205 protein-coding genes, 1 tRNA gene and 1 riboswitch (2 of these 207 running past the window's edge) are annotated in these 228,034 nt (G+C 68.0%); of the genes, 108 read left to right on the top strand and 98 right to left on the bottom strand.

Annotated elements, in window-relative coordinates:
• From HZ321_RS01790 to HZ321_RS01755, 8 genes are all read left to right on the top strand, one after another.
• On the top strand, positions 1-1,243 hold the 3' portion of the coding sequence (locus HZ321_RS01790; RefSeq protein ID WP_181699626.1) for an alpha-galactosidase. 923 nt of this gene lie to the left of the window's left edge; the window shows 1,243 of its 2,166 coding nt (coding positions 924-2,166); its start codon lies beyond the left edge, outside the window; it ends in the stop codon at positions 1,241-1,243.
• Between the two features lie 76 nt (positions 1,244-1,319).
• The gene (locus HZ321_RS01785; RefSeq protein ID WP_181701797.1) at positions 1,320-2,276 is read left to right on the top strand and encodes a 2-dehydro-3-deoxygalactonokinase; all 957 of its coding nucleotides are present in this window, start codon (positions 1,320-1,322) and stop codon (positions 2,274-2,276) included.
• A gap of 63 nt (positions 2,277-2,339) precedes the next feature.
• The gene (locus tag HZ321_RS01780) at positions 2,340-2,993 is read left to right on the top strand and encodes a 2-dehydro-3-deoxy-6-phosphogalactonate aldolase (protein WP_181699624.1); all 654 of its coding nucleotides are present in this window, start codon (positions 2,340-2,342) and stop codon (positions 2,991-2,993) included.
• Positions 2,993-3,868, top strand: coding sequence for an SMP-30/gluconolactonase/LRE family protein (locus tag HZ321_RS01775; RefSeq protein WP_181699622.1), 876 nt, complete (start codon positions 2,993-2,995; stop codon positions 3,866-3,868). Before HZ321_RS01780 ends, HZ321_RS01775 begins: the two co-directional genes overlap by 1 nt.
• A 62-nt stretch (positions 3,869-3,930) precedes the next feature.
• The gene (locus HZ321_RS01770) at positions 3,931-5,892 is read left to right on the top strand and encodes a beta-galactosidase (protein ID WP_181699620.1); all 1,962 of its coding nucleotides are present in this window, start codon (positions 3,931-3,933) and stop codon (positions 5,890-5,892) included.
• A 71-nt stretch (positions 5,893-5,963) separates the two neighbouring features.
• The gene (locus HZ321_RS01765) at positions 5,964-7,733 is read left to right on the top strand and encodes an IlvD/Edd family dehydratase (RefSeq protein ID WP_181699619.1); all 1,770 of its coding nucleotides are present in this window, start codon (positions 5,964-5,966) and stop codon (positions 7,731-7,733) included.
• Positions 7,734-7,875: 142 nt separating this feature from the next.
• On the top strand, positions 7,876-9,939 hold the full coding sequence (locus tag HZ321_RS01760; protein WP_181699617.1) for a putative bifunctional diguanylate cyclase/phosphodiesterase: 2,064 nt from the start codon (positions 7,876-7,878) through the stop codon (positions 9,937-9,939).
• Positions 9,940-9,956: 17 nt separating this feature from the next.
• A complete protein-coding gene (locus HZ321_RS01755) occupies positions 9,957-11,195 on the top strand; it encodes an ABC transporter substrate-binding protein (protein WP_181699615.1) in 1,239 nt (412 codons plus the stop codon).
• A 16-nt stretch (positions 11,196-11,211) separates the two neighbouring features.
• On the opposite strand, the gene glmS is transcribed toward HZ321_RS01755, so the two are convergent.
• The 4 genes from glmS to HZ321_RS01735 form a co-directional block, all read right to left on the bottom strand.
• Entirely contained in the window at positions 11,212-13,038 is a 1,827-nt protein-coding gene (gene glmS / locus HZ321_RS01750) for a glutamine--fructose-6-phosphate transaminase (isomerizing) (protein WP_181699613.1), read from the bottom strand.
• Positions 13,039-13,190: 152 nt separating this feature from the next.
• Entirely contained in the window at positions 13,191-15,146 is a 1,956-nt protein-coding gene (locus tag HZ321_RS01745; RefSeq protein ID WP_181699611.1) for a methyl-accepting chemotaxis protein, read from the bottom strand.
• A gap of 199 nt (positions 15,147-15,345) precedes the next feature.
• A complete protein-coding gene (gene glmU, locus HZ321_RS01740; RefSeq protein WP_181699609.1) occupies positions 15,346-16,695 on the bottom strand; it encodes a bifunctional UDP-N-acetylglucosamine diphosphorylase/glucosamine-1-phosphate N-acetyltransferase GlmU in 1,350 nt (449 codons plus the stop codon).
• An 89-nt stretch (positions 16,696-16,784) separates the two neighbouring features.
• Positions 16,785-17,402: an NUDIX domain-containing protein gene (locus HZ321_RS01735; protein ID WP_181699607.1), complete on the bottom strand. Its 618-nt coding sequence runs from the start codon at positions 17,400-17,402 to the stop codon at positions 16,785-16,787.
• A 213-nt stretch (positions 17,403-17,615) separates the two neighbouring features.
• Here HZ321_RS01735 and cydD point away from each other — a divergent pair, with 213 nt between their 5' ends.
• Together cydD and cydC are read left to right on the top strand one after the other, a co-directional pair.
• The gene (cydD, locus tag HZ321_RS01730) at positions 17,616-19,280 is read left to right on the top strand and encodes a thiol reductant ABC exporter subunit CydD (protein ID WP_181699605.1); all 1,665 of its coding nucleotides are present in this window, start codon (positions 17,616-17,618) and stop codon (positions 19,278-19,280) included.
• Positions 19,277-21,007 (top strand): thiol reductant ABC exporter subunit CydC, encoded by a 1,731-nt coding sequence (gene cydC, locus HZ321_RS01725; protein ID WP_181699603.1) that lies wholly within the window; start codon positions 19,277-19,279, stop codon positions 21,005-21,007. Before cydD ends, cydC begins: the two co-directional genes overlap by 4 nt.
• Positions 21,008-21,041: 34 nt before the next feature.
• Here the strand turns inward: cydC and HZ321_RS01720 are convergent, their stop codons facing one another.
• From HZ321_RS01720 to HZ321_RS01710, 3 genes are all read right to left on the bottom strand, one after another.
• Positions 21,042-21,785: an anti-sigma factor family protein gene (locus HZ321_RS01720; RefSeq protein WP_181699596.1), complete on the bottom strand. Its 744-nt coding sequence runs from the start codon at positions 21,783-21,785 to the stop codon at positions 21,042-21,044.
• A gap of 31 nt (positions 21,786-21,816) precedes the next feature.
• The gene (locus HZ321_RS01715) at positions 21,817-22,305 is read right to left on the bottom strand and encodes an RNA polymerase sigma factor (RefSeq protein WP_181699595.1); all 489 of its coding nucleotides are present in this window, start codon (positions 22,303-22,305) and stop codon (positions 21,817-21,819) included.
• A gap of 81 nt (positions 22,306-22,386) precedes the next feature.
• Positions 22,387-23,094 (bottom strand): hypothetical protein, encoded by a 708-nt coding sequence (locus HZ321_RS01710; protein WP_181699593.1) that lies wholly within the window; start codon positions 23,092-23,094, stop codon positions 22,387-22,389.
• Positions 23,095-23,104: 10 nt separating this feature from the next.
• Here HZ321_RS01710 and HZ321_RS01705 point away from each other — a divergent pair, with 10 nt between their 5' ends.
• Positions 23,105-24,325 carry a S8 family serine peptidase gene (locus tag HZ321_RS01705; protein WP_181699591.1) on the top strand — a complete coding sequence of 407 codons (1,221 nt, stop codon included), beginning with the start codon at positions 23,105-23,107 and terminating at the stop codon, positions 24,323-24,325.
• 79 nt (positions 24,326-24,404) lie between these two features.
• On the opposite strand, the gene HZ321_RS01700 is transcribed toward HZ321_RS01705, so the two are convergent.
• The 3 genes from HZ321_RS01700 to xylF all read right to left on the bottom strand — a co-directional run bounded on the left by HZ321_RS01700 (position 24,405) and on the right by xylF (position 27,884).
• The gene (locus HZ321_RS01700) at positions 24,405-25,220 is read right to left on the bottom strand and encodes an ATP-binding cassette domain-containing protein (protein ID WP_181699589.1); all 816 of its coding nucleotides are present in this window, start codon (positions 25,218-25,220) and stop codon (positions 24,405-24,407) included.
• A 14-nt stretch (positions 25,221-25,234) separates the two neighbouring features.
• The gene (locus tag HZ321_RS01695; RefSeq protein WP_181699581.1) at positions 25,235-26,548 is read right to left on the bottom strand and encodes a sugar ABC transporter permease; all 1,314 of its coding nucleotides are present in this window, start codon (positions 26,546-26,548) and stop codon (positions 25,235-25,237) included.
• Between the two features lie 289 nt (positions 26,549-26,837).
• A complete protein-coding gene (xylF, locus tag HZ321_RS01690; protein WP_181699579.1) occupies positions 26,838-27,884 on the bottom strand; it encodes a D-xylose ABC transporter substrate-binding protein in 1,047 nt (348 codons plus the stop codon).
• A 403-nt stretch (positions 27,885-28,287) separates the two neighbouring features.
• On the opposite strand from xylF, the gene HZ321_RS01685 reads away from it, so the two are divergent.
• Genes HZ321_RS01685 through HZ321_RS01675 form a run of 3 tightly spaced genes read left to right on the top strand, consistent with a single transcriptional unit; the run spans position 28,288 to position 32,622 of the window.
• A complete protein-coding gene (locus HZ321_RS01685; protein WP_181699577.1) occupies positions 28,288-29,553 on the top strand; it encodes an ROK family protein in 1,266 nt (421 codons plus the stop codon).
• A gap of 1 nt (position 29,554) precedes the next feature.
• Positions 29,555-30,970, top strand: coding sequence for a di-heme oxidoredictase family protein (locus HZ321_RS01680; RefSeq protein WP_181699575.1), 1,416 nt, complete (start codon positions 29,555-29,557; stop codon positions 30,968-30,970).
• Positions 30,970-32,622, top strand: coding sequence for a CRTAC1 family protein (locus HZ321_RS01675; protein ID WP_181699573.1), 1,653 nt, complete (start codon positions 30,970-30,972; stop codon positions 32,620-32,622). Before HZ321_RS01680 ends, HZ321_RS01675 begins: the two co-directional genes overlap by 1 nt.
• Positions 32,623-32,626: 4 nt before the next feature.
• Here the strand turns inward: HZ321_RS01675 and HZ321_RS01670 are convergent, their stop codons facing one another.
• Complete coding sequence (locus HZ321_RS01670) at positions 32,627-34,276, bottom strand: Na/Pi cotransporter family protein (protein WP_181699571.1); 1,650 nt, start codon at positions 34,274-34,276, stop codon at positions 32,627-32,629.
• Positions 34,277-34,535: 259 nt separating this feature from the next.
• On the opposite strand from HZ321_RS01670, the gene HZ321_RS01665 reads away from it, so the two are divergent.
• A complete protein-coding gene (locus HZ321_RS01665; RefSeq protein ID WP_181701699.1) occupies positions 34,536-35,327 on the top strand; it encodes a transporter substrate-binding domain-containing protein in 792 nt (263 codons plus the stop codon).
• Between the two features lie 74 nt (positions 35,328-35,401).
• A complete protein-coding gene (locus HZ321_RS01660; RefSeq protein WP_181699569.1) occupies positions 35,402-36,214 on the top strand; it encodes an ABC transporter permease subunit in 813 nt (270 codons plus the stop codon).
• A 10-nt stretch (positions 36,215-36,224) separates the two neighbouring features.
• Here the strand turns inward: HZ321_RS01660 and HZ321_RS01655 are convergent, their stop codons facing one another.
• The gene (locus HZ321_RS01655; RefSeq protein ID WP_181699567.1) at positions 36,225-39,386 is read right to left on the bottom strand and encodes an efflux RND transporter permease subunit; all 3,162 of its coding nucleotides are present in this window, start codon (positions 39,384-39,386) and stop codon (positions 36,225-36,227) included.
• An 11-nt stretch (positions 39,387-39,397) separates the two neighbouring features.
• Entirely contained in the window at positions 39,398-40,675 is a 1,278-nt protein-coding gene (locus HZ321_RS01650) for an efflux RND transporter periplasmic adaptor subunit (protein WP_181699565.1), read from the bottom strand.
• Positions 40,676-40,889: 214 nt separating this feature from the next.
• Between HZ321_RS01650 and HZ321_RS01645 the strand changes: the two genes are divergently transcribed.
• Together HZ321_RS01645 and HZ321_RS01640 are read left to right on the top strand one after the other, a co-directional pair.
• The gene (locus HZ321_RS01645) at positions 40,890-41,489 is read left to right on the top strand and encodes a DUF2585 domain-containing protein (protein WP_244635521.1); all 600 of its coding nucleotides are present in this window, start codon (positions 40,890-40,892) and stop codon (positions 41,487-41,489) included.
• 86 nt (positions 41,490-41,575) lie between these two features.
• Positions 41,576-41,863 (top strand): hypothetical protein, encoded by a 288-nt coding sequence (locus HZ321_RS01640; protein ID WP_181699563.1) that lies wholly within the window; start codon positions 41,576-41,578, stop codon positions 41,861-41,863.
• Positions 41,864-41,867: 4 nt separating this feature from the next.
• On the opposite strand, the gene HZ321_RS01635 is transcribed toward HZ321_RS01640, so the two are convergent.
• The 5 genes from HZ321_RS01635 to HZ321_RS01615 are packed head-to-tail and all read right to left on the bottom strand — an operon-like array spanning position 41,868 to position 45,528.
• Entirely contained in the window at positions 41,868-42,239 is a 372-nt protein-coding gene (locus HZ321_RS01635) for a 2Fe-2S iron-sulfur cluster-binding protein (protein ID WP_425305360.1), read from the bottom strand.
• A gap of 20 nt (positions 42,240-42,259) precedes the next feature.
• Positions 42,260-42,802: a DUF934 domain-containing protein gene (locus HZ321_RS01630; RefSeq protein WP_181699561.1), complete on the bottom strand. Its 543-nt coding sequence runs from the start codon at positions 42,800-42,802 to the stop codon at positions 42,260-42,262.
• Between the two features lie 2 nt (positions 42,803-42,804).
• On the bottom strand, positions 42,805-43,563 hold the full coding sequence (locus tag HZ321_RS01625) for a phosphoadenylyl-sulfate reductase (RefSeq protein WP_181699559.1): 759 nt from the start codon (positions 43,561-43,563) through the stop codon (positions 42,805-42,807).
• Positions 43,553-45,208 (bottom strand): nitrite/sulfite reductase, encoded by a 1,656-nt coding sequence (locus tag HZ321_RS01620; protein ID WP_181699557.1) that lies wholly within the window; start codon positions 45,206-45,208, stop codon positions 43,553-43,555. Before HZ321_RS01620 ends, HZ321_RS01625 begins: the two co-directional genes overlap by 11 nt.
• A gap of 17 nt (positions 45,209-45,225) precedes the next feature.
• On the bottom strand, positions 45,226-45,528 hold the full coding sequence (locus HZ321_RS01615) for a DUF2849 domain-containing protein (protein WP_181699556.1): 303 nt from the start codon (positions 45,526-45,528) through the stop codon (positions 45,226-45,228).
• Positions 45,529-45,868: 340 nt separating this feature from the next.
• Between HZ321_RS01615 and HZ321_RS01610 the strand changes: the two genes are divergently transcribed.
• Entirely contained in the window at positions 45,869-46,381 is a 513-nt protein-coding gene (locus HZ321_RS01610; protein ID WP_181699554.1) for a BLUF domain-containing protein, read from the top strand.
• A gap of 13 nt (positions 46,382-46,394) precedes the next feature.
• On the opposite strand, the gene HZ321_RS01605 is transcribed toward HZ321_RS01610, so the two are convergent.
• The 4 genes from HZ321_RS01605 to HZ321_RS01590 all read right to left on the bottom strand — a co-directional run bounded on the left by HZ321_RS01605 (position 46,395) and on the right by HZ321_RS01590 (position 51,570).
• Positions 46,395-47,690, bottom strand: coding sequence for an NAD(P)/FAD-dependent oxidoreductase (locus HZ321_RS01605; protein WP_244635519.1), 1,296 nt, complete (start codon positions 47,688-47,690; stop codon positions 46,395-46,397).
• A gap of 63 nt (positions 47,691-47,753) precedes the next feature.
• On the bottom strand, positions 47,754-49,139 hold the full coding sequence (locus HZ321_RS01600; protein ID WP_181699552.1) for an aspartate aminotransferase family protein: 1,386 nt from the start codon (positions 49,137-49,139) through the stop codon (positions 47,754-47,756).
• Between the two features lie 135 nt (positions 49,140-49,274).
• Positions 49,275-50,672, bottom strand: coding sequence for a glutamine synthetase family protein (locus tag HZ321_RS01595; RefSeq protein WP_181699550.1), 1,398 nt, complete (start codon positions 50,670-50,672; stop codon positions 49,275-49,277).
• A 136-nt stretch (positions 50,673-50,808) separates the two neighbouring features.
• A complete protein-coding gene (locus tag HZ321_RS01590) occupies positions 50,809-51,570 on the bottom strand; it encodes a GntR family transcriptional regulator (protein ID WP_181699548.1) in 762 nt (253 codons plus the stop codon).
• 262 nt (positions 51,571-51,832) lie between these two features.
• Between HZ321_RS01590 and HZ321_RS01585 the strand changes: the two genes are divergently transcribed.
• The 5 genes from HZ321_RS01585 (at position 51,833) to HZ321_RS01565 (ending at position 57,542) form a co-directional block, all read left to right on the top strand.
• Complete coding sequence (locus tag HZ321_RS01585; RefSeq protein ID WP_244635517.1) at positions 51,833-53,200, top strand: glutamine synthetase family protein; 1,368 nt, start codon at positions 51,833-51,835, stop codon at positions 53,198-53,200.
• A 207-nt stretch (positions 53,201-53,407) separates the two neighbouring features.
• Positions 53,408-54,505: a polyamine ABC transporter substrate-binding protein gene (locus HZ321_RS01580; protein ID WP_425305379.1), complete on the top strand. Its 1,098-nt coding sequence runs from the start codon at positions 53,408-53,410 to the stop codon at positions 54,503-54,505.
• A gap of 83 nt (positions 54,506-54,588) precedes the next feature.
• The gene (locus HZ321_RS01575) at positions 54,589-55,737 is read left to right on the top strand and encodes an ABC transporter ATP-binding protein (RefSeq protein ID WP_181699542.1); all 1,149 of its coding nucleotides are present in this window, start codon (positions 54,589-54,591) and stop codon (positions 55,735-55,737) included.
• 60 nt (positions 55,738-55,797) lie between these two features.
• Positions 55,798-56,706, top strand: coding sequence for an ABC transporter permease subunit (locus HZ321_RS01570; RefSeq protein WP_181699540.1), 909 nt, complete (start codon positions 55,798-55,800; stop codon positions 56,704-56,706).
• An 11-nt stretch (positions 56,707-56,717) separates the two neighbouring features.
• Positions 56,718-57,542, top strand: coding sequence for an ABC transporter permease (locus HZ321_RS01565; RefSeq protein WP_181699537.1), 825 nt, complete (start codon positions 56,718-56,720; stop codon positions 57,540-57,542).
• Between the two features lie 9 nt (positions 57,543-57,551).
• Here the strand turns inward: HZ321_RS01565 and HZ321_RS01560 are convergent, their stop codons facing one another.
• The 3 genes from HZ321_RS01560 to HZ321_RS21575 form a co-directional block, all read right to left on the bottom strand.
• Positions 57,552-59,216 carry an ABC transporter permease gene (locus tag HZ321_RS01560; protein WP_244635516.1) on the bottom strand — a complete coding sequence of 555 codons (1,665 nt, stop codon included), beginning with the start codon at positions 59,214-59,216 and terminating at the stop codon, positions 57,552-57,554.
• Positions 59,217-59,401: 185 nt separating this feature from the next.
• Positions 59,402-60,430 carry a Fe(3+) ABC transporter substrate-binding protein gene (locus HZ321_RS01555; protein WP_181699532.1) on the bottom strand — a complete coding sequence of 343 codons (1,029 nt, stop codon included), beginning with the start codon at positions 60,428-60,430 and terminating at the stop codon, positions 59,402-59,404.
• 286 nt (positions 60,431-60,716) lie between these two features.
• A complete protein-coding gene (locus HZ321_RS21575) occupies positions 60,717-64,994 on the bottom strand; it encodes an ATP-binding protein (RefSeq protein WP_181699529.1) in 4,278 nt (1,425 codons plus the stop codon).
• A 277-nt stretch (positions 64,995-65,271) separates the two neighbouring features.
• Between HZ321_RS21575 and HZ321_RS01545 the strand changes: the two genes are divergently transcribed.
• The 8 genes from HZ321_RS01545 to mtnA all read left to right on the top strand — a co-directional run bounded on the left by HZ321_RS01545 (position 65,272) and on the right by mtnA (position 71,256).
• A complete protein-coding gene (locus HZ321_RS01545) occupies positions 65,272-65,664 on the top strand; it encodes a phasin family protein (protein WP_181699527.1) in 393 nt (130 codons plus the stop codon).
• Positions 65,665-65,815: 151 nt separating this feature from the next.
• Positions 65,816-66,331 carry a phasin gene (locus HZ321_RS01540; protein ID WP_181699523.1) on the top strand — a complete coding sequence of 172 codons (516 nt, stop codon included), beginning with the start codon at positions 65,816-65,818 and terminating at the stop codon, positions 66,329-66,331.
• A gap of 178 nt (positions 66,332-66,509) precedes the next feature.
• Positions 66,510-66,586, top strand: a tRNA-His gene (locus HZ321_RS01535).
• Positions 66,587-66,809: 223 nt separating this feature from the next.
• Positions 66,810-67,586 (top strand): 2-oxo-tetronate isomerase, encoded by a 777-nt coding sequence (gene otnI, locus HZ321_RS01530; RefSeq protein WP_181699521.1) that lies wholly within the window; start codon positions 66,810-66,812, stop codon positions 67,584-67,586.
• 395 nt (positions 67,587-67,981) lie between these two features.
• A complete protein-coding gene (locus HZ321_RS01525) occupies positions 67,982-68,203 on the top strand; it encodes a hypothetical protein (protein ID WP_181699518.1) in 222 nt (73 codons plus the stop codon).
• Between the two features lie 47 nt (positions 68,204-68,250).
• Positions 68,251-68,661 carry a hypothetical protein gene (locus HZ321_RS01520; RefSeq protein ID WP_181699516.1) on the top strand — a complete coding sequence of 137 codons (411 nt, stop codon included), beginning with the start codon at positions 68,251-68,253 and terminating at the stop codon, positions 68,659-68,661.
• 217 nt (positions 68,662-68,878) lie between these two features.
• Entirely contained in the window at positions 68,879-70,162 is a 1,284-nt protein-coding gene (gene mtnK, locus HZ321_RS21570) for an S-methyl-5-thioribose kinase (RefSeq protein ID WP_181699512.1), read from the top strand.
• On the top strand, positions 70,159-71,256 hold the full coding sequence (gene mtnA, locus HZ321_RS01510) for an S-methyl-5-thioribose-1-phosphate isomerase (protein WP_181699509.1): 1,098 nt from the start codon (positions 70,159-70,161) through the stop codon (positions 71,254-71,256). The genes mtnK and mtnA overlap by 4 nt, the downstream gene beginning before the upstream one ends.
• Positions 71,257-71,269: 13 nt before the next feature.
• Here mtnA and HZ321_RS01505 read toward each other — a convergent pair whose 3' ends face one another.
• Positions 71,270-72,079, bottom strand: a complete 810-nt coding sequence (locus HZ321_RS01505) for a helix-turn-helix domain-containing protein (RefSeq protein WP_181699507.1) — start codon at positions 72,077-72,079, stop codon at positions 71,270-71,272.
• 280 nt (positions 72,080-72,359) lie between these two features.
• Between HZ321_RS01505 and HZ321_RS01500 the strand changes: the two genes are divergently transcribed.
• The 6 genes from HZ321_RS01500 (at position 72,360) to HZ321_RS01475 (ending at position 77,899) form a co-directional block, all read left to right on the top strand.
• A complete protein-coding gene (locus HZ321_RS01500) occupies positions 72,360-73,541 on the top strand; it encodes a branched-chain amino acid ABC transporter substrate-binding protein (RefSeq protein WP_181699505.1) in 1,182 nt (393 codons plus the stop codon).
• Positions 73,542-73,650: 109 nt separating this feature from the next.
• Positions 73,651-74,616 carry a branched-chain amino acid ABC transporter permease gene (locus tag HZ321_RS01495; RefSeq protein ID WP_181699503.1) on the top strand — a complete coding sequence of 322 codons (966 nt, stop codon included), beginning with the start codon at positions 73,651-73,653 and terminating at the stop codon, positions 74,614-74,616.
• A gap of 3 nt (positions 74,617-74,619) precedes the next feature.
• Positions 74,620-75,909 carry a branched-chain amino acid ABC transporter permease gene (locus HZ321_RS01490; RefSeq protein WP_181699501.1) on the top strand — a complete coding sequence of 430 codons (1,290 nt, stop codon included), beginning with the start codon at positions 74,620-74,622 and terminating at the stop codon, positions 75,907-75,909.
• Positions 75,906-76,721, top strand: a complete 816-nt coding sequence (locus HZ321_RS01485) for an ABC transporter ATP-binding protein (RefSeq protein WP_181699499.1) — start codon at positions 75,906-75,908, stop codon at positions 76,719-76,721. Before HZ321_RS01490 ends, HZ321_RS01485 begins: the two co-directional genes overlap by 4 nt.
• The gene (locus HZ321_RS01480) at positions 76,718-77,452 is read left to right on the top strand and encodes an ABC transporter ATP-binding protein (RefSeq protein ID WP_181699497.1); all 735 of its coding nucleotides are present in this window, start codon (positions 76,718-76,720) and stop codon (positions 77,450-77,452) included. Before HZ321_RS01485 ends, HZ321_RS01480 begins: the two co-directional genes overlap by 4 nt.
• A gap of 252 nt (positions 77,453-77,704) precedes the next feature.
• Positions 77,705-77,899, top strand: a complete 195-nt coding sequence (locus HZ321_RS01475) for a hypothetical protein (RefSeq protein ID WP_181701796.1) — start codon at positions 77,705-77,707, stop codon at positions 77,897-77,899.
• 5 nt (positions 77,900-77,904) lie between these two features.
• Here HZ321_RS01475 and HZ321_RS01470 read toward each other — a convergent pair whose 3' ends face one another.
• The gene (locus tag HZ321_RS01470) at positions 77,905-79,986 is read right to left on the bottom strand and encodes a hybrid sensor histidine kinase/response regulator (RefSeq protein WP_181699496.1); all 2,082 of its coding nucleotides are present in this window, start codon (positions 79,984-79,986) and stop codon (positions 77,905-77,907) included.
• Positions 79,983-80,765: a response regulator gene (locus HZ321_RS01465; RefSeq protein WP_181699494.1), complete on the bottom strand. Its 783-nt coding sequence runs from the start codon at positions 80,763-80,765 to the stop codon at positions 79,983-79,985. The genes HZ321_RS01470 and HZ321_RS01465 overlap by 4 nt, the downstream gene beginning before the upstream one ends.
• A 146-nt stretch (positions 80,766-80,911) precedes the next feature.
• On the opposite strand from HZ321_RS01465, the gene HZ321_RS01460 reads away from it, so the two are divergent.
• From HZ321_RS01460 to HZ321_RS01435, 6 genes are all read left to right on the top strand, one after another.
• Entirely contained in the window at positions 80,912-81,238 is a 327-nt protein-coding gene (locus HZ321_RS01460) for a hypothetical protein (protein ID WP_181699492.1), read from the top strand.
• Positions 81,239-81,341: 103 nt separating this feature from the next.
• Entirely contained in the window at positions 81,342-81,968 is a 627-nt protein-coding gene (locus HZ321_RS01455; RefSeq protein ID WP_342343823.1) for a CDP-alcohol phosphatidyltransferase family protein, read from the top strand.
• Between the two features lie 25 nt (positions 81,969-81,993).
• Complete coding sequence (locus tag HZ321_RS01450; RefSeq protein ID WP_181699490.1) at positions 81,994-82,638, top strand: lysophospholipid acyltransferase family protein; 645 nt, start codon at positions 81,994-81,996, stop codon at positions 82,636-82,638.
• 2 nt (positions 82,639-82,640) lie between these two features.
• On the top strand, positions 82,641-83,582 hold the full coding sequence (locus HZ321_RS01445) for a phosphatidate cytidylyltransferase (RefSeq protein WP_181699488.1): 942 nt from the start codon (positions 82,641-82,643) through the stop codon (positions 83,580-83,582).
• Between the two features lie 150 nt (positions 83,583-83,732).
• Positions 83,733-84,692, top strand: a complete 960-nt coding sequence (deoC, locus tag HZ321_RS01440) for a deoxyribose-phosphate aldolase (protein ID WP_181699486.1) — start codon at positions 83,733-83,735, stop codon at positions 84,690-84,692.
• A gap of 11 nt (positions 84,693-84,703) precedes the next feature.
• On the top strand, positions 84,704-87,097 hold the full coding sequence (locus tag HZ321_RS01435; protein WP_181699484.1) for an aldehyde dehydrogenase family protein: 2,394 nt from the start codon (positions 84,704-84,706) through the stop codon (positions 87,095-87,097).
• A gap of 37 nt (positions 87,098-87,134) precedes the next feature.
• Here HZ321_RS01435 and HZ321_RS01430 read toward each other — a convergent pair whose 3' ends face one another.
• A complete protein-coding gene (locus HZ321_RS01430; protein ID WP_181699482.1) occupies positions 87,135-87,377 on the bottom strand; it encodes a DUF3297 family protein in 243 nt (80 codons plus the stop codon).
• Positions 87,378-87,563: 186 nt separating this feature from the next.
• Here HZ321_RS01430 and HZ321_RS01425 point away from each other — a divergent pair, with 186 nt between their 5' ends.
• Positions 87,564-87,971, top strand: a complete 408-nt coding sequence (locus HZ321_RS01425) for a hypothetical protein (RefSeq protein WP_181699480.1) — start codon at positions 87,564-87,566, stop codon at positions 87,969-87,971.
• 5 nt (positions 87,972-87,976) lie between these two features.
• Here HZ321_RS01425 and HZ321_RS01420 read toward each other — a convergent pair whose 3' ends face one another.
• The 13 genes from HZ321_RS01420 to HZ321_RS01360 form a co-directional block, all read right to left on the bottom strand.
• Complete coding sequence (locus tag HZ321_RS01420; protein ID WP_181701694.1) at positions 87,977-90,625, bottom strand: molybdopterin-dependent oxidoreductase; 2,649 nt, start codon at positions 90,623-90,625, stop codon at positions 87,977-87,979.
• A gap of 59 nt (positions 90,626-90,684) precedes the next feature.
• Positions 90,685-91,053, bottom strand: coding sequence for a nitrite reductase small subunit NirD (gene nirD, locus HZ321_RS01415; RefSeq protein ID WP_425305358.1), 369 nt, complete (start codon positions 91,051-91,053; stop codon positions 90,685-90,687).
• Positions 91,050-93,494, bottom strand: coding sequence for a nitrite reductase large subunit NirB (gene nirB / locus HZ321_RS01410; protein ID WP_181699478.1), 2,445 nt, complete (start codon positions 93,492-93,494; stop codon positions 91,050-91,052). Before nirB ends, nirD begins: the two co-directional genes overlap by 4 nt.
• A gap of 11 nt (positions 93,495-93,505) precedes the next feature.
• Positions 93,506-94,303: an ABC transporter ATP-binding protein gene (locus HZ321_RS01405; RefSeq protein ID WP_181699476.1), complete on the bottom strand. Its 798-nt coding sequence runs from the start codon at positions 94,301-94,303 to the stop codon at positions 93,506-93,508.
• A gap of 9 nt (positions 94,304-94,312) precedes the next feature.
• Positions 94,313-95,212, bottom strand: coding sequence for a nitrate ABC transporter permease (gene ntrB, locus HZ321_RS01400; protein WP_181699474.1), 900 nt, complete (start codon positions 95,210-95,212; stop codon positions 94,313-94,315).
• 110 nt (positions 95,213-95,322) lie between these two features.
• A complete protein-coding gene (locus HZ321_RS01395) occupies positions 95,323-96,630 on the bottom strand; it encodes a CmpA/NrtA family ABC transporter substrate-binding protein (RefSeq protein ID WP_181699472.1) in 1,308 nt (435 codons plus the stop codon).
• 305 nt (positions 96,631-96,935) lie between these two features.
• Positions 96,936-98,234, bottom strand: coding sequence for a CmpA/NrtA family ABC transporter substrate-binding protein (locus tag HZ321_RS01390; protein WP_181699470.1), 1,299 nt, complete (start codon positions 98,232-98,234; stop codon positions 96,936-96,938).
• A gap of 163 nt (positions 98,235-98,397) precedes the next feature.
• On the bottom strand, positions 98,398-98,985 hold the full coding sequence (locus HZ321_RS01385; RefSeq protein WP_181699469.1) for an ANTAR domain-containing response regulator: 588 nt from the start codon (positions 98,983-98,985) through the stop codon (positions 98,398-98,400).
• 59 nt (positions 98,986-99,044) lie between these two features.
• A complete protein-coding gene (locus HZ321_RS01380) occupies positions 99,045-99,635 on the bottom strand; it encodes a TetR/AcrR family transcriptional regulator (RefSeq protein ID WP_181699467.1) in 591 nt (196 codons plus the stop codon).
• Positions 99,636-99,699: 64 nt separating this feature from the next.
• The gene (locus HZ321_RS01375) at positions 99,700-100,662 is read right to left on the bottom strand and encodes a sugar-binding transcriptional regulator (protein ID WP_181699465.1); all 963 of its coding nucleotides are present in this window, start codon (positions 100,660-100,662) and stop codon (positions 99,700-99,702) included.
• Positions 100,663-100,724: 62 nt separating this feature from the next.
• Positions 100,725-101,690, bottom strand: coding sequence for a transaldolase (gene tal, locus HZ321_RS01370; protein WP_181701692.1), 966 nt, complete (start codon positions 101,688-101,690; stop codon positions 100,725-100,727).
• Positions 101,691-102,078: 388 nt separating this feature from the next.
• Positions 102,079-102,558: a hypothetical protein gene (locus tag HZ321_RS01365; RefSeq protein ID WP_181699463.1), complete on the bottom strand. Its 480-nt coding sequence runs from the start codon at positions 102,556-102,558 to the stop codon at positions 102,079-102,081.
• Between the two features lie 22 nt (positions 102,559-102,580).
• A complete protein-coding gene (locus HZ321_RS01360; RefSeq protein ID WP_181699461.1) occupies positions 102,581-103,453 on the bottom strand; it encodes a hypothetical protein in 873 nt (290 codons plus the stop codon).
• Between the two features lie 158 nt (positions 103,454-103,611).
• Between HZ321_RS01360 and HZ321_RS01355 the strand changes: the two genes are divergently transcribed.
• Positions 103,612-104,001, top strand: coding sequence for a sortase family protein (locus HZ321_RS01355; RefSeq protein ID WP_181699459.1), 390 nt, complete (start codon positions 103,612-103,614; stop codon positions 103,999-104,001).
• A 777-nt stretch (positions 104,002-104,778) separates the two neighbouring features.
• Here HZ321_RS01355 and HZ321_RS01350 read toward each other — a convergent pair.
• The 3 genes from HZ321_RS01350 to HZ321_RS01340 form a co-directional block, all read right to left on the bottom strand.
• Positions 104,779-107,532 (bottom strand): bifunctional acetate--CoA ligase family protein/GNAT family N-acetyltransferase, encoded by a 2,754-nt coding sequence (locus HZ321_RS01350; RefSeq protein WP_181699458.1) that lies wholly within the window; start codon positions 107,530-107,532, stop codon positions 104,779-104,781.
• Positions 107,533-107,711: 179 nt separating this feature from the next.
• Complete coding sequence (locus HZ321_RS01345; protein ID WP_181699456.1) at positions 107,712-108,542, bottom strand: universal stress protein; 831 nt, start codon at positions 108,540-108,542, stop codon at positions 107,712-107,714.
• 192 nt (positions 108,543-108,734) lie between these two features.
• The gene (locus HZ321_RS01340) at positions 108,735-109,481 is read right to left on the bottom strand and encodes a 16S rRNA (uracil(1498)-N(3))-methyltransferase (protein ID WP_181699454.1); all 747 of its coding nucleotides are present in this window, start codon (positions 109,479-109,481) and stop codon (positions 108,735-108,737) included.
• Between the two features lie 369 nt (positions 109,482-109,850).
• Here HZ321_RS01340 and HZ321_RS01335 point away from each other — a divergent pair, with 369 nt between their 5' ends.
• From HZ321_RS01335 to HZ321_RS01320, 4 genes are all read left to right on the top strand, one after another.
• Positions 109,851-110,666, top strand: a complete 816-nt coding sequence (locus tag HZ321_RS01335; RefSeq protein ID WP_181699451.1) for an FkbM family methyltransferase — start codon at positions 109,851-109,853, stop codon at positions 110,664-110,666.
• A 103-nt stretch (positions 110,667-110,769) separates the two neighbouring features.
• Positions 110,770-112,242, top strand: coding sequence for an exodeoxyribonuclease VII large subunit (gene xseA / locus HZ321_RS01330; protein WP_181699449.1), 1,473 nt, complete (start codon positions 110,770-110,772; stop codon positions 112,240-112,242).
• A gap of 105 nt (positions 112,243-112,347) precedes the next feature.
• Complete coding sequence (locus HZ321_RS01325) at positions 112,348-113,784, top strand: alkaline phosphatase PhoX (RefSeq protein ID WP_181699447.1); 1,437 nt, start codon at positions 112,348-112,350, stop codon at positions 113,782-113,784.
• Positions 113,785-113,911: 127 nt separating this feature from the next.
• Positions 113,912-114,835 carry a LysR family transcriptional regulator gene (locus tag HZ321_RS01320; protein WP_181699445.1) on the top strand — a complete coding sequence of 308 codons (924 nt, stop codon included), beginning with the start codon at positions 113,912-113,914 and terminating at the stop codon, positions 114,833-114,835.
• A gap of 184 nt (positions 114,836-115,019) precedes the next feature.
• Here the strand turns inward: HZ321_RS01320 and HZ321_RS01315 are convergent, their stop codons facing one another.
• Positions 115,020-116,339, bottom strand: a complete 1,320-nt coding sequence (locus HZ321_RS01315; RefSeq protein ID WP_181699443.1) for a DUF3422 family protein — start codon at positions 116,337-116,339, stop codon at positions 115,020-115,022.
• A gap of 189 nt (positions 116,340-116,528) precedes the next feature.
• Here HZ321_RS01315 and HZ321_RS01310 point away from each other — a divergent pair, with 189 nt between their 5' ends.
• The 7 genes from HZ321_RS01310 to glcE all read left to right on the top strand — a co-directional run bounded on the left by HZ321_RS01310 (position 116,529) and on the right by glcE (position 123,582).
• Positions 116,529-117,377: an FCD domain-containing protein gene (locus tag HZ321_RS01310; protein WP_181699441.1), complete on the top strand. Its 849-nt coding sequence runs from the start codon at positions 116,529-116,531 to the stop codon at positions 117,375-117,377.
• Complete coding sequence (locus tag HZ321_RS01305; protein WP_181699439.1) at positions 117,374-118,168, top strand: (Fe-S)-binding protein; 795 nt, start codon at positions 117,374-117,376, stop codon at positions 118,166-118,168. The genes HZ321_RS01310 and HZ321_RS01305 overlap by 4 nt, the downstream gene beginning before the upstream one ends.
• A gap of 42 nt (positions 118,169-118,210) precedes the next feature.
• Positions 118,211-118,675 carry a DUF29 domain-containing protein gene (locus HZ321_RS01300; RefSeq protein WP_181699437.1) on the top strand — a complete coding sequence of 155 codons (465 nt, stop codon included), beginning with the start codon at positions 118,211-118,213 and terminating at the stop codon, positions 118,673-118,675.
• Between the two features lie 9 nt (positions 118,676-118,684).
• Positions 118,685-120,106, top strand: a complete 1,422-nt coding sequence (locus HZ321_RS01295) for a LutB/LldF family L-lactate oxidation iron-sulfur protein (RefSeq protein ID WP_181699435.1) — start codon at positions 118,685-118,687, stop codon at positions 120,104-120,106.
• On the top strand, positions 120,103-120,780 hold the full coding sequence (locus tag HZ321_RS01290; protein WP_342343797.1) for a LutC/YkgG family protein: 678 nt from the start codon (positions 120,103-120,105) through the stop codon (positions 120,778-120,780). Before HZ321_RS01295 ends, HZ321_RS01290 begins: the two co-directional genes overlap by 4 nt.
• Before the next feature lie 88 nt (positions 120,781-120,868).
• A complete protein-coding gene (locus HZ321_RS01285) occupies positions 120,869-122,362 on the top strand; it encodes an FAD-linked oxidase C-terminal domain-containing protein (RefSeq protein ID WP_181699431.1) in 1,494 nt (497 codons plus the stop codon).
• 14 nt (positions 122,363-122,376) lie between these two features.
• Positions 122,377-123,582, top strand: a complete 1,206-nt coding sequence (gene glcE / locus HZ321_RS01280) for a glycolate oxidase subunit GlcE (protein WP_181699429.1) — start codon at positions 122,377-122,379, stop codon at positions 123,580-123,582.
• 5 nt (positions 123,583-123,587) lie between these two features.
• Here glcE and HZ321_RS01275 read toward each other — a convergent pair whose 3' ends face one another.
• Complete coding sequence (locus tag HZ321_RS01275; RefSeq protein ID WP_181699427.1) at positions 123,588-123,899, bottom strand: HigA family addiction module antitoxin; 312 nt, start codon at positions 123,897-123,899, stop codon at positions 123,588-123,590.
• A 9-nt stretch (positions 123,900-123,908) separates the two neighbouring features.
• A complete protein-coding gene (locus tag HZ321_RS01270) occupies positions 123,909-124,190 on the bottom strand; it encodes a type II toxin-antitoxin system RelE/ParE family toxin (protein WP_181699425.1) in 282 nt (93 codons plus the stop codon).
• 63 nt (positions 124,191-124,253) lie between these two features.
• On the opposite strand from HZ321_RS01270, the gene glcF reads away from it, so the two are divergent.
• Both glcF and HZ321_RS01260 read left to right on the top strand, forming a co-directional pair.
• Positions 124,254-125,555, top strand: a complete 1,302-nt coding sequence (gene glcF / locus HZ321_RS01265; protein ID WP_181699424.1) for a glycolate oxidase subunit GlcF — start codon at positions 124,254-124,256, stop codon at positions 125,553-125,555.
• Between the two features lie 200 nt (positions 125,556-125,755).
• Positions 125,756-126,091, top strand: a complete 336-nt coding sequence (locus HZ321_RS01260; RefSeq protein ID WP_181699422.1) for a lysozyme inhibitor LprI family protein — start codon at positions 125,756-125,758, stop codon at positions 126,089-126,091.
• Positions 126,092-126,168: 77 nt separating this feature from the next.
• On the opposite strand, the gene HZ321_RS01255 is transcribed toward HZ321_RS01260, so the two are convergent.
• Positions 126,169-126,867 carry a L,D-transpeptidase gene (locus tag HZ321_RS01255; RefSeq protein ID WP_181699420.1) on the bottom strand — a complete coding sequence of 233 codons (699 nt, stop codon included), beginning with the start codon at positions 126,865-126,867 and terminating at the stop codon, positions 126,169-126,171.
• A 155-nt stretch (positions 126,868-127,022) separates the two neighbouring features.
• Entirely contained in the window at positions 127,023-127,775 is a 753-nt protein-coding gene (locus HZ321_RS01250) for a DUF2927 domain-containing protein (protein ID WP_181699418.1), read from the bottom strand.
• Between the two features lie 182 nt (positions 127,776-127,957).
• Here HZ321_RS01250 and HZ321_RS01245 point away from each other — a divergent pair, with 182 nt between their 5' ends.
• Together HZ321_RS01245 and HZ321_RS01240 are read left to right on the top strand one after the other, a co-directional pair.
• Positions 127,958-128,677 carry a protein phosphatase CheZ gene (locus HZ321_RS01245; protein ID WP_181699415.1) on the top strand — a complete coding sequence of 240 codons (720 nt, stop codon included), beginning with the start codon at positions 127,958-127,960 and terminating at the stop codon, positions 128,675-128,677.
• 134 nt (positions 128,678-128,811) lie between these two features.
• Positions 128,812-129,441 (top strand): DNA-3-methyladenine glycosylase I, encoded by a 630-nt coding sequence (locus HZ321_RS01240; RefSeq protein WP_181699413.1) that lies wholly within the window; start codon positions 128,812-128,814, stop codon positions 129,439-129,441.
• Positions 129,442-129,679: 238 nt separating this feature from the next.
• Here the strand turns inward: HZ321_RS01240 and hisG are convergent, their stop codons facing one another.
• From hisG to HZ321_RS01210, 6 genes are all read right to left on the bottom strand, one after another.
• Positions 129,680-130,690, bottom strand: coding sequence for an ATP phosphoribosyltransferase (gene hisG / locus HZ321_RS01235; protein ID WP_181699411.1), 1,011 nt, complete (start codon positions 130,688-130,690; stop codon positions 129,680-129,682).
• The gene (locus HZ321_RS01230) at positions 130,687-131,799 is read right to left on the bottom strand and encodes an ATP phosphoribosyltransferase regulatory subunit (protein WP_181699409.1); all 1,113 of its coding nucleotides are present in this window, start codon (positions 131,797-131,799) and stop codon (positions 130,687-130,689) included. The genes hisG and HZ321_RS01230 overlap by 4 nt, the downstream gene beginning before the upstream one ends.
• A gap of 220 nt (positions 131,800-132,019) precedes the next feature.
• On the bottom strand, positions 132,020-133,507 hold the full coding sequence (hisS, locus tag HZ321_RS01225) for a histidine--tRNA ligase (RefSeq protein WP_181699408.1): 1,488 nt from the start codon (positions 133,505-133,507) through the stop codon (positions 132,020-132,022).
• Between the two features lie 111 nt (positions 133,508-133,618).
• Positions 133,619-134,077, bottom strand: a complete 459-nt coding sequence (locus HZ321_RS01220; protein WP_181699406.1) for a DUF427 domain-containing protein — start codon at positions 134,075-134,077, stop codon at positions 133,619-133,621.
• Positions 134,078-134,324: 247 nt separating this feature from the next.
• Positions 134,325-134,789, bottom strand: a complete 465-nt coding sequence (locus tag HZ321_RS01215; RefSeq protein ID WP_425305378.1) for a DoxX family protein — start codon at positions 134,787-134,789, stop codon at positions 134,325-134,327.
• 111 nt (positions 134,790-134,900) lie between these two features.
• Positions 134,901-135,698, bottom strand: coding sequence for a hypothetical protein (locus HZ321_RS01210; protein WP_181699403.1), 798 nt, complete (start codon positions 135,696-135,698; stop codon positions 134,901-134,903).
• A gap of 547 nt (positions 135,699-136,245) precedes the next feature.
• Here HZ321_RS01210 and HZ321_RS01205 point away from each other — a divergent pair.
• The gene (locus HZ321_RS01205; RefSeq protein WP_181699401.1) at positions 136,246-137,586 is read left to right on the top strand and encodes a globin-coupled sensor protein; all 1,341 of its coding nucleotides are present in this window, start codon (positions 136,246-136,248) and stop codon (positions 137,584-137,586) included.
• Between the two features lie 145 nt (positions 137,587-137,731).
• Here HZ321_RS01205 and HZ321_RS01200 read toward each other — a convergent pair whose 3' ends face one another.
• From HZ321_RS01200 to HZ321_RS01160, 9 genes are all read right to left on the bottom strand, one after another.
• A complete protein-coding gene (locus HZ321_RS01200) occupies positions 137,732-138,607 on the bottom strand; it encodes an SRPBCC family protein (protein ID WP_181699400.1) in 876 nt (291 codons plus the stop codon).
• 108 nt (positions 138,608-138,715) lie between these two features.
• On the bottom strand, positions 138,716-139,057 hold the full coding sequence (locus tag HZ321_RS01195; protein WP_206682711.1) for an ArsR/SmtB family transcription factor: 342 nt from the start codon (positions 139,055-139,057) through the stop codon (positions 138,716-138,718).
• A gap of 141 nt (positions 139,058-139,198) precedes the next feature.
• Entirely contained in the window at positions 139,199-140,833 is a 1,635-nt protein-coding gene (gene groL / locus HZ321_RS01190; RefSeq protein ID WP_181699396.1) for a chaperonin GroEL, read from the bottom strand.
• Between the two features lie 51 nt (positions 140,834-140,884).
• Positions 140,885-141,172 (bottom strand): co-chaperone GroES, encoded by a 288-nt coding sequence (gene groES, locus HZ321_RS01185; RefSeq protein WP_181699394.1) that lies wholly within the window; start codon positions 141,170-141,172, stop codon positions 140,885-140,887.
• Positions 141,173-141,331: 159 nt separating this feature from the next.
• A complete protein-coding gene (locus tag HZ321_RS01180; RefSeq protein WP_181699392.1) occupies positions 141,332-142,204 on the bottom strand; it encodes a DMT family transporter in 873 nt (290 codons plus the stop codon).
• Positions 142,201-142,680: a GNAT family N-acetyltransferase gene (locus HZ321_RS01175; RefSeq protein ID WP_181699390.1), complete on the bottom strand. Its 480-nt coding sequence runs from the start codon at positions 142,678-142,680 to the stop codon at positions 142,201-142,203. Before HZ321_RS01175 ends, HZ321_RS01180 begins: the two co-directional genes overlap by 4 nt.
• Before the next feature lie 159 nt (positions 142,681-142,839).
• Positions 142,840-143,430, bottom strand: a complete 591-nt coding sequence (locus HZ321_RS01170) for a hypothetical protein (RefSeq protein ID WP_181699388.1) — start codon at positions 143,428-143,430, stop codon at positions 142,840-142,842.
• Positions 143,431-143,604: 174 nt separating this feature from the next.
• Positions 143,605-144,954, bottom strand: coding sequence for a sigma-54-dependent transcriptional regulator (locus tag HZ321_RS01165; protein WP_181699386.1), 1,350 nt, complete (start codon positions 144,952-144,954; stop codon positions 143,605-143,607).
• Positions 144,955-145,064: 110 nt separating this feature from the next.
• Positions 145,065-145,262, bottom strand: coding sequence for a heavy-metal-associated domain-containing protein (locus HZ321_RS01160; RefSeq protein WP_181699385.1), 198 nt, complete (start codon positions 145,260-145,262; stop codon positions 145,065-145,067).
• 216 nt (positions 145,263-145,478) lie between these two features.
• Here HZ321_RS01160 and HZ321_RS01155 point away from each other — a divergent pair, with 216 nt between their 5' ends.
• Positions 145,479-147,266: an EAL domain-containing protein gene (locus HZ321_RS01155; RefSeq protein ID WP_181699383.1), complete on the top strand. Its 1,788-nt coding sequence runs from the start codon at positions 145,479-145,481 to the stop codon at positions 147,264-147,266.
• Positions 147,267-147,295: 29 nt separating this feature from the next.
• On the opposite strand, the gene HZ321_RS01150 is transcribed toward HZ321_RS01155, so the two are convergent.
• From HZ321_RS01150 to ileS, 5 genes are all read right to left on the bottom strand, one after another.
• Positions 147,296-148,621 (bottom strand): M16 family metallopeptidase, encoded by a 1,326-nt coding sequence (locus tag HZ321_RS01150; RefSeq protein WP_181699381.1) that lies wholly within the window; start codon positions 148,619-148,621, stop codon positions 147,296-147,298.
• A 32-nt stretch (positions 148,622-148,653) separates the two neighbouring features.
• A complete protein-coding gene (locus tag HZ321_RS01145) occupies positions 148,654-150,027 on the bottom strand; it encodes a M16 family metallopeptidase (RefSeq protein ID WP_181699379.1) in 1,374 nt (457 codons plus the stop codon).
• Positions 150,028-150,241: 214 nt separating this feature from the next.
• A complete protein-coding gene (locus HZ321_RS01140; RefSeq protein ID WP_181699377.1) occupies positions 150,242-150,901 on the bottom strand; it encodes a hypothetical protein in 660 nt (219 codons plus the stop codon).
• Positions 150,902-150,996: 95 nt separating this feature from the next.
• Positions 150,997-151,515 carry a signal peptidase II gene (gene lspA, locus HZ321_RS01135; protein WP_181699375.1) on the bottom strand — a complete coding sequence of 173 codons (519 nt, stop codon included), beginning with the start codon at positions 151,513-151,515 and terminating at the stop codon, positions 150,997-150,999.
• Complete coding sequence (gene ileS / locus HZ321_RS01130; RefSeq protein ID WP_181699373.1) at positions 151,512-154,520, bottom strand: isoleucine--tRNA ligase; 3,009 nt, start codon at positions 154,518-154,520, stop codon at positions 151,512-151,514. The genes lspA and ileS overlap by 4 nt, the downstream gene beginning before the upstream one ends.
• 371 nt (positions 154,521-154,891) lie before the next feature.
• On the opposite strand from ileS, the gene parS reads away from it, so the two are divergent.
• Both parS and HZ321_RS01120 read left to right on the top strand, forming a co-directional pair.
• On the top strand, positions 154,892-155,293 hold the full coding sequence (gene parS / locus HZ321_RS01125; protein ID WP_181699371.1) for a type II RES/Xre toxin-antitoxin system antitoxin: 402 nt from the start codon (positions 154,892-154,894) through the stop codon (positions 155,291-155,293).
• Positions 155,277-155,762 (top strand): RES family NAD+ phosphorylase, encoded by a 486-nt coding sequence (locus tag HZ321_RS01120; RefSeq protein ID WP_181699369.1) that lies wholly within the window; start codon positions 155,277-155,279, stop codon positions 155,760-155,762. Before parS ends, HZ321_RS01120 begins: the two co-directional genes overlap by 17 nt.
• Before the next feature lie 3 nt (positions 155,763-155,765).
• On the opposite strand, the gene HZ321_RS01115 is transcribed toward HZ321_RS01120, so the two are convergent.
• Complete coding sequence (locus HZ321_RS01115; protein ID WP_181699366.1) at positions 155,766-156,749, bottom strand: bifunctional riboflavin kinase/FAD synthetase; 984 nt, start codon at positions 156,747-156,749, stop codon at positions 155,766-155,768.
• 78 nt (positions 156,750-156,827) lie between these two features.
• Positions 156,828-157,292, bottom strand: coding sequence for a MaoC family dehydratase (locus tag HZ321_RS01110; protein WP_181699364.1), 465 nt, complete (start codon positions 157,290-157,292; stop codon positions 156,828-156,830).
• 287 nt (positions 157,293-157,579) lie between these two features.
• Here HZ321_RS01110 and HZ321_RS01105 point away from each other — a divergent pair, with 287 nt between their 5' ends.
• Both HZ321_RS01105 and HZ321_RS01100 read left to right on the top strand, forming a co-directional pair.
• Positions 157,580-157,963, top strand: a complete 384-nt coding sequence (locus HZ321_RS01105) for a response regulator (protein WP_181699362.1) — start codon at positions 157,580-157,582, stop codon at positions 157,961-157,963.
• A gap of 110 nt (positions 157,964-158,073) precedes the next feature.
• A complete protein-coding gene (locus tag HZ321_RS01100; RefSeq protein ID WP_181699360.1) occupies positions 158,074-158,709 on the top strand; it encodes a protein phosphatase CheZ in 636 nt (211 codons plus the stop codon).
• A 9-nt stretch (positions 158,710-158,718) separates the two neighbouring features.
• Here HZ321_RS01100 and HZ321_RS01095 read toward each other — a convergent pair whose 3' ends face one another.
• The gene (locus HZ321_RS01095; RefSeq protein WP_181699358.1) at positions 158,719-159,585 is read right to left on the bottom strand and encodes a TIGR01459 family HAD-type hydrolase; all 867 of its coding nucleotides are present in this window, start codon (positions 159,583-159,585) and stop codon (positions 158,719-158,721) included.
• A 109-nt stretch (positions 159,586-159,694) separates the two neighbouring features.
• Between HZ321_RS01095 and mutL the strand changes: the two genes are divergently transcribed.
• From mutL to HZ321_RS01080, 3 genes are all read left to right on the top strand, one after another.
• A complete protein-coding gene (mutL, locus tag HZ321_RS01090; RefSeq protein WP_181699356.1) occupies positions 159,695-161,545 on the top strand; it encodes a DNA mismatch repair endonuclease MutL in 1,851 nt (616 codons plus the stop codon).
• Positions 161,546-161,680: 135 nt separating this feature from the next.
• The gene (locus HZ321_RS21565; RefSeq protein WP_181699354.1) at positions 161,681-162,886 is read left to right on the top strand and encodes a HAMP domain-containing protein; all 1,206 of its coding nucleotides are present in this window, start codon (positions 161,681-161,683) and stop codon (positions 162,884-162,886) included.
• Entirely contained in the window at positions 162,841-163,665 is an 825-nt protein-coding gene (locus tag HZ321_RS01080; protein ID WP_181699352.1) for a methyl-accepting chemotaxis protein, read from the top strand. Before HZ321_RS21565 ends, HZ321_RS01080 begins: the two co-directional genes overlap by 46 nt.
• Positions 163,666-163,685: 20 nt before the next feature.
• On the opposite strand, the gene rsmD is transcribed toward HZ321_RS01080, so the two are convergent.
• Both rsmD and HZ321_RS01070 read right to left on the bottom strand, forming a co-directional pair.
• Entirely contained in the window at positions 163,686-164,249 is a 564-nt protein-coding gene (rsmD, locus tag HZ321_RS01075) for a 16S rRNA (guanine(966)-N(2))-methyltransferase RsmD (protein WP_181699350.1), read from the bottom strand.
• Positions 164,230-166,170 (bottom strand): pseudouridine synthase, encoded by a 1,941-nt coding sequence (locus HZ321_RS01070; RefSeq protein WP_181699347.1) that lies wholly within the window; start codon positions 166,168-166,170, stop codon positions 164,230-164,232. Before HZ321_RS01070 ends, rsmD begins: the two co-directional genes overlap by 20 nt.
• Before the next feature lie 70 nt (positions 166,171-166,240).
• Here HZ321_RS01070 and HZ321_RS01065 point away from each other — a divergent pair, with 70 nt between their 5' ends.
• Positions 166,241-166,672: a nucleoside deaminase gene (locus tag HZ321_RS01065; RefSeq protein WP_181701691.1), complete on the top strand. Its 432-nt coding sequence runs from the start codon at positions 166,241-166,243 to the stop codon at positions 166,670-166,672.
• Positions 166,673-166,688: 16 nt separating this feature from the next.
• Here HZ321_RS01065 and HZ321_RS01060 read toward each other — a convergent pair whose 3' ends face one another.
• From HZ321_RS01060 to purD, 3 genes are all read right to left on the bottom strand, one after another.
• Complete coding sequence (locus HZ321_RS01060; RefSeq protein ID WP_181699344.1) at positions 166,689-167,537, bottom strand: patatin-like phospholipase family protein; 849 nt, start codon at positions 167,535-167,537, stop codon at positions 166,689-166,691.
• A 175-nt stretch (positions 167,538-167,712) separates the two neighbouring features.
• Positions 167,713-168,114 carry a type II toxin-antitoxin system PemK/MazF family toxin gene (locus tag HZ321_RS01055; RefSeq protein ID WP_181699342.1) on the bottom strand — a complete coding sequence of 134 codons (402 nt, stop codon included), beginning with the start codon at positions 168,112-168,114 and terminating at the stop codon, positions 167,713-167,715.
• An 82-nt stretch (positions 168,115-168,196) separates the two neighbouring features.
• Positions 168,197-169,468 (bottom strand): phosphoribosylamine--glycine ligase, encoded by a 1,272-nt coding sequence (gene purD / locus HZ321_RS01050; protein ID WP_181699340.1) that lies wholly within the window; start codon positions 169,466-169,468, stop codon positions 168,197-168,199.
• Between the two features lie 140 nt (positions 169,469-169,608).
• Between purD and ubiA the strand changes: the two genes are divergently transcribed.
• Entirely contained in the window at positions 169,609-170,547 is a 939-nt protein-coding gene (gene ubiA / locus HZ321_RS01045; protein ID WP_181699338.1) for a 4-hydroxybenzoate octaprenyltransferase, read from the top strand.
• Positions 170,548-170,553: 6 nt separating this feature from the next.
• Here the strand turns inward: ubiA and HZ321_RS01040 are convergent, their stop codons facing one another.
• Entirely contained in the window at positions 170,554-171,105 is a 552-nt protein-coding gene (locus HZ321_RS01040) for a DUF6101 family protein (protein ID WP_181699336.1), read from the bottom strand.
• Between the two features lie 343 nt (positions 171,106-171,448).
• On the opposite strand from HZ321_RS01040, the gene HZ321_RS01035 reads away from it, so the two are divergent.
• The 7 genes from HZ321_RS01035 to lpxK all read left to right on the top strand — a co-directional run bounded on the left by HZ321_RS01035 (position 171,449) and on the right by lpxK (position 178,849).
• Positions 171,449-172,792 carry a TldD/PmbA family protein gene (locus HZ321_RS01035; protein ID WP_181699335.1) on the top strand — a complete coding sequence of 448 codons (1,344 nt, stop codon included), beginning with the start codon at positions 171,449-171,451 and terminating at the stop codon, positions 172,790-172,792.
• Complete coding sequence (locus tag HZ321_RS01030) at positions 172,779-173,597, top strand: 3'(2'),5'-bisphosphate nucleotidase CysQ (protein ID WP_244635515.1); 819 nt, start codon at positions 172,779-172,781, stop codon at positions 173,595-173,597. The genes HZ321_RS01035 and HZ321_RS01030 overlap by 14 nt, the downstream gene beginning before the upstream one ends.
• Positions 173,598-173,634: 37 nt before the next feature.
• The gene (locus HZ321_RS01025; RefSeq protein WP_181699333.1) at positions 173,635-173,871 is read left to right on the top strand and encodes a DUF4170 domain-containing protein; all 237 of its coding nucleotides are present in this window, start codon (positions 173,635-173,637) and stop codon (positions 173,869-173,871) included.
• Between the two features lie 91 nt (positions 173,872-173,962).
• Positions 173,963-175,825: an ABC transporter ATP-binding protein gene (locus HZ321_RS01020; RefSeq protein ID WP_181699331.1), complete on the top strand. Its 1,863-nt coding sequence runs from the start codon at positions 173,963-173,965 to the stop codon at positions 175,823-175,825.
• Between the two features lie 3 nt (positions 175,826-175,828).
• Positions 175,829-176,548, top strand: a complete 720-nt coding sequence (locus HZ321_RS01015) for a lysophospholipid acyltransferase family protein (RefSeq protein ID WP_342343795.1) — start codon at positions 175,829-175,831, stop codon at positions 176,546-176,548.
• Positions 176,541-177,836: a 3-deoxy-D-manno-octulosonic acid transferase gene (locus tag HZ321_RS01010; protein WP_181699329.1), complete on the top strand. Its 1,296-nt coding sequence runs from the start codon at positions 176,541-176,543 to the stop codon at positions 177,834-177,836. Before HZ321_RS01015 ends, HZ321_RS01010 begins: the two co-directional genes overlap by 8 nt.
• Positions 177,833-178,849: a tetraacyldisaccharide 4'-kinase gene (lpxK, locus tag HZ321_RS01005; RefSeq protein ID WP_181699328.1), complete on the top strand. Its 1,017-nt coding sequence runs from the start codon at positions 177,833-177,835 to the stop codon at positions 178,847-178,849. The genes HZ321_RS01010 and lpxK overlap by 4 nt, the downstream gene beginning before the upstream one ends.
• Before the next feature lie 16 nt (positions 178,850-178,865).
• On the opposite strand, the gene HZ321_RS01000 is transcribed toward lpxK, so the two are convergent.
• From HZ321_RS01000 to HZ321_RS00970, 7 genes are all read right to left on the bottom strand, one after another.
• On the bottom strand, positions 178,866-179,084 hold the full coding sequence (locus HZ321_RS01000) for a DUF2093 domain-containing protein (RefSeq protein ID WP_181699326.1): 219 nt from the start codon (positions 179,082-179,084) through the stop codon (positions 178,866-178,868).
• 83 nt (positions 179,085-179,167) lie between these two features.
• Positions 179,168-180,601 carry an MATE family efflux transporter gene (locus HZ321_RS00995; protein WP_181699324.1) on the bottom strand — a complete coding sequence of 478 codons (1,434 nt, stop codon included), beginning with the start codon at positions 180,599-180,601 and terminating at the stop codon, positions 179,168-179,170.
• A gap of 31 nt (positions 180,602-180,632) precedes the next feature.
• Positions 180,633-181,322, bottom strand: coding sequence for a TerC family protein (locus HZ321_RS00990; protein WP_181701688.1), 690 nt, complete (start codon positions 181,320-181,322; stop codon positions 180,633-180,635).
• 142 nt (positions 181,323-181,464) lie between these two features.
• Positions 181,465-182,094 carry an HAD-IA family hydrolase gene (locus tag HZ321_RS21785; RefSeq protein ID WP_181699322.1) on the bottom strand — a complete coding sequence of 210 codons (630 nt, stop codon included), beginning with the start codon at positions 182,092-182,094 and terminating at the stop codon, positions 181,465-181,467.
• Positions 182,091-183,515 carry a metalloprotease TldD gene (tldD, locus tag HZ321_RS00980; RefSeq protein ID WP_181699320.1) on the bottom strand — a complete coding sequence of 475 codons (1,425 nt, stop codon included), beginning with the start codon at positions 183,513-183,515 and terminating at the stop codon, positions 182,091-182,093. Before tldD ends, HZ321_RS21785 begins: the two co-directional genes overlap by 4 nt.
• A 70-nt stretch (positions 183,516-183,585) precedes the next feature.
• Positions 183,586-184,194, bottom strand: coding sequence for a pyridoxamine 5'-phosphate oxidase family protein (locus HZ321_RS00975; RefSeq protein ID WP_181699317.1), 609 nt, complete (start codon positions 184,192-184,194; stop codon positions 183,586-183,588).
• Between the two features lie 51 nt (positions 184,195-184,245).
• On the bottom strand, positions 184,246-184,761 hold the full coding sequence (locus HZ321_RS00970; RefSeq protein WP_181699315.1) for an invasion associated locus B family protein: 516 nt from the start codon (positions 184,759-184,761) through the stop codon (positions 184,246-184,248).
• A 506-nt stretch (positions 184,762-185,267) separates the two neighbouring features.
• Between HZ321_RS00970 and coxB the strand changes: the two genes are divergently transcribed.
• The 8 genes from coxB (at position 185,268) to HZ321_RS00930 (ending at position 191,796) form a co-directional block, all read left to right on the top strand.
• Positions 185,268-186,107 (top strand): cytochrome c oxidase subunit II, encoded by an 840-nt coding sequence (coxB, locus tag HZ321_RS00965; protein ID WP_181701687.1) that lies wholly within the window; start codon positions 185,268-185,270, stop codon positions 186,105-186,107.
• A gap of 80 nt (positions 186,108-186,187) precedes the next feature.
• On the top strand, positions 186,188-187,795 hold the full coding sequence (gene ctaD / locus HZ321_RS00960; protein WP_181699313.1) for a cytochrome c oxidase subunit I: 1,608 nt from the start codon (positions 186,188-186,190) through the stop codon (positions 187,793-187,795).
• 135 nt (positions 187,796-187,930) lie between these two features.
• Entirely contained in the window at positions 187,931-188,854 is a 924-nt protein-coding gene (locus HZ321_RS00955; RefSeq protein ID WP_244635513.1) for a heme o synthase, read from the top strand.
• Between the two features lie 2 nt (positions 188,855-188,856).
• Complete coding sequence (locus HZ321_RS00950; RefSeq protein ID WP_181699310.1) at positions 188,857-189,015, top strand: hypothetical protein; 159 nt, start codon at positions 188,857-188,859, stop codon at positions 189,013-189,015.
• Between the two features lie 10 nt (positions 189,016-189,025).
• Positions 189,026-189,634, top strand: coding sequence for a cytochrome c oxidase assembly protein (locus tag HZ321_RS00945; RefSeq protein WP_181699308.1), 609 nt, complete (start codon positions 189,026-189,028; stop codon positions 189,632-189,634).
• 66 nt (positions 189,635-189,700) lie between these two features.
• Entirely contained in the window at positions 189,701-190,576 is an 876-nt protein-coding gene (locus HZ321_RS00940; RefSeq protein ID WP_181699306.1) for a cytochrome c oxidase subunit 3, read from the top strand.
• Between the two features lie 78 nt (positions 190,577-190,654).
• Positions 190,655-191,044, top strand: coding sequence for a DUF983 domain-containing protein (locus tag HZ321_RS00935; protein WP_181699303.1), 390 nt, complete (start codon positions 190,655-190,657; stop codon positions 191,042-191,044).
• Positions 191,041-191,796, top strand: coding sequence for an SURF1 family protein (locus tag HZ321_RS00930; RefSeq protein WP_342343794.1), 756 nt, complete (start codon positions 191,041-191,043; stop codon positions 191,794-191,796). Before HZ321_RS00935 ends, HZ321_RS00930 begins: the two co-directional genes overlap by 4 nt.
• Positions 191,797-191,804: 8 nt before the next feature.
• On the opposite strand, the gene HZ321_RS00925 is transcribed toward HZ321_RS00930, so the two are convergent.
• From HZ321_RS00925 to HZ321_RS00905, 5 genes are all read right to left on the bottom strand, one after another.
• The gene (locus tag HZ321_RS00925) at positions 191,805-194,681 is read right to left on the bottom strand and encodes an EAL domain-containing protein (RefSeq protein WP_244635511.1); all 2,877 of its coding nucleotides are present in this window, start codon (positions 194,679-194,681) and stop codon (positions 191,805-191,807) included.
• Positions 194,682-194,760: 79 nt separating this feature from the next.
• Positions 194,761-195,399 carry a GNAT family N-acetyltransferase gene (locus HZ321_RS00920; protein WP_181699299.1) on the bottom strand — a complete coding sequence of 213 codons (639 nt, stop codon included), beginning with the start codon at positions 195,397-195,399 and terminating at the stop codon, positions 194,761-194,763.
• Positions 195,396-196,676 (bottom strand): M16 family metallopeptidase, encoded by a 1,281-nt coding sequence (locus HZ321_RS00915; protein WP_181699296.1) that lies wholly within the window; start codon positions 196,674-196,676, stop codon positions 195,396-195,398. Before HZ321_RS00915 ends, HZ321_RS00920 begins: the two co-directional genes overlap by 4 nt.
• Before the next feature lie 5 nt (positions 196,677-196,681).
• Complete coding sequence (gene thrC, locus HZ321_RS00910; protein WP_181699294.1) at positions 196,682-198,094, bottom strand: threonine synthase; 1,413 nt, start codon at positions 198,092-198,094, stop codon at positions 196,682-196,684.
• Positions 198,095-198,224: 130 nt separating this feature from the next.
• Positions 198,225-198,860 (bottom strand): YqgE/AlgH family protein, encoded by a 636-nt coding sequence (locus HZ321_RS00905; protein ID WP_181699292.1) that lies wholly within the window; start codon positions 198,858-198,860, stop codon positions 198,225-198,227.
• A gap of 121 nt (positions 198,861-198,981) precedes the next feature.
• On the opposite strand from HZ321_RS00905, the gene HZ321_RS00900 reads away from it, so the two are divergent.
• Complete coding sequence (locus HZ321_RS00900; RefSeq protein ID WP_181699290.1) at positions 198,982-199,794, top strand: protein-disulfide reductase DsbD domain-containing protein; 813 nt, start codon at positions 198,982-198,984, stop codon at positions 199,792-199,794.
• 118 nt (positions 199,795-199,912) lie between these two features.
• Positions 199,913-200,398 (top strand): peroxiredoxin, encoded by a 486-nt coding sequence (locus tag HZ321_RS00895; protein WP_181699287.1) that lies wholly within the window; start codon positions 199,913-199,915, stop codon positions 200,396-200,398.
• 6 nt (positions 200,399-200,404) lie between these two features.
• Here the strand turns inward: HZ321_RS00895 and HZ321_RS00890 are convergent, their stop codons facing one another.
• From HZ321_RS00890 to ispH, 4 genes are read right to left on the bottom strand one after another with little or no spacing between them, the layout of a single operon-like run.
• Positions 200,405-201,334 (bottom strand): diacylglycerol/lipid kinase family protein, encoded by a 930-nt coding sequence (locus HZ321_RS00890; RefSeq protein ID WP_181699286.1) that lies wholly within the window; start codon positions 201,332-201,334, stop codon positions 200,405-200,407.
• 17 nt (positions 201,335-201,351) lie between these two features.
• Positions 201,352-201,831, bottom strand: coding sequence for a ribonuclease HI (gene rnhA, locus HZ321_RS00885; protein WP_181699284.1), 480 nt, complete (start codon positions 201,829-201,831; stop codon positions 201,352-201,354).
• The gene (locus HZ321_RS00880) at positions 201,828-202,808 is read right to left on the bottom strand and encodes a homoserine kinase (protein WP_181699282.1); all 981 of its coding nucleotides are present in this window, start codon (positions 202,806-202,808) and stop codon (positions 201,828-201,830) included. Before HZ321_RS00880 ends, rnhA begins: the two co-directional genes overlap by 4 nt.
• Positions 202,809-202,834: 26 nt before the next feature.
• On the bottom strand, positions 202,835-203,791 hold the full coding sequence (gene ispH / locus HZ321_RS00875) for a 4-hydroxy-3-methylbut-2-enyl diphosphate reductase (RefSeq protein WP_181699280.1): 957 nt from the start codon (positions 203,789-203,791) through the stop codon (positions 202,835-202,837).
• A 208-nt stretch (positions 203,792-203,999) separates the two neighbouring features.
• Here ispH and HZ321_RS00870 point away from each other — a divergent pair, with 208 nt between their 5' ends.
• The 8 genes from HZ321_RS00870 to HZ321_RS00835 all read left to right on the top strand — a co-directional run bounded on the left by HZ321_RS00870 (position 204,000) and on the right by HZ321_RS00835 (position 212,275).
• Positions 204,000-204,575: a hypothetical protein gene (locus HZ321_RS00870; RefSeq protein WP_181699278.1), complete on the top strand. Its 576-nt coding sequence runs from the start codon at positions 204,000-204,002 to the stop codon at positions 204,573-204,575.
• A 169-nt stretch (positions 204,576-204,744) separates the two neighbouring features.
• Positions 204,745-204,840: riboswitch (glycine riboswitch) on the top strand.
• Positions 204,841-205,015: 175 nt separating this feature from the next.
• Complete coding sequence (gene gcvT, locus HZ321_RS00865; RefSeq protein WP_425305357.1) at positions 205,016-206,170, top strand: glycine cleavage system aminomethyltransferase GcvT; 1,155 nt, start codon at positions 205,016-205,018, stop codon at positions 206,168-206,170.
• A 130-nt stretch (positions 206,171-206,300) separates the two neighbouring features.
• Positions 206,301-206,672, top strand: a complete 372-nt coding sequence (gene gcvH, locus HZ321_RS00860) for a glycine cleavage system protein GcvH (RefSeq protein ID WP_181699276.1) — start codon at positions 206,301-206,303, stop codon at positions 206,670-206,672.
• A gap of 13 nt (positions 206,673-206,685) precedes the next feature.
• On the top strand, positions 206,686-208,032 hold the full coding sequence (gcvPA, locus tag HZ321_RS00855) for an aminomethyl-transferring glycine dehydrogenase subunit GcvPA (RefSeq protein WP_181699274.1): 1,347 nt from the start codon (positions 206,686-206,688) through the stop codon (positions 208,030-208,032).
• Positions 208,029-209,609, top strand: a complete 1,581-nt coding sequence (gcvPB, locus tag HZ321_RS00850) for an aminomethyl-transferring glycine dehydrogenase subunit GcvPB (protein WP_181699272.1) — start codon at positions 208,029-208,031, stop codon at positions 209,607-209,609. The genes gcvPA and gcvPB overlap by 4 nt, the downstream gene beginning before the upstream one ends.
• A gap of 113 nt (positions 209,610-209,722) precedes the next feature.
• The gene (gene fliK, locus HZ321_RS00845; protein ID WP_181699270.1) at positions 209,723-211,312 is read left to right on the top strand and encodes a flagellar hook-length control protein FliK; all 1,590 of its coding nucleotides are present in this window, start codon (positions 209,723-209,725) and stop codon (positions 211,310-211,312) included.
• Entirely contained in the window at positions 211,309-211,578 is a 270-nt protein-coding gene (locus HZ321_RS00840; RefSeq protein WP_181699268.1) for an EscU/YscU/HrcU family type III secretion system export apparatus switch protein, read from the top strand. The genes fliK and HZ321_RS00840 overlap by 4 nt, the downstream gene beginning before the upstream one ends.
• Positions 211,579-211,690: 112 nt before the next feature.
• Positions 211,691-212,275: a dioxygenase family protein gene (locus HZ321_RS00835; protein ID WP_342343793.1), complete on the top strand. Its 585-nt coding sequence runs from the start codon at positions 211,691-211,693 to the stop codon at positions 212,273-212,275.
• A gap of 9 nt (positions 212,276-212,284) precedes the next feature.
• On the opposite strand, the gene HZ321_RS00830 is transcribed toward HZ321_RS00835, so the two are convergent.
• Both HZ321_RS00830 and HZ321_RS00825 read right to left on the bottom strand, forming a co-directional pair.
• Positions 212,285-212,962, bottom strand: coding sequence for an HAD family hydrolase (locus HZ321_RS00830; RefSeq protein ID WP_181699265.1), 678 nt, complete (start codon positions 212,960-212,962; stop codon positions 212,285-212,287).
• A gap of 171 nt (positions 212,963-213,133) precedes the next feature.
• The gene (locus HZ321_RS00825) at positions 213,134-214,630 is read right to left on the bottom strand and encodes an AMP nucleosidase (RefSeq protein ID WP_181699263.1); all 1,497 of its coding nucleotides are present in this window, start codon (positions 214,628-214,630) and stop codon (positions 213,134-213,136) included.
• A gap of 313 nt (positions 214,631-214,943) precedes the next feature.
• Between HZ321_RS00825 and HZ321_RS00820 the strand changes: the two genes are divergently transcribed.
• Entirely contained in the window at positions 214,944-216,104 is a 1,161-nt protein-coding gene (locus HZ321_RS00820; protein ID WP_181699261.1) for a site-specific DNA-methyltransferase, read from the top strand.
• A gap of 392 nt (positions 216,105-216,496) precedes the next feature.
• Here HZ321_RS00820 and mutY read toward each other — a convergent pair whose 3' ends face one another.
• On the bottom strand, positions 216,497-217,579 hold the full coding sequence (gene mutY / locus HZ321_RS00815) for an A/G-specific adenine glycosylase (RefSeq protein ID WP_181699260.1): 1,083 nt from the start codon (positions 217,577-217,579) through the stop codon (positions 216,497-216,499).
• A gap of 113 nt (positions 217,580-217,692) precedes the next feature.
• On the opposite strand from mutY, the gene HZ321_RS00810 reads away from it, so the two are divergent.
• The 10 genes from HZ321_RS00810 to cydB all read left to right on the top strand — a co-directional run.
• The gene (locus tag HZ321_RS00810) at positions 217,693-218,226 is read left to right on the top strand and encodes a DUF721 domain-containing protein (protein WP_181699258.1); all 534 of its coding nucleotides are present in this window, start codon (positions 217,693-217,695) and stop codon (positions 218,224-218,226) included.
• 123 nt (positions 218,227-218,349) lie between these two features.
• Complete coding sequence (locus HZ321_RS00805) at positions 218,350-219,000, top strand: thioredoxin domain-containing protein (protein WP_181699256.1); 651 nt, start codon at positions 218,350-218,352, stop codon at positions 218,998-219,000.
• Positions 219,001-219,137: 137 nt separating this feature from the next.
• Positions 219,138-222,596 carry a chromosome segregation SMC family protein gene (locus HZ321_RS00800; RefSeq protein ID WP_181699254.1) on the top strand — a complete coding sequence of 1,153 codons (3,459 nt, stop codon included), beginning with the start codon at positions 219,138-219,140 and terminating at the stop codon, positions 222,594-222,596.
• 354 nt (positions 222,597-222,950) lie between these two features.
• Positions 222,951-223,343: an AtpZ/AtpI family protein gene (locus HZ321_RS00795; RefSeq protein WP_181699252.1), complete on the top strand. Its 393-nt coding sequence runs from the start codon at positions 222,951-222,953 to the stop codon at positions 223,341-223,343.
• Between the two features lie 84 nt (positions 223,344-223,427).
• Complete coding sequence (locus HZ321_RS00790) at positions 223,428-224,177, top strand: F0F1 ATP synthase subunit A (protein ID WP_181699250.1); 750 nt, start codon at positions 223,428-223,430, stop codon at positions 224,175-224,177.
• Positions 224,178-224,259: 82 nt separating this feature from the next.
• The gene (locus HZ321_RS00785; RefSeq protein ID WP_181699248.1) at positions 224,260-224,487 is read left to right on the top strand and encodes a F0F1 ATP synthase subunit C; all 228 of its coding nucleotides are present in this window, start codon (positions 224,260-224,262) and stop codon (positions 224,485-224,487) included.
• Between the two features lie 194 nt (positions 224,488-224,681).
• Positions 224,682-225,329 carry a F0F1 ATP synthase subunit B gene (locus tag HZ321_RS00780; RefSeq protein ID WP_181701683.1) on the top strand — a complete coding sequence of 216 codons (648 nt, stop codon included), beginning with the start codon at positions 224,682-224,684 and terminating at the stop codon, positions 225,327-225,329.
• A gap of 10 nt (positions 225,330-225,339) precedes the next feature.
• The gene (locus tag HZ321_RS00775) at positions 225,340-225,822 is read left to right on the top strand and encodes a F0F1 ATP synthase subunit B family protein (protein WP_181699246.1); all 483 of its coding nucleotides are present in this window, start codon (positions 225,340-225,342) and stop codon (positions 225,820-225,822) included.
• A 245-nt stretch (positions 225,823-226,067) separates the two neighbouring features.
• Positions 226,068-227,465: a cytochrome ubiquinol oxidase subunit I gene (locus tag HZ321_RS00770; RefSeq protein ID WP_181699244.1), complete on the top strand. Its 1,398-nt coding sequence runs from the start codon at positions 226,068-226,070 to the stop codon at positions 227,463-227,465.
• Between the two features lie 3 nt (positions 227,466-227,468).
• Positions 227,469-228,034 carry the 5' portion of a cytochrome d ubiquinol oxidase subunit II gene (cydB, locus tag HZ321_RS00765; RefSeq protein WP_181699242.1) on the top strand. Its footprint extends 439 nt past the window's final position, so 566 of the gene's 1,005 nt are visible here — the first part of the coding sequence; its start codon is at positions 227,469-227,471; the stop codon falls past the right edge of the window.

The raw sequence follows: 228,034 nt of genomic DNA, 5'->3' as shown, positions 1-228,034 counted from the left end.
GCACTTCAACTCCTGGGAAGCGGTCTACTTCGACCTCGACGTCGACACCCTGAAGGACCTCGCCAGCCGCGCGGCCGCCGTCGGTGCCGAGCGCTTCGTGGTCGACGACGGCTGGTTCCCCAGCCGCGCCGACGACCGCGCCGGCCTCGGCGACTGGTGGGTCGATCCCGCCAAGTTCCCAGACGGCCTCCACCCGCTGATCGCCCACGTCCACGCGCTCGGCATGTCCTTCGGCCTCTGGGTCGAGCCGGAGATGGTCAACCCCGACAGCGACCTCTTTCGCGCCCACCCGGACTGGGCGCTCCGCCTCGACGGCTACGAGCAGCTTCTCGGCCGCCACCAGCTGGTGCTCGACATCGCCAACCCCGCTGTCTCCGACTACCTCTTCGACAAGCTGTCCGCGCTGCTGTCCGAGTACCCCATCGGCTACTTCAAGTGGGACATGAACCGCGTCCTGACGCTTGCCGGCCGCGACGGCCGCCCGGTTGCCGCCGAGCAGCCGGCTGCACTCTACGCGCTGCTCCAGCGCCTGCGTGCCGCCCATCCCGGCACCGAGATCGAAAGCTGCTCCTCCGGCGGCGGCCGCATCGATTTCGGCATCCTGCCCCATGTCCAGCGCTTCTGGCTCTCCGACAACAACGACGCCCACGACCGTTGGCGGATGAACCGCGAGGCGTCCGTCTTCTTCCCGCCGGAGGTCTTCGGACACCACGTCGGCCCGTCCCCCTGCCACACCTCCGGCCGCCGGCTGTCGATGGCCTTCCGCGCCTACACCGCGGCCTTCGGCGGCCACATGGGGCTGGAGCTCGACCTCCGCGCCCTCGCCGCCGACGAGGAGGCCGTCCTCCGCGATGCCATCGCCTTCCACAAGCGCTGGCGCTCTGTCCTCCACGCCGGCCGCCTCGAGCGCCTCGTCCTGGAACCGGGATACCTGGGATCCATCGTCCACGCGCCCGACGGATCGTCCTTCATCGCTGCCATCGCCCAGCGGGAAACCCTCACGCGCTCATCCGGCGCGCTTGTTTCTCTCACCGGCCTGGATCCTCTGGCCCGCTACCACGTTCGGTTCGCCGAGGGGGCGCCCCTGCCGACATCCGGCGGCAGGAGCTTCCCGTCCCCCTTGGCCGACCCGGCAGGCCTCACCGCCTCCGGCCGCGCCCTCGCCACATCAGGCTTCCGCCTCCCCACCGGCTGGCCCGACCAGCTCTGGCTGGTCGAAGGCCACCGCACCGAGGGTCCATGATGAACAACCCGACAGAGTGCACCGCCACGCTCGCCCGCAAGGTCGTCCCCCGCTCGCACGAATCCGGAGCACGCCGGTGACCGCCCCCGCCAATCCCGCCCCCGCCTACCTCGCGGTCGACTGGGGCACCTCCAGTCTCCGCGTTTGGGTGCTCTCCCACGCCGGGGACGTCCTGGCCGAGCGCCGCTCCGCCGAGGGCATGGACACGCTCCACCAGGACGGCTTCGAGGCGGTCCTGCGCCGCCACCTCGCTGCCCTCGGCCCCATCGTCGAGGCACTGCCGCGGCCGCTCCCCATCGTCCTCTGCGGCATGGTCGGCGCCCGCCAGGGCTGGCGCGAAGCGCCCTACGTCGACGTGCCGACCCGCCTCGACGCCGTGGTCGACCGCGCCACCGTCGTCTCCGTCGAGGGCATCGACGCCCGCATCCTCCCCGGTCTCGCCCGCCGCAACCCGGAGCGGCCCGACGTGATGCGCGGCGAGGAGACCCAGCTCCTCGGCCTCCTCCTCGATCATCCCGACGCCACCGGGCTCGTTGCCATGCCCGGAACCCACGCCAAGTGGGTGCGGCTGCGCGGCGGCACCGTCACCGGCTTCACAACAGCGATGACGGGCGAGCTCTTCGCGCTGCTCTCGCGACACTCCATCCTGCGCCATTCCATCGGCGACGCCGAGCCGACCAGCGACCCCGACAGCCCCGCCTTCCGCGAGGGCCTGACCCGCGCGCTGGCCGACCCCGGCATGATCGGCGCCAAGCTGTTCGCCGTCCGCGCTGGCGGCCTCCTCTTCGGCACCGGGCCGGAAGCCTCCGCCGATCTCCTCTCCGGCCTCCTCATCGGCGCGGAGGTGGGCGCGGCGCTCATTGGTCTCGATGGCAACGAACCTGTCATTCTCGTCGCTACCGGAAAGCTCGCGCGCCTGTATTCTGCCGCCGTCGAGGCGGGCGGCCGAACCGTTCGCCTCGTCGACGCCGACGTCGCGGTGCGCAAGGGGCTTCTGCACGCCGCCCGTCGTTTCTGGCCACCTCCGGCCTGACCTTCCTTTCCGGGCGCGGGCCATGCTTGCGCCGGTGGGGGCACCACCGATGAGGACCAACGCATGAGTTCACTCTACACCCCTGTCGCCTGGCCCACCCTCGGGCGCAACCTCGTGGCCATCCTGCGCGGCGTCACGCCCGACGAGGTCGGCCCGATCGGCGACGCCCTGGTGGACGCCGGCTTCGAGGCGATCGAGGTACCGCTCAACTCGCCCGACGCGATCTCCTCGATCGGCCGCCTTGTCGAGCGGCTGCCCAACCACGTCTTCGTCGGCGCCGGCACGGTGCTCGCCACCGAGGAGGTCGAGGCCGTGGGCAGCGTCGGCGGCCGGCTGATCGTCTCGCCGAACGTCGACGAGCACGTCGTCCGCACGGCGGTGAAGCTCGGCATGGTCACCATGCCCGGCGTCTTCACGCCCACCGAGGCCTTCGCGGCCCTGCGCTACGGCGCCTCCGGCCTGAAGTTCTTCCCCGCCTCCGTGCTCGGCGCCTCCGGCATCGCCGCCATGTCCGCGGTGCTGCCCAAGGGCGTTGTCATCGGTGCGGTCGGCGGCGTCGCCGACGCCGACTTTGCCGCCTACGCCGCCGCGGGCGTCACCGCTTTCGGCCTCGGCTCCAGCCTCTATCGTCCCGGCTACACCGCCGCCGACGTGGCCGCCAAGGCCCGCTCCGCTGTCGCCGCCTACGACGCCGTCCACGAAAGGGTCGCCGCCTGATGACCTCGCCCGCCGTCTACTCCGACGTCGTCTGCCACCTGGGGGAGGGGCCTTCGGCCCATCCCACCCTCGGCAGGCTGTTCTGGTTCGACATTCTCGGCCGCCGTCTCCTGGAGCGGCGCTTCGACAGGGCGGGCACCACGATCAACGATCTGCCCTTCGTGGCCTCGGTCGCCGCCGTCATCGACGGCGACCGCCAGCTGATCGTCGCGGAGAACGGCCTCCACGTCCGCGACATCGCGACCAACCGGCTCATGCTCCTGAAGCCGCATCTGGCCGACGACAAGGCGACACGCACCAACGACGGCCGCGTCCATCCCTCCGGCAGCCTCTGGTTCTCCACCATGCGCTGGGACGTGGCTGACGGCACCGGCGCCATCTGGTGGTTCCGGGGCGGCGAGATCCGCCGCCTCCTCGCCGACACGCCGATCGCCATCCCGAACGCCATCTCCTTCGCGCCCGACGGCACCCACGCCTATTTCTCCTGCTCCAAGCAGGCGACGGTGTTCCGCGTCGCGACCGACCCGGCGACCGGCCTTCCCACCGGCGACGCCAAGGTCTTCACCAAGGTGTCCGACGGCGGTCCCGACGGCGCGGTCGTCGACGTCGACGGTCTGCTCTGGAACGCCCGCTGGGGCGGCGGCGCCGTCGACGTCTATGCGCCCGATGGCCGCCGCGTCGCCTCCCACCCGGTGCCCGCCACCCAGTCTTCGTGCCCGGCATTCGTCGGCCCGAACGCCGACCGTCTCGCCGTCACCTCGGCCTGGGAGGGCATGGACGCCGCCGCCCGCGAAGCCGATCCCTTCGCCGGCCAGACCTTCCTCCTCGACGTCCCGGTCAAAGGCCGCTTCGACCCCCCGGTCGTCATCGCCTGACCCAGGCGCCCCGCGCCCTCCCCGTCCGCCAACACACCAACATCGGCCAAACGCACTACCCCATGACCCAGCAAACCCTCGGCGTCTGCTACTACCCCGAACACTGGCCCGAATCCCTCTGGGCCGAGGACGCCCGGCGCATGCGCGAGGCCGGCATCCTCTTCGTCCGTATCGGTGAGTTCGCCTGGTCGCGCCTGGAGCCCTCCCGCGGCGACTATCGCTTCGACTGGCTTGCCCGCGCCATCGACACGCTGCACGCCCACGGCCTCAAGGTCGTTCTCGGCACGCCAACGGCCACCCCGCCGAAGTGGCTCTGCGACGAGATGCCGGACATGCACGCCGTAACGGCCGACGGCCGCCCCCGCCGCTTCGGCTCGCGCCGCCACTACGACTTCTCGCATGAGCCCTACGCCCTCGAATGCGACCGTATCGTCACCGAGGTCGCGCGCCGGTTCGGGGATCATCCCGGCGTCGCCGCCTGGCAGACCGACAACGAATACGGCTGCCACGACACGATCGAGAGCTATTCGCCGGCCGCCCTCGCCGCCTTCCGCCGCTGGCTCGCCGCCAGGTACGGCACCGTCGAGGCCCTCAACGCCGCCTGGGGCAACGTGTTCTGGTCGATGGAACTTGCCTCCTTCGACGAGGCTGAACTCCCGAACCTCACCGTCACCGAGGCGAACCCGTCTCACCGGCTGGATTTCCAGCGCTTCTCCTCCGACCAGGTCGTCCGCTTCAACGCCCGCCAGTGCGAGATCATCCGCCACTACTCGCCGGGCCGGACCATCCTGCACAACTACATGGGCTCCTTCACCGCCTTCGATCACTACAAGGTCTCCGAGGACCTCGACGCTGCCTCCTGGGACAGCTACCCCCTCGGTTTCCTGGAGCAGTTCGCTCCCGACGACGCCATGCGCGAGCGCTACCTCCGCGTCGGCGATCCCGACCACCAGGCCTTCCACCACGACCTCTACCGCGCCTGCGGCCGCGGCCGCTGGTGGGTGATGGAGCAGCAGCCCGGCCCGGTGAACTGGGCGCCCTACAACCCCGCGCCCGCGCCCGGCGCGCTCCGCCTTTGGGCCTTCGAGGCCTACGCCGCCGGCGCCGAGGTGGTCAGCTGGTTCCGCTGGCGCCAGGCCCCCTTTGCCCAGGAGCAGATGCACGAGGCGCTCCTCCTCCCCAACTCCGAGGAGAACGAAGGCTACCGCGTCGTCACGGAACTCTCCGGCGAACTCGCACACCTGTCCGCCCGCGTAGAGTCCGCCCGCGCCGACGTCGCCCTCGTCTTCGACTACGAGAGCGAATGGGCCTGGAAGATCCAGCCCCAGGGCCGCGACTTCTCCTACCTGGACCTCGTCTTGCGCTTCTACCGCGCGCTCCGCCGCGCCGGCGTCTCGGTCGACGTCATTCCGCCGACCCCCGAGGCCGTCGCCGGCCGCCGGCTGGTGCTGCTGCCCGGTCTGTTCTCGCCCAGCGCGGCCTTCGTCGACGCGCTGCAAACCTCCGGCGCGGTCGTCCTCGCCGGCCCCCGCTCCGGCTCCAAGACGCCCGACTTCCAAATCCCGGCCGACCTGCCGCCCGGTCACCTCCGCCGCCTGATCGATCTCAAGATCCGCCGCGTGGAAAGCCTGCGCCCCGGCATCGCGATCCCCGTCGCCGGCTCCAACGCCGGCGCCGCCTTCGACGGCTGGCGCGAGTTCGTCGTCCCCGGCGCGGCCGAGGTCGCCGCCGCCTCCACCGACGGCGAACCGGTGCTCCTGCGCCAGGGCCCGGCTCACTATCTCGCCGGCCGCCCCAACGCGGTCCTCGCCGACGAAGTCGTCCGCCGCCTCCTCGACGCCGCCGGCCTGGAGGCGCTCACCCTCCACCCCGACATCCGCGTTCGCGACAACGGCCCGCTCCGATACGTTTTCAACCATGGACCGGAGCCGATCGATGTCAGTTCGGTTATCGGTTCCAGCCAACTCCTCATCGGTTCACCCACGCTTCCGCCTTGCGGGGTCGCGGCATTCCGGAGAGGGTAGGCGACTGACAACGACGAGCGGGGCGCCGACAAGGCGCAGGCCCGCCATAAGCTCATACCAGTGGACCGATCATGACCAAGCCCACCCGCCGCTCCAAGCTCTGGTTCGACAACCCGGAGAACCCGGGCATGACCGCCCTCTACCTGGAGCGCTATCTCAACTACGGGCTCACCCGCGAGGAGCTTCAGTCCGGCAAGCCGCTGATCGGCATCGCCCAGACCGGGTCGGACCTCTCGCCCTGCAACCGCGTCCACCTGGAACTCGCCAAGCGCGTCCGCGAGGGCATCCGCGCCGCCGGCGGCATCGCCTTCGAATTCCCGGTCCACCCGATCCAGGAAACCGGCCGCCGCCCCACCGCCGCGCTCGACCGCAACCTCGCCTACCTCGGCCTCGTGGAGATCCTGCACGGCTACCCGCTCGACGGCGTGGTGCTCACCACCGGATGCGACAAGACCACCCCGGCCTGCATCATGGCCGCCGCCACGGTCGACCTTCCCGCCATCGTCCTCTCCGCCGGCCCGATGCTCGACGGCTGGATCGACGGCCGCCTCGCCGGCTCCGGCACCATCGTCTGGGAAAGCCGCCTGAAGCTCGCCGCCGGCGAGATCGACTACAACAAGTTCATGGACGCCGCGGCCGCCTCGGCCCCCTCGGTCGGCTACTGCAACACCATGGGCACGGCCTCCACCATGAACTCGCTCGCCGAGGCGCTCGGCATGAGCCTGCCCGGCAACGCCTCCATCCCCGCGCCCTATCGCGAACGTGGCCAGATGGCCTACGCCACCGGCGTGCGCATCGTGGAGATGGTCGACGAGGACCTCCGCCCGTCCAAGATCCTCACCCGCAAGGCGATCGAGAACGCGATCCTGGTGAACTCCGCCATCGGCGGCTCCACCAACGCCCAGCCCCACATCACCGCCATCGCCCGCCACGCCGGCGTGCCGATCGAGCCGATGGACTGGCAGACGGTCGGCTACGACGTCCCGCTCCTCGTCAACATGCAGCCGGCCGGCAAGTACCTCTCCGAGGGCTTCCACCGCGCCGGCGGCGTCCCGGTCGTCATGAAGGAGCTTCTCGCCCACGACCGCCTCAACGGCGACGCGCTCACCGTCACCGGCCGCACCGCCGCGGAGAACATTGCCGGCGCCCGCGCGCCTGACGGCGAGGTCATCATGTCCTTCGCCGCTCCGCTCAAGGAGCGCGCCGGCTTCATCGTCCTCAAGGGCAACCTCTTCGACAGCGCCATCATGAAGACCTCCGTCATCTCCGACGAGTTCTTCGAGCGCTATCTCAATCGCCCCGGCCAGAAGTGGGTGCTGGAGGGCAGGGCGGTCGTCTTCGACGGCTCGGAGGACTACCACCACCGCATCGACGACCCGGATCTCGCCATCGACGAGAACACCATCCTGGTCATCCGCTACGCCGGCCCGATCGGCTGGCCCGGCGGCGCCGAGGTGGTCAACATGCAGCCGCCCGCCGCTCTCATCAAGCGCGGCGTCGCCTCGCTGCCCTGCATCGGCGACGGCCGCCAGTCCGGCACCTCCGGCTCGCCCTCCATCCTCAACGCCTCGCCGGAAGCGGCCGTCGGCGGCGGCCTCGGCCTGATCGAGACCGGCGACATCCTGCGCATCGACCTTGAGAAAGGCACCGCCGACGCCCTCGTCGACCCCGCCGTCTGGGCCGAGCGCAAGGCCCGCTTCAAGCCCAACTACCCCGCCTCGCAGACGCCCTGGCAGGAAATCCACCGCGCCACCGTCGGCCAGTTCGACACCGGCGGCTGCATGGAGTTGGCCGTGAAGTACCGCAACGTCGCGGAAGCCGTGCCGCGCGACAACCACTAGGCCTCTAGCAAATTTACCTATCGGGCCAGGTAAGGGCGATCGGTACTACTGGCCGATACGATGCTGTAAAATCACGTATCGTCGTGATTAATCCTTATAAAAGGGATAGATGCGATCCTTGCGTTCAGTGAGGAGACGCATCTTGAGCCGCGATCGTTCGGTACAGTTGATCGCCAAATCCTACGCCTGGGTGATTGCCGTCCTGGGCCTTCTGTCCGTGGTCAATGCGGTCGCCGTGCACTCGACGCTGAAGATGCAGTTGAGCCACAGCGATCTCGCGATGACCTCGAACCAGCAGGTTCAGGCCTTCATCGCCGTCCAGACCGTGATCGCAGCCGTTATCGATACGGCGAAGAACGAGGCGCTGCCAGACACCCGCTTCGAACGGGTCAAACACCGGCTGATCGAAGTCGCAGCCAATCTGGAGCAGGTGAACGCCGACGTCGTCGCAGCTTTCGCCGCGACCGAGGGGAACATCGTCACGACAGTGCCCGAGGCGACCCGCAGCGCCTACTTCTCCAAGCCGTTCGAACTGGCCCGCTGGATGGAGCATACCTCCGGGAGAGCGCGGGCCATAGCAAGCCTCACGCGGGAAGAGATCGTCAGCTACAACAACTGGTCGCCGACGGAGGTCGCGCTCGCATCCGGTACGACGCTGAAGGGCTTCAGGCAGGCCGAACAGGCCCTGAAGGAAGACGCCAAACTCTGGGGCGCGCGCGCCGAGCGTTTCCATCAGGCGCTGACTCTGCTTGCACTCCTGACCCTGGCGATCGAGGCTGCATTGATCTTTGGGCCACTGATCAGGAAGGTAAGGCAGGAAGCCGAGCGGCTCGAGGCAGCCCACGCCGAGATCGAGGTGCTAGCCTTCAGCGACGGCCTCACCGGCGCGGCCAACCGCGTCCGCTTCCGCCGGGCTCTTTCCATTGCCTGCGAGGCGGCGTCCAAAGGGGCCCCGTTCGCTGTCATCCTGTCCGATCTGAACAGGTTCAAGTCTGTCAACGACGGTTTCGGACACCAGGCCGGTGACCAACTCCTCGTCGAGGTCACCAACCGACTTCGCGCGTCGATCCGGCCCGGCGACATTGTCGCCCGGATCGGCGGCGACGAGTTTGCAATCCTTGCCCCTGGCCTGGACACCGAAGAAGGCGTGCAGGAGCTCGCCCTCGCGATCACCGCGGAAGTCGCCCGCCCATGGCACTACGACGGCTTTGACTTCGACGTGTCGATCAGTGTCGGCGCGGCTCTCTGCCCGAGGGACAGCGACGATCCGGATCGTCTCCTCGCCTACGCCGACCGGGCCCTCTATGAGTCCAAGCAGGAGGGCTTGCCCGTCAGCGTCTTCAAGTTCGAGGACCGCGCCCTCCGGGACGGAGACAGCGCTCTTCTTCGCGGACTGCCGATCGCGATCGCGCGCGGCGAATTCGAACTCCACTACCAGCCCAAAGTCCGGATCTCGGACGGAGCGATGATCGGAGCCGAAGCACTGGTGCGCTGGCGGCACCCTCAGCACGGTCTTCTTTCCCCGGCCAGCTTCCTTCCGATCGTCCTCCGGGGCGGCCGCATGGTCGAACTCACCCACACCATCCTGCATCTGGCCGGCTCGAACATGGCCTGTTGGCGGCGGGAGGGCATCGACTTCGGCAGGATCGCGGTCAACATCCCGGAAAGCATGCTCACCGGTCGCCTGGGCTTCGACTGCCTGACGGAAGTCCTGGATTGCTATTCCCTCGACGGCGATTTGTTCACCTTCGAGATCACCGAAGACGTGTTGTTTTCCCGCGCGGCCGCGACGATCCAGGCGGAAGTGGAGAATATCTCGGCAGCGGGCGTGCGCATATCCTTCGACGACTTCGGTACCGGCTTCGCGTCGCTCAGTCATCTCCGGCATTTCCGCTTCGACGAACTGAAGATCGACCGCAGCTTCGTTTCGGAGATCGGTCGCAGCGAGATGAGCGAGAAGATCGTCCTCGCTCTCGTCTCCCTGGCGCAGGCGCTCGGCAAGGAGATCGTCGCCGAAGGCGTGGAGACGGAAGACCAACTCGCCTTCCTGCGCGAGGCGGGCTGCACCTACGCCCAGGGCTATCTCTACGCCCGCCCCATGCCCGCTGCCGATTTCGAGGCATGGACGAGGACATACACCTCCAGCTTCCAGACCGGGCGGACCAAGCCCGAGCGCAATACTGCGCTCAGACGCGCGCTGGGCTGACCTGAAGGAGACCCGATATGAAGAAACTGGCCAAGACGTTCATTCTGGCTTTCACCATGCTCGCCGCTCCCTCGATCGCGGACGCTGCATCGTTGGAAGTCGAGCACTACTGGATCTCACCGTCCGAGAACGCCGCTATCATGGAGATCCGCAAGGGCTTCGAGGCGAGAGGCGGAACCTGGATCGACAGCCCGATGGCCAATCTGGAAACGCTTCGGACCGACCTGGCCGAACGCCTCGCCGTCGGCACGCCTCCTGGGGCAAGTCAGTGGTACGCTGGAGCAGCCTCCAAGGAGTACATCCAACTGGGAGCTATCGTGCCCATCGAGGTGGCGGGAGGTACGGAAGCCTGGAAGAGCAAGCTCCCGTCCTTCGTCGTCGACAGGATCAGTGTTGACGGCGTGATCTATCTGGCGCCTGTAGGAATTCACGTCGAAAACTGGATGTGGATCAACAAGAAGATATTCGACCGTCACCAACTGACACCGCCGAAGACCTGGCCGGAGGTTGTTGAGGTTGCTCATAGGCTGAAAGAGGCCGGCGAGACGCCGTTTGCCCTTTCGTCCGATACCTGGACGGTGAACCTGTTTCTGCGGGCCGTATTTACCGGCGTCTTCTCCGATCCACAGGACCGCGCCTTGATCAACGATTGGCGCGGGTTCATCGCCTCGCAGAAATTCGAGGAGGCGTTGGTCATCATCGACCAGCTCGCCGAGTTAATCGACATGCCCGACACGCCGCGCGACTGGGTTCGCGCAAACGAGGAGTTCGCCGCCGGGCAGGGCGCGATTGAGATCATGGGCGACTGGGCGAAGGCCGAACTGATGGCCAAGGGACTTGAGCCGGGCAGGGACTTCCTCTGCGAATTCGCACCTGGAAATCAGCGCTACCTCGCCACGGTGGTCGATTCCATGGTGTTCATGCACCCCGAAGACGACGAGATTCGCGCTGGCCAGGCCCTGTTGGCGGAAACCATCATGGACCCCGAGATCCAATCGGCCTTTTCCCGAGCGAAAGGCTCCACGCCGGCTAATCAGGAGGCGAAGGCAGCAAGCCTGGACGCGTGCGCCGCGAAGGTGAAGCTGGCGTTGGCGGATCCGACTCTCGACCTCGGCCAGTTCACCGTGGATTTTCCGAGCTACGGGACGAGCCGCTTCTGGAACGCGACGCGCCGCCTCCTGATCGAGCCCGCCACAACCGTTGAAGAGACGCTCGCGATCATCCGGGGCATGGCGAACGACCCCCAGATGAACTGAGGGTCCTTCGCCCGGCCTATTCCACCGTCACGCTCTTGGCCAGATTGCGCGGCTGGTCCACGTCGGTGCCGATGAACACGGCGGTGTGGTAGGCGAGCAGCTGGATCGGGATCGCGTAGACCAGCGGCGTGATCGTCGCCGGCATGTCCGGCAGCACGATCGTCTCCATCGTCTCAACCGACGCTTCCGCCGCGCCCTTCGGGTCGGTGATCAGGATGATCCGGCCGCCGCGCGCCGCCACCTCCTGCATGTTGGAGACCGTCTTCTCGAACACCCGGTCGTGCGGGGCGATCACGATCACCGGCATCTCCTCGTCGATCAGCGCGATCGGCCCGTGCTTGAGCTCGCCGGCCGCGTAGCCCTCGGCGTGGATGTAGGAGATCTCCTTCAGCTTCAGCGCGCCTTCCAGCGCCAGCGGGAAGCTCGTGCCGCGCCCGAGATAGAGCGCGTGCCGAACCTTGGAGAGCTTGTGCGCCAGCCGCTCGATCTGCGCCTCGCGCTTCAGTGCCTCGGCCGCATAGCGCGGGATCTCGCTGAGCGCCGCGACCAGCTTGCGCTCGTCGTCCTCCGATAGCGTCCCGCGCACCCGCCCTGCCGCCACCGCCAGCGCCGCCAGGACGGTCAGCTGGCAGGTGAACGCCTTGGTCGAGGCGACGCCCACCTCGGGCCCGGCCAACGTCGGAAACACGGCGTCGCTCTCGCGCGCGATCGTGCTCTCCTGCACGTTGACCACCGCCGCCACCGTCTGTCCCTGCGCCTTGCAGTAGCGCAGCGCGGCCAGCGTGTCGGCCGTCTCGCCCGACTGCGACACGAACAGCGACAGGTCGCCTGCATCGAGCGGCGCCTCGCGGTAGCGGAACTCCGACGCGATGTCGATGTCGACCGGCAGCCGGGCGAACCGCTCGAACCAATACTTCGCTGTCAGCCCTGCATAGTAGGCCGTCCCGCAAGCCGACATCGTCACCCGCTTCACGGTCCGGAAATCGAACGGCAGCCCGTCGGGCACCCGGATGCGTCCCGTGGTGAAGTCCAGGTAGCGCGCCAGCGTGTGGCCGATCACCTCCGGCTGCTCGTGGATCTCCTTGGCCATGAAGTGCCGGTGGTTGCCCTTGTCCACCAGGAAGGCCGACGCATTCGACGTCTGCACCGGCCGGCTCACCACCTCGCCCGCCTCGTTGCGGATCGTCACGCCCTCATGGGTGGCGACCGCCCAGTCGCCGTCTTCCAGATAGGTGAGGGTGGAGGTGAACGGCGCCAGCGCGATCGCGTCCGATCCGAAGAACATCTCGCCCTTGCCGTAGCCGACCGCCAGCGGCGAGCCGCGCCGCGCGCCGATCATCAGGTCCGGATGCCCGTCGAACAGGAACGCGAGCGAAAAGGCACCCGTCAGCTGCGGCAGCACCGCCGCCACCGCGTCGACCGGCGTCGCCCCGGCCTCTACCAGCGCCGACACCATGTGCGCGACGACCTCGGTGTCGGTGTCCGACTGGAACCGTCGCCCCTTGGCCTGAAGCCCTTCGCGCAGGTCGCGAAAGTTCTCGATGATTCCGTTGTGCACCACCGCGACCGTTTCGGTCGCGTGCGGATGGGCGTTGCGTTCCGTAGGGGCCCCGTGCGTCGCCCAACGCGTGTGCCCGATGCCGATGGTTCCGCCGAGCGGGCTCGTCGCGAGCTTGGCCGCCAGGTTGCCGAGCTTGCCCTCGGCCCGCCGCCGCGTGATCCGCCCACCCTCGAGCGTGGCGACGCCCGCGCTGTCGTAGCCGCGATACTCCAACCGCTTCAGCGCATCGACCAGGCGTCCCGCCACCGGCTCGCGTCCGACGATCCCAACAATTCCGCACATGCCATCGTCCCCGTTCAGGACTCCGACGCTAACCGCACGGCCAGAAAGCCCAGGTTAACGCCGCCCGAATCCGATGCGGCGAACCTAGGCCATGGCGCTGACCGGGCGGAAATCAACAAAGGTGACGGATTGTGACGCCCACCGGGTCGAGCTCATCCCGTCTTGCGCAACTCCACCGGGAACTCCGCAAGCGCCGTGCGGAACTTCACGCCGAAACCGGTGTCGTCGATCCACACGCAGTCCGCCGCGATCTCCTGCCCGCCGAGCACCACGGTCACCGCGCTCCCCCGGACGACGCCGGGCACCAGGGCCACCGCCGCGCCCGTGAGGCTGAGGTCTCGAAGCGAGGTCGTCGTCCGCCGCCCGCCGACGATCACGTCCGCCGGATCGACCACGCGGTGCCGGATGCCCTTGCGGCGCTCCTTCATGTCCTGCGAGATCGTGCCGAGGAACCGGTCCGTGCCCTCCGTGAAGGACCCCAGCACCTCGAACAGCGAACGCGAAGCCTCGCCCACGCGCACCACCTCGTTGCGCGCTTCCTGCACGATCGCCGACAGCCGCTCGTTGGTCTCCCGCGCTCCGTCGGTGCTGATCGAGGCCTGCTCGGCGCTCTGCGCGATTTCTGCCGTCGCCCGCTCCTGCTCCGCGATCGCCGCCGCCACGTCGCCGTTGAGCGCGTTGACGGCGTCGACGTCCACGACGATGCGGCTGATCGATCCCACCACCGCGCCTGTGCAAGCATTGATCTGCTGCAGCAGCCGGTCCACCTCGCCGGTCGCCTTGGCGGTTTCGCCCGCCAGCGCCTTCACCTCGGCGGCCACCACCGCAAAGCCGCGGCCGGCTTCACCCGCGCGCGAAGCTTCGATGGTCGCGTTCAGGCTGAGCAGGTTGGTCTGCGCCGCGATCCCGCCGATCGACTCCAGGATCGACTTGATCTGCTCGGCCACGGTCGTCAGCGCCTGCACCTCCTGCTCGGCCCCCCGCGCCCGTGTCGCCGCCGCCTCCGTCAGCCGCCGCGCCTCGTCCGTCTGCTGCGCGATCTGCCGCGTCGAGGCCGACAGCCGCCCCGCCTCCTCGGCCACCGCGCGCACGTTCTCCGCCGCCGCCACCGCGGCCGCCAGCCCCTGGCCCGCCTCGCTCTCGGACGTCTCCACCGTCTGCCGGAAAGCCTTGGCGCATCCCTGCACCACGTGCGCCTCGCGGTCGAGAACGGTCTTCATGCTGTCCGCGTCGCTGAGGAAGTTCATCGCCAGCGTCTCCAGCGTGGCCTTGCGCTCCTCCGCCGCCGCGCGGCCGGCATGCACCTCCTGCATCAGCCCGGCCCGTTCGCGCGCGTTGTCGGCGAACACCGTCATCGCCCCCGCCAGCTCGCGCATCTCGGTCGTCCGGCCCACCGCCGGCACGGTAACGTCGGCGTGCCCGTCGGCAAGGTGCCGCATCGCCTTGGCGATCAGCCCGATCGGCCGCACCACCGCCCGTTCCGCCAGCACGCCCGCAGCCGCCACCAGCGTCACCACCAGCACGGCCAGCGCGCCGATCACTGACAGCGCCCAGGGGATCTCCCCCTGCGCCTCGGCCTCGGTCGCCGCGTACCAGCCGGAGGCGAGCTGCACCACCCGGTCGATTTCCGCCCGGTGATCCGCATAGGCCGCGCTCATCTGTCCGTAGGCCGCTTCGGCCGCGGCCTTGTCGCCGGCCGCCAACGCCGGAAAGAACTCGTCCGCCCCCAGCGAGAAGAACCGCTGCGCCGGTGCATCCGCAGCCTTCAAGAGCGCCGCCTTCAGCTCCGGGGTCAGCGGCAGGTCCTGCCAATAGGCATGGCGCGTGTCGTAGTCCGCCTTCAACTGCTCCACTCGGGCGCGCCGCTCGGTCACGGATGCCGGATCCAGCATCGCCCGGCTCGTCTCCAGATAGGCCTCGATGATATAGAGCGGCGGCGGCAGCACGTCGGCGATGACGTCCTTGCCGGCGATCAGGTCGCTGTAGATCGGCCCGCCGATGCGCACCTTCTGGATCAGCCCGTAGCCGAACGCGATAGCGGCGACCAGCACGGCCGCCATCGTCAGGCTCATCAACCTGGAATAGAACGCGATTCGCATGGTCCCCATGCTCCCCTCCCGGAACCGGTGTGGAGCAAGGTTCGCCACAACCAACTAAATTTATATGAATACCTGCATGCTATAGGCGTTGGCCGCACTTCGATCGCAAAAAATTGTTTTAAGATCGACAAAAATGTTGCCGAAGAGAAATAAAATGCTGTCTAGGTGCAAAAACCATCGAGTCCGGCCCGTCGCAGCAGCGAACCGCCTACTCGCCCCGCTTCTTCCGTTCCAACCGCTCGCGCGTGGCCTTGCCCCTGCCGTCCACCACAACCTGGCGTGCCCGCCCGAACGCCATCGCATCGCCTGGCACGTCCTCGGTGATCACGCTGCCGGCCGCGGTATAGCCGCCGTCGCCCACGCTTACCGGCGCCACCAGCGTCGTGTGGCTGCCGATGAACACGCCCGCGCCGATCGTCGTCTTGTGCTTGAAGTATCCATCGTAGTTGCAGGTGATCGTCCCGGCGCCCACGTTGGTCTTCGGCCCCACGCTCGCGTCGCCCACGTAGGAGAGGTGGTTGATCTTCGCCCCGTCGCCCACATCAGCCGCCTTGATCTCCACGAAGTTGCCGATGTGCGCCTCCGCGCCGATCTCCGCCCCCGGCCGCAGCCGCGCATAGGGTCCGACGATCGCCCCGGCGCCCACGTTCGCGCCCTCCAGGTGGCTGAACGCGCGGATCGTCGCCCCGTCCGCCACGCTCACGCCCGGCGCGAACACCACGTTCGGCTCCACCGTCACGTCCCGGCCCAGCACCGTGTCGTGCGAGAAGAACACCGTCTCCGGCGCCGACAGCGTCGCCCCGCCGGCCATCGCCGCGGCCCGCATCCGGGCCTGGAACACCGCCTCCACCGCGGCCAGCTGCGCCCGGTCGTTGACGCCCATGAACTCCGCCTCCGGGCCCGTCACCACCACGGCCGTCAGCCCGCGCGCGCTGGCGATCTCCACCGCGTCGGTCAGGTAATACTCGCCCTTGGCGTTGCTGTTGCCGATCGCCTCCAGCAGCCCGGGCAGCAGCCCTGCGCGAAACGCCATGATCCCGGAGTTTGACAGCCGGATCGCCTTCGTCGCCGCGTCGGCGTCCTTCTCCTCCACGATCCGCGCGAGCCGCTCGCCTTCCGTCACCAGCCGGCCATACCCCGTCGGATCCGCCGCCTCGAAGCCGAGCACCACCACGTCCGCGCCGCCGGCAAGCCGCTCCCGAACCCGCCCGATCGTCTCCGGACGCACCAGCGGCGTGTCGCCGTAGAGCACGATCACGTCGCCGCGCGCCGCTTCCAGCGCCGGCCGCGCGGCGAGCACCGCATGCGCGGTTCCCAGCCGTTCCGCCTGCACGTGCACGCTCGCCTCCGGCAGCGCCTTGGCAAGATGCGCCCGCACCCGCTCGGCTCCCGCGCCCACCACCACGGCGAGTTCGTCCGCGCCGGCCGCCGTCGCCGCCGCGGCCACGTGGTCCAGCATCGCCCGCCCGCCCACGGCGTGCATCACCTTCGGCAGCGCGGAGCGCATCCGCGTTCCCTCGCCGGCGGCCAGCACCACGGCAAGACAGGGCAGGGGCATGGAAATCTCCCGAATCGATCAGCGGCCGCGTTCCGGCCGCATGAAATCGTTAGCCGACGCGGCCCTTCAGTTGAACAGGGGCCGGCGCCTCACGCGAACAGCTCCGGCCGCCGGCGCCTGAGGGTCTCCACAAGCAGGATGGTCTTCATGTCGCGCAACTGCCCGCGGTCGGAGGCTTCCGCCAGCATCTTCAGCGGCAGCTCCAGGACCTCGATCTCCTCGTGCTCGTCCGCCACGCCGCCGCCTTCGCCGTTCTCGCCATCGCGGTCGATCTCGGCGAGATAGAGCCAGATGCGCTCCGTCACCGCGCCGGGGGAGGTGTAGGGCGAGCCCACCAGGATCAGGTTCTTCAGCGAAACGCCGGCCTCTTCCATCGCCTCCCGCTTCACCGCGTCGGCAGGGTCTTCGCCGTCGTCAAGCAGCCCGGCGATGGTCTCGGCCACCACCGGGTCGTCGCCCACCGCCAGCACGGCCGGCCGCACCTGGCGCACCAGCACCCCCGTCCGCCGCTCCACGTCGTAGGCCAGCACCGAAGCGCCGGCTCCGTGGTCGTGCACCTCGCGCTTCAGCTGCACGCTCTCGCCGCGCACGGTCGTTTCCACCAGCAGCACGTCAAGCGTCACGAACGCATCGTAGACGGTCTTGCGGTCCACGATCACCGCCGCCGGCAGGCGGCTCGGCGGCATCAGCTCTCTCTCGTCGCTCAAGTCGGGTCCTCGATCTCTCCGGAAGGTCCTGCTGTCATCTACCCCTATTGGGGTGCATTTTCGGCAAACGACACGAATACTCCCGTCCGCCCGCTGTTCGATACCGCCGGCAGCTTCCTAAGGTCGGCAGCTACCCCTTCGCCGCCCTATCCGTCACCCCCGCGACACCGCCCCGCACTCCCACCCCCGACCTCCGGCCCCCACATCCCGCGCATGCCGACGCCGCCTCGTCTCGTCCTCGTCCTCTCGGCCGCCGCCGCGCTGGTCTGGATCCCCCAGGCATGGCTGCTTGCCAGCGCCTTGTCGGACGCAGCTCTCGCCGCCGCCCGCGGCGAGCCGATCCCGTCCATCCTCCCCGAAATCCTGGCTTTCCTCGCTCTCGCCGCCCTCCGCATCGGCCTCGACACCGTCTCCGTCCACCAGGCCCAGCGCTTCGCCTCTCGCGCCCGCCTGGAGATCCGCCGCACCATCGCCGCGCGTGCGGCCCGCTGGTCCCCCGTCGATGCCGGCCGCCCGGCCGCCGGCGAGATAGCCACCCTTGCCGCCGATCAGGTCGAGGCCCTGGAGCCCTACCTCGTCCGCTACGCGCCCACCCGGGCCCGCATGGCCGTCGTGCCGCTGGTCATCGCCGCCGTGGTGGCCTGGCATGCCTGGGCCGCCGCGGTTGTCCTCCTGGTTGCGGCCCCTTTCATCCCCATCTTCATGTCGCTGATCGGTGCCGAGGCGCGCGACCGCAGCCGCGTCCAGCTGTCAGAGATCGGCACCTTCACCGGCACGCTGCTCGACCGTGTTTCCGGCCTGCCCACCATCCGTCTGTTCGGCGCCGTCCCGCGGGTCGCCGATCACATCGCGGAGGTGGGCGACGAGATCCGCCGCCGCACCATGGCCGTCCTCCGTCTCGCCTTCCTCTCCTCGGCGGTTCTGGAGCTTTTCGCCGCCGTCGGCGTCGCCCTGGTGGCCGTCTATGTTGGCTTCTCCCTGCTCGGCTGGATCGGTTTCGGCACCACCTTCGCCCCGCTGGACCTTGCCTCCGGCCTGTTCATCCTCCTGCTCGCGCCCGACTTCTTCCAGCCGCTCCGCGATTTCGCCGCCGCCTATCACGACAAGGCGGCAGCCGACGCCTTCGCGGCCCGCCACCGCGAACTGATGGACGAACCCCGCAGCCGCATGCTCGACCCGGATGCCGGCCATGTGGCGCTCCTGCCGGCCGCGCCTATCGTCGTCTGCGACCTCTCCGTCCGGTCCCCCGACACCGGCGTCCTGATGGTTGAGGATGTCTCCTTCGCGGTAGCGCCAGGCGAGCGGGTCGCCCTCTGGGGGCCGAGCGGGGCCGGCAAGTCCACCGTCCTCGCAGCATTGGCCGGCCTCGTCGAGCCGTCCTCCGGGTCCGTCGAGATCGCCGGTGAACCGTTGTCGCCCGCCACCGTCGGCGCCGTCCGCCGCTCCACCGCCTGGATCGGCCAATTGCCCTTCCTGGAGCGCCGCTCGCTTCGCCGCAACCTCGCGCTCGCCAATCCCGGCGCGCCGGACTCCCGCCTTCAGGAGGCGCTTGGCGCGGTTGGCCTCGGCCCGCTTCTCGCCCGGCTCCCGCATGGTCTCTCCACCCGCCTCGGCATCGAAGGGGCGGGTGTCTCCGGGGGCGAGGCCCGCCGCATCGGCCTTGCCCGCGCTCTCGTGGCCGACCGCCCGCTGATCCTTGCCGACGAACCGACCGCCGACCTCGACGCCGAAACCGCCGCCGCGGTCCGCGCCGCGCTGCTCGCCACCGCCGCCGGCCGCACCCTTGTCGTCGCCACCCACGATCCGCTGTTGGCGCGCGCCATGGACCGTATCATCCGCCTAGACGGCGGACGTCTCGTCGGGGAGGGTGCTCCATGAGGCCGGTACTCCTCCTGGTCCGCCGTTTCGCCCGCATGGCCCCGCGTCGGCTGGCGGTCGCGCTGGCGCTCCTGGTGCTGACGCTCGCTGCCGGCCTCGGCCTCCTCGCCGTGTCCGGCTGGCTCATCGCCGGGGCGGGGCTCGCCGGGATCGGTCTCATCGTCTTCGACACCTTCCAGCCCAGCGCCGGCATCCGCTTTTTCGCCGTCGCCCGCACGGTCCTTCGCTACGGCGAACGCCTTGTCAGCCACGACGCCACCTTCCGCATTCTCGCCGCCCTGCGCGTCGACGTCTTCCGCGGGCTCGCCACCGCCGGTCGCTCACGCTTGCGCTCCGCCGATCTCCTTGCTCGCCTCTCCTCCGATCTCGACGCGCTCGACGGCCTGCATCTCCGCTTCGCCGCCCCGATCGCTGCCGCGACCGTCGTTCTCGCCGCCGCGGCGGCCGTCTTCGCCGCCGTCTCGCCTCTGCTCGCCGTGGCCGTCATCGGCCCCGTCGTCCTCCTCGGCATCGGAGCGCCCTTCGCGCTCGGCCTTGCCGCCCGCAACGATGCTCGCCTCCGGCACGTCGGCCTCGACGCCGTCCGTGCCCGCCTCGTCGACCTCGACGTCGGCCGCACCGAGCTCGTGCTTGCCGGCCGCCTTGCGGAGGCGGTCGATCGTGTCGGCGCCGCCGCTGCCCGCGTCGCGACGGTCGAGCGCCGCCTTCAGGTCCGCGACGCCGGGCTGCGGTTCGCCGCCGGGATCGCCGGCCAGGTAGCGATCGCCGGAGCCGCCCTTGTCGGCGCCGCTCTCCTCGCCGAGGGGCGGCTCTCGGCCCCCGCCTACGTCCTCGTCGTCACCGCCGCGTTTGCGCTCGGTGAGACGATCGCGCCGCTCCGCACGGCTGCACTCGAACTCGGCCGCCTCACCCTCGCCGCCCGCCGCATCGCGCCGCTTGTCGAAGCAGGCCGAACATCTGCAGGCACGTCGGAAGATCAGGTTGTCGGGGGCATGAACCAAGCGAAGTCGGGGTCATCGGTCCGGGCTCCGGGCATTCGTTTCGATCAGGTCGCATTCGCCTGGGAAGATTACCGCGGTCCGGTACTGGCGGGGATAACTCTTGCCGTTGCTCCCGGCGAGCGGGTGGCCCTGGTCGGGGCGAGCGGATCGGGAAAGTCTACCATCCTCGCCCTTGCCGCCGGTCTTGTCCGGCCGACCGCCGGCGCCGTCACCGTTGGCGGTGCGGCCGTCGTCCGCCCTGGTCTCGGCGCGGCGGGTCACCGGATCGGGCTTCTTGCCCAGCGAGTGGAGTTGTTCCGGGAAACGGTGAGCGAGGCCGTCCGCCTTGGCCGGCCGGAGGCGTCCGAGGCCGAGGTGGCGGATGCGCTCGCGCTGGCGGGTCTCGGAGCGGACCTGCAGAAGGCGCTCGGCGACGGCGGCTCGGGCCTCTCCGGCGGCGAGCGCCGTCGCCTCGCCATGGCCCGGCTGCTGGCTTCCGGGCCTGACCTTGTTCTGCTCGACGAAGCGACCGAGGGGCTAGACCCCGACACGGCCGCCGGTCTGATCGACCGGCTCGCCGCCTTCTTCGAGGGTCGCACGGTGCTGATCGCCACCCACCTCGCCGACGAGGCGCTCCTCGCCGACCGGCTCGTCCTCGTCCGCGACGGGCGACTTGTCGAAGAGGCCCGGCGAGGGGATCCCGCCTACGACCGGATCGTCTCTGGCCTCGTCCGCCGCCGGGGCTGACCTGCCAGTCTGCGCCTGTTCGAGCGGGCGGGGATTACTTCCCTCCGGCCAATGCCTTCGCTTCCGCCTCGCCGGTCAGCGGCGCTTCGGCGCCGAGCTCCGCGAGGTAGGCGTCCAGGAGCGAACCGTCTGCGCCGGCCGGTTCGTAGTCGCCGCCTCCGCTGGTCTCGAGGGTCGCGAAGGTGATCGTCCACTCTGTCCCCGGCGTCCCGCAGGCGATCGCCTGCGTCTCGCCGGCCGGCTGGGTGAGGGTCAACTCGCGGCAGAGCGACCCGGCGCCGGTCATGAACGTCGACACCAACCGGAGGTCGCCGGATCGGGTCTTGGCGGTTGTGCCCGACGCGGCCCGGTCGAGGATATCCCCGACGGCGGGGTCGGCGAGCGCCGCCACCATCGGCCCGCCGGCCACCGCGCCGTTTTCGCGGGCTACGTAGTCGTCAAAAAACACGGAAACGACGACTACACTCGCTGCGAGAGCGGCGAGCCCGCCGATCACCGCCGGAAGGCGTCGGCGAAGCGTCGGGAAGGCTACCACCGAACCGCTCTCGCGCGCCCGGATCTCCGCTTCCACCGCCGCCTTCAGGGCGGCCGGCACCGGTTCGGCATGGCTGCCGAGCGCCGTCTTGGCCAGCCGGCGGCTGCGCTGGAACGCCGCCACCCGCCGGGCCACCGCCGGATCCCGCTCCATGGCCTCCTCGACCGACCGGCCGACCGACTCCTCGATCTCGCCGTCGGCATAGGCCATCAGCGTCTCGTCGCTGAAATGCACCTGCGCCATAGCGCCAACCTCACTGTCCGCGGCGTTTCCGTCATGCCGCATTCGTCAATTCGATCAAGCGCTTGCGCGCTCTCGCCAGCCGGCTCATCACGGTCCCGATCGGCACGCCCAGCACCTCGGCCGCCTCGCGGTAGGCCAAGTCCTCGACGCACACCAGCACCAGGACATCCCTCTGATCGGCCGGCAGCTGGTCGATCGCCCGCTTCACATCCTCAAGGTCCAGCTTGCCCATCGCGGCGTCTCCGCTGTCCCCGACCAGGTCGTCCCTCGCATCCAGATCCTCCGAAATCCCCTCGACCCGCGCCTTCCGGAGGCCGTCGATCCAGTGGTTCCTGAGGATCCTGAACATCCAGGCGTCGAACCGCGTCCCCGGCGTCCAGCCGTCCGGGTTCGTCAACGCCCGCACGCACGCGCTCTGCACCAGGTCGTCCGCCTGCACCGGCGAGCGGCACAGCGCCAGCGCATAGCGCCGCAACCGAGGCAGCACCGCCACGAGTTCAGGTCCTATCGTCGTCGCCATGCTCGGCCCGTCCGCAGCCCCTGTGCGATGTAACGAATCTGCTTGGCCTCTATTCCGCCACAGCTGGCAGAATCTTTTCGATCACTGGAACAGCCGGACGATGTGGGTTTCTGTTTTCTTAACCCTGGCGCGACACATCCCGACGAAGCCGGTGCGCGAAAGCCACGCCCGGACGTTTCTATGCGACAATCCGGTTTCGTTGGGAACACGGACGCAGCCAGGGAATTCGAAGCGGGTGAGATCCATGACCCGTCCCAGACGCCTCCTCTCCGCGCTCGTCCTGAGCGCCGCCATAACGGTTCCCGTCGTTCCGGACTTCAGCTGGGATGGCGCACCGTCTGCGCGCCTGCTCCAGTCCAAGGCTTGGTCCCGTGACGGCAACGGCAATGGGAACGGTGGCGGCAACAACGGCGGCGGCAAGGGCAGCAGCAGCAGCAGCGGCGGCGGCAACGGCGGCGGCAACAGCGGGGGCGGCGGCAGCGCGGGCGGTAACAGCGGCGGAAACGGCAGCAGCAATGGCAGCGCCGGCAGCCAGGGTGGCGGGGCTGGAACCAGCGCCGGCCGTTCCTCCTCCGCAGCCGGAGGCAACGGGATCGGCGCCTCGGTGTCCGCAGCTGCGCGCGCGTCGGCTCCCGGTCTGACCGGCACGGCAAAAGGCCAAGCGAAAAACGCCAAGTCCGCGAAAGCAAAGACGAAAGCGACGGCAGCGGCCGTCGCGGCCAAGAAAGCCAAGGATCTCGCCAGGAAGACAGCAGCCGCCAAGCGGAGGAATTCAACGCTCGTCGGCAACGCTCCTCCGATGCCGACCGGTCGTGCTCTTGCAACCTTGGTAGCCGCGGAGGTTGAGACCGCCGAGCGCCCGCTTCGCTCCAAGGACCGCATTGTCGCCGCCGGCCTGGGCGAACAGGCGCTGGCTGCGCTCCAGGCAAGAGGCTTTGGCGTCGACCGGGTGACACGCGGAACCACCGGGATCCGGGTTGTCCGCCTCCGTCTTCCGTCCGGCGTCAGCCCCGAGCAGGCCCGCGACACGGTCCGGTCGCTGGAGCCGTCCGCCACCGCCGACCTCGACCACTTCTACTACACCGAAGGCGGCCACCCCGACGCGGTCCCCGGCCAGACCGCGATGGCCAGCCTGATCGGGTGGCAGAGCCCGGAGGTTGCCGGTTGCGGCGCCCTGCCGAAGATCGGCCTCATCGACACCGGCATCAACATCGACCATGAGGCCCTTCGCGGACAGTCGATCGAACTCGTCCGGGGAGAGAGCGCCGGCTCCGATCCGTCCTCCGCCTTCCACGGCACCGCGGTCGCCGCCCTCCTCGTCGGCCGCGCCGACAGCCGAACCCCCGGACTGCTGCCGGGTGCCTCGCTCCTGGCCATCGACGCCTTCTACCGGGATGGCGGGACCGCCGACCGCACCGACGTCACAACGCTCGTGGCGGCTATGGAGGAACTGGCCGAACGCGGCGTCGGCGTCATGAACCTCAGCCTCTCCGGTCCGCCCAACACCGTGCTGGAAGCCGCGGTGAAAGCTGCGGTCGCCCGCGATATCGTTCTGATCGCCGCCGCCGGCAACAAGGGTCCGGGCGCCGCCCCGTCCTATCCCGCCGCCTATCCCGGCGTCATTGCCGTCACGGCCGTGGACCGCAACCTCGACCTCTATCGCCGCGCCACCCAGGGCGACTACGTCGACCTCGCGGCCCCCGGCGTCGACGTGTGGACCGCAGCCTCGATCCGGGGCGGGCGGCCCAAGACCGGAACCTCCTTCGCCGTTCCCTTCGTAACGGCCGCCGCCGCCGTCCTGCGCGCGGCGCATCCGGACCTCGACGCCGCCTCGATCGAGACCTCGCTCGCCGGCAACGCCCGCGACCTCGGAGACGCGGGCCGGGACCCCGCCTTCGGTTGGGGACTGGTCCAGGCGGCCGACCTCTGCACGCCCATCGACCGGGAGCCGACGATCCAGCAGGCCGACATCGACGTCCCGCGGACGTCCGAGTTCATCGTACCGGCCGGCGAGAACTAAGGGTCGGCGACCCCGACGAAATGAAAGCGGCGCGCACCGGGCAGGTGCGCGCCGCCTTTGCCTTTCTAGGCGGGTCGGATCAGACGTGCGCGGCCACGGCCGCCAGCTCCGCGTCGGAGATCGCGCCCGGTCCGCGGGTCGCCCCGGGCGGGCACTTGCCGAGGATGATCATGCCGAGCACCTCGTCCTGGCTGACATCCGTCGTCCGCGCCGACCCGACCAGCCGGCCGTTCTTCATCACCGACACCCGGTCGGCGAGGTCGAACACGTCGTGAAGATCGTGGCTGATCAGGAAGATGCCGATGCCCTCGGCCTTCAACTGCTTGATCAGCTCGCCCACCTGCGCCGTCTCCTGCGGACCGAGCGCGGCCGTCGGCTCGTCCATGATCAGGATCTTGGCGTTGAAGTGGATGGCACGGGCGATCGCCACCGACTGCCGCTGCCCGCCGGAGAGGGCCTTCACCGGCTCCTTGAACTTGCGGAAGTTCGGATTGAGCCGCCCCATCACCTCGCGCGTCGCCGCCTCCATCGCCACGTCGTCGAGCGTGCCCCAGGGGGTGCGCAGCTCGCGGCCGAGGAAGAGGTTTGCGGCGGCGTCCACGTTGTCGGCGAGCGCCAGCGTCTGGTAGATCGTCTCGATCCCATGCCGCTTGGCATCGCGCGGCGTCGTGATGTCGACCTTGTCGCCGTTGACGTAGATCTCGCCGTGGTCCGCCTTGTAGGCACCGGAGAGGATCTTGATCAGCGTCGACTTGCCCGCGCCGTTGTGGCCGAGCAGGCCCACCACTTCGCCCGGGTAGAGATCGACCGTCACATGGTCCACGGCCTTGATGCCGCCGAAGGCGATCGAGATGTCCTTCATCTCGACGAGGGGAGTCCCGGTTTTCGTTGTCATGGTCAGGGTTCTCCTCACTTGATCCGACGGCGGTAGATGGAGTCGAGCCACACGGCGATCACCAGCACGATGCCGACGACGATGTTCTGCAGCGGCGTGTCCATGCCGAGGAGCACCATGCCGGACTGCAGGCTCTGCATGACGAGCGCGCCGAGCATCGCGCCGGCGATGGTACCGGATCCGCCGGCCAGCGACGTGCCGCCGATCACGGCGGCCGCGATCGTGTAGAGCTCGTCGAGGGTACCCTGGGCGTTGGTCGCCGAGGTGAGGCGGGCCGTCGAGATCGCGGCGCCGAGGGCGGCCAGGGCCCCCATCAACGCGAAGATCATCATCGTCACCCGGCGGGTGTTGATGCCGGCCAGTTCCGCGGCCTCGGGATTGCCGCCGATGGCGAAGACATAGCGGCCGAACCGCGTGCGCGTCGCCACGAAGGTCATCAGGATGCCGACGCCGACGGCGATCAGCACCGGCACGGCGTAGCCGAACGGGATCTGCGGAATGCCTTCGGCCGGCAGCGGAATGCCGTTGGCCTCGGCGTACTTCTTGGCGAGCGGGCCGGGCAGGTAGTGCGAGTTCACCACGGCGGTTGCCGCGATCACCGCGCCGGCGCCGATGCCGACGGTCGCGATCTCGGCCCAAAGCGGCTTCAGGGGGAACTTGAACCGCTTGCGCTGCCGCCGGGCATTGAACGCGGCGAGCGCGATCAGAACAACGGCGACGGCCGCGATCACCCACGACCAGGTGGCGCCCACGGCGCCTTCCGCGCCGCCGCCGATCAGCTTGAAATTGTTGTCCGTCAGCGGGATCGTCTTGCCGGAAGCGACCCACCACGCCGCCCCGCGCCACACCAGCAGGCCGCCGAGCGTGACGATGAAGGCCGGCACCTGCATGTAGGCGATCACAAAGCCCTGCGCCGAGCCGATGGCTGCGCCGACGGCGAGCCCGATCAGCAGCGTCAGGATCCAGACCGCCGGATTGTCGAACCCGATCACCGGCGTCAGGTAGCTGGCCTGCGCCACGGCCATGATCATGCCGGTCACGCCGAGGATCGAACCGACGGAAAGGTCGATGTTGCGGGTGACGATCACCAGCACCATGCCTGTCGCCATCACGGCGATGGATGCCGTCTGCACCGACAGGTTCCAGAGATTGCGCGGGGTGAGGAAGGTCCCGCCGGACAGCCAGTGGAATCCGATCCAGATCACCGCGAGCGCCCCGACCATGCCGAGGAAGCGGGCGTCCACCTCCATGGCGTGGAGGAGCGATGTGGCCTTGGCTTGCGGGGGGGATCCGCTGGGGGCGGATGCTCGAACTGTTTGATCGCTCATGGGCTGCTCCCGGAGACATCCGTCGGCCTGGTCCGGCCGTTTCTCGTCGGAACCGATCGCGCCGCGTCCATAGGGATGCGCCGCAACGGCCCGCGGGCCATCATGGGCCACGCGCGGCTCCGCAGGAAGCGGTGTCAGGTCGTCGTTCGCCGATCTTCAGGGTTCAGGTGCTTCGCACCCGGTGTTTCAGGGCGACCGCCCGTTGGCCGGATCGCCTCTCGCGCCCCGCCCGGGGCCGCGTGCTGGACAAGGGGCGCCCGTTCGGGGCGCCCCTTTCCACGTCGTTGGATCAGTTGCAGGCCGCGACCGTGCCGGCGGCAACGCCCTGGCAGACCACGTCCTTCGGAGCCCAGCCCGCGTCGATGACGAGGTTCAGGTTGTCCTTGGTGATGGCGACCGGGGTGAGGAACGTCGCGTTCATCTCGGCGCCCTTCGGGCCGCCGGAGAACTTGACCGTGCCGGGAACGGCGGCGAGGTCGGTGCCCTTGGCGAGCTCGACCGCGATTTCGGCGGCCTTCTTGCCGAGTTCACGCGCGTCCTTCCAGACCGAGACGGTCTGGGTGCCGAGCGCGACGCGGTTGAGGGCGGCATGGTCGCCGTCCTGGCCGGAAACCGGCACGGAACCGGCAAGGCCCTGCGCCGCGAGCGCCGCGATGGCGCCGCCGGCGGTGCCGTCGTTGGAGGCGACGACCGCGTCGACCGCGTTGTTGTTGGCGGTCAGGAACTGCTCCATGTTCTTCTGGGCGTTCGCGGGCAGCCAGCCGTCGGTGTAGGCTTCACCGACGTTCTTGATCTTGCCGCCGTCGATGGCTTCCTTGAGGACTTCCATCTGGCCGGAGAACAGGAAGTCAGCGTTCGGATCGGACGCCGAGCCCTTGATGAAGATGTAGTTGCCTTCCGGCTTCACCTTGAACACTTCGCGAGCCTGGATGCGGCCCACTTCCTTGTTGTCGAAGGTGATGTAGTAGGCCGAGGGGATCTCGATCAGACGGTCGTAGCCGACAACCGGGATGCCTTCGTTCTGGGCCTTCTCGACGGCCGGCGCGATGGCGTCCGAATCCTGGGCCAGGATGATGAGCGCCGTGGCGCCCTGGCTGATCAGGCTTTCCACGTCGGTCAGCTGCTTGGCCGGCGACGACTGCGCGTCGGCGGAGATGTACTCGGCGCCGGCGGCTTCGAGCGCGGCCTTGATCGCGGCTTCGTCCGTCTTCCAGCGCTCTTCCTGGAAGTTGGACCAGCTCACGCCGACCTTGATCTTGTCCTGGGCCTGGGCAGAGGTGATGAGTGCGGTCGCCGAGACCAGCGTCACGGCGAGCGCGGAAAGGATCCGCGTCATTGACTTGTCCTCCCAACCGCCGTCTTGAGCGGCGGCATAGAAATGGATGCTTTTGCACCTCCACGGTTCCTCTCCGCGAAGGCATGGCTTCGAAACCTCTTATTTTTCGAAGCTCAAAAAAACTGTGGACCTAAATTGGTGTCGATGTCAACATGCTTTTCGGGACGGAGAAGTTCGCACGCCAAGAAAACGATTACATGACCGCCTCCGATGATGCAATGCCATCAGACGCGGATCGTGAACGGGCCGTGGGAACACCAGGGGAGGAGTACACCATGATTTTTCCGCGGAAAGGGTGCAATCCGCTGAATATCTCAGGCGCGGAGCTGATGGGATCCCATCAGGTCCAAAGCGGGGGAAACCGATGAGGAATCGCCCTCTGCGCGGCTCCCGCAGTCCCCAGATGAAAGCCGACAGCGATCTCGTCCGCCGTCAGAACCGGGCGTTGGTGTTGTCCAATCTGCGCCGCCGGGCTCCGATCGCCCGCGTCGATCTGGGTGCCGTAACCAAGCTTTCGCCGGCCACCATCACCGCCATCACCGCCGACCTGATCAGCGAGGGGCTCGTGGAGACCGTGGCGGACGAAGTGTCCGATGTGATCGACGCCGACCCCGGCTTGCCGGCTCGTCGGGGACGTCCCCGGATCCTGCTCCGCCTCGACGCCCGTGCCGCCTACATCCTCGGCATCAAGATCGCCATCAACCAGGTGACCTTCGTGCTTGCCGATTTCGGTGGACAGATCGCCGCCCGTCGCGATCTGTCCATTCGCACCATCGGCGAAGGCCGCCTTGCCTTTCCCAAGCGCCTGGTCGAGCTGGCGCGCACCTTCCTTGCCGAGGAGCGGGTTTCGGCCCGCCGCATCGCGGAGATCGCGATCGCTGCCCAGGGCTTCGTCGACCAGGGATCCGGCTCGGTCATGTGGTCGCCCGCCTTCACCGAGGGCGACGTGCGCCTCGTCGATCCGCTCGAGGCCGCCTTCGGCGTCCGCTGCGAAATCGCCAACGACGCCAACATGATCGCCGAAGCGCTCCACGCCGCCGATCCGACGACCTACGGCGGCACTTTCGCCGTCGTCTTTGTCGACTACGGCGTCGGCATGGGGCTCTTCATCGGCGACAAGCTGCACTCCGGCGCCAACGGCTCCGCGGCCGAGTTCGGCCACATGAACCACATCCCGCACGGACCGCTCTGCCGTTGCGGGCGACGCGGCTGCGTGGAGGCTTTCGCGGCGGACTATGCCATCTACCGCGACGCCAAGGGCATGCCGCCGGACACCGACCCACGCGACGCGAGCCCGACCAATGCCGAATTGCTGGCGCTTGAAGCCGCCGCCGCCGGTGGCGACGGACGCGTGCTGGCGATCTACGAAAAGGCCGGCGAGGCGCTCGGCTACGGCCTCGCCCGGCTGATGGCGCTGATCAACCCCGGACGGATCGTCTTTACCGGAGCCTCCACCCGCGCCTTCCCGCTGATCGAACCGGCCATGCACCGGGCGATCGGCGACGCGCTCGTGGAAGACCTGCGCCGGTTCACCGTGTTCGAGACGCTGCCCTGGGACAAGGACATGATCCTGACCGGGCTCGTCGCCGACGCACTGGCACGGCTCGACCGCGAGGTGTTCGCCGACCCGGCCAACGCCCAACTCTTCCGCCAAGACCTGGTGGCCTGACATGAACCGTCTGCCCGTTCTCCTAGCCGCCGCCATGGCGGCCATCGCCCCTGCCGCCGCCTCCGAGGAGCCGTGGGCGGAGACCACCATCGGCCAGCACCTCGTTCTGGAGGAGATCGCCCGGGAAGGAGAAGCCGCCATCGATGCGCTGATCCTGAAGGGGGAGACCCTGTTCCGCGCCAAGTTCACCACCCTCGACGGCGCAGGCCGGCCAATGGCCACCCAGGCGATCGTGCCGACCCGCCGCAAGCGGCCTATCGCCGAAACGTTCAGCCGGACGCATGGCCCAGACGCCAACGCCTGCGTCGCCTGCCACAACGATCCGGTGGCAGGTGCGGCGGGCGATTTCGTCGCCAACGTGTTCGTCTCCGAGGGCTTCGAGAGCGCCGACTTCGACAGCCTGGACCCGCAGTTCTCCAACGAGCGGAACTCCAACATCCTGCAGGGCTCCGGCCTCGTCGAACTCCTCGCCCGCGAGATGACCGCCGACCTCCAGACGATCCGCGCTGCGGCCCTCAAGGAGGCCCGCGCGTCGGGCAAGGCGGTGACGCGCGATCTCTCGTCCAAGGGTGTGCCCTTCGGCAGTATCACCGCGTCGCCCGATGGCATGGTGGACATCACCCGGCTCGACGGCGTGGACACGGACCTCGTCGTGCGGCCCTTCAGCCAGAAGGGCGTGTTCACCTCCCTGCGCCAGTTCACCATCAACGCGCTCAACGTCCACCACGGCATCCAGGCGACCGAGCGCTTCGGCGCCCGCTGGACCGGTACGCCCGACTTTGACGAGGACGGCCATGTCGACGAGGTCTCCGACGGAGACATCTCGGCTCTGGTCGCCTGGCAGGCGACCTTGCCGGTGCCGACCCGCCGCACCGACCTGCCGGACGTCTGGAAGGCAGCGGCGGCCCGGGGCGAGGCGCTCTTTGCCGAGACCGGCTGCGCCTCCTGCCATCGCCCCGCATTGCCGCTGGAGAGCCTGAAGTTCACCGACCCCGGCCCGTTCGACGCCGCCGGAACCCTGAAGCTCGCCGACGTGGAGCAGCCGATCGTGATCGACTTCGTCCGTTTCGCGTGGGTGAAGGCGCTTCCGCGCGACGAGCAGGGCAGGGTGCTGGTGCCGCTTTTCGGCGACCTGAAGCGCCACCAGATCGCCGACCAGCGCAACGAGCGTCTCGGCAACGAACTGATGGCCCAGCGTTTCGTCGCTCGCGACGTCTTCATGACCGCCGAACTCTGGGGCATCGGCTCCTCCGCCCCCTACGGCCACCGCGGCGACATCACCACCCTCGACGAGGTGATCCGCGCCCACGCGGGCGAGGCGACCGACGTCCGCAAGGCCTACGAGACGCTGCCCGAGGCCGACCGCAAGGCCATCATCGCCTTCCTGAAGACGCTGGTGATCGAGGAGACCGAGTGATGGCCAGATTGCCCGTCCTCTCCGCCGCCCTTCTGGCAACGTTGGTTGCCCTTCCCGCCCGCGCGGAGGATCAGCCTCCGCGCAAACCCACCGGTGACGTGCCGATCCTCCACGAGGAGCACGCGGCGGCGGGCCTGATCCAGACCTACGACGGCCCCTGGGAGTTCTTTGTCGGCGGCGGCGTCGCCGCCTTCGACTGCGACCAGGACATGAAGCCGGAGGCGCTGGTCGCAGGCGGAAAGAACCCGCTGAAGCTCTTCCTCAACCGGTCGATCGTCGGTGGCCCGCTCGCCTTCGAGGAGACCTCGCTCGGACTGGACGAGAAGGATCTCGTCAACGTGCTCGGCGCCTATCCGCTTGACATCGACAACGACGGTTTCACCGACGTCGCCCTGGTCAAGCTCGGTCGCAACCTGCTGCTGAAGGGCGGCCCGGGCTGCAGCTTCGCTGTGGCCGACAAGACGTGGAGCTTCGACGGTGGCCGCGCCTGGTCGACCGCTTTCGCCGCCACCTGGGAGAAGGGCGAGCGTTATCCCACCCTCGCCTTCGGCAACTACGTTGACCGCGCCCAGCCGGGCTCGCCCTGGGGCACCTGCCACGACAACGACCTTTACAGGCCCGTGGCCGGCGATCGTCCGCGCTACGCGGAGCGGCAGGCGCTCACGCCCGGATACTGCGCGCTGTCCCTGCTCTTCACCGATTGGAACCGCTCCGGCGAGCCATCGCTGCGCGTCACCAACGACCGGCAGTACTACCGCGGCGGCGAGGAGCAGCTCTGGAAGGTCCCCGCCGGCAAGCCGCCCGCCCTTTACGATCGTGGCGACGGATGGCAGCGGCTGACCATCTGGGGCATGGGCATCTCCCAATTCGATCTCAACGTCGACGGCGCACCGGAGTACGCGCTGAGCTCGATGGGCGATACCAAGATCCAGATGCTCGATGAGGAGGCGGCCGAGGATACGCCGATCTACAAGGACATCGCGTTCGAGCGGGGAGCGACCGCCCACCGCCCCTACACCGGGTCCGATCTCCGCCCCTCAACCGGTTGGCACACCGAATTCGCCGACTTCAACAACGACGCCGCGATCGATCTGTTCATCGCCAAGGGCAACGTCGAAGCCATGCCGGACTTCGCCAATTTCGACCCCTCCAACCTGCTGCTCGGCCGCTTTGACGGCAGCTTCGCCGAAGCGGGCGCGGAGGCGGGCATAGCCACCGGCACCAAGGGCCGCGGCGCCGCGGTGGTCGACTTCAACCTCGACGGCATGCTCGACCTCCTGCAGGTCAATCGCGGCGGCCCGGCGACACTCTTCCGGAACCTCGGGGTCGCCAGCGGCGCGCGGCACGGTCCGATGGGCAACTTCCTCGGCATCAGGCTTGTCCAGAAGGACGCCAACGTATGGGGCGTCGGATCCAGGATCGCGGTGAAGACCGGCACGCGGACCATGCCGCGCGACGTCCTGGTCGGCGGCGGGCATGCCTCCGGGCACCTCGGCTGGACCCACGTCGGCCTCGGCACCGCCGAACGCGCCGAGATCCGCGTGCAGTGGCCGGACGGCGAATGGAGCCATCCCTACCGCGTCTTTGCGAACCAGTATGTGCTGATCGAACGCGGTCAGGCCGCCGCCAAATACTGGTATCCGTCGGACTGAGCGCTCATGCGCTTTTCAGCCGGGTGTCGCGCAGCACGCCAGCCTGTTCCAGGATCGGGTAGGCGACCGATGCCACGTGGGCGTTGATCCGCTTGAGATCGCGGATGATGTCGAGGTGGATGGAGCTCGATTCGATCGACGCCGTGGTCCCGTCCCGAAGGCGCGCCAGGTGGCTTTCCACCGCCTGCCGCTCCAGGCTCCGGATCTCGTCCTTGCGGACGACGAGATCGCGGGCCATCGCCCGGTCCTGCGTGACGAACACCGTCACGGCTAGGCGGAGCTGCTCGAGCACCAGCCGGTGCAGGTGCTGGATCTCCCGCCAGCCGGTTTCGGAAAAGGCCAGGTGCTGCCGCTGCTTCTTGGCGGCGAGCATCAGCAGGCTCTTGTCGATGATGTCGCCGACATGCTCCAGGTTCGTGGTGAAGACGATGAGGTCGAAGCATCGCCGCGCGTCCATATCCGGCAGCGGCTGCCGCGTGACGCGGGTCAGGTAGAGCTTGATGGCTTCCTGGAGCCGGTCGATCGCATCGTCCTGCGCCGCAATCGTCTCCGGCGCGATGGCCGTGTCGGTTTCGAACGCACGGATCGAATCGCGGAGCATCATCTCCACGAGGTCGGCGAGCCGCATCACCTCGCGCGTTGCGGCCCCGATGGCAAGGTTCGGACGGTCGAGCAGAGCCTCGTCCAGGTGGGCCGGCCGCGCCGGCGACGGCGCTTCCACGGGGTCCGGCATGGCCCGGCTGAGAAGTGACGCGGCGGCCCCGGTCAGCGGCAGGAAGACGGTGGCGAGCAGAAGGTTGAAACCCGTGTGAGCGCAGGCGACCAGCAAGGCCGGGGCGAGCCCGACCTGATCGAGGAAGGGCACAGCCCAGGGAAGCGCGGCAATCGCAAGCAGGGCGCCTAGGAAACGGAACGCAAGATTCCCGGCCAGAAGCCGCCGAACCTCCGGTCCGGCTCCAGCGGTCAGCCCGAGCGGGATCAGCCCGGAGCCGACATTGGCACCGAGCACCAGGACCACGGCGGTTTCCGGCGCCACCACGCCGGCACCGGCCAGCGTCATGAACAGGAGCACCATCGCGACGCTGGAATGGACGAGCCAGGTCAGCCCCGCGGAGATCAGCAGGGCGACCAGCGGATCGCCGCCCACCGCGGCCAGCACGGCGTCGAGCGTCGGGCTTTCGCGCATTGGGGCGGATGCCGCGACGATCATCCTGAGCGAAAGGATCATCAGGCCAAGGCCGATCGCGATCCGTCCGACCTGTCGCGTCCGGGCCTGCTTGCCGTTGAGAAAGGCGACAACGCCGGCGATCAGCAGGACGGGCACCAGTCGGGTCAGGTCGAGCGACATCGCCTGCACCACCAGCGTAGACCCGATGTCGGCGCCGAGCATCACCGCAAGAGCGCCGGACAGCGGGATCATCCCGCGCTCCACAAAGGAGGCGACGAGCAGGCCTGCGGCGGTCGAGCTCTGCAGCAGGGCCGCTGTGGCGATGCCGGCGGCAAGACCGCGGATCCGGTTCTGTGTGGCACTGCGGATCAGATCGCGCAGCCCGTCCTCGAAGGCGCGCAGCACGCCCGTCTTCACCATCCGCGTCGCCCAGACGAGGAGCGCTACCCCGCCGAAGAGATCCAGGAGGACCGTGTGCGTCGCCATCGTGCTCCCTGTCCCACCTGCCCCGCACGGACTTGTGCTTACTTAGTCGGTAAATCCAAAATCCTGAGGAAATGGAGAATGTTCCCACCAGAAAACTTCAAGAATCGAAAGCCGGCAAGTGTCTGCCTGCGCTCGGAGGGCCGACGGCGGCGCCGTGGGCGCTGGCGACCGCGCCATCCCGCTTGATTCCCGCCCCCGCATCCCGTTTGATCGGCTCCGGATTCCTGTCGATCCGTTTCATGCCTATGCCACAGGGGGCATCATGTTCAGGACATTGAAGACGCTCGCGGTCGCCGCGTTCACGCTGGCCGCCGCGACGGTCGGCGCGTCAGCGGCCGAACTTCCGGATTTGAAGGGCAGAACCATCGCCTTCGCGACGGCTGCAGACTACAATCCCTATGCCTTCATCGATACCGCCACCAACCAGCCGATCGGCTACGACATCGACGTCGTCAACGAGGCCGCCAAGCGGCTGAACGCGACCGTCGAATGGAAGATCGTGGCGTGGGACATCATGCTCCAGGCGATCCGCGACAAGCAGTTCGACGCCGGGGCGGATGGGATCACCATCACCGAAGAGCGCAAGGGCGTGGTCGATTTCTCCGATGCCTATTTCGCCGCGTCCACCCGCATGCTGATCCGCGCTGACGAGACCCGCTTCAGCGACTCCAAGTCTTTCGCTGCCGACGAGAAGCTGACCGTCGTCGCGCTGCCCGGCACCTCCCAGTACTATGTGGCCGTCGGCACCTTCTTCGGCGGCACGGAGGGAAGCCCCCGGCTGAAGCAGTTCGACACCTTCGAGAACAGCCTGCTCGCCCTCAATGCCGGCGACGTGGATCTGCTTTTGACCGACGGCTACAGCGCCGACAAGTTCGTCGCGGCGAGCGGCGGCAAGCTGAAGGCGCTCGATGAGGTGCTCGGCGCCGAGGAGTTCGGCTTCGTCTTCCCGAAGGGCTCTGACCTCGTCGCACCGTTCAACGCGGCGATCGCGGCGATGAAGGCCGACGGCAGCTTCGAGAAACTCAACGAGAAATGGCTTACCCACAAGTGAGCCACGTCCTTCACGGCAGGGCAGGAGGGCCATCGTCATGGCTCTCCTGCCGTTCAGCGCGCGGGGTCTGATCCGTGTCCGCCCCCGGCTCGGTGGAACGGTCCGAGTTTCCCTGGTGGCTGGTCGCCATCCTGGCCTTGTGCGCTTGGCTCGGGTTCCTGATCTGGCGCGACCCGGTCTACAGCGACCTTTTCGCGATCGTGGTCCGCGGCGTGTGGATGACGGTCTGGGTGACATTGGCGAGCTTCGCGCTCGCCTGCGCACTCGGGCTGCTCATCGCGGCCGCGCAATTGTCCCGGTACCGGGTGCTGCGAGAGGTGGCGCGGTTCTACGTGCAGCTGATCCGCGGCATTCCGGTCATCGTCATCCTCTCCTACACCGCCTTCGTGGGGGTGCCGGCGCTCGTCGGCGCTTACAACGGCGTCTTCGCCGCAGCGATCGAAGCCGGCTATCTGCCGGCGGTCGCTGTGCGCGATATCGACCTGATCTGGCGCGCTGTCTTTGCGCTGATGATCGGCTACGCCGCCTTCATCGCGGAGATCTTCCGGGCCGGGTTCCTGTCCGTCGGCAGCGGGCAGGTGGAGGCGGCGACGGCCCTCGGCCTTCGACGGTCGCAGGTCTTCCGCCTGATCATCCTGCCGCAGGCGATCCGCGTTGTGCTCCCCCCGCTCGGCAACGACTTCATCGCGATGATCAAGGACAGCGCCCTGGTCTCCGCCATCGGCGTCGCCGACATCGCCTACATGGGCAAGGTGGCGGCCACCAACAACTTCCGTTACTTCGAGACCTACAACATCGTCGCCTTCCTCTATCTCGTCATGACGCTGGGCCTGTCGCTGGCCCTCGGCGCCCTGGAGCGGAAGCTCCGTCGCAAGGACGAGCGCTGAGGCTGGAGGATCACTCCGCCGGCAGGGCGTGATCGTCGATCAGGCGGAGGCCTTCCGCTTCCCGCAGTTCCTTGGCGAGCTTGGCTTCCTCACTCGCCCGCGGTTTGGAGAAGCCGGCGAGCAGCAGGTAGACGACGGGCGTCAGGTAGAGCGTGAAGACCGTTGCGATGCCGAGGCCGCCGACCAGCACCCAGCCGAGCGCCTGCCGGGCTTCCGCGCCGGCGCCGAACGCGATCGTCAGCGGCACGGCGCCGACGATCGTGGCGATCATCGTCATCATCACCGGACGCAGCCGGATCCGGCAGGCCTCCTCGATGGAGCGGCGGACGGACATCCCCTCGTCGCGCAGCTGGTTGGCGAACTCCACGATCAGGATGCCGTTCTTGGCCATGATGCCGACAAGCATGACGAGGCCGATCTGGCTGTAGAGATTGAGCGATCCGCCGGTCAGCACCATCGCGAATACCGCCGCCGCCAGCCCGAACGGCACGGTCGCGATGATGATGAAGGCCGCGACGAAGCTTTCGAACTGCGCGGCGAGCACCAGCAGGATCACGATGATCGCGAAGCCGAAGGTGATCGCAAGACCGCTGGACGTCTCCTCCAGCGTCGCCGCCTCGCCGAGCGGCTCGATCCGGAACCGGTCCTCCAGCGTATCGGCGGCCAGAACGCGGACGGCATCCAGCGCTTCCTGGAGGGCGACGCCGTTGAGCTCCGCCGTGATCGGCACCGCCCGCTGCTGCGCCTCGCGGGATAGCGACGGAGCCACGGCTTCTTCGCGGATGGTCGCAATCGAGGAGATCGGCACCATGCGCCCGTCGCCGGTGCGCACAAACACGTTCTCCAGATCCTTCGGGTCGTCGATGGCGACACCCGTCGAGATCAGCTTCACCGGAATGGTTCGCTCGCCCGCGTTGACGTCGGCGATCTTGCGTCCGTCGAGCACCGCCTGCAGCGCCTCACCGAGGCCGTCGATCGAGACGCCGAGATCCTGGGCCTGATCGCGGTCGATCTGCACGGAAAGCTGCGGCTGCGTCGGTTCCGCGTCGAGGCGGATGTTGCGGAATTCCGGCCTTGCTTCCATCGCAGCGATCAGCTGGTTGGCCGCGTCGCCAAGGCTGCGGTAGTCCGGGCCGAGCAGCGCGAAGCGCAAACCCTGGCCGCCGCCGCGGATGCCGAGGCTGTTCGGATTGATCGCGAAGGCGCGCACGCCGGGGATCTTCGACACCTTGCCGTTGATCTCCGCCGCGATCGCCTGCTGGCTCCGGTCGCGCTCCGCCCAGTCGGTGAGCGTCAGCACCACGAAGCCGGAGTTCACGTTGCCGCCCCGCCCAGCGATCGAGAAGATCGCCGCGCCTTCGCCGGTCTCCAGGTAGGGCTGCAGGATGGCGTTGATCTTGTCCATCTGCCGCGCCGTGTAGTCGATCGAGACGCCCTGCGGGGCCGACACCGACATCAGCACCACGCCGCGGTCCTCCTGCGGCGTGAGTTCGCGCGGAAGATTGGCGAAGGCGATCCAGGCCGCGCCCCCGAACGCGAGGCAGAGCGCGATGACGACCACGGGCGCAGCCAGCGCCGCCTTGAGCCCGCGCATGTAGAACCGGGCGAGCACGCCGCCGATCCCATCCAGCACCTTGCCCGCGAAGGATCGCCGCTCTGGGGTCTCGCTGACGTCCGGCAGCAGCGTGGCGGCGAGCATCGGCCCGAAGGTCAGTGCGGTGATCGAGGAGATGCCGACCGAGATGGCGAGCACGAAGCCGAATTCCCGGAACAGGCCGCCGGCCGTGCCGGGCAGGAACGAGATCGGCACGAACACGGCGGCGAGCGTCGCGGTGGTGGCCAACACGGCGAAGAACACCTCGGTGGTGCCGAGCACCGCAGCAGCGCGCGGCTTCATGCCCTGCGCGCGCCTTCGGACGATGTTCTCAAGCACCACGATCGCGTCGTCGACCACGAGGCCGGTGGCAAGCACCAGTGCGAGCAGGGTGAGGATGTTGATGGAGAAACCGACCACCCACATGGCAGCAAGCGTGCCGATCAGCGAGACCGGGATCGTCAGCGTCGGGATCAGCGTGGCCCGCCAGTCCGCCAGGAACAGCCAGATCACCGCGACGACGATGACGACGCCGAGCCCGAGCGCGATCTCCACCTCGTGAAGGGCCCCATTGATGAACTGCGCGTCGTCGGAGGTGACGCGGATGTCGACCCCCTCCGGCAACGTCGGCTTGAGCTCCGCGACGGCGGCGCGCACGGCCTCCGAGATCTCGATGGTGTTCGACTGCGCGGCCCGGACGATCCCGAGCCCGACGCCGGTCTTGCCGTTGACCCGCAGCTGCGACTGGCGAATGTCCGGCCCGAGCGTAACCGTCGCGACATCCTTGACGCGGGTGGTCGCGTTGATCAGGAGGTTGGAGATCTCCTCCGGATCGACCAGACGGGCGTCGGCCCTCACAACCAGGCTCTGGTTCGGATTGGACAGGGATCCTGCCGGCGCGTCGAAGGTCACCGTGGCGAGCGCCGTCCCGAGATCACCGATCGTCAGCCCGCGCGCGGCAAGCGCCGCCTGATCCACGTCGATCCGGAAGATCGCCTCCTGGTCGCCGAACAGCTGCACGTCGGCGACACCGTCCACCGCAGCGAGCCGGTCGGTGATGCGCGTATCGACGAGCGTCGTCAGCGCCTCGATCGACATGTCGTCGGCGATCACGCTGACGCGCATGATCGCCTCGCCGTTGGCATCGGCCTTGACGATCTGCGGCTCGTCGATGTCGTCGGGGAGGCTGTTCCGGATGCGCGAGACGGCATCCCGGAGATCGTTGGCCGCGACGTTGAGGTCGACGCTGTCGAGGAACTCGACGGTCACACGGGCCCGTCCGAACTGCGACTGCCCCGAGATCGACGACACGCCGGCGACGCGCGAAGCCGCGCTCTCCACCTCCGCGGTGATCTCCGAATCCACCGTCTCGGGCGAGGCGCCGTCGTAGTTCACTGTCACCGTCACTACGGGGCGATCGATGTCAGGCAGCTCGCGGATCTCGATGCCGTTGAAGGCGGCCAGGCCCGCCACGATGATCAGCGCGTTGATGACGAGCGCCAGCACCGGCCGTCGGACGAAGAGGGCGGTGAACGCCGCCGAGCGGTGGGTCGGCCGATCGGATCCGGAACTGGACATGGGCGTCTCCCTCAGCCGCGCTTGGCCTGCGGCGCAGACGAACCGTCGCCGGCCGCTGGCGTCGGTGTCGCGCCCGCCGGGTCAGCCACAGGAGTCGTCGCTGCGGCCGCATCGGCGATCGTCGCGCCCTGGCGCAGGCGCTGGACGCCCTCCACGACAACGATGTCGCCCTTGGCGAGGTCACCCTCCACGAGCACCATCTCGGCATTCCGTTCGACGATGGCGACGCTTGTGCGAGCGACCTTGCCCTCGGCGACCTTCCAGACATAAGAGCCCTCGCGATCCCACTGGACGGAGAGGGCCGGAACGGAGACGCGCGGGTCGCCGTCGAAACGCAGTTCCACCAGGAAGGACATGCCCGGCCGCAGCAGGTCGGAGCTGTTGTCCAGGCGCGCCTGGACCACAAGCGTCCGGCTGTCGGCTTCAATCCGGCTGCCGATCGCCGAAACCATCCCTTCGAATGTTTCTCCCGGCCGGGACGGCGTCGTGGCAGTCACGGTCTGGTTCAAGGCCGCCTTGGCAGCGAAAGCCTCGGGAATTCGGAACTCCACCTTGAGCGTGGAGCGATCGTCGATCGTGGCGATCTCGGAGGTCGCGGAGACCATGTCGCCCACCTCCACGTCGGTCAGCCCGATGATGCCAGAGAACGGCGACTTCACTTCACGACGGTCGAGCGCCAGCCGCGCTTCGCGGACGGCCAGTTCGGCCGATGCGAGTTCCGAGCGGGCGGCGTCCCGCTCCACGGAACTGATCGAGGAATTCGCGGCCAGCCGGTCGTAGCGCTCCACCTTGGCGCGGGCGTCACCCAGCGTGACGTTCGCACGCTCCATCGCGATCGCCTCGGCATCGGCATCCAGCCGGACCAGCACCTGACCGGCTTCAACCCGCTCGCCCGATTGGAACAGCACCGCGTCGACCATGCCTGTCGAGCGTGGGAAGACGGTAACCGTCTTGTCCGCTTCCGCGGTGCCGATCGCCGACACACGGTCGTTGGTGATCGCCTCGCCAGCCGCAGCGGTCGTGACCGGTGCGGGTCCACCCGGACCGCGCCGCCCGCCACCTCCGGCTTGCTGACCCCCGCCCTGTCCGCCTGCCTGCTGACCGCCGCGCGGCCGTCCCTGGCCTTCACCGCCTTCGGCGGCTTCATTCGCCGGGGGCGAGGGCAGCGCCCAGGCCGGTACGCCAAGCCCGGCAAGACGCTCCCGGCCCGCCGGGTCGAACGTTGCCCAGGCGTAGGCGCCGGCCAGCGCAAGAACGAGGACCACCAGGATCTGCTTCCACACGGCCATCGGTAGGCGGCTCCGGGATTGACGAGGGCACAAGGAGATGAGACGCAGCCGTGGGGCCGCGTTGCATGTCGAGCAATATTGTAGCCTGCGCTTTCTGGAAAACCTCTGAAAGTGTCACGGAGTGTATCGGCAGGCAGCCAAATGGCCGCCCGAAGGATCACGTTGCCGTGAGACGGCGGACGCAAGCCTCGGGGGAACGCTGGAGGAGACCGGTTTGAGTGGTGAAGCCCTGATCGAAACAGCCGGCGACGCGCCCCGGCGGACACGGTTCTGGAGCCTTGTCGTCCTCGGGATCACCGTCTGCATGGCGGCGATCCTGCTGGCCATGGGGCGGGTTCCGATCTGCGAATGCGGAACGGTGAAGCTGTGGGTGGGCGAAGTGAATTCGCCCGACAACTCGCAACACCTTTTCGATTGGTACACGCCGTCTCACGTGATCCACGGGTTCGTGTTCTTCTTCGTGCTGTGGCTGGTGGCCCGGCGCTGGTCCTTCGGCGCCAGGCTCTCGGCCGCGACCCTGATCGAGGCGGCATGGGAGATCGCGGAGAACTCGCCCGTCATCATCGACCGCTACCGCACCGCGACCATCGCGCTCGACTACTACGGCGACAGCGTCTTGAACTCCGCCTTCGACGTGGTCTCGATGATCGCGGGCTTCGTGCTGGCAGCGCGGCTGCCTTGGCCGGTGACGCTGGTCCTGGCGCTCGCGGCCGAGGTCTTCGTGGGCTGGATGATCCGCGACAACCTGACCCTCAACGTGATCATGCTGCTCTGGCCGATCGAGGCGATCAGGTCCTGGCAGAGCGGGTCCTGAACGAGCGCGCCGCCGATCGCGAACCTTTGCCGCCGTCGCAGGTTCTTCCCGGGAACCAGGGGAACGACGACGAACGGAGGCGATCCATGTCGGAAGCGAAGACCACCACCGATCACGACACCATCCGCAAGTGGACCGAGGAGCGCGGCGGCCGGCCGTCCTCGGTGGCGGCCACCCATGACAAGGGCGAAACCGGCATCCTCAGGATCGATTTCCCGGGTCGCGGCGACGACAACGCGCTCGACGAGATCACATGGGACGAGTTCTTCGAGAAGTTCGACGAGAAGAACCTGGCCTTCCTCTACCAGGAGAAGACCAAGGACGGCTCCACCAGCCGCTTCTTCAAGTTCGTCGCCCGCGACGGCAAGGAATAGGCCGTCAGGGTTCGCTGCCCGGTGCCAGGCTGACTCTGAGCCCGTCAAGATCCGGCCGCATCAGGATCTGGCAGGAGAGGCGGGAGTTGAACGCGACGCCGCTGGCGGTGTCGAGTTGATCCTCCTCCTCCGCGCTGGCCGGAATCAGGCGGTCCAGCCACGCTTCGTCCACGTGGACGTGGCAGGTCCCGCAGGCGCAGGCCCCGCCACATTCAGCCTTGATGGGCAGGCCCCAGTCGCGGATGACCTCCATCACCCGCCAGCCCTCGAGGGCCTGAAGCTGGTGCTCGACGCCGTCGAAGTCGACGACCGTGATCGACAGCGTCACTTCGTCGGCTTCGGCGTCGTCGCTGAGGAGGGCGGGGTTCAGATCCATGCTCGGGTACGCTCCGCCAATCAGTCGGCCGCGCGGCGCAGCCACGGGCGGGTGCCGGCCGGGGGCTCGTCGCGCACAGCCGGTTGATAGTAGTGCCGCGGCGCCGGGTCCTTGCCCTGGATCAAGTAGCGGCGCGTCACCGCGTGAGTGACCTCGAAAGCCGTGAAGCCCAGGCGGCGCATGAAGGCGATCTGGTCGATCAGCACGTTCCCCACGGCCCGGAGCTCGCCGGCAAAACCAAGCCGGGCCAACTGCGCGGCATGGCTGAAGCCGCGGCCGTCGTTGTACTTGGGAAAATCAACGGCGATCACCGACAGCAGGTCCAGGTGAGGGGCCAGCTCCGCAACCCGATCCGCCGGCTCCACCAGCACCCCGACCGGCTTGTTGCCGATCGTGCCCGCAGCGGCTTCCGCAAGGAACCGCCGCGTGGAGAGCAGCACGCGCCCGTCGGCAGGGATCGCTTCGTCGTCAGCCAGCCGGTGCCAGCCATCGGCCTCGAAGTGGCCGTTGCGCCAGACATCCCGTTCGGCGACATCGGCCGTGATCGTATTCTGCACCGTCATGATCAGATCCCGCTGCCGTTGGCTTCCCGGCCGGCGAGGCCGAGGTGGATGCCGCATTCCGTCTTCGCCTGGCCGCGCCACCGGCCCGCCCGCTCGTCCTCGCCGTCGGCGACCCGATCCGTGCAGGGCATGCAACCGATCGACTTGTAGCCTTCGGCGACCAGCGGATGGGCCGGCAGGTCGTGGGCGAGCCGGTAGGCCTCCACGTCCCGCGAGGTCCAGCCGGCGAGCGGGTTGACCTTGATCTTCTCCCCGTCGGCTTCGAACAGGGCAAGGTTCGCTCGCGTCACGGCCTGATGGCGCTTGCGCCCGGTGATCCAGGCATCGAACTCGGAAAGCGCGAAGGACAACGGCTCGACCTTGCGCACGCCGCAGCAGGCATCCGTGTTGCGGAACCAGAGCGTGCCGTCCGGGTCCACCTCCTCCAGCCGCTTCGGCTGCGGCTTGACCGAGCGGACGTTGGTGAGCCCGAGCCGCTCCACCAGCGCATCGCGGTGACGCAGCGTTTCGCCGAACAGCTTGCCGGTGTCGATGAAGACCACCGGCAGGGTCTTGTCGATTTCGGAGACCATGTGCAGCAGCACCGCGCTGTCCGCGCCGAAGCTGGAAACGAGCGCAAGCCCGGTGCCGAAGTGCTCGAAGGCGAGCTTCAGTATGTCCCCTGCGGCAAGGCCCTCGGCCCGTTCGCTGAGCGCGCGCGCCTCCGACTTCAGCGCCTCCGTCGGAGCGATCGTGGAGATGTCGAGGGCATCAAGCGCCATAGAGAGCTTCCTTGAACGGAGTCTCGCCGACGCGGCGGTAGGCGCTGAGGAAGGTCTCGTCGGGCGACTGGCGCAGGCCGATGTAGGTGTCGACCACCGTCTCGATCGCATCCACGATCTCGTCGGAGGAGAAGCCGCGTCCGACGATCTCGCCGATCGAGGCGGTCTCGTCCGGGCTGCCGCCGAGGGTGATCTGGTAGACCTCCTCGCCCTTCTTGTCGACACCGAGGATGCCGATGTGACCCACGTGGTGATGTCCGCAGGCGTTGATGCAGCCGGAGATCTTGATCGACAGCGGCCCGATGTCGGCCTGCCGCTCATAGGCGCCGAAGCGCTCCGAGATCCGGCTGGCGACCGGGATCGACCGGGCGTTGGCGAGCGCGCAGTAGTCCAGGCCCGGGCAGGCGATGATATCGGTGATCAGGCCGGTGTTCGCCGTGGCGAGCCCGTTTTCGGCGAGCACGGTCCAGATCGCGTGCACGTCGTCGAGCGCCACGTGCGGCAGCACCAGGTTCTGCTCGTGGCTGACACGAACCTCATCGAACGCAAAGCGCTCGGTGAGGTCGGCAACCACGTCCATCTGGTCCGCCGAGGCGTCGCCCGGAATGCCGCCGATCGGCTTCAGCGAGATCGTGAGCGAGGTGTAGCCGGGCACCTTGTGCGGGTGCAGGTTGGTGCGCGCGAAGCGGTCGAACTCAATGTCGGCCTTGCGGGCGGCCTCGAAACTCGCGCTGACGGCGGGGCGCGGCGCGAAGGCCGGAGCCGCGAAATAGGCCTCGATGCGATCCACCTCCTCGGCCGGCAGCGTCAGCACGCCGTCCCGGATCGCGGCGAACTCCTCCTCCACGCGGGCGCGGATTTCGTCGAGACCGGCCTCGTGGACCAGGATCTTGATGCGGGCCTTGTACTTGTTGTCCCGCCGGCCAAACAGATTGTAGACGCGCAGGATCGCGTCGACATAGGCGAGCAGATCCTTCTCCGGCACGAAGGGGTTCACCTCGCGCGCCAGCATCGGCGTGCGGCCCTGGCCGCCGCCCACGAACACGCCGAAGCCGATCTCGCCCGCCTCGTTGCGGCGGACCTCCAGGCCGATGTCGTGCGTGCGGATGGCCGCCCGATCGTGCGCGGCGCCGGTGACCGCGATCTTGAACTTGCGCGGCAGGAACGAGAATTCCGGATGGAGGCTCGACCACTGCCGCAGGATCTCGGCATAGGGCCGCGGATCGGCGACCTCGTCCTTCGCCGCGCCGGCGAAGTGGTCGCAGGTCACGTTGCGGATGCAGTTGCCGGAGGTCTGGATGGCATGCATCTCCACCTCGGCCAATTCGGCGAGGATAGCGGGCACGTCCCGTAGAGCCGGCCAGTTGTACTGGATGTTCTGGCGGGTCGTGAAATGGCCGAAGCCCTTGTCGTAGACCCGCGCGATGCGCGCCAGCCGCCGCAGCTGCCGCGACGACAGGGTGCCGTAGGGGATCGCCACGCGCAGCATGTAGGCGTGGAGCTGCAGGTAGAGGCCGTTCATCAGCCGGTGCGGCCGGAACTCGTCCTCGGTCATCTCGCCAGCGACGCGCCGCGTGACCTGGTCCGAGAACTGGGCGACCCGCTCCTTGACGAAAGTGGCGTCGAACTCGTCGTATCGATACATCGTGGAACGCTCTCGGCTCAGGCGGCGGTTGTCTTCAGGTCGGCCCGGTGGTCGGACTTGACGGTCGGGCCGAAGGCCCGGATGCGTTCGCGCAGCCGCACGGGGACCACCTTGTCGGCCGCGACGGTCACGTCGATCACGGCCACGTCCACGACGATCGCGTTCGCGAAATCGGCGAGCGCGGCGGCCTCGGCCACGCCTGCCTCGTCCTTGCTCTGCAGCACGCCGGCGCCGTTGACGTCTCGCACCCAGGATCCGTCGGCGGCGCGGAACACGACCTCTCCGTCGATCAGTCGGTTGGCAGTCACGATCTGGGGCATGGCACGTGGGCTTTCCGGCAAAGGCACCTTGGATCCAAAGACATATGCGAAGGCGCGTGCAATTGCTGCGTCGCACGTTCCAATTCCGGACACGGGAGAGAAATGGATTTCCGCCAACGGTCGCTTCTAGAAAACGATGCTACAGACGAAGCCTTGAACAACTGTTTCCAAGCTTTTGGCGAGGTGCGCACCGGCTCTTGCGCAATGGATCGTCATGCCGGGAGGAGGCCGGCCGGCCCGATGCGAAAAACAGCTCCGATCCATCCAATTTGAAGCGATCCGTCAAGAAATTTGCATCGTGCTCGTCGTAGTCTTGAACTCAGGTGAGAAGGAGTGGACCATGTATCTCCACCGCCTGATCTACTACAGTGAGAACAAGATCCGCGAATTGGGTCTGCCGCTTGCCAAGGAACTGAAAGCGATCATCGCCGCGGGGCATCGCAACAACCCTGCCGCCGGCGTGACGGGCGCCCTGGTCTTCAACGACCAGTACTTTGTGGGCGTGATCGAGGGCGATCGGCGAAGGGTCTCGTCGGTCCTGGTGCGGATCGCCGGAGACCGGCGCAACGCCAACCTGACCATCCTCCAGGCCGGACCGATCGAGGAGCGTCGCTTCGACGATTGGTACTCCGTCTACGCCGGTCATTCGGAAGCGGTCGATCGCATCTACCTGCGCTTCGGGCTGACCCAGGGCCTGGATCCTGCCCGCATGTCCGGCCCGAGCATGCTCCTGCTGCTGGAGTCGCTCTCGAAGCTCGATGCGCGTTCCCTGGCGTCCCACGTCACCAGCGCCCCGGACCATGTGGAGGTCATCAAGGTCTCGCCGGTGATGTCGCACCTGACCCACGCCTGATGGCTTGCCGGCCTCAGAGCCGGTCGCGGAGCGCGAACCAGCTCATCGCCGCCACCAGCGTCGGCCAGCGCAGCCACGTTCCGCCTGGAAACGGCGGGCAGGGCAGGTCGGCGAAGGCGTCGAAGCGCTCGGTCTGGCCCCGGATGGCTTCTGCGAGGATGTGCCCGGCGAAGGGCGCGAGCATCACCCCCTGGCCCGAGTAGCCGGCCGCCACCCAGACGTTCGGTTTCGGCCGGCGCACGAAGGGCAGGCGATTGACCGTGATCCCCAGCGTGCCGCCCCAGGCGTGATCGATCGGCACGGACGCCAGATCGGGATAGACCCGCGCAAGATGTCGCCGCACGAAGCCCGCGATATCGGCCGGGAACCGCGGTGTGAAGGTCTCGCCGCCGCCGAACAGCATCCGCCGGTCGGCCGTCATCCGCCAGTAGTAGACCACGAACCGCGTGTCGCTCGCCGCCTCGTTGCCGGGGATTGGGACGTGATCCAGTGGGGCGGTGGTCAGGATGAAGTTGTTGAGCGGCATCACGCGCGCATCGGTGTCCGGATCGAGACCACCGAGATAGCCGTTGCCGGCGAGCACCACGGTGTCGGCGGTGACCTCGCCATCGGGCGTCGTGATCACCGCAGGCGATCCGTGGCGGATCGAAAGGGCCCGCGTGTCCTCATGGATTGTCGCGCCGGCCGCCACCGCCGCACGGGCGATGCCGAGCGCGAACTTCAGCGGATGCAGGTGCCCGCCCTTGGGATCGAGGGTACCGCCGAAATATGCGTCCGTCCCGAGCCTTGCGGCGGTTTCCGCCTTGTCGAGGAACGCGATCGGGCCGACACCCCAGGCCTTCGCCTGATGGTCGAGGGTGCGGCGCTCCTCCTCCACCCACGACTTCTTGTGGATGCCGTGGATCAGCCCCTCCGCGAGGTCGCAATCGATCCGCTCGTCCGCGATCAGGTCTCGCTGGAACCGCCAGGCCTCGTCGGCCAGAGCGAGCAGCCGCCGCGTCGCCGGCTCGCCCAACCTTGCGGCCATCCAGTCCGGATCGCGGCGCTGGCCTGGATGGATCTGCCCGCCGTTGCGCCCGGAAGCGCCCCAGCCGACCTTGTTCGCCTCCAGCACGACGACATCGTATCCCGCCTTGGCGAGGCTCCGAGCGGCTGAAAGTCCGGTATAGCCACCGCCGATGATGCACACGTCCGCCCGGCGTGCGCCCTTCAGGGCCGGATGCGACGGCAGAGCGCCCGCGGTTTCGGCGTAATAGGACGGCGGATGTGGCGCACGTCCCAGTTCGGGCATGAAGGCGGTCGGGTACATGACACTCCGGTCGGCACGGTCCCAGATCCACCGGCCGCCTTTCACGCGGCCGGTTCCTGCGTCTCACCCCATCAGCCCCTGACGCTTCAGCTCCGCGTGGGTGTCGTCGAGCGTCTTGGTGGCGATGCGGATCAGCTCGTCCGCCTCGTCGTGGCTGATGACCAGCGGCGGCGACAGGATCATCGAGTCGCGGACCGCGCGCATGACGAGGCCGTTGCGGAACGAGAAGTCGCGGCAGAGCAGGCCGACCTTGCCGTCACCCTCGAAGCGGCGCCGGGACGGCTTGGCCGGGACCAGCTCCAGCGCGCCCATCAGTCCGACCATGCGCGCCTCGCCCACCAGGGGATGATCGCCGAGTGCCAGCCACCGCTTCTGCAGATAGGGTCCGATGTCATTCGCGACGCGCTCTACCAGCTTCTCGTCGCGGATGATCTTGAGGTTGGCGATCGCGGCAGCACAGGCCACCGGGTGTGCCGAATAGGTGAAGCCATGGTTGAAGTCGCCGGTCTCCATCAGCACCGCAGCGACCTTGTCCGACACCATCACGCCGCCGATCGGCAGGTAGCCGGACGAAAGCCCCTTGGCGATCGGCATCAGGTCGGGCTCGACCCCGAAATACTCCGAGCCGAACCAGCGTCCCAACCGACCGAACCCGCAGATCACCTCGTCGGCAACCAGCAGGATCTCGCGCTCGTCGCAGATCCGCTTGATCTCCGGCCAGTAGGTGGCGGGCGGAATGATCACCCCGCCGGCGCCCTGGATCGGCTCGGCGATGAACGCTGCGACCTTGTCCTCGCCGATGGCGTCGATGGCGCGCTCCAGCTCCTGCGCGGCCCAGAGCCCAAAGTCCTCCGGGCTCATCTCGCCGCCGTCGTCGAACCAGTAGGGCTGGGCGATGTGGTGGATGCCGGGGATCGGCAGCCCGCCCTGCTTGTGCATCGGCGTCATCCCGCCAAGGCTGGCGCCGGCAACAGTCGACCCGTGGTAGGCGTTGCGGCGCGCGATCACCACCTGCTTGTCGGGCTTGCCGAGCGTCGCCCAGTAGGTCCGCACCATACGCAGCACGGTGTCGTTGGACTCCGACCCCGACCCGGTGAAGAACACGCGGTTGAAGTGCGGCGGCGCGACTTCGGCGAGGAGAGCCGCCAGATCGACCGCCGGCGGGTGGGTCGTCTTGAAGAAGGTGTTGTAGTAGCTGATCTCGCTCATCTGCTGCTGGACGGCCTCGGCGATCTCGCGCCGGCCGTGACCGATGTTGACGCACCAGAGCCCCGCCATGCCGTCGAGGATGCGGTTGCCCTCGCTGTCCGTCAGCCAGACCCCCTGGCCGCCGACAATCACCCGCGCGCCCTCCGCATTCAGCGACTTGGTGTCGGAGAACGGATGCAGGTGATGGGCCGCATCCAGGGCGCGGTAGTGGGCGGTGGGATACTTGTTGGACACGTTCATGTCTGGTGCTCCGGAGGTCCGGTGGTATTCGGTCAAGGGCGGGTGGACGGAGGCAGTGGGCATTCGGCACTAGGCGGCAGGATCGGGTGCGGCGAAGGCATGCTCTAGTCCGACTGCCTACTGCCTGTTCCCCCGTCACACGCTCAGCAGCAGGTGCTCGCGCTCCCAGCTGGAGATCACGCGCATGAAGGTCTCGTACTCCGTCTGCTTGATCGCCCGGTAGGTGGAGACGAAGGCCTTGCCGAAGATCTCGACCAGCTCCTCGGCCTCCTCGAAAAGGGCGAGGGCCTCCAGCAGGCCGCGCGGCAGGCCGAACGGCAGCCCGCGTGCCGACCCGTCGATCGGATCCTCCGGGGACAAGCCTTCCTGGATGCCGAGGTAGCCGGCGGCAAGCGAGGCGGCCATGGCGAGATAGGGATTGGCGTCCGACGACGGTACCCGGTTCTCCACCCGCCGCGCTTGCGGACCGGAGTTCGGCACGCGCAGCCCGACGGTGCGGTTGTCGTAGCCCCAATGCACGTTGATCGGCGCCGCCGTGTGGCGGGCGAGCCGGCGGTACGAATTCACGTAGGGCGCCAGCATGCACATCACCGCCGGCAGGTACTTCTGCTGCCCGGCGATGAACTGGAAGAACTCCGGCGTCGCCCGTCCTTCCGCATCGGAGAAGATGTTGCGCCCGGTTTCGAGGTCCACCACCGACTGGTGGATATGCATGGCCGATCCGGGCTCACGGCTCATCGGCTTGGCCATGAAGGTCGCGTACATGTTGTGCCGGAGCGCGGCTTCCCGGATCGTCCGCTTGAACAGGAAGACCTGGTCGGCCAGTTGCAGCGGATCGCCGTGCAGCAGGTTGATCTCCATCTGCGCGGCCCCCTCCTCGTGGATGAGGGTATCGATCTCCAGGCCCTGTGCTTCGGAGTAGTCGTAGATGTCGTCGAACAGGTCGTCGAACTCGTTCACCGCCTGGATCGAGTAGGACTGGTGTCCGGTCTCGGATCGCCCGGACCGGCCGACCGGCGGCTCCAGCGGGTAGTCCGGGTCGGTGTTCGGCTTGACGAGATAGAACTCGACCTCCGGCGCGACGACGGCCTTCCAGCCCTGCCGGTCGTAGAGGCCCATGATGCGCTTCAGAAGCTGCCGCGGCGCGATCTCGACCGGCCGACCGTCGCGCGTGAACGCGTCGTGGATGATTTGCGCCGTCGGGTCCGACGCCCACGGCACCGCCGCCAGCGTGGTGAAGTCCGGCCGCATGATGATGTCGCCGTCGTTCGGATCGTGGCGGAAGCCCTCGTCCTCCTCCGGATACTCGCCCGTGATCGTCTGCGTGAAGATCGACGACGGCAGCGACATGGTCGGCCCGGAAAAGAACTTGTCCGCCGGCATCAACTTGCCGCGGGCCACGCCCGCCTGGTCCGGCGTCACGCACTCGATGTCCTCGATGCCGCGCTCCGACAGCCAGAGCCGCGCCTCTTCGATCGATTGTACGCCCCTGACGCGCCGCGCGGGCGTCTCCTCGTCGGCCTTGCTTGCCATGATGTCCGTCGTTGTGTCGCTGCCTGTTTGACCGCCGCCGCGCGAAGCCCGCAGGGAGCGGGCCGGGCGACCTGTTCTCGGTCGAGGCGATGGATCATTTGTGATCACAAATTCCATCCTTGTCAAATGGTGGCGCTCAGGATCCCGCGGCGCGGGCCTTGCCAGGCCGGCTTGCCGGGGCGGGGGACTCGGCCCTCAAGGCCTCCCCGATCAGCGACATGCCTTCGGCGATATCGAGGCGAATGGCCTCGGACAGTCCGGCGGCATCCCCATTGGCTGCCGCCGTGATCGCGGCCTTGTGGTGATCCTGCAGTCCAGCCGTGCCCACTCGTCCGTAGACCATACGCATGAATGGCCCGAAACGCAGCCATACGCTCTCGATGAGGGGCAGGAATACGTCAGACTGCGAGTCGCGGTAGATCGCGAAATGAAAGGCGTGGTTGAACCGCATGTAACCTTCGACGTCGCCGCTGAGCAGGCTGGCGTCCACCGCATCGTCAAGTTCGCGAAGAATTTTGATGCTCGTGCGGGTCATGTTGGGAAGGGCGAGGGCCGCCGCTTTCGGCTCGAGCAGCGCACGCGCCTCCATGAGCTCCTGGAAGCGCTGAGGGGTCAGACGCGGCACCGCGATCCGCCCAGCAGCCGAGATTTCCAGTGCTTTTTCCGCAGCCAGGCCGCGGATCGCCTCCCGAACCGGCATCGGACTTGTGCCGAGTTGGTCGGCGAGCCCGCGCAGCGTCACCGGCCGTCCCGGCTGTATCCGGCCGACGATCAACGCTTCCCGCAGGGCCTCTGCAACCCGCTCGCGCACGCCGGTCCGCCTGCCGGCGACTTCCGTGAGAGGTGCTGCCCCGACCGGTCTGCGATCCTGCGTGGCGCCATCTGAAATGCCAGCCATGCGTCCCCCGATCCCAAACCCGACTTGACCTCTGGGGGAAGTTTGTGATCACAATGACACATCCGCGCAACAGAAAAGTGAGAGCGCCGCCTGAAGCGCCACACAAGAGGGTCTGTTGTGCGCCTTCCCGAAGGCCGGGAAGGGAGGCATGGTTCACCGACGTCGCCGGTGTGACGCCGCCAGGGGAGGGCCTGATCTCCTGGTGGTCGCTCGGGCAAGCACCCGTCACCGCGGCACGGCAGCCATCTTGTTTGAGGGTATCTTGGGGCGTGCGATCACCGACAATCCCGCCATCGACGAGGTCACGCGCTTTCTGAGGGCGCATCCGGATGTCGAGGGTATCGAGTATCTCATCACGGATACGAACGGCGTGCTTCGGGGCAAGTGGGCCCCGCCGCAATCCCTGGCGAAGTCGGCATCGGCCGGCGTGAACTTTCCGCTCGGGCTTTTCGGGCTGGATGTCTGGGGCCGGGAGGTGCTGGAAACCGGACTGCATGTCGAAACCGGCGACCGCGACGGCATCTGCCGGCTGGTGCCCGGTTCGATCCGCCCGGTGCCCTGGGCCGGGCGGCCCACGGCGCAGGCGATCCTCACCATGTGGACCGAGGCGGGCATCCCCTTCCTGGGCGACCCGCGCCAGCAGCTCGCCGGCGCCGTGGACCGCCTCGCCAAGCTAGATTGTCACCCGGTCGCGGCCTTCGAACTGGAATTCTACCTGGTCGATCCCGCGCTTGCCGAAGTCTCGCAGACGCCGCGAACCGTGCTCTCGGCCGATCACGGTCCGGAACGCCAGAACATCTACGCCCTGTCCGATCTCTCGGCTTTCTCCGAGCTTTTCCACGAGATCCGCGCCGCCGGCATGGAACAGGGCCTGCCGATCGACACGATCGTGTCGGAAGCGGCCCCAGGCCAGTTCGAGGTCAACCTGAAGCACCGCTCCGACGCGCTTGCGGTGGCCGACGACGCGGTGATGCTGAAGCGGCTGATCCATGAGATCGCGCGCAAGCACGGCCTGCGGGCCACTTTCATGGCCAAGCCCTTCATCGACCGTGCCGGCAACGGCATGCACGCCCACGTCAGTCTGCTCGACGCCGCCGGCATCAACATTTTCGCCAACCCCGGAACCGGGGAGGCGAGGCTGGAGAGCGCCGTCGCCGGGCTGATCCGAGGCATGGCGCCGACCACCATCATGTTCGCCCACACCTGGAACGGATTCCGCCGCTTGCAGCCGGGTTCCTACGCACCGACCCGCGCAACCTGGGGCCACAACAACCGGTCGGTTGCCGTCCGTGTGCCGGTCTCCGAGCCGTCCGCCCGACGCGTCGAGCATCGTGTCGCGGGCGCCGACTCCAACCCCTATCTCGTGCTGGCCGCGATCCTGCACGGGCTCGCGGATGGTCTGGAGAGCGAAGCCAAGGCCCCACCGCCGAGTGAGCGGAACGGCTACGAGTCGAGTGCGCCGGCTCTGCCGTCGTCCATGGCGGAGGCAATTGCCCAGTTCGAGCGCTCCGAATTTGTGCGAAGGGCGTTCGGCGCGGAGTACCGGAGCTTGTATGCAGCGCTCAAGCGCGCAGAGATGGCGAGCTTCCTTGATGAAATCTCACCGCTGGAGCGGTCGACCTATCTCTGACCTTGCCACGGCGACACGGATCTTGCATGGCGATTTGCGTGATGAATTGTATGGCCGAGAAGGTCCCCGGGAACATCGGCCACTCCCGGGGGCTGTGGGGGCAGGGGGCTGGGCTTGAAGTCGGGTGAACGCGGATCTGGCGGGGTCCGCAGCGTAGTGAGCCGGTCGAAGGCCGGCGACATGGAAAGGAAGAGAAGGATGTCTGTTTTGAAGAAGAGGTCGCGTCTGGTTGCCGCCGCTGTTCTGGTGTCGAGCGCGCTCGGCGCCCCTGTCCAAGCGCAGGAGCGCGTGGTCAATGTCTACAACTGGTCGGACTACATCGACGAATCCGTGCTGGCCGACTTCACCAAGGAGACCGGCATCAAGGTCGTCTACGACGTCTTCGATTCCAACGAGATGGTCGAGACCAAGCTGCTGGCGGGCGGCTCCGGCTATGACGTCGTTGTTCCGACCGGCCCCTTCCTGGCGCGTCAGATCCAGGCGGGCGTTTTCCAGAAGCTCGACAAATCCAAGCTGCCGAACCTCGCCAACATGTGGCCCGACATCATGCAGCGGCTCGCCAAGTACGATCCGGGCAACGAGTACGCCATCAACTACATGTGGGGCACTACGGGCATCGGCGTGAACATCGACAAGGTCAAGGCCATCGATCCGAACGCGCCGGTCGACAGCGTGAAGATCCTGTTCGATCCCGAATGGTCCTCCAAGTTCAAGGAGTGCGGAATCCAGGTCCTGGATGCGCCGGACGAGTTGATCCCCGCGGCCCTCAACTATCTCGGCAAGAACCCGGACTCCAAGGAGACCGCCGACATCGAGGCGGCCGGCGAACTCTTGAAGACGATCGCGCCGAACATCCAGAAGTTCCACTCGTCCGAGTACATCAACGCGCTTGCCAACGGCGACATCTGCATCGCCTTCGGCTGGTCCGGCGACGTGCTCCAGGCCAAGACCCGCGCCGAGGAGGCCGGCAACGGCGTCAAGATCGAGTACCGCATTCCGGTGGAAGGCGCGTACATGTGGTTCGACAACATGGCGATCCCCGCCGACGCCAAGAACGTCGCCGAGGCGCACGAGTTCATCAACTACATCATGCGCCCGGACGTCATCGCCAAGGCTTCCAACTATGTCGCCTACGCGAACGGCAATCTGGCTTCCCAGAAGCTGATGGATCCGGCGATCCTGAACGACCCCGCGATCTATCCGCCTGCGGATGTCACGGCCAAGCTGTTTTCCATCACGCCCCCCGACGCCAGGTCCCAGCGAATTCTGACGCGGGTCTGGACGGCGGTGAAGACCGGGTCCTGATGCACAGCGAAAAAGAGCGCCCGGCTTTGCCGGGCGTTTTTCTGGTGTAACGTAGATGGAATGGCTGGCGACGGGGGTTGGGGATGGCGAAGACACTCGGTCCGGTGAAGCGCAAGTTTTCCCCGTGGGATGATCCCGGAGCCAAGCCCTACATCCGCTTCGAGAATGTGACCAAGCGCTTCGGCGACTTCACCGCCGTCGATGACCTCTCGCTCGACATCTACGAGCGCGAGTTCTTCTCGCTGCTCGGGCCGTCCGGCTGCGGCAAGACCACGCTCATGCGCATGCTGGCCGGTTTCGAGGAACCGACCTCCGGCCGTATCCTCCTGGACGGCAAGGATCTGGCGGGCGTGCCGCCCTACCGCCGTCCGGTCAACATGATGTTCCAGTCCTACGCCCTCTTCCCGCACATGACGGTGGAGGGCAACATCGCCTTCGGCCTGAAGCAGGACGGCCTGCCCAAGCCCGACATAGACGCCCGGGTCAAGGAGATGCTGAAGCTGGTCAAGCTTGAGCGCTTCGCTCAGCGCAAGCCGCACCAGCTGTCCGGCGGCCAGCGCCAGCGCGTCGCGCTCGCCCGTTCGCTCGCCAAGCGCCCGAAGGTCCTCCTTCTCGACGAACCGCTCGGCGCCCTCGACAAGAAGCTGCGCGAGGAGACCCAGTTCGAGCTGATGGATATCCAATACGAGCTCGGCCTGACCTTCCTGATCGTCACCCACGACCAGGAGGAGGCGATGACCATGTCCGACCGCATCGCCGTGATGGATCTCGGCAAGCTGGTCCAGGTCGCCCCGCCCGCCGAAATCTACGAACTGCCCAACTCCCGTTATGTCGCGGACTTCATCGGCGACATCAACCTCATCGAAGGCAAGATCGCCTCGGCGGAAGGCAACCGCCTGCGCCTGGCCTGCGACGGCATCGGAACGTCGATCGAGGCCGAGGCGAGCGGCTCCGGCGCTGCCGGAGAGACCGCCTGGTTCGCGGTCCGTCCGGAAAAGGTTCGCATCTCCCATGATCCCCCGCCGGAGGGCACCGTCAACGTCCTGTCCGGCGAGGTCTGGGACATCGGCTATCTCGGCGACGTCTCGGTCTACCGCGTCAAGCTCCCGAACGGCGCGATCGTGAAGTCCACGCTTGCCAACGTCACCCGCCTCGTCGAGCGGCCGATCGGCTGGGACGACAAGGTCTATCTGACGTGGCCGCGCGACGCCGGCATCGTCCTGACCCGGTGAGGAGATTCCCGATGGCCGAGGTTTCCACTCCGTTCGCAGGATCGACCCGCGAGGCGTCCCATGGCTGAAGCAGCACCCGCCAAGGGCGGACCGGGCTGGACACGCTGGCTCGTCGTCGCCGTGCCCTATCTCTGGTCCCTCGTTTTCTTCCTCGCCCCGTTCTTCATCATCCTGAAGATCTCGCTGTCGCAGACCGCGATCGCGATGCCGCCCTATCTTCCGGTGTTCGACGGGCTTTCGACCTTCTGGGAAAGCGTCGGCGAACTGAACTTCGACAACTACGTCTTCCTGGCCGAGGACTCGCTCTACATCAGGGCCTACCTCAGCAGCCTGAAGATCGCAGCGGTCTCCACGCTGCTCCTGCTGCTGATCGGCTATCCCATGGCCTATTCCATGGCCCGGGCCCCGAAGTCTGTCCGCCCGATGCTCGTGATGCTGGTCATCCTGCCGTTCTGGACGTCGTTCCTGATCCGCGTCTACGCCTGGATCGGCATCCTGAAGCCGGAGGGGCTGATCACCGTCTTCCTCCAGTGGCTCGGCATCTACGGGCCGGAGGACCAACTGCGCGTCTTCAACACCGAGACGGCGGTCTACATCGGCATCGTCTACTCCTACCTGCCGTTCATGGTCCTGCCGCTCTATTCGGCGCTGGAGAAGCTCGACATGACGCTTCTGGAGGCGGCGTCGGATCTGGGCTGTCCGCCGGTGAAATCCTTCTGGGTAATCACCTTCCCGCTGTCCCTGCCGGGCGTCATCGCGGGATCCTTCCTCTGCTTCATCCCGATCGTCGGTGAGTTCGTCATTCCGGATCTGCTCGGCGGCAGTTCGACGCTCATGATCGGGAAGACCCTCTGGTCGGAGTTCTTCAGCAATCGCGACTGGCCGCTTTCGTCCGCCGTGGCCGTGATCCTGCTTGCGCTCCTGGTGGTGCCGATCGTGATCTTCCAGAACTACCAGAAGCGCATCTGAGGGAGGCGGCCATGAACAAGAACCTCGGCTGGTTCAATCTCACGTCCCTCGTCCTCGGCTTTGCTTTCCTTTACCTGCCGATCCTGCTTCTCGTGGTCTTCTCGTTCAACGAGTCAAAGCTGGTCACGGTATGGGCGGGGTTCTCAACCAAGTGGTATGTGTCCATGTGGGCCAACGAAGGCCTGATGGACGCGGCCTGGGTCACCGTCCGCGTCGGGTTGCTGTCCGCCACCATCGCCACCGCGCTTGGCACCTTGGCAGCCCTCACGCTGGACCGCTTCCATCGCTTCCCCGGGCGAACGCTGTTCTCCGGCATGGTCTACGCCCCGCTGGTGATGCCGGAGGTGATCACCGGCCTGTCGCTCCTGCTCCTCTTCGTCGCGATCAACTTCGACCGTGGCTTCTGGACGGTGACGCTCGCCCACACCACGCTCACCATGTGCTTCGTCGCCGTGGTGGTGCAGTCGCGCCTCGTCACCTTCGACAAGAGCCTGGAGGAGGCCGCACAGGACCTTGGCTGCCCGCCGGTCAAGACCTTCTTCGCCATCACGCTCCCGCTGATCCTTCCAGCCGTCGTCGCCGGTTGGATGCTGGCCTTCACATTGTCGCTCGACGACCTCGTGATCGCCAGCTTCAACACGGGGCCGGGCGCGACGACGCTCCCCATCAAGATCTACAGCCAGGTGCGCCTCGGCGTGACACCGGAGATCAACGCGATCTGCTCGATCATGATCGGCATCGTTGCGATCGGGGTCATCGTGGCGTCTATCGCCACCCGGCGAAGCGAACTCGAGCGAGACAAGGCCGAGCGCGCCGCCTTCCGCGTCGACGGCTGACCGCCGCCGTCAGACGGCCGGCGCGACGGCCTCGATCGGGTCGATCCGCGGCCGCCGGCTCGCTTTTGGACCTTCGCGGAAGCTCGTCCTTGCGAGCAGCACCACCGGCACGAGTCCGGCAACGACGATCATCAAGGCCGCGATCGCTCCATCCTCGTAAGTGCCGCGGGCGGCCTCCGCGTAAACGGTGGTCGACAGCGTCTCGAAATTGAAGGGACGCAGCAGCAGCGTGAGCGGCAGCTCCTTCATGCAGTCGACGAACACGAGCAGGCTCGCAGCGGCAATCGCCGGACGCAGCAGCGGGATGTGGACCGTCGCCACGGTCCGCGCCGGTCGGGAGCCGAGCGAGCGCGCGGCCATGTCGAGGCTCGGCGGGATCTTGGTGAGCCCCGCTTCGATGCCGCCGGTCGAGACCGCGAGGAAGCGGATCACGTAGCCGATGATCAGCACGATGCCGGTCTGCGATAGCACGAGGCCGATCCGGTCTCCCGTCACTGTGCGCCAGCCGTCCGCGATCAGGTTGTCCAGCCCGGCGAAGGGCATCAGCATGCCAGCCGCCAGAACGGTGCCGGGGACCGCGTAGCCGAGGCTGGTGAGCCGCACCAGGAAGGGTGTCGCGGGGTGCCGGGCGAAGCGAGCCGTGTATCCGACGACGAGCCCCGCGACGACCGCCACCATCGTTGCACCGGCAGCGGCGCTGACGGTGTTGAGGATCCAGCCGGGCAGGGCATCGGGAATGCCGTGGGCCGCAAGCCGCCGCACCGCATGGTCGAGAAGATAGCTCGCCGGAACGACGAAGCCGATCAGGATCGGCAGCGCGCAGGCGATCGAAGCCCCGATGCCCGCTCCGCGGCCCAGCGGCTGGGCAACGGCGACCCGCTGCCGGGCGGCGCGCCCGACAAAGCGTTGGCGCACCCGGCCACGCCGCTCGAGCGTTACCAGCAGCAGCACCATCACCAGCATCACCAGCGCGATCTGGGATGCGCCCTCGATCGAGGACCGGGTCACCCAGGTCGTGTAGATCGCGACCGTCAGCGTGCGGACCCCGAGGAACTCGGACGCGCCGATGTCGTTCAGCGCCTCCATGAGAGCGAGGGAAGTGCCGACCGCAATCGCCGGTCGGGCGAGCGGCAGGGCGACCCGCCTGAACACCCGCGCGCGCGACGAGCCGAGCGTGCGCGCGACCTCCACCATGGACGGCGACTGCATCATGAACAGCGCCCGGGCGGGTAGGTAGACGTAGGGGTAGAGTACGAAACCGAGCAGGAAGATCGCTCCGCCCAGCGACCGGATCTCCGGGAACCAGAGCCCTCGCGGATCGGTGATGCCGAGGATCGACCGGATGCCGCTCTGCACCGGTCCGACCGGGTGCATCACGTCGAGATAGGCATAGGCGATGATGTAGGTTGGCACCGCCAGCGGCAGCAGGAGCGCCCACTCGAAGAGCTTCCGGCCGGGAAACCGATAGCTCGCGACGAGCCAGGCCGTCCCCACGCCGACCGTGGAGACGATCGCCCCGACACCGAGCAGCAGCAGCACTGTCGTCTGGAGCGCGCGCGGCAGGATGGAGCCGATCAGATGCGGCCAGAGATCACCCGATCCCTTCGACGCGTACCACGCCAGTCCGAGGATGGGCGTGGCGACGCCAGCGACGATGACGCCGCTGGCGATCAACCAGGCCAGATCGGATCGGTCGCGCGCTTGCGACCCGGAGGGAGAGGCTAAGTCACGTCGAGTGCGCATCGGCGCTCACCGCAATCATGCAAGGCGCCGCAGCCGGCCGGCCGCAAGGCTCCCGGCGGGTTGGCCGCCGCCGCTCCGACCTTACGTCCCGCCGCGCCGCCTTGCTCATTGCCGCCTCAGTTGTCGAACCCGATGTCGTCGACGAGCACGCTCGCCGCCTTGCGGTTCTTGGACACGTCCACCAGCGGCGTCGGATCGATGGTCAGCGGGCCGAGATCCGCGATGATCGGGTCTGCCGCCACGCCAGCGCGCACGGGGTACTCGTAGTTCGCCTTGGCATAGATCTCCTGCGCTTCTTCCGAAACCAGGAATTCGAGCAGCTTGACCGCGTTGTCCCGGTTGGGCGCGTTCTTGGCGACAGCGGCGCCCGACACGTTGACGTGGGTACCAGCGCCGTCCTTGAAGGTGGGCAGCACCACGTTGATGGCCGAGCCCCAGGCCTTCTGCTCGTCGCCGCCGGCGCCGGAGCGCATCAGCCCGACATAGTAGCTGTTGCCGACGCCGACGTCGCAGAGGCCGGCGAGAATATCGCGGGCCACGTCGCGATCGCCGCCGCCGGGCTTGCGGGCGAGATTGTTCTTCACGCCTTCCAGCCAGGCTCCGGCCGCTTCCGCGCCGTCCTTGGTGATCATCGCCGCGATCAGCGAGGTGTTGTAGGGATGCTGGCCGGAGCGGATGCAGATCTTGCCCTTCCACTTCGGATCGGCCAGGTCTTCGTAGGTCAGCTTGGTATCGGCGACCCGGTCCTTGGAGACGTAGAGCACGCGGGCGCGCATGGAAAGCGCGAACCATTGCCCGTCCGGCGCGCGCAGGGTCTCCGGCACGGCGGCGTCGAGCGCTTCGGACTTCACCGGCTGGGTCAGGCCACGATCGACGAAATCGATGAGGTTGCCGTAGTCGACCACCATCAGCACGTCGGCCGGCGAGTTGGCGCCTTCGGCCGCCACGCGCTCGGCAAGCCCTTCCTTCACGAAGATCGTGTTGACGGTGATCCCCGTCTCCTTGGAGAAGGCATCGAACAGCGGCTGGGCAAGGCCCGGCTCACGCGTGGTGTAGACGTTCACCTCGGCGGCCTGAACGGCGACGGAAGCCGCGGAGAGGGCGGTGGCGGCCACGAGGGCTCGAGCAGCAGTGAAGAAGGACATCGGTCAACTCCAATCGGCAGGGGTCAAGACCCTGTCATCGGGAACGCCGCACGGGCATGCGGCCGCGGACTTAAGACCACTGCCGGATCGGCATGTCAACCGGATTTCTCAAAGGTTTCAGTGACTTGGCAGCCAGCAAACCTGGAACCGTTCCAAACAGGACAGCCAAGTCCTTCAGCCGCCTGCTAAATCCTGAGTGTCGAGGGCAGGTTTAAAACGCAGGTGGCGGCCCGACTTCGTCCTCAGCACGAGCGGCAGCACGGCGAACCTTCCAGACGCCGGTCCGCTACTCCGCGAGGACGCGCGTCGACGGGAACGTGATCTGCACCAGAGTACCCTGGCCGACGGTGGAGTCGATCCGGAACGCGGCCCGGTTCGCCTCCACCAGCGCCTTGGTCAGCGGCAGACCGAGGCCCGTCCCACGAGCCGGTCGCGAGGTATGCAACTGCCGGAAGGGTTCGAGAGCCCGCTCCAGGTCGTCCGCGCTCATGCCCGGCCCCGTGTCCCGAACACGGATCGCGACCTCGCCGCTGTCCTCGTAGATCGTCGAGACGATGACCTGTCCCCCCGCGGAGTTGAACTTGATGGCGTTGGACAGGAGGTTCAGCACGATCTGCCGCAGGCTGCGCGGGTCGGCCACTACGTTGGGCACGGTCGACGAAAGCGAGGTGCGGATGATCACCCGCTCGCGGTTCGCCTGCGGCTGCATCAGCGCCACGCACTCCCGCAGCACGTCGTTCAGCGCCACGGCCTCGAACGACAGGTCCAGCTTGCCGGCCTCGATCTTGGAGAGGTCGAGCAGGTCGTTGACGAGGCTCATGATGAGCGTGCCCGACGAATGGATGTCGCGCAGGTATTCCTTGTAGCGGTCGCTGCCGACGGCCCCGAACCGCTCCTCCATCATCACCTCGGAGAAGCCGATGATCGCATTCAGCGGCGTGCGGATCTCGTGGCTGATCTTGGCGAGGAAATCCGACTTCTGCGACGAGGCGTTCTCCGCCGATCGCTTGGCGTTCGTCAGTTCCTCTTCCGCGCGCTTCCACTGGGTGATGTCGCGCAGCACCGCGCAGAACCGGCCGGGAGACACCCGGCCCATCGTCATGAACAGCGGAACGAGCCCGCCCTGCTGCACCCGGCCGATCACTTCCCGCCCGTCATTGAGAACGCTGGCGACGCCGTTGCGGGCAAGGCCGTCGAGGTAGTCGAGCGCCGCGCGGTGGCTTTCCGGCGCGAGCATGTCCACCAGGGGAGCGCCGAGCAGGGTCTCGCGCTCGGTCCCGAAAAGGGCTTCGGCCGATCGGTTGGCCCCGACGATCATGCCGCGCTCGTCGATGACGAGCACGCCGTCGGTGGCCGTGTCGAGGATCGCCTCCAACTCCCGCGACCGGGCATCGATGTCCTGGCTGGGCGGCGTCGCGTAGGCGACGGCTGGGCTTGCGCCGGTCGTCGGCTGGACGACCACCAGCGAAGCAATGCCGCCGTTGAACGTCACGCTGTGCAAACGCGCCTCGACGGCGATGGTGGACCCGTCCTGGCGCCGGATTGCGGGCAGCCCGCCCTGGCGCGCCACAGGGCTTCCGACGAACGCCTCTGCGAACCCGCCCCGTGCGTCGAGGTCGGCGGCGGACTCGTAGCCGGAAAGCTCCAGGAAAGCACGGTTGACCAGCACGGCGTCGCCGTTTTTCAGAATGGCGAGTGGCACCGGCAGACGGTCCAGGATGGCCGAGTCGATGGGCGCGGCGGGGGCATCGTCCGGCACGTGTTTGGACGGCGCCACGCGCATCACATCCCGGCGGCCCGGACCTCCTTGACGCGCGCCGTCTTCTACCCGTGCGCCGAGTGCCTCGGCGATCTTCTGGAACGCTTCGCGCTCGGGACGTGACAACTGGCGGCGTTCAGCCTCTTCCGGTGTCAGCGGCGCCTCCGGCGGAATCGGGCGGGCGATCACCGGCGACTGGATGATCTCGCCACTCCGCTCCTGCCAGACGAGGTCGCTCTCGTCCTGTTCATCGTCTGGATAGAGCTGATCCTCGTCCGTGGCGCTGTCGAAAACCGACCCTTCCGGAGTCTCGTCGGCAGCAAGCGCTTCAAGAACGTCATCCGACGGCTGGTCATCGTCGGAACGGTTGGCGTCGGCGGCTCCCTCGTCGGCCGCCGGCGGAACCGGGTACCCGGGATCCGACGCGTCCTCGCCCGGCAGGGCATCGACCACGTCGGCCTGGACGTCGTCTGAGGCCGCCTCCTCGGTCGGCTGCATCTCCCCGGCGTAGAGCTCGGCCTCCGCCGCGCTCAGCGTCTGCGAATCCGGTGCGCGGAAGTCGTCGCCGTCGTCTGCACGCGAGGTGATGTCGTGGACGACCTCCGGTTCGCTGTCGACCACGATGGCCGGAGCTTCTTCCGCAGACAGGAGAGGCTCATCCGCCATTGCCTCGGCGTCCGGGTCCACATCCCAGTCTGCCGCAGAGGCGTCGGCTGACGCATCGCCATCGACGGACGCGTCCGGAGAACTGGGACCTTCGGTTGCCGGCAAGACCTCCGCTTCATCATCGGCGACTGCGGGAACCGCGTCCACAAGCTGGGCGACCGGCTGCGTTTCGACCCACTCGGGTTCGACGGACGCGATCTCGTCGCTGCGACCGTCGAGGACGGCAGGCGCGGTGTCCATGGCCCGCTCCGCCGCGAAGGACGCGACGCGCGCTTCGGTCTCTCCGTCGGGTGACAGATCCCTCGGATCCGTCTCCTCGTCGGCAGTCGAGAACGGGTCGAAGGCGCCGCTTCCGTCCGGGGTCGGCCCCGGCGCATCCGCCTCGGCCGGTTCGCCGGATTCGGCCGGTGCCGGGATCATCCCGGCTTCCAGGTACTCGTCGAGCGTGCCCTCATCGGCGACGAACGCGTCCGCATGGCCGAAGGCGTCGTGGAGGACCACCGGCTCGACGTCGTCCAGAAGCGCGGGCGCTTCCGCCGTCGCGGTGGCCTCTTCGGCCGGAAGCTCGATGTCGGACGCAGGGGCCGCGGTCGGGGTCGCCACCTCCGGCGCCGCGGCGAACGCCGCGCCGGTCTTGGCAATGCCGAAGCCGCGATAGCCGCGGAACGCCCGATCCCGGGCGAACACGGGCATGCCGGCCAGATCGACGGGAACCCGGAGCGCTGCCCCTTCGACAGGCCAGTCCACAGTGATACCGGTAAAGGTATCGTGTCGGCGCAGGGCCTGAAGGACACGTCCGCTGGGGTCGAGATCCAGCCGCGTTGCAAGGTCCGGCCAAGCCTCGCCCGTCCGCGGCGCGGTGTCCGCACCCACCGACTCGCCGAGGTCGGGCGAGACGAAACTGAACTCGAAGCTCGGCGACAGTTCGAACACGAAGCGGATCGACCGCCCGTGTTGGGGAAACGCGAAGCCGGTCGGCGGTTCGGCTCCAGTGCCGTCGTCGGTCGCAGGTTCCGCCGCAGGCGTCCCGGTGCCCGTGCTCTCGGCCGCAGCTGTGTACGGGTCGAGCGCCTCGGTCTCGACGGGTTCACCGCCTGCGATCTCGGAAGCGTTAGCCTCAGGGCCATTCGACTCCTCGGCGTTGGCGTCGATCGACTCCGGGCCCGCGTCTGTTCCGGAGGTCTGTCCCGGACCGTCTTCCCATTCCGGGCCGGCGACCATGGCCGACTCGGCTCCATCGGAGGTGCCGACGACGTGCTCCACGTCGCTTCCGGCCAGTGCCGCATCATCGGTCCAGTCGGCAAACTCGACGGGCGCTACGCCCTCGTTCGCCGGGATCGGGCCCGTCTCGTCGCTCTCGACGTCCGGTCGCTCCAATGCCTCCGGTGCCGGCGGCTCCTGGTCCGGTTCCTCGTCGGCCCCAGGTCCCTCCGTCGAGGCGTCAATCGCCACCGTCTCTGCGACGAAGCGCTCAGCGGCCTCCTGGTGATCCGCGTCCGTTGCGTCGTCCTGCTCGGGACTGCCGCTGTCCTCTGCAAGGGATCCGTGCTCCGGCCGCGGTTCGGTGGCTACGTCTCCAAATTCGTCTTCGGGCGGACCGGCGTCGGGGGCCGCGCTCGCAGCGGCTTCTACGGACGCGTCTCGCGACACCCGAGCCGATCCCGCTTCAGGAACTTCCTCGGCGAGCGCCTCGTCGATGGGCTCCTGCTGGGGGACAAGGCTGGCCGAAAGCGCGGCATAGCGCTCTCGCGCCTCCCCGGCGTCGGCGATCCGGGACCTGGACTCCAGGTCGGTCACCAGAACGCCCCGGTGCTCGCCGACCGCGATGCGTGTCACCCGGCAGAGGACAGGCGACGGCACCAAGCCGCGGGGCAGGGTGATACGGTCGGTTCGCGACTGGCCGGCGGACAATTGGCCCGCAACCACCGAGATCCGCCGGGCCAGCGGCGAACTGGACGGAAAGTGCCGCGCCAACAGGCTCGCAATGTCGGCGCCGAGCGAAAGGATGCCGGCCGCATTGGCCCACAGCAGGCGGGTTCCGCTGCGATCGAACACGAAGGCCGGGCGCACGTCGTCGACGAGTGCAGACACAGTGGCGTCCGCACCCACGGCGAAGAACGTTTCCTCAAGTCCGGCCATCCGGCTCGTCTCCCTGATCGGCAATGTGGGGGCGTCGTTACGCCGAACGCCGACGGGCCTGAAATATGGTGGCCACGTCTTCCCCGTCAGAAGCTATCGTTTCTTAACCCCGTGTTAATACAGTGAACCAGCCCGGCGTGCCATCTCAAGTCGCCGGTCGACCCAATAATTGGGCTATAACCTTAATCCCTGCGGGACAGCCGATGGTCGGGTTTGAATTGCCCTGCCGTTCATGGTGGAATGACTGCAGGTGTCCCTTTCGATGCGGAGCAGAACCATGGCCGACAAGAAGCCGACAGGCGAGGCACCGGATCCGGCCGGCATGTTCAAGGCCGCTGCGGAACAGAGCGTCGATCAGGCCCGCAAGGCCTTTCAGGACGCCATGAATCTCGCCCAGAAAGCGGTCGGGGACATCGAGACCAACACCGCGTCCTTCCAGGGCCATGTTCGCGACATGACCCGTGATACTCTGGAGTTCGCCGGCGCCACCGCACAGGCGACCTTCGCGCTGGTCGAGCGTCTCGCCAAGGCCAAGGACCCTGCCGAAATCGCAGCGATCCAGAAGGCCTATCTCGACAACCAGATGGAGCGCCTGGGCCGACAGGCGCGCACGGTCGGAGACGGCGCGATCAAGGCCGCGCAGGATTTGACCAAGCCCTTCGAGCGCTGAACACCCCCTTCTTTAGGATCAATCTGCTCTGCATTGCAGCATTTATGTTGCAATGCAGCAAACATGCTCCTATATACGTCTCAGACGCAGGGGAAACGCAGCAGTCACAAGTTCGCCCCTCTGCACCCAAGGCGGAAGAAGGATCTGAACCATGGCTGAGGTCGAAAAGATTGTAGCGGGCAAGCCCGTCGAGAAGACCATCCGTGCCCCCAAGGCCGCGCCGGCTGCCAAGGCAGACGCTACGGATGCTTTCCAGATTGCCGCTTCGTTCGACGTGCCGGAAGTGTTCCGCGACGTCGCGGAGAAGAGCGTCAAACAGGCCAAGGACGGCTACGAGAAGCTGCGTACCGCGGCCGAGGAAGCCACCGACCTGCTCGAAGACCAGTTCGAGACGGCGCGCACCGGCTTCGTTGAACTGAACGGCAAGGTGATCGAGGCCGCCAAGGCCAACGCCGACGCTACGTTCCGCTTCGCCAAGGACATTCTCGCGGTCAAGTCCTTCGCCGAGGCGATCGAGCTGCAGACGGCGTATGCCCGCAACCAGTTCGAGCTGGCGTCGGCCCAGGCCAAGGACCTCCAGGAGTTCGTGCAGAAGTACTCCACCGAGGCTTCCCAGCCGCTCAAGGACGCCTTCGGCAAGTTCGTCAAGGACGCCCGCGCGGCCTGACTTTCCGGCGGACCCCGCCAGGAAGCCTGAAGTTTGCGAACACCCGGCGACGAGCCGGGTGTTCTGCGTTTGGCGGCAGCCCTGCCGTGGTCTGACGCCCCCGCCTCCCATGACTGTTTGTTTGCCGCACGAGGGGCTTGCATTGCCGACTTGATGGAACTAGGTTCCGCCCGCGTGTGCAGCTGTAGCTCAGTTGGCTAGAGCGTCGGATTGTGGCTCCGAAGGTCGCTGGTTCAAGCCCAGCCAGCTGTACCACCCCTTTGTTCCTCTCCTTTTCCCGCCGGCATTCAGGGCCGCTGCTCTCCGCCAGGCGGCGGCGACGACGCGCCGCGCAGGTGTCGGGCGATCTTTCTATCGAAACTGTGTAGCCTACGCAGAACGCTCCGATCGCCTGGAAGCAGCAGGCCGCCTGCCAGGGCGCGGTGCCCCGCGAGGGGCGCCGGGCTGGACGGTTCCAGGAGCGCCGGAGCCTTTTTGCATGCCGCGTTTCGCCGCCAATCTCAGCTTGATGTTCACCGAGCACGCGTTTCTCGATCGTTTCGCGGCGGCGGCTGCGGCCGGCTTCACGGCAGTGGAATACCTATTTCCCTACGACCACCCGCCTGAAGTGATCGCCGATCGCCTGAAAGCGGCCGGGTTGACGCAGGCTCTTTTCAACATGCCCCCGGGCGATTGGGCCGCCGGAGATCGGGGATTGGCGGCGCTGCCCCATCGCCGCGACGCGTTCCGGGAAGCGGTTACGACTGCGGTCGCCTACGGCCGGACGATCGGCACGCCGCTCCTTCACATGATGGCTGGCATCGCCCCGTGGGCGAACACCGACGCCCGCGCCAGCTATGTCGACAACGCGCGCTATGCTGCGGATAAGGCCGCGGAGGCAGGGATCGGGCTCGTTCTGGAGCCGATCAACGCCCGTGACATGCCGGGATACTTCCTCTGCGATTTCGATGGGGCGGTCCGTCTGCTGGACGAGATCGATCACCCCAACATCCGGCTGCAGTTCGACATCTACCACCGCCAGATCATGCGCGGCGACGTGATCCGGGGACTGGAGCAGTTGATGCCGCGCATCGGCCATGTCCAGATCGCGGCGGTGCCGCATCGCAACGAACCGGGTACCGGAGAACTCGACGACGCCCGCATCCTGGCGACCCTCGATACCCTCGGCTACGCCGGGTTCGTCGGGTGCGAATATCGGCCGGCCGCCGGGACCGTGGAGGGGCTGTCCTGGTTGCGCCGGTTATCGGCGACCTAGGACCGGCGCCGTTGCCCGTCTGGCGGTGTGCCGCGAGCCGACTGCCGGCGTGGCACCGCGCGAGCGGAGTGAACATCAGCGCGGATCGGGTTTGTTGTGACCCGAGATGAAAAACCGCCCTGCTGCGCAGTCCTTCGCAAAAGAAGAAAAAGTATTGTGATGAGCCAAGACCAGTTTCGATTTGCTTTGAAAGCCGAACAGGTATACGTTATTTATCAGATTCGATAAGCTCGTCCTCGATCGGGCCTTGCGGCTTCTTCATTGACATCGCTGAACTCGGACAGAACTGGGCGGCCGCCGCCCCGTTGCGGGCCAACGAGCGCGCATCGCGGCCCGGCGGCTGAACCTTCGGCGCCGTAAAGGCGGTCGGAGTTTGCCCCCACACGGAGTTTTCGATGCAGAAGCCTTTTGAGATCGGACAGCGCGTGCTGCTGGAGGAGCAGATCCACTCGGCCCAGCGCGGCGGCAATCGCGAGTACATCGTTCGAGGTCGGAACGATCTGGATACCCGCGAGCCGAACTACCTGATCGAAAGCGTGGCGGACAACCGCCGCCGGCGCGAGCCCCAGGGGCGCCTCCGTCCATTGCTGCGTGCGAACTCCCCCTTCAAGACATAAGGCGCCACATGCCCGAAACCCACCTGCCCCCACGGGAACATCGATCGATGCGACGCCATCTGCCGGCCGTCGCGATCGGTTGTCTCGCTCTCCTCATGACGCCCGGCACGGCCTCCGCGGAATACCCGAACTATCGGGAAGGCATGCGCGTGATCCAGGCGCTGACCGACGCCTATGCCGGCAAGACGCCCAATTCTGCGCCGAAGTGCCAGCACCAGGTCTATAACGCCGAGTACTACGTGCTTTGCCGAGTGGCCAATTCCCGGCAGCGGAACGGCTCGATCTGGATCGCTCGGACCAGCGCCGGCGTCACGTCCGTATTCGCCGCGAACACTCGGGCAGCCAAGGATCTCAAGAACCTGCCGATTACTCCGGCAGCGGCCGAATTCCTTGACTTCTACGACACCTGGACCGGCAAGCCGATCGACTCCGAGCGGATCCACTCCCTGTTCGACTGACGCAGTCTCCCGGCGCGTGATGCCCTCGCCGGGCGGAAGCGGCGCTCCCGCCCCGGTCCCAAGTCCCACCCCGACTTCTACCGATTGCCACGCGCCGCAAGATCACGCTGAAATCCCCCCGGAGGCGATCGGCTTCGGCGAACACCGTCTCCTCCGCCAACCGGCGACAAGACCGGTCGGAAGCCGCATCGGCTATAATCGGCGTGGGGAGGATGGCATGGCGGAGGAGGCGGCATCGGGCAGTTATTCTGCCCTCGGCGTGGAATCGATCGGTGCCCGGCTCGGCAACCTCGTCGCGATGAAGGAGCGGCTGGGCTCCGACATCGGCAGCTGGCGCGCCCGGGAGGTCGGCGACGGCAACCTCAACCTCGTCTTCATTGTCGAGAGCCCGGTCGGCGGCGTCGTTGTGAAACAGGCGCTGCCCTATGTCAGGCTGGTGGGCGACAGTTGGCCCTTGCCCCTGAAACGATCCTTCTTCGAGTACCATGCCCTGATCCGTCAGGCGGAACGCGATCCCGGCCGCGTCCCGGGGGTATTCCACTTCGACGTCGAACAGGCTCTCATCGTCCAGGAATACCTGACGCCGCACATCATCCTGCGGCGAAGCCTGATCGCCGGGACCCGCCACCCTCACTTGGCAGGCGATCTCGGCCGCTTCTGCGCCCGCACGCTGTTCCGCGGATCCGATCTCTCGATGAAGGCGGCGGACCGGAAAGCCGATCTTGCCCTCTTCGCCGACAATGTCGCCCTCTGCGACATCACCGAGAACCTGGTCTTCACGGACCCCTACTTCGCCGCGCCCCTCAACCGCCACACGGCTCCCCAACTGGACGCCCTGGTGGCCCGCCTGCGCGCCGACGTCGACCTGAAGGTCGAGGCGCAGCATCTGAAGACCGCCTTCACCACGCGCGCCGAAACCCTCCTCCACGGCGATCTCCATACCGGCTCCGTGATGGTGACCGGAGAGGATACGAGGGTCATCGATCCGGAGTTCGCGGTCTACGGGCCGATGGGTTTCGATGTGGGAATGCTGCTCGCCAATTTCTGGATGGCCTGCTTCGCACAGTCCGGCCACGAAGAGGGGGAGGGCGCCCGGGACGCCTATCGCGCCTGGATCCTCGACGTGGTCCACGAGATCTGGTCGACGTTCGCCCAAACCTTCACGCATCTCTGGCGGACCGAGCGGACGGGGATGCTCTATCCCGCCGCGCTTTATGAGGATCAGGGCCACGCCATGGCGGCCGAACAGGCCCTGCATCACCGCCTGCAGGCGATCTGGACCGACGCGCTCGGTTTCGCCGGCGTCGAGATCCACCGCCGGATCCTCGGCCTTGCCCACATCGCCGAGTTCGAGACGATCGCCGATCCCGCCCAACGAGCGGCGGCCGAGGCGAAGGCCCTGGTCTTCGGCCGCCATCTCGTCGTAAACCGCGCTCGCATACCCGGCCTGGCTGCGATCCGCAGCCTGGCCGAGCGGCTCGAAGGGGAGAATATCGCGTGAAGGTCGACGGCAAGCCCTACCGGTCCCTCTGGCTGGCCGACGACGGCCGGACTGTCTGTGTCATCGACCAGCGGTGGCTGCCGCACGAGTTCCGCGTCGTTGATCTGCACACCCTGGAGGACGCGGCGGTCGCCATCCGGGACATGTGGATCCGCGGCGCGCCACTGATCGGCGCCACGGCCGCCTACGGCATGGCGCTTCAAATGGCGGCGGACCCTTCCGACGCTGCGCTCGACCGCGCCTGGGCGATTCTACACGAGACCCGGCCGACCGCCATCAACCTGCGCTGGGCCCTCGACGAGATGCGGTCGGTGCTGCGTCCCGTCGCCCCGGCCGATCGCGCCGATGCCGCCTATGCGCGCGCTGCGGAGATCTGCGACGAGGACGTCGAGATCAACCGCCGCATCGGCGAGAATGGTCTCGGCCTGATCGAGGCGATCGCGGCGGGAAAGCCCGGCCGGCGGGTGAACATCCTCACCCACTGCAACGCCGGTTGGCTGGCGACGGTGGACTGGGGCACCGCGACCGCGCCGATCTACATGGCGCGTGAGAAGGGTATCGACGTCCACGTCTATGTCGACGAGACGCGCCCCCGCAACCAGGGTGCCCACCTCACCGCCTGGGAGATGGCCGGCCACGGCGTGCCGCACACGCTGATCGTCGACAACGCCGGCGGCCATCTGATGCAGCACGGCGAGGTCGACATGGTCATCGTCGGAACCGACCGGACGACCGCGCGTGGCGACGTCTGCAACAAGATCGGGACCTACCTGAAGGCGCTCGCCGCGCACGACAACGGCGTGCCCTTCTACGTCGCGCTTCCGTCGCCGACGATCGACTGGACCGTGGATGACGGCGTCAAGGAAATCCCGATCGAGGAGCGATCAGGCGATGAGGTCGGCTGGGTCTGGGGCCGCACCGCGTCCGGCGAGATCACCCGAGTGCGCATCGCGCCCGAGGAGACCGAGTTGGGCAACCCTGCGTTCGACGTTACACCCGCCCGACTGGTCACCGGTCTCATCACCGAGCGTGGGGTCTGCGCCGCGACGCCCGAGGGTCTCAAGGGGCTCTTCCCGGAACGCAACTCGATCTGACGATGCGGCCCGATCAGGTCGCTGCCGCATAGAACAGCGCGCTGCCTTCCATCGTGCTGTTGTCGATCAGAGCTAGGATGCCTGCGTCCACGTCACCGGACGCCGGGTCGAAGAGCCCGCACGCCCGGATCGCTTTCCTCAGGTCGATGTCGCTGCCCAGCCACTCCATCACGAACCGCGAGCAGGCGATTCTGCGCTGATCCCCGGAGGAGACCCCGAGGATCAGTCCGGAGAGGCGCCCGACCTTGTTCTTGTAGGTTGGGAACAGGATCATTTGGGTGATCTCGTTCTGCGTCAGTGACTCCGCATCCACCATGAAGATCCGGTCGTCCAGAAAGAAGGCCGCGCCGGTGTAGCGGAATTTGTAGGATACTCTCTGGCGGGATCCGCCTTGGATGTGCTCGATCTTGCGGAAGTAGACATTTCCCTGATGCTCGAAGACGTGAACTATCCCGCGGATGACCTGTCCGGGAGAACTCATGGAATGGTAGTACTCATGGTAGTAGCCCAGATACTTCCTCATATCCGGGCGCGAGAAGCGCTGCAGGGCATTGATCTGCTCGACATAGGGCGCAGGCTCCGGATGAACCCGTTTCCGCAGGCTGATGAGCTTCTGGAACTGGTCCGGAGGTAGATGGATCTCGATCGCCTCCACGCCAAAGAAATCGCAAAGTCGAGACAGCATATGTCGCGATGGTCGCGCGCGCGCGGCCAGATAACGATTGAATTGGGTGCGGTTGATTCCGACGGTGCGGCAGACGTGGGATACTGAGGGATAAAACCCGCATAGATAATAAAGATTGGATGCCAGATTGGTCTGCATCTCTTCCGCAGTGGAGGGGGCCGCAGCGCGAGATTCCATTTCCAATCCCTGTTTCGTCGGCTCGCCGCATTACGACGCGGCAAGTTTATCTGCGACACGGTAGGAATCAAGTCGGTTTGATGCGGACCGGTGCGTCATTCGCGCCAACTAGCATCAGTTTGTTGCAGGTCGCAATATTGCTCGAAATTGCGCAATTTTTTACCCTGTTCAAATTGGCGGCAATGGCGTCGCGCCAATGAGAGCGGGTCGTACCCGTCGAGACAAACCAGGGGATTTATCCATGAAGCCCACACTTGGTCGCCTTCTGGCGGCAGCGACGATGACTGTCTTGGCATCCGGCGCGGCGGTGGCTGCGGAAAAGGGCGTCATCAAGATCGTAAGCCAGTCGCCGCTTTCTGGCCCGCAGTCGGTTGGTGGCGAAGGCATCAAGCTGGGCGCGGAGCTCGCGGTCCAGGACTTTGGAGCTTTGATCACCGATCTGGGTTTCCAGCTTGTGTTCCAGCCGGAGGACGACCAGGCGACCCCCAACGTCGGCGTGGCGAACGCCAATCGGATCATCAACGATCCGGAAGTCCTCGGCATCGTCGGCCACTACAACTCGGGCGTGGCCATTCCCGCCTCGGAGGTCTACGTCAAGGACAGCCTGGTGATGGTCTCGCCGGCCAACACCAACCCGGTCGTCACCACCCGCGACACCACCAAGGCCATCGCCAACCGCATCTGCGGTCGTGACGATGTTCAAGGCCCTGCGGGCGCGGCTTTCGCCGTGGAGACCCTGAAGGTCACCAAGATCTACGTGATCAACGACAAGACCGCCTACGGCTCCGGTCTTGCGAGCGCGTTCGAGGAAGCAGCCAAGGCGGCGGGCGTCGAGGTGGTCCTGTCCACCGGCGTCGACGAGAAGGAAACGGACTTCTCCTCGATCCTCAACCGCGCCCGCATCGACAAGCCCGATCTCGTCTACTACGGCGGCATGTTCCCGCAGGGTGGGCTGCTCATCAAGCAGATGCGCCAGAAGGGCCTGACCAGCGCCTTCCTCGGCGGTGACGGGCTCGACAGCGGCGAACTCCAGAACATTGCCGGCGCCGACAACATGAAGGACGTGTACTTCACCACCACCGGCGTTCCGATCAGCGAACTTCCGGCCGCGGCCGCTTTCGCGAAGGCTTACCAGGAGAAGTTCGGCAAGTCGCCGGAAGGCTACTCGGCCTATGCCTATGACAGCGCCCGCATCGTGATCGAGGCGATCGCCGCCTCCATCAAGGCCAAGGGCGGCGAGAAGCCGACCCGCGCCGAAGTCGCTGCGGCTGTCCGTGCCACCGAGCTCGAGGGCATCACCGGAAAGGTGAAGTTCAACGCCAACGGCGACATCGTCACCGCCAACTACGTGGTGGTCTCCGTCGGTGCCACGCCGGCCGAGAACAAGACCGTCAAGGTCGTCGCGATCGACGCGCCTCTCTGAACACGGGAGACACTCGCAGCCCTTCACTGGGGAGGGCTGCGAGCTAAGCATCAGCGGGGGGGCACCTCCGCTGGTGCTTTCCTTTGCCAGGCTCGTTCCGGAGAGCGCGATGACCTATTCCGACATCCTGATGCTGCTTCCGGTCACGCTGGCCGACGGCTTGGTTCTTGGCCTCGTCTACGCCACCATCGCGCTCGGTTACTCCATGGTCTACGGCGTGCTCGGCTTAATCAACTTCGCCCACTCCGAGATCTTCATGGTCGGGGCGATCGTCTCGGTCGAGGTGATGACCTACGCCTTCGTGGGCAGCGACCTCCACCCGATCATCCAGATCGCCGTCGCCATGGTCTGCGCTGCCACGGTGTCCGGAACGCTGGCCGTCGCGGCCGAGCGGATCGCCTATCGCCCGCTGCGCATCCGCAAGGCGCCGTTTCTGGCGCCCCTGATCACCGCCATCGGCATCAGCCTCTTCCTGCAGGACGCCGTCCGCTTCATCGAGAGCCTGTTCGGTCAGTTCATCCGCCCGTTTCCGAGCATCCCGTTTTTCGACCAGCAGATCCCGCTGACCGCCAACGACACCATCTCCTACAAGTCGGTCACGATCCTCGTCATCGCGGGCACGATGCTTCTGACGCTCAACTACCTTGTCCAGCACACCAAGCTCGGCAAGGCGATCCGTGCCGTCGCGCTCGACCGCAAGGCGGCGAGCCTGATGGGCGTCAACGTCGACCGCATCATCATGATTACGTTCCTGATCGGCGGAATTCTCGCCGGCGTCGCGGGCGTCCTCTACGCTCTGCAGTTCGGCCGAGTCGATCCCTTCACGGGATTCATTCCTGGGCTCAAGGCCTTCACGGCCGCCGTGCTCGGCGGCATCGGCAGCATCCCCGGTGCGATGCTCGGCGGCGTGATCCTCGGCATCCTGGAGGTTCTGATCGGCACCTACGCGCCGATCTTCACCAACAACGTGATCGGAACCGAATACAAGGACATCTTCGCCTTCGGCATCCTGATCATCATCCTCATCTTCAAGCCAACCGGTCTTCTCGGCCGCTCCACGACGGAGAAGGTATGAGCCATGGCAACCGCGAAGAAAGACCGCTCGCTTCTCGTCGTTTCCTACACGGCAATCATGGTTCTGCTGAAGATGACCGTGTTCACCGGCACGGGCCTGTTCGACACTTTCGCCTTCATTCTGCTGTTCCTCTCGCTCTTCTTCGCGACCGACCACAGCATCGTCCAGCCCTGGGCGCGGCGACTGGTCGTGGGCGGGGTGCTCTTCGTCGTCATGCCGGTGATCGGCATCGGCAACACCTTCTACCTCGACGTTGTCACCCAGGTCGCGATCTACGCGGTCCTGGCGCTCGGCCTCAACATCGTGGTCGGCTTCGCCGGACTGCTCGACCTCGGGTTCGTCGCCTTCTTCGCCGTCGGTGCCTACTTCTGGGCGATCGTTGGATCGACGCAAGGAAACGAAATCTTCGGCGGAGGCTTCCCGCTCCCGGCCGACATGTTCTTCCTCGCCACCATCGTCAGCATCGGCCTTGCGGCCCTCGCGGGCGTCCTGCTCGGCCTCCCCGTTCTCAGGCTGCGCGGCGATTATCTCGCCATGGTCACTCTCGGCTTCGGCGAGGTGATCCGCGTTCTCGCCAACAATCTCGACAAGCCGGTCAACATCACCAACGGCCCGCAGGGGATCACCTCCATCGGCCAGCCGCTGACCGAGGTCGCCGCCGCGCTGGCGTCGCCTGCCGTCGCCGAATTCAAATGGCAGGCTCTGATCTACTACGGCCTCGTGCTCCTCGCGCTCGGCGGCGCCCTGGTCGTCAACAAGCGCCTCGACGCTTCCAAGATCGGACGGGCCTGGATCGCCATCCGCGAGGACGAGATCGCCGCCCAGGCGATGGGCATCCCGCTCGTCCACACCAAGCTGATCGCCTTCGCCACCGGCGCGTCCTTCGCCGGCGCGATGGGCGCGCTCTACGCCGCCAAGCAGACCTTCGTCAGCCCTGAGTCCTTCGACTTCAACCAGTCCATCGGCATCCTCGCGATGATCGTGTTCGGCGGTCTCGGTTCGATCCGCGGCGCCATCACCGGCGCCGCTCTCGTCACCATCCTCAACCTGCAGGTCCTCAAGGCCCTCAGCACCGGCCTGAACAACCTCCGCAGCTCCGGATACGAGATCCTCGGCTTCAACTTCGCCGACATCCCCTCCCAGTTCGAGCCATCCAAATACGAGCGTCTGATCTTCGGCGTCATTCTCGTCGCCATGATGCTCTACCGCCCGCGCGGACTGGTCCCGGCCGAGCGGGGAACACTCGTCGCCGACGAAGCGGAGCTGGGCACCGGCAAGGAGAACGCCCGATGACGACGCCGCTCCTCAAGGTCACCGGCCTCCGCAAGCGCTTCGGCGGCCTCGTCGCGGTCGACAACGTCAGCTTCAGCGTCGGCGAACGCGCCATCGTATCCGTGATCGGACCCAACGGCGCCGGCAAGACGACGTTCTTCAACCTGATCACTGGCATCTACGAACCGGACGAGGGCGAGGTGCTCCTCTCCGGCCGCTCGATCACAGGCCTTCGCCCGGACCAGATCGCCGGCCGCGGCTTGGCGCGCACCTTCCAGAACATCCGCCTGTTCGCCGGGATGACCGTGCTGGAGAATGTGGTCGTCGCCCGCCATGCGCGGCTGAAGTCCGGCTACTGGGGCGCCCTGCTGCAGACCGCCCGCTATCACGACGAGATGCGCCAATCGATCGCGCGCGGCATGGAACTGCTTCGTTTCGTCGGGTTGTCGGCCAAGGCCAACGAACTCGCCGGCAATCTGCCCTATGGCGAACAACGCCGCCTCGAAATCGCGCGGGCGCTGGCGACCGAACCTGTCCTCCTGCTCTTGGACGAACCGTCCGCCGGCATGAACCCGCAGGAAACCGAGGTCGCCAAGCGGCTGATCCAGAGCATCCGGCAGGACTTCGGAATCAGCGTCGTCCTGATCGAGCACGACATGCGACTGGTTATGTCCGTATCCGACTCCATCACCGTCCTGGACTATGGGCGCAAGCTCACCGAGGGCTCGCCGCAACACGTGCGCCAGCACCCGGATGTCGTCGCCGCTTATCTCGGCAAGGGCGTCGCGGCTGGAACCGCTGCAACCACCACTGCCGGGAGTGCTCTCCGATGACCGCCGGAAGCCAGACCGCGCCGCTCCTGGAGGTGCGCGACCTGCAGGCCTACTACGGCCACATCCATGCGCTGAAAGGCGTGTCGTTCAAGGTCGAGAAGGGCGAGATCGTCACTCTGATCGGCGGTAATGGCGCAGGCAAGACCACCACGCTCGCCACCATCTCGCGCCTGCTGACGTCCAGCACCGGGGACATCCTCTTCGAGGGTCGCTCGATCACCGGCCTGGAACCGCACGACGTGGTCAACGCCGGCATCGCCCACGTCCCGGAGGGGCGCCGCATCTTCAGCGGTCTGACGATCCTGGAGAACCTGGAGATGGGCGCCTTTGCCCTCTCCGACAAGGCCGAGATCGCCCGGCGCCTGGAGCACGGATTCACGCTGTTCCCGCGCCTGAAGGAGCGCGTCAAGCAACTCGGAGGAACGCTGTCGGGCGGCGAGCAGCAGATGCTCGCGGTCGCCCGCGCCCTGATGCAGAACCCGCGCATCCTGCTTCTCGACGAACCGTCGATGGGCCTGTCGCCACTTTTCGTCGAGCGCATCTTCGAGATCATCGAGGCGATCAACCGCGAGGGCACCACCGTCCTCCTCGTCGAGCAGAACGCCCACATGGCGCTCGGCATCGCCCACCGCGCCTACGTTCTGAAGAACGGCGAGATCGCGATGGAAGGCGATGCCCGGCATCTCCTCTCGGACGACGCCATCCGCGAAGCCTATCTCGGCGAGGGCTGACGCCGTCCGCGCTCGGTTCCGACCCGCCGGCGTTCCCAGGTTGGGCCGCATGCCGGGAGGGGCGGCCCGCAGCCTCTCGCCTGGCCGGCTGGCGCGTAGACTTGTGCCACGTAAAGTTGTCCCCTTGCAGGGGCAAGCCGTTCGTAAGGCATTTCGCAAGATTTGCCTTGATCAACAGCAGTCCAGCAAATAGCAGTAATCTTCGAGCGCGAACGCACTCGAACGATTTCAGAATGCATTGCAGGATTCAACGTGGCAAAGACCGAAAACGCGGATCTTGTGCGATCCCTGACCCAGCTGTCCGAGCGTTTGCGCGGTGCGCAGCGTGAACTGATTCTCAGTGCAGCCCGGTCGGGTCAGCTGCCGCCCGAGAACATGATCCGCCGCATCTCCGATCTTGAGAACACGATTGTCGCGGTCGAGACCCTGATCGCCGAAGAGAAGTAGTCCGGTCAGAGACTTCGAGCCGGCTGTCGAGCGTCGCCGTTCGGCAGCGCGGCCAGCACGTCCGTTGCCCGAAACGGCTTCTCGATCACCGGGCAGCCGTCCACGAAACCGGCGTCAACACCCTGGCCGAAGTGATCGCCGGTCACGAACACGATCCGGTCCGCCAGCTCCGGATCCCGCCGTGCAAGGGCGCTGCGGAACCCCCGTCCATCGAGTTCAGGCATCCTGAGGTCGCAGAACACCGCATCGTAGCGGCGGTCCTCCGTTCTGCGCAGCCCTGCTTTGCCGTTTTCCGCGACGTCTACGCTGTGGCCGGCCCGCGTGAGAATCTCACGGATCAGATCGGCTACCTCCGGCTCGTCGTCGACCACCAGCACGCTGAGCCCGCCCGGCGCTTTGGCGGGCGGCGGAACCGCGGTGTCCAACGCCGGTGCCAGCGGGGCCTCGATCGGCAGCGACACGCGGAACCGGGCCCCGCCGCCCGGGACGTTCTCCACCGACAGGCTGCCGTTGTGGGAAGCGATCATCCCCTGGCTCACCGCAAGCCCGACCCCGGTGCCCATCCCGACGTCCTTGGTGGTGAAGAACGGCTCGAAGATCCGCGCCGTCAGGGCGGCAGGGACTCCGGGCCCCGTATCCTCCACCTCGATCGAGAGATGCGACAGGAAGGCGTCCATGCCCGTGCGGACGGTCAGCACGCGCGGCCCGTCCACCGTGCCCATCGCCTGCACGGCGTTGATCATCAGGTTGACGAGGACCTGCACGATCTGGTCGCTGTCGGCCTGGGTGGCCGGCAGGTTCGGTTGCAGGTCGAGCACCACCTCCACGCCGCTGGATCGCGCCGCATAGCCCACCATCTCCAGCGCCGTGTGCACCACCTGGTCCAGCCGCGTCGCGCGACGCGCCGTGGGGCTCTGGCGCGCCATCTTCAGGAAGGTCTGAGCGATGCGGGCACAGCGTTCAGCCGCCTCGCGCAGCCTGCGGATCTGGTCCATCTGCCGCGCGTCGCGGCAGTCCTCCTCCAGCATGATCGCTCGCCCGACGACCACCGACAAAGGATTGTTCAGCTCGTGCGCGATCCCGGCGAGCAGGGATCCGAGTGCCGACATCTTCTCGCTCTGATACCGGGCGTTCCGCTGCCGGGCGACCTCGGCCTCCGCGGCCCGCCGCTCGGTGAGGTCGCGCAGATAGGCCACGAACAGGCGCCGATGCGCGACATGGATCTCCGTGATCGTCAGTTCGACAGGAATCAGGCTCCCGTCCGCCTTCAGGCCGTTAGCCTCCACGCGCCGACCCATCATCCGGGACGGTCCGCCGGCGAGGTAACGTCTGAACCCGGCCTCGTGGTGTTCGCGCTCCTCGTGGGGAATGATGCAGTCCGATAGCCGGCGGCCGAGCACGCTGGCACGGTCGTGACCGAACATCGCCTCGGCGGCCGGGTTGAATTCCAGCACGCGGCTTTCCTCGTCGATCACCACGATCCCGTCGAGCGCGGTGTTCAGCATCGCCTGTCGGCTCGCCTCGCTCATCACCAGACTGGAGCCGGACAGTTCGATGGCGTTGCCGATGAGGTAGGCCACCGACTCGAGCACCGATCGCTCGGCCTCCGTCCAGTCCCGCTCCACTTCGCAATCGTCGAAGCCGATGTGCCCCCACCAGAGACCGTTGACCATGATCGGGATCGACAGGAAGGACTTGATTCGCTGGTGCTCGAAGTCGTCGCGCAGATAACCGGTCAGGTCGCGGGTATGGCCATGGATCGTCTCGCCCCGCCGCCGCCGCGCGGTCCATTCCTCGAACAGCGGGTCGACGCCAAAAGCCTCGTCCACGTTGCGCGGATCCGCCGCCAGGCTGGCAAGCCCCGGGGCCGACCAGTCGTGCCGGCACGTCTGCCCCAGCCGTCCGTCCGCCAGTTCGTGGATCTGGAACAGGTAGACCCTGCACACGTTGAGCCGGTTGCCGAGCAGCGCGAGGATCTCCGGCATCCGGGCGGTCCAGTCGCGGTCGGAACGGAGCAGGCGCACGACGTCGGCGATCGCGCCCGACAGGTCACCCGTCTGTCCGCGGGGCAGGGCAGGTCCGTTCATGATGCCTCCGCCCCGCCCGGAATGAAGATGTAGCCCGCGCCGCGCACGGTCTTCAGCACGCGCGGCTTTTCCGGGTCGGTTTCGATCTTCTTGCGCAGGCGCATCACGCGGATGTCGATGCTCCGGTCGAACGCCTCGCCGTCCTTGTTGTGGGCCAATGACAACAGCAGGTCGCGCGACAACACGCGGTTCGGCCGCTCTGCAAACGCCTTCAGCAGATCGAACTCCATCGCCGTCAGCGGGATCTCCTCCCCGTCGACGCTGTAGAGCCTCTGCGAATCGAGGTTGAGCAGGCAGCGGCCGAGCCTGATCTCGCGCCCGAGCCGGCCCTGCGGTTGGTCGCCCGCTGTATGGCCGGGCGGTGTGAGTCGCCGGACCAGGCTGCGCACCCGTGCCAGCAGCTCGCGTGGGTCGAACGGCTTGGACATGTAGTCGTCGGCACCAAGTTCCAGGCCCACCACCCGATCCACCGTTTCCGAGCTCGCCGTCAGCATGATGATGCCGATTCCGCCCGACTGGCGGAGGTAGCGCGCCAGCGTCAGGCCATCCTCGCCTGGCATCTTGAGGTCGAGCACCACGACATGGACGGGACGTTCGGCAAGAATCGCGCGCATGTCCGCGCCGCCGGACGCGGTGCTGACCGCAAAGCCGTGGCGGGCGAGATAGTCCCGCACCATCTCGCGCAGCTCTGCCTCGTCGTCGACCACAAGCACATGCACGAGCGCGGCGCCGACGGCACCGGTTTCGCTAGACCTGGCAGTATCTGGCGTGTCTCGCATCGACGCCCCGCAAGGATGACCCTCAAGGTTATAGGCCGACACCCATCCGCGAAACAATTGAAACACAAAGCAGCCATTCGCGGAAAACACCTGAAATGTTGGCCCCCTAAAAGGCTGCATCGGTTTCGAACAACGGATTTTTCACGATGCTCAAGTCCTTCACCAGTCAGGCGGCCATTGCAGCCGTCATCGTCTCGCTCGGCGCGATTGCCGCCGGGATGGCTCCCGTCGCTGCCGAGCAGACCGGAACCTTCGACCCGGCCGATGCGGCCGCTGCCCACCTCCTCGCCGAGAGCCGCGGCGACGCGGTCATTGATGTGCCGGCCTGCGAACTCGCCACCTGGCCTTATTTGCCGACGGAATGCCTGCGGACCGAGAACGGCCGCCCGGTCGAGGAAGCACGTTGGATCACTGTCGAGGCACGTGTCGGAGAAAACGTCTCCGCCCTGGTCCGCAAACCCAAGTCGAACTGATCGGCGGGCACCTGGATTTCAAGCCGGTAGAGTATTTGAAAAGACTTTCATGTGACGCTCGGCACCTCGATCGTCACCTCCCGATTTCAGAAAGCCATTGACCGTGACCCTTTACGACTTGAAGCCGCGGTTCCAGAACTGGCTGCGGCCGATGGTCGAGGGTCTTGCCCGTCGCGGGGCCACGGCGAACCGGGTCACGATCGCAGCCGCCGCCGGCTCGATTGTCCTCGGGGTCGCCGTGGCCGCCGCAGCCCCTGTGCGCTGGCCCTTCCTTCTGCTGCCAATCTGGATATTCGTCCGCATGGCTCTCAACGCGGTCGACGGCATGCTCGCCCGCGAGTTCGGCCAGAAAAGCCGGCTCGGCGCCTACCTCAACGAACTCTCCGACGTCGTCTCCGATGCCGCACTCCTGCTCCCCTTCGCAGCGTTGCCGCCCTTCGGAGCCATCCCGGTCGCCGTCGTCGCGGTCTTCGCCGCGATGTCCGAGTTCGCCGGTGCGCTCGGAACGACCGTCGGCGCCTCCAGGCGCTACGACGGCCCGCTCGGCAAGAGCGACCGCGCGCTGGTGCTTGGTACGCTCGGCTTCTGGATCGGCATCGGCGGCGCTTTGCCGGACTGGCTGTCGGTGCTGATGCCCCTCCTCGCCATTTTGCTAGTGGTGACCATCTGGAATCGGGTCGCCCGCGGCCTGGCCGAGGCGGCCGCGCGTGGGGAAGGGGCCGCCCGATGACGCGCCGCAACCGGAGGCCGGCGCCATGACCGTGCTCGCCCGTGTCCTCGCCCCCATCGCAGCCGTCTGCGTCACCGGTTTCGCCCGCGTCGTCACCGGCGTGCGCGGAAACTGGTTCGGCTGCACGCCGGCGCCGGTTCCCCGCGTCTACTTCGCCAACCACGCCAGCCACGGCGATTTCGTCCTGATCTGGACCGTCCTTCCTGCGGCCTTGCGCCAGCGCACCCGGCCGGTCGCCGGAGCGGACTACTGGGAGGCGGACCGGATTCGGCGCTTCCTCGGACGCGAGGTCTTCCGCGCCGTCCTGATCGACCGCAATCCGGCCGCCCGCCGCGCCGATCCGATCGACGCCATGGTCTCCGCGCTCGACGCCGGCCAGTCGCTGATCCTGTTTCCGGAGGGGACCCGCAACACCACCGACGAGCCGTTGCTTCCCTTCAAGGCGGGTCTCTTCCACCTCGCCCGGAAGCGGCCGGAGGTCGAACTCGTGCCGGTCTACATCGACAACCTGAATCGCGTGATGCCGAAGGGCGAGTTCCTGCCGGTTCCGCTTCTCTGCACAGTCACCTTTGGAGCGCCGACGCGCCTGCAGGACGGGGAGGACAAGGCGTCCTTCCTCGACCGCACCCGCACCACGCTCCTGGACCTTCGCCGACCGGGGGGCGGCTGACCATGACCATGCACCAGCAGACGCTGCTACTCTTCCTCGGCATCGGCATCCTCCTCTCCGTCGCTTCGCTGATCGGTTGGGCGCTCGCCCGCCGCGCCGGCGACAAGCCGAGCCCGGTGGTGGAGAACCTCAACGCCCGCATCAAGGCCTGGTGGGTGATGGTCGCCTTGATCGGGCTGTCCTTCCTCGCCGGCAAGACGGGTGTCATCCTGCTCTTTGCCTTCGCATCCTTCGCCGCCCTCCGCGAATTCCTGACCATCACCGACACGCGCCGCGCCGATCACTACGCCCTCGCGGCAATGTTCTTCGTCGCCCTTCCGGTGCAGTACTACCTGCTCTGGATCGAGTGGTACGGCCTCTACGCCATCTTCATTCCCGTCTACGGTTTCCTAATCCTCCCCATCATCGCGGCTCTGCGCGGCGACACCACCCGCTACATGGAGCGGGTGGCTGAGATGCAGTGGGGGATGATGATCTGCATCTTCTGCCTGAGCCACGTACCGGCGCTGCTTACTCTGACGATCCCGGGTTACGAGGGCAGGGGCCTGCTGCTCGTTGCCTTTCTCGTCATCGTCGTCCAGTCCAGCGACGTCCTGCAGTACGTCTGGGGCAAGCTCTACGGCCGTCACAAGGTAGCGCCCAACCTTTCGCCGTCGAAGACCTGGGAAGGCCTGATCGGCGGCGTCGCGAGCGCCGTTCTGCTCGGGACTTCGCTCTGGTGGATCACGCCGTTCAGCCCGCTCCAGGCCGCCGGGCTCTCGCTCGTCATCACGCTGATGGGCTTCTTCGGCGGGCTAGTCATGTCCGCCATCAAGCGCGACCGCGGCGTGAAGGACTGGGGCCGCATGATCGAGGGCCACGGCGGCATGCTCGACCGGCTGGACTCGGTGATCTTCGCCGCGCCCATCTTCTTCCACCTCGTCCGCTATTGGTGGACGGTCTGACCGGCGGGCATAACCCGTTCGAAGCGTATGGATCGTTGCCCGCAACCCGGATAGAACCGTACTCCTGATGATAAGAAACCGAAGACGGGAGCGCCCCCGCTGGCCGTTGGCCGGCTGCGGAGGCGAAGCTTCGGTCGGGACATGGACGAGATGACGAGCAATCTGAAGCGCAATGCCGGGACGCCGCTCACCCCCGAGTGGTTCGAGGCGATCCAGGTCAATCTCTCCGCCGCCGAGCGCCGGGCGGCGAGCCTGCCCACCCGCCGGTCGGTCAAGAAGGAATACCAGGCCGCCTGGCTGGTGAAGGCGATCACCTGCATCGATCTCACTACGCTCGCCGGCGATGACACCCCGGGCCGCGTCCACCGCCTCGCCATGAAGGCCCGCCGGCCCCTGCGCGAGGACATCGTGGAGGGCCTCGGCCTTGCCGACGCACCGCCCAAGGTCGGCGCCGTCTGTGTCTATCCCACCATGGTCGCCCCCGCAGTGAAGGCGCTTGAAGGGTCCGGCATCCCGGTCGCCTCCGTCGCGACCGGCTTTCCCGCCGGCCTCACCCCGTTGCCCCAGCGGCTCGACGAGATCCGCTACGCCGTGGGCGAGGGCGCCGAGGAGATCGACATCGTCATCACCCGCGCCCATGTCCTGACGCAGGACTGGCAGGCGCTCTATGACGAGGTCGCCGCCATGCGCGAGGCCTGCGGCGACGCGCACCTCAAGGCGATCCTCGCCACCGGCGACCTGAAGACCCTGCGCAACGTCTACAAGGCGTCGATGGTTGCCATGCAGGCCGGGGCGGACTTCATCAAGACCTCCACCGGCAAGGAGGATATCAACGCCACGCTGCCCGTCAGCCTCGTCATGGTCCGCGCCTTGCGCGACTACGGCGAACTCACCGGCGAGCGCGTCGGCTTCAAGCCCGCCGGCGGCCTGAAGACCGCCAAGGACGCCCTGAACTGGCTGTTCCTGATGAAGGAGGAACTCGGCGCGCCCTGGCTGGAGCCGGATCTCTTCCGCCTCGGCGCCAGCTCCATGCTCGCCGACATCGAGCGCCAGCTCGAGCACTACGTCACCGGTCGCTACGCCTCGACCTCCCGCCACGCGCTCGCCTGAGAGAGGCTCCGATGACCGAGATCCGCGACATTCTCCGCACCATGGACTACGGCCCCTCTCCGGAAGCCAACGACCACGTCAAGGCCTGGCTCGCCGCCCACCCGGACGGCTTCGGTCACTTCATCGACGGCGCCTTCGCCCCGTCGTCGTCCGGTGCGACCTTCGAGGTCCGCGACCCGGCCCGTGACCAGCTTCTCGCCCGGGTCGCCGAAGGCACCGCCGAGGACGTCGACCGCGCCGTCGCTGCCGCCCGCCGCGCCTTCCCCGCCTGGTCGGCGCTTCCCGGCCACGCCCGCGCCCGCCACCTCTATGCGCTCGCCCGGCTCGTCCAGAAGCGTGAGCGGTTCCTCGCCGTCCTGGAGTCGATGGACAACGGCAAACCGATCCGCGAATCCCGCGACATCGACATCCCGCTCGTCGCCCGCCACTTCTACCATCATGCCGGATGGGCCGAGATCCTCGACACCGAGTTCCCGGACCATCGTCCGGTCGGCGTCTGCGGCCAGATCATCCCCTGGAACTTCCCGCTCCTGATGCTGGCCTGGAAGATCGCCCCGGCGCTCGCCGCCGGCAACACGGTCGTCCTGAAACCCGCCGAGTTCACCCCGCTTACCGCCATCGCCTTCGCCGAGATCTGCCGCGAGGCGGGGCTGCCCCCGGGCGTGGTCAACATCGTCAACGGCGACGGCACCACCGGCGCCGCCCTCGCCGGTCATCCTGATGTCGACAAGGTCGCCTTCACCGGCTCCACCGAGGTCGGCCGGCTGATCCGCGAATCCACCGCAGGCAGCGGCAAGAAGCTCTCCCTCGAGCTCGGCGGCAAGTCGCCCTTCATCGTCTTCGAGGACGCGGACCTCGACGCTGCGGTCGAGGGCGTTGTCGACGCCATCTGGTTCAACCAGGGCCAGGTCTGCTGCGCCGGCTCCCGCCTGCTGGTCCAGGAGGGCATCGCCGAGCGCTTCTACGCCCGCCTGCGCGCCCGGATGGAGACGCTGCGCGTCGGCGACCCCCTCGACAAGTCGATCGACATGGGCGCCATCGTCGCGCCAGTCCAACTGGAGCGCATCCGTGCGCTCGTCGAGAAGGGCAAGGCCGAGGGCGGCACGTTGTTCCAGTCCTCCGCGCCGATCCCGGCGAGCGGCTGCTTCTTCCCGCCCAGCCTGTTCACCGGCGTCGAGCCGGCGTCCACCGTCGCCGAGGTCGAGATCTTCGGTCCGGTTGCTGTCGCCATGACCTTCCGCACCCCCGGCGAAGCGGTGGAGCTCGCCAACAACTCGCGCTACGGCCTCGCCGCCTCGGTCTGGTCGGAGAACGTCAACCTCGCCCTGGAAACCGCCGCGCGGATCAAGGCCGGCGTGGTCTGGGTCAACTGTACCAACCTCTTCGACGCCGCCGCCGGCTTCGGCGGCTACCGCGAAAGCGGATTCGGCCGCGAGGGCGGCCGCGAAGGCCTCTACGAGTATCTTGTCCCCGCGTTCGAGAAGGCGCTCGCGGCCCCGTCCGAGGCTGCGCCCACGGCCCTCTCCGCTCTGCCGGCCGCCGAATCCGCGGTTCCCGAGGGCGCCATCGACCGCACCGCCAAGCTCTACATCGGCGGCAAGCAGGCGCGTCCGGATTCAGGCTACAGCTACACGGTCACCAGCCCCGACGGCCGCTCCCTCGGCCAGGCCGGACTCGGCAACCGCAAGGACATCCGCAATGCGGTCGAAGCGGCCGCCAAGGCCGGTTCGTGGGGCGGCGCCACCGCGCACAACCGCGCGCAGGTGCTCTACTACATCGGCGAGAACCTGTCCGCCCGCGCCACCGAGTTCGCCGACCGCATACGCGCCATGACCGGCGCCTCCGCCGATCGCGCCGCGGCAGAGGTCGAGGCTTCCGTCCGCCGGACCTTCGTCTACGCGGCCTGGGCCGACAAGTACGACGGCAGCGTGCACGCCACCAAGACGCGCAACGTCACCATCGCGATGAACGAGCCCTGGGGCGTCATGGGCGTGCTCTGCCCGGACGAGTCTCCCCTCCTGGCTTTCACGTCGCTGGTCATGCCGGCGATTGCCATGGGTAACCGCGTCGTGGTGGTGCCTTCGCCGCTCCATCCGCTGGCGGCGACCGATCTTTACCAGGTTCTGGACACCTCCGACCTGCCGGGCGGCGTGGTCAACATCGTCACCGGAGAGCGGGACGTGCTGGCCCGCACCTTGGCTGATCACGACGAGGTCGCGGCCGTCTGGTACTGGGGTTCCAAGGCGGGCAGCGCGGCTGTCGAAAAAGCGTCCGCAGGCAATCTGAAGGCCACGTGGGTCAACCACGGCCGCCGTCTCGACTGGTCGTCCTCCGATGCGGAAGGGCGCGAGTTCCTGCGCCGGGCCACCCAGGTCAAGAACATCTGGGTGCCCTACGGCGAGTGACGTCTCCGGCCGGCGGCGACAATCCGCCGGCTTCGCCTCAGGTCTCGTCCTTCAGATAGGGTTCCACCGGTCCCTTCAGCTTGAGCGTCAGCTGTTTGCCGGACCGGTCCCGCGCGGTGCCCGCCGCGACGCGGATCCAGCCCTCGCTGATGCAATACTCCTCCACGTTCGTCTTTTCCTGCCCCTTGAAGCGGATGCCGATACCTCGCTCCAGAAGCGCGGCATCGTAGAAGGGGCTGTCTGGATCGGTGGAAAGGCGGTCGGGCAGGGCGTCGGACATCGACAGCTCTCATGACATCGGGATCGGATCGGGCGACATCCATACCCCCGGTCGGCCGGTCTGCCAACCGTCGAGCCAACTCCAGCCCGAGCCGAGCTGTTCACGCCCCGTTAACCAACCGATTTCGTTGGTGGAAACAATCGCGGGTTGCCCGGATTGAGTGTGCAAGGGGCAAGGGAGCATGCCATGGGCACCGCCGCACCAACACCTGAGCTTGTCGTCGTCTCGCCCGCGAACGAGACCCGGCACGCTGTTCGCGAACTCACCGCCGGGACGGGATTGCGGATCGTGGACTGCGAAACGGCCGCGTCCTGCATCGACCATCTCAGCCTATCCGCCTCCGGAGTCGTGGCGGCCATCGTCGACCTCACCTCCGGGGACGATCCGTCGCCCGATCTCGTCTGGACGATCCTGTCCAACTGGCCGCGGATACGCATCATCACGCTCGACGCCAGCCATCCCCCGGGCAGCGCCCTTCGGACCTGGCGCCTGCGACCGCCGTTGAAGCCGATGGACCTGCTGGCAGCCCTTGAGGTGGCCATCCTGACCACGTCGCTGGAGACCATGCGGGCGCCGTCTCGCCGGCTGAACTGATCCCGTCACACGGTCTGTAGGCAATTCTTGGTGGTGTCCAGGATCCGCTTGATCTCCGGGCGGCAGGATCCGCAGTTCGAACCCGCCTTCAGGTGCCGTCCGATCTCGTCGACGGAGAGGCACGTCCCGGCGCGCACGGCCTCCTCGATGGTTTTCACGCCCACGTCGAAGCAGCTGCAGACGACGGCGCCGCCGTCCGCTCGTCCGGCCCCCGGCCGCCCTGCCAGCAGGCCCGCCAACAGGAGATCCGGCCCGCCGACGCCCAACTGCTCGGCGGCGAAGGCGCGCGACACGGCCACCGGCTCGGGGCCGATCCAAACGGCACCCATCAACCGGCCATGGCTCACCGCGGCGAACCGGTGCGATCCCGTCGACGCATCTGCCACCGCGATCAGCGGCTCGCTTGATGACATCCCGAGAATCCGCCGCGCCAGCGCTTCCGCGTCGACGGCGCCAGAGACCGCGGCGAACTCCAATCGGAAACCCTTCTTCGCCGGCGCCAGGGCGAAGTAGTCCAGCCCCTCCCGCGCAGGCTTGTGGATCGTCACGGCAAATCCGAACACGGTGGCCGGGAACCGCGCCACGTCGCAGCGACCGCCCTTCAACGCCGGCTGTCCGGAGATCGGGTCCACCAAGGGTGCCACCACGCTGTCGACCCGCCCGCGGGCCGTCAGCCGATCCGTCCAGTGCATCGGCACGAAGACGTTGCCCGGCAACACCCCGTCGGTGACTTGCGCGCGCACCACCACCGTCCCGTAGGGTGACGACACGGTTACCAGGCAGGCCGGTTCGATCCCGAGCGACAGGGCGTCCGCCGGATGGATCTGGCAGAACGGCTCGGCGATATGCCCCATCAGCCGCGGCGTTTTGGATGTCCGCGTCATCGTGTGCCACTGGTCGCGAATGCGACCTGTGTTCAGCACGAAGCGCCCTGATGGTGTGCGCGCCTGAGCGGTCGCCGGCGCCACGAACCGCAGCCGTCCGCCTGCCCGATAGCTCCTGCCGTCGCCCATCAACCGGCCGCCCGGGGCGGAGCCGTCCGCCCGCACCGGCCACTGCACCGGCTCCAGCCCGTCATAAGCGGCGTCGGAGAGCGTGGCGAGCCCGCCAAGGTCGAAGTCGCGCCGATCGGCGTTGAGGCGGTGGCTGAGCACCGCGTGCTCCCTGAACACCGCGGCCGGACTGCTTTCGTCGAAGCCTGGATATCCCATCCGCCGTCCGATTTCCGAAAGGATCCATCCGTCCGGCCGAGCCTCGCCGGGTGGTTCCAGAAACGCGCGCTGCCGCGAGATCCGTCTCTCCGAATTGGTCACGGTCCCGTTCTTCTCCCCCCAGGCGGCGGCGGGCAGCAGCACATCGGCATGGGCGGCGGTGTCCGTCTCGGCCGTGACGTCCGCCACCACCACGAACGGGCACGCCTTCAGCGCCTCCACGACCCCGTCGGCGTCCGGCAGGCTGTCCGCCGGATTGGTCGCCATCACCAGAAGGGCTTTGATCCGTCCGTCCCGCATGGCGGTGAACAGATCCACCGCCTTCAGGCCCGGCTTCTTCGGCAGGTGGGACACGCCCCAGAACGCCTGCACGCGGGCCCGGTCCTCTTCGTCGTCCAACGCGCCGTGCGCCGCCAGCTGGTTCGCCAATCCGCCGACCTCCCGACCGCCCATCGCGTTCGGCTGGCCGGTGATCGAAAAGGGCGAAGCCCCGGGCCGTCCGATCCGGCCGGTGGCAAGGTGGCAGTTGATGACCGCATTCACCCGGTCCGTCCCGTCGGCGGCCTGGTTGATGCCCTGGCTGAACACCGTGACGGTGCGCGACGTCCGCGCGAACAGGTCGTAGAAGCCCGAAATCTCCCGCTCGGTCAGTCCGGTCGCCGCCACGGCGCCCGCAAGCCCGATGGCCCGAGCCGCTGCCAGCGCGTCTTCAAAACCGTCCGTGTGCTCCGCGACGAAGGCGCGGTCCACCGCTCCGGTCCGATCCAGATGCGCCAGCAGGCCCGAGAACAGAGCCACATCGGATCCCGGCTGGATCGCCAGGTGCAGGTCCGCTGCGTCGGCGGTCGCAGTCCGGCGCGGATCGACGACGACGATCGTCAGCTCCGGCCGCTCCGCCTTGGCAGCCATCAGCCGCTGGTGCAGCACCGGGTGGCACCACGCGAGGTTGGAGCCCGTGAGCACGACCAGGTCGGCGATCTCCAGGTCCTCGTAGGTGCCGGGAACCGTATCGGTCCCGAACGCCCGCTTATGCCCGGCGACAGCCGATGCCATGCACAGCCGCGAGTTGGTGTCGATGTTCGCCGACCCGATGAAGCCCTTCATCAGCTTGTTGGCAAGGTAGTAGTCCTCCGTCAGCAGCTGGCCGGAGACGTAGAACGCCACGCTGTCCGGCCCGTGCTCCGCCACAGCAGAGCGGAACCGCTCTGCCACCAGGTCCAATGCCTCGTCCCAGGTCGCGCGCTGCCCGGCGATCACCGGGTGCAGCAGCCGGTCGTCAAGGCCGAGGGTTTCAGCCAGGGCCGAACCCTTGGCGCAGAGCCGTCCGAAGTTGGCCGGATGGGCCGGATCGCCGGCCACGCTCACCGATCCGTCGGCCGCCGTCCGCGCAATCACCCCGCAACCGACGCCGCAGTAGGGGCACGTGGTCCGGGTCACGGTCACAGCCGCCGGCGTGCCGCCCGATCCCGCCGCATCGTTCTCGGTGTCGCGCTTCACGGCCGTTATTCCGCCGCTTCCATGAGCCGCGGCAAACGGCTGAGATCGAGGTGCACGACCCCGTCCTCCACCAGCACCCCGATCACCTTGGTGCAGCCGCTGTCGGCACCCTGCGCCTCGCCCGTCTCCAGGCTGATAACCCAGTTGTGCAGCGGGCACGTCACGGCATGTCCGTGCACGATCCCCTCCGAAAGCGGCCCGCCCTTGTGCGGACAGCGGTTCCTGAGCGCGAAGACGCGCCCGTCAGCCGCCTTGAACACGGCGACCTCGCCGCCGTGCGTCTTCACCACCCGCGAACCCTGGAGCGGAATATCGTCTACCCGCCCCACCTTAACCCAGGGGCCGTCGAACCGGGTCTGCAGCATCTGGTTCATTCCGCCGCCTCCTTGAAGCCGACCTCGGCCATCGGCGCGAACTCGTGCGCTTCCAGACCCTTCACCCGCTCGGCCCACGGATCGACCTGCGAGAACTGCTGGCTGAACCGGAACCGGTCCGCGTAGACGCGGCGCCTCTCGGGATCATCCACGATCGCGGCCTTGATCGACGGGGTACCCACCCGCTTGGCCCACTTGTAGATCCGCTCCAGATAGCGGCCTTGCTCCCGGTAGAGCTGGGTGAGGGCGAGGATGATCTCCATTGCCTCCTCCTCCGTCGGCACCAGCGTCAGCACCTCGGTCTGCCGCACGTGCAGGCCGGCGGCGCCGGCGAAGTGGATCTCGTAGCCGGCTTCGACGCAGACCACGCCGATGTCCTTGCAGGTCGCCTCGGCGCAGTTGCGCGGGCAGCCGGAGACGCCGAGCTTCACCTTCGCTGGCGTCCAGGAGCCCCACATCGCCTTTTCGATCTTGATCCCGAGCCCGGTGGAGTCCTGCGTCCCGAACCGGCACCACTCCGACCCGACGCAGGTCTTCACGGTCCGAAGCCCCTTCGCGTAGGCCGCCCCGGAGATCATCCCCGCCTTGCCGAGATCGGCCCACACGGCGGGCAGATCCTCCTTGCGCACTCCGAGCAGGTCGATGCGCTGCCCGCCCGTCACCTTCACGGACGGGATGTTGAACTTCTCCGCCACGTCGGCGATCGCCCGGAGCTCGGCCGGGGAAGTAACCCCGCCCCACATCCGCGGCACCACCGAGTAGGTCCCGTCCTTCTGGATATTGGCGTGAACGCGCTCGTTGATGAACCGGCTCTGGCTGTCGTCCTCGTATTCGCCCGGCCACTCGCAAACGAGATAATAGTTGAGTGCCGGCCGGCATTTGGCGCAGCCGCAGGACGTCTTCCACGAAAGCTCCTGCATCACCGCCGGGATCGATCTGAGGCCCTTGGCCACGATCATCCGCCGCACCTCGTCGTGCCCGAGGTCGGTGCACTTGCAGATCGGCTCCACGGCCGCCGCCTGGTACTTGTCGCCGATGGTGGCGACGATCAGCTTCTCCACCAGCGGCGTGCAGCTGCCGCAGGACGCCGAGGCTTTGGTCACCGCCCGGACGTCGTCCAGCGAGCTCAGCCCCTTGGCCCCGATCGCCGAAACGATGGTGCCCTTGCAGACGCCGTTGCAGCCGCAGATTTGCGCGTCATCCGGCAAGGCTGCAACGGCCGCCGTAGGGTCCAGCGGTTCGCCCCCCGCGAACGCCGGCCCGAAGATCAGCGTGTCGCGCATCGCGCTGATGTCGCTGCCGCTCTTGATCAGGTCGAAGAACCAGCTCCCGTCCGCAGTCTCGCCGTAGAGCACCGCGCCGATCAGCACGTTGTCCCTCAGTACCAGCCGCTTGTAGACTCCGGGCGCCCGATAGACGATCTCCTGCCGGTCCTTGGCGTCCGCGAAATCTCCCGCCGAGAACAGGTCGATCCCCGTCACCTTCAGCTTCGTCGCCGTCACCGATCCGGTGTAGGCGCCTTCGCTTCCGGTCAGCCCCGCAGCCACCACCTTGGCGCTCTCGTAGAGCGGCGCCACCAGCCCGTAGCAGACGCCGCGGTGTTCCACGCATTCGCCCACCGCAAAGATGTCCGGATCCGACGTCCGCATCCCGTCGTCCACCAGCACCCCGCGATTGACTGCGAGACCAGCGTCCTTGGCGAGCGCCATGTTCGGCCGGATGCCGACCGCCATCACGACCAGGCTGCACGCGATCTCCCGACCGTCGTCGAGCTTCACGCCCGTCACCGTGGTGTCGCCGAGGATCGCGTGGGTGTTCGCCTTGCAGAGCACCTCGATCCCGCGGTCCTCGATCGCCTTCTGCAGCAGGTAGCCCGCCGCCGGGTCGAGCTGCCGCTCCATCAGCGTCGGCATCAGGTGGAGGACGGTCACTTCCATGCCCTGCGCGCGAAGCCCGGCGGCGGCCTCCAATCCCAGAAGGCCGCCGCCGATGACGACCGCGCGCCCTCCTTGAGACGCGGCCGCCATCATCTTCTCCACGTCGTCGAGATCGCGGTACGTGACGACCCCCGGCAGGTCCTTGCCCGGCAGCGGGATGATCAGCGGGTTGGAGCCCGTCGCGATCAGCAGCTTGTCGTAGCCGTGCACCGCGCCGCCCGCTGTCCGCACCGTCTTCGTCTCGCGATCGATCCCGACGATCGCCTCGCCCTTCACCAGCGTCACCCCGTTCGCCGCGTACCACGCGTCGTCGTGGATCAGGATGTCCTCGTAGGTCTTCTCGCCCGAAAGCACCGGCGAGAGCATGATGCGGTTGTAGTTCACCCGCGGTTCCGCGTTGAACACGGTGACGGCATAGGCGTCCCGGTCGGCCTCAAGCAGATGCTCCAGCACCCTGCCGGCGGCCATGCCGTTGCCGACGACGATCAGCGATGTCTTGTCCATGGGAGGCGGCCTCACGCGGCTTCCACGAAGCGGTTGCGCTCGTAGAGGAATTTCAGGACCGCGGAGCGGCAGCGGATGGTGGTGGGATCGGAGGCGAGCTCCAGCCGGTGGCGGGGCCGTTCCAGCGGCACGCCGAGCACCTCGCCGATCCGGGCGGACGGCCCGTTGGTCATCATCACGATGCGGTCGGAGAGGAGCACCGCCTCGTCCACGTCGTGGGTGATCATGATCACCGTGTTGCCGAGCGTGGCGTGGATCTGCATCACCTGGTCCTGCAGGTGCGCGCGGGTCAGCGCGTCGAGCGCCCCGAACGGCTCGTCGAGCAGCAGCACCTTCGGCTCCATGGCGAGCGCCCGGGCGATGCCGATGCGCTGCTTCATGCCGCCCGAGATCTCGGCCGGACGCTTGTCCTTGGCATGCGCCATGTGGACCAGCTCCAGGTTCCGCATCGTCCAGTCGTGCCGCTCCCCCTTGGACTTCTTGCCGGAGAACACCTTGTCGACCGCTAGCTTCACGTTCTCGTAGGCCGTCAGCCACGGCAGCAGGCTGTGGTTCTGGAACACCACGGCCCGCTCCGGCCCGGGGCCCTGCACTGCGGCGTTGTCGAGGAAGATGCCGCCGGTCGTGACCTCGGTGAGGCCGGCGATCAGGTTCAGGAGCGTCGACTTCCCGCAGCCGGAATGGCCGATGATCGACACGTACTCGCCGCGCGCCACATCCAGCGACACGCCCCGGAGAACCTCCGTCGTGGCGGCGCCGCGCGTGAAGGTCTTGCCCACGTTTTCGATGGAGAGATAGGCCTTGGTCATGGGGTCGCCTCAGCTGTTCGCGGTGCCGCGGGTGACGAGGGAGGCGACGCCGGCGACCATCCGGTCCAGGACGAACCCGGTCAGGCCGACGTAGACGAGCGCCACGATGATGTCGGAGATCAGGGACGAGTTCCACGCGTCCCAGATGAAGAAACCGATGCCGACGCCGCCGATCAGCATCTCCGCCGCCACGATGGCGAGCCACGACAGCCCGACGCCGATCCGAAGGCCCGTGAAGATGTAGGGCGCTGCCGCCGGGATCATGATCTTGGCGAAGTACTCTAGCCCGTTGAGCCGGAGCACCTTGGCGACGTTCACATAGTCCGCCGGAATGTTGCGGATGCCGACGGCCGTGTTGATGATCACCGGCCACACCGAGGTGATGAAGATCACGAAGATCGCTGAGGGCTCGCCGTCCCGGAACGCCGCCAGCGACAGCGGCAGCCAGGCGAGCGGCGGCACGGTCCGGAGCACCTGGAACAACGGGTCGAGCCCGCGCATCGCCCAGGTCGATTGCCCGACCAGCACGCCGAGCGCCACCCCGACCACGGCCGCAATGGCGTATCCCACCGCCACCCGCTGCAGCGAGGCCAGGAGGTGCCAGCCGAGACCCTTGTCGATACCGCCGTTGTCGTAGAAGGGGTGGGCGATCAGCTCCCAGCTGTCCGTCAGCACCTGGCTCGGCGGAGGCAGGCTCGCGCCCGGCGACGAACACGCGATCTCCCAGATGAACAGGATCAGTGCGAGCACCAGCGTAGGCGGCAGCAGCCGCTCGCCGGCATGGGCGAGCAGCGGCTGCAGCCGAGCGGGTCGCGGCGCGGGCTTAACGGGGAGCGCCACCACCGACGCCTGTGTCGAGCCGGCCGGCTTGGCTGTCGAGGGAACGGACTTCAAGGCAGGGGAGGGCATTGGGTGACGTCCTGGTTCGGTATCCATCGGCTGTAGGATGGCGCCGGCCATTGCAGCCGGCGCGATCCGGTCGTCGTCGAGCGCCGCGCGATGGCGGCGACCGGCCGGCCTCACGCCACGCGCTTGATCGAGAGGCTTTCCAGGTAGGCGGAGGGGTTCGCCGGATCGAAGGTCTTGCCGTCGAAGAACGTCTCGACGCCCCGGCTGTCGGAAGCCGGTGCCGCAACGCCGAGGGTTTTCGCCGCCTCGCGCCAGAGGTCCGACCGGTTCACCTTGCCGACCAGCGCCGCGATGTCGGTGTCGGGCGCGAACTTGCCCCAGCGGATGTCCTCGGCCAGGAACCAGCTGTCGTGGCTCTTGAACGGGAAGCTCGCGTCGTCGCGCCAGAACTTCATGAAGTGCGGACTTTCGGCCACGACCTTGCCGTTGCCGTAGTCGTACTCGCCCTTGATCCGGCCGACGATGTCCTTGGCCGGCACGTTGAACCAGGCCCGCTTGGAGACGATGGAGGCCAGTTCCTCCTTGTTGGCCATGTCGTCGGCCCACTGCTGGGCCTCCATCACCGCCATCAGGATCGCCTGCGTCGCGATCGGGTTCTTGTCGACGAAGTCGGCGCGGAGCCCGAGGCTCTTCTCCGGATGTTTCGCCCAGATCTCGGCAGTGTTGACGGCGGTGTAGCCGATCCCCTGGTTGACCAGCTGCGCGTTCCAGGGCTCGCCGACGCAGAACGCGTCCATGGTGCCGACCTTCATGTTCGCCACCATCTGCGGCGGCGGCACCACGATCGTCTCCACGTCCTTGTCCGGATCGATTCCGCCGGCGGCAAGCCAGTAGCGGATCCAGAGGTCGTGGGTCCCGCCCGGGAAGGTCATCGCCACCTTGGCCGCCTGACCCTCGGCCAGCTTCCTGGCGAACACCTCCTTGAGGACGCCGGCATCGGCGCCGACCTTCAGGTCGGCATAGGCCGCGCCCACCGAGATCGCCTGGGCGTCGAGGTTCAGCCGCGCCAGGATGTACATCGGCAGCGGCACGTTGTTCTGCGTCACCTTGCCGGACGAGATCAGGTACGGCATCGGCGTCAGGATGTGCGCGCCGTCGATGCCGCCGCCCTCCAGCCCGAGCACGAGATTGTCGCGCGTCGCGCCCCACGAGGCCTGCTTCAGGATCTCCATGTCAGGCAGGCCGTATTTCTCGAACAGGCCCTTTTCCTTGGCCACGATCAGCGGCGAGGCATCGGTGAGGGCGATGAAGCCGAGCTTCGTGCCCGTCACTTCGGGGCCTGAGCCAGCGGCGAAGGCGCCACCCGGGAAGGTCGCCTTGATGGCGGAGAAGAGGGCCGCCGTTCCGGCGGTCGCGGCGGTGGATTTCAGGAAGCTGCGGCGCGAGAGACTGGTCCCGGAGACGGTCTTGTCGGTCATCGGTCGATCCTTGGCGGTGTCGGCGCTCGGCCTGACGGAAGGGCAAAAACGAAAAAGCGCTGCCGACGGTAAGACCGATCCCGGGGAGGGGACTGATCTCAGGTCGGCAGCGCTGCTCTGTGTGCCCGTCGTCGGGCGTATTCTCTGGAAGGTGGCCTTCGTTGGCGCACTCGGGCTTAGGGTATGCAGAACCCATGCCATACTGACGCGAGGCAGGTCGATCCTGGAAACCGGCCAGTCCGGATCGGTGACCGACAACAGGTCATGCGTTCGGCGGCACAGAATTTGTGCACTGCACGAGGCAATCAGCCCGCGGATTGATCAGGCCCGGTATCTACGCCGAAGCTGCGCAGGTAGCCCGCAACATCGTCGGGATCGAACACGCGTCCGTCGAAGAAGCGGTCTGGATTGAGATCCAGCCGGCCGGTGGCGGTGCCGACCGGAGTCGCGTCCGCCAGCGCGCCCTCCACCTTCGCCGACGCGTTCGGCAGCACAGCGCCTGTCCCGGCGAGCGCCGCGCGGAAGAGGTCTGGCCGGTAGACCCCGGCCGCCTCGGCCTCGGCCGCGGCGGAATAGGAAACCTGGCTCCAGCGGACCATCTGGCTGAAGAACCATAGGGCATGGCTGCGCCAGGGGAACGTCGCCGCGCCGCTGTGGAACGTCAGGAACCGCGGTGTCGGTGTCGCCGGCATTCCCTTTTCCCGGACGATCTCGCCCGACAGCGCCCGCCGGATCACCGCGGCGGCGACCCCCACGATGGCCGGCGCCGCCAACAACTCGGCGAGCTCGGCCCGGTTCTCCGGCGCGTCGGCCCATCGGGCCGCCTTCTCCAGCGCCCGGACCAGTGAGGCGACCCGGGCCGGATAGGCCGCCGCATAGTCGGCGCGGAGCCCGAGGACCTTGCACGGGCTCGACCGCCAGATCTCCACCTTCGGCACGATCAGGACGCCGGCCCCGCCTTCCACCGCCAGGCTGCTCCAGGGTTCGCCGACCGAGAAGCCGTCGATCTGCCCGCTCTCGATCGCCTCCACCATGTAGGGCGGCGGCACCACGATGAGGCGGACGTCAACATCCGGGTCAATTCCAGCTGCGGCGAGGAAGTAGCGGAGCTCGTAGTTGTGCGCCGAGAAGGGGTGCACCATCGCAAACGTCAGCGGATCGCCTCGGCGCTTCCGGACGACCCGGGAGAGAGCCGCGCCGAGGGCGGCCGGCCCGGCGAGGTGTTCGGCGCCCTCCGCCCGCATCGCCGCCCATACGGCCGGACTGACGGTGATCGCATTGCCGCCGAGGCCGAGGGCCATCGGCACCACCATCGGCGTCCTCAGCCCCCCGATACCGAGCGTCGAGGCGATCGGCATCGGGGCCAGCATCTGCGCGGCGTCCAACTGCCCGACGGCCAGACGGTCCCGTATCGACGCCCAGGACGTCTGCCGGACGAGGTTGACCCGAACGCCCTCTGCCTCCGCGAAACCTTTCATGGCGGCCACGACCAGGGCAGCGCAATCCACCAGCGGAATGAAGCCGGCAGTGATGACCGGCAGGTCGCGCCGTCCGCCGGTTTCTCCGAACGGGTCGCTCACGCCGAAATCAGTTCTGTCGTCCATGGTCAACAAGGTTGAACCCTCGGGCCAACGATCCGACTGCAGCCGAAAAGCCGGCAGTCGGGCCGCATGTTTCTCTCGGCGGAGTCGCTCCGACCCGCCCGTTCCCTCGGCGTCGTTGCCGGTTGCGTCCATCTCCGGACGCTCGGAAATCCAGTCGCGCTGCTCAGCCGAGGAGCGACGCGGCCGTGATCACGCTTTGAGCGATCTCGGCCATCCTCTTGTTTTCATTCATGGCGGTCTTGCGGAGCGCCGCGTGGGCTTCCGCTTCAGAAAGCCCCCGGTGTTTCATCAGGATACCCTTTGCCCGCTCGATCAGCTTGCGCTCCGCCAATTCGCTCTTGGCTTCGTCGAGCTCCCGCTTGAGCTTGGAAAAGGCGTTGAACCGGCTGATCGCCATGTCGACGATCGCCTTGATCCGCTCCTTCTTGAGCCCGTCGACCACATAGGCCGAAACGCCGGCATCCACCGCCGCCTCGATCATCTGGGCATCCGACTGGTCGACGAACATGGCGACGGGCCGCGACACCACGCGGCTGACCTGGAACATCTGCTCCAGCACGTCGCGGCTCGGGTTCTCCAGGTCGATGATGACCACGTCCGGATCGAGAGCAACAAGCCTTTTCAACAGGTTGGCCATTCCGGTGAGGACGGTGATCTCCACCGCGCCGGCAGCCCGCAGGCCATCCTCGAGGATGGCCGCCCGAACCTGGTTATCGTCGATGACAGCGACTTTGGTCGGCGGCTGGCTCATGCGGTCCTGTGGTTCTGATCCGGATGTTGCCATGCAACGGCCGTGCCGGTTGTCGCCGGTCAGCGGGCGACGCCGTTGAGCACGAGGGCGACATGCTCGGCGACCAGCGCGTCCTGCTCCAGCCGGCCGTCGGCGCGGTACCATTCGCAAATGCCCGTCAGGAGGGCGATCAGGGCGAAGGTCGCGACCTTGACGTCGAGCGGCCGGAACGCCCCGCAGTCCACCCCGCTTTGCAGGATGTCCTCCACCACACGCTCATACGTCGAGCGCATATCGACGATTACGCTCCTGTTTTCAGGTTCAAGACTGCGCAACTCGCTGTTCGCGATGTAGACCTGCATCTTGCGCGTCATGTGATAGCGCAGATGAAAAGCCGAGAAGGCGCGGAGTCGATCAAGCGGAGTCTGATGCCCCTCGAGCGCGACATGGAGATTCACGATCAGATGATCCATGTGGTCGCGGACGATGTCGAACAGAAGGGTCTGCTTGTTGGCGAAATACTTGTAGAGCGAGCCCGGCTGTATCCCGACTTCCGCCGCCAGCTGCCGCATGCCGACGGCCTCGAAGCCGTGGGCGTAGATCAGCCGGATGCCGGCTTCCCGGATCGCCTTTGCCGTCTTCTCCCCGCTCGACCCGATGGTCCGTGCCATTGTTCCGCTGCCCCCGCAATCCCCGCGGTGTAGGACGGGCCGGCGCCGGCGGCAAGCGGGCGTTTCAGCCCACCCGGCCGGCCATCTCCGCCAGCAGGGCTTCCGCCGTCGGGACGTCGGTAGCGAGCCCGTTGATCAGCTTGCCGCCGATCGCCGCCGCGATGGCCGGAACCTTCGCAGCCGACAGCGCCGCCCCGAGCCGCACCGGCGCGCGGGCGAGATCAGCCACCGGGATCGACATCGTCCGATTGTCGAAGGTTGTGCCGACCGGCTGCCCGTCGCGCCCGAAGAAACGTGCGCAGATCGTGCCAACCGCCCCGCGCGCAACGAGTTCTTCCGTCAGCGCGTCGTCCACCAGCCCGTGCCGGAAGATGGTGGCCGACGGCGAGATCGCGCCCACGCCGACCAGCGCGATTGTAACCCGCCGCATCAGGCTGAACACCGACCGCACCGTCCCGGTATCGTGCAGCACCCCCGCGATCCGGTCGTCGTCGACGATCGCCGGCACGGGCAGCTGCCAGGCGCGTGCGCCGAGGCCGGCGGCGAGGCGGCGGCAGACTTCGCTGGAATGGCTCGGCTCCTCAGGGGCGCCCACTCCGCCGACCAGGGAGACCACGTCGATGTCCTGGGTGAGGCCGCGCCGGGCGGCGAGCGCCACCGCGGCGACCGAAGCGCCGTCCGAAACGCCGATCACATCCCCCGGCTTGACCATGTCCTCGACCATGCGAGCGACAGCTTTGCCAAGGATATCAAGTGTTTGCGAGGGATTGACACGATCCTCCACGACCACGGCGTACTTCAGCCCCAGCCCTTTCTGCAGCCGGGCCTCCATGTCCTGGTTCCGGAACGCCTTGGGTGCAACCTGGATCTCCACATAGCCGAGGTCGAGCGCCGTCCGGAGGCACCGGCTGACGGTCGATTCGGAGATGTCGAGGATGCGGGCGATCTCGGTCTGCTGCAGCCTCTGCTCATAGCGCAGGCGGGCAGCCCGGATGATCAGGTCCTCGCTGCGGCGGGGGCGCGGCATCGTCAATCCCGGAGGGAGGAGCAAGTGCCGGACGGCGGCGGAAGGCCCCGCCCGGCGTCGGATCAGGCTTCCATGCGCTTTGCAACGATGGAGCGCAACTCCTTGAGATCCTTGGCGAACATCCGGATGCCCTCGGCCAGTTTCTCGGTCGCCATCGGGTTCTGGTTCATCGCCCAGCGGAACGATTTCTCGTCCTGCTCGATCCGCGCCGGACGCGTCGCGACAGTGTCCGGCGAGAGCTTGCGCTCCAGCGTGCCGGTGTCGGCGGCGAGCTGGTCGAGCAGCGCCGGCGAGATCGTCAGGCGGTCGCAACCGGCCAAAGCTTCCACTTCGCCGACGTTGCGGAAAGAGGCCGCCATCACAACCGTCTTGATGCCGTGGGTTTTATAATAGTCGTAGATGCCCCGGACCGAGACGACGCCCGGATCCTCCTCGGCGGTGTAGGTGCGCCCCTCCGCCTTGACATACCAGTCGAGAATGCGCCCAACGAAAGGTGAAATCAGGAACGCGTCTGCATTCGCGCAGGCGATCGCCTGTGCAATGTCGAAGATCAACGTCATGTTGCAGTCGATGCCCTCGGCCTGCAGGATCTTCGCGGCCTGGATCCCTTCCCATGTACCGGCGATCTTGATCAGGATCTTTTCACGACCGATGCCGTTGGCCTGATAGGCGGCGATGATGGCGCGCGCCTTGTTGACCGTTGCTTCGGTGTCGAAGGAGAGGTCGGCGTCCACTTCGGTCGAGACGCGGCCCGGGACGATCCGGGCGAGTTCCGTGCCGACTGCAACGGCTAGCCGATCCGCAATGGCGCCGACAACCGCCTCACGGGCACCGCCCTGACCCTTGCCCCAGGCAAGCGCATCGGCGATCACCCGCTCGTAGGCCGGCAGCGGCACCGCCTTCAGGACGAGCGTCGGATTCGTCGTGCAATCAACGGGTTGCAGGCGCTTGATGGCGTCGATGTCACCGGTGTCGGCGACCACCACGGTCATTGTCTTCAGCTGTTCCAGCTTGCTCGGCGTACCCATGGCGCACTCCACCCAATCGGCCGGCCAGCCAGCCGGCGCATGTTTCACCGGGGATAACGCACGACGACCGCCCGTTTCTCCCCTCATGCTGATGGATGTAGCCCACGATCTCTGTAATTGCAAGAAATCCAAAAAAGAAAGAAATTGCAGAAACGTTCTCGTAGACGTGTAGTCGTGTTTTTCGACGCGAGAGACGGCTACGTAGCCTATGGGCAATGGAAGCGAGGATCACAGCCGTCCCGCAGCGCGATCGATCGGGTCGCATCCGGCCGGGCGCGTTATCCCCGCGCTCCGGCGCCGTGCTATTCCAAGCGTCGTCGGAACGAGACACGGGGAACGGCGATGGAGCGGACGAGCACGATCGACGCGGACGATCCGAACGGGGCCCTCACCGCATCCCGGAAGCGACGGCAAGATCGCGCTGCGGGCCGGCGCCGGTGTCGAGTTCGAGGTTCAGCCAGAGCGCGCGGGGAAGGATGACCGGATGCATGCGGCTGTCGAAGATCCGTTCGTAGTGCATCGAGCCGTCCTCCTCGTAGAAGACGGTGGGAAGCTCCGCGGCGAGATGCGCGGGGTCGCAAACCCTCGCGGCGAGGCGCTCGGCAAGGTCGGCGGCCTCGCGGTTGGTGCGGCAGGCGGGCAGGCGCAGGTGCAGCCAGACGCGGGCGTGCGGCCCGAGCTTGTCGTAGGGCTCGGCCCCGCCGGCGAGCACGTCGAACCCGTTCGCCGTTGCGAAGGCGCGGATCGCCGCCAGCGCTTCGTCCGTGTCGGAACAGTCGACGACCACCGCCAGGGTGGCGATCGGCGGCGACGTCGGCAGCAGCGCGTCGGCTTCGTCGTCGAAGGGCAGGTCGAAGCCGTCGATCATGGGGTACTCCGGAAAGGGCTGGTCAGGTCCGGAAGCCGCGTTCGGTGAGGAAGCGCTTCAGGGCGTCGGGAAACGGCACGGTGCGCGAGGCGCCTTCCGGGCAGCCGTCGGTGCTCGCCACGGTGCATTCCTCCACGTCGTCCTCCGGGCTCGGTCGGTAGGCGCGGGTGAACGCCGACCAGGCGTCTGCACCTTCGCCGACTCGGGCCTTGGCGGCGATCCAGCCCGCCCAGAAGCCCGGCGAGGCCTCGCCACCCGCCTCCACGAGCCTGTTCTCGATCTCGTCGAGCCAGCCCCGGTGGGTGTCGAGGAAGCGCGGCTCCGCCGAGACGTCGACGACCCTGCCGCCCTGGAGAGCGCGGATGGTCAGCGGCGCCTCGCTGCAGGCATAGCAGTCGAAGGCGTAGAGGAAATCGTTGTCCACGGTGACGAGTTCACTGACCCCGTCGCCGTCGGCATCCCGGATGATTCCGGGACCCCCACCGTCCCAGTTGCCCATGAAGACGGCCTTCCAGCGCCCCGCGCCGACCCGTTCCGCGACCTTGACGGTCGTGCAGCAGTGGGCGCCGCCGGTGAAGCTGGTGAAGGCGACCTCCGGACCTTCGACGTCGGGATCCATCTCCAGGATGGCCGCCTCGCCCTGCGGAAAGTCGAAGCCTGAGGCCTCGCCGACCACCGTCAGCGCCTTGGCGCCGTCCTCAAGGATGGTGAGGACCGGCACGTCCGCCCGCACGCCCTCGACCCGGCGCTTCTCCATGGCAAGCCGGATTGTGACCGCCCCGACGGTCTGGCTCGCCTTCGGCTGCGTCTCGTCGAGCACCAGCCAGGTCGGCTCGTCCGCCCGGACGGCGGGCGCGGCGATGACGAAGAAGGCGACGGCGAGCAGGAGGCGCATGACAGACGTCCCGGACACGAGCGAGGGCGGGTCAAGGCTAGACCGATTCCGGCCCTGATTGAGCAAGATCAATGTGGCGATCCACCGGCTGCGCGACGATGGGGACAACGGCCGCCGAAGCTGTGGACGGCCGATGTGCATGATGGAGGAATTGACCCGTGAATGCGCCCCAACGCCATCTCACCCGCGTGCGCCTGGAACTGGCTCGCACCAAGGGCTTCCCGGACGGCTCGCGCGAACACGGCTATGAGTTCGTCGCCCCGCTCGACGCCGACGGCAAGTTGGACCCCGCCGCCTGGAAGAGCGTGCGCGACCGCTGCCGCGTCCGCCGCTTCTGGGGCAAGGAGAACGACGACATCGGCCACCTCATCCACCGTCCGGGCGGAAGCTGGGCCTTCCACTACGACATCGACGGGGACGAGGACGACGAGGCCGGCTATCGCCTCAAGGAGCACACCTTCAACCTCGGCGACTACGTGTCGATCCGCGACGACGACGGCGAACTGCACACCTTCCGCGTGGTGAGCACCGAGGCTGTCCCGGGCTGAGGCCGGGGCGGCGGCCGAGAATGGCGGGGGCGGTCTGCCGCTGCAAAACACGCGGTTTCCATCCCGAGGCGACATAGTCCGCGATGGCAGAGCGCACGCGCTTCTGTGGGCGCGGCGACCTATTCGGATCGTCCGACCCCTATCCCACAACCCGTCATGGTCCGCGGAGGCGGACCACCCACGCCTTTGTGGACGCGACTTGGCTCGGCTTCGACGCTCCGGGCGTGATCCTGGAAAAATGCGTGGGTGGTCCGCCTTCGCGGACCATGACGGGTTTCGGGTAGCACAAGGTGGCGGTGGGCTGGCAGGCGGTGGGTGATGGCCCGCTTTTGCTGGCGCGGCTACCTATTCGGATAGGCTGGTGCCTAACCCCCAACCCGTCATGGTCCGCGGAGGCGGACCACCCACGCCTTTGTGGGCGCGACTTGGCTCGGCTTCGACGCTCCGGGCGTCATCCTGGAAAAACGCGTGGGTGGTCCGCCTCCGCGGACCATGACGGGGTAGCGGTCGCGGACGGTGGTGTGGGGTAGCCGGCGGTGGGTGATGGCCCGCTTTTGTTGGCGCGGCTACCTATTCGGATCGTCCGATCCCTATCCCCCAACCCGTCATGGTCCGCGAAGGCGGACCACCCACGCCTTTGTGGGCGCGACTTGGCTGGGCTTGGAGGTTGGGGCGCCATCCCGGAAAAACGCGTGGGTGGTCCGCCTTCGCGGACCATGACGGGTTCAGGGCTGCGGACGGTGGTGGTGGTGGGTAGGCGTCCCGCCGTTCAGGCGCTCACGCGGCGTCCGGCTCCATGCTGGTGCCCTGGCTGAAGGCGCTTTCCACGTCGAGGGTGACGGCCATGACCTCCGGGCTTTCCGGTTCCGGATGGGCCTCGAAGCCGAGGGCGTGGCACATAGCGAGCATGGTGGTGTTCTCGCGCAGCACCTCGCCGCGGATCTCGCTGTAGCCCTCCTGGTGGGCGAAGCGGATGAGGATGCGCATCAGCTCCCAGCCGAGCCCTTTGCCCTTGAGGTCGGAGCGGACCGCGATGGCGTATTCGCCGTGGGTGTGGGTGGGGTCGCCGTGCAGGCGGACGGCGCCGAGCATCTCGCCGGTGGCTTCCTCGATGGCGATGAAAGCCATGGCGCGCGCGTAGTCGATCTGCGTCAGGCGCGCGATGAAGGCGTGGCCGAGCTCGCGCACCCGGGCGAAGAAGCGCAGGCGCATGTCCTCGTCCGTCATCCGGGCGAAGAAGGGTGGATAGAGGCGTTCGTCCTCCGGCCGGAGCGGGCGGACGCGGACGACCATGCCGTCCTTCAGCGTCAGTGTCTGGTCCCAGTCGGCAGGATAGGGGCGGATGGCCAGGCGCGGGTGGCCGACGGAGGGAACCACGCGGCTGATCTCCGGCGCGGTGTCGGCGCGGATGGAGATGCGGGCGTCCACGGTGATTACCCGCTGCTCGTCGGCGATGATCGGGTTGAGGTCGATCTCGCGGATGCGCGGCTCGTCGGCGATGAGTTGCGACAGCTTGACGAGGCCGAGCGCGAGCCGTTCGCGGTCGACCGGCTTGCGGTCGCGGTAGCCGGCGAGCTGGCGGCTGACCCGGGTACGGCTGATCAGGTCATGGGCGAGGTTGACGTCGAGCGGCGGCAGCGCGAGCGCCTTGTCGTTGATCACCTCCACGGCGGTGCCGCCGCGGCCGAACACGATGATCGGGCCGAACACCGGGTCGTCGGCGACGCCGGCGATCAGCTCCACCGCCTTCGGCGCGACGATCATCGGATGCAGCGTGACGCCCTCGATGCGAGCGTCCGGGCGGGCGGCGCGGGCGCGGGCGAGGATCCGCTCGGTGGCGCGTTTCACCGCGCCGGCGGTGGTGAGCTCCAGCTCCACGCCGCCGACGTCGGACTTGTGGATGATGTCGGGCGACGCGATCTTGGCGACGATCGCCTTGGTGCTGGCGAAGAGCTCCACCGCCCGCTCGGCCGCCTCGTCCGGGTCGGCGGCGAAGACGGCGGGTACGGCCGGGATCTGGTAGGCGGCGAGCACGTCGGAGACTTCGGTGGCGGTGAGCCAGGTGCGCCCGTCGGCGAGCGCCTTGTCGACCGTGGCGCGCATCCGCGCCCGGTCCGGCTCGAAGCCGGCGAGGAGATCCGGCGGCGCGGCGGTCAGCGCCTCCTGCGCCTCGGCATGGCGGACCAGCTGCATCAGCCCTTCGACCGCCCGGTTGGGCGAGGACAGCACCGGGATCTTGGCGGCGGCGAACACCGCCTCCGAGCCGTCGTCCGAACCGAGCCAGGCGGCGATCACCGGCTTGCCGCGCAGGTGCGTGCGCTTGTGGGTGGCGACGGCCTGGACGACAGCCTCGGCCGCCGACTTGGACGAGGCGAGGGCGGTCGGGCAGTTGAGCACCAGCACCGCGTCGTTCGACTTGTCCTCCAGCAGCGCCCCGAGCGCGGCGGCGTAGCGCTCCGGCGGTGCGTCGCCTACGATGTCGACAGGGTTGCCGCCCGACCAGCCTGCCGGCAGCAGCGCGTTCAGCGCCTCCAGCGTCGCGTCGGAGAGGGCGGCGGGCGTGCCGCCGAGGTCGATCAGCCGGTCCACCGCGAGCACACCGGCGCCGCCGCCGTTGGTGAGGATCGCGATCCGCCGGCCGGCTATGCGCGGCACGTGGCTGAGCGTTTCGGCGGCCGCGAAGAGCTGGCCGAGGTCGTCGACGCGCAGCAGGCCCGCCCGGCGGAAGGCGGCGTCGTAGACCGCGTCCACTCCGGCGAGCGCACCGGTGTGGGAGGCGGCAGCCCGGGCGCCGGCGGCATGGCGGCCGGACTTGATGACCACCACCGGCTTCATGCGCGCCGCGGCGCGGGCGGCCGACATGAAGGCCCGCGCATCGCGCACCGCTTCCACGTAGAGGAGGATGGCGCGGGTGCGATGGTCGAGCGCGAAATGGTCGATGAGTTCGGCGAAGCCGACGTCGAGGGCGTCGCCGATCGAGGCGAGGCCGGAGAAGCCGACCTCGTTCTTCTCCGCCCAGTCGAGCACGGAGGTGAGGATCGCCCCGGACTGCGAGATCAGCGCCAGGTCGCCCTTGCGGCCGGGCCGCTGTGCGAAGCTGGCGTTGACCCCGGCGTTGGGCGCCAGCACGCCGATGCAGTTCGGCCCGATCACGCGCATCTCGTGGCGGCGGGCGATCGCAACCGTCTCCTCGCCGAGCGAACCCGGGCCGCGGCCCATGCCGGCGGTGATCACCACCACGGCCCGGCAGCCGCGCTTTCCGAGCGCTTCCACGACCGCCGGGACGCCGGCGGCCGGGACGACGATCACGCCGAGGTCGGGGGCGACCGGCAGCGCCTCCACCGACGGGTGGAGCGGCAGGCCGTCGATCTCGCCGCCCTTCGGGTTGACCAGCTGGAGCCGGTCGCGCGCGCCGTCGATCAGGTTTCGCGCGACGATCGCGCCTACCGATCCCGGCCGGCTGCTGGCGCCGACGACGGCGATGGAACGGGGATTGAAGAAGGCGTCGATCGCTTCAAGGGTGGTGGGCATGGCACTCGCCGCAAGGCAGAAAGAATAGGGGACGACGCGGATACCCCTCTTTCGAAGGCCGCGCCGGCTTCGGGTGCTTCGTCCCATCGATATCTTGGCGACGCCTGTGCCGGCGTCTTGGTCCCCGGGTCGGCTTGTGGCCGCCGCTCTCCGGGGACGGGGGATGCGGATCCGCGCGATCAGTGCGCCAAAAGCGTCGGGACGACCATCGTCTCCAGCATGCCGCGGGTGGCGCCGCCCACGATGAACTCGCGCAGGCGGCTGTGCCCGTAGGCGCCCATCACCAGGAGATCGGCGTCGGTCTCCCGGACGCGGGCGTTGAGCGTGCCGGAGATGTCGCCCGCGTCGCGGTTGACGGTGTTGATGGTGACCGCGAGGCCATGGCGCGACAGATAGGTCGCGACGTCCGCGCCCGGCTCGCCGGCCCACGCCTTCGACGAGGCGACGATGGTGATCTCGATCGACTTGGCCAGGCTGATCATCGGCAGCGCCGCGTGTACGGCCCGCGCGGCGGTGGACGAGCCGTCCCAGGCGATCATGACATTGTCCACCTTGAAGGGCTTTTTCCAGCCGGTCGGCACCAGCAGCAGCGGTACCCCGGCCTCGAACATCACCGCTTCGATCAGCGTGCTGCGCATCGGCTCCGGCTGGTCGTAGTTCTCCTGCCCGATCACCACGAGGTCGGAGAGGTGCGCCTGCCCGATCACCGGCTGCGTCGCGCCGGCCAGCAGCGTCAGCGTGCGCGCGTCGGCCGGAACGCCGGCCGCGGCAGCCCGGGCGGCGAAGCTGTCGGAGGCCTTGCGGGCCTGCCGCTCGGCCTCCTCGATCGCGCCGACGATGTAGTCGGCCGGAATCGGGGAGGCAAGGAACCCCGGCGCCAGCGGCTCCATGGCGAGCGCAAGCCCGGTGACATGCGCCCCGTGCGCGGCGGCGAGGTCGAGTGCCAGCGCCGGACCGGGCATCGCGTCGTCGTAGAGGTCGACGATGGTGAAGACGTCCTTGATCGCCATGGCTTACCGTCCTTGTCCGGGCCCCGGGCCCCGCTCTCAGGGTCGAGCGGTGAACGACCCTGGCCGCTGAAGTCTGCCGGCAGGTCCGGCAACGGGAAAGCCCCCCGCCCGCGCCGCCGCACCTGCCACGCCAACGGTCATGCCACGTCGGGTGTTCCGTCGTCCTTGAGGTCGATCAAGGATCGACCGGCATTACCAGTCGCCGAGCGTCGCCTGGATGACCGCCAGCGCCGCGACCGCCGCCGTATCCGCGCGCAGGATACGCGGCCCGAGTGGCACGGCTGTGACGAAGGGCAGCGCCCGGAGGGTACGCCGCTCGGCCTCCGAAAACCCGCCCTCCGGCCCGATCAGCACCGCAAGCGGCCCGCGCCCGAGCGCCTGCAGCGCTGGCACCGGGTTCGTCGTCTCCTCGCCCTCGTCGCAGAAGATGAGGCGCCGGCCCGGCTCCTCCGCCGCGAATCGGGCGAGCGTCCGCTCCAGCTTCTCCTCGTCCTCGACCGCCGGCACATGCAGCACGCCGCACTGCTCGGCGGCCTCCACCACGTTGGCGCGCATCCGCTCCAGGTTCACCCGCGCCGCCTGGGTGTGCTGGGTGAGCACCGGCCGCATCCGCCCGACGCCCATCTCCACCGCCTTCTGGACCATGTAGTCGAGCCGCGCGTGCTTGAGCGGGGCGAAGAGGTAGAGAAGATCCGGCGCCGGCGGCTGCGGCCGCGTCCGTTCTCCCACGACCAGTTCGGCCGCCTTGCGCGACGTCGGCGCAAGCCGCGCCCGATACTCGCCGGAAACCCCGTCGAACACCAGCACGGCGGCATCCGCCGGCAGCCGCAGGACCGCCATCAGGTAGTTCGCCTGCTCCTTGTCGAGCGCCACGGTCTCGCCAACGGCGAGGGGGCCGGAGACGAAGAGGCGAGGCGTTCGGAAATCGGAGTGGGCCATGGGAGGCAACGCGCCCGGATCGGTGCGGTTCGTCGGCCGACAAGAACGAGCCATTGGGAGCGCCGGATGTGCGAGCGCACAGAGTCGACCAGGCAGGCTCCTGAACCGGTAGCCCAGCTCCGTTCGCAACTCAATCAGCGTTCCGATAAGCTCAACTGGCGACAGGTGCCGGGAGTGAGAATCAATCGTCGTCTCCGACAATTGGATGGGTATCGGAGATCGGCGATCTTCCTTTGCTCGCGACGACCAATCACGGGTGCCGTCGTCATCGCTCGATTGGAAGGATGTCACCGACGAGGCGAAGTGCCGGCACCCTTATCCCTAGACCGACTGGTGGCTGAGGTCGCCTGGAAACCGGGAGACATATTGATGGCAATCCGCTACCTGCCGAGTTGGGCCAAGACCCTCGTCAAAGACACACTCGCCGAGCGACATCAGGTGATCAGTTCGTTGGCGTCCCATGCGGAGGTCATGGCGACCATCGGCAACCTCCGGCCAATCGACAACGGATTCCCTCTCATTCGAGTGGGCGGCGAAGGAGACGGCGGCTACCTCCTACCCGTTGACTTTGATGGCCTCGGCGGATGCTTCTCGCCAGGGGTCGGCAAAACGTCCGCGTTCGAAAAGCACCTGATCGAAGAGTACGGGCTCCAATGTTATCTCGCGGATGGAAGCGTGGAAGGTCCCCAGATTCAGCACGAGAGGATCGAGTTCGAGAAGAAGTTCATAGGATCCACTCGAAACGACAAGTTCATGACCCTCGATTCCTGGGTTGATCGCAAATTCCGGGGGCGAGTCAACGAAGATCTCATTCTCCAGATGGACATCGAAGGTTGGGAATACGACACCCTCATTCACTTGGAAAAGAGCACGCTCCGCCGGTTCCGTATCATTGCTCTCGAGCTGCATGGGCTCGATCGGATCTTCCTGCAGGGTTGTGTCAGTATGTTTGACAGTATCTTTCGGAAGCTGACTGAGTTCCACGATGTGGTGCACTTGCATCCAAACAATTACGCGACGATCGAGACTCGTGTGGGTGTCGAAATTCCCCCGTTGCTGGAGGTCACGCTGCACCGCAAGGACCGTGCGAAATCGCGTTCCCCTCGCCAGCAGTTTCCGCACGTTCTGGACCGTCAGAGCACGTCCGGCCCGGATGTCGTGCTGCCACGTTGCTGGTACGCATGATCGGTCCGGCTCCGGTGGGTAGAACGCGCAGCCCTCGTTATCCCCCGCTCACGCGCGGCGCCGGTCTTGACCGTCGGCACCCTCGCGTGCACCTTTCGTTCACATGACGGATACCATTCCCAACGTTGCCGAATACACGGTTTCGGAGATCTCCTTTGCCCTGAAGCGGACGGTCGAGGACCAGTTCGGCTTTGTGCGGGTGCGGGGGGAGATTTCCGGCTATCGGGGGCCGCATTCGTCGGGGCACGCCTATTTCGCGCTGAAGGATGAGGGCGCGCGGCTGGAGGCGGTGGTCTGGCGCGGGACGATGGCCAAGATCCGTTTCAAGCCGGAGGAGGGGATGGAGGTCATCGCCACCGGCAAGCTGACCACCTTCCCGGGCTCGTCCAAGTACCAGATCGTGATCGAGGCGATCGAACCGGCAGGCGCCGGCGCGCTGATGGCCTTGATCGAGGAGCGCAAGAAGAAGCTCGCCGCCGAGGGCCTGTTCGACGTCGACCGCAAGCAGCTCCTGCCCTTCCTGCCGAAGGTGATCGGCGTGGTGACGTCGCCGACCGGCGCGGTGATCCGCGACATCCTGCACCGGATCGCGGATCGCTTCCCCGTCCATGTGCTGGTCTGGCCGGTGCGGGTGCAGGGCGACACCTGCGGAGCGGAGGTTTCCGCGGCGATCGAGGGCTTCAACGCCATTGCCCCGGGCGGGCCGGTGCCGCGCCCGGACGTGTTGATCGTGGCGCGCGGCGGCGGCAGCCTGGAGGATCTCTGGGGCTTCAACGACGAGGCGGTGGTGCGCGCCGCGGCGGCAAGCGCGATCCCGCTGATCTCCGCCGTCGGCCACGAAACCGACTGGACGCTGATCGATTTTGCCGCCGACGTGCGCGCGCCGACGCCGACCGGCGCGGCGGAGATGGCCGTGCCCGTGCGACGCGATCTCCTGGACCGAACCGACGAGCTTTCCCGCCGGCTCAACGGGGCGATGGCCCGCGGCTTCGACGCCCGGCGCGACCGGCTGACCGGGTTCGCCCGCGCGCTCCCCAAGCCGCGCGACATCCTCTCGCTGCCCCGCCAGCGGTTCGATGCGGCGGCGTCGGCCCTTGGTCAGGCGCTCAGGGCCAACACGGCGATCCACCACCGCCGCTTCGAGCGGACGGCGGGCCGTCTGTCGCCGGCGGTGCTGGAGCGGGCTGGATCGCTCTGCCGTGAACGCCTTGGCGTCGTGGAGAAACGGCTTACCCGCGGCTTCTGCGTCAGCGTCGAGCAGCACCGCGCCCGCTTCCGCAACACCGTGGCCGTGTTCGACGCGGTCAACCACCGCGCCACCCTGAAACGCGGCTTCGCCCTGATCTGGGACGCCGACGGCAGGCCCGTGTTCGAGGTGGGCAAAGTGGAGCCCGGCGCCCGACTGGCGGTGGAGTTCTGCGACGGCAAGGTGGGCGTGACGGCCGACGGCGGCGACGGACCACCGGTGCCGACCCGCAGCGATCCCGCGACGGGCGGTGATCCCGGCCCTGTCCGCCCGGACCGGCGCGCCCGGACGAAGGCGGCGGGACCAGCCGGCCAGGGCAGCCTGTTCTGAGCCGACGGGTGACGGCGAAACGTCATCGATCCTCCAAAGAGGTGTAACACCACGCTCCTACGGTCGTCGGCGAAGGGCGGCGTCGGGCCGCCCGCGGGGGTCGTCATGAACAAGCAAACACTGTTGGCAGCGGGCCTGATCCTGTGCGCCGGTTCGGCATCGGCCGAGGATTTCGGTGTCGCGGTGGAGAAGATGTTGAACGCGCAGGTGGGCGTCCGCTTCGGGTTCGAGGCCGGGATCGGACCTTCCGCGGGTGAATCGCCGGAGGAAGGCTACCGCCAGCCCGCGCATCTCCCCACCGACAGCATCATTCTCGCCAAGGGCCTCAAGGCCGAGTTCCTGTCCCGCGACGTCGCCAACGACCTCGACATGATGGCCTTCTACCCGTTGGAGAAGCCGACGCACCTGATCGCCTGCATCGAAAGCGATCGGGAATTCAGCAAGGCGGCTGACGGCGCCCTGAAGTTCAACCCCTCGGTCCAGCGCATCGACCTGGCCACCGGCAAGGTGGAGACTATCCTGCGTGGCATGGCCGCCTGCGACGGCATCCGCACCACGCCGTGGAACACGGTGTTGGCGACCGAGGAGGAGGATGACGGCAAGGCCTACGAACTCCTCAAGCCGCTGGAGACGACCAACGAGACGGTGATGAACCGGGCTTCGGGCGAGACCACGTCGGCGGACATCGCGGTGCGGCTCGCGATGCCGACCATGGCCTGGGAAGGGTTCACGATGACCCGCGAGGGCGTGGTCTACGGCGGCGACGAACTGCGCCCCGGCACCGCAGGACCGGAGGCAGATGGCGGCGCGCTCTACAAGTTCATTCCCGCCGCGCCGTGGACCGGTCAGCCGGTCACGACCCTGGACGCATCGCCCTTCGCCGCCGGCAAGACCTATGCCTTCCGGGCGTCCTGCCAGGGCGACAAGGTGCAGTATGGCCAGGGCTGCGAGATCGGCGCCGGCGACTGGATCGAGATCGAACCGGCCGACGCCCGCGCGGACGCCGACGCCAAGGGCGCGACCGGCTTCTACCGGCCGGAAGACCTTCACACCGACCCGCTCTACGCCGGCGAGGGCATCCGCTTCTGCTTCGCCAACACCGGCAACGAGGCCGCGCGCAACTACGCCGAGGTGATCTGCGCGGTGGATCAGAAGCCGCTCGAAATCCCCACGGCCGACGCCAAGGGCAAGGTGAAGTTCACCACCGTGTTCAACCGCTTCGTCGAGGGCGACGCGGACTTCAACTCCTTCGACAACCTGGATTTCCAGCCGGGCACCGGGACTCTCTACGTTGTGGAGGACCATTCCAACGGCGACATCTTCGCCTGCCTGCCGGATGGCGCCGACCGCGACATCAAGACCGACGGCTGCGTGAAGATGCTGTCGGTAAAGGACACCTCCGCCGAGCCGACCGGCTTCATCTTCGACGCTTCGGGCACCGTCGCCTACGTCTCCATCCAGCATTCCGACGACAAGGCGATGCCGAAGGTGGACGGTTTCGCGACGGACGATCTGATCCGCATCACCGGTTTCAAGAAGTAAGACTTTTCCAGTGGATTGAGACGACCTGCGGAGCCGCTCGCGCGGCTCCGCATCTTTTTTGGTCGGACCCTGCACGGGCGGTCGGGTTTGGGTACTCTGGCGCCACCCGGAACCGGACGCGCCGCCCATGCAGGACATCCACGACCTCCAGATCTTCGCGCGCGTGGTCGCCGCCGGGTCCATGTCCGGCGCGGGACGGGCGCTCGGGCTGTCGCCGGCGGTGGTGTCCAAGCGGATCCGGCGGTTGGAGGAACGGCTCGGCACGCTGCTGTTCCAGCGCACCACGCGCCAGATCGCCCTGACCGAGGCCGGGATCGGCTTCCACGAGCGGGTGGTGGCGATCCTCTCATCCATCGAGGAGGCCGAGGCCTACGTGTCGCGGAAATCGGCGATCGCGCAGGGAACGCTGAAGATCTCCGCCCCCACCACCTTCGGACGGCTGCATGTGGCGCCCTATCTCGGCCGCTTCATGGAGCGTAACCGCGGACTGATCGTCAACCTGATCCTCTCCGACGAGTTCGTCGATGTGATCGGCGAGGGCTTCGACCTGGCGATCCGGATCGGCGCGCTGGCCGACTCCAGCCTCGTCGTCCGCCGACTCGCGCCGAACCATCGCATGCTCTGCGCCACCCCCGGCTACCTGGAGCGGCACGGCGTGCCGGAGCGGCTGTCCGATCTGGAGACCCACGTCTGCCTGGCGGCCGCCCACCAGGACCCCTGGCGGCTGGAGGGGCCGGCCGGCGAGGTGGCCGTCCACGCCTCGGGTGCGATCCAGACCAATTCGTCGGAGGTGATCCGCGAACTCTGCCTCGCCGGGGTGGGCATCGCGCTCCGCTCCACCTGGGACGTCGGCCCGGACCTCTCCGCCGGCCGCCTGAAAGTGGTGCTGCCGCAGTTCCGCGGCTCCCGTCACGTCGCCGTCCACGCCGTCTACCCCAGCCGCCGCTTCCTGCCGGCCAAGGTCCGCCTGTTCATCGACTTCCTCGCAGGGCTCTACGGGCCGGAGCCCTACTGGGACGCGGGACTGGAAGGGGTGCTGGGGCGAGGGTAGGGGGCTGTTGTTACCACCGTCCGCCGTCATGGTCCGCGCCGACGGACCACCCACGCATTTCTAGCGCGGCAGAGGGCGCTCCGATCGCGTTTACAAAATTCGTGGGTGGTCCGCCTGCGCGGACCATGACGGCGGAGAGGGAGGCGGGTGGGGAACGCCCACTGCGCACAGCCTCCCGTCCGCCTCACCCGTGATCCTCGCCGGTGTGCTTCTTGCGGATGCGTTGGACGGTCCACCAGACGAGGAGCATGACGGGGATGACGGAGAGGGCGGTGACGAGGGCGGGGTCGAGCTCCAGGCCAACGAAGTGGCCGCCTTTGGCGAAGTAGCCGACGAGGCCGACGATGTAGTAGCTGACGGCGGCGACGGAGAGGCCTTCCACCGTCTGCTGCAGGCGCAGCTGAAGGCGGGCGCGGCGGTTCATCGATTCCAGGAGTTCGCGGTTCTGCTGCTCGAGCTCCACGTCGACGCGGGTCCGGAGCAGGTTGGCGGCGCGGCCGAGCTTGACCGAGAGGTCCTGCTGCCGGTCCTGGATCGACTGCAGGGTCCGCATCGCGGGCGCGGTCCGCCGGGCAAGGAACGCGCCCCAGGTGGAATAGCCCTCGAAGGGCTCCTCGCGGATCGCCGCAAGGCGCAGGCCGACGATCTCGTCATAGGCCCGCGAAGCACCGAAGCGGTAGGCCGTCTCGGCCGCCGCGGCTTCGATTTCGGCGGACAGATTGGAGATGTTGTTGAGGAGGGTGCGGTTCTTCTCCAGGCCCTCGCTGTCGCGCGCGGCGCCGGCGATGTCCACCATTTGCCGCTCGATCCGGCTGATCAGCGGGCCCTGCGCCTGCGCCTCCGGCAGGCCGAGCATGGCGAAGGTGCGGTAGGTCTCGATCTCCAGCAGCCGCTGGACCAGCGCGCCGGCCTGCCGGGCATGCAGGCCCTGGTCGACGATGAGGATCCGCGTCCGTCCGTCCCGGTCGACGCGGAAGTCGGTGATGATCAGGGCGGTGCGGTCGACCACCTGCGAGGCCGAAACCCAGACTTCCTCGAAGTGGGCCATCGGCCCGCCGCTCTCCGGCGGCACCATCGCCTCGGTGACGAGGTCGAGCCGGGTGGCGACGAGCAGTTCGCCCGGCGCGCGGAAGCCGGCGCCGAAGGGATCGCTGGCGACCGGCGAGAACGGCCCGGCCCCGGGCTTCAGAGCGCAGTCGAAGGTGTAGGTGGTGATCTCGGTGAACTGCTCCCAGCGCAGCGTGCCGCCGGCCACCTGGATCTGGTAGACCTTGGCGTCCGGTCCGGGCCCCTCAGCGCCGTGTCGCCGGCAGAATTCCTGCAGGAACGCGCGGTCCACGTGGGCCGATGCCGGCGGCGTCTGGAAGGCGTAGTGGAGGAACACGCGGGGCGTCGCGATCAGCCGGAAGGGGCGCGCGTGCACCTCGCCGAGGATGCGGCCCCGCAACGGATGCGCGGGCCACAGCCCGTGACTTGCCAGCGCCTGCAGATCCGCCCCCGCCATCGACGTCCCTCCCCGCCGGGGCGCTGCCTCGGCGCCCCCATGTCCCTTGTACCCTTTGTCGGGGAGTCGCGGGATGGGAGCAAGGGCCGCAGCTCCGGAAACAAGTGGTCAGTTTGCTTGACCACTTGCCGCGAACTGGCATAGGGTGATGGCGACCGGGAGGACCTCCCGTATCGGCGGAGGATCGCCATGCTGTTCCGCGAGGTCAAGGAGAACCGTACCGCCGACGCGGTTGTGGCGCAGATCGAGGCCTTGATCCTAGACGGCGTGCTGCGGCCCGGCGACCGGCTTCCGGCCGAGCGCGAACTGGCCAAGTCGTTTGACGTCTCCCGCCCGACCTTGCGCGACGCGCTCACCGACCTTGAGACCCGCGGGCTGGTGGCGACCCGCCACGGCGGCGGCACCTTCATCGCCGACGTGATCGGCGAGGTGTTCCGCGAGCCGGTGGCGGCGCTGATCCGCAACCATCCGAAGGCAGCAGCCGATTACCTGGAATTCCGCCGCGAGATGGACGCCGTGGCCGCCGGCATGGCCGCCGAGCGCGCCACCGCCGCCGACCGGGCGCTGCTCTCCGGCATCATGGCGGCGCTGGAGGCGGCGCACGCGGAGAAGGATTTCCGGCGCGAGGCCGAACTGGATGTGGAGTTCCACAAGGCCGTGTCGGAGTGTGCCCACAACAGCGTGCTCCTCCACACCCTGCGCGCCTGCTACCGGCTGCTGGAGGAGGGCGTGTTCTACAACCGCGGCCTGCTCTATACCCACGCCGACAGCCGCGACCGCCTGTTCGCCCAGCACCGGGCGATCTACGACGCCATCCTCGCCGGCGATCCCGCCGCGGCGCGGGAAGCGGCCGCCGCCCACATGACCTACGTCACCGCCGCCGTCCGCGACCGGCAGGACCAAGTGGCCCGCGCCGAGGTGGCCGAGATGCGCCTCGCGCTTGCCGCCGGACGCTTGAAGACCGAGCCGCGCCGCGGCCGCCGCCCGTCGATACCCGCCGAAACGGCGGCCGACCACCATGAGAGACTGACGAGATGACCGCACCCGCCGCCGCTGCCGGCTCGAAACCTCGCGTGGCCCTGTTCGTGACCTGCCTGGTGGACCTGTTCCGCCCGACGGTGGGTTTCGCCGCCGTGAAGCTGCTGGAGGACGCCGGCTGCATCGTCGAGGTGCCGGCCGCGCAGACCTGCTGCGGCCAGCCCGCCTACAACTCCGGCGACCGGGCCGACGCCCGCGCCGTGGCCGAGGGCGTGATCCGCGCCTTCGAGGGCTACGACTTCGTGGTGGCGCCGTCGGGCTCCTGCGCGGGGATGATCAAGGCCCACTACGGCGAACTCTTCCACGGTGATCCCAACTGGTGGCCGCGCGCGGACGCGCTTGCGGGCAAGACATTCGAGCTGGTGAGCTTCCTGGTCGACGTCATGGGCGTGACGCAGGTGGAGGCCGCCTTCGAGGGCTCTGTGACCTACCACGACAGTTGTTCGGGCCTGCGGGAACTCGGCATCAAGGCGCAGCCGCGTTCGCTCCTCGGCACGGTCGACGGCCTGACGCTGAAGGAGATGAAGGACACCGACGTCTGCTGCGGCTTCGGCGGCACCTTCTGCGTCAAGTACGGCGAGATCTCCGACAAGATCGTGTCGAAGAAGACCAAAAACATCCGCGAGGCCGGCGCCGGCACGCTGCTCGCCGGCGACCTCGGCTGCCTGATGAACATGGCCGGCAAGCTGAAGCGCGAGGGTTCGGGCGTCGAAGTCCGTCACGTCGCCGAGGTGCTGGCGGGCATGGTGGAAGGGCCGGCGATCGGAGAGAAGCGCAAGGGGCGCGATTGAGGCATGATGGAGTCGCCTGCGGACACTTCTCGGGAGACGGACATGGCGCGCGCCAAGGAAAAGCCCGGCACGGCCCGATACGCCGACTACAAAACCGATTTCCAGCAGTGGTCGGTAGACCAGGCCGAACTGCTTCGATCGGGAAATATGCATGCCATCGATTTGCCGAATGTGATCGAGGAACTCGAGAGCATGGGACGTGAACAGGAGCATGCCCTCGCCTCATTCTACCGGGTGCTGCTCATCCATCTCCTGAAATGGGTTCACCAGCCATCGAAGCGGACCAGATCCTGGTCGAACACGATCGGTCGCGAGCGGGCCAACATTGAGGACCGCGAAGACATGAACAGGTCCTTGGCGGGACGGGCCGAGGAACTGGTGACCTGGGCCTATCCGCGCGCGGTCCGTGATGCGGCCCGGGAAACGGGTCTGCCGCGCACCGCATTCCCGAAAACGTGCCCCTACACCCTCGACCAACTCCGAAATCCCGACTTCCTCCCCGAGTAAGCGCACCCCATGCAGATCACGTCCCCCCGGTTCAAGAAGAACGCCCACGAGGCGCTGCAGAACCCGCCGCTGCAGAAGGCGATGGGCAATGTGGAGGTGAACTTCATCGGTCGGCGCGCGGCCTCCGCCGCCGCGCTGCCCGAGTTCGAGGCGCTGCGTGACAACGCGCGCGACATCAAGAACCACACGCTGCAGCACCTGGATCTCTACCTGGAGGCCTACGAGCGCAAGGTGACGGAGGCCGGCGGCCACGTGCACTTCGCCGAGGACGCCGACGCCGCGCGCAAGATCATCCTCGAGATCTGCCGCCAGAAGGGCGCGAAGACCGTCACCAAGGGCAAGTCGATGATCTCCGAGGAGATCGGCCTCAACCAGTACCTGGAGGCGAACGGGGTCGTGCCGGTGGAGACCGACCTCGGCGAGTACATCATCCAGCTCCGCGGGGAAGCGCCGAGCCACATCATCGCCCCCGCCGTGCACGTCAACAAGGAGGAGGTGGAGGCCGAGTTCCGCCGGGTTCACACCCACCTGGACCCCAAGCGCGACCTTTCCGAGCCGACCACGCTGCTGGCAGAAGCGCGCGGCGAACTGCGCGCCAAGTTTCTCGCTGCCGACGTCGGCATCACCGGCGCGAACTTCCTGATCGCGGAGACCGGCACCTCGGTGATCGTCACCAACGAGGGCAACGGCGATCTCACCCAGATCCTGCCGCGCACCCACATCGTGATCGCCTCGATCGAGAAGATCACGCCGACGCTCAACGACGTCGGCCAGATCCTGCGCGTGCTGGCCCGGTCGGCGACCGGCCAGGAGATGAGTGTCTACACCACCTTCTCCACCGGCCCGCGCCGGCCGGAGGACCCGGACGGGCCGGACGACTACCACGTGGTGATCCTGGACAACGGTCGCTCGTCGATGCTGGGCACCGACTTCGAGGACATGCTCCGCTGCATCCGCTGCGGCGCCTGCATGAACCACTGTCCCGTCTACCATGCGATCGGCGGCCACGCCTACGGCTGGGTCTATCCGGGCCCGATGGGCGCGGTGCTGACGCCGACGCTGATCGGCGTGGACAAGAGCGGTCACCTGCCGAACGCCTCCACCTTCTGCGGCCGCTGCGAGAGCGTCTGCCCGATGCGCATTCCGTTGCCGAAGATGATGCGGCACTGGCGGGAGCGCGAGTTCGAGCAGCACCTGCAGCCGAAGGCGGCGCGCTGGGGCCTGAAGACCTGGGCCTGGTTCGCCAAGCGTCCGCGGGTCTACCAGTTGGCGACCCGCGTCGCGATGGGCGGGCTCGGGCTGATGGGTCGCGCCAAGGGCCGCTTCGCCAGCCTGCCGCTCGCCTCCGGCTGGACCACCTACCGCGACTTCCCCGCGCCGGAGGGCGAGACCTTCCAGGCGCAATGGGCGAAGAGGAGGAAAGCCTCGTGACCACCACCGCCCGCGACGCCATCCTCGGCCGCGTCCGCCGCTCGCTCGGGGTGTCCGGCACCGAAATCAACCGCCGCGCCGCCGTCGCCGACCGGCTGGCACGCGCCCCGCGCGGCGTCATCCCCGCCCGCGGCCAGATCGAGCACGACGCCCGCGTGGCGCTCTTCATCACCAAGATCGAGGCCGTGCAGGCAACGACCGAACGCGTCGCTTCCCCCGCCGACGTGCCCCGCGCGGTGGCCGACTACCTGCGCCGTCACAACCTGCCGCAGGCGGTGCGGATGGGCGCCGACCCGCGGCTGGAGGCGGTGGACTGGAGCCGCGAGCCGCAGCTCTCGGTGGCTTTCGGCCGGAGCGACGGCCGTGACCTCGTCTGCGTCAGCCACGCCGACGCGGGCATCGCCGAAACGGGCACGCTGGCCCTGACCTCTGGCCCGGCCAACCCGACTACGCTGAACTTCCTGCCCGACGTCCACGTGGTGGTGCTCGACGCCGCCGACGTGGTGGGCGACGCGGAAGCCGTCTTCGAGGGCCTGAGGGCACGCTTCGGCGTCGGCCAGCTGCCGCGCACGGTGAACATGGTGACGGGGCCGTCGCGCAGCGCCGACATCGAGCAGACGCTGCTGCTCGGCGCGCACGGGCCGCGCAGCCTGCACGTGGTGGTGGTGGGGTAGGGCGGCGCGAACGCCGTCCGCCGCGGCCGCCCGCAAACGAGGCGACCGGACAACGAGAACAGGAAAGCCCGGGAGGCGACCGACATCCATGACCCAGCTTGCCATGCCGCCGCTCGACACCGCCGTACTGGCCCGCCGCGACGAGATCGTCGGAGCGCTCCGGCGGATCGTGCCGGACGGGGTGATCGACAGCGAGGTGGGGATGCGGCCCTACGAGTCCGACGGGCTCACCGCCTACCGGCAGCCGCCGATGGTGGTGGTGCTGCCGGAGACGGTGGATCAGGTGGCCGCCGTTCTCTCCTGGTGCCACGGCGAAGGCGTGAAGGTGGTGCCGCGCGGCGCGGGAACCTCGCTCTCCGGCGGCGCCCTGCCGCTCGGTGACGGCGTGCTGATGTCCATGATGCGCTTCAACCGGGTCAAGCGGATCGACTTCGAGAACCGCGTGGCGGTGGTGGAGCCGGGCGTCACCAACCTCGGTATCACGCGGGCCGTGGAGCACAGGGGCTTCTATTACGCGCCGGACCCGTCCTCGCAGATCGCCTGCTCGATCGGCGGCAACGTGGCGGAGAATTCCGGCGGCGTGCACTGCCTGAAGTACGGGCTCACCACCAACAACGTGCTCGGTGTGGAGATGGTGCTGATCACGGGCGAGATCGTCTGCCTGGGCGGCGCGCACCTCGACAGCGGCGGCTACGATCTTCTGGCGCTGGTGGTGGGATCGGAAGGGCTGCTGGGGGTGGTGACCGAGGTGACCGTGCGTATCCTGCGCGCGCCCGAGACCGCGCGGGCGGTGCTCGTGGCCTTCGACAGCTCCGAAGCGGCGGGTGCCTGCGTCGCCGACATCATCGCCGCTGGCATCATCCCCGGCGGCATGGAGATGATGGACAAGCCGGCGATCCACGCCGCGGAGGATTTCGTCCATGCCGGCTATCCGCGCGAGGCGGAGGCGCTGCTGATCGTGGAACTTGATGGCCCGGCCGTGGAGGTCGACCATCTCCTGGAGCGCGTGGAGGCGATCGCGCGAAGCCGCGGCGCCTTCGAGTGCCGCGTCTCCAACTCCGACGCCGAGCGGATGGCCTTCTGGGCGGGCCGCAAGGCTGCGTTCCCGGCGGTGGGGCGCATCTCGCCGGACTACTACTGCATGGACGGGACGATCCCCCGCAAGGAACTGCCGACGGTGCTCCGCCGCATGACGGAGCTTTCCGGCAAGTACGGGCTGAGGGTCGCCAACGTGTTCCATGCCGGCGACGGCAACCTCCACCCGCTGATCCTCTACGATGCCAACGTGCCGGGCGAACTGGAGCGGGCCGAGGACTTCGGCTCCGACATCCTGCGGCTCTGCGTGGAGGTGGGCGGCGTGCTGACCGGGGAGCACGGCGTGGGTGTGGAGAAGCGCGACCTGATGCCGACGATGTTCGACGAGACCGATCTCGCCCATCAGATCCGCGTGAAATGCGCCTTCGACGAGAAGCACCTGCTCAACCCGGGCAAGGTCTTCCCCGAGCTCCACCGCTGCGCGGAACTCGGCCGCATGCACGTGAGCGGGGGTCGCGTACCGTTCCCGGACATCCCGCGGTTCTGAGGAAACGATTGACCATGGCCGGCGAAGGCACCCTTTCCCCCACCACCCCGGACGGCGTTCTGGCCGCAGTGCAGGCGGCGGTCGCCGATCGCGCGCCGCTGATCGTGCGCGGCCGCGGCACCAAAGACGGCCTCGGCCACGCGGTGGCATCCAACCGGGTGCTCGACCTCTCCGGGCTGACCGGCGTGACGCTCTACGAGCCGGAGGAACTGGTGCTCTCCGCGCTGGCCGGTACGCCGATGGCCGAGATCGAGGCGCTGCTCGACGCCAACGGCCAGGAACTCGCCTTCGAACCGCCGATGCGGCACCTGATCTGGGGCCTGGAGGACGCCGGCACGATCGGCGGCGCGGTGATGGTGAACGCCGCCGGCCCGCGCCGGGTCAAGGCCGGCGCAGCGCGCGACCATGTGCTCGGCATGAAGGCGGTTTCCGGCCGCGGCGAGGCCTTCAAGGCGGGTGGCCGCGTGGTCAAGAACGTCACCGGCTACGACCTCTCAAAGGGGCTCGCCGGGTCTTTCGGCACGCTAGCCGTCGCAACCGAGATCACCGTGAAGGTGCTCCCAAAGGCCGAGACCACCGCAACGCTGGTGCTGCACGGCCTTTCCGACCGCGACGCGGTGGCCGCGCTTGCCGAGGCGATGGGCGCGCCGGTGGAAGCGGCCGGCGCGGCGCATTTACCGGCTGGCGTCGCGACCGCGCTCGACCTGACGGAGGCCGCGACGGTGGTGCGGCTGGAGGGTGTCGAGCCTTCGGTGGCCGCCCGCTTCGAACGGCTGGCGACGATCCTGCGGCCGCGCGGCCGGATCACGCGCCTGGAGGCGGCGGAGTCGGCCGCGCTCTGGCGGGCGCTGCGCGACGGCCTGCTGTTCTCGCAGGATCGCCTGCTGCCGCTTTGGCGCGTCTCCGTGGCCCCGACCGCGGGACCCTCGGTCGCCGAGGCTGCCCAAGCCGCCGCCGTAGCCTACGACTGGGCCGGCGGGCTGGTCTGGCTGGCCATGGACCCGGCCGAGCCCGACGCGGGCGCTGCCCGCATCCGCGCGGCGGTGAAGGCCGCCGGCGGCGGCCACGCGACGCTGATGCGCGGCAGCGACGCGCTGCGCGCCGCGGTGCCGGTGTTCGAGCCGGAGATGCCGTCCGTCGCCGCGCTGACAGGCCGACTACGTCACCAGTTCGACCCGCTCGGCGTGCTCAACCCCGGACGGATGGGGGCGGGACGGTGACCCCGCTAGGCTGCCGACCGTTCCAGCGGTTCGATCCGGGCGATCTCCTCGCCAAGCGACCGCTCTGCGCTGCGCAGCTCGAATTGCGTCTGCAGGCCGGTCCAGAACTCCGCCGACGTTCCGAAGTAGCGGGCGAGCCTGAGCGCAGTGTCCGCGGTGATGCCGATTTCCTCGCGCGTTACCCGCTCCACCCGGGTGCGCGGCACGCCGATCGCTTTGGCGAGCTGGTAGGGCGAGAGGCCAAGCGGCGCCAGGAACTCCTCGCGCAGCACTTCGCCAGGGTGGAGCGGCAGCAGGGTAGCGACGATCTCGGACATGGCGAATCCTCAATGGTAGTCGACGATCTCGACGCGATCCGCATCGCGTCCAGTCCAGACGAAGCAGATCCGGAACTGATCGTTGATCCGGATCGAATATTGGCCGACGCGATTGCCGCTGAGCGCTTCGAGCCGGTTGCCCGGCGGAACTCGAAGATCGCCGAGGATGGTCGCCTGCTCCAGCATCACCAGTTTGCGGCGCGCGACAGTGAAGACCTGGGTCGGGAAGCCCTTCGGGCATCGACCGGCATGAACGTCTTGGGTCGTGGCATTCGCGAACCCGAGGATCATCGCGCCTCCCTGACCTCGACACGTAACGTATCACTGACCGATACGCACCGCAAGGCCTGACCCATGCAGACGCATTTTTCCCTGGCGCAGTTGGCTGATCCGGATACGGCGGAGGCGGAACGGATTCTCAGGGCTTGCGTGCATTGCGGGTTCTGCACGGCGACCTGTCCGACCTTCGTGCTTTTGGGGGACGAACTCGACAGCCCGCGCGGGCGCATCTACCTGATCAAGGACATGCTGGAGAAGGACCGGCCGGCGGATGCGGAGACGGTGCTGCATGTGGATCGGTGCCTGTCCTGCCTCTCCTGCATGACGACGTGTCCGTCGGGGGTGCACTACATGCACCTCGTCGACCATGCGCGCGCCCACATCGAGGAAACCTTCGCCCGCCCGCTGCCGGACCGGCTGGTCCGGGACGTGCTGGCCGCGACGCTGCCGAATCGCCGCCGCTTCCGCCTCGCCCTGTTCGGCGCGCTGCTCGCCAAGCCGCTGGCGCCCGTGCTGGCCCGCATGGGCGTCACCGGTCGGCGGCTGGCGGCGATGATCCGGCTGGCACCGCCCAAGGCCGCGACACCCTCCGTGCACCGGGCCGGCGACGTGGTGGCCGCGCGCGGCGAGAAACGGATGCGCGTCGCCATGCTGACCGGCTGCGCCCAGCCGGTGTTGAGGCCGGAGATCAACGACGCGGCCGTGCGGCTGCTGACCCGCCTCGGCGTCGAGGTGGTGTTCCCGAAGGGCGAGGGCTGCTGCGGCGCGCTGGTCCACCACATGGGCCGCGAGGAGCCGGCGCTCGCCGACGCGCGGCGCAACGTGGACGCCTGGACGGCCGAGATCGAAGGCCCCGGCCTCGACGCGATCGTGATCACCGCGTCCGGCTGCGGCACGACCATCAAGGATTACGGCCACATGCTGCGCAACGATCCGGCCTACGCGGACAAGGCCGCGCGGGTGTCGGCGCTGGCCAAGGACATCACGGAAGTGCTGGCGCGCCTGGATCTCTCGCCGGCTGCCCCGCCGCAGCCGCTGACGGTCGCCTATCACTCAGCATGCTCGATGCAGCACGGCCAGAAGATCCGCACCGAGCCCAAGGCGCTGCTGCACCGCGCGGGCTTCGAGGTGCGCGACGTGCCGGAGGGCCACCTCTGCTGCGGCTCGGCCGGCACCTACAACATTTTGCAGCCGGAGATCGCCACCCGGCTGCGCGACCGCAAGCTCGCCAACATAGCCATCACCGGCCCGGACGTGATCGCCACCGGCAACATCGGCTGCATCACGCAGCTTGGCGCCAAGGCGACCGTGCCGGTGGTGCACACGGTGGAATTGCTGGACTGGGCCTACGGCGGCGAGCGCCCAGCCGGCCTGTGAGCCGGCCGGCACGGCATTGCGCATGTAGGGCAATATCCTTATCTGTTGATAAACCATCCTGCGATGGATGTGCCCGGTATTAACAAACTCGTGGAGACAGCGCCGTCAAAGTGCCCTCGATCGGTCTCGGAATCGGCGAGATGCACCGTTAGCGTCCGGACCGTTGTCGTCACGAACCCTGTTCTATGAGGAAGTCAAGCATGCGCGGTCGGAGCCTCCGAGGGGGTGCACTGGCCACCATCCTGTTCGCAGTGTCGGGCCCGCCGGTTGCGGCGGCCGCCAACCCGAGCTTCGACTGCGATCGTGCGAAGGGCGAGATCGAAACCCTGATCTGCGGCGACGACGAGCTCGCCGCGCTGGACGTGGAGCTGGCCAAGGCTTTCGCGGCGGCTATGTCGCGCGCACCGGCAAGCGAAGTGTCACTGTTGCGGCAGGACCAGTCGCAATGGCGCAAGTCGCGCAATGAATGCCGGCGTCTCGACGACATCAGAGGCTGCACCCTGGACGCCTATCGCAAGCGTCTGAGCGAACTCTGAGTTCAGCGGACGCCAGGCTACGGGCGGCTCCCGCAGGAGCCGCACATTTTTCCCGGACAGCTGGCCGAAACGGCCGTTCAGCGGACGATGACGCGCGCGCCGACGGGAACCCGCTCGTAGAGGTCGGTCACATCCTCGTTGCGCATGCGGATGCAGCCCGACGAGACGGCGTGGCCGATCGTCCAGGGCTCCGATGTGCCGTGGATCCGGTAGAGTGACGAGCCGAGATAGAGCGCGCGGGCGCCGAGCGGGTTCTTCGGGCCACCGACCATCATCACCGGCAGGTCCGGCTGGCGCTGGCGCATCTCCGCCGGCGGATGCCAGTCCGGCCACTCCGCCTTGCGGCTGACGCGGTGCTCGCCCGCCCACTCGAATCCCGGCCGGCCGACGCCGACGCCGTAGCGCCGCGCTGTGCCGCCGGCTTCCACGAGATAGAGGTGGCGGGTGTTGGTGTCGATCACCACGGTGCCGGCCGGCTCGCCGCCGTCGTAGTCGACGACCGTGGGCAGGAACTCCGGATCGATCTCCCGCGTGCGGGACGGCGCGGCCTTGGCCGTATCCGCCGGGTTCGGCACCTTGAGGCGGACCTGCTCGCGCACGGCGGGTGGCTCGTAGATGGTCTCGCTGCGGCCCGGGGCGAGCTGCATGACCCAGGGGTCCGTCAGGTTGGGCGACAGGACCAGTGGCGGCGGCGTGACGTAGCGGCCGCTCTGCGCGGCGGCGGGCGCCGCCGTGACCACGGCCGCCGTGAGAACGGCGAGGAGGATGTGTCTCATGGGGTCGAACTCGGGTTACGCGATGTGGGTCGGACGGACCGGCCTGAGACCGCCGTCGTGCCGCCACACTGCCTGCCGAGAGGCGACCGAATGGTGAATCGAATCCTGTCGGACGTCGTGAACGACCGGTGAATTCCGTTATGGTTAGGAAAGCCCTACCGCACCACCTGGCGCGCCCGGGCGATGAGGTCCGGCATCAGGGCCATCGCCTCGGCTTTCGTCATGCCGTGTTCGACCCGCGGATCGTAGAGCATCGCCACGATCGCCCGGTCGAAAGGCATGAGCTTGCGGTGGCGGCTGCGGTCGTTGAAGACGCTGTGGGCCAGTCGGGGATCGTCGTTGATGGGACCGAGCCCCTGCAGGATCTCTTCCACGACGCAGCGCTGGAACGCATCGCCGGCCACCACCACCGCCGTCGCCTGGCGAATCGCCCCGCGCGTGAAGCTGACTTTGACCCCGCACCGGCCCTGGACCGGTTGGAAGCCTCCGAACACGCCCTCGGCGCGCACCTGCTGCACATAGGAGCCGGGATCGACGACCACGACCTTGAAGTTCGCCTGCTCGCCGGGCGCGGCGAGCCGCGCGTCGATACCGCCGACCATGCGCGGCAGCTTGCGGATGAAGCGCGTCACGTCGTGGCTGTTGTCGAGCACCGACCGGTTCACCACCTCGAAGCGGATCGGCCCGTCGAATTTCTTGACGATGTGCCCGCCCGCGCTGGAAAGCTCCGACCCGAACACGGTGGACAGGAAGCCGCGGGCGAGATCCTCGTCGGCGAACCGGGATAGGGCGGACCCGGCCTGGGCCGCGACGGACGAGAGGCCGAGCGCGAGGACGGCGAGGGCGGGCAGCAGCCGAGCGGTCCTGGTGGAGGGGGAAATCCTCCGCGATCCCAATCCAAACCCCATGCCGTTCCTCCCAGAGCGACGCCGGAAGCGACACGTCGCCTCTTCACGAGGACTTTACCGGGTCGTGTACGGAGGTCAACCAGACATTAACAAAACCGTATGTGAGCGGGGAATACAGCGCCAAACCCGTTGTTAACGCTTGTCTTGTAGGTTCGGGAGACTTGCTGATAGAGGGTTGCGACATGGGCGTCGGCCGTAAGGCTTTTCGTATCGAGACGATTCTGGCCAATGCGAACGGGGCGGGTTCCACCGCCGGTGGTCCGCAAGGCGATCGCTCCGCCGAGATCCTCCGTGAAATCGTGGAATTGAAGAAGCTCGTGCAGCCCACCAAGGAGGTGAGCCGCGAAATCATCGACGACTACCGCCACCAGATGGCGGAGGCGATGAAGCTCAAGAAGGAACTGGACGAGATCCAGGAAGCCATCCTTCGCACCAAGCGCGAGATCGCCACGCTGCATGTCTCCGGCTTCAAGGGCGCGGAAATGTCCCGCGTCACCGACGAACTGGACGCGGTGGTCGGCGGCACGGAAAGCGCGACCGACCAGATCCTGGCCGCCGCGGAGAGCATCGACGATGCGGCCTCCACCCTGTCGGCGCGCCTGAAGGGCGAGGACAACGCGCTCGCCTCCGACATCCAGGAAAAGATCCTGATGATCTTCGAGGCGTGCAATTTCCAGGACCTGACCGGCCAGCGCATCAACAAGGTCGTCAACGTGCTCCGCTTCATCGAGGACCGCGTGATGCGGATGATGGAGATCTGGGGCGGTATGTCGACGTTCGACACCATCGAGGCCGACGAATCGCTGACCCGCGTCGGCGACGCGGCCCTGCTCAACGGCCCCGCGCTTCCGGATGCGGCGGGTGTCGCCTCGCAGGACGACATCGACGCCCTGTTCGCCTGACGGCGGACGCCGCAGCGCATTTGCGAGAATCTCCCATCGACATGGCGAGCGGACGATCCTCCGATCGCCGCCGTCATGCCTTGCGTCCGCGCCCGGTTCGCACTAGAACAAAACAAAAACACCGAGGGGTGCACATGCCGGACGGCATCATCGAAGGGGCGGACGGGATCGCGCGGTGCTGGTGGCCGGGCGCCGATCCGCTCTACCTGGACTACCACGACCGCGAGTGGGGCCGCCCGGTCGCCGACGACACCAGGCTGTTCGAAAAGCTCTGTCTGGAGGGCTTCCAGTCGGGCCTTGCTTGGATCACCATCCTGCGCAAGCGGGACAACTTCCGCCGCGCCTTCGCCGGCTTCGACATGGAGGCCGTGGCCGCCTTCGAGGACGCCGATGTGGAGCGCCTCATGGCCGACGCCGGCATCGTCCGCCATAGCGGCAAGATCCGGTCCGTGATCAACAACGCCCGCCGGGCGAGGGCCTTGCGCGACGAGGTCGGTTCACTGGCAGCCTATCTCTGGCGCTTCGAGCCGGACCCCTCAACCCGGCCCGCAAGGATCGACTTCGCCGCTGCGAAGGGCATGTCCACCTCGCCGGAATCGGTGGCGCTGTCGAAGGATCTGCGCAAGCGCGGCTGGAGCTTCGTGGGCCCGACCACGATCTACTCCTTCATGCAGGCGATGGGCCTCGTCAACGACCACCTGGAGGGATGCGCCTTCCGCGACGTGGTCGAGCGGGATCGGGCCGCTTTTGCGCGCCCGCGATGATCGGCGCAAAAAAAATCCAGAAAAAGAATCTTGTCTAGTGATCCGGACCGGTAACGACCCCGTAGAGAGCAGTGGAAATTGCTTCAGGCTACGGGCCCCCGATCCCTGAATGACCTGAAGCAAGCATTCCACCAAGCGACCTACGCCGGTACCCCGATCCGGCCTCGTCGCAAATGAAGGCCGTCGGTCTCCCCCCGGGACCGCGGCCTTCTCTTTTTTCTGCCGTGCCGGACCGTTTTCAGATCCGCCGGGCAAGCGCGTCGTAGAGCGGGTTCTCCGCCTCGAAGACATACTCAACCGACTGAACCGTGATGGCGCTGGCGCCGGCCGCCAGCAGATGCGCGGCGATCGCCTGCGTGGCCTTGGCAGGCGCGATCAGCGTCAGCCGGTCCCCGCCGGCGCCGAACGGAGCGGTAGCCCCGAAGCGCGCGCCGACTTCGGCGGCAAGCCGCGCGGCGTCGGGAATGGCGGCCTCGATGCGCCGGACCGACCGGGCCCGCGCATCGGCTGCAATCCGGGTCAGCATCGTCCGCGCGGTCTCCCGCGCAAGCGGCGACCAGTCAGCCGACAGCGAGGCCACGAGGGCCGCCTCCGAGCGCATGATGACACCGTCGTCGACGATCTTGAGACCGTTCTCCGTCAGCGTGCGACCGGTGGAGGTGATGTCGACGATGAGTTCCGCCGTTCCCGCCGCCGGCGCGCCCTCCGTGGCTCCCGGGCTCTCCACGATCAGGTAGTCATGCACCCCGTGCCCGGTGAGGAAGCGGCGGGTGAGCGCGACATACTTGGTGGCGACCCGCATCGGCCGGTGGTGCTTCAGGCGGAAACGCGCGGCGACGTCGGCGAGATCCGCCATGGTGGAGACGTCGAGCCAGGCCTGCGGCACGGCGACCACCACGTTGGCGCCGCCGAAGCCGAGCCGCGTGACGATGTGCGCCGGGTCGGGCGCGACCGCGTCGAGGCTGCCGGCGTCCACCGGGCGGATTTCGCCGGCGCTGGCGCCGAGCGTCTCGTGCAGCAGGTCGACTCCCGTCACGGCAAGGTGGACCGCGCCCGCGCCGACCTCGCGCGCGATCTCGGACGCCGAACGGAACTGGACGGAAGCCCCCGGCAGTCCGTCGATGCTGCCGAAATAGTCGCGCGCCCCGCGCGCCTGCCGCACCGACAGGGCGGAGCGTTCGAAGAAGGCGAGCGTCTGCTCCTGGAGCCGGCCCTTGGAGGGAACGGCGACGATCAGCGGCTCGCTCATGCCCGGATCTCCTCGAAACGCTCGGTCCAGACGGCGAAGCCGACGGCCTTCAGCGACGGCGCGCCGCCGAAGCCGGCGAGCAGCCCGTCGTAGCGGCCGCCGCCGCAGACCTGGCCGACATCGGGCCGGGCCGGATCGAACACGTCGAAGACGAAGCCGTCGTAGTAGCCGAGCTTGCGGTCGAACCGGGCCGAGAACATCGGGATCGCCTCCACGGCCCCGGCGATCTCCTTGGCCCGTGCTTCGAAGGCGCGCACCGCCGTCTCGAACGGGGCGGGGCGGTCGAGCGCCAGCGACAGCGCGTCGAGCTCGCCGACCGCCTCGTCGAGCGGCGCCTCGATGGCGAGGAGATCGCGGATCGCCTTCACATGCGCCTCCGGGACCACGTCGCCGGCGAGCGTCGCCTGTTCCAGCACGCGCTCGGCGATCTCCGCCGTGGAGCGGCCGCCAACGGTCTGGATTCCGGCGATGGAGAGGATGTCGGCGAAGAGCTCGCCGACCCGGTCCGACGGGAACCTGGACAGCGCCTGCACGATGTCGCCATGGGCAGCGAAGTGGCTGAATCCGGCCCGCCGCTCGGTCATGTGGTCAAGCGTTTCGATCACCCGGTCCGTTTCGCCGAACAGCGTGGTGAGCCGCCGCTTCCAGGCCGGCGGCACGGCGAGCGCGGTGAGCAGGCTGGTGAACAGGCGCACGTCGCCGATCATCACGTCGGCTGCCCCGAGGCCGAGCGTACGCGACACGGAGAGCGCGAGCGTCAACGCCTCCACGTCGGCCTCGACCGGATCGTGTGCGCCGATGATCTCGCCGCCGACCTGCCAGACCTCGCCCGGCTCGCCCGGGAGCCCGTTGCGGAACACCCGGCCGGAATAGCTGTAGCGCCCGCCGGCCGGATCGACCGCGAGCTTCTGCCGGCAGACCGGGATCGTGAACTCCGGCCGGAGGCAGAACTCCGCGCCGCGCGAATCGGCGGTGATGAAGATGTGGCGCCGGAACTCCTCGCCGGAGATCCGCACGAAATCCTCCATCGGCAAGAGCACCGGCACATCGACCGGCTGGAAGCCGGCCGCGCGGAACACCTCGGCGACAGAGACGAGCGCCGCGTTCATGGCATCGCCTCCGCGAGCGAGGGGAGCAAACGCCTCGGCATCATCCCCGCCGTCATGGTCCGCGAAGGCGGACCACCCACGCATTTGCGCTGCGTGATACGGGACGTTGGCAACAATGCGTCGAAGCGCGGGAAGGAAAAATGCGTGGGTGGTCCGCCTTCGCGGACCATGACGGGGAGGGGGCGCGAGAAATCCCCTGCGGTGTCCGGGCCGCGCGTCATCAGGCAACTCCCAGGACGGCACGAACCGCCTCGACCAACGCGCTGCGGGCGACCGTCTGCTGGGCGGGGCGCTCGGCGCGCCACTGCGCGTTGTCGGTGATGCCGAGCGCAAGCTGCTTGCCCAGCGCGAGGTCCTTGATCTGCACCTCGCGCTTCGCCCGCTCGTCGGAACCGACGATGATCGCGCAGGGCGCGTTGCGCCGGTCGGCGTATTTCATCTGCGCCTTCATGCCGGACGCGCCGAGGTACATCTCCGCCGGGATCTGCGCCGCCCGGAGCTCGGCCACCATCTTCTGGTAGTCGGCGAGCGCGGCCGGATCCTTGTCCATCACGAGCACGACCACCGGCCCGGGAGGCGTTTCCGCCCCGACGGCGCCGAGTGTCTTCAGCGCCGCCATCAGCCGCGACACGCCGATCGAGAAGCCGGTCGCCGGGACGGGATCCTTCAGGAAGCGCCCGACCAGCCCGTCATAGCGCCCGCCGCCGCCGACCGAGCCAAAGCGCACCGGCTTGCCGGTGTCGGGGTCGGTGACCTGGAAGGTGAGCTCGGCCTCGAACACGGGGCCGGTGTAGTACTCCAGGCCGCGGACGACAGAGGGGTCGATCTTCACGCGATCGGAGTAGCCGGCGGCATCGATCAGATCGCCGATCGTCGCGAGTTCGTCGACGCCCTCCACACCGCACGGACTGGAGGCGATCAGCCGGCGCAACGTTTCCAGGGTGGCGGCTGTCGAAGCGCCGCCGGACGCCACGAAGGCGAGCACGATGTCGGAATGCGCCGGCTGCAGCCCCGCGCCCTTGGTGTAGTCGCCGCTCTTCTCTTCCGGGTTCTCCCAGCGCCCGGCGCCCAAGAGGTCCCGAACGCCGTCGACGCCGATCTTGTCGAGCTTGTCGATCGCGCGTAGCACCGTCAGCCGGGTGCCGGCGTGCTCGGGCCCACCGATCCCGATCGCCTCCATCACGCCGTCGAGAACCTTGCGGTTGTTCACCCGGATCACGTAGTCGCCGCGCTTGATCCCGAGCGCCTCCATGGTGTCGGCTGCCATCATGCAGATCTCCGCGTCGGCAGCGACCGAAGGCGCGCCGACGGTGTCGGCGTCGAACTGCATGAACTGGCGAAACCGACCCGGGCCGGGCTTCTCGTTGCGGAAGACGTAGCCGGCGCGGTAGCTCCGGTAGGGCTTCGGCAGCCGCTCGTGGTTCTCGGCGAAGTAGCGGGCAAGCGGCGCGGTGAGGTCGTAGCGCAGGCTCAGCCATTGCTCGTCGTCGTCCTGGAACGAGAACACGCCCTCGTTGGGCCGGTCCTGATCCGGCAGGAACTTGCCGAGCGCGTCGGTGTACTCGATCAGCGGCGTCTCCACGGGCTCGAAGCCGTAGAGCTCGTAGACGTGTCGGATCGTCTCCAGCATGCGGTTCGCCGCCTTGATGTCGGCGGCGGTGCGGTCGACGAAGCCGCGCGGCAAGCGCGCGTTCAAAAGGTCCGACATGTCAATCCGTGCTCTGGTGAAGCGCCCTGGAACGGCGGGCGAACGCGCGGATTTCGTAGACGATGGCAGGTCAAAGGGCAAGGCGGCGCGGACCGCCGGCGCGCCGGCCGATCAGGCGTCTTCCAGCACGCCCATCAGGTTCGGCGTCGTCCAGCCGCCCGGCTGTGGCGCGGCCGCCTTCGCGGCGGGAATGCCCGCCACCGTGCAGGTGTCGAGCAGTTGCGGCGAGAAGGCGTAGTGCCCTGCGATCTCGGCCAGATCCGGCGGCGGGGTGACGTAGCTCCACGCCGCGTTGCGGGTGAGCGCCCGGCCGACGATCACGTCGTGGTAGACGATCATGCCGAGGTCGTCGCCGAGCCCCACCTGGTTCGACGGCAGCACGGCGGTGCAGTCCACGTCGTCGGCCGGAATGAACACGATCGGCGTTTGCCCGCGCTCGATCAGCCGCCAAGCGTTGACGCTGCCGGCGATCCGACGCCCGCCGTGCGACACCACCACCGGCCAGGGCACGCGCTGAAGTTCGGGAAAGGGCGGGAAATCGTTGACGTCTTCAGTCGGCAGGAGACCCATCTCGACCCGTCCTCAAGGCTTGCTCGAACTGCGGATGCCGCATCCGCCATACTTATCGACACCCTCACCGTTTCTTGTCTGATAATCAACAGTACGGCAGAAACAGGCTGAACGGGGATTTACCGAAGCGGCCACAAACGGCGGCCGGGCGTTGACGAGCCGTTCGAACTCCCGGCCGGACCCCGCCCGGCACGAAAAAGCCGCGGGTTTCCCCGCGGCTTCTTCATGAACTGTCGGAGCGATCGCCTCAGGCGGTGGCGAGCTCGCGGCCGGAGCGCGCGTCGAGCGACCAGGCGCCGGCGCCGACGCCGACCAGGGCCAGGAAGCCGCCGGCGATGGCGAGGTTCTTGAAGAACATGATCTGCTGCATCATGTCGGCCATCGCGTCCTGTCCGCCGATCGCGGCGTAGTGGAACAGGTAGCCCGCGACGACGCTGAAGCCGGCGAGCAGGAAAGCCGCGATGCGGGTCTGCCAGCCCACCAGCACGGCGATGCCGCCGACGACTTCGGTGAGGATCGCGAGCGGCAACAGGACACCGGGGACGCCCATCGCCTCCATGTAGCCGACCGTGCCGGCATAGCCGGTGATCTTCTGGATGCCGCTGAGGATGAACATGAAGGAGAGAAGGACGCGCGCGGCGAGAAGCGCGGGAGCGGTGAGCTGGGCCATGGAAGTCGTCTCCGGTACCGGACCCCCGAGGGGAGGGGGTATGTGGGCGGGCCTGCCATCCGGCGAAACCCTTAGGACGACTTCTAACTGTCCAACGTCACTCAATATAGAGAGCACCTTCGCAACACATCGTTCATTCCTGATGAACAGCGATCAAGGGCCGGCCGTTCCGACCACGCCGATGATCAGCCAGGTATTCTCCGCCTCCCGGAAGCAAAGCCCTGACGCGTAGGGCGACAGCGCGTCTTCCGCCGGCAGGAAGGCGCGGCGGCCGCGCGGCGTGCGGATCGCCATCCACCCTTCAGCAGCATCGGCGCCGGTGTCGACGAAATAGAGCCGTCCGGCCTCCGCCGTGCCGGCGTCCTTTCCGTCGGCCCGCGGCGCTGTGGTGAGCGGGGTGGGCAGCGCCACCGTCACCATCTCCGAGGTGGAGACCCCGGGCACGCCCGACGCCGCGCCGGTGACGGCATAGGGATCGAACTGGTAGGCGGCCGACGTGCAGATCGCATCCGGCACCAGCGGATCGACACCCCAGGCGAAGGGCGGCGACAGCGCCTCGGCCAGGAAGCGGTAGGCGACGTCGTCCATCAGCTGCGGCGTGGCGCTGTTGTCGACCGTGGCGAGGTCCATGCCGCCGCCGACCAGCGCCGACAGCGACCGCACCCGCGTCCTCGGCTCCGCCGGCAGCGTCACCACCTCGGCAAGCCGCGGCACGTCGAGCGCCAGCGTCGACGACACCGCCACGATCCCGCGGGGCAGGTGCTCTGCGATCACCTCAGCATTCCGCGCCGCCACCGCCGCCGAAAGCAGCGCCACGGTCTCCCGGAGATCGCGGGTCGGGGTCAGGCTTTCCTGGAACACATAAGGCGGCTCGTAGGAGCCTGCTACGGCCGGCTGCGATGACAGAAGAGCGATCGCCGCGACGAACGCGGAATACATAACACTGTGCAATGAAGCCTCCGCCGGGAGGAAAATGGTTAATGAAAGATGAAGCCGAATCAATCCGGCGGAAGGGAGTGCGTCAAGGGCAGGGAGAGGGGGAGGGGAGGAAATGCGGCGGGTGTTGCAGAAGTGCTTAGGGGCTTCGGGAGTCCGGCGGACATTCCGCGGAAATCCGTCATTAAGCCCGCAGCACGCGCCCTGCAAAACGCCGTCTCGGCTTCTCGGACCGCCGTCCCGGCCCCTTCACTCTGCTCGAGGGAAGAGAGGGCGGACAACTGAAGCCGCGCTGGGGTTCGACCGGGCTTCCGGTGTGGCGGCACGAAGTGAACGGACGGTTATGATCTTACGTATTTGTCGGGACTGGTTTCACATCCCAGTCACTGAGAAGCATAATTCATTCTTTTGATGCTCATTATGCCCGCATGTGAATTGCATATAAAATCAAAAGAACCTAAAAACACGCAGTGTCTCGGCGGTGTTGAATATCCGTCTAGTACAAGTGTCGATGAATATTTGATGTCGATCCAGGCGTCGGAAATATAGCCAGAGGTGTACTTTGTCCAATCTCGACGTGTCGCGCCAACTCACGGCGTTCAAGATCTCCGAAGCCGACATCGCTTGCCTTCGGGCGCTGAAGCCCGTTCTGGAGAACGGGCTGGAAGCCATTCTCGTGGAGAGCCGAACCCACTTTTCGAGGTGGCCGGATATCGAGCGCGCGTTGGCCGAACCCTCCATGCACAAGGCGCGTCGCGACCATTGGATGATGGCGGCGACCGGGAACTACGGCACAGACTTCACGGTGAGTGCGCTCCGCTTCGCTGCGTCCTTCGTGGAGCAGAAGATCCCGGCGCACGCCGTCGTCCTTTGCCACCATGCAGTCCTCGATGTGGCGACGGCTAAGCTCGAGGCGATGCGGCCCCGGTCTCGTTTCGGCCTGAATTCGGATGCCGTGCGATCCCACGACCTGACGCTCGGCGCACTGCGAAAGGCGGCCTGGTTCGACATCGAGGTGTTGATGGAGGCCTATGCGATCGCCTCCAGTGCCGAGCGTGCCCACCTGCTCGAGGGAATCGCCTCGGGATTCGAGACGGCGATCGGCGGCGTCGTGGAGCAGGTCGGGACCGCTTCGGGCGAACTGCGGCTGACCGCGCAGTCCGTGTCGGCGGCATCCGAACAGGCCTTGGCCCAGTCGTCCGCCGTCGCCGCCGCCTCCGAACAGGCATCCGCCAACGTGCAGACCGTGGCCTCGGCTGCGGAGGAACTGACGTCCTCGATCACCGAGATCGGCCGCCAGGTGCACGAGGCCTCCGATGTCGCCCGTCGCGCCGTCGGCGACGCTGACCGCGCGGCGGCCCAGATCCGCGATCTCTCGGCATCCGCCCAGAAGATCGGCGAGGTGGTCGAACTCATCAGCACCATCGCGGCCCAGACGAACCTCCTCGCGCTCAACGCGACGATCGAGGCCGCGCGTGCCGGTGAGGCGGGCCGTGGATTCGCCGTCGTCGCCGCCGAGGTGAAGCAGCTCGCCGATCAGACGGCCAAGGCCACGCAGACCATTTCGGCCCAGATCGGCGAGATCCAGGGTGCGACCGACAAGGCGGTCTCGTCGGTCACCGAGATCAGCGGCGTGATCGGGCAGCTCAACGGCATCTCAGCGGCGATCGCCTCGGCCGTCGAACAGCAGGGCGCCGCGACACGAGAGATCGCGGTGAACGTCAGCCAGGCCTCCGCCGGCACCGCCGAGGTGTCCGGCAACATCGCCGGGGTGTCGAAAGCCGCATCGTCCACCGCCGACGCGTCGCGCGGAGTGCTGTCCTCCTCGGAAGGCCTGACGAGGCAGGCCGAGGTGCTGAAGGCCGAGGTGGGGCGTTTCCTGACATCCGTGCGGGCGGCCTGACCGCGTCGAGGCGGCCGTACGAGGTCCTTGTGCGGCCGATCCTCCCGGCGGAGCAGGCGGGCGACTGAGCGGACCGGGTCGTCCAGTGCCCGGCAGGCCGAAGCGCCGGGCCCTTCCGGTCTCATTCACCACCCCGCACCCGTCGTCACTCCGCTCCGATGAACCGCGCCAGCTTGCCCAGTGTCTGCAGGCCGAGCGCCTCTGCGCCGAAACCCTTGGCGTCCTGGAACTCCGCAGCGGTGGTGAACACCATGCCGAGGGTGACGAGGGTGGCGCCGTCCTGGTCCTCGAAGGAGGCCCAGGCGTCGGCGTGCTTGGGGCCGTTCTCGCCCCAAAGGAGGGTGTAGGCGAGCCGGTCGCGCGGGCGGACTTCGGCGTAGCGGTGGTGGTTCGGGTAGACCGTGCCGTCCGGCGCGATCATGTCGAACACCCATTCGCCGCCGGACCGCAGGTCGATCCGCTGCGTGCGGCACGAGAACCCGTCCGGCCCCCACCACTGCGGCAGCGTCTCCGCATTCACCCAGGCGTCCCACACCAGCGTCCGCGGTGCGCGGATCACGCGCTGCAGGACCATGGTGCGCGCCGCCGTTTCCACGAGATTGTCCATGCCGGCGCCGAAGCCCTCGCGGTAACCCGCTTCCATGTCCTCGGCGAGCGAGGCGATCTGCACCGTCGCGACCACGCGGCTGCCGCCCTCCGCCGCGGCGAACTCGGCGGTGACGAGCGCGGCGGACTGCGTCCCGCCTTCCGACGAGATGACCTCGTAGTTCACGCTGCGGGCGCCGCGCTCGAGATCGAGCCAGCCGATCTCGCAGCGGATGTCGGGTTGCCCCTCCACCTTGCAGAGGGAAACCTCCCGCCCCCCGACGGACGTGTCCGCCTCCAGGAATTCCACGGTGACCGTGTCCGTGGGCGCCGCCCAGACCGCCCGTGCGGCCGGAGCCGTCCAGGCCTGCCACAGCACCGAAACCGGCGCCGCCACGGTGCGCTCGAAGGTCAAGGTCGAAAAACGGCTGATCATCGTGTCAAACCCCTTGCACCACTGTTGCTGTCTTCGCCCCCGCGCCCCGTCGGGGACGCCCCTCCTTGCCCGCCATCCGCACCGGGAGGTGCGGCTGCAGCCCCCGCCTCAGGTCTCGCGGTCCCGCATCAAGGTCATCACATGGTCTTCGAACCGGTCCAGCCGGGCTTCCCAGAGGGCACGCTGCTCGTCGAGCCACGTTCGCGGCAGGGCCAGCGCTTCCGGCACGAGCGCGCAGGTGCGCACCCGCCCGTCCTTGGCGGTGGCGATCAGGCCCGCCTCCTCCAGCACGGAAAGGTGCCGCATCACCGTCGGCAGGCTCAGCCCGGTGGGCTCGGCGAGCGCCTTGACAGGAGCCGGCCCGGCGGAGAGCCGCGTCAGGATCGCCCGCCGGGTCGGATCTGCCAGCGCGTGGAAGACGAGGGAAAGATCGAAGTCATGCTTAGCCATGTGTCTAACTATCATGGTGGGAGCGGGTTGGGAAGCGTTAGTTTGTCAACCAGCTAACTATTCCGCCTGTTCGGCCGACCATGAAAAAAGCGGGCCCCTTTCGGGACCCGCTTCGCGTTCGCAAGAGACGTGATGGACGTCTTAGAAGTCCATGCCGCCCATGCCGCCGCCGCCCATCGGGGGCATCGAGGGCTTGTCCTTGGGCAGCTCGGCGATCATCGCCTCGGTGGTGACGAGCAGGCCGGCGACCGAAGCCGCGTCCTGGAGCGCCGTGCGGACGACCTTGGTCGGGTCGATGATGCCGGCGGCGATCATGTCGACGTAGGTCTCGTTCTGGGCGTCGAAGCCGAAGGTGTCACCCAGCTCCTGGACCTTGCCGACCACGATCGAGCCTTCCACGCCGGAGTTCTCGGCGATCTGGCGGATCGGGGATTCAAGAGCGCGCAGGACGATCTTGATGCCGGCCTTGATGTCCGGGTTGTCGGACGTCAGCTTCTCGACGGCCTTCTTGGCGCGCAGCAGGGCGGTGCCGCCGCCCGGGACGATGCCTTCCTCGACCGCGGCGCGGGTGGCGTTCAGGGCGTCGTCGACGCGATCCTTGCGCTCCTTCACCTCGACCTCGGTCGCGCCGCCGACGCGGATCACCGCGACGCCGCCGGCGAGCTTGGCCAGACGCTCCTGCAGCTTCTCGCGGTCGTAGTCCGAGGTGGTCTCCTCGATCTGCGCCTTGATCTGCGCGACGCGGCCCTGGATCTCGTCCGAGGAGCCGGCGCCGTCGACGATCGTGGTGTTCTCCTTGGTGATCTGCACCTTCTTGGCGCGGCCCAGCATCTGCAGGGTCACGTTCTCAAGCTTGATGCCGAGGTCTTCGGAGATGACCTGACCGCCGGTGAGGATGGCGATGTCTTCCAGCATGGCCTTGCGGCGATCGCCGAAGCCCGGGGCCTTGACGGCCGCGACCTTGAGGCCGCCACGCAGCTTGTTGACGACGAGCGTGGCCAGAGCCTCGCCCTCGACGTCCTCGGCGACGATGACGAGCGGACGCTGCGACTGCACGACGGCTTCCAGGACCGGGAGCATCGCCTGCAGGTTGGACAGCTTCTTCTCGTGGATGAGGATGAAGGGGTCTTCCAGCTCGGCGACCATCTTCTCCGCGTTCGTCACGAAGTAGGGGGAGAGGTAGCCGCGGTCGAACTGCATGCCCTCGACGGTCTCGAGCTCGAACTCGAGCGCCTTGGACTCCTCGACGGTGATCACGCCCTCGTTGCCGACCTTCTGCATCGCCTCGGCGATCTTCTCGCCGACGATGCGGTCGCCGTTCGCCGAGATCGTGCCGACCTGGGCGACTTCGGCCGAGGTGGAGATCTTCTTGGAGCGGGCCTTCAGGTCCTCGATGGCGGCGGCGACGGCGAGATCGATGCCGCGCTTCAGGTCCATCGGGTTCATGCCGGCGGCAACCGCCTTGGCGCCTTCCTTGACGATCGACTGGGCCAGCACCGTGGCGGTGGTGGTGCCGTCACCGGCGATGTCGTTGGTCTTCGAGGCCACTTCGCGCACCATCTGGGCGCCCATGTTCTCGAACTTGTCCTCCAGCTCGATCTCCTTGGCGACGGAAACGCCGTCCTTGGTGATCCGCGGAGCGCCGAACGACTTCTCGATGACCACGTTGCGACCCTTCGGGCCGAGCGTCACCTTGACGGCGTTGGCGAGGATGTCGACGCCGCGCAGCATCTTCTCGCGTGCGTCGCCAGCAAATTTCACTTCCTTGGCAGCCATGTCACTGATCCTTCGATTGGGAAGTTAAGGGAGACGTCCTTCGGTGCGGCGTTAGCCGACGATCCCGAGGATGTCGCTCTCCTTCATGATCAGGAGATCCTGACCGTCGATCTTGACTTCGGTGCCCGACCACTTGCCGAACAGCACCTTGTCGCCGGCCTTGACGTCGAGGGCGACGAGATCGCCCTTCTCGTTCCGGGCGCCGGGGCCGACGGAAACGACCTCACCCTGCTGCGGCTTCTCCTTGGCAGTGTCCGGGATGATGATGCCACCCGCGGTCTTCTCCTCGGATTCGAGCCGGCGGACGACCACCCGGTCGTGCAGCGGACGGAAAGCCATGTGCGTCGCTCCTTTTGATCAAACCACGGCCGATCGCATCGGCCGTTCGAATTTGTGAGCCGTGTTAGCACTCGACAAAGGTGAGTGCCAGCCGCGGCAGGCTGGAGATAAGGGTGCCCCGTCCGAGTGTCAAGAAGGCGTGATCGCTTTGGTTGACGCTCAAGCCGGCGCTTCGGTCTTCCGGAACACCGCAAGGCAGGCGCTGACGATCAGAAGCGCGCCGAGGAAGGTGGCGATCGTCGGCATCTCGCCGAAGAACACGAGGCCGAACACGGCCGCCCACAGGAAGCTGGTGAACTCCAGCGGCGCCAGCCGCGACGCCGGCGCATGCGCATAGGCCCAGGCGAAGGCGAGGTGCCCGAGCGTGCCGAGCAGGCCGACGCCGGCAAAGAGCAGCGTCGTCTCGGTCGACGGCGCGGTCCAGACGGCAAAGCCGATCGGCGCCGAGAAAACCGTTGCGGTGGCGTTCTGCGCCAGCACCATCGCTATCACCGGGTCGTGGCCGCTGTCCTTTCGCGTCATCACCATGGCGAGCGCATAAGTGACCGAGCAGCCGATGCCGGTGGCATAGCCGAGTGGCACGCCGGAAAGGCTTCCGTCGCCGATCCGGCCGGCGAGCATCACGACCACCCCGGAGAATCCCACCGCGATGGCCCCGAGCGCGCGCGGCGGCACCGGTTCGCCCAGCATGAATCGCGACGCGATCACCATGAAGAAGGGCGCCGTGAAGCTGACCGCCACCGCCTCGGCGAGCGGCAAAAGCGTCAGCGTCTTGAAGAACAGGAAGGCGGTGGAGAGGATGAAGATCGCCCGTACGCCGGCCCGTTTCATGGTGCCGAGCGTCGGCGGCTGCGCCCGCGTGACGAGCGCGACGATCACCAGCGCCGCCGCGCCGAAGAGATAGCGCAGGAACACCACCTGGCCGGTGGCGTGCGACCCGCTCACCTCCTTGATGAGCGCGTCCATGCCGGCCAGAACCGCCACGGCGAACAGGCCGGACAGCACCGGCACGGGGGAGGCGAGCGTCTTCATGGCAGCGGCGCCAGAACGTAGGCGTATTCCCACGCGTTCGTGGCGTCGGCCAGGAACCGCGTCACCGGCAGCCGCCGGAAGCCGCGCTTCTCGTAGAAGCGGTGGCCGCTGTCAAAGCGCGTGTCGGTCCACAGCCGGAGGGCCGTCGCGCCGCGCCTGGCGGCCTCGCCGATGGCGGCGTCCCATAGGCGGCCGGCATGGCCGAAGCCGCGCAGGGACCGGGCGAGGTAGACCTTGTGGATCTCGAAGATGTCGGTGCCGTCCACCCGGCTGATCGCAAAGCATCCGACCACCGCGCCGTTCGCCTCCAGCACCCAGAGCCCGCCGCCCTTCGCCGCGTAGTGTCTGGCCGGCTGGGCGAGTTCGGGAAACTCATCGCGCACGAATGGGCAGCCCGGATACTCCGCGAACACCGCGGCGATCAGCGCCGCGATGCCGTCGCCATCGCTGTCGAGGCCGGGACGGAGGGTAGGCAAGGTGACGGGACTCGAGCGTTCGGTGAACGGCAGCGACGGATCGCCATCGACCGATATCGAATGCTGCACACTCGTGCAATGGCGAGAACCGCCAACCGGTGCCCGGTCACGCTGCGGTGACGGCACCCGGTTTGGCGAGCCAGCGCCGAGCCTTCGGGCTCAGGGCGCCTTGACGCTGAACGGCAGCTCGAAGCTGCCTTTCTTGTCGGAGTTCTTGTCGCGCAGGCGGGTGACGAGCACATAGTCGCCCGCCTTCAGGCCCTTGAAGTTGTAGGTGATGAACACCTGGAACTCCTTGTTCCGCCGCCGCGTGGTCAGCCCGGGCGCAGCGAAGCCCTCCTGCGCGTGGAGGATCTGGCCCTTGGTGGTGCGCAGCTCGAAATCCGCGTCGAAACCGATCGCGAATTGGCCGTCGGCCTCGCCGTAGCCGTAACCGAACGGCTCGGCGTAGACGAACATGTCCTCGCCCGGCGCGAACACGTTGGTGGCGCGCGCCTCGTAGATGCCGAATCCCTGCGGCCGGGCGGCGACGAACAGCGCCTCCGAAAATCCCAGCGGAGCCTTGTCCCACGCCGCGTTGAAGGCGGCCTCGATCTCCGCCAGCGCCTGCACCGGCTTCTGCTCGGACAGGAGCGTCTCCGCCTGGGTGGCGCGGTCGACCATCTCGCCGGCCACGGCGGCGCTGCCGAGCCCGAGGAGAAGCGCGGCGGCAGCGGCTGGAAGGCGACCGACGAAGCCGGAGAGGTGCATGGAAGACGGGATCCTGTGATCGAACGGGCGATGGGCCGACGGGATCGGCATGCGGGGGCATAAGCGAATGTGCGCCGGGAGCATAGCAGCCCGACGCCACATCGGCATCTTACGCCATGGGAAAAAGGTCACAAGCCCTTGGTTACGCTCGAAGGGGCGCTATCCCGGCCTGCGTCAGCCGGCGGCCGACTCCGCATAGCCGGCTTCTGATCCCTCGCGCCCACGGCGCTTGCGGTAGATCGTCGACGGACTGATCTGCAGCGCCGCCGCCGCCCGGGCGATATTGCCGTCGAAGGCGGCGATCGCCTCCTCGATGATGCGGGCCTCCTCCAGGTGGAGCGGCCGGACGATGATGGGCCGCTGCGCGGCGCCGGTGGCTTCCGTGCGGGCGACGAAGCCGGCCGGCGCGAGCACGGCCGCAACCGCCTCCGGCCCGATCACGCCGTTGACGGCATGTTCCGCCAGCGTCTCGCAAGCCCGTTTCAGCCCGGCGACGTTGTCCGGCCAGCCGAAGGCCATCAGCGCGCTCTCCGCCGCCGGCAGAAGCCGGATCGAGCGGGCGCCGCGTTCGCGCGCGGCACGGCGCAGCGCTTCCAGCGCGATCAGCGGAATGTCCTCGGTGCGCGCGGCGAGCGCCGGCAGCCGCAGCGGCAGCACGGCCAGGCGGAAGTAGAGATCGGGCTTCAGCGTGCCCGGGACCTTGCCGTCCTGCACCGCCTCCGACGTGGAGACGACGAGCCGAACCGAAAGGCGCCGGCGGACGCCGGAGCCCAGCACTTCCCCGCTGTCGACCAGCCGGAGCAGCAGCGCCTGGACCGCGGGCGACAGGCGGGAGATTTCCTTCAGATGCAGCGTGCCGCCGTGCGCCCGATCGAAGGCGCCGCCGATTGCCGCCAGCGTGTCGCAAAGGGCCACACTCTCCTGGCCCGTGCAGTCGACCTCGACGAATGGGCCGTGCTTGCGGCGCGACCGGCCGTGAATCACGCGGGCAAGCGTCGACTTGCCCGAACCCGTCGGACCGCTGACGAACACCGGCGCGAGCGACGGCGCCACGCGCCCGACCGCCTCGAACAGCGTCCGCATGGACTCCGACCGGCCGAGCATGCCGTCGAAGCCTTCCGCGTGGACCGCCTCGCTCTGGCCGAACTGGCGCTCCACCCGCCGGGCGAAGGCCGCTCCGTCGAGCGGCTTGGAAAGGTAGTCGGCAGCCCCGACCTGCACGGCGGTGACGGCGGACGTCACGTCCTCCGACGGTCCGAGGGCGTAGAGGGTGGTGTCCCCGGCCGCCGACAGGAGCGGCGTCAGGGCGTGCGGCCCGCCGAGAGTGGCGAGGTCGGCGGCGATCACGTCGAAGTTCCGGCCCGCCGCGAGCACGCGGGCGGAGGCCGCGTCGCCGGTTTCCATCACCATGAGGGGGCGAGCGATTCGCTCCTCGAGCGCGGAGCGGAGAACGGACCTGGCGTCGGCGTCGGCGTCAGCGATCAGCACACGTAGCGCCGACGAGGAGCGCGGGGCGGCATCCATCGGGAGCAATCCTTGCGAGGGCAACGCGGAATCCTTCCGCGCTCTGCTTCCCCTGAATGTCGCCGCGCCATGGTAAACAATCCGTTGCCGGATGCGGAATTGACGAAGCTTTAGGCAGGCTCCACGTCGTATCCCGCCGCCTCGATCGCCGAGGCGAAGTCCGCCCGCGGCCGCTCGCTCTCGATCCGCACGACGCCGGTCGGCAGGTCCACCGAAACGCTGGCCTTGGCATCGGTACGGGCCACCGCCTTTTCCACCGCGCGCACGCATCCGCCGCAGGTCATTCCGCTGACTTTCAGATCGATCATGGTCGTCTCCTGGAGGGTAGGCCCCGGGGGCCCATCGCCCCCAGGGATGCGCCTTCCAGCAGATGGAAGGTCAAGCCCCTCTGTGGCGGCAATGTCGTTATCCCCGTCCATGCACGCGGCGAGAACGGAAACCGGTTGAGTTTACCTCCGATTAACCCTTGGATTCCGGTGAGTACGGGCGCGATTCGTAGCCTACGTCATTGGAGTGGAGCGGCGATGAGCCGTCTGTCGACTATTCTCATCGTCATGGCGATGGTGGTGACCGCCGTCTCGATCGCGGTCGTCCTGAACCTGCAGTTCGACTTCCCGCTCGGACAGTCCGCCGCGCTCGGCCTGGTCGCCCTGTTCGGGCTTGCCCTGCTCCATGTGCAGGGCGAACGCACCCGCGACCGCAAGTGGCTGGAGGCCCGCATCTCCGAGATCTCGGCGGTGGCCGGCGACGTCAACACCGAGGTCGACAACATCGCCTCGCGCCTGTCGCGCCTGGAGACCGGTCTGCCGGAGCGGATCCGCCAGGAGAACGAGGCGCTCGCGGTGGAGATCGAGGTCGTCGGCACGCTGATGAAGCAGGTGGCCGACGCGCTCGCCGACGTGGAGGCGCGCTTCGACCGCCGCCTCGACGACGTCAGCCACAAGCTGGAGGCGAACCGCCTGCCGCCCCCGCAGCCGCGATTCGAGCCGCAGCCGCAGCCGCGCATTTCCGCGTCCCGCTTCGATCCGCCGCCGCAGCCGCAGGCGCCGCCGCGCTACGACCCTCCCGCGCCGCCGCAGCCGCGCTTCGAGACCGCACCGGCCCCCTACATCCAGGCGCAGCCGGCCCCGCCGCCGCCCCAGCCGGCCTACCAGCGTGTCGAGGTGATCCACACGCCGACGCATGTCCCCGCGCCTGCCGCAATGGCCCCCCCGCCGCCGCCGGCTCCCCCCGCGCCGCCGCGCATGGAGCGCGAGACCCGCGTCGAGCCGCGCTTCGAAGCGCCGCCGGTCCAGGTCGAGCCGGCCGGCCGCAGCCATGGCCTCGGGCCGCTGGCCGGCCCCGGGGTGCCGCCGCCGGTCGTCGTCGCCCCGCCGCCCGCGCCCGAACCGCCGCGCATTCCCACGCCCTTCGAGCGCGAGGTGGAGACCGCCATCCGCGCCGAGCGCATCGAGGTGCACCTGCAGCCGATCGTGACGCTGCCGCAGCGCAAGGTCCGCTACTACGAGGTGCTGACGCGCCTGCGCGGCGCCGACGGCCGCCTGATCCCCGCCGGCGAGTTCATCCCGGCCGCCGAATACCGCCGGATGATGCCGAAGCTCGACACCTTCCAGGTGATCCGCTCGTTCCAGATCCTGAAGCGCCTGACCACGCGCAACCGCGAGATGGGGCTGTTCGTCAACCTGGCGGTCTCCAGCCTCGTCGACCCCACCTTCTTCCGCGAGTTCCACACCTTCCTCAGCCAGAACAAGCCTCTGGCCGACCTCGTCCAGTTCGAGTTCACCCACGAGGCGGTGACCGACATGGGCCCGCTGGAGATGGAGAGCCTGGCGACGCTCTCCGACCTTGGCTACCGCTTCTCAATCGACCACGTCTCGGACCTGCGGCTCGAGTTCCAGCAGCTCTTCGATGTCGGCTTCCGCACCCTGAAGATCTCCGCCGACCGCCTGCTCGGCCGCGCTCCGCTCGGCGGCGGCGACATCCACCCGGCCGACCTCAACGGCCACCTCGGCCGCAAGGGCTTCACGCTGGTCGTCGACCGCGTCGAGGCCGAGGCGCAGGTGGTGGACCTCCTGGAATTCGAGGTCAAGCTCGCCCAGGGCAACCTGTTCTCCGCCCCGCGCCAGGTGCGCCCGGAGATTCTCGCAGCCCAGCCGGGCGGTGCCGCGGTCGCAAGCCAGCCACAGCAACAGTCCGCGCCTACCCCGCAGCCGCAGCCGGCAGCGGGGCAGGGTAGCGCTGCTGCACCCCGGCCGGCCGCTGCCCCCGCAGCAGGCGCGCCGCCTTGGACGCAGGTTCGCGCCCGCCGCTGACCGGCACCCTCCGGGCCGGCGAACCGACGTCAGCCCTGTGGCGGCCCGACGGTAACCACGGTCAGCGGACCGGCCAGCATTTTCGCCGCCACCGCCTTCACCTGTTCGAGCGTAACCGCCTCCACCAGCTGGTTGCGCGTGGCGAAGTAGTCGATCGGCAGGCCTTCCAGCTGCAGCCCCACCAGCTGCTCGGCGATCTTGCCGGACGCGTCGAAGCGGAGCGCGTAGTTGCCGGTGAGGTAGGTCTTGGCGTCGGCGAGTTCCTTTTCGGTCGGACCTTCGGCCGCCATCTTCTGAAGCTCGGCCCTCATCAACTCCACCGTCTGGTCCGCCTGCGCGGCGCCGGTGGAGGTCCCCGCCATGAACAGGCCGGCGTGGCGATAGCTGACCACGCCGCTCCACACGGAGTAGGCGAGGCCGCGCTTTTCGCGGATCTCGTTGTAGAGCCGCGACGAGAAGGTGCCGCCGCCGAGGATGTGGTTCATGACGTAGGCGGCCATGAAGTCCGGATCCATGCGCTTCACCCCCGGCGCGCCGAATCGGATGACCGTCTGCGGGTTGGGGAGGGTGCCGGTGATCCGTTCGCCGACGACCGGAGCCACGTCGGCAACCGGCTTCAGCCGGGACGTCTTCGGCAGCCCGCCGAAGGTCTTGTCGAGCAGCGGCGCCAATTCCTCGGCGCTGATCGCCCCGACGACGCCGACAACGAGGTTGTCCTGCGCGAAAGTCGCGGCATGGAAGGCCGAAAGGTCGTCGCGGGTGATGGCGGCAAGGCTCTCGGGCGTGCCGTCGGACGGCCGGCCGTAGGGATGGTCGGGGAAGGTCTTCTCCATGAACAGCCGGCTCGCGATCCAGTCCGGATCGGTCTGCTGCGAACGAAGGCCCGCGGCGATCTGCGACCGCATGCGGTCGATCGGCTCCGGGTCGAGCCGCGGCCGGGTGATGGCCAGTGCCACCAGCTCGAACGCCTCGTCGCGCCGCGCGGCGAGCGTGGCGACGGAGCCCTGGAACGCGTCGCGATCCGCGTCGAAGCCCATCCGGAGGGCGATCGCCTCCATCCGGCGCTGGAACTCGGCCGAATCGAGATCACCGGCGCCTTCGTCGATCAGGCCGGACAGGAGGTTGGCCACCCCCGGCTTGCCATCCGGATCCTGCGCGGTGCCGCCCCGGAAGGCGAAGTCCATCGCGATCAGTGGCACGGTGTCGTCTGAGACGAGCCAGGCGCGGATGCCGCCCGGGCTGACCACCTCCTGGACCTCGGTCGCGAGTGCCTGGAGCGGCAGCACGGCTACGAAAAGCCCGACAGCGGCGGCGAGGGTCCGCCGGACGGCGGGCAAGCGGAGGAAGAAGGACATGGGCGTCACTCGGAATTTGGGAAACGGGGAGATCAGGAACGCTCGCCAGGCGAGGCCTTGCGCAGGTAGCCGGTCACCGACCGCTCCGGCGCCAGGAAGGCGGCGGCCTCCCGCACGGCCGCGATCGGCACGGCCCGAATGTGGGCAGGCCAGGACTGGACGTCCTCCACCGTGCCGCCGGTGATCAGCTCGGTGCCGAAGATCCGGGCGAGCGCGACCTGGCTGTCCTGCGCATAAATCGTGTCGGCCTCCAGCCGGGCCTTGGCGCGGCCGATCTCTTCCTCGGTGAGCCGGTTGCGGATGGCGTTGTCGAGGGACGTCATCAGCGCGGCGCGCATCGCCTCCAGCGTCACCCCGTCGCGCGGGGCGGCGTAGACGGTAAAGCTGCCCATGTCCCAGGCGGAGGAGTTGTAGTAGGCGCCCACCGAGGTCGCCAGCTTCTGGTCGATGACGAGGTCGCGGAAGAGGATACTGGTCATGCCGCCGCCCAGCGTCTCGGCGAGGAGATCAAGCGCATGGCCCTGATCGCCCTCGGCAAGCCGGTAGGACGGCGCGAGCCAGGAGATCCGCACGCTCTCCTGCATCACCTTCGGATCGGCGTGGCTGACTTCGCGCGGGATGTCGAGGATCCGGGCATCCAGCCGGTCGCGCGCGGGCGGCTCGGCCCGCCGCGGCACCGCGCCGTAGGTCTTCTCGGCAAGCCCGCGCACCTCGTCGGCCGTGACGTCGCCGGCCACCACCAGCACCGCGTTGTTCGGCGTGTAGAAGCGGTCGTAGAAGGCGATGGCGTCCTCTTTGGAGAGCTTCTCCATGTCCTCCCGCCAACCGATCACCGGCACGCCGTAGGGGTGGCGGAGGTAGAGGACGGAATCGACCGCGTTGCCGAGCTGGGCGCCGGGTTCGGCCTCCACGCGCATTGCGCGCTCCTCCAGGATCACCTTGCGTTCGGGGATGACGTTCTCGTCGGTGAGCACGAGGTTCGCCATCCGGTCGGCCTCGTAGCCCATCACCAGCTCCAGCTTCTCCTTGGCGACGCGCTGGTAGTAGGCGGTGTAGTCGGCCGTGGTGAAGGCGTTCTCCTCGCCGCCGATCTCGCCGACGACGCGCGAGAACTCGCCCTCAGGATAGGTGGACGTGCCCTTGAACATCAGGTGTTCCAGGAAGTGCGCGATCCCCGTCTTGCCCTCCGGCTCGTCGGCCGATCCGACCTGATACCAGATCATGTGGGTGACGACCGGTGCCCTATGATCGGGGATCACCACCACGTCGAGACCGTTCGCCAGCTCAAAGGACGTCACGTCCGGCCCGATCACCGGCGGCGCGCCGACATCGGCCAGAGCGGGCGGAGAAAGGAGAAGCGCGACCGAAACAAACGCGCAACGGGTGAAGGCGGCGGAAGCCGTCATGAAGCGTCTCCGGTTGGGCGCCGCTTGTCGACGCCCGAAAAACTGCTGCGGCCCTAAAGGACACGGCCCGATGGTGGCGAAAGATAGAGTGACCTGGCCGGAAGGAAATGAACTTTCCGTCAGCGGAGCGTCAGGAATGCGGATGGGTCACGGCTGGAGCGCATGAAAAAGCCGCGGACGATGCCGCGGCTTGATGCGTTTCGGGTGCGAGCTGTTACCAGCCGAACCAGCTGAACAGGCCCTTCTTCTTCTTCGGGTCCGCATCCGGATCGGGCAGGGCGACGGGCTGGCCGGGGGCCGGGGTCAGGTACTCCACGGGCGGTTCCACCAGCGCGCGACGGCGCGGGGTACCGGTGGTCGGCTCGTAGGGGCCCTGGGCTTGCGCGGTCATCGGCATGCCCTTGAGCTGGCTCGGCATCAGCGGCCGGGCCGGATCGTAGCCGCTGTCGCCGGCGCGGCGTAGGCTGGTGTCGGTCGGCGGGACGCGCGTGGCGAGGAGTTCGGACGGCGACAGCAGCGCATCGTCGCCGCGTTCCGCATCGCGCTTCTCCGCGGCGCGCAGCCGGCGGGCGGTGGCGATCTCCGGATCGACCGGCCAGTCGGCAAGACTCGCCACCCGGTTCGGATCCTCCGGCGGCGCCAACGCCTCCGTGCTCGGCGGCACGACCAGCGGAGCGCGCGGCGAGTAGTTGATCGGCGTGCGCCGGGACGGGACGGCCCCGAGGCTCTCCATGATGGAGCGGCCCATCGAGACGTTGGGGACCTCGGTCTCCGGGTCGTCTTCATCGACCGTGGTACCCATGGCGGCGCAGCCGGCGAGGCTGGAACCGAGGACGGCCACTGCGGCCAGACGCGTCCAAGAAGTGCTGTTCATCATCGGGTCCCGTTCGCCCTCGTCTCGCCCCGTGACCGGCGGCTCGTGATGCCCGCTCCGACGGGACGCTTCCCGCCCATGCATGACGTCAGCCGCTAGCGGCCCTTTGCGGCGTCGGTATGGCCGGGGCGGAACGAGTCATACAGGAGCCCGACAACCCCCGCAACGATCCAGGTGTCCGCCAGATTGAACACGTACCAGCTGAAGTCGAGCACGTGGAAATAGACGAAGTCGACCACCGCCCCGTAGACCACGCGGTCGATCAGGTTGCCGACCGCCCCGCCGACGATCAACCCGAGGCTGACTGCCACCAGCCGCCGGTCGGTGCGCAGCATCCAGACGCCGAGCACGATCGTGGCGACGAAGGTGAAGGCGATCAGGAGCCACTTGCCGAGCGCGCCGTCCTGCTGGAACAGCCCGTAGGAGATGCCGTGGTTCCAGGCGAGCACCAGGTCGAGCACCGGCAGGACGGAGATCTGCCCGCCGTCGGGCAGGTCCGTGCCGTGCATGATCCAGAGCTTGGTCGCCTGGTCGAGCACAGCGCCGGCCGCGGCGACGGTGAGCCCGAGGCGGGCGAATCGCCCGCCCGCGGCGGCATCGGCGGCGTCGGTCATTCCGCCGCCGCGCTCCTCAGCGCCTCGATCTCGCGCATCGCCGCCGCATCGCGGAGCGTGAGATCCGGATAGTCCGGGTCGGTCCCGACCTCCGGCAGCACCTTCCAGGAGCGCGCGCACTTGGTGCCGGTCGCACGGCCCGGAACCACCGCGACCTCGGCGACATCGTCGAGCCGGAATGCGTCCGCCGGGGCGGGATCGCTGGTCACCGAGATTTGCGACGTGATGCAGATTTCCGCGAAGTCGAGCCCGTCCAATGCCGAAAACAGATCCGGGTCGGCGACGTGGACGACCGGAGCCGCCTCCAGCGACGAGCCGATGCGCTTGGCGGCGCGCTCCACCTCCAGCGCGCCGGTGACGACGCGGCGGACCTTGCGGATCTTCGCCCACTTCTCGGCGAGGGCGGCGTCCTGCCACGCGGCCGGAACCGTGGGGAACAGCGTCAGGTGCACCGACACGTCGTCACCCGGATGCCGGTCGAGCCAAGCCTCCTCCATGGTGAAGGGAAGCATCGGCGCCAGCCACTTCACGAGACAGTCGAACAGCCGGTCGACCACGTAGAGCGCGGCCTTCCGCTTCACGCTCGACGGCGCGTCGCAGTAGAGCGCGTCCTTGCGGACGTCGAAGTAGAAGGCGGAGAGCTCCACCGTCATGAAGTGCATGAGCTGGGCGGTGATCCGCTTGAAGTCGAAGTCGAGGTAGGCCTGGCGGACCAGGCCGTCGAGCTCCGACAAGCGGTGCAGCATCAGCCGCTCCAACTCCGGCATGTCCTTCACGTCGACGGCGGTGCCGTCGAAGTGGGCGAGCGTGCCGAGCATCCAGCGGAGCGTGTTGCGGATCTTGCGGTAGGCGTCGGTGTTGGTGTCGAGGATCTTCTTGCCGATCCTGAGGTCGTCCGAATAGTCGGTCGACACCACCCAGAGCCGCAGGATGTCTGCGCCCGACTTCTCGATGACCTCCTGCGGGGTCGTCGTGTTGCCGAGCGACTTCGACATCTTGCGCCCTTCCTCGTCGAGCACGAAGCCGTGGGTGAGCACGGCGTCGTAGGGCGCGCGGCCACGGGTGCCGCAGCTTTCCAGGAGCGAGGAGTGGAACCAGCCGCGATGCTGGTCGGAGCCTTCCAGGTAGAGGTCGGCGGGCCACTTCAGGTCCGGCCGGTGCTCCAGGCAGAAGGCGTGCGTGGAGCCCGAATCGAACCAGACGTCGAGGATGTCGCGCACCTGTTCCCAGGCGGCGAGATCGTTGACGAAGCCGGCGAGGAAGCGCTCCTTCGCACCCTCCGCGAACCACGCATCGGCGCCTTCCGCGGCGAAGGCCTGCTTAAGCCGCGCCACGTACTCGTCGTTGCGGTCGAACTCCGGCCCGGGGATCAGGGCGCCGGTCTCGGTGTTGCGGAACACCGCGATCGGCACGCCCCAGGCCCGCTGGCGGCTCATCACCCAGTCCGGCCGGTTCTCGATCATCGACTTCAGGCGGTTCTGCCCGGCCGCCGGCACGAAGCGCGTCGCGTCAATCGCGTTCAGCGAGCGGGCGCGCAATGTGTCGCCCTCGCCGGCGATGTCGCGGTCCATGTGGATGAACCACTGCGGCGTGTTGCGGAAGATCACCGGCTTCTTGGAGCGCCAGGAGTGCGGATACTGGTGCTTGAGGCGGCCGCGCGCCACCATCGCGCCGGCAGCGGCCAGCGCGTCGATGACCGCCTGGTTGGCGTCGCCCTTCTCGCCCTTGTCGGTGATCACGCGCTTGCCGGTGAAACCCGGCGCGTCCTTGGTGAAGAAGCCGTCGTCGTCCACGGTGAAGGGGATGGTGACGTCGATGCCACGGGCGGCGAGGTTGCGCGCCTGGTCCATCCAGATCTCGAAGTCCTCGCGGCCGTGGCCGGGCGCGGTGTGGACGAAGCCGGTGCCGGCGTCGTCGGTGACGTGCTCGCCGTCGAGCATCGGCACGTCGAAGCCGTAGCCGCCGTCGAGCCCCCGCAGCGGATGGGCGGTGACGATGGAGCGGAGCATCTCGGCCGAGATGTCGGAGCGCCGCTCGAAGCTGGTCACCTTGGCCTGCTTCATGACGCTCTCGGCGAGCGCGTCCGCGAGGATCAGCCGGTCGCCGACCTTGGCCCAGTTGTTCTCCGACGCGTCGGTGACCTCGTAGAGGCCGTAGGAGATCTTGTGGCTGTAGCTGATCGCCCGGTTGCCGGGAATCGTCCACGGCGTGGTCGTCCAGATCACCACGTTCGCGCCGACCAGAAGCGCCGGCCAGCCCGCGCGCGCCTTCTCCGCCGGAGTGGCGTCGTCATAGACCACCCGCGGCACGCCGCGCACGGACGTCACCGGGAACTTCACCCAGATCGTGTCGGACTGGTAGTCCTGGTACTCGACTTCCGCCTCGGCGAGCGCGGTCTTCTCCACCACCGACCACATCACCGGCTTGGAGCCGCGGTAGAGCTGGCCGGAGGTGGCGAACTTCAGGAGCTCCTCGGCGATCACCGCCTCCGCGTCGAAGGCCATGGTGGTGTAGGGGCGCTTGAAGTCGCCCTCCACGCCAAGCCGGCGGAACTCGGCCGCCTGCACGCCGATCCAGTGCTCGGCATAGGCCCGGCATTCCGCGCGGAAGTCGTTGATCGGAACCTCGTCCTTGTTCTTGCCGGCGGCGCGGTAGCTCTCCTCCACCTTCCACTCGATGGGAAGGCCGTGGCAGTCCCAGCCGGGAACATAGTTCGAGTCCTTGCCAAGCATCTGCATGGAGCGGGTGATCACGTCCTTCAGGATCTTGTTGAGGGCGTGGCCGATGTGCAGGTGGCCGTTGGCGTAGGGAGGGCCGTCGTGGAGGACGTATTTTTCCCGGCCCGCCGCGCTTTCGCGCAGGCGGCGGTAGAGGTCCATCCGGTCCCACCGCTCGATCAGCGCCGGCTCCTTCTGCGGCAGGCCGGCGCGCATCGGAAACTCGGTCTTGGGCAGGTAGAGCGTTTCGGAATAGTCGCGGCCCTGGGTCTCGGGACGGTCGGTCATGGCGGGTCTCGGGTGCTCGGAAATTCGTGTCGGGTTCGGCCTTGCGGCGGCAGCGCGCGGCAAAGCCTTCGCAAGCGGGCGTCAACTCCCGGACCCCGACGGCGCGCCGGTCAGGCGCGACGCGTCGAGGCCGGGCGGCTAATTCGCGCCAGAGGCAGCAAAGGCAAGGCGTTCACCGGCTGTGTGCACATGGCGCGGTGTTCTAGCGGGAACGAGCGGGGAAATAAAGGCGGGAGTGGGGAGGTCCGGATCAGGGGACTCGCCATAAAGGCCCGACCGGCCTATCTTTAGGAAGCCGTAACCACGGTCGTTCTAGTCTGCTTGCGCCCGCGGCAGTTGCAAGCCGCCTTGGCAGGACTGCGGGATGAGACATGGCCGCCAGCGAATTCAAGAGAATTGAAGCCCTTGCGGAGCTCACGGTGACGGACGATCCCGCCGCGTTCCGACTGCCGGCGAATATCGTCGCGTCCATGGTGACGGCCGGCGTCAAACCCGACGAGATCAGCAGGATCGTGGGGCTGTCGGTATCTGGGCTCGGGCAGGACGACGACGGCCGGCTGTCCCCGGAGCAATCGGACCGTGCGGTAAGGCTGGCCCGGATCGTAGCCTTGGCCGAGCGGGTCTTCGCAAACCGCGAAAAGGCTTTTTTATGGTTGCGTCTTCCCAGTGAACAACTGGATGGTCGTACTCCCTTCGCATATCTTACGACGGAGACGGGTGCCCGATTCGTCGAAGAGATGCTGATGCGGATCGATCATGGGATTGCAGCCTGAGGACCTCATTCTCCTTGTCTGGCGTTATTCCAACTACACGGACCTGAGCGGTCGCGGCGGACTTGTCTCCGCCGGTCGATGGCACACGCGCGGCACGCCGATCGTATATACGGCCGACGAACCGCAAACGGCATTCGACGAGGTGAAGAGGCGTCTGTCGAACGCCGAGTTCGTCGTCCCGGACGGCTACAAGCTGCTTGAGATCCGTGTGCCCCGAACGGTGTCGCGGGAGGAGGTCGAAGTGTCCGTCCTTCCCTCGGACTGGGCCGGGCCGGGTCCGCGCACGTGGCAGTACTCCCAGCCGATCGGAGACGCGTGGCTGACGAGCGGGCGCAGCGCGATGCTGAAGGTTCCGTCCGCGGCACGGATCGGTGCGTTCAACTTCCTGATCAATCCGGTTCACCGGCATTCCGACGCGATCACCGTGTTGCGGATCCACGACCCGGCAGACGGTTCGCTCTTCACCTGACCCTCACCCGAACAGCAGCGCGCGGTCGAGCGGTGTCAGCGGTTGGGCGGTCTGCAGGATGGCGCGGGCTTCGGCGCTGTCCTGGTCCATCTGCGCGATCAGCGCCTCGACGCTGTCGAAGCGCATCTCCGGACGGAGGTAGCTGACCGGCGTGACGACTGCCGTCTTGCCGTAGAGGTCGCCTGTGAAGTCGAAAACGAAGGTTTCGAACACCGGCGCGCCGTTGTCGAAGGTGGGACGGCGGCCGAAGCTGGCGACGCCGTGGTGACGCTCGCCGTCGAGTTCGATGGCGACGGCATAGATCCCGTGCGCCAACCGGACCGACGCGGGCAGGCGCATGTTGGCGGTAGGATAGCCGATCGTCCGCCCGCGCTTGTCGCCGTGGACCACCTCGGCCTCGAAGAACCAGCGATAGCCGAGCAGCCCCGCCGCTTCGCCGATCAGGCCGTCGGCGAGCAGGGAGCGGATGCGGCTGGAGGAAACCGCCTCGCCGCCCTCGTCGGTGAAGGCCTCCACCACGTCGACCGCAAAGCCCAGCCGTTCGCCTTCGCCGAACAGCATGGCGGGCGTACCGGCCCGGCCCTTGCCGAAATGGAAGTTCCAGCCGACCGTCACGCCCTTGGTCTTGAGCGCTCCGACGAGCACCTCCGACACGAAGGCGTCGGCCGAACGGGCGGCGAAGTCGCGCGTGAAGTCCACGGTGACGAGCCCGGAGAGACCGAGCGCAGCCGCGACGCGGGCCTTCGCGGCAGGCGGCGTCAGACGGAACACCGGCTCGTCCGGTCGGAAGACCTCGCGCGGGTGGGGCTCGAACGTCAGCGCGACCGCTGGACCGTCGGCCTCCGCGGCGCGATCCATGGCGGCCGCTAGCACCGCCTGGTGCCCGCGATGCATCCCGTCGAAGTTTCCGATCGCGACGACACCGCCGAGAAGGCCGGAGGGAATGTCCGGAAACCGGGCCGAAACAAAGGAAGGACTGCCGGACATGAACGCCTGGGGGAAGGGAAACGATCGGGCGGGACCGTGCCGGGAAGTCGTCGCAAGGTCAAGTCGGCAGCAGCAAGGTCATCCCGGGAGCAGCGCGCCGGCCGGCAGGTCCGCCTTGCGCGGCACCATCACCACCGCCTCGCCCTCCAGCACCACGTTGGTGTCGACCCGCGCCTCGCAGGCCAGCCGCACCCGCGCGCCCTTCTCGATGAGTTCGACGACCTCCACCGACACCTCGATCACGTCGCCGATCCGCACCGGCGCCTTGAATTTCAGCGTCTGCGAGAGGTAGACGGCGCCAGGTCCGGGCAGCCGCATGCCGAGAATGGCCGAGATCAGGCTGGCGGTGTAGAGGCCGTGGGCGATCCGCCCGCCGAAACGGGTGCGGGCGGCGAAGTGCTCGGACAGGTGGATCGGGTTGCGATCGCCGGAGATCTGGGCAAAGCCGATCACGTCACTGTCCAGAACGGTCTTCAGATAGGTCTCGCGCATACCGACACTGAGATCTTCGAAGCAATAGGCCGTGATCTCGTGAAATGCCATTGTCCTCTTCCTTCAGCAGTAGAAATCTGGATCAAGGAAGTGCCCGGGTTTCCCCGCCTACGCAAGGTAACCGATGGTCGCTGCGACAAGGTGAACAATTCGTTGAAGCACGTCATGAGGGTCCGGGCGGTCGGGAAGATCACGGATTAACTGACTTTTCAGGTCCGTGAGGTAGCTTCAATCCTGAGAGCGGGAAGTCACCGGTTTCGGGGATTTGCCGCAGACCTCACGAAATGATTGTCGCCGCGTCGCTCTCGTCGCGCGACGAGGCCTGTTTGGAGTAGACGATGGCCCTGGACACCTCGATCCCGGTTCTCGTGGTCGACGACTACAAGACCATGATCCGAATCATTCGGAACCTCCTGAAGCAGCTCGGCTTCGAGGACGTAGACGAGGCTGCCGACGGCACGGAAGCCCTGGGCAAGATGCGCGAGCGCAGATACGGCCTGGTCATCTCGGACTGGAACATGGAGCCGATGACCGGCTACGAGCTCCTCAAGCAGGTGCGCGCCGACACCGGTCTGGCCAAGACGCCATTCATCATGGTGACGGCCGAATCCAAGACCGAGAACGTCATCGCCGCCAAGAAGGCAGGCGTGAACAACTACATCGTGAAGCCGTTCAACGCACAGACGTTGAAGGGCAAGATCGAGGCGGTGTTCGGCGTCTGACGACAAGGGACAAGCCGGGGACGTACGCGGCCCCGACCGTCTCGTTCAATGCAGGTGAGGAGAGGGAGCCGTCGCCGCAACGCGTCGGGTCCGAACGGGGAATTGCGTCTATGAGCACCATGACGGCGGAGCACGCGGCCCGCGTCATCGACTACTTGCGCAACGAGCGCAAGAGCGATGACGTCTCGCTGGATGATGTTATGCGCCTGGCCGAGATCATGGCTGAGTCCTTCCAGTCTTTCTTCAAGACGTTGGACAACTCCATCTACACGGAACTCGGCGAGATGGCGCGGGAGATCTCGTCGATGAAGACGGAACTCTCCGAACTTCAACTGGCGGACGTCCGCCAGGACAGGATCCCGGCCGCGGGGCGTGAACTTGACGCCATCGTGGAGGCCACCGAGGACGCCACCAACACCATCATGTCGGCGGCCGAGGAGATCATGGGCGCCGATCCCGCCGATGTGGAAGGCTATCAGAACACGGTCAACGAGAAGATCGTCGCCATCTTCGAGGCCTGCTCCTTCCAGGACATCACCGGCCAGCGCATCTCCAAGGTCGTGCAGACGCTCAGTCACCTCGACGAGCGCATCTCGCGTCTGGTCGACAAGCTGAAGATCATGAAGATCGAGGACGCACCCAAGGAGGAGACGGCCGAGGAGCGCCGTCGCCGCGAGCTGATCCTGCACGGTCCGCAGCACAAGGGCGAAGGCGTCAGCCAGAACGACATCGACGCGTACTTCTGAGAAACGTCTCTACCAGGCAAGTCGGGGGATGGCCGCGGTGACGGCGATCCCCTCGATCGCCAGCCGCTTGGCGACCAGCGCCGGGTCCGGATGGTCCGCCGGCCCGAAATCCGCCGCGTGGATGCCGGCGGTCACCAGCAGCACCTGCAGCCCCTGGCCCCAACCGCCACGCACGTCGGTCGGCAGCGCGTCGCCGATCGCCAGGATGCGGTCCCGGGCGACCGGGTGTTCCGCCAATTCCTCCAACGTCTCGATCGCCACGTCATAGACCGGCTTGTGCGGCTTGCCGACGAGCACGACGTCGCCGCCCATCTCCGCATAGAGCTGGGCGAGCGCCCCGGCGCAATAGACGAGCCGGTCGCCCCGCTCCACCACGATGTCCGGGTTGGCGCAGACGAAGGTCAGGCCCCGCCGGATCAGCCCCTCGAAGCTCGCGCGATAGTCCTCCGCCGTTTCCGTGTCGTCGTCGAACAGGCCGGTGCAGACGACGAGGTCGGCGTCCTCGCGCGGAACCAGCCGGAGCTTGAGCCCGTCGAACAGCGGCAGGTCGCGGCCGGGCCCGATGTGGTAGGCGCCCCGATCGCCCTCGCGCTTGAGGAGCGTCCGGCACACGTCACCGGATGTGACGATGGTGTCATAGGCGTCGCGGGCGATGCCGAAGCGGGCCAGCATCTTCTCGATTTCGAAGGCCGGACGCGGCGCGTTGGTGAGCAGCACGACCGGCCGGCCGGTCGTCTCGCGGAAGCGCTGCAACGCGTTCGCTGCCTCGCCGTAGCCGACGACGCCGTTGTGGAGCACGCCCCAGACGTCGCAGATGATGCCGTCGATGCGCGGCGCGAGGGCCGAAAGCCCGGTGACGAAGGGTACGGTCTGCATATGACGAGGCGATAGGGGCGGGGGCCTCCGACGTCAAGTCCGGAGAAGGCCGAGGGTTGTTTCATGCGGCCCGCGAATCCGCCATGATCGCCGGCCAATCGAGGACCCCATGGCCGTCCGTCAACTTTCAGAAGGCACCATCAACCGCATCGCCGCCGGCGAGGTCGTGGAACGGCCGGCGAGCGTGGTGAAGGAACTCGTCGAGAACGCCATCGACGCCGGCGCCCGCCGCGTCGAGGTCGTGACGGCCGGCGGCGGCAAGACGCTGATCCGAGTCACCGACGACGGCTGCGGCATGAGCCGCGCCGACCTCCTCCTGGCGGTGGAGCGGCACTGCACCTCCAAGCTCCAGGAGGACGACCTCCTCGACATCCGCACGCTCGGGTTCCGGGGCGAGGCGCTTCCCTCGATCGGCTCGGTGGCGGAACTGGCGATCGAGACCCGCCACGAGAGCGAACCGCACGGCTGGACGCTCTCCGTCTCCGGCGGCGAGAAGGGCGACGCCCGACCGGTGGGATTGACCAGGGGCACCCGGATCGAGGTTCGCAACCTCTTCTTCGCGACGCCGGCTCGCCTCAAGTTCCTGAAGTCCGACCGTGCCGAGGCCGGCGCCGTGACGGAGATCGTCAAGCGCCTAGCGCTCGCGCACCCGGCCGTGCGCTTCCAGCTGTCGGGGTCCGACCGCTCGCCGCTCGACCTGCCCGGGGTCGGTGCTGGGGCCTTCGTCGAGCGGATCGCACAGGTGATGGGCCGCGAATTCACCGAGAACGCCATCCCCCTGGATGCCCTGCGCGAAGGCGTGCGCCTGACCGGCCTCGCCGGCCTCGGCACCTTCCAGAAGGCCAACGCGCTCAGCCAGTTCGTTTTCGTCAACGGCCGCCCGGTGCGCGACAAGCTGCTGCTCGGCGCCATCCGGGCCGGCTATGCGGACGTGATGGCCCGCGACCGCTTCCCCGCCGCGGTGCTCTTCGTCGACCTCGACCCGCACGAGGTCGACGTCAACGTCCACCCGTCGAAGGCCGATGTACGCTTCCGCGACCCCGGGCTGGTGCGCGGCCTGATCGTCGGCGCGCTTCGGCAGGCGCATGCGGCGGTGACCGCCAAGGCCTCCACCACGCATGCCGGTGCGACGCTGGACGCCCTTGCCGACAGCGTCCTCAGTGCAACCCGGCGGCAGACCTGGTCGTCGAGCGCGTCCTTTGCGGAGCGGCCGGCGGCCTTCGACTGGCGCAACGCGCCGGACCGTCCGCTGGAGGACGACGCCCCCCCGCCGCGGCCCTTCGGCTTCTCCGACAATGCGCAGGCGAGCTTCGAGGCGGTGACGAATTCCGTTTCGGCCGACAGCCGCGCGAACGCGGCCGACCTGCCGCCCGACCGCACCGCCCGACCGCTCGGCGCACCGCGCGCGCAGATCCACGAGACCTACATCGTCGCCCAGACCGCGGAGGGACTGGTCATCGTCGACCAGCACGCCGCCCATGAGCGGCTCGTCTACGAGCGGCTGAAGAAGGAACTGGAGGGCCGCGTCGCCACCCAGCTGATGCTGATCCCGGAGATCGTCGACCTGCCGGAGGAGGATGCCGACCGGCTTCTGGAGCGCGCCGAAGAACTCGCCGAGCTCGGCCTGGTGCTGGAGAGCTTCGGCCCCGGCGCCGTCGCGATCCGGGAAGTCCCGGCGCTGCTCGGCCGCACGGACGTCGGCGGACTGGTCCGTGACATTGCGGATGACCTGGCCGAGTGGGATCAGGCGACCCGCCTGCGCGAGCGGCTCGATCATGTCGCCGCGACCATGGCCTGTCACGGCTCCGTGCGGGCGGGCCGACGCCTGAAACCGGAGGAAATGGACGCACTTCTGCGGGAAATGGAGGCGACCCCCGCCGCCGGACAGTGCAACCACGGACGCCCGACGTTCATCGAACTGAAGCTGCAGGACATCGAGCGCCTGTTCGGGCGCCGCTGAACCGATTTGTTTCCGTGAAAGCCGGGCACGATTATAAACCCTCTCTCTCATGCAACTTTAACACTCCTACCTCGTAAATAGCGCAGTCTTTTACGCATATGTTGCGAAGACGAAGCTTCCGGGGGGAGGGTTTCCATGCTTTCACGCATGCGTTTTGCGACGCGAATCGGCGTCGTGGGTGCGGTCATGGCCGTGCCGATCGTGCTCTTGGGCTATCTTCTGATCATCCAGGTCGCTGGCACGGTGGATTTCTCGTCGCGGGAACGGGAAGGATCACGTCTGCTGGCCGACGTCTGGAACACCTACTCGATGGCGCTGACGCAGGAAGGTCAGCTGACGCCTGAACTGCAGGGCTCGCTGGGCCGGTTGGAATCGGCAGGCTTGCGCGAATGGGTTCGGCAGGCCCGCGGCGACACCGAGCCCATCGACCAGTTCGTGGCCGCCATCAAGAGTGGCGACCTCCGGCTCCAGCTGTCCACGGGCAAGGTCCTGATCCAGGCCATATCCGACCATTCCAACATGACCTTGGATCCCAATCTCGACACCTACTACCTGATGGACGCTCTGGTCTTCCGCATCCCGCTGATGGCCGACATGGCCGACCAGATTCACCAGGCTGTCGAGGCCGCCCATGCCACCGCCGGTCCGCCGTCGCACGACGTCGTCCGCTCGGTGATCGCGGCGGATGCGAACTACCGGTCCGGTCTGGCCGATCTGCGCCGGTCGCTGGCGCTGGCCATCGACGGCAATCCGGACGGCAGCCTTGCCGCGCCGATCCGCGCGCCGATGGAAGCGGCGGTGTCGGCGTCCGAAGCCTTCCTCGCGACGTCGTCTCCCTTTGTCGCGGCGGTTATGGACGGAAAGCCTCTGGCGGACGGCGCCGCTGTGATCGAACCGGCCGAGCATGAGACGCAGGAAGGTCTGCGCACGCTCTGGAGCGGGGCCAATGCCGAGTTCGACCGGCTGGTGGCGGCCCGCGTCGACGGCCTCCTCAGCGTAGCCATGATCGAGGCGATCGCCGTGCTGGTCACGCTGGCCGCTGCGGCGCTGATGGTGCTGGTGATCGCCCGGTCGATCGCCCGGCAGGTCACGAGTGTCGCCGAAACGCTGGTCGCGCTCGGACGCGGCGAACTGGACACGGCGATCCCCTACCAGGACCTGCGCAACGAGATCGGCACCATGGCCCGCCGCTTCGCCCTCTCCGCGATACGTTGGCGGAGATGGAGCGGTTCCGACGCGAGCGGGAGGCCCAGCAGGAGATTCAAGCCGGCGCGGACCGGCGCAAGGCGATCGCCGTGGACCAGTTCCTGGCGCGTGCCGCCACGCTGGTCGAGGGCATGACCGGCGTCGCCGAAGAGGTGGCGACGGCGGCCAACGGCCTGACGGATATGGCCGAGGAAGCCAATCAGCAGGCCGCCATGGTCAACCATTCCGCAGATCAGGCCGCCGGCAGCATCACCGGCATCGCCCAGGCGACGGATGAACTGGCCAGCGCAGTCGGCAATCTGGTCGGCCAGGTCGGGCAGGCCTCCGAGTTCCTGGAGGAAGCCCGCGACAACGCCGATCACGCTCGCCAGGACGTCCTGGCGCTGGTTACGGCCGCCGACCGCATCGACGGCGTTATGGCGCTGATCACCGAGATCGCCGCCCAGACCAATCTGCTTGCGCTCAACGCCACCATCGAGGCCGCGCGCGCCGGCGAAGCCGGACGGGGCTTCGCCATCGTCGCCGCGGAGGTCAAGGAACTCGCGCAGGAAACGGCCAAGGCGACCGGCGACATCCAGGCGAAGGTCAACGAGATCCGATCCGCGACGGCCAAGACGTCGACCACCTTCCAGCGCATCGGCGAGTCGATCGGCCGCGGTACGGACATGACCCGCGAGGTCGTCTCCGGCATCCAGAGCCAGTCGGCCGTGACCGGCGACATCGCGGCCTCCGTGGCGCAAGCCGCCGGTTCGACACGCGAGGTGTCGGCCGCTGTCGCCGTGGTTCGGCAGGCGGCCGGGATGACCGGGTCGTCGGCGGCCAGCCTGATGCAGCTCTCCCAGACCCTGAACGAGCAGGCGGCAAGGCTCAATCGCGAGGTCAACACCTTCGTCGGCGAGATGCGCGCCGCCTGACGAGCGAGGCGGGGAGACGTCTACACCGCGAAGCGCGCGAAGTGGACGGCCGTTTCGCCGTAGTCGCGCCGGTCGGTGACGCTGAAGCCTTCGGGCCAGCCGATCTCCGCTTTGGCTGTCTCCTCGACCACGACGACGGCGCCCGGCGCCAGCCAGCCGCCTGCGGCGAGGCTGGCGAGCGCGGGCTCGGCAAGCCCCTTGCCGTAGGGTGGATCAAGAAAGGCGAGAGTGTAGGGCTCGGCCGTTCCGACCGGGCCCATCCGGGTGGCGTCGCGCCGGAACAGGCGCGTGGTTCCGGTCAGCCCGAGGCTCTCCTGGTTGTGGCGGATCAGGCCGCGCGCCTCGGCCGCCTCCTCCACGAAGAGGCAGGCCTTGGCGCCGCGGCTCATCGCCTCGAAGCCGAGGGCGCCCGTTCCGGCGAAGAGATCGATCACGCGCGCACCGTCGAGGACGCGCGTCTGGCCGTGCTCCAGGATGTTGAACAGGCTTTCGCGAAGGCGGTCCGACGTCGGCCGGATCGCCATCGATCCCGCTGGCGGACCGGCGAGCGCGCTGCCCCGGAACCTACCGCCGACGATCCGCACTGCGGCCCCCCGCCTTCGGTCCGCCCTTGCCACCGCGGGGACCCTTGGGTCCGCGCGGTCCCTTCGGCCCGCCCGGACCGCCGGCGCCGCGCGGTCGATCGCCGTCCCGGGGAGGGCGCGCACCCGCCGTGCGCTCGGCGCGGGCGGGCGGACGATCGTCGCGCGAGCGCGGTGCCCGCTCCGGACGGTCGTCGGCGCGCCGGGGCGGGCGCTCGTCGGTGCGGCGCGCAGGCCGATCAGTGCGATCCTCCGTCCGCCTCGGCGGACGATCCTCGCGCGTTCGCGGTGCACGATCGGGTCGATCCTCCGTTCGCCGTGGCGGGCGACCGGTGCGGTCATCCGCGGCGCGGGGAGCGCGCTCCGGCCGCTCGTCGGCGCGCCGGGGCGGGCGGTCGCGGTCCGGCCGGGTGTTGCGATCGGTTCGGACGTCCGAACGACCGCCAGCCGGTCTTTCCGGGCGGGCGGCACCGGCATGCGGCCGCGCGGGCCGTCCATCGGACGGCCGCTCGGAACGGGCGGGGCGATCGTCGCGGGCCGGCCGATCGGCGCGGGCGGGGCGATCGTCGGTTCGGGAGCGGCCCGGCCGATCACTCCGCGCGGACCGAGGATCCTGCGCACGCGCTGGCCGTCCCTCCTGCGCGGGGCGTTCCTCCCGCCGGGGGCGATCGTCGCGGGCCGGGCGCGTCTGCCGGGCATCGGGGCCGCGGTCCTCCCGTCGGGGAGGGCGGGCCGGCCGCGCCGCACGGTCTTCGGCGGAGCGGACGGGCCTCTCGGCGCGCGGGGGGCGCGCAACCGGCGCCTCGTCGCGCGGGCTGCGCTCGCGGCGCTCGACCACCGTGTCGTCGCTGCGCCGGACGCGCTTGGCGGCGGCGATCTCTGCGCGGGTCGCCTGACGGGCGGAAGCCTTGGCGGGCCGTGTCGGCAGGCCGGCCTTGACGGCGAGCTTGGACCGCGAAGCGTTCGGCGCGCGCCGCGGCTCGGCCGACCGGGCCTCCTCCTCGTGGGCGAGATCCGCCTCGTGCCGCCGCCGCGTCGAGCGAGCGTCCGGCGTCCGGCGCTCGCGCTTGACGACGGTGCGGTCCCCGCGCGGCGCTTCGGCGATGCCCGCCGTGCGCACCGGCATCTGCGGCTTGCGGTCGTCCTCGCGCGCTTCGAAGTCGGCACCCGCCTCCTCTACCAGACGGTCGCCCAGCTGGTCGCGCAGGATGCGGCGCGGCACCTCGGAGATGGCGCCCTCGGCAAGGTCGCCCAGCTGGAACGGCCCGAAGGAGACGCGGATCAGCCTGGTCACGTCCAGGCCGAGGTAGCCGAGGATGTTCTTCACCTCCCGGTTCTTGCCTTCGCGCAGACCGACCGTGAGCCAGACGTTGTCGCCCTGACGGCGGTCGAAGGTGGCCTCGATCGCGCCGTAGAGGATGCCATCGATGGCGACGCCGTCGCGCAGCTTGTCGAGCGCCGGCTGGTCGATGTCGCCATGCGCGCGCACCCGGTAGCGGCGGAGCCAGCCGGTGGCGGGCAGCTCCAGCACCCGGGCGAGCCCGCCGTCGTTGGTGAGCAGCAGCAGACCTTCCGTATTGATGTCGAGCCGGCCCACAGACACCACGCGCGGCAGCGTTTCCGGCAGCGTCTCGAACACCGTCTGGCGGCCTTCGGGGTCGCGGTTGGTGGTCACCAGGCCGCGCGGCTTGTGGTAGAGCCACAGCCGGGTCCGCTCGCGCGTCGGCAGCGGCTTGCCGTCCACCAGCACCACGTCGTCGGGCTTGACGGTGAAGGCCGGCGTGTCCAGCACGCGGCCGTTGACGTTGACGCGGCCGTCGGCGATCCACACCTCCGCGTCGCGGCGCGAGCAGAGGCCGGCGCGCGCCATAACCTTGGCGATCCGTTCCGGTTCGGCGGGGGTTGTTTGCTTGGGTGTCTTCATGGCACGCCAATAGCAGGGAAACGCGAGGGAAGGAACGAGGATCGTGACGGATGCCACCGCCTCCGGCTGGATGGAGATCGCGCTCGCCGAGGCGCGCTCGGCGGCGGCCCGCGGCGAGGTTCCGGTCGGCGCCGTCGTGGTGCTCGACGGGCAGGAGATCGCCCGCGCCGGCAATCGCACGCTGGAGGCGCGCGACCCCACCGCCCATGCCGAATTGCTGGCGATCCGCGAGGCGGCGGCGCGCCGGGGCAGCGAGCGGCTGGTCGGTTGCGATCTCTACGTGACGCTGGAGCCGTGCCCGATGTGCGCGGCGGCGATCTCCTTCGCGCGCATCCGCCGGCTCTATTATGGAGCGGGCGACCCGAAGGGCGGCGCGGTGGATCACGGCGTGCGGCTCTACGCCAGCCCCACCTGCCACCACGCCCCGGAGGTCTACTCCGGGCTCGCCGAAAGCGAAGCGGCGGCGCTGTTGAAGGGGTTCTTCGCACAGCGCCGGAGCTAGGCTGCCGACGGCGGCTTTACGCTGTCGTCCGCGCCTCGAGAGCCGCCTCGACCTGACGCTTCACGTCGTCCTTCACGACGGCGGTCGACTTCAGGATGGCCGTCGCCTTGAGGAAGTCGAGCACGCGGAAGAGGTCGACCGGCGGCCGGATCAGCACGTCCGGCGCCCGGGACTTCAGCTTCTCCGCGATCACCGTCTGCATCAGGATCTGGCTGGCGCCGAAGATGCTCTCCGTGGCGTTCGGCACCGGCCGGTTCGGCGGCCGGACGGGCATGCCGACCACGTCCACCGCGATCACGAGGTCGACGTCAACCGGAAGTTTGTCGAACGGCAGCGGATTGACCACGCCGCCGTCGATCAGCACCCGCCCGTCGAGCTCCACCGGCCGGAACACGATCGGCAGCGCGATCGAGGCAGCGATCGCCTTGCGCAGCGGGCCGCTGGAGATCTCCACCTCCTGGCAGGCATAAAAGTCGGCCGCGACGACCGCGTAGGGGATCCGGAGCGCGGCGAAGTCGTCCGGAACGGCGGGCGGCAGGAACAGTTCCAGCGTCTTCTCCGCGTCGAACTGGACGAGACCGCCGCCGAACAGGTCGGAGAAGGACTTCGGCCGGAGTTGCCAGATCTTGGCCCACACGTCGGCCGACTTTGCGAACGAGGCCGAGACGGTCTCCCGCACCTCACGCCCCGACAGTCCGGCCGCGTACCCCGCCCCGATGATCGCCCCGATCGAAGTGCCCGTGATCGCCGCCACCGGCAGACCCATCTCGTCGAGCGCCTCCAGCACATGCACATGCGCCAGTCCCCGCGCACCGCCGCCGCCGAGTGCGAGGCCTATCCGGGGGGAGGGGGAGGGGTTGAGCATGGGGCCAAGCTAGGACAAACGGCCGAAAAAGCAAAACCCCGCCAGAGCGGGGCCTTGCAGGCATTCCAGTCGATTTGCGATCATCGGTCCGGAACGGCCAGATTGCTCTGGACTTAAATGCCGGAATGACCGGCGACAAAATCGAATGTAGGTGAACCGGTGTTACTTGTCAAGTTTACAACCCAAGGCCGTGGCGTACGCACGTCCGGATCTTTGCAAGAACATCCGGGTCCAAAACTCGAACATCGTAGACCCGCTGCCCACCTTCCCACCGGTCGAAAAGCAGACGCAGTCTATGAAAAGCCACGGTAAGGACGATATCGCCTTTGAGCCACATCACCCGTTCGGAGTACGGATGGGGCAATGGAGGTTCGAGTTCAATCTCAAGGTGGTGCGGCAGCAATATCCGTGGACGCGTGGTGCTGAGCGGCACGATGGTGCAAAGACCGGAACGTCCAGGTTGAGAGGGAGAAAGGACGACTGAAGGTCGTCTTTTCGTCATTTCTGGGGCTCGAAAACCTTCATTGAGATCGACCCGAACGATAGTTCCAGGTTCAGGATGGTTGACCACCGTCATGATGCCCAGCTCCGACATCGTAGTTTGACGGATAATGTTCAACCATAATTAGAGAAAGTACAACTCCGATTTGCGCTTTCACTCACCCCTCCCGCGCTGCCGCGCGCCAGCCGATGTCGCGGCGGCAGAAGCCGTCGGGCCAGTGGATGGCGTCGACGGCGGCATAGGCGCGGGACTGGGCGTCGCGGACGCTGGACCCGAGGGCGGTGACCGCGAGGACGCGGCCGCCGGTGGCGACGAGGCGGCCGTCGGCGTGGGCTGTTCCGGCGTGGTAGACGGTGGCGCCGAGTGCTTCGGCAGCGTCGAGGTTCTCGATGACGCTGCCCTTGGCATAGGGACCGGGATAGCCCTTGGCAGCCATCACCACAGTGAGTGCGGTCTCATCGGAGAAGCGCGCCGTCGTGCCGGCGAGCCGGCCCTCCACGCTCGCCAACAGGAGGGCGAGCAGGTCGCTTTGCATGCGCGGCAGCACCACCTCGGTCTCCGGGTCGCCGAAGCGGGCGTTGTACTCGATCAGCTTCGGCCCCTCCGCCGTGATCATCAGGCCGGCGAAGAGCACGCCCTTGAACGGCGTTCCGCGCCGCTTCATGGCGGCGACGGTGGGGTGGATGATCTCCACCATGATCTGCTCGGCCATCGCCTCGTCGACGATCGGCGCGGGCGAATAGGCGCCCATCCCGCCGGTGTTCGGCCCGGTGTCGCCATCGAACGCGCGCTTGTGGTCCTGCGCCGCGGCGAGCGGGATGGCAGTCTCGCCGTCCGAGAGCGCGAAGAACGAGGCTTCCTCGCCGCGGAGCATCTCCTCCACCACGACCTCGGCCCCGGCGGCGCCGAACGCCCCCTCGAAGCAGGCAGCGACGGCGGCGAGCGCCTCGTCCAGCGTCTCGGCGACGACCACGCCCTTGCCGGCGGCGAGCCCGTCGGCCTTGACGACGATCGGCGCACCCTTCGCCCGCACGTAGGCCTCCGCGTCGGCTTGGGTGGTGAAGCGTCCATAGGCGGCGGTCGGGATGTCGGCTTCCGCGCAGAGATCCTTGGTGTAGCCCTTCGAGCCTTCAAGCTGCGCGGCCGCCTTGCTCGGGCCGAACGCGGCGATGCCGGCGGCGGCGAGATCGTCGACCAGCCCGGCGACGAGAGGCGCCTCCGGCCCGACCACCACAAGGCCGACATCCTCGCGCCGGCAGAAGGCGATCACGGCCGCATGGTCCGCGGGGTCCAGCGGCGCGATCTCGGCGACCGCGGCGATGCCGGCGTTGCCGGGTGCGCAGGACAGCCGGGTGAGCAGCGGCGACTGCTTCAGCTTCACCGCCAGCGCATGCTCGCGCCCGCCCGAGCCGATCAGGAGCACATGCATGGGGTTCGGGCCTCCGCGAGGGTTTTTCGAGCGTGGCGGGCCTCTAGCATGGGCTCGGGGGGAGGGGAAGGCTCCGCGGCCGGTCTTCCCCGGCTCCGCGACCTCTCGCATGTCGGAAGAATCCCCGCTAAACCCGTGGCATGACCGATCGACCGAGCCCCACCATCCCCGACGCACCCCGCGGCAACTGGGTGGACGCCTATGCCCCCTCCTGGGCAAAGCCCTACGCCCAACTCGCCCGTCTGGATCGTCCGATCGGGTGGTGGCTGCTCTTGTGGCCATGCTGGTGGTCGCTGGCGCTGGCGACCGGCGCGGCCGGGGAGCCGCTGCCTAACCTCTGGCACCTGCTGCTCTTCCTGGTCGGCTCGGTGGTGATGCGCGGGGCGGGCTGCACCTACAACGACATCGTCGACCGTGATATCGACGCCAAGGTCGGCCGGACGCTGCTGCGGCCGATCCCGTCCGGCCGCGTGACGGTGGAGGGTGCGCTCGGCTTCATGGTGCTGCAGGCACTGATCGGCTTCGTGGTGCTGATCCAGTTCAACCTCTATGCGATCCTGCTCGGCATCGCCTCGCTGTCCGTCGTGGCGATCTACCCGTTCATGAAGCGCATCACCGGTTTTCCCCAAGTGATTCTGGGACTGGCGTTTTCCTGGGGCGCACTGATGGGCTGGGCGGCGACCTTCGGCGGTCTCGCGCTGCCGCCGGTGCTGCTCTATCTCGCGGCGGTGTCCTGGACGGTCGGCTACGACACCATCTACGCCCACCAGGATCGCGAGGACGACGCCCTCATCGGGCTTGGATCCACGGCGCGAACCTTCGGCGACAAGTCGTTGGGCTTCCTGGCGTTCTGCTATGCGCTCTCGGTGCTGATGGCGCTCGGCGCGATCATCACCGCCCAGGCGGGCATTTTCGCCTATATCGGCGCGTTCGGCTTCGGCGCCCACCTCGCCTGGCAGGTGGCGCGTTTCAACATGAACGACGGCGGCCTCTGCCTGGCGCTCTTCAAGTCCAACCGTGAGGCCGGCTGGCTGCTGTTCGTGGGATTGCTGGTCGACGCGGCGATCGGCTCGATCTGACCGGCGTCACTCGGGCGCGATGATCTCGCGCCAGCCGGTGAGCACCGGCATCGGCCCGGCCTTGCCGACGCGGCGGCGGACCAGGAAGCGCGGCCGCCGGTGGGCCAGCATGCCGATCCGGCGGCGCGGGGTCGACTTGTCGAGCGCGATCTCGGTAGGCTTCTGGACCCTCACGACCCGGCCGTCGGCCTCGATCAGATACATCGGAAGCGACAGCGCGTCAGACCACGCCCGCCAGTCGCAAGCCGCGTCGTCGATGTCCCGCGTCACGGCGAGCGGCAGGCAGAGCTGTGGGTCGCGGTGCATCAGTTCCACGGAAGCGACGAGCCCGAGCGCGCCCTCCACCGTGAGCCGGACCGCCACGCCCTCGTAGGCCGCGATCGGCAGGCTCAGCGTCAGCGGCAGACCGGACAGGCGGCGCTTGACCACCACGCCGCGGGTGTCGAGGTAGACCGCCGCGTCCGTGCTGCCCGGTGTCGGAACGGTGTAGCGCGCCGGCAGGGCGTGCGGATCGATCCGAAGGGGTTTGCCGTTCCAGGCGGGCTTGGCGGCGGTCATGGCCGTCCCTCACTCTTTGTCACGCATCTCTTGTCAGGAAGGGTCTCGGGCGGCTTGCGTGCGCTTTGGGTTGGACCCTTCGAACTGGACGGTAGCGCGGCCGGTGGGCTGATAGGCTTAATGGACGCGGTTAACGAAAACCAAGCTGGATGAAAGGGTTAGCGGGAGCTGAACAGGGTCGTTCGAATGCTCGGGATCAACCCTTGCGGCGACATGCCCCTTTACCCCCGCAGTGAGGTTTCCCACATGCCCGAGGAAACCCCGCCGCCAAGCGGCATGCGGCCTTGTCCGTCTTGCTGCAACGCCGTAAGAAACCCTTGCATTCCCCGAGGATTCCCGAGCCATGACCGAACTCGTCGACCGTTCCGCGCTTGAGGCGCAGGCGACCCGTCTCGTGGACGCGGCGCGGAAAGCCGGCGCCGACGCCGCGGACGCCGTCGCCATCCGGGCCGTCAACCAAGTCGTCTCCGTCCGGCTCGGCAAGACCGAGAAGGTCGAGCACTCCGAATCCGAGGACTTCGGCCTGCGCGTCTTCGTCGGCGATCGCCACGCGACCGTTTCCGCGACGCTGGGCGCCGACGTCACCGAACTGGCCGAGCGCGCCGTCGCCATGGCCAGGGTGGCCCCGCCGGACCGCTACGCCGGACTCGCGGACGCCGATCGCCTGACCCGCTCCTTTCCGGACCTGGAATTGTTGGACGAGGCGGTGACCGACACCGAAGCCGTGGTCGCCCGTGCCGTGGCGACCGAGGACGCCGCGCGTGCTGTTCCAGGCGTCACCAACTCCGGCGGGGCGAGCGCCTACTGGAGCCGCGCCGGTGTCGCGCTCGTCACCTCGCACGGCTTCCTCGGCTCCTACGAGACCTCGCGCCACGGCCACAGCGTCTCCGTGATCGCGGGCGAGGGCACCGGCATGGAGCGTGATTGGGAATACGCCAGCCGCTCGCATCTGGCCGACCTGGAGACGCCGGAGTGGGTGGGCCAGCGCGCCGGAGAACGCGCCGTGAAGCGCCTCAACCCGCGCAAGATCGACACGCAGACCGCCGCCATCGTCTACGATCCCCGGGTTTCCACGGGCATTCTCGGCGCGCTGGTCGGCGCGATCAGCGGCTCGGCGATCGCCCGCAAGACGTCGTTCCTCAAGGACAAGCTGGGCGAGCGTATCTTCGCGCCCGGCATCCGCATCACCGACGACCCCAAGCGCAAGCGCTCTTCAGGCTCCCACCCGTTCGACGGCGAGGGCTTGGCGCCGGAGACGATGGACCTCGTCGTCGACGGCGTGCTGCAGACCTGGCTGCTCGACAGCGCCACCGCCCGCGAACTCGGCCTCACCTCCAACGCCCGCGCCTCCCGCGGCCTCGGCAACCCCTCGCCGAGCGCCACCAACGTGCTGTTCCACCCCGGCGAGAAATCCCCGGCGGAGCTGATGAAGGACCTCGGAGAGGGGCTCTACGTCACCGACTTCATCGGCCACGGCGCCAACCTGGTGACCGGCGACTACTCGCGCGGCGCGTCCGGCTTCTGGATCGAGAACGGCGAGATCGCCTATCCCGTCGCCGAGATCACCGTCGCCGGCAAGCTCCAGGACATGTTCGCGCGCCTGGTGCCGGCCAACGACATCGAGTTCCGCAGCGCCTTCGTGGCGCCCACGATCGCCATCGAGGGGCTGACCATTGCAGGCCGCTGATCACGACACGATGGCCGAGGACCTCGCCCTCCTGACCTCCGCGGCCGAGGCCGCCGCCGACATCGCGCTCGGCTTCTTCCGGCAGGACCCGAAGGTCTGGCACAAGGACAACGCCTCGCCGGTGAGCGAGGCCGACTACGCCGTCGACAGCTTCCTGAAGGACCGCCTGCTCGCCGCCCGGCCGGACTACGGCTGGCTGTCGGAGGAGACCGAGGACGATTCCGGCCGGCTGGAGCGCCGCCGCGTGTTCGTGGTGGACCCGATCGACGGCACGCGCGGCTTCCTCGCCGGCTCCGACGAGTGGACCATCTCGCTCGCCGTGGTGGAGAAGGGCAGGCCGGACACCGCCGTGCTGATCCAGCCTACCCGCGCCCACGTGTTCTTCGCCACGGCCGGCGGCGGCGCCTGGCTGAACCGGCGGCCGCTCGCCATGGAGCGCCACGTCGGCATCCACCGCGCCAAGGTCGCCGGCCCGGCGGCGCTGCTGACGCGCCTGCGGCACAAGCTCGGCCCGATGCCTGACGGCGGCTATGTGGCCTCGCTGGCGCTCCGCATCGCCATGGTGGCGGACGGCCGGCTCGATCTCGCGCTTGCCAAGCCGAACGCCCACGACTGGGACATCGCCGCGGCCGACCTCGTGCTCGCCGAGGCGGGCGGCCGGCTGCTCGACGTCACGGGCACGCCGATCCTCTACAACAGGCCGCATCCGCGCCACGGCGCACTGGTCGCCGCGCATCCCGTACTCGCAGCCGAGGCGGTCGGTCTCATCGCCGACGCCGAGAAAGCCGACCATACTGCAAGCTGACAACGAACCACCGCGACCGTCCAGGAGCCTTGCCCGCATGTCCACAGCACCGAAGAAGCAACTTCTCCACCTCGTCTTCGGCGGCGAGCTCACGTCCCTCGAGGGCGTGGAGTTCAACGACCTTTCGAAGCTGGATATCGTCGGCATCTTCCCGGACTACGCGAGCGCCCACGCTGCCTGGAAGGAGCGCGCGCAGGCGACCGTCGACCATGCGCAGGTCCGCTATTTCATCGTTCACCTGCACCGGCTGCTGAACCCGCAGTCGGCCGACTGAACCGATCCTCTCCGGCCCGGTACTTTCGAGGCGTCCTTCGACCATCGTGGGACGTGGCGGAACGGCCGTTTTTGTCGTAAACCCTCGCCCCATGTCCAATATCACCATGGCGAACGCCGACGGCGGGCCGGACGCGAAGACGGATCAGACGCCGGCATCCGAGCCGGGCTGGTTCGACGGCGACGAGACCAAGACCGGCTTCCAGGTTGTCCTGCGCATCCTCCGGGAATTCGTCTTCCCGCGCCGACTCCTCGTGCTGCGGTCGCTCGCGATGATGATGTTCGGCGCGGTCACCACCGGCGCGCTGCCGTTCCTGATGCAGACCGCGGCCGACGAGATCTTCGTGGCCAAGGACCGCACGGTGCTCTACATGCTCCCCGCCATCGTGATCGTCACGATGGCGCTGCGCTCGCTGGCCGAATACGACACCCGCATCACCGAGGCGCGCATCTCTGGCGAGATTGTCGCCGAACTGCGCAAACGTCTGTTCGGCCGTCTCGCCCGCGCCGACCTGGGCTTCCTGCAGGCCAGCCATTCCGCCCGCTTCGTCAGCGTCTTCTCCGCCGACGCGCAGGTGATGAACGCCGCCGCCTCGCAGACGCTGACCGCGCTGATCAAGAACGCGCTGACTGCCATCGCGCTCGTCTTTGCGATGTTGTGGCTGGACTGGGTGCTCGGCTGCCTGGTGATGATCTCGCTGCCGCTCGCCGTCTACCTGATGGGCCGCCAGCGCAAGAAGCTGCACGGCTCGGTCAAGAAGGCGCTGTCGGGCTCCGGCGACATCGCCTCCATGGTCAGCCAGATGCTGCAGGGCGTCCGCGTGGTGAAGGCCTACGACCAGGAATCCGCCGAGACCGCGCGCGCCGCCACGGTGATCGATCGGACGCGCGACGCCAACCTGACGACCCAGCGCACCCGCGCGATGACCGGTCCGTTCACCGAGGGGCTCTCCGGCGTCGGCTTCGCGGCGGCGATCTTCTACGGCGGCTGGCAGGGCATCGAGGGTCGGCTGACACTCGGCGACTTCATGGGCTTCATGGCCGCCGCCATGCTGATCTACCAGCCGCTGAAGGCGCTCGCCGGCCTGCAGAACGTCCTGACCGAGGGCATCATCGCCGCCCGCCGCGTCTTCGCCATTCTCGACGTCGCGCCGCGGGTGGTGGACCGCGACGGCGCGACGGCGCTGAAGGTTTCCGGCGGCGCGATCCGCTTCGAGAACGTGACCTTCTCCTACGATACGGGCAAGCCGGTGCTGAACGGCGTCACGCTCGACCTGAAGCCCGGCGCCAAGGTGGCCCTGGTGGGACCCTCCGGGGCGGGCAAGTCAACGCTGCTCAACCTGGTGCTCCGCTTCTACGATCCGAGCGAGGGCCGCGTCCTGATCGACGGGCAGGACCTTTCCCGCGCCACGCTGACCAGCGTGCGCGCGGCCGCAGCGTTGTTAACGCAGGATCCGGTGCTGTTCGACGACACCGTCCGCGCCAACATCGCCTACGGCACCCCGGACGCCTCCGACGCCGAGGTCATGGCTGCCGCCAGGGCCGCCGACGCCCACGAGTTCATCGAGGCGCTGCCGCAGGGCTACGACACGCGCGTCGGCGAGGCCGGCGGCATGCTCTCCGGCGGCCAGAAGCAGCGCATCGCCTTCGCCCGGGCGATGCTGAAGAACGCACCCATCCTTCTCCTCGACGAGCCGACCAGCGCCCTCGACGCCAACAGCGAGGCGCGCGTGCAGGCGGCCCTCGACAGCCTGTTCCGGAACCGCACCGTGCTGATGATCGCCCACCGCCTGTCCACCGTGCAGAAGGCCGACATGATCGTCGTGATGGACGAGGGCCGGGTGGTGGAGACGGGGACACACGCCGAACTGCTGGCTGCCGGCGGGCTCTACGCCCACCTCCACCGCACGCAGCTCTCCGGGGCGGGCGAACCGGCCGTAACGGAAGGGGCCTGACCGGTGCAACTCGGACGCAGGATCACCCGCTCTCCGCTGGTGCAGCAGACGCTCGGCACCCTTCTGGCCGGCTACCTGAAGACGGTGCGCCACACCAGCCGCTTCGTCTTCGATCCGCCCGACCTCTACGAGCGGGTGGCCGGCATGACGCCCGTCATCATCGCCATGTGGCACGGCCAGCATTTCATGATGCCCTTCGCCCGGCCGGAGGGCATGGACGTGCGGGTGATGATCTCCCGTCACGCCGAGGCCGAGGTGAACGCCATCGCCGTGCGACGCCTGGGGCTCGGCCTGATCCGGGCCTCCGGCGCGCACGGTTCGGTACGCGAGGTCCGCCGCAAGGGCGGGATGATCGGCTTTCGTGAAACGGTGCGTGCGCTGAAGGAGGGAGCGAGCGTCGCCCTCACCGCCGACGTGCCGAAGGGCCCGGCGAAGGTGGCAGGCGCGGGCATCGTGCTGATGGCCAAATACTCGGGCCGCCCGATCATACCCGTCGCCTTCGCGACCAGCCGCAACATCGACGTGAACTCCTGGGACAGCGCCTCGATCAACCTGCCGTTCAGCCGGGCGGCGCTGGTGATGGAGGAGCCGATCTTCGTGCCCGCCGACCTGCCGGACGGGGAGATCGACGCCTACCGCGGGAGGGTGAAGGACGGACTGGACCGGGCCACCGCGCGTGCCTACGCTCGGGTGGGAGCGAGGTCCAAGTTCGACAATGGCTGATTCGGGCGACCGTCTACTTGCCGCCTATGTGAGCGTCACGCGCGTCGCATCGCCGATCGGTCGGCTGATCGTCGGGCTGCGCCGGCGGTTCGGCAAGGAACACGCCGACCGCTGGCGCGAGCGCCTCGGCGTCGCCGATCGCGCGGGGACCGGCGGACCGACCGTCTGGGTCCATGCCGCAAGCGTCGGCGAGACGGTGGCGATCCTGCCGCTGGTCGAGCGACTGGCCGCCAGCGGGCTTGGCGTGGTGCTCACCACCGTGACGGTGACCTCCGCCGGCGTCGTCGAACGCAAGGCGCTGCGGGGCGTGGTCCACCAGTTCGTGCCGCTCGACTTCGCGCCCTATATCGACCGCTTCCTCGACACCTGGCACCCCGGCCTGGCGCTGTTCGTGGAAAGCGAGATCTGGCCGGCAGCGGTCGCGCGGCTGGCCGACCGGGGAGTGCCCCTGGCGATCCTCAACGGCCGCATGTCCGACCGCTCCTATCGCGGCTGGAGCCGGTTCTCCGGCGTGGCCGCGGCGATCTTCGGCCGCGTCGCGCTCTGTCTGGCCCAGTCCGACGCGGACGCCGACCGCTTTCGCCGCCTCGGGGTGCGCGATGTGCGCGCCGTCGGCAACATCAAGTTTGACGCCCCCGTGCCCGAGGCCGCAAGGCCGGTTCACGCCGCGCTCAAGGCGGCGATCGGCGACCGCCCCGTGCTGCTCGCGGCGAGCACCCACGAGGGTGAGGAAGAGCAGGTCCTCGACGCCTACGCACGCCTGGCGCCGGGAGTGCCCGGGCTGTTGCTCGTGATCGCGCCCCGCCACCCGGCCCGCGGCGCCGCGGTCATGGCGATGGCCACCGGCCGAGGGCTGGAGGCCTGCCAGCGGAGCGCCGGCGCGCTTCCCGGACGCACCACCGCTGTCTACGTCGCCGACACGGTGGGCGAACTCGGCACTTTCTATCGTCTAGCCTCCGTTGCTTTCGTCGGCGGCTCGCTGGTCGGGCAGGGCGGGCACAACCCGATCGAGCCGGCCCGGCTCGGCGTCGCGGTGGTGACCGGCCCGCAGGTCGACAACTTTCGGGATATCTACGCGACCATGCTGGCCGATGGCGCCGTGACCATGGTGCCGGACGCCGCGGGCTTGGCGGAAGCAGCGGAACGGCTGATCCATCATCGCCATGCCCGCGAGGCGCAGGTCGCGGCCGCCAGCGCCCTCGTCGAGCGCCTGTCCGGCGCGCTCGACCGCTCCTTCGAGGCCTTGCAGCCCCTGATCGCCGCGGTGGCGGCCGGCGGACGGCCATGAGGGCGCCGGACTTCTGGTGGCGGCGCACCGGCCTCGCCGCGCTTGTCCTGTCGCCCCTTTCGGCGCTCTACGCCAGCATGGCGCGCCAGCGCATGACCCGGGAAGGCGAGCACCCGCCGATCCCCGTGATCTGCATCGGCAATTTCGTGGCCGGCGGCGCCGGCAAGACCCCGACCGCGCTCGCCGTCGCCCGGATCGCGATCGAAATGGGTCTGAAGCCCGTGTTCCTGACCCGCGGCTATCGCGGCTTTCTCAGCGGACCGGTGCTGATCGACCAGGCGGTCCACACCGCCGCCCACGTCGGCGACGAGGCGATGCTGCTCGCCCGGCTAGCGCCGACGGTGGTGAGCCGTGATCGGGCGGCCGCGATCCCGCTTCTCGCCTCGCTCGACGCCGACCTCTGCATCATGGACGACGGTTTCCAGAACCCCGGCCTTGCCAAGACGCTGTCGATGGTCGTGATCGACGCCGCGACCGGTGCCGGCAACGGTTGGTGCCTCCCCTCCGGCCCGCTCCGCGCGCCGATGGTGGTGCAGATGCGCGCTGCCGGCGCCGTCGTGGTGATGGGCGAGGGGAGTGCGGCTGGCGAGGTCGTCCGGGCCGCATCGCGGGCGGCCAAGCCCGTGCTCCGCGCCCGTCTGGCACCGCGCAACCCCGAAGCGTTCCGCGGCATGCGCGTGCTGGCCTTCGCCGGCATCGGTCGGCCCGAGAAGTTCTACACCGCACTGCGTGAAGCCGGCGCCGACGTCGTCGACACGGTCTCCTTCCCCGACCACCATCCTTTTTCGACCGAGGACGCCCGCAGGGTGCTGAAGCGCGCCGACGCCGACGACCTGGAACCGGTGACGACGGAGAAGGACGAGGTGCGGCTGCGCCACGGCGCGATCGCCGCCCGATCCGAACTCGCCGTTCGAGCCCATGTCTTCGCGGTCGATTGCGTCTTCGAGGATCCGGGCTTCGTCCGGGCGCTGATCGAGGAGGCGAGGTCCGACTTCGCCCGCGGCCGCCGCTGAGCGGCGGCGTTCCGGGTCAGATCCGGTTGTGCCGCCGGTAGGCTTCCAGCGCGGCGTCGGCGTCCACATAGGCTTCCTGCCGGTCGACGCTCCAGTACTTCAGGTCCTGGATCAGAATCGGCCGGTTGGAGATCGCACAGCGCACGTAGGAGCCCGGGCGGATGATCTTGAAGTCTCCGTCCAGGTATCGGATCTGCGCTTCGCCCCCGCCACCGGGGAATTCGATACGGTTCATGCGTCCAGCGCCGGTTGTTTGAATTCTTTCCGGACAATAGGAGTTCGCGCCCGCGATGCAAGCATTGATGCTTCCGCGCGCGTTCAAACCACCGTTCCACCTTTACCGCTGGTGAAGGCCGGGACCTCCGGCCGGTTGATGGCCGGATCCGGCGGCGGCCCCGGGTTCTCCTTGGACGCGGCGATCCGGCGGACCGACCGGAAGGCGATCAGCACCGCGCCGACGCCGAACGGGATCGAGCCGACGCCCCAGCCGATCAGCACGCCCTCTGCGCCGGCCAGCTTCGCCCCGAAGTAGCAGAAGGGGATCACCCCAAGCGTCGACCGTCCCCAGTTGAAGAGGGTGGAGTAGGTGGGAAAGCCGAGGTTGTTAAACGCGGCATTCGCCACGAAGAGGGCGCCGGTGAAGATGAAGGTCGGCGCCACGAAGAAGCAGAAGAACCGAATGAGGTCGCGCGCCTCGCCCGACGCCTGGAAGACATCGGCGATTGGCCCGCTGGCGACGGCCAGCACGAGCCAGACTCCGAGAACGTAGAGCATCGTGAAGGTGAGGCTGTCCTTCAGCGTCTGCTCGACCCGGTCGTAGCGCGCAGCGCCGAGGTTCTGCCCGAAGATGCCGCCCACCGCGCCGGAAAGCGCGAAAATCCCGCCGAAGGCGAGCGGGAACAGCCGCCCGATCACCGCCCAGGCCGCCACCGCCTCCACCCCGTAGCCGGCAATGGCCGCCGTGACATAGGCGTTTCCAACGGGCGTCGCGAGGTTGGTGAGGATGGCGGGGAAGGCGATCGCGAACAGCGGCCGCGCCTCGACCCGAACGCCACGCGCCGACGGTCGCTCCAGGAGGCCGTGCACGACACCCGCGCCGTGCAGACCCACAGCCGCGATCACCACCCGCGAGATCACGGTGACGATGGCGGCACCGGTGACCCCGAGGTCGAAGGCGAAGATGAAGACCGGATCGAGCACGGCGGTCGCGATCGCCCCGGTCAGCGTCACGTACATGCTGCGCCGGGCATCCCCCGTGGCCCTCAGCACACCCGACAGCGCCATGCCGACCGCCAGCAGACCGTTCGCCGGCATCACGATGAGCAGGTACTCGTGGGCGATCTGAAGGGTGCGACCCTCTGCCCCCATCACCGCGAGCAGGGTCGTCTGGAACGGCATCACCACGGCGGTTGCAGCGCCGAGGGCGAGAAAACTGATCACCGACCCGGCCGTCGCCTGCCGCCTCGCGGACACCCGGTCGCCGGAGCCGAGCGAGCGGGAGACCTTCGCCGTGACCCCGATTGAGAGGCCGATCGATACCGACATCAGGAAGAACAGCAGGGTGCCGGCATAGCCGATCGCCGCCGCCAGTTCCTCGTGTCCGAGCAGCGAGATGTAGAAGAGGTTGACCACGTCGACGACGAAGATCGCCATCAGCCCGACCGAGCCGGTGGCGGTCATCACCACCACGTGGCGCATCACCGAACCCTCGGTGAAGGCCGCACGAGCCGGGCGATGGGGCGTTTCACTCATCGTCCGGAGGGTCCCTTGCTTGCCCGGCCGGTCAGTTCCCGAACAGCTGCGAGCGGATCGCGTTCAGGGGTTGCTCGGCGCAGGCGATCTGGTTGGGGTCGTCGATGCACGCGACCTCGGCCGAGCCACGATAGATCATGTTCAGCGCCACATACAAAATCACAAGCAGGCCAAGCCAGGCGATCCAGCGGTGCTTGGCCAGGAGGTTTGCGATCAGCGTCGCAGCCGCCCCCATCAGCCCCACCGAGAGGAGAAGGCCGATGACAAGCACCCAGAGATGCTCCTGCGCCGCCCCGGCGACCGCCAGCACGTTGTCGAGCGACATTGAGACGTCGGCGAGAATGATCTGCACCATCGCCTGGCCAAAGGTCTTCTTCTGCACCCCCGCGGCCGCGTCGTTCATCGGATCGTCGTCGATCGCCCGCTCCGCGTCGCGCTCCTCCTGCCCGCCGTGGCGGATCTCGCGGTACATCTTCCAGCACACCCAGAGCAGCAATACCCCGCCCGCCAGCGTCAGCCCGACGATAGCGAGAAGCTGAGTGGTGATCAGCGCGAAGATGATCCGCAGCAGGACGGCGCCGCCGATGCCCCAGAAGATCACCTTGCGTCGGATGCTCCGGTCGACGCCGGCCGCGGCCATGCCGACCACGATGGCGTTGTCGCCGGCCAGCACCACGTCGATGAAGATCACCTGGGCGAGCGCGGCGAGTTCGCCGGACATGAATTCGGAGAGGGCCAAGGGAGTGTCCGTCGGTGGGGAGCGCCGGCACGGAACGGCCGGATCGCAGGAGATGGAGACGGAGGTAGACGAAGCCGCAGCCGAGTTCAATCGGCAGAACAGGGAGCGACGATCGCGATCCCGCTCAGCGGCGCGCCTCGTCGAAACTCGCGATGGCGGCAGAGAGCATGTCCGGGGTCGTGAAGCGGTGCGCGGTGAGCCCGGCCGTCGCCGCGCCGGCCACGTTTTCGGGCCGGTCGTCGACGAAAAAGGCGGCGCTCGCGGTGTAGCCGAGCCGGGCAAGTGCGCGGCGGTAAACCTCCGGATCGGGCTTGCGCGTGCCGAAGGCGGACGAAACGAGGAAACGCTCGCCGGTCAGGGCCGCGAGCTCGGGCACCAGCCGGTGCCGGGTGATCGCCACCATCGGACCGTTGTTGGTGAGCACCGCGATGCTGGCTTCCGTGCGCCGCGAAAGTGCGTCGAGCAGCGCCAGCGTGCCGGGGATCGGGGTCATGCCGGCTGCGCGGGCGGCGGTCCAGAGTTCCGCCGAGATCGCCGTGCCGAGCCGCTCCCGCCAGCCGTCCAGATAGGCCTCCGCGGTCGGGTAGAGGCCCGCGTCCGCCTCGTCCTGGAACCCGCTCAGCCAGATCCGCTCCTCGATCAGGCCGGGCGCGAGCCCCGTCGCTGCCGCGATCACGCGGATCCGCGCCGCGCGGTCGTAGGTGTAGACCACGTCGTCCATGTCGAAGAGGAAGAGCCGGCGCCCGGGCGTCACGCCTGGGTGCCGCCCACCGTCACCGCGTCGATCCGGAGCGAGGGCTGGCCGACGCCGACGGGAACGCCCTGGCCGTTCTTGCCGCAAGTGCCGATGCCTGGATCGAGCGCCATGTCGTTGCCGACCATGCGCACGCGCGTCATCGCGTCCGGGCCGTTGCCGATCAGCATGGCGCCCTTGATCGGCTCCTCGATGCGGCCGTTGCGGATCCGGTAGGCCTCCGTGCAGTCGAACACGAACTTGCCGGAGACGATGTCGACCTGCCCGCCGGAGAAGGACTTGGCGAAGATGCCGTCCTTGACGCTGGCCAGGATCTCCTCCGGCGTGGAGGAGCCGCCGAGCATGTAGGTGTTGGTCATCCGCGGCATCGGCACGTGCGCATAGGATTGCCGACGTCCGTTGCCGGTGGTGCCGACGCCCATCAGGCGGCCGTTCTGCCGGTCCTGCATATAGCCGACGAGGCGTCCGTCCTCGATCAGCGTGGTGCACTGGGACGGCGTGCCCTCGTCGTCCACGGTGATGGATCCGCGCGCGTTCGGTACCGTGCCGTCGTCGACGATGGTGACGCCCTTGGAGGCGACCATTTCGCCCATCAGCCCGGAGAAGGCGGACGTCTTCTTGCGGTTGAAGTCGCCTTCCAGGCCGTGGCCGACTGCCTCGTGCAGGAGCACGCCGGGCCAGCCCGGGCCGAGCACCACGTCGAAGGTGCCCGCCGGGGCCGGGCGGGCCTCCAGGTTCACGAGCGCCTGCCGCAGCGCCTCGTCCACCGACGCCTGCCAGCGATCCGGCGAGATGAATGCCTCGTAGCTGGTGCGCGCGCCCTCGCCGTGGCTGCCGGTCTCCTGGCGGTCGCCGTCGCCGACCACGAGCGACACGTTGATGCGCACCAGCGGGCGGATGTCGCGCACCCGGGTGCCGTCGGCGCGCAGGATCTCCACGATCTTGTAGCTGCCGGCGACCGACGCCGTCACCTGCCGGACCCGCGGATCGCGCGCCCGCGCCCAGGCGTCAATCTCCGACAAGAGTGAGACCTTGTCCCCGAACACGGGCGCCAGCAGCGGGTTCTCGTCGCCATAGAGCTTGCGGTTGGTCGCCTGGGGCGCCTCGGCCACCACGCCCGAATGGCCGGATGACACCGCCCGGACCGCGGAGGCGGCGCGCCGCAGCGCCTTCTCCGAAACGTCGTCCGCATGCGCATAGCCGACCGCTTCGCCGGCCACTGCCCGCAGCCCGAAGCCCTGGCTGACTTCGTAGGTCGCCGTCTTCAGGCGGCCGTTGTCGAAGGCCAGCACCTCGCTCTGCGTCCGTTCCACGTAGAGCTCGCCGTCGTCGGCGCCGCTGACGGCATCGGCGACGATCTCGCGGGCACGGTCGGGATCGAGCCCGGTGAGGGCGAAGAGGTCTGTGGTGTCGGTTGCCATGGATCCGTAGCTGTTCGTTGGGGTGCTTTGGAGCGAACATAGGCACGCCCGCCGCGCTTTGCACCCTCGTTCAGTACATCGTGGCGCGGTATCGCTCGAGCATCTCGTCCTGGCTCTCGCCGTGGGGGAGGTCGAGCTGGTCCTTCAGCATCTGGCCCATGCTCGGCAGCACGTCGCGATCCACCTGGACGGCCGGATCCCACAGGCGGGACCGCATCAGCGCCTTGGCGCAGTGCAGGTAGACCTCGCGCACACGGATGAGCAGCACGGACTTCGGCAGCTTGCCGCCCACCGGAAAGCGGGCGAGCAACTCGTTGTCGGTCCGGATCTCGGCAGAACCGTTGACCCGCAGCGTCTCGTCGATACCGGGGACGAGGAACAGGAGCCCGACACCCGGCCGTTCCAGGATGTTGAGGAGCGAATCCAGCCGGTTGTTGCCCGGTCGGTCGGGCAGGGCGATCGTGACGTCGTCCATCACCGCGACGAAGCCAGGGCCGTCTCCCCTCGGCGTCACGTCGCCAAGACCGTCCGCGCCCGACGTGGCGAGCAGGCAGAAAGGAGACAAGCCAATGATCGTCCGTGCATGGCGGTCCAACCGGGCGAGCTGCTTGCGTGCCGAGCGCTCGCCGGGCGCGCCGTAGAGCGCACGCAGGTCGTCCACGCTGGTGATCTGCGCCATCCTTCAGGTACTCCGTTACCGTGCGGCGAAAAAACCTGTGACGCCAGGGGCTTAAGGGAGTGCGTCGAATCCCTGCTTGAAGCCGGCCAGCGAGATCGGGATGCCGATGCCTTCCTCGGGGGTCTGGAAGATGATGAAGGTCGCCTGGGTGCCGGTCGAGAGCTGGTTGATCAGGTCGTCCTCCAGCACCACCTCGGCGAAGCAGCCGTTGGCGAGACACCGCACGAAACCGGCCCGGCCGATGTCCTTGTCGTCGATCCGGAGCCCCAGGCCGGACGGGATCAGCACGCCGAGCGGAGCGAGCACCCGCAGGATGCGGGCCTGCTTGTCGGCGGTCTTCAGCACGATCACCGACAGCCCGACGTTGTCGCGGTCTTCGGCGGTGACGTTCTGGACCAGCGCGCACTGCTCCTCGCGAGCCCCCGGCGGCTTGTCGCATCGCAACTGCCAGTCCCCATAGGCCGATCGGACCGCCCCTTGAGCGTGGGCCTGATTCGCTGGAATCGAAGCCGCCACGGCAAGAAGGGCGGCCAACCCTGTGGAAAGGAATGTCTTCGTCAGCTTCATCAGTTTGGACGTCCCGCTCGGGTGGAGGCTGCTGCGCCCGGGTTTGCGAGACCCTCGGGCGGAAACTCTTTGGGCAATCAGGATCACGCGGCGAATCGCCGAAAACTGCGGCGTCCGACCCGACGACCCTATACCGATCGCATGGCGAATGGAAAATCCGGCCGCCCGGGTGGTCCCTCCGTCAGCGCAAATTTGCCGCATCGGGTGCCCCATAGGCCCATTGCCCTCTCGCTGTCCATGTGGTTCATCTCAGTCGGTTTGATCCATGTCAAAGGCCACCCGGCTGTGAGCCGTGCCGCCCTCCTCGACGGTGCGAGGGCGACGATGAGGAGCCGGGGAGTTTGGCAAGGGCGTGGCCGGGCCGGGCGGCGGTGCCGGGGGCCGGCGCGCTGGATCGGATACCGGGATCGGATGGTCGTTCGCCGTGTGGCCTGTCGCGGATGGAACCCGCGTTGCCGTCGGTGTCGTGAAGGAGCCGAAACGTGATTGAATTCTCCAAGCGCCTGATGGCCTTCGCAGCGGGGGCGGCAGCAGCCCTTTTCGCGGGGGCTGCGAGTGCGGCCAAGCCCGAACCCTGGGGCACCTACATGCAGCCGGCGGGCAGCCAGGTGATGGCCGACATCCACACCTTCGGCGGCTTCACCTTCTGGATCATCACGCCCGTCACGCTGTTCGTGCTGGCGCTCCTGATCGTGGTGATGGTGCGCTTCAACGCCAAGGCCAACCCGGTGCCCTCCCGCACCGCGCACAACACGATGATCGAGGTCATCTGGACGGTCGCGCCGGTGCTGATCCTGCTGGTGATCGCCGTCCCGTCCTTCCGCTTGCTCTATGAGGAGCAGACGATCCCCGAGGCCGACGTGACCGTGAAGGTCACAGGCAACAAGTGGTACTGGAGCTACGAGTACCCGGATCTCGAGGCGATCAGCTTCGACAGCAACATGATCCCCGAGGACGCCATCACCGATCCGGTCAAGCAGCCGCGCCTGCTCGCCACCGACTACCCGCTGGTGGTTCCGGTCGGCAAGGTCGTGCGCATCCAGGTCACCGGCGCCGACGTGATGCACTCCTTCGCGATGCCGTCCTTCGGCGTGAAGATCGACGCCATCCCGGGCCGTCTCAACGAGTCCTGGTTCAAGGCCAACGCCGCCGGCGTCTACTACGGCCAGTGCTCGGAACTCTGCGGCCTGCAGCACGCCTACATGCCGATCGAGATCCGCGCCGTCAGCGACGAGCAGTTTACCCAGTGGGTCGAGGCTGCCAAGACCGACATCGACGCGGCCAACCAGCTGCTCGCCACCTTCGAGGATGGCGCCAAGAAGACCACGGACGTGGCGTCCAACTGACGGGCGCCGTACCAAACATTCAGTGATGCGCGGAGGCGGCTATGGTGCCGCGCCGCCAGCGTTGACCGGAGAGAGCCACTATGGCCACCGCTTACCACGATGCGTCCCACGGCCACCCGACGGGTTGGACACGTTGGGTCTATTCGACGAACCACAAGGACATCGGCATCCTCTACCTGATCTTCGCGGTGATCGCGGGCATCGTGGGTGGCGGCCTCTCCGTGGCGATGCGCATGGAGCTCCAGGAGCCGGGGATGCAGATCTTCGGCGATCCGAACGTCTACAACATGTTCACGACCGCGCACGGTCTGATCATGATCTTCTTCATGGTGATGCCGGCCCTGATCGGCGGCTTCGCCAACTTCTTCGTGCCCATCATGATCGGCGCGCCGGACATGGCGTTCCCGCGCATGAACAACATCTCCTTCTGGCTGCTGCCGCCCTCGCTGCTGCTGCTGGTGATGTCCATGTTCGTGGAAGGCGCCGACGGCACCAACGGCGTCTCGGGCGGCTGGACGATCTACCCGCCCTATTCGACCAGCGGCACCCCCGGCCCGGCGATGGACTTCGCGATCCTCGCCCTGCACGTCTCGGGCGCCTCGTCGATCCTCGGCGCGATCAACTTCATCACCACCATCTTCAACATGCGCGCGCCGGGCATGACCCTGCACAAGATGCCGCTGTTCGCCTGGTCCATCCTGGTGACGGCCTTCCTGCTGCTGCTGTCGCTCCCCGTGCTCGCCGGCGGCATCACCATGCTGCTGACCGACCGCAACTTCGGCACGTCGTTCTTCGACCCGGCCGGCGGCGGTGACCCGATCCTGTTCCAGCACCTGTTCTGGTTCTTCGGCCACCCCGAGGTGTACATCCTGATCCTGCCGGGCTTCGGCATCATCAGCCACATCGTGGCGACCTTCTCCAAGAAGCCGGTGTTCGGCTATCTAGGCATGGCCTACGCCATGGTCGCGATCGGCGGCGTCGGCTTCATCGTGTGGGCGCACCACATGTACACGGTCGGCCTCGACGTCGACACGCAGGCCTACTTCGTCGCGGCCACCATGGTGATCGCGGTGCCGACGGGCGTGAAGATCTTCTCGTGGATCGCCACCATGTGGGGCGGCTCCATCGAGTTCCGCACCCCGATGGTCTGGGCGATCGGCTTCATCTTCCTGTTCACGGTCGGCGGCGTCACAGGCGTCCAGCTCGCCAACGCCGGCTTCGACCGGGTGCTGCACGACACCTACTACGTGGTGGCCCACTTCCACTACGTGCTGTCGCTCGGCGCCGTGTTCGCCATCTTCGCGGGCTTCTACTACTGGTTCCCGAAGATGAGCGGCTACATGTACAGCGAGTTCCTCGGCAAGCTGCACTTCTGGATGATGTTCGTGGGCGTGAACCTCGTGTTCTTCCCGCAGCACTTCCTCGGCCTGCAGGGCATGCCGCGCCGCTACGTGGACTATCCCGACGCCTATGCCGGCTGGAACTACGTCTCCTCGATCGGTTCCTACATCTCGGCCTTCAGCGTCCTGATCTTCCTCTATGCGGTGTTCGAGGCTTTCCAGAAGAAGCGCGTGGCGGGCGACAACCCCTGGGGCGCCGGTGCGACCACCCTGGAGTGGACGCTTTCCTCGCCCCCGCCCTTCCACCAGTTCGAGAAGCTCCCGCACATCCGCGGCGACGCCCACTGAACCGGAGCGGCAGGCCCGGCGCCGAGGCGATCGTCTCGGCGGCGGCCCCGAAGAGAACCGGTTGCCGCGGACATTCGCGGCGACCCCTGAAACGGAATGGATGAGACGGTCGACATGGCGTTGGTGGATGATCGCATGAGCGTGTCGCGGGCCGCCGAATGGACCGGCGGGTCGGCGTCCGTCGGCGACTACTTCGAGCTGCTGAAGCCGCGCGTGATGTCGCTGGTGATCTTCACCGCGCTCACCGGCATGGTGATGGCGCCGGGGGGCATCCACCCGGTGCTCGGCTTCGTCGCGCTGCTCGCCATCGCCGTCGGCGCGGGCGCCTCGGGCGCGCTCAACATGTGGTACGACGCGGACATCGACCGGATCATGTCGCGCACCGCCAAGCGCCCGGTTCCGGCCGGCCGCATCGCCGCCGGCGAGGCCCTGCAGTTCGGCAGCGTGCTCTCCGTGCTTTCGGTGTTCGTGCTGGGCGTCGCCGTCAACTGGGTAGCCGCAGCGCTGCTCGCCTTCACCATCTTCTTCTACGTCGTCGTCTACACGATGGGCCTGAAGCGGCGCACGCCGCAGAACATCGTGATCGGCGGCGCCGCCGGCGCCTTCCCGCCGATGATCGGCTGGGCCGCCGTCACCGGCACGGTATCGATCGAGAGCATCGTCCTCTTCGCCATCATCTTCTTCTGGACGCCGCCGCACTTCTGGGCGCTGGCGCTCGTCAAGAGCGACGACTATGCCCGCGCCGGCGTGCCGATGCTGCCCGTCGTCGCCGGCCCCGAGACCACCCGTCGCCAGATCGTGCTCTACTCGCTGCTGCTGGCGCCGCTCGCTACTGCCCCGTGGCTGATGGGCTTCGCCGGCCTCGCCTACGGGGTGATCTCGATCGCGCTCGGCGCCGTCTTCCTGGCGCTCGCCGTCAAGGTGTGGCGCGTGACGGAGGGGCCGGAGGCGCGCCGCGCGGCGATGCGCCTCTTCGTGTTCTCGATCGGCTACCTCTTCACGCTGTTCGCCGTGCTGCTCGTCGAGCATCTCGTCGTCGCGGCCGGTCTGGGAGCGTGACGGTGGCGGACGAGGACGGCATCGAACTGACGCCGGAGCAGAAGCGTCGGCGTCGGGCTCGCAACATCGCCATCGCGGCCATGCTGGTCGCCCTGGTGGGGATCTTCTATCTGGTGACCCTCGTTCGGCTCGGCGGCAATATCGCCAGCCGGACCATGTAGGAAGGCGGATATGACGACGGACGCGAATGGAGACCAGGCAAACCGGCAGAACCGCAAGGTCGCGGTGACCTGTCTCGCCGTGTTTTCCGGCATGATCGGCCTCGCCTACGCCTCCGTGCCGCTCTACGATCTCTTCTGCAAGGTGACAGGCTACGGCGGCACCCCGAACCGGGTCGAAACCGCCGACGGTGTCACCGTGCTCGACAAGGACATCACGGTCCGTTTCGACGCGAACACCGCGCCGGGCCTACCCTGGCGGTTCGACGCCGACCAGCGTTCGGTGACGCTGAAGATCGGCGAGATGCGCACGATCAGCTACCGCGCGATCAACACCTCCGACCAGCCGACCGTCGGCACGGCCACGTTCAACGTCACCCCGGCCGCCGCCGGCGCCTACTTCTCCAAGATCGCCTGCTTCTGCTTCACCCAGCAGCCGCTGAAGCCGGGCGAGGAGATCGAGATGGGCGTGACCTTCTACGTCGATCCGGCGATCGTCAACGACCCGGACATCAACCAGGCGAAGACGATCACGCTGTCCTACACCTTCTTTCCGGCCAGCAAGCCGGAGAAACCCGTCGCCAGCGCGGCCGATCCGGCCGTCTTGCCGAACCGTCTGTAAACCAAGGGAAACCGACCCGTCGCCGGCGGCCAGGGGGCACGTCGCGGGGGACACCGGGAGAGTGAAATGGCCGGAGCAAAACCGAACCACGACTACCACCTCGTAGACCCGAGCCCCTGGCCGTTCCTGGGATCGGTCGGCGCCTTCTTCATGGCCCTTGGCGGGATCGCGCTGATGCGCTGGAGCGCCGGCGGTCAGCTGCTGATCGGCGGCGTGGACCTCGCCCAGCCCTGGATGTTCTTCGTCGGCCTGCTGGTGGTGCTCTACACCATGTTCGGCTGGTGGCGCGACACCGTGAAGGAGAGCCACGCCGGCTTCCACACCCGTGTCGTCAGCCTGCACCTGCGCTACGGCATGATCCTGTTCATCGCCTCCGAGGTGATGTTCTTCGTCGCCTGGTTCTGGGCCTACTTCGACGCCAGCTTCTACGCCGGCGAAGCCCAGCAGGTGCTCCGCGTGGAGCACACCGGCGGCACCTGGCCGCCTCAGGGCGTCGAGGTCTTCGACCCGTGGCACCTGCCGCTGTTCAACACCTTCATCCTGCTGTTCTCCGGCACGACCGTGACCTGGGCCCACCACGCCCTGCTGCACAACGACCGCCGCGGCCTGATCTGGGGTCTCGTCGCCACCATCGCCCTTGGCGCGCTGTTCTCCTACGTGCAGTACATCGAGTACTCTCACGCCGCTTTCCCCTTCGCGGGCAGCATCTACGGCGCGACCTTCTTCATGGCCACCGGCTTCCACGGCTTCCACGTGCTGGTCGGCACCATCTTCCTGCTCGTCTGCCTGATCCGGGCGCTTCGCGGCGACTTCACCCCGCAGAAGCACTTCGGCTTCGAAGCGGCCGCCTGGTACTGGCACTTCGTCGACGTGGTCTGGCTGTTCCTCTTCGCCGCCATCTACGTCTGGGGCTCCTGGGGCGCCACGATCCACGGCGAGTGAACCGCGGATCGAGCAAGTGATCACGGCGCGCGGATCCCTCCGCGCGCCGTTCGCGTTTCAATCGGGGGAAAACCGACCATGCAGGACAAGGCCCTTTATGCGCCGGTGCCGCCGGTCTCAGCCGCGATGCGTGGACGCTGCCCGCGCTGCGGCAACGGCCGCCTGTTCGACGGCTTTCTGGAGACCGCGCCCGGCTGCAAGGCCTGCGGCCTGGACTACAAGTTCATCGACAGCGGCGACGGCCCGGCGGTTTTCATCATCCTGATCGTCGGCTTCATCATCGTCGGCCTCGCCCTTTATGTGGAGGTCGCCTATCAGCCACCGTTGTGGCTGCACGCCATCCTCTGGCTGCCGCTGACGCTCGTTCTCTGTATCGGCTCCCTCCGCCCACTGAAGGGGCTGATGATAGGCCTGCAGTACAAGCACAAGGCTGAGGAGGGTCGGTTGACCGGGGGCGCACCCAAGTGACGGATCCAGGCACAGGCAGCGGCGGCAAGGCGGGATTCGTCGTCCTGACGGTGCTGACCGCGGTTGCCCTCGCCGTGCTTCTCGCCCTCGGCAGTTGGCAGATGTCCCGCCTCGCCTGGAAGGAAGACCTGATCGCCCGCGTAGAGGAACGCATCAACGCCGCTCCCGGGCCGCTTCCCGCCCCGGATACCTGGTCGACGCTGACCGACGAAGCGGTCGAATATCGTCCGGTCTCCTTTACCGCCACCTACGACAACGCCCGCGAGGTCCACGTCTTCATCGCGCTCGCCCAGCCCAAGGGAAAGCTCGGCGGCCAGGGCTATTTCGTGATGGTGCCGGCGACGCTGGAGGACGGCCGCATCGTGTTCGTCAACCGCGGCTTCGTTCCCCTCGACAGGAAGGACGCCTCGACGCGCCCGGAGGGCCGGCTCGACGGTCCGCGGACGATCAACGGCCTGATGCGGCCGGCCGAAGCAGCGTCGTGGATCAGCCCGGCCGACGACATCGCCAAGAACGTCTGGTTCGTCCGCGATCCCCGCAAGATGGCCGTGGCAGTGGGGCTGGACCCGACGCGCGTGGCGCCTTTCACGGTCGATGCAGCGGCCGGAGAAACGCCGGGCGGCTTACCCCAGGGCGGCGAGACGGTCGTGGCCTTCACCAACAACCACCTCGGCTATGCCATCACCTGGTTCGGCCTCGCGGCGTCACTGGCAACCATCTGGGCCATGCTGGCCTGGAAAAGGCGGCGCTAGGAGCGCCGTCAGGCCTTGGCCTTCGGCGACTTCTCCGTGAGCTTCTTCACCTCTTCCGGCGACATCGGCTGGCCGAACACGAAACCCTGGACGAAGTCGGCGCCGAACTCCAGCAGCTCCTCCAGTTCCGCTTCCGTCTCCGCGCCTTCGGCAACCACGTCCATGCCAAGGTCGTGGGCGAGGCTGATGATCGAGCGCAGGATCACGTGGCGGGTCTTGCCGGGCCCCTTGAGGAAGCTCTGGTCGATCTTCAGCGTGTCGGCAGGCAACCGCTGCAGGTAGGACAGCGACGAGAAGCCGGTGCCGAAATCGTCGAGGGCAAGGCCGGCGCCGAGCTCCTTCAGCCGGGCGAGTACCTGGGTGGCGAACTCCGGGTTCTCCATCACCAGGCTCTCGGTGAGTTCCAGGCGCAACGTACCCTTCGGCAGGCTGGTGCGGGCGAGCACCGCTTTCACGTCGTTGATGAGGTCGTGGCGCAGCAACTGGCGGCTGGACACGTTGACACTCATGAACAGCTCCTCGCCGCCGGGCAGGATCTCCTGCCAGCTGCCGAGCTGCCGAGCCGCCCGCTCCAGTACGAACAGCCCGAGCTGCACGATCAGGCCGGACCGCTCGGCCGCCGGGATGAAATCGGCCGGTGGAATGCGGCCCCGCTTGGGATGATCCCAGCGCAGCAGCGCTTCGAACCCGGCGATGGTGCGGTCCTCCAGCCGAACGATCGGCTGGTAGAGCACCTTCATCTCCTCCCGCTCGAGCGCCAGCTTGAGATCGGCCTCCAGCGAGAGGGCGTCTGCGGCGGCCGCGCGCAGCGAGGTGCGGTAGCTCTCGATCCGGTCGCCTCCGAGCCGCTTGGCATAGGCGACGGCGACCTCCGCGTCCTTCAGGAGATCGACCGCCTCGCGGGCTTCGCGGTCGTAGACGGCGATGCCGACCGAGGCGGTGAGGAAGATCTCCCGCTCGCCGAAGGCGATGGCCGCCCGGATGGCGCGGCGCACGGCGTCGGCGAAGGCGGCCACCCGGTCGGGCGACTGCTCGGAGAGGAGGATGATCGCGAAATGGTCGCCGTCCAGCCTGGTCAGGCTGTCGACCGGCTTCAGAAGCCGACCCAGCCGGCGGGCGATGGTCAGGAGGATGGAGTCGCCCACCGAAAGGCCGAGGCTTTCGTTGACCTGCCGGAAGCGGTCGATGTCGATCAGGAACACCGCCGGCTTGATCGCGCTCTCCGTCTGGGCGCGGGTGATCGCCGAGGCGAGCCGGTCGAAGAACAGCTCGCGGTTCGGCAGGCCGGTAAGGTTGTCGTGCACCGCGTCGTGCAGCAGCCGCTCCTGCGCGGTCTTGGCGTCGGTCACGTCGAGCAGCGTGCCGACGCAGCGAATCACCTCGCCGTCGTTGCCGAGGATCGGCCGCGCGCGCAGACGGAACCATTGGTAGTGCCCGTCCTTGGCGCGCAGGCGGAAGGTCTGCGCCAGCCGCCCCCGACGGGTCTCCACCACGGCGTCGAGCGTCGCCTTGAAGCGGTCACGGTCCTGCGGGTGGAGCACCTCCAGCCAGTCGCGGGCAGGGCCCTCCAGGGCGCCGCGCTTGAAGCCGAGGCTCTCTTCGGCCTCGTGGCTGGTGTAGATGCGGTCGCGCGTGACGTCCCAGTCCCAGATCACGTCGCCGGCGCCGGTGAGCGCAAGCGCCCGCCGCTCCGCGTCGTTCATCAGCCCGTCGGCGATCGCGCCGCCCGCAAAGGCGTGCTGCATGACGGTGAAGCCGAGCAGCAGCACGAGCAGCACGAGGCCGCCGGCAAGGGCCGGTTGGACGAGGTCGTTGACGAGCTCGCCCGAGACGGTGAGACCGGTGCCCGCCAGCCAGGCGATGAAGATCAGCCACGTCGGGATCAGCATGATCGCCCGGTCGTAGCCCCGGAAGGCGAGGCCGAGGATCAGGAGCAGTCCGAGCACGCCGAGACCGGCCAGCACCATGCGCGCGATGCCCGCCGCGATCGCCGGATCGTAGACCGCCACCCCGAACAGCGCGGTCAGAACCAGCAGCGTCATCAGCACCACGTGGCTGTAGCGCACGTGCCAGCGATTGAGGTTGAGGTAGGCGTAGAGGAAGATCACCAGCGTGACGGCGATCATCACCTCCGATCCGGCGCGATAGAGCTGGTCGGCGCCCGCCTGCAGGTCGAACAGCTTGTTCCAAAATCCGAAGTCGATGCAGAGGTAGGCCAAGACCGCCCACGCCAGCGCCGCCGTGGCCGGAAACATCATTGAGCCCTTCACCACGAAGAGGATGGTGAGGAAGAGGGCGAGCAGGCCCGAGATGCCGAGCACGATGCCCCGGTAGAGCGTGTAGGCGTTGACGCTGTCCTTGTAGGCATTGGGCTGCCAGAGCGTCAGCTGCGGCAGGTCGCCGGTGCGAAGCTCTGCGACGAAGGTGACGACGGTGCCGGGGTCCAGCGTGACGAGGAAGACGTCCGCGTCCTGGCTCGGCTGCCGTTCGGGCGTGAAGCCCTGGCTCGGCGTGATGGCCGCAATCCGGCTGGCGCCGAGGTCGGGCCACATCAGACCGGAACCGGCGAGCCGGAAATGCGGTGCGACGATCAGTCGGTCGAGCTGCTGGTCGGTGTTGTTGGAGAGGTGGAAGACCACCCACGTCGGCGCGGCCTCGGGCCCGCGCGCCCGAACCTCGATTCGCCGCACGATCCCGTCCGGCCCCGGCGCCGTGGACACCTGGATCGTGTCCTTGGTCTCGCGTCGGTATTCGATGGCGTTGGACAGGTCGATAGCGGCCGCGTCGGTCGGAATGCTGATCGGCTCGACCGCAAAGGCGGTCGTCGCCGCCACCAGCGTCAGGGCAGCCAGAAGGAACGCGAGCAGGCGGCGGGCAGTGGCCAAGACGACAGGTACTCCGGCACGGATCCTCGGTGGGCCGCTTCGGGCACCGCGGCATACGATAGGGGCAGTTTGACGCCGATCACAAGACCCGCGCGAGATGCTCGCCGTTATCCCGATCGGCATCGGCGCGTCTGGCGGGGCGGGGATCGTCGGCAAGAACGGCGAACAGCACATGGTCCTGCCAGCGCCCGTCGATCAGGAGATAGCGGCGCGCGAAGCCTTCGCGCCGAAATCCGACCTTTTCGAGGAGATGGATGGAGCGATCGTTGTGCGGCATCGACGCGGCCTCGATCCGGTGCAGGCGCAACGTATCGAAGGCATGCGGCAACAGGGTTCGGACCGCGTCGGTCATGTGACCCTTGCCTGCGTGGCGCTCGCCCATCCAGTAGCCGAGCGAGGCGGTCTGGGTGACGCCGCGCCGGACATTGGACAGCGTGACGCCGCCCATCAGCTGGTCGGTATCCGAGCGGAACACGAAGAAGGTGTAGCCGAGGTCCTCGCGGATCTCGCGGTGATAGCGCTTCACCCGGTGCTTGAAGGCGGTTCGGGTGAGATCGTCGGCCGGCCAGCTCGGCTCCCAGGGCTTCAGGAAGCCGCGGCTGGTCTCGCGCAGCTCCGCCCAGGCGACATAGTCGGTGATCTGGGGCGCGCGCAGGAACACCTGCTCGCCCCGAAGCGTGGGGCCCGTGTCGCCGACGACGACACGAAGCAGCGTCATGCCGCGCTCGCCGGAGCGACGCCGAACCGCGAGGCGATGGCATCGAGACGCGGAACGTCGGCGATGGGCCCGATGGCGGCAAGGGTGGGAGACGCGGACACGACCATCTTGGCCAGGTAGTCGCTGACCAGCCGCGGTGTGACCGCGTCGATCTTCTCCACGAGTTCGTCGAGCGGGATCTCGCGGCCGTGCACGAGGATCTGCCTGGCAATCTGGCCGGCGCGGGCCGCGGGGCTTTCCAGTGTCATCAGCAGGCCGGCGCGCAGCTGCGCCTTCGCCCGGGCGACCTCCGCCTCGCTGATCGTGCCGATCGCCCGCTCGATCTCGTCGAGCGTGGTCTCCACCAGCACCTGCGCGTCGCTCTCGCCGGTGGCGGCCGAGACGCCGAAGATGCCGGTGTCGCGGAAGCCCCAGTGGAAGGAATAGACGGAGTAGCAGAGGCCACGCTTCTCGCGGATCTCCTGGAACAGCCGCGAGGACATGCCGCCGCCGAGCACGGAGGCGGCGATCTGTGCGGTCGTGTAGTCGTCGGCGTAGTAGGAGGTGCCCGGGAAGCCCAGCACGATCTGCGCTTCCATCAGGTCGCGCTCTTCGCGCTTCTCGCCGCCGCGATAGGCCGCGTTGGCTTCTCCTGGTGGCGGGGAGGCCGGGTAGCCCTCGAACTTCTCCAGCGCGAGGTTGACGAGTTCGTCGTGCTCCACCTTGCCCGCTGCCGCGATCACCGTGCGCGAGCCGGTGTAGTGGCGGTTGAGATAAGATTTGAGCGCCGCGTCGGAAAAGCCCGTCACGGTCTCCACCGAGCCGAGGATCGGGCGACCGATCGGCTGGCCGGGGAAGGCGGCTTCCTGGAAGAAGTCGAACACCAGGTCTTCCGGGGTGTCGAGCGCGGCGCCGATCTCCTGGCCGATCACGTGCTTCTCGCGCGCCAGCTCCTCCGGGTCGAAGACGCTGTCCTGCAGGATGTCGGCGAGGATGTCGAGCGCGAGCGCCACGTCTCCCGCCAGCACCCGGGCGTAGTAGCTGGTGTTCTCGATCGACGTCGCGGCGTTGAGCTCGCCGCCGACATTCTCGATCTCCTCGGCGATCTCGACGGCGGATCGTTTGCTCGTCCCCTTGAAGGCCATGTGTTCCAGGAGATGCGAAATCCCGTTCTCGGAGGCTTCCTCGCTGCGGGAGCCGGCGCCGACCCAGACCCCGAGGGCCGTCGACGCCAGGTGGCTCATGCCGTGCGTGACGACCGTGATGCCGCTGGGAAGCTCCGTGATCTCGACCGCCATACGCGCTACGCCTCCACTTGAACCGCTCGGGTCCGCTCGCCGATGAAGGCCTCCACCGCCTCCAGGGTATTCTCCACCACGGTCTGACGTTCCGGCCTCGACATCAAGTCCCCGAGCCAGTCCGGCAGCGCCGGATAATCGCCGCTCGCCGCCACCACCGCGTCCGGGAACTTGGCGGGGTGGGCGGTTGCCAGCGTCACCATTGGGACATGGGGCGCCATCGTCCGCTCGGCCACCGCAAAGCCGGTGGCGGTGTGCGGGTCGAGCAGATACCCGGCCGCCTTGCGGACGTGGCGGATCGTCGCCGCGGTCGCCTGCTCGTTGGTTCGGTCAGCCGCGAACTCGGCCCTGATCGCCTTGAGCGCGTCCGGCTCCAGGCCGAATGCCTTCGACTGGGAGAGCTGGTCCATCATCCGCCGGACCGCCTCCCCGTCGCGCCCATGCGCTTCGAACAGCAGCCGCTCGAAGTTGGACGAGACCTGGATGTCCATCGACGGCGAGATGGTCGGCTGCACGCCAGTCACCTCGTAGCGCCCGGTCTCCAGGGTGCGGACCAGGATGTCGTTGACGTTGGTGGCGATCACCAGCTTCTCGATCGGCAGGCCCATCCGCTTGGCGACGTAGCCGGCGAAGATGTCGCCGAAGTTGCCGGTCGGCACGGTGAAGGACACAGGCCGGTGCGGCGCGCCGAGCGCGGTCGCTGCCACGAAATAGTAGACCACCTGCGCGACGATCCGGCCCCAGTTGATCGAGTTGACCCCGGAAAGGCGGACCCGGTCGCGGAAGGCGAAGTGGTTGAACATGCCTTTCACGATCGCCTGCGCGTCGTCGAAGGTCCCTTCCAGGGCGATCGCATGGACATTCGCGTCGGCCACCGTGGTCATCTGGCGGCGCTGGACCGCGGACACGCGCCCGTGCGGGAACAGGATGAAGATGTCGGTGTTGGCCCGCCCCCGGAACGCCTCGATGGCCGCGCCGCCCGTGTCGCCCGAGGTCGCGCCGACGATCGTCGCCTTCTGGCCGCGCGTGCCGAGGACATGGTCCATCAGGCGCGCCAGCAACTGCATGGCGACGTCCTTGAAGGCGAGCGTCGGACCGTGGAAGAGCTCCAGTACGAAGTGGTTGGCGCCGAGCTGGACCAGCGGCGTCACTGCCGGGTGCCGGAACACCGCGGGCGAATAGGAGGCCTCGATCATCGCCCTGAGGGTCGCGTCCGGAATGTCGCCGTCGACGAAGGGATGGATGACGCGGTAGGCGACTTCGGCGTAGGGCAGGCCGGCGAGGTCGGCGATCTCCTTGGCGCTGAAGGACGGCCAGCTCTCCGGAAGATACAGCCCGCCGTCGCGCGCAAGGCCTGCGAGGACGACGTCGGAGAAGGAGAGGTGGGGCGCCGTGCCCCGGGTGCTCACGTACTTCAAAGGGGGTCTCTTCAGGCCTCGGACTGACCACGGGCAGGCCCGTCTGTCATGGTTCGTGCGACCCTACAGATGCCGGCAGTCCCTCGCAAGGCTGCGGCGCAAGCGTTCTCGGCCCCCGTCGCACGCGCGATCAGGCGTGGCCGCTTTCACTGGAAAGCAGGGCGGGATCGATGCCGAGCGACGCCAGCGCGCGGGTGTAGCGCTGGTCCAGGTCCGCTTCGAAGATGATGGCCGGATCCGCCGCGCAGGTGAGCCACCCGTTGGCCTGGATCTCGGTCTCAAGTTGCCCCGGAGCCCAACCGGCATAGCCGAGCGCCAGCATCGCGTGCTCCGGCCCGCGGCCGTCGGCGATGGCCTTCAGGATCTCCAGCGTCGCGGTCAGCGAGATGTCGTCGTTGATCGGCAGCGTGGAGTTTTCCAGGTAGTAGTCCGAGGTGTGCAGCACGAAGCCACGCCCGGTCTCCACCGGTCCGCCGCGGTGCACCTTCATGCCACGGGCGGCGAACGGAAGCTTGATTTGCTTGTCATCGGAGATGATGTCGAGTTGCACCAGGAGGTCGCGGAACGACAGGTGCGACATCGGCTTGTTGATGATCAGCCCCATCGCCCCGTCGGCCGAATGCGCGCAGAGGTAGACGACGGTGCGGGCGAAGTTGCTTTCCTCGATGCCGGGCATCGAGATCAGGAACTGACCGTCCAGATAGCTTTCTCCGATGGTCATGTGATCCCGTGTACTCCGCAACTGGCGGCCCGCGGTGCCAAGCATAGCGCTGACACAAGATTTCTTCGCATCTTCTTGGCAATATGGCAGCAGTTTTCAACCGTTCAAGACTACATCAAGGAACGCAGCCGGTCCCGAACTGATTGCAGGGTAGGAATTAGTACCAATGCGACTTATCGCAAGCCTTGTCTGGACAGCCTGCCTACTCCTCCAGGTAGCGCCAGTGCGCGCCGGCGAGACGGTGCCGCCGGCTCGGACGGCGCTCCTGGTGGCAGGGCCCGCCGAAACGACGGGAACCTATGCCCTGGGCGTATCCTTCGAACTCCCGGAGGGCTGGCACACCTATTGGCGCAATCCCGGCGACGCGGGCGTCGCGCCTCTGATCTCAACCGACGGCAGCCGAAACCTGAAGAGCCTTGCCGTCCGCTATCCCGCTCCTGAGCGCTACTTCGACGGGTTTTCCACCTCGATCGTCTACCACGACAAGGTCGTCCTCCCCGTGACCGTGACGGCCGAGGATCCGGCCGCGCCGGTCGACCTTCGGCTTTCCATGACCTTCGGCTACTGCAAGGAGATCTGCGTGCCGGCGACCGCCGCGCTCGAAGCGGAACTCGCGCCTGGTTCGCAGACGGATGGCGCCGCCGCTGAAGCGATCGCAACCTACGAGGCTCGGGTGCCCGTTGACGAGAGCCGACTCGGCTCCGGCGAGGTCAAATTGGAGCCGCTGGCCGTCGATGGCGACGCCCTGCGTCTGACGGTTCGCGCTGCTGAAGACGTCGCGGATGTCGACCTTTTCGTCGAACCGCCGGATGGCTGGTATCTCGCCCAGCCCACAGAAATCTCGCGGGATGATGGAAAGGCGGTGTTCCGTCTGCCCCTGAAAGGCAAGCCGAAGAAGGCTCCGCTGGCCGGGGCCGAATTCCGCGTCACGGTCGTTGGCGTTCCCCAACCCTTCGAGGCGGTCCGAACTGCACCCTGACCCGTAGAAGGCCGGTCGGCACCGGATGCGGTTTCCATACGCTGGACGCCGTTGCCGTGAACCCTTATGAGTTTGCGACCCATACCGGATACGTATTTGACCTTAGAAGGATGCGCCCATGACGATCGCCGTTGGCAACAGCCTGCCGGACCTCAAGCTGAAGGTCGTGACCGCGGATGGACCGGAGGACAAGTCGACGGCCGATCTCTTCGGCGGCCGCAAGGTCGTGCTGTTCGCCGTGCCGGGCGCTTTCACGCCGACCTGCAGCATGAACCACCTGCCGGGCTTCCTTGAGAACGCCGACGCCATCCGTGCCAAGGGCGTCGAGGACATCCTTTGCCTGTCGGTCAACGATCACCACGTCATGAAGGCCTGGGCCCGCCACGCCGACGCGCTCGGCAAGATCACCTTTGTGTCGGACGGCGTGGCCGCCTTCACCAAGGCCGTTGGCCTCGACATCGACCTCTCCGGCGGCGGGCTGGGCGTTCGCTCCAAGCGCTACGCGATGATCGTCGAGGATGGCGTCGTGAAGTCGCTCGACGTCGAGGACAGCCCCGGCCAGGCCGTCGTCTCCAGCGCCGCGGCGGTCATCGAGAAGCTCTGATCGGGCTTAGCCGCCGGTGATCACGGTGAGGACGCGCGGCTCCGCCCGGATCAGCGCGTCCGACGTTTCCATCCGGTCGCCGTCGATCTGGAGCTTGATCCCCGTACCGGAGAAGCGAACCTCCGTCACCGCCCTGTCGGTGACGCCAGGGTGCCGATGCAGCCGGCCGACACCGAGCGCCAGGGCAGCCGCCGCGAGCGTGCGGGGCGCGTCGTCCTTGAGTGCTACGAGCCGCAGCCCCGGCCGGGTTGAATGGGTCTCCCGGGTGATCGTCAGCGGTCCGCCGTAGAACCCGGCCGTCGTTACCACGGCGAGGCGGCAAACGAACCGCTCCCCGTCCGCCTCGACCGTTACGTCCCGCCCTTGCCGCGCCACCGCGAGCCGAAGCGCCGCGGCCGCATAGGCGAGCTTGCCCCAACGCCGTTTGGTGAGCGAATCGACGGCGTGAACCACATCCGCGTCGAAGCCGGCCGAAACCATAAGGAGGAACGGGCGACCGCCGATCCGGCCGAGATGCAGCGGCTTCAGCTGGCGCGCCACGACCGCGTCGGCCATGGCCCGCGCGCGGAAGGGCAGGCCGAGTTCGTGGGCAAGGACGTTGGCGGTGCCGAACGGCAGCACGCCCAGCGCCGGCGGCGCTCCCGGCCGGCGCAGCAGCCCCGTCACGGCCTCGTTGATCGTCCCGTCGCCGCCACCCACGACCAGCGTGTCGACCGACGGATCCAGCGTCTCCGCAATCTCCGTGAGGTTTCCAGCGTACCGCGTCAGCCAGACCCGGACGGAGACACCGAGCGTGTCGAGCCGCTCGGAAAACCGGTCGAGCGCCCTGTAGCGGAAACCGCCGGCGATCGGATTGGCGACGACCAGCACGTTTCGGGTGACGGGAAAGTCTTCAAGGAGGGACGGCAGGACCGGGGAGGCGTCTACGGAATCCATGTCTCTCCTTGTCGGGCTCACCCGTTGGCGGCGCGCTCCGGGCGCTTCTTCAGGAACGGCGCCATGCCCTCCCGGGCGAGGGCATCGGCACGTTCGTTCATGTCATGGCCGGCGTGGCCCTTCACCCAGTGCCAGCTGACCTCATGCCGTTGCCGGGCCGCTTCCAGCCGCTGCCAGAGATCGGCGTTCTTGACCGGCTTCTTGTCGGCGGTCTTCCAACCGTTGCGCATCCAGCCGTGGATCCAGCCGGTGATCCCGCCCTTCACGTACTGGCTGTCGGTCCAAAGGTCGACGACGCAGCCCCGCTTCAAAGTCTCCAGCGCCACGCAGGCGGCGGTCAGCTCCATGCGGTTGTTCGTCGTGTCCGCTTCGCCGCCGCAGAGATCCTTCTCCACATCCCCCCAGACGAGCACTGCGCCCCACCCGCCGGGGCCCGGATTCCCCGAACACGCCCCGTCCGTGTAGATCGTGACGCGGCGCGGTGCCGAATCGGTCATATCGCGAAATCCTCCGGCACCAGCCCATACTCGGCAGCCAACGTGACCTGCCGATGAAACCGCAACTTCCTGACGTACTCGATGGGATCTTTTTTCTTCACCAGCGCCCCCGGCGGCGTCGACAGCCAGTCGTAGAGGCGCGTCAGGAGGAAGCGAAGGGCAGCCCCGCGGTTGAGCATCGGCAGCGCGGCGATCTCTTCGTCGGTGAGCGGCCGGACCTGTTGGTATCCGGTGAGAAGCGCCCGCGCCTTGGTCACGTTGAACTGGAGGTTGGGTTCGAAGCACCAGGAGTTCATGCAGACCGCGAGGTCGTAGGCGAAGAAGTCCGTGCAGGCGAAGTAGAAGTCGATCAGCCCGGAAAGCTCGCCCTTCAGGAAGAACACGTTGTCGGGAAAGAGATCGGCGTGGATGACGCCTTTCGGCAGGGCCGTGGGCCAGGACCTTTCCAGGACGTCGAGCTCCACAGCAATCTCGGCCGCTAGGCCGGGAAGCACCTCGTCCGCCCGCGCGCCGGACATCTCGAACAGCGGCCGCCAGTCCGACACCGTGAGGCCGTTCCGACGCTGCATCGGAAAATCGCGGCCTGCCTCGTGCAGCCTGGCGAGCGCCTGACCCAGCTGCAGGCAGTGCGAGACCTCGGGCCGCTTCACCCACATGCCGTCGAGGAAGGTGACGATGGCCGCCTTGCGCCCGGCCAGCGTGCCGAGCGTCTCGCCAGCGCGGTTGCGCACCGGACGCGGGCACGTGAGGCCGCTCTTGGCGAGATGGTCCATCAGGCCGATGAAGAAGGGCAGGTCGTTCGGATCCACCCGCTTCTCGTAGAGCGTCAGGATGAAGGTGCCGGCCTCGGTCCGCAGCAGGTAATTGGAGTTCTCAACGCCCTCCGCGATGCCTTTGGCCGAGACGAGGGAGCCAAGGTCGTAGCCCTCCAGGAAGGTCGCGAGTTCGTCGTCGGAGACCTCGGTGTAGACGGCCATAGGCTCTGCTCGTGAGGGGAGGGCGATCAGGCCGCCGGCTGGCGGAGTTCGCGGGGAAGGTTGAACGCGATGGTCTCGTCGGCCGTGCGGACCGACGTCACGGTTACATCGTAGCGCTCCGCGAAGGCGTCGATCACCTCCTCCACCAGCACTTCCGGCGCCGACGCGCCGGCCGTCAGGCCGAGCGTCTCGATCGTGCCGACCGCCTCCCAGTCGATCTCCGAGGCGCGCTGGATCAGGAAGGCCCGCTCGCAGCCCTCCCGCGCCGCGACCTCGCGCAGCCGCTGCGAGTTGGACGAGTTCGGCGCGCCCACCACGAGGAGCGCGTCGACCTGCGGCGCAACGGCCTTGACCGACTCCTGCCGGTTGGTCGTCGCGTAGCAGATGTCCTCCTTGTGCGGCGCCGTGATCCCGGGAAACCGCGCCGTCAGCGCCGCCACGATGGCCGCGGTGTCGTCCACGGAAAGGGTCGTCTGCGTGGTGAAGGCGAGCGGTGCGTCGGCCGGCAGGTCGAGGGTGGCGACGTCGTCCAGCGTCTCCACCAACGTGACCGCGCCTTCCGGCAACTGGCCCATAGTGCCGATCACCTCCGGATGCCCGGCGTGGCCGATCAGGATCACGTGCCGCCCCCGCCGGTGGTGCACCTCGGCCTCCCGGTGCACCTTGGTGACCAGCGGACAGGTGGCGTCGAGGTGGAAGAGATTGCGCGCCCGGGCCGCCGCCGGCACCGACTTCGCGACGCCGTGGGCGGAGAAGATCACCGGCTGCCCGGTATCCGGAATCTCGTCGAGCTCCTCGACAAACACCGCGCCTTTCCGGCGGAGCTCCTCCACGACGTACTTGTTGTGGACGATCTCGTGCCGCACGTAGACCGGTGCGCCATAGCGCTCCAGCGCCAGATCGACGATCTGGATCGCCCGGTCGACTCCGGCGCAGAAGCCGCGCGGCGCGCAGAGCAGGATGGAGAGCGGCGGTTTCGTCAAGGCGGGGCGTCCTTCGGGCGAAGCTGGTCGGAATAGAAGTGGTGAGCCGACCGGTGTCAAGCGAGGGGCGAGGCTCTTGCGGCCTGGATTGCCAGCGCCGGGTGGCTGAAATGCGACGTCCCGGCATTGCCACTGCCTCTGGCGTTCCCCGCCTCGCCAACCTCAAAGCCGCATGCTATGGAGGCCGCGACACGAGGTGAGGGTCGCCATGATTTCGTCTGGTCTGGGTGTGGTGCGCTCCGGCGCCGTGCTTCTCGCGATGGTCCTGTCGGCCTGTTCGTCGGTGCCGAACCTGAACCCGGCGGCGCTGGTGACGGGCGGCCGCGACCTGGAGGCTGAGCAGCGGTCGCTCCAGGAGTTCGCCCCGATCGAGGTCTGCCCCGAGGTCCAGGTGCGCGACGACACCCAGGTCATGCACGTCTACGAGCGCGGCCGGCAGGGTGATCCCTCGGCAACGCGGTTCCAGGCGACGATCACCAAGTTCGCCCGCGACTGCCGCACAGCGATGGGATCCACCTCGATCCGCGTCGGCTTGGCTGGGCGCCTGCTTTCCGGCCGGACCGCCGCGACGGGCACCGTGGAGCTGCCGATCCGCATTGCCCTGGTCAAGAACGGCAACGAGGTCGTCTCCTCCCAGCTGATCCGCGTTCCGGCGACCATCAATCCGGGCGAGGCTTCGGTGCTCTGGACCCGCATCGTCGATGGGATCACCATCGCCAGCGCCGAGGCCAACGCCCGCTACGTCATCTTCGTCGGCTTCGACGAAGGCGCCCCGAAAAGCTGAACGCCAGCAGGATCGACGGCCGGGCGGGGATTTTCTCGTCCATCCCGTTGACGGTGGCGATCGAAGCAGCGATTATCACGGAGCTTCGGGACGGTCGCGCCCCGGAGTTTTTCTTCACCCGGTTCGATCGGTTTGGCCGATGGTCAAATTGACGGATCTGATGAAGGAAGGACGCCGCGCGGGAGAGATCGGCCCTTCGTTCGGGGTCGGCGCCGAAGGAGCAACCGCCCCGGAAACTCTCAGGCTCAAGGACCGCTCGCGGCGAGCGACGCTCTGGAAAGCAGGTGTCGGACCGATGCGTCCGTCGCCTCACCGAAGGAGTAACCGGATCCCGTTTTCGGCCGCCGGCCGGAACGCCCGGGAAATCTCTCAGGTTTCGTGACAGAGGGGGCGCGTCTTCGAAGGCAATTCTTCGGACGCCACCCGAACGCACGGAGCCCATGATGGTCGACCACGCGCAAGCCGCGACCGAGACGCCCCTTCGTTACACCCCGCTCTACGATCGCCACGTCGCCCTCGGCGCGCGCATGGTGCCCTTCGCCGGCTATTCCATGCCGGTGCAATACGAGGGCATCATCGCAGAACACGCCCACACCCGCGCCGCCGCCGGCCTGTTCGACGTCAGCCACATGGGCCAGGCCTTCCTGATCGGCCCCGACCACGACACGACCGCTGCCGCCCTGGAGCGGCTCGTGCCGGCGGATATCCGTGCGCTCGGCCGCGGCCGTCAGCGCTACACCCAGTTCCTGAACCCGCAGGGCGGCATCCTCGACGACCTCATGGTCAGCCGCTCGCCGGATGCGGCCGATGACGGCACCCTGATGCTGATCGTCAACGCAGCCTGCAAGGACGACGATTTCGCCCATCTGGAGGCAAGCCTCCCCGCCGGCGTCCGGCTGCAGCGGGCGGACGACCGCGCTCTCCTCGCCCTCCAAGGTCCGAAGGCCGTCGACGTGCTGGTCCGCCTCGGTGCGGACGTCGCCGACTGGCCGTTCATGACCGCTTCACAGGCGACCATCGCCGGCATCGACTGCTCGGTGACTCGCTCCGGCTACACCGGCGAGGACGGCTTCGAAATTTCGGTCCGGAACACCAATGCCGTCGCGCTTTGGGACGCCCTCGTCGCCGACGACGACGTGAAGCCGATCGGCCTCGGCGCCCGCGACAGCCTGCGCCTTGAGGGCGGGCTCTGCCTTTACGGCCACGACATCGACCAGGCGACCACGCCGGTGGAAGCGAACCTGCTCTGGTCGATCCAGAAGCGTCGCCGCGAGGAGGGTGGCTTTCCCGGCGATCATGTCATCCGCGAGCAGATCGCCAACGGCGCGCCGCGCCTCCGCGTCGGCATCCGGCCCGAGGGCAGGGCGCCCGCGCGCGAGGGCACGGAGATCCTCTCCCGCGACGGGCAGCCGATCGGCACGGTCACCTCGGGCGGCTTCGGCCCGACGGTGAACGGGCCCGTCGCCATGGGCTACGTCGCCGCCGCCCACGCCGCCGCCGGCACGCCGGTGACCCTGATGGTTCGTGGCAAGCCGCTCGCCGCCGAGGTGGTCGCGCTGCCGTTCGTGCCGGCCCGGTTCTACCGGGGCCGCTGACGGGCGCGGGTATTTCTTCGGCCGGACAATGGCATGGCCGGCTCTCCTGACCCTGAATCACCGTCTGAAGTCCCTGAATCATCGTCGCAACAAGCCGGTCCGAACCGGCGCACAGAGGATCCAGTCCCCCATGGCTAAGTTCTTCACCAAGGACCACGAGTGGCTTTCCGTCGACGGCAACGTCGCCACAGTGGGCATCACCGACTATGCCCAGCAACAGCTTGGCGATGTCGTCTTCGTCGAGCTTCCGGAAGTCGGCAAGGCCGTCACAAAAGGCGGCGAAGCCGCGGTCGTGGAGAGCGTCAAGGCAGCGAGCGAAGTCTACGCGCCGGTATCCGGCACGGTGACGGACGTGAACGCGGCCCTCGCCGAGAACCCGGCGACGGTGAACGAAGCGCCGGAAACGGAAGGCTGGTTCGTCCGCATCGAACTCTCCGACGAAGGCGAACTCGCCGAGCTCATGGACGAGGCGGCCTACCGCGCCTACGTCGACACGCTCTGACCGGGAGGCATCCATGCGTTACCTTCCCCTCACGGACGCGGATCGGGCGGAGATGCTCGGCGCCATCGGCGTCGCCGACATAGACGCGCTCTTTGCGGACATCCCCCTCGACAAGCGCCTGACCGATCTCCCGAGCCTGCCGCTGGCCCAGTCCGAGATGGCCGTCGAACGGAAGCTCGCCGCACTCGCCGCCCGCAACGTCTCCGCCGGCTCGGTTCCCTTCTTCGTCGGCGCCGGTGCCTACCGTCATCACGTGCCGGCGACGGTGGATCACCTGATCCAGCGCTCCGAGTTCCTGACCTCCTACACGCCGTACCAGCCCGAGGTGTCGCAGGGCACGCTGCAGGTTCTGTTCGAGTTCCAGTCGCAGGTGGCGCGCCTCACCGGCATGGAAGTCGCCAATGCGTCCATGTACGACGGCTCGACCGGCACCGCGGAGGCCGTGCTGATGGCCCACCGCATCACCCGCCGCAACAAGGCGGTGGTCTCCGGCGGCCTGCACCCGCACTACCGCGGCGTGACGCGGACCGTCTCCGAGATGGCCGGCGACCGCGTCGATACGCTCGATCCCGATCCGACAGGCACCGAGGACATCCTCGCCCGGATCGACGGCGAGACCTCCTGCGTCGTGGTCCAGTCTCCGTCCTTCTACGGCCACCTGGTCGACCTCAGGCCGATCGCGGAGAAGGCGCACGCCGTCGGCGCGCTTCTGATCGCGGTCTTCACCGAGGTGATGGCGCTCGGCCTGATCGAGCCGCCCGGCGCTCAGGGCGCCGATATCGTGGTCGGGGAGGGGCAGTCGCTCGGCAACCCTCTGACCTTCGGCGGCCCCTACGTCGGTCTCTTCGCCACGCGCGAGAAGTTCGTCCGGCAGATGCCGGGCCGGCTCTGCGGCGAGACGGTGGACGCGGACGGCAAGCGTGGCTTCGTGCTGACGCTCTCCACCCGCGAGCAGCACATCCGCCGCGACAAGGCGACGTCCAACATCTGCACCAACTCCGGGCTCTGCTGCCTGGCCTTCTCCATCCACATGACGCTGCTCGGCGAGACCGGGCTGACGCGGCTCGCCCGCCTCAACCACGCCAATGCCGTAAAGCTCGCCGGCCTGCTGGAGACAGTGCCCGGGGTGGAGGTGCTCAACCGCACCTTCTTCAACGAGTTCACGATCCGCGTCCGCCGCAACGCGACCGACGTCGTCCAGGCGCTTGCCGACCGCGGCGTCCTCGGCGGCGTGCCGGCGCGCCGCCTGGAGCCGAAGCATCCCTGGCTCGACGACCTCATCGTCGTCGCCTCCACCGAAGTGAACACCGACGAGGACCGCGCCGCCTTTTCCGCCGCGCTGAAGGAGGTGCTGGCATGACCATGAACCGAGAAGGCCGCCCCACCGCGCCGGCCGCAACGAAGGACGCGGGTGTGTCGCCTACCTTCACCGGTAACCGCGCGCTGGATATCGAGGAGAAGCTGATCTTCGAGGTCGGCCGCCTGGATGTCACCGGCGTCGATGTGGAGGATCCCGGCTCTTTCCAGGATCGCCTCGGCGGCCATGCACGCAAGGCGCCGATCGACCTGCCGGGCCTGACCGAACCGGAGGCGATGCGGCACTACGTGCGCCTTTCCCGCCAGAACTACGCCATCGACCTAGGCCTCTACCCGCTCGGCTCGTGCACCATGAAGCACAACCCGCGGCTCAATGAGAAAATGGCGCGCCTGCCGGGCTTTGCCGACGTGCACCCGCTGCAGCCGCTCTCCACCGTGCCGGGGGCGATCGACCTCGTCGCCGAACTCGGCCGCTGGCTGCTGGAACTGACCGGCATGGCGTCCGTCGCCATGAGCCCGAAGGCCGGTGCACACGGCGAGTACTGCGGCATGGCGGCCATCAAGGCGGCGATCGCGGCGAAGGGCGAGACCCGACCGATCGTGCTCGTCCCGGAATCGGCGCACGGAACCAACCCGGCGACCGCCGCCGCCCTCGGCTTCAAGGTGGTGCCCGTGCCCGCCCGCGCCGACGGGACGGTCGATCCCGCGGAGGTGAGGAAGCTGCTCTCGCCGGACGTCGCGGCGATCATGCTGACGAACCCGAACACCTGCGGCCTGTTCGAGCGCGACATCGTGGAGATCGCCGAGGCGGTGCACGCGGCGGGCGCCTACTTCTACGCCGACGGCGCGAACTTCAACGCCATCGTCGGCAAGGTCCGCCCGGGCGACCTCGGTGTCGACGCCATGCACATCAACCTGCACAAGACCTTCTCCACGCCACACGGCGGCGGCGGTCCGGGCGCGGGGCCGGTGGTGCTGTCGGAGAAGTTGGCGCCCTTCGCGCCCGTGCCCTTCGTTCGTTTCAACCCGGACGGCTCGGGCGAGTTCGTCGAGACGCGCAAGCAGGCGGGCGACACCGCGACGCCGTTCGGCCGCATCACCGCCTTCCACGGCCAGATGGGCATGTTCGTGCGCGCGCTCACCTACATGATGAGCCACGGCGCCGACGGCCTGCGCCAAGCTTCCGAGGATGCGGTGCTTTCAGCCAACTACATCAAGGCGCGCCTCTCCGACGTGATGACCGTCGCGTTCCCCGAGCGCCCGGCGATGCACGAGGTGCTGTTCGACGATCGCTTCCTCGACGGCACCGGCGTCACCACGCTCGACTTCGCCAAGGCGATGATCGACGAGGGCTACCACCCGATGACCATGTACTTCCCGCTGGTGGTGCACGGCGCGATGCTGATCGAGCCGACCGAATCGGAAAGCAAGCAGAGCCTCGACCAGTTCATCGGCACGCTCCGTCATCTCGCCGAGAAGGCGAAGGCCGGCGAGGTGGAGAGCTTCAAGGCGGCCCCGCGGCTCGCCCCGCGCAAGCGGCTGGACGAGACCCGCGCCGCCCGCCAGCCGAAGCTGGCCTGGTCGGAGCCCACGACTCCGAAGGCCGAAGCAGCCGAGTAGGTGCCGCCGATTCGGGGCGCAGCCGACCGGACGCGCCCCGAATGCACCGGACCGCCCGGTCTTTCCCGACTCGCTCCTGTCGCGTAGGCTTCGGGTTCACCGGAGGCTGACGCATGGCGATCGGCACCATCCCGCCCGTGTTCGGCGAGGCGCCACTTTCGGTGGCGACGCTCGGTGGCGGTGGTTTGCGCGATGGCCAGACCATCGAAGCGCGCGTATTGGAGCGGGTCTCCGCCGACATCCTCCGGCTCGCGACCTCCAGCGGACGTCTCGACGTGGTGCTGCCGAAGTCCGGCGTGCCCGGGCTGCCGCAGCCCGGCTCGATCGTGCACCTGCAGGTCGGACATGCCTCCTCGGCAGGGACTCCGATCCTCCAGTTCATCGACGGCCCGGCGCGCGGCCTGACCGTGACCGTCCGCCAGTCCGAGGCGACGCGGCCGCAGCCGACTCCCGCGCCACAGGCGCAGCCGGTCCCGGCGAGAACGGAAGCTGCACCCGCCTCGCCGGCGGCCCAGGCGCTCGAGAGCGTGGTGACGCGGGCCCTGCAGCGCCAGAACGGAGCGGCCCCTCTCTTTGCGACCGCCGAGGCGCTGCTGGCCGCCCCGCCGGGAACTGTCCCGCGCCCGGTCGCAGCGGCACTCCAAGCCCTGCTTGGGCTGAGGCTGGGCGACGGACGGCCGGTAACTCCGGAGACCGTCCGGGACGCGTTTCGCGCATCCGGCGTGTTCGCCCCGCCTCCAACGGCGCCCGGCCGTCCGCCCGCGGACCTGAAAGCCGCGCTGACGACACTGAGGACGGTGCTCGGCACCTGGCTGGCGACCCCCGCGCCCAACAACACCCCGAAGCCGACGGCTCCGCAGACCGGTTCCCCGCAGTCCCAGCCACCCGCCGGATCGGCGGTCCCACCCGCTTCGACCGCTACCGGGCAGGCTGCAGGGGCTGCGGTCAGGCCCGGACTGCCGGGCATGCCGCTGGTTCCGGCTCTTCCGCTCGTCCCCGTGCCGATCCGGGACGCGGCGACGACCGGGACCGAGGCAGTCGATGCCGAACCGGGAACACCCGACGAGGAGCCCCTGTTGTTGCGCCAGCCGCTGGAGGTTCGGTCGGACACGGCCAAACATCTGCCGCCCCCGCATCGCGGGTTTCCGCCGGAAGGGCAACCGGCGCAGACGGCCGTGCCGCCGGGCGACGCCGAGGCGGTGCGCTCCCTCGCGGCGCGGGCGCTGGAGGAGGCCGACCACGCCGCCGCTCGGGTCGTTCTTCACCAGGCGGCGTCCCTCGATCCGGCCAATCCGGAGATCAGGCCCGCCCGCGATGGTCCGGCCCACTTCTCCTTCGAGATCCCGCTGGCAGGCCCGACCGGCACCAGCATCGCTGATGTCCGCGTGGAGCGTGACGCCCGCCGCGGAGCCGGCGCGGAGGGGGACGGGCGGACCTGGAGGGTACAGATCGCCTTTGCGGTCGACCCGCTGGGGCCAGTCCAGGCCCGGATCGGCTTGCTGCCCGGGCACAGAATCGCCGTCGCGCTCTGGTGCGAGAGGCCCGAGGCGGTCGCATCCCTGGAAGACATGATCGCTGAGTTGAGAACCGGGCTCCAGGCGGCTGGACTGGAGGTCGCCGCGATCGACCTTCGACTCGGTCGACCACCCGAGACCGCTGCGCCGACATCGGGCGGACTGCACAGGATCGATCGCAGCCTATGAGCCAGCCAGAGGACCCTCCCGCCCGCATCGCCGTCGCGCTGCGCTACGAAGCGCCGAACGCACCCACCGTCGTCGCGACGGGACGGGGATACGTCGCCGACGAGATCGTCGAGCGCGCCCGCGAGGCCGGCGTCGCGATCGAAGAGAACCCGCTTCTGGCGCAGGCGCTGTCCCGACTGGAACTCGACGAGGAGATCCCGGTGGAACTCTACCGGGCCGTCGCCGAGGTCGTCGGCTTCGTGCTGCGCAGCGCCGCCCGACGCTGAACGAAACCGTCCCGACCATCGGATCCCGACCCCGCGGCTTGTGCTTGGGCCGAATGCACCTACCTCAACTCCGAGGCACCGACGGCGAACGTCCGTGCAAGGGGAGGATCCCGTGAGCACGGCTTTCACCAGACGCGCTTTTCTTGCAGGTTCGGTCGCGGCTCCGGCTGCCTATCTGCTCGTCCGTCCGGCAAACGCGCAGGAGACGTTGCAGCCGACGCCAGCCTGCGGCGACCAGCCGACCGTCCGCCAGACCGAAGGCCCGTATTTCAAGCCGAAGTCGCCGCTCCAGCGCGATCTCGTGCCCGCAGGGGCCGGCGGACCGACGCTGGCGCTCTGGGGGCTGGTCGTCGGCCTCGATTGCCGCCCGGTTGCCGGCGCTCTGGTCGATCTCTGGCACGCCGACGACACGGGAGCCTATGACAACGTCGGCTACCGCTGTCGCGGGCATCAATTCACGGACGAGCGGGGACGCTATCTCTTCCGAACCGTCGTTCCGGGGCTCTACCCCGGCCGGACCCGCCACTATCACGTGAAGGTCCAGGCGCCGGGCGGCCCGGTGCTGACGACGCAGCTCTATTTCCCCGGCGAGCGGCAAAACGCGGCGGATTGGATCTTCGATCCGTCGCTGGTGCTGACCCTGGGCGACGACGCGACCGGCCGGACCGGTCGCTTCGACTTTGCGATCGCGACGTGAACGCGTCCGTCAGGCGCTGATGCCGCCCCAGACCCGAAAGGCCTCGACGACCGGCGCGACTTCCTTCAGGCGCCGGACGACCGTCTCCGCGCCCGCGTCCATCAGGATCTCGCCGTGGCCCTGCCAGGTATGGGCGCCACCGACGAAGCCGATGACCCGCATGCCCGCCGCGACCGCACCGGTCACGCCCGGAACGGAATCCTCGATGACGACCACGTCGCGCGGCTCGACGCCGAACTCGCGGGCCGCATGCAGGAACACGTCGGGCGCCGGCTTGCCGCGCCGCGTGCCGACCTCGGGAGCCGAGAAGATGTAAGGCTTGAACCGGTTGTGCAGGCCGGTCGCCTCCAGCGTGATCTTCAGGCGCGTCGTGGATGAGTTGGAACAGATGCACCGCGGCGCGTCGAGCGTATCGAGGAGGTCGTGGATGCCGCTGATCGCCTGGACGGTGGCGAGCCGCTTGTCGATCTCCGCGTCGGCCCGATCCTTGAACTCGTCCGGCAGCGATCGCCCGAGTTCCTCCTCGATCGCGGCAACGATCTGCGGGCCCGTCATTCCCACGAAGCGGGAGTTCATCTCCGCCGCGGTGACGTTGTAGCCGTATTCCGTGAGGATCTCTGCATTGACCTGCGCCGCGACGATTTCGGAATCGACGAGCACGCCGTCACAGTCGAAAATGATGAGCATGGCGTCTCTTGAAGTGGTGTGTCTCGGGGCGGACCATCCGGTCCGGTCGATCGATCGGCCTGAAGCCGATCCGTTCCCCATCGTTGCGTGCGCTTTATCAGCCCTGGCCTTTCGGCAGAACCCCGGAAATGCGCAGACCTGGGTTGCGCCGCTTCCGGAAACTTCACCCGGTCACTGGAAAGCGGTCTCCATGAAGCTTCTGAGCTTGCGCGAATGCAGCCGTTCGGGCGCCATCTGCCGCAGCTTCTCCATCGCCAGCATGCCGATCTCCAGGTGCTGGCTGACCTGCCGGCGATAGAAGGCGCTGGCCATGCCTGGAAGCTTCAACTCGCCGTGCAGCGGCTTGTCGGATACGCAAAGCAGGGTGCCGTAGGGCACGCGGAAGCGGAAGCCATTGGCAGCGATGGTGGCGGACTCCATGTCGAGCGCCACGGCGCGCGACTGCGAGAAGCGCTGCACGGGCTCGCGGTGGTCGCGCAGCTCCCAGTTCCGGTTGTCGATGGTGGCGACGGTTCCGGTGCGCATGATGCGCTTGAGCTCCCAGCCGTCGAGCCCAGTCACCTCCGCCACTGCCTGCTCCAGCGCGACCTGCACTTCGGCGAGGGCCGGGATTGGGATCCACACCGGCAGGTCCGCGTCCAGCACATGGTCCTCACGGACGTAACCGTGCGCCAGCACGTAGTCGCCGAGCTTCTGGCTGTTCCGCAGGCCCGCGCAGTGGCCGAGCATCAGCCAAGCGTGCGGGCGGAGCACGGCGACGTGGTCGGTGATCGTCTTGGCGTTCGATGGCCCGACGCCGATGTTGACCAGCGTGATGCCGGAATGGCCGGGTCGCGTGAGATGGTAGGCGGGCATCTGCGGCAGCCGCGGCGGCGCTTCGCCGGAGGACGGCGCGCTCTCGCCCGACAGCGTGACGAGGTTGCCCGGCTCCACGAAGGAGGCGTAGTCGCTCGACCCGGACGCCATCAGTTCGCGCGCCTTGGCGGCGAACTCGTCGACGTAGAACTGGTAGTTGGTGAACAGCACGAAGTTCTGGAAATGCACCGGCGACGTGGCGGTGTAGTGCTGCAGCCGATGCAGCGAATAATCCACCCGCGGCGCCGTGAACGGGGCGAGCGGCAGCGGGTCGCCGAGCCGCGGCTCCAGCGTTCCGTTGACGATGGCATCGTCGGTCACCGCGAGGTCCGGCACGTCGAACATGTCGCGTAGCGCCCGCGGCATCGCCTCCACCAGCGTGCCCTCAACGTGGGCTCCTTCGAAGAAGGCAAAGTGGAGGGGGATTGGCACGTCCGATTCACCCACCTCGACCGGCACGGCGTGGTTCTTGACCAGCAGGCCGATCTGCTCGGTGAGATAGTCCCGGAACAGCCGCGGCCGCGAGATCGTCGTGGTGTAGACACCCGGCCCCGGAACATGGCCGTAGGAGAGGCGGGAGTCGGACAGGGCGTGGGTATCGGTGATGGCGCGGACGAGCGGATAGGTGGCGCGGATCCGCCCCTCCGGCACGGTGCCGTGCACCACGCTGTCAAAACCGTCGCGGATGAAGGCGGTGTTGCGGTCGTAGATCTCGATCAGGCGATCGACGGCGGCCTTGGGGTCTGTGAAGGCCTGGAAGTCGATCGGCTCAGGGCGGCTGATCGTGGCGGGCGATTTCGTCCGGTCGTTCATAGGTATCTCTCGGTACAAGTCGTCGTCTTGTACCCCGAGGGGGATATCACAGTGTGACGAGCCGCGCGCGGCAAAAAGACGGACGCTCCAGAGCGCCGGCGCATGCCGGGCGCCATGGCGGGCCGGCCTGCGACCGCGGCTTCCAGCGATCGCGCGATGCCGCAAAAACTCCTAACAAATCATTGACAAACATGGATAAATACACGCTGCTCGGTTTAACTCCCCATTTACCCTGACGCTTCATTCTCGTGGATACGGCAGGGGTATCGAGACCCCGCCCCGTCTGGTTCTGCGTCAAGGGTGGGTTGTGGCCATGGCTGTACTGCGTCGTCGGGCGTGCGTAACTTCGTCCGGGTCCCGTCTCGATACCACTGTCGAGTCTGCCGATCGGCCGTGGCTGAACAAGGTGCTTGTGGGTGACTGCGTCGCCCAGCTGGAGAAGCTGCCGAGCCATTCGGTCGACCTGATCTTCGCCGATCCGCCATACAACCTCCAGCTCGGCGGCGAACTGACCCGGCCCGACCAGTCGCGTGTCGATGCGGTCGACGACGCCTGGGACCAGTTCGAGAGCTTCGAGGCCTACGACGCCTTCACCCGCGCCTGGATGCTGGCCTGCCGCCGCGTCCTGAAGCCGACCGGTACGATGTGGGTGATCGGCTCCTACCACAACATCTTCCGCGTCGGCACGGTGATGCAGGACCTCGGCTTCTGGGTCCTCAACGACATCGTCTGGCGCAAGGCCAACCCGATGCCCAACTTCAAGGGCACGCGGTTCACCAACGCCCACGAGACGATGATCTGGGCGTCAAAGAGCAAGGACGCCAAGGGCTACACCTTCAACTATGAGGCCATGAAGGCCTTCAACGACGACCTTCAGATGCGCAGCGACTGGCTGCTGCCGATCTGCACGGGGTCGGAGCGGCTGAAGGACGATGACGGTCAGAAGGTGCACCCGACGCAGAAGCCTGAGGCGTTGCTCTGGCGCGTCCTGTTGTCGTCGTCAAATCCCGGCGACGTGGTGCTCGACCCATTCCTCGGCACCGGCACGACGGCCGCGGTCGCCAAGCGTCTCGGCCGCCACTTCGTCGGCGTCGAACGCGACCGGACCTACGCCGACGCGGCCCAGGCCCGCATCGACGCGGTCGAGGCGGCTCCGGAGGACGGTCTCGTCTCGGTCAGCCCGAAGCGTGCGGAGCCGCGCATCCCGTTCGGCACGCTGCTGGAGGCCGGCCTGATCCGGCCGGGCGAGCGCCTGACCGACAGCCGCCGCCGCTTCAGTGCCGAAGTGCGGGCCGATGGTTCGATCCGTGTCGATGGCGAAGTGGGGTCCATCCACCGCATGGGTGCCCGCGTGCAGGGTCTGGACGCCTGCAACGGCTGGACCTTCTGGCATGTGGAGGCGGAAGGCGCGTTGCAGTCGATCGATGTCTTGCGCGGCGAGGTCCGGCGTACGCTGGCTGCTGTCGGCGCCTGACCAACGCGCCAGAAGCCATAAAAAAAGTCCTCCCCGGTGAGGGGGAGGACTGAACAAGCTCAAAGACCTAAAAAATAGACGCCGAGAAACAAGGGCCTGATAAACACCAACACAACACGATCTCGTACCAGCAATCGCCGTGCCAAACCGTGTTCGTGCTGGTGGGCAGAACCGGGTTGCACGACCTTGGCGCGCCGCGTGGGGACGTATGCGCTCCAACAAGGCGACCATAGCGCCCGGCTCTTAACGTCCATTGTGCGAGACACCGGAAAACCGTCGCCGGCAAAGCGGCAAATCATGTCATGCCCAATCAATGGTTACCGGGCCGGTGCCCGTCGATGAGTCATCTGCCTGCCCAAGCTGCCGCTTCCTTGATCAGGCCGCGAGGCCGATCAGCGACGGCGCTTCGCAAGGCCCGGGACGGCCGCCTCGACTACCTTTCGCATCACGCTCGGCAGCGCTTCCCCTGACGTCGTCTCCGCGGGAGACCACCAGGTCCCGATCGGCGCGTCGACCGCGGCATCGACTTCAGCCGCGTGGACGGTGAGGACCAGGTGGAAATGGGTGAACGTGTGTTCGACGGGCTGCGGCAGCCTGCGCCATTCACCGGGCACGGGCGGCGGGGTCGGGGCCACGACGTCGCGGTCGGGGGACCACTCCGACCCTGGCACCTCCGTCATCCCGCCGAGGAGGCCGCGGTCCGGCCGCTGCCGCAACAGCACCGCCCCGTCGGAGCGGATCGCGACAAAGGCGGCGCCATAGCGCACCGGCCGCTCCTTCTTGGCCGCCTTGCGGGGAAACGTTTCCTGCGTACCAGCCTCCCGCGCCATGCACAACGACGACCACGGGCAGAGGCCGCAGGCAGGACGCTTCGGCGTGCAGATCGTGGCGCCGAGGTCCATCATCGCCTGTGCGAAGTCCCCGGGCCGGTCGGCCGGCGTCAAGCCGTCGACGATCTCGCGGATGATCGGCTTGGCGTTCGGCAGCGGAGTTTCGACGGCCCGGATCCGCGTAATCACGCGCTCCACATTGCCGTCCACCACGGCCGCGCGACGGTCGAAGGCGATCGCAGCGATCGCGGCGGCGGTGTAGGCGCCGATTCCGGGCAGGGTGCGCAGACCCTCCTCGGTGTCCGGAAACCGGCCGCCATGCAGGCTGGCGACGGCGTCCGCGCAAGCCTTGAGATTGCGAGCCCGCGAGTAGTAGCCGAGCCCGGCCCAGGCCTTCATCACGTCGTCCCGCTCGGCGGCGGCGAGATCGACGAGGCGCGGCCAGCGGGCCGTGAACGCATCGAAGTAGCTCTTCACGGCCGTCACGGTTGTCTGCTGAAGCATGATCTCCGACAGCCACACCCGATAGGGATCCGGCAGCACGCCGAGGGCGCGGTCCTCCGGGGAAACGCGCCAGGGCAGGCGGCGGGCGTGACGGTCGTACCAGGCGAGGAGGTCGCGGGCGTCGGGCAGGGGGAGCGGCATAGGCTAGGGTTGTGGCGGTAGCGGCCCGACTTAGCAAGCGCCGGCCGGTGCGTCCGGTGTTGACAACATGGCGGCCCCGGGGCTTCTGTCGAGGCAACCGGAGGAGCCGTCCGTTGGCAGAAAAGCCGAAAGCCTTCGCCTTCCGTGGCGCCCGTCCGCTGGCCGACATCGTCGGCTCGGCGCTCGCCCCCGCCTGCCGGAAGCGCGGCTTCGCCACGGTCGACCTGATCGCCCACTGGCCCGACATCGTCGGCCCGGCCTATGCCGAGACCACACAGCCGGACAAGCTGAGTTGGACCAAGAAGCCGAAGGGCCTGATCGACGCGGACGAGCATGAGCCGGCGACACTCACGGTGCGCTGCACCGGCGCCGCGGCGCTCCGCCTGACACACGAACTGCCGCTCGTTGTGGAGCGGATCAATATGTTCTTCGGCTTCCGCTGCGTCGGTCGGATCCGCCTCGTCCAGTTGCCCGTGGTCCGGGTCGAGCGCCCACGACGCCCGAAGCCCGGCCCGGTCTCTCAGGAAGCCCGCAAGGCCGTCATGGCCGCCGCCGAGGGCTTCCAGGACGACGGCCTGCGCTCGGCGATCGAGCGGCTCGGGCTTGCGGTCGCGGCCGGCAAACCCGCCGCCATCACGAAAAGCTGAAGCAATCGGCCTCCCTGCGGCGCAGCGGGATTTGTCATCGGCGCGGTCGTGCCATAATTATCGCCGAACCTAAATCACGGCCGCGATCAGTCGGCCATCGCCAGTCAGGGGACGACGCCGCTCATGCTCAACCGCCGCCAATTCATGGTCACCACCGGTGTCGCTGTCGCCATGGCCGCCTTCGCGCCCGACTTCACCCTCCAGGCGCTCGCTCAGCAGGACGTGGTCGATCCGGCGGAACTGATGAAGCCGGGCCCGCTGCCGGAGATGGCGCTGGGCGATCCCAACGCCAAGGTTACCATCGTCGAGTATCTCTCGATGACCTGCCCGCACTGCGCGCACTTCCACGAGACGACCTACAAGGAACTCAAGACGAAGTACATCGACACCGGCAAGGTGCGCTTCGTGATGCGCGAGTTCCCGCTCGATCCGCTCGCCGCCGCCGGCTTCATGCTGGCCCGCAACGCGATGGGCGACAAGTACTTCGACGTGGTCGACCTTCTGCTGGAGAAGCAGAAGGAGTGGGCCTATGCCGAGGATCCGGCGTCCGCCCTTCGCGCGTTGGCCAAGCAGTTCGGCTACACCGACGCCACCTTCGAGGCGACCCTTTCCGACCAGAAGCTGCTCGACGACATCAACGCCATCCGGGCGCGGGGCGCCGACACCTTCGGCGTCAACTCCACGCCGACCTTCTTCATCAACGGTCGTCGCGAGAAGGGCTCCATGTCGATCGACGACCTCGCCAAGATCGTCGATCCCCTGCTGCAGGGCTGAACGAAGCGGCTGCGGCGGACTCCGTTGCGACAAAAATCCGTTGAAACGTCTGCGGCCGGTGCCGTGCGGGCTTGTGTCCCGTGCGCATCGGCCGTTTTGTGTCTGATGGACCCGAGGCATACAAGGTCTAGCGGCGGATGAAGTTCGAACGGTTGCGCATTCTGGGCTTCAAGACCTTCGTGGAGCCCACGGAGTTCCTCATCGAACGGGGCCTCACCGGCGTGGTCGGCCCCAACGGCTGCGGCAAATCCAACCTGGTGGAGGCGCTCCGCTGGGTGATGGGCGAGAGCTCCTACAAGAACATGCGCGCGTCCGGCATGGACGACGTGATCTTTTCCGGCTCCGGTCGCCGCCCGGCCCGCAACTCCGCCGAGGTCACGCTGTTTCTGCGCAACGACCAGCGCAGCGCACCGGCCGCCTTCAACGACGCCGATGTACTGGAGGTTACTCGCCGGATCGAACGCGAAGCCGGTTCGGCCTACAAGATCAACGGCAAGGACGTCCGCGCCCGCGATGTCCAGTTGCTCTTCGCCGACGCTTCCACCGGCGCGCGGTCGCCCGCCATGGTGCGCCAGGGTCAGATTGGCGAACTCATCGCCGCCAAGCCGACCTCCCGCCGCATGATCCTGGAAGAGGCCGCCGGCATCTCCGGCCTGCATTCCCGCCGCAACGAGGCCGAAATCCGCCTCAAGGCGGCGGAAACCAACCTGGAGCGTCTGGAAGACGTTCTGAAGGAGATTGAGTCCCGCCTCGAACTGCTCAAGCGTCAGGCCAAGCAGGCCGCCCGCTACCGCGGTCTCTCCGCCGAGATCCGCAAGGCCGAGGCGATCGTCGCGTGGTTGCGCTGGACGGAAACGGAAGCCGCCGTCGCCGAGGCCGACCGGCTGCTGACGGCTGTCGTCGGCGGTGTCGCCGAACGGCAGGCGGCGCAGGCCGAAGCCGCCCGCCGCCAGGCCATCGCCGCGCATCGCCTGCCGGCCCTTCGCGACGCGGCGGCGAGTGCCGGGGCCGCGCTGCAGCGCCTGCGCCAGGCGCTTGTGGAATCCGAGGCCGAGGAGCGCCGCGCCCGCGACCGGCTGGCCGACCTGACGCGCCGGGCGGCGGAGATCGTCCGCGACCGCGACCGCGAGGCCGAACTTGTCGCCGACAATGACGCCCGCCTTGAGGCCCTGACCGACGAGGCCGAGGCCCTTGCGGCCGACGCCGCCCTGGAGGAGAACGGCCGCCTCGACCTGGAGGCGCGCCGCGCAACCGTAGAGGCAGAGGTCGCCCGGCTTGACCGCGACCTGCAGAGGGCGACGGAAGCCTTTGCCGAAGCGTCCGCCCGGCGTGCCGCGCTCGAACGCCAGCGGCGCGAGACCGCCGACCGGGTCGGTCGCCTCGCCCGGGATCTGGCGGCGCTCGACGGCGAACTGGAAGCCGTCCGCGCCCGGCTTGCCGCAGAAACCGGCATCGCCGACGCCCGGCAGGCGGCCGAATGGGCCGAGGCGGCCCTGTCGGAGGCGGAGGATGCCGCACTCGCCGCCGAAGCGGCCGCAACGGACGCCGAGAGTGCGGAAAGGGCCGCACGAGCCCCGCTCGGCGACGCAGAGCGCGAGCAGAACCGCCTGGACACAGAAGCGCGGACCCTTGCCAAGGTCCTGAACCTGGAGACCGGCTCGCTCTTCCCGCCGCTGGTCGACCAGTTGACCGCAGCGCGCGGCTACGAAGCAGCGCTCGGCGCGGCCTTCGGGGACGACATCGAGGCGCCCGTCGACGAGACAGCGCTGGCGCATTGGAGCATGCCGGGCCCGGCCGATGCCGACCCGCCGCTGCCCGCCGGGGCGGAACCGTTGGGCCGCCACGTGACCGGTCCCGACCTTCTGCGCCGACGCCTCGACCAGATCGGCGTCGTGGAGAAGGCCGATGGCGAACGGTTGCGCCGCTCGCTGCGCCCCGGCCAGCAGCTGGTCACCCGCACCGGAGACGTCTGGCGTTGGGACGGCTACGTCGCCGCCGCCGACGCGCCGACCCCCGCCGCCCAGCGGCTCGCCTCCCGCAACCGCCTCGCAGAGTTGGACGCCCAGCGTGCCGCCGCCGCCGAGACGGTCGCCATCCTTCGCGACATTCTCCAGGAGGCGCAGGCCCGATCCCGTGCCGCCGCCGAAACCGCGCGGCTCGCGCGGGACGCGGTGCGAGCCTCCAATCGCAGCCTCGGCGATGCGCGCGACCGAGTCGCCAGGGCCGAACGCGCGCTCGCCGACGTGGTCGCGCGCCAGGCCGCTCTGGAGCTTCAGCGCGACCGACTCGTTGCCGACCTTGACGAGGCGCGCGCCCGCGCCAAGGAGGCCGCCGAGGCGGAGGCCGAGCTGCCGGACATCAGCACGCTCGCCGAGGCGGCCCAGGACCTGCGCACGGCCCTGGCCGAGGGACGCGCCGCGTTGGCCGAGGCACGCGCGGCAGTCGACGCCGTGGTGCGAGAAGCGGAGATCCGCAATCGCCGGATCGACGCCATTTCCCGCGAGCGCGCCGGCTGGGCCGACCGCGTCGCCGGCGCCCGACGGCACCTGGAGGAACTGGCGACCCGCCTGGAGGACGTGGAGATCGAGCGCGCGGACCTGCTCGACCGCCCGGACGAGATCATCGCCGCCCGGCAGCAGCTGATACGCGCCATCGGCGACAAGGAGGCCGAGGCGAAATCGGCTGCCGACGTTCTGGTTGAAGGCGAGCGCGAGGAATCCCTGGCGGCCCGCGCCGCCGCCGATGCGCTGCAGGCGTTGGCCGACGTCCGCGAGGGAAAGGCTCGCGCCGAGGAGCGTTTCGCCGGCCTCCAGGCGCGCAAGGCCGAACTGGTGGAGGAGATCCGCGACCGCTTCGAATGCCCGCCCTTCGCCTTGAAGAAACTGGCCGAGCTTCGCGACGACGCGCCCTTGCCGGATGTGGGCGGCGTCGAGACCCGGCTGGAGCGCCTTCGCCAGGAACGCGAGCGGCTGGGCGGCGTGAACCTCCGCGCGGAGGAGGAGGCGGCCGAAGTGGAGGCGCGCATGGACGCGCTGATCTACGAGCGCGAGGACCTGATCGAGGCGATCCGGCGCTTGCGCCAGGGCATCCAGAACCTCAACAAGGAAGCCCGCGAACGCCTGCTCGCGTCGTTCCAGGTGGTCAACAACCACTTCCAGAGCCTCTTCACCCATCTGTTCGGCGGCGGTACGGCCGAGCTCCAGCTGGTCGACAGCGAGGATCCGCTCGATGCCGGCCTGGAGATCCTGGCCCGCCCGCCGGGCAAGAAGCCGAGCACGATGACGCTGCTCTCCGGCGGCGAACAGGCGTTGACGGCACTGGCGCTGATCTTCGCCGTCTTCCTCACCAACCCCGCGCCGATCTGCGTGCTGGACGAGGTCGACGCCCCGCTCGACGACGCCAACGTCGAACGCTACTGCGACCTGCTCGACGAAATGGCCCGCCAGACCGATACGCGCTTCGTGGTGATCACCCACAATCCCATCACCATGGCCCGCATGAACCGCCTGTTCGGCGTCACCATGTCCGAGCGCGGCGTCTCCCAGCTGGTCAGCGTCGACCTGGAACTCGCCGAGGCGATCCGCGAAGCGGTGTAGTAGGCCGGAAAACCTGCTCCGCTGCGCGCGGTGCATGCTTCGGCGCCTGCGTGTCCTGCAGACCTCGACCTGTTCGATGTGACCGCCAGGGCCCGGAACCAGCCGTTCGCGCCTTCCCGAAACGAGCTTTGCGGAACCGGGCCGGTTCCTAAATCGATATGGAACGGCCGCGGCATGCGTCATTCGATGCAGGAGCGCCGGCGGACGGGTAAAAGATAAGCGTAAACAGATACTTACGCAGCTCTGCCCCGTTCTTGACAGGGAAAAGGCCCATGACTATGGTGCGCGCGACTTTCGGGGTGCCTCCCAAATCCCAGGATTTCAGGCGTTTCGGGTTCGCCAGGCAGGTTCGCCATGAACGCTGACGACGAGCGGGGACGCATGGAAAACGGCGATGACGGGGCGCCCGGGGGCGACCGCCACGACGAACGGCTGAAGGCTCTTCGCGAGAAGATCGAAGCCGGCAAGCGTCGGGACGCGGAGCGCCTGGGGCAGGGCCAGCGGTCTTCCACCGCCGGCATGGCCGAGGCGCTGAAACTCGGGTCCGAATTCGTGGCCGGCGTGATCGTCGGCGCGGCCTTCGGATGGGCATTCGACTATTTCCTGGGCACCTCGCCCTGGGGGTTGATCGTCTTCCTTCTCCTGGGCTTTGCGGCGGGCACGCTCAACGTCATGCGGGCCACCGGCCGGGTCGCGGAACCAGATCCGCGGCGCATGCGGCGGCCGCGCGACGACGGAAAGACTTGAGAATCGCGCCGGGCTGGGTCATGAGACCCGCGTCCTGGTCGATAGCGGACTTCAGGCAAGGCTTCGCGAAGGGGGCTGGCTTACGTGGCGAACGACCCGATCCATCAGTTCCAGATCAGCAAGCTGCTCGACATCAGCGTCGGCGGTCTGGATCTCTCGTTCACCAACTCGTCCCTCTTCATGGTGGCGACCGTGGCCGGAGCCGCGGGCTTCCTGGCGCTGGCCACCTCCGGCCGGGCGCTGATCCCGACGCGCATGCAGTCGCTCGCCGAACTCTCCTACGAGTTCGTCGCCTCCACGCTGCGCTCCTCCGCCGGCTCGGAAGGCATGAAGTTCTTCCCGCTGGTCTTCTCCCTTTTCATGTTCGTGCTGGTCGCCAACCTGTTCGGCATGATCCCCTTCTTCTTCACGGTGACGAGCCACATCATCGTCACCTTCTGCCTGGCGCTGCTGGTCATCGGCACCGTCACGGTCTACGGCTTCTACCGGCACGGCTTCCACTTCCTGGGGCTTTTCGTGCCGCACGGCGTTCCCGCGCCGGTGGTGCCGCTGGTCACGGCGATCGAGGTCATCTCCTTCCTCTCCCGTCCGATCAGCCTCTCCGTCCGTCTCTTCGCCAACATGCTGGCCGGCCACATCACCCTGAAGGTGTTCGCCGGCTTCGTTGCGACGCTGACCGGCATGGGCGCCCTAGGCTTTGCCGGCGCGATCCTGCCGCTCGCCATGACGGTGGCGCTGACGGCTCTCGAATTCCTGGTGGCATTCCTCCAGGCCTACGTCTTCACGATCCTCACCTGCATGTACCTCAACGACGCCCTGCATCCGGGGCACTGAGGCGCCGAGGATCGACGAAGTTCCCGGGGGTCGCTCCCGGGCCGAAACAACCGACTGCATCTGGTTTTCAAGGAGCATCACGATGGACGCGGAAGCTGCGAAGTACCTCGGCGCTGGTATCGCCACCCTCGGCATGGCGGGCGCCGCCCTCGGCCTCGGCAACATCTTCGGCAACTTCCTGTCGGGCGCCCTGCGCAACCCGTCGGCTGCCGATGGCCAGTTCGGCCGCCTCATCCTCGGCTTCGCCGTGACGGAAGCGCTCGGCATCTTCTCGCTGCTGATCGCGCTTCTGCTGCTCTTCGCCGTCTGATCCGACGGGCGACCGGCGCGGGCCTGAATGCCCGCCGACCGGTTCGTGAGTACGATAAGCTCGCCGCGCGCTTCCAGCCCGCGGAAAAGACCCGCACCCCGCTCTCACCAGCGGGGTGTCGGATCGTTCGGGCCGAGCCTTGACCCCGGCCGTCGGCAGCGACGGCGGATACGGGAGCCGATCACGCGATGAACCTGTTCATCACCTCCGCCTACGCTCAGGACCAGGCCCCCGGTGCACCGGAAGCCGGCGTGAACGCGCCTGCGGTCGCCCCGGAGTCGCCCGACCTCGGCCATGGTGCAGCCGACGCCACCCATGCCGAAGTGGGCCATGAGGCCGCCGGCGAGCATGGCGGCGCCTTCCCGCCGTTCGATCCCACCTACTTCGGATCGCAGATCCTCTGGCTGGTGCTGACCTTCGGCTTCTTCTACTGGATCCTGTCCAAGAAGATCCTGCCGCGGCTCGGCGGCATCCTGGAGGTCCGCAGCGACCGCATAGCCGCCGACCTCGGCGAAGCCGAGCGTATGCGCGCCGAAACCGACGCGGCCGTCGCCGCCTACGAGCAGGCCCTCGCCGAGGCCAAGAAGAAGGCCGGCGCGATCGCCCAGGACACCCGCGACAAGGTCAAGTCCGATCTCGACGCCCGCCGCGGCGCCATCGAGGCGGAGCTTTCCACCAAGCTGACGGCCGCGGAAGCCCGCATCGCGGACATCAAGGCCAAGGCCCTCGCCGAGGTCGAAGAGATCGCGACGGAAACCACCGAGGCGATCGTTTCCGCGCTGATCGGCCAGTCGTCCCGCGACGAGGCCGCCGCTGCGGTATCGTCTGTCCGCAAGGCTTGAGGAGAGACCGATGTTCGACGCAACCATCTGGGCCTTCGTCGGTCTCGTCCTGTTCCTCGTCCTGATCGGCGCGCTTGGCGTGTTCGGCAAGATCGGCGGCGCACTGGACAAGCGCGCCAACGATATCGCCAACGAGCTGGAGGAGGCCAAGCGCCTCCGCCTGGAAGCTCAGGCCCTGCTGGCCGAATACCAGGCCAAGCGCAAGGCAGCCGAAGCCGAGGCCGAGGAGATCGTCGCGGGCGCCAAGGCCGAGGCGACCCGTCTCGCGGCCGACGCCGAGGTCTCGCTCAAGGACCTGATCGACCGGCGCACCCGCGCCACCGAAACCAAGATCGCCCAGGCCGAGACCCAGGCTCTGGCCGAGGTCAAAACCATCGCCGCCGAAGTGGCCGTCCAGGCCGCCACCCGGTTGCTCGCCGAAAAGGTGAAGGGCGACGTCGCCGCCGGGATCATCGCCCGCGGCATCGACGACGTGAAGACCCGCATGAACTGACGCTCCCACACGGAACGATCGAACGAAAAAGGGCCGGGGAACCGGCCCTTTTGCTTTTTGGGCGACCCCGGCCGGGCGGTTCGCTTCCAGCCCTTTACAATGTGATCGACCCGCGACAGCCTGTCGCTTCCGATCACCGGACCCGATGCATAGGTAGAGCAACGGACGGAACAAGCAGCCGAACGGCGCAGTCCCTCCCCCTGTAGGACGGCTCTCGTCGCCGCCAGGTGTCCCCCGGAGGCTCCATGGACCTCGATCCTGTCTTGTTGGCGCGGATCCAGTTCGCGTTCACCATCTCGTTCCACATCATCTTCCCGGCCTTCACGATCGGGCTAAGCGCCTGGATCGCGACGCTGCTCGGCCTGAGCCTCTGGAAGCGCGACCCCTTCTACCGAGACCTCGCGGGCTTCTGGACCAAGATCTTCGCCGTGTCCTTCGCGATGGGCGTCGTCTCCGGTATCGTGCTCACCTATCAGTTCGGCACCAACTGGAGCCGCTTTTCGCTGGCGGTCGGCAACGTGGTCGGTCCGCTGATCGGCTACGAGGTGCTGACCGCCTTCTTCCTGGAGGCCTCCTTCCTCGGCATCATGCTGTTCGGCCGGGACCGGGTCTCGCCGGGGCTGCATTTCGCCTCCGCCGTGATCGTGGCGATCGGCACCGTGATTTCGGCCTTCTGGATTCTTTCCGCCAATTCGTGGATGCAGTTCCCCACCGGGCACGAGATCCGCGACGGCATCGCCTATCCCGTCGACTGGATGCAGGTGATCTTCTCGCCCACCTTTCCCTGGCGGTTCGCACACATGGTGATCGCCGCCTACATCACCACCGGATTCGTGGTGCTGGCGGTCGGCGCGCGCTGGTGGTTGCGCGGCAAGCATGTGCGCGAGGCCGAGACCATGTTGCGCATGGCGCTCGGCATCCTCGTCGTGCTGACGCCGCTGCAGCTCGTCGTCGGCGACTTCCACGGCCTCAACACCCTTGAGCACCAGCCCGCCAAGATAGCCGGCCTCGAGGCGCACTGGGAAAACCACGGCGGCTCCGTCCCCCTGGTCGCCTTCGCCATTCCGGACGAGACCGCGGAAACCAACCGTTTCGAGCTTGCCATCCCCTATCTCGGCAGCCTGATCCTGACCCACGACCTCTACGGGCAGATCCCGGGCCTGAAGGAGTTCCCGCGTGAGAACCGTCCGCCGGTGCTGCCGATCTTCGTGTCCTTCCGCGTCATGGTCGGCATCGGCCTGTTGATGATCCTGCTCGCCGTGATCGGCTCGGTCCGTTGGGCCCGCGGTCGCCTGTTCCAGCCCGGAGTGGTGATGCGCGTCTTCGCGATGACCTGGCCGCTCGGCTTCGTCGCCGTTCTGGCCGGCTGGATCACCACGGAGATGGGGCGCCAGCCCTGGGTGGTGACCGGGTTCCTGAGGACGGCGGACGCCATGTCGCCGATCGGTGCGACCCAGATCCTCGTCTCACTGGTGCTCTTCGTGCTGGTCTACGCCGCGATCTTCGTGTCGGGCGGCTACTACATCAACCGCCTGCTGGAGAAGGGACCGGTGCCGCGCGGCCCCGACCACGACCCCCGCCCGCTGCGTCCGATGTCGGCCGCCCACGACGCGGGCCGCGTCGCCCTTCACGCCGGGGAGTGATCCATGGAAGCCAACCTTCCCGCCATCTGGGCCGCGCTGATCGGCGTCTCCGTGGTCCTCTACGTCATCATGGACGGTTTCGATCTCGGCGTCGGCATCCTGTTCCCGTTCACGCGGGACGAGCGCGAGCGCGACCAGATGATGAACTCGGTTGCGCCCTTCTGGGATGGCAACGAGACCTGGCTGGTGCTGGGCGGGGGAGGCCTCTGGGTGGCCTTCCCGGCCGCCTACGCCATCATCATGCCGGCGCTCTACGTGCCGATCATCGTCATGCTGCTGGCGCTGATCTTCCGCGGCGTCGCCTTCGAGTTCCGCTGGGCGGCCAAGCCGGACCATTCCCTCTGGGACATCGCCTTCGCCGGCGGGTCCGCGGTGGCGGCCTTCGCACAGGGCGTGGTGCTCGGCGGCCTGCTGAACGGCATCACGGTGGAGAACGGTGCCTTTGCAGGCGGGCCCTTCGACTGGTTCAGCCCCTTCGCCATCGCCTGCGGCCTGGGGCTCGTTGCCGGATACGCCCTGCTTGGCGCCACCTGGCTGAATATGCGCGTCAGCGGCGACCTGGAGGTGCG

It is taken from the genome of Chthonobacter albigriseus, assembly GCF_013839445.1.
Taxonomy (GTDB): Bacteria; Pseudomonadota; Alphaproteobacteria; order Rhizobiales; family Pleomorphomonadaceae; genus Chthonobacter; species Chthonobacter albigriseus.
This window is presented reverse-complemented; position numbering and strand designations above follow the sequence as displayed.

What these genes read in the sequence shown, in the direction of transcription:
- HZ321_RS01270 (WP_181699425.1), bottom strand. Translation starts at nt 124,190, where the DNA reads ATGATCCTCGGGTTCGCGAATGCCACGACCCAAGACGTTCATGCCGGT.
- HZ321_RS01000 (WP_181699326.1), bottom strand. Translation starts at nt 179,084, where the DNA reads ATGAACCGTATCGAATTCCCCGGTGGCGGGGGCGAAGCGCAGATCCGA.
- HZ321_RS01775 (WP_181699622.1), top strand. Translation starts at nt 2,993, where the DNA reads ATGACCTCGCCCGCCGTCTACTCCGACGTCGTCTGCCACCTGGGGGAG.
- HZ321_RS01385 (WP_181699469.1), bottom strand. Translation starts at nt 98,985, where the DNA reads ATGAGCCAGCCGCCGACCAAAGTCGCTGTCATCGACGATAACCAGGTT.
- glcF (WP_181699424.1), top strand. Translation starts at nt 124,254, where the DNA reads ATGCAGACGCATTTTTCCCTGGCGCAGTTGGCTGATCCGGATACGGCG.
- HZ321_RS01505 (WP_181699507.1), bottom strand. Translation starts at nt 72,079, where the DNA reads ATGCAGACCAATCTGGCATCCAATCTTTATTATCTATGCGGGTTTTAT.
- HZ321_RS01240 (WP_181699413.1), top strand. Translation starts at nt 128,812, where the DNA reads ATGCCGGACGGCATCATCGAAGGGGCGGACGGGATCGCGCGGTGCTGG.
- HZ321_RS01055 (WP_181699342.1), bottom strand. Translation starts at nt 168,114, where the DNA reads ATGACGGTGGTCAACCATCCTGAACCTGGAACTATCGTTCGGGTCGAT.
- HZ321_RS01490 (WP_181699501.1), top strand. Translation starts at nt 74,620, where the DNA reads ATGGCAACCGCGAAGAAAGACCGCTCGCTTCTCGTCGTTTCCTACACG.
- mtnK (WP_181699512.1), top strand. Translation starts at nt 68,879, where the DNA reads ATGGCGGAGGAGGCGGCATCGGGCAGTTATTCTGCCCTCGGCGTGGAA.
- HZ321_RS01590 (WP_181699548.1), bottom strand. Translation starts at nt 51,570, where the DNA reads ATGGCTGGCATTTCAGATGGCGCCACGCAGGATCGCAGACCGGTCGGG.
- HZ321_RS01285 (WP_181699431.1), top strand. Translation starts at nt 120,869, where the DNA reads ATGACCCAGCTTGCCATGCCGCCGCTCGACACCGCCGTACTGGCCCGC.
- HZ321_RS01705 (WP_181699591.1), top strand. Translation starts at nt 23,105, where the DNA reads ATGCCGACCGGTCGTGCTCTTGCAACCTTGGTAGCCGCGGAGGTTGAG.
- HZ321_RS00915 (WP_181699296.1), bottom strand. Translation starts at nt 196,676, where the DNA reads ATGGCGGTCGAGATCACGGAGCTTCCCAGCGGCATCACGGTCGTCACG.
- HZ321_RS01360 (WP_181699461.1), bottom strand. Translation starts at nt 103,453, where the DNA reads ATGCGCCTCCTGCTCGCCGTCGCCTTCTTCGTCATCGCCGCGCCCGCC.
- HZ321_RS01485 (WP_181699499.1), top strand. Translation starts at nt 75,906, where the DNA reads ATGACGACGCCGCTCCTCAAGGTCACCGGCCTCCGCAAGCGCTTCGGC.
- HZ321_RS01610 (WP_181699554.1), top strand. Translation starts at nt 45,869, where the DNA reads ATGTATCTCCACCGCCTGATCTACTACAGTGAGAACAAGATCCGCGAA.
- HZ321_RS01170 (WP_181699388.1), bottom strand. Translation starts at nt 143,430, where the DNA reads ATGCACCTCTCCGGCTTCGTCGGTCGCCTTCCAGCCGCTGCCGCCGCG.
- HZ321_RS01255 (WP_181699420.1), bottom strand. Translation starts at nt 126,867, where the DNA reads ATGAGACACATCCTCCTCGCCGTTCTCACGGCGGCCGTGGTCACGGCG.
- HZ321_RS01200 (WP_181699400.1), bottom strand. Translation starts at nt 138,607, where the DNA reads ATGATCAGCCGTTTTTCGACCTTGACCTTCGAGCGCACCGTGGCGGCG.
- coxB (WP_181701687.1), top strand. Translation starts at nt 185,268, where the DNA reads ATGGCCTTCGCAGCGGGGGCGGCAGCAGCCCTTTTCGCGGGGGCTGCG.
- HZ321_RS01335 (WP_181699451.1), top strand. Translation starts at nt 109,851, where the DNA reads ATGGCAATCCGCTACCTGCCGAGTTGGGCCAAGACCCTCGTCAAAGAC.
- HZ321_RS01300 (WP_181699437.1), top strand. Translation starts at nt 118,211, where the DNA reads ATGGCGCGCGCCAAGGAAAAGCCCGGCACGGCCCGATACGCCGACTAC.
- mutL (WP_181699356.1), top strand. Translation starts at nt 159,695, where the DNA reads ATGGCCGTCCGTCAACTTTCAGAAGGCACCATCAACCGCATCGCCGCC.
- HZ321_RS01070 (WP_181699347.1), bottom strand. Translation starts at nt 166,170, where the DNA reads ATGAAGACACCCAAGCAAACAACCCCCGCCGAACCGGAACGGATCGCC.
- HZ321_RS01700 (WP_181699589.1), bottom strand. Translation starts at nt 25,220, where the DNA reads ATGACAACGAAAACCGGGACTCCCCTCGTCGAGATGAAGGACATCTCG.
- HZ321_RS01340 (WP_181699454.1), bottom strand. Translation starts at nt 109,481, where the DNA reads ATGGCCCACTCCGATTTCCGAACGCCTCGCCTCTTCGTCTCCGGCCCC.
- lspA (WP_181699375.1), bottom strand. Translation starts at nt 151,515, where the DNA reads ATGACCGACGCCGCCGATGCCGCCGCGGGCGGGCGATTCGCCCGCCTC.
- HZ321_RS00995 (WP_181699324.1), bottom strand. Translation starts at nt 180,601, where the DNA reads ATGAGTGAAACGCCCCATCGCCCGGCTCGTGCGGCCTTCACCGAGGGT.
- HZ321_RS01035 (WP_181699335.1), top strand. Translation starts at nt 171,449, where the DNA reads ATGACCGAACTCGTCGACCGTTCCGCGCTTGAGGCGCAGGCGACCCGT.
- HZ321_RS01445 (WP_181699488.1), top strand. Translation starts at nt 82,641, where the DNA reads ATGACCATGCACCAGCAGACGCTGCTACTCTTCCTCGGCATCGGCATC.
- HZ321_RS00975 (WP_181699317.1), bottom strand. Translation starts at nt 184,194, where the DNA reads ATGGCGCAGATCACCAGCGTGGACGACCTGCGTGCGCTCTACGGCGCG.
- HZ321_RS01065 (WP_181701691.1), top strand. Translation starts at nt 166,241, where the DNA reads ATGGAGATCGCGCTCGCCGAGGCGCGCTCGGCGGCGGCCCGCGGCGAG.
- ileS (WP_181699373.1), bottom strand. Translation starts at nt 154,520, where the DNA reads ATGACCGACCGTCCCGAGACCCAGGGCCGCGACTATTCCGAAACGCTC.
- HZ321_RS01220 (WP_181699406.1), bottom strand. Translation starts at nt 134,077, where the DNA reads ATGGGTCTCCTGCCGACTGAAGACGTCAACGATTTCCCGCCCTTTCCC.
- ubiA (WP_181699338.1), top strand. Translation starts at nt 169,609, where the DNA reads ATGACCGATCGACCGAGCCCCACCATCCCCGACGCACCCCGCGGCAAC.
- HZ321_RS01695 (WP_181699581.1), bottom strand. Translation starts at nt 26,548, where the DNA reads ATGAGCGATCAAACAGTTCGAGCATCCGCCCCCAGCGGATCCCCCCCG.
- HZ321_RS01115 (WP_181699366.1), bottom strand. Translation starts at nt 156,749, where the DNA reads ATGTCCGGCAGTCCTTCCTTTGTTTCGGCCCGGTTTCCGGACATTCCC.
- HZ321_RS00880 (WP_181699282.1), bottom strand. Translation starts at nt 202,808, where the DNA reads ATGGCCGTCTACACCGAGGTCTCCGACGACGAACTCGCGACCTTCCTG.
- HZ321_RS01520 (WP_181699516.1), top strand. Translation starts at nt 68,251, where the DNA reads ATGCGACGCCATCTGCCGGCCGTCGCGATCGGTTGTCTCGCTCTCCTC.
- HZ321_RS01105 (WP_181699362.1), top strand. Translation starts at nt 157,580, where the DNA reads ATGGCCCTGGACACCTCGATCCCGGTTCTCGTGGTCGACGACTACAAG.
- HZ321_RS21575 (WP_181699529.1), bottom strand. Translation starts at nt 64,994, where the DNA reads ATGGCCGGACTTGAGGAAACGTTCTTCGCCGTGGGTGCGGACGCCACT.
- HZ321_RS01010 (WP_181699329.1), top strand. Translation starts at nt 176,541, where the DNA reads ATGGCTGATTCGGGCGACCGTCTACTTGCCGCCTATGTGAGCGTCACG.
- HZ321_RS00830 (WP_181699265.1), bottom strand. Translation starts at nt 212,962, where the DNA reads ATGCTCATCATTTTCGACTGTGACGGCGTGCTCGTCGATTCCGAAATC.
- HZ321_RS01260 (WP_181699422.1), top strand. Translation starts at nt 125,756, where the DNA reads ATGCGCGGTCGGAGCCTCCGAGGGGGTGCACTGGCCACCATCCTGTTC.
- HZ321_RS01430 (WP_181699482.1), bottom strand. Translation starts at nt 87,377, where the DNA reads ATGTCCGACGCCCTGCCCGACCGCCTTTCCACCGATCCAGACAGCCCC.
- cydD (WP_181699605.1), top strand. Translation starts at nt 17,616, where the DNA reads ATGCCGACGCCGCCTCGTCTCGTCCTCGTCCTCTCGGCCGCCGCCGCG.
- HZ321_RS01680 (WP_181699575.1), top strand. Translation starts at nt 29,555, where the DNA reads ATGAACCGTCTGCCCGTTCTCCTAGCCGCCGCCATGGCGGCCATCGCC.
- HZ321_RS00775 (WP_181699246.1), top strand. Translation starts at nt 225,340, where the DNA reads ATGTTCGACGCAACCATCTGGGCCTTCGTCGGTCTCGTCCTGTTCCTC.
- purD (WP_181699340.1), bottom strand. Translation starts at nt 169,468, where the DNA reads ATGCATGTGCTCCTGATCGGCTCGGGCGGGCGCGAGCATGCGCTGGCG.
- HZ321_RS21565 (WP_181699354.1), top strand. Translation starts at nt 161,681, where the DNA reads ATGCTTTCACGCATGCGTTTTGCGACGCGAATCGGCGTCGTGGGTGCG.
- HZ321_RS00820 (WP_181699261.1), top strand. Translation starts at nt 214,944, where the DNA reads ATGGCTGTACTGCGTCGTCGGGCGTGCGTAACTTCGTCCGGGTCCCGT.
- HZ321_RS01670 (WP_181699571.1), bottom strand. Translation starts at nt 34,276, where the DNA reads ATGGCGACGCACACGGTCCTCCTGGATCTCTTCGGCGGGGTAGCGCTC.
- HZ321_RS00955 (WP_244635513.1), top strand. Translation starts at nt 187,931, where the DNA reads ATGAGCGTGTCGCGGGCCGCCGAATGGACCGGCGGGTCGGCGTCCGTC.
- HZ321_RS00905 (WP_181699292.1), bottom strand. Translation starts at nt 198,860, where the DNA reads ATGCTTGGCACCGCGGGCCGCCAGTTGCGGAGTACACGGGATCACATG.
- HZ321_RS01465 (WP_181699494.1), bottom strand. Translation starts at nt 80,765, where the DNA reads ATGCGAGACACGCCAGATACTGCCAGGTCTAGCGAAACCGGTGCCGTC.
- HZ321_RS01570 (WP_181699540.1), top strand. Translation starts at nt 55,798, where the DNA reads ATGGCTGAAGCAGCACCCGCCAAGGGCGGACCGGGCTGGACACGCTGG.
- HZ321_RS00805 (WP_181699256.1), top strand. Translation starts at nt 218,350, where the DNA reads ATGCTCAACCGCCGCCAATTCATGGTCACCACCGGTGTCGCTGTCGCC.
- HZ321_RS01630 (WP_181699561.1), bottom strand. Translation starts at nt 42,802, where the DNA reads ATGACGGTGCAGAATACGATCACGGCCGATGTCGCCGAACGGGATGTC.
- HZ321_RS00940 (WP_181699306.1), top strand. Translation starts at nt 189,701, where the DNA reads ATGGCCGGAGCAAAACCGAACCACGACTACCACCTCGTAGACCCGAGC.
- HZ321_RS01640 (WP_181699563.1), top strand. Translation starts at nt 41,576, where the DNA reads ATGTCGGAAGCGAAGACCACCACCGATCACGACACCATCCGCAAGTGG.
- HZ321_RS01650 (WP_181699565.1), bottom strand. Translation starts at nt 40,675, where the DNA reads ATGGCCGTGTGGAAGCAGATCCTGGTGGTCCTCGTTCTTGCGCTGGCC.
- hisS (WP_181699408.1), bottom strand. Translation starts at nt 133,507, where the DNA reads ATGTCGGACCTTTTGAACGCGCGCTTGCCGCGCGGCTTCGTCGACCGC.
- HZ321_RS00900 (WP_181699290.1), top strand. Translation starts at nt 198,982, where the DNA reads ATGCGACTTATCGCAAGCCTTGTCTGGACAGCCTGCCTACTCCTCCAG.
- HZ321_RS01390 (WP_181699470.1), bottom strand. Translation starts at nt 98,234, where the DNA reads ATGGACGACAGAACTGATTTCGGCGTGAGCGACCCGTTCGGAGAAACC.
- cydC (WP_181699603.1), top strand. Translation starts at nt 19,277, where the DNA reads ATGAGGCCGGTACTCCTCCTGGTCCGCCGTTTCGCCCGCATGGCCCCG.
- HZ321_RS01315 (WP_181699443.1), bottom strand. Translation starts at nt 116,339, where the DNA reads ATGGCGGGGGCGGATCTGCAGGCGCTGGCAAGTCACGGGCTGTGGCCC.
- HZ321_RS01095 (WP_181699358.1), bottom strand. Translation starts at nt 159,585, where the DNA reads ATGCAGACCGTACCCTTCGTCACCGGGCTTTCGGCCCTCGCGCCGCGC.
- HZ321_RS01565 (WP_181699537.1), top strand. Translation starts at nt 56,718, where the DNA reads ATGAACAAGAACCTCGGCTGGTTCAATCTCACGTCCCTCGTCCTCGGC.
- gcvPB (WP_181699272.1), top strand. Translation starts at nt 208,029, where the DNA reads ATGACCATGAACCGAGAAGGCCGCCCCACCGCGCCGGCCGCAACGAAG.
- HZ321_RS01275 (WP_181699427.1), bottom strand. Translation starts at nt 123,899, where the DNA reads ATGTCCGAGATCGTCGCTACCCTGCTGCCGCTCCACCCTGGCGAAGTG.
- HZ321_RS01745 (WP_181699611.1), bottom strand. Translation starts at nt 15,146, where the DNA reads ATGGGGACCATGCGAATCGCGTTCTATTCCAGGTTGATGAGCCTGACG.
- HZ321_RS01230 (WP_181699409.1), bottom strand. Translation starts at nt 131,799, where the DNA reads ATGAACGCGGCGCTCGTCTCTGTCGCCGAGGTGTTCCGCGCGGCCGGC.
- groL (WP_181699396.1), bottom strand. Translation starts at nt 140,833, where the DNA reads ATGGCTGCCAAGGAAGTGAAATTTGCTGGCGACGCACGCGAGAAGATG.
- HZ321_RS01675 (WP_181699573.1), top strand. Translation starts at nt 30,970, where the DNA reads ATGGCCAGATTGCCCGTCCTCTCCGCCGCCCTTCTGGCAACGTTGGTT.
- HZ321_RS01600 (WP_181699552.1), bottom strand. Translation starts at nt 49,139, where the DNA reads ATGAACGTGTCCAACAAGTATCCCACCGCCCACTACCGCGCCCTGGAT.
- HZ321_RS00895 (WP_181699287.1), top strand. Translation starts at nt 199,913, where the DNA reads ATGACGATCGCCGTTGGCAACAGCCTGCCGGACCTCAAGCTGAAGGTC.
- HZ321_RS01325 (WP_181699447.1), top strand. Translation starts at nt 112,348, where the DNA reads ATGAACAAGCAAACACTGTTGGCAGCGGGCCTGATCCTGTGCGCCGGT.
- HZ321_RS01480 (WP_181699497.1), top strand. Translation starts at nt 76,718, where the DNA reads ATGACCGCCGGAAGCCAGACCGCGCCGCTCCTGGAGGTGCGCGACCTG.
- HZ321_RS00825 (WP_181699263.1), bottom strand. Translation starts at nt 214,630, where the DNA reads ATGAACGACCGGACGAAATCGCCCGCCACGATCAGCCGCCCTGAGCCG.
- mutY (WP_181699260.1), bottom strand. Translation starts at nt 217,579, where the DNA reads ATGCCGCTCCCCCTGCCCGACGCCCGCGACCTCCTCGCCTGGTACGAC.
- gcvH (WP_181699276.1), top strand. Translation starts at nt 206,301, where the DNA reads ATGGCTAAGTTCTTCACCAAGGACCACGAGTGGCTTTCCGTCGACGGC.
- HZ321_RS01525 (WP_181699518.1), top strand. Translation starts at nt 67,982, where the DNA reads ATGCAGAAGCCTTTTGAGATCGGACAGCGCGTGCTGCTGGAGGAGCAG.
- HZ321_RS01495 (WP_181699503.1), top strand. Translation starts at nt 73,651, where the DNA reads ATGACCTATTCCGACATCCTGATGCTGCTTCCGGTCACGCTGGCCGAC.
- HZ321_RS01625 (WP_181699559.1), bottom strand. Translation starts at nt 43,563, where the DNA reads ATGGCGCTTGATGCCCTCGACATCTCCACGATCGCTCCGACGGAGGCG.
- HZ321_RS01655 (WP_181699567.1), bottom strand. Translation starts at nt 39,386, where the DNA reads ATGTCCAGTTCCGGATCCGATCGGCCGACCCACCGCTCGGCGGCGTTC.
- HZ321_RS01180 (WP_181699392.1), bottom strand. Translation starts at nt 142,204, where the DNA reads ATGAAGACGCTCGCCTCCCCCGTGCCGGTGCTGTCCGGCCTGTTCGCC.
- HZ321_RS01405 (WP_181699476.1), bottom strand. Translation starts at nt 94,303, where the DNA reads ATGACCAAGGCCTATCTCTCCATCGAAAACGTGGGCAAGACCTTCACG.
- HZ321_RS01040 (WP_181699336.1), bottom strand. Translation starts at nt 171,105, where the DNA reads ATGACCGCCGCCAAGCCCGCCTGGAACGGCAAACCCCTTCGGATCGAT.
- HZ321_RS01755 (WP_181699615.1), top strand. Translation starts at nt 9,957, where the DNA reads ATGAAGAAACTGGCCAAGACGTTCATTCTGGCTTTCACCATGCTCGCC.
- HZ321_RS01305 (WP_181699439.1), top strand. Translation starts at nt 117,374, where the DNA reads ATGACCGCACCCGCCGCCGCTGCCGGCTCGAAACCTCGCGTGGCCCTG.
- HZ321_RS01395 (WP_181699472.1), bottom strand. Translation starts at nt 96,630, where the DNA reads ATGACCGACAAGACCGTCTCCGGGACCAGTCTCTCGCGCCGCAGCTTC.
- nirD (WP_425305358.1), bottom strand. Translation starts at nt 91,053, where the DNA reads ATGAACCAGATGCTGCAGACCCGGTTCGACGGCCCCTGGGTTAAGGTG.
- HZ321_RS01575 (WP_181699542.1), top strand. Translation starts at nt 54,589, where the DNA reads ATGGCGAAGACACTCGGTCCGGTGAAGCGCAAGTTTTCCCCGTGGGAT.
- HZ321_RS01425 (WP_181699480.1), top strand. Translation starts at nt 87,564, where the DNA reads ATGGGCACCGCCGCACCAACACCTGAGCTTGTCGTCGTCTCGCCCGCG.
- glmU (WP_181699609.1), bottom strand. Translation starts at nt 16,695, where the DNA reads ATGCCCCTGCCCTGTCTTGCCGTGGTGCTGGCCGCCGGCGAGGGAACG.
- HZ321_RS01365 (WP_181699463.1), bottom strand. Translation starts at nt 102,558, where the DNA reads ATGATCGACGGCTTCGACCTGCCCTTCGACGACGAAGCCGACGCGCTG.
- ntrB (WP_181699474.1), bottom strand. Translation starts at nt 95,212, where the DNA reads ATGCCCTCCCCTGCCTTGAAGTCCGTTCCCTCGACAGCCAAGCCGGCC.
- HZ321_RS00770 (WP_181699244.1), top strand. Translation starts at nt 226,068, where the DNA reads ATGGACCTCGATCCTGTCTTGTTGGCGCGGATCCAGTTCGCGTTCACC.
- HZ321_RS01025 (WP_181699333.1), top strand. Translation starts at nt 173,635, where the DNA reads ATGTCCACAGCACCGAAGAAGCAACTTCTCCACCTCGTCTTCGGCGGC.
- HZ321_RS01470 (WP_181699496.1), bottom strand. Translation starts at nt 79,986, where the DNA reads ATGAACGGACCTGCCCTGCCCCGCGGACAGACGGGTGACCTGTCGGGC.
- HZ321_RS01375 (WP_181699465.1), bottom strand. Translation starts at nt 100,662, where the DNA reads ATGCCGCGCCCCCGCCGCAGCGAGGACCTGATCATCCGGGCTGCCCGC.
- lpxK (WP_181699328.1), top strand. Translation starts at nt 177,833, where the DNA reads ATGAGGGCGCCGGACTTCTGGTGGCGGCGCACCGGCCTCGCCGCGCTT.
- HZ321_RS01715 (WP_181699595.1), bottom strand. Translation starts at nt 22,305, where the DNA reads ATGGCGACGACGATAGGACCTGAACTCGTGGCGGTGCTGCCTCGGTTG.
- HZ321_RS00785 (WP_181699248.1), top strand. Translation starts at nt 224,260, where the DNA reads ATGGACGCGGAAGCTGCGAAGTACCTCGGCGCTGGTATCGCCACCCTC.
- HZ321_RS01020 (WP_181699331.1), top strand. Translation starts at nt 173,963, where the DNA reads ATGTCCAATATCACCATGGCGAACGCCGACGGCGGGCCGGACGCGAAG.
- HZ321_RS01295 (WP_181699435.1), top strand. Translation starts at nt 118,685, where the DNA reads ATGCAGATCACGTCCCCCCGGTTCAAGAAGAACGCCCACGAGGCGCTG.
- HZ321_RS01500 (WP_181699505.1), top strand. Translation starts at nt 72,360, where the DNA reads ATGAAGCCCACACTTGGTCGCCTTCTGGCGGCAGCGACGATGACTGTC.
- HZ321_RS01195 (WP_206682711.1), bottom strand. Translation starts at nt 139,057, where the DNA reads ATGGCTAAGCATGACTTCGATCTTTCCCTCGTCTTCCACGCGCTGGCA.
- HZ321_RS01165 (WP_181699386.1), bottom strand. Translation starts at nt 144,954, where the DNA reads ATGGATGCCGCCCCGCGCTCCTCGTCGGCGCTACGTGTGCTGATCGCT.
- glmS (WP_181699613.1), bottom strand. Translation starts at nt 13,038, where the DNA reads ATGTGCGGAATTGTTGGGATCGTCGGACGCGAGCCGGTGGCGGGACGC.
- HZ321_RS00870 (WP_181699278.1), top strand. Translation starts at nt 204,000, where the DNA reads ATGATTTCGTCTGGTCTGGGTGTGGTGCGCTCCGGCGCCGTGCTTCTC.
- xylF (WP_181699579.1), bottom strand. Translation starts at nt 27,884, where the DNA reads ATGACGCGGATCCTTTCCGCGCTCGCCGTGACGCTGGTCTCGGCGACC.
- HZ321_RS01155 (WP_181699383.1), top strand. Translation starts at nt 145,479, where the DNA reads ATGAGCCGTCTGTCGACTATTCTCATCGTCATGGCGATGGTGGTGACC.
- HZ321_RS01145 (WP_181699379.1), bottom strand. Translation starts at nt 150,027, where the DNA reads ATGACGGCTTCCGCCGCCTTCACCCGTTGCGCGTTTGTTTCGGTCGCG.
- HZ321_RS01635 (WP_425305360.1), bottom strand. Translation starts at nt 42,239, where the DNA reads ATGGATCTGAACCCCGCCCTCCTCAGCGACGACGCCGAAGCCGACGAA.
- HZ321_RS00920 (WP_181699299.1), bottom strand. Translation starts at nt 195,399, where the DNA reads ATGACGCTGCTTCGTGTCGTCGTCGGCGACACGGGCCCCACGCTTCGG.
- otnI (WP_181699521.1), top strand. Translation starts at nt 66,810, where the DNA reads ATGCCGCGTTTCGCCGCCAATCTCAGCTTGATGTTCACCGAGCACGCG.
- rnhA (WP_181699284.1), bottom strand. Translation starts at nt 201,831, where the DNA reads ATGACCGATTCGGCACCGCGCCGCGTCACGATCTACACGGACGGGGCG.
- fliK (WP_181699270.1), top strand. Translation starts at nt 209,723, where the DNA reads ATGGCGATCGGCACCATCCCGCCCGTGTTCGGCGAGGCGCCACTTTCG.
- gcvPA (WP_181699274.1), top strand. Translation starts at nt 206,686, where the DNA reads ATGCGTTACCTTCCCCTCACGGACGCGGATCGGGCGGAGATGCTCGGC.
- tal (WP_181701692.1), bottom strand. Translation starts at nt 101,690, where the DNA reads ATGGGTACGCCGAGCAAGCTGGAACAGCTGAAGACAATGACCGTGGTG.
- HZ321_RS01545 (WP_181699527.1), top strand. Translation starts at nt 65,272, where the DNA reads ATGGCCGACAAGAAGCCGACAGGCGAGGCACCGGATCCGGCCGGCATG.
- hisG (WP_181699411.1), bottom strand. Translation starts at nt 130,690, where the DNA reads ATGAGCGAGCCGCTGATCGTCGCCGTTCCCTCCAAGGGCCGGCTCCAG.
- HZ321_RS00935 (WP_181699303.1), top strand. Translation starts at nt 190,655, where the DNA reads ATGCAGGACAAGGCCCTTTATGCGCCGGTGCCGCCGGTCTCAGCCGCG.
- HZ321_RS01765 (WP_181699619.1), top strand. Translation starts at nt 5,964, where the DNA reads ATGACCAAGCCCACCCGCCGCTCCAAGCTCTGGTTCGACAACCCGGAG.
- HZ321_RS01350 (WP_181699458.1), bottom strand. Translation starts at nt 107,532, where the DNA reads ATGCCCACCACCCTTGAAGCGATCGACGCCTTCTTCAATCCCCGTTCC.
- ctaD (WP_181699313.1), top strand. Translation starts at nt 186,188, where the DNA reads ATGGCCACCGCTTACCACGATGCGTCCCACGGCCACCCGACGGGTTGG.
- HZ321_RS01140 (WP_181699377.1), bottom strand. Translation starts at nt 150,901, where the DNA reads ATGAACAGCACTTCTTGGACGCGTCTGGCCGCAGTGGCCGTCCTCGGT.
- HZ321_RS00840 (WP_181699268.1), top strand. Translation starts at nt 211,309, where the DNA reads ATGAGCCAGCCAGAGGACCCTCCCGCCCGCATCGCCGTCGCGCTGCGC.
- HZ321_RS01110 (WP_181699364.1), bottom strand. Translation starts at nt 157,292, where the DNA reads ATGGCATTTCACGAGATCACGGCCTATTGCTTCGAAGATCTCAGTGTC.
- HZ321_RS01720 (WP_181699596.1), bottom strand. Translation starts at nt 21,785, where the DNA reads ATGGCGCAGGTGCATTTCAGCGACGAGACGCTGATGGCCTATGCCGAC.
- HZ321_RS01615 (WP_181699556.1), bottom strand. Translation starts at nt 45,528, where the DNA reads ATGCCCCAGATCGTGACTGCCAACCGACTGATCGACGGAGAGGTCGTG.
- glcE (WP_181699429.1), top strand. Translation starts at nt 122,377, where the DNA reads ATGGCCGGCGAAGGCACCCTTTCCCCCACCACCCCGGACGGCGTTCTG.
- HZ321_RS01100 (WP_181699360.1), top strand. Translation starts at nt 158,074, where the DNA reads ATGAGCACCATGACGGCGGAGCACGCGGCCCGCGTCATCGACTACTTG.
- HZ321_RS01310 (WP_181699441.1), top strand. Translation starts at nt 116,529, where the DNA reads ATGCTGTTCCGCGAGGTCAAGGAGAACCGTACCGCCGACGCGGTTGTG.
- HZ321_RS01460 (WP_181699492.1), top strand. Translation starts at nt 80,912, where the DNA reads ATGCTCAAGTCCTTCACCAGTCAGGCGGCCATTGCAGCCGTCATCGTC.
- tldD (WP_181699320.1), bottom strand. Translation starts at nt 183,515, where the DNA reads ATGGCAACCGACACCACAGACCTCTTCGCCCTCACCGGGCTCGATCCC.
- HZ321_RS01540 (WP_181699523.1), top strand. Translation starts at nt 65,816, where the DNA reads ATGGCTGAGGTCGAAAAGATTGTAGCGGGCAAGCCCGTCGAGAAGACC.
- HZ321_RS01595 (WP_181699550.1), bottom strand. Translation starts at nt 50,672, where the DNA reads ATGGCAAGCAAGGCCGACGAGGAGACGCCCGCGCGGCGCGTCAGGGGC.
- HZ321_RS01435 (WP_181699484.1), top strand. Translation starts at nt 84,704, where the DNA reads ATGACCGAGATCCGCGACATTCTCCGCACCATGGACTACGGCCCCTCT.
- parS (WP_181699371.1), top strand. Translation starts at nt 154,892, where the DNA reads ATGGCCGCCAGCGAATTCAAGAGAATTGAAGCCCTTGCGGAGCTCACG.
- HZ321_RS01320 (WP_181699445.1), top strand. Translation starts at nt 113,912, where the DNA reads ATGCAGGACATCCACGACCTCCAGATCTTCGCGCGCGTGGTCGCCGCC.
- HZ321_RS00795 (WP_181699252.1), top strand. Translation starts at nt 222,951, where the DNA reads ATGAACGCTGACGACGAGCGGGGACGCATGGAAAACGGCGATGACGGG.
- HZ321_RS01605 (WP_244635519.1), bottom strand. Translation starts at nt 47,690, where the DNA reads ATGTACCCGACCGCCTTCATGCCCGAACTGGGACGTGCGCCACATCCG.
- groES (WP_181699394.1), bottom strand. Translation starts at nt 141,172, where the DNA reads ATGGCTTTCCGTCCGCTGCACGACCGGGTGGTCGTCCGCCGGCTCGAA.
- HZ321_RS01450 (WP_181699490.1), top strand. Translation starts at nt 81,994, where the DNA reads ATGACCGTGCTCGCCCGTGTCCTCGCCCCCATCGCAGCCGTCTGCGTC.
- gcvT (WP_425305357.1), top strand. Translation starts at nt 205,016, where the DNA reads ATGATGGTCGACCACGCGCAAGCCGCGACCGAGACGCCCCTTCGTTAC.
- HZ321_RS01780 (WP_181699624.1), top strand. Translation starts at nt 2,340, where the DNA reads ATGAGTTCACTCTACACCCCTGTCGCCTGGCCCACCCTCGGGCGCAAC.
- nirB (WP_181699478.1), bottom strand. Translation starts at nt 93,494, where the DNA reads ATGGACAAGACATCGCTGATCGTCGTCGGCAACGGCATGGCCGCCGGC.
- HZ321_RS00800 (WP_181699254.1), top strand. Translation starts at nt 219,138, where the DNA reads ATGAAGTTCGAACGGTTGCGCATTCTGGGCTTCAAGACCTTCGTGGAG.
- HZ321_RS01150 (WP_181699381.1), bottom strand. Translation starts at nt 148,621, where the DNA reads ATGTCCTTCTTCCTCCGCTTGCCCGCCGTCCGGCGGACCCTCGCCGCC.
- HZ321_RS01620 (WP_181699557.1), bottom strand. Translation starts at nt 45,208, where the DNA reads ATGTATCGATACGACGAGTTCGACGCCACTTTCGTCAAGGAGCGGGTC.
- HZ321_RS00945 (WP_181699308.1), top strand. Translation starts at nt 189,026, where the DNA reads ATGACGACGGACGCGAATGGAGACCAGGCAAACCGGCAGAACCGCAAG.
- HZ321_RS01555 (WP_181699532.1), bottom strand. Translation starts at nt 60,430, where the DNA reads ATGTCCTTCTTCACTGCTGCTCGAGCCCTCGTGGCCGCCACCGCCCTC.
- HZ321_RS01245 (WP_181699415.1), top strand. Translation starts at nt 127,958, where the DNA reads ATGGGCGTCGGCCGTAAGGCTTTTCGTATCGAGACGATTCTGGCCAAT.
- HZ321_RS00990 (WP_181701688.1), bottom strand. Translation starts at nt 181,322, where the DNA reads ATGTCCGGCGAACTCGCCGCGCTCGCCCAGGTGATCTTCATCGACGTG.
- HZ321_RS01380 (WP_181699467.1), bottom strand. Translation starts at nt 99,635, where the DNA reads ATGGCACGGACCATCGGGTCGAGCGGGGAGAAGACGGCAAAGGCGATC.
- HZ321_RS01120 (WP_181699369.1), top strand. Translation starts at nt 155,277, where the DNA reads ATGGGATTGCAGCCTGAGGACCTCATTCTCCTTGTCTGGCGTTATTCC.
- HZ321_RS01250 (WP_181699418.1), bottom strand. Translation starts at nt 127,775, where the DNA reads ATGGGGTTTGGATTGGGATCGCGGAGGATTTCCCCCTCCACCAGGACC.
- HZ321_RS01345 (WP_181699456.1), bottom strand. Translation starts at nt 108,542, where the DNA reads ATGGCGATCAAGGACGTCTTCACCATCGTCGACCTCTACGACGACGCG.
- HZ321_RS00970 (WP_181699315.1), bottom strand. Translation starts at nt 184,761, where the DNA reads ATGAAGCTGACGAAGACATTCCTTTCCACAGGGTTGGCCGCCCTTCTT.
- HZ321_RS01770 (WP_181699620.1), top strand. Translation starts at nt 3,931, where the DNA reads ATGACCCAGCAAACCCTCGGCGTCTGCTACTACCCCGAACACTGGCCC.
- deoC (WP_181699486.1), top strand. Translation starts at nt 83,733, where the DNA reads ATGACGAGCAATCTGAAGCGCAATGCCGGGACGCCGCTCACCCCCGAG.
- HZ321_RS01160 (WP_181699385.1), bottom strand. Translation starts at nt 145,262, where the DNA reads ATGATCGATCTGAAAGTCAGCGGAATGACCTGCGGCGGATGCGTGCGC.
- xseA (WP_181699449.1), top strand. Translation starts at nt 110,770, where the DNA reads ATGACGGATACCATTCCCAACGTTGCCGAATACACGGTTTCGGAGATC.
- HZ321_RS01060 (WP_181699344.1), bottom strand. Translation starts at nt 167,537, where the DNA reads ATGCTCAACCCCTCCCCCTCCCCCCGGATAGGCCTCGCACTCGGCGGC.
- HZ321_RS01685 (WP_181699577.1), top strand. Translation starts at nt 28,288, where the DNA reads ATGAAAGCCGACAGCGATCTCGTCCGCCGTCAGAACCGGGCGTTGGTG.
- HZ321_RS00890 (WP_181699286.1), bottom strand. Translation starts at nt 201,334, where the DNA reads ATGGATTCCGTAGACGCCTCCCCGGTCCTGCCGTCCCTCCTTGAAGAC.